Source organism: Mycetocola lacteus (assembly GCF_003667575.1).
Taxonomy (GTDB): domain Bacteria; phylum Actinomycetota; class Actinomycetes; order Actinomycetales; family Microbacteriaceae; genus Mycetocola; species Mycetocola lacteus.
The window spans coordinates 456,922-687,607 of the sequence record NZ_RCUY01000005.1 but is presented as its reverse complement, the minus strand read 5'-3'; the positions used below and the strand labels follow the sequence as shown (position 1 = coordinate 687,607).

The window sequence follows — 230,686 nt, the reverse complement described above, 5'->3', positions numbered from 1 at the left end:
TGGAATACCGCGGGCTGCGGGGCATCACCTCCGCATTCCAGGCCTCCGCGTTTGGCAACGTGAACGGCACCACCTGCACGTCGATCTATCACTCGCTCGCCTCCGGTGCCAACAATCCCAAACCCGAGTTTGGGCCGGTCGCCTGGAAGCCACAGTGTGGTGCGGCACCGGACAAAATCTTCTTTGGCAAACCCAATCTGGACGGCCTGCCGCGCACCGTGAGTCTGCCCGGCGGCGGATCCACCTGGCTCAACGTGCCGCTGGAAAAGCCCGCCCTCACCGTGGATAGCTTTGTACCGGATGCACCGGGATCGCGCGCGGGGGAGTTCTCCTTCACCGCGACCGGGTTCGAGGGCAACGTGGAGATCCTGATCGACACCGACGCCGACGGCGTCTTTGATGGGCCACGGGATATTGTCACCCAAGCGGCCGCCTATGCGGGCACGGGCAGGTTCCGCTTTGATGGCCGCGATGCCACCGGCGCAGAGATTCCCACCAGCACCCCGATCGCGTTCAGGGCGGGGATCGAAAAGCTCGGCGAGTCCCACTTTCTGCTGGGCGATGTGGAGGTGCTCTCCGGCGGCATGCGGGTCACCCGACTCAACGGTCTGCAGAGCAGCGGATCCTCGATCATCCATTGGAATGATGAACCGGTGACCCTGCGCGAGTGGGACCGCCAGGCAAACATTAAGTGCGGCACTCAGCCCTCGCCGCTGCGCTCAGCCGCGGCCGGCGTCGATTCCACCGCCGGTGTTCGCGGGTGGAGTGCCACCGGGTGTAAAGACATGAACGGCAGCGCCTCCAGCACCACCAACGGCGGATCCTGGGGGAACAACCGGTCAATTGACACCTGGGCGTTTGAACACTTCGATCTGAACCAGCCCGGCGCTCCCGTGGTCACCATGGACATTCCCGGCGTGACGCTGGCCAAGGCCGCGGTGCCCGCCTCGGATGCCATCGTGGCACCCGGTGAAACGATTGCCTACACGGTGACAGCGAGTGCCGTTCCCTACCCGCATCCGGAGCAGGTTACCCAGCCGGCCACCTTCTGGAACGGTCGGCTCAGCGACACCGTCACCGGCGTCGCTGATGACGCCGATGTGGACCTCTCGGCACTGACCCAGACCGCCAGCGCCGAACTGCCCGCGGACGCCAGCAGCACAACCGACGTGCGTGCAGACCGGCAGCAGTGGACCTGGACCGGGCAGCGCATCCCGATCGGCACCTCCATTGAGCTCGGCTACCCGGCCACGGTAAAACCCCTGGATCAGGGCGGGGACGGAGCCCTGCTCAATGTGGCGTTCACCCACACTGAGGAGATCCCGCCGCCCTTCCCCGAGGAGTGTCCGGTGGTTGCAAACGGAAGCCTGCCCACCTGCGGATGGACCGAACACCTGGTGGACGGGCTCTCGATCGAGAAATCCAGTAGTCCGGTCCGAGAGACCGCCGTGGTTCCCGGAGACACCATCGATTACACCCTGATCTTCACCAACAACGGCCAAAATCCGGTACCAATCGACCACGTGGACGATATGACCGGCGTGGCCGACGATGCGGATCTCACCGGTTTTTGGACACCCGACCTGACCATCACCCCGGCCGGAGCAGACCTCACCCCGGCGTGGGACGCGGCCACCCGGCGGCTGAGCCTCACCGGGACGCTTCAGCCCGGACAGCGGGTGAGCGTGAGCTACCCGGTGACCATCGGGCCCCGGGATGGCGACGGGGTTGTGGCCAACTTCCTGCTGCGCGCGGGGGAGCCACGTCCGGCCGTGTGCGTCGAGGGTAACCTCGGGTGCACCGTTCACTTTGTGCCGGGGATCAGTATCACCAAGACCTTCGACGGGACGTTTGAGGATCTTGATGGGAGCGGCACGATCAGCCTCGGCGACCTGCTGCCCTTCGGCTTCACGGTGACAAACACCGGTGCCACCACGATCGAACAGATTCAGGTGATTGACCCGCTGGTTCAGGAGCAGGGTGTTGGCGTGAGGTGCGAGACCGTGCGGTTGCGGCCCGGACAGTCCACCACGTGTGCAACCGAGTCTGGTTACGAGGTACAGGCTTCCGATGTGGAGGCCGGACGGGTGAGCAACAGCGCAACCGTGCGCGGCATTCCCGACCATGGGGCGCGGCTGTCCTCGGCACCGTCCGCCGTCACGGTCCCGGTTGTGCGGGCCGAACCGGGGATGAGCCTGGCCAAGGAACTGGACACCGAGCATCCGGCTGCAGGATCGGTTCCCGCCGGTGTTGAGGACGTCAACGGTAACGGCATCGTGGATGCCGGGGATCACGTCTGGTACGCGTTCACGCTGACAAATACCGGGGACACCCGGCTCGAGGACCTGCGCATCAACGATCCGCTCCTGACCGGCGCAGAGGTGAGCATCGATTGCCCAGCCAATACCCTTGAGCGCGGGGAGTCGATGCGCTGCGTGAGTGTGGAGCCGTATGTCATCTCCGCCGAGGATGCGCGCGCCGAGGCGGTGGTGAACACGGCCGACGCCGAGGGCGACAACGCCACGACCGGCACGATCGAGGCGGCACCCGCCGAGCACCGTCTCCCGGTGGAAACTGCGGTACAGCCGACGACCGAACCCACCACCGGGCCGACTACGGGGCCCACGACAGGGCCGACCACCGGGCCGACCACCGGACCCACGGATCCGGGCACGCCCGACCCGAGTGCCGGACCCACCGCCCCCGGTACCGAAGAACCCTCGCCCGAATCGGGTGGGTCGCTGGGTGCCACCGGCACCACCCCACCCATTTCGGGTGGCATTATCGCCCTACTGCTGATGCTCCTCGGTACCGGTGGCCTGATCATGCGGCGTAAACACGCGGCCTAATCCGGCGACTAGTTGCCGCGCCGAAACCCCGCATGCCGAATCGGTATGCGGGGTTTCTCTCGCGTTGAGGTCCCGCAAGGTGCTAGTCTGGGCGTAATCCCACACGGCAACACCGTCTCGAACGCTGTATGAATCGCGGCGGTAACTCTGGCCGGGCGGGTCAATTTTGCACATCAACGCCATCGCTTCTGTGCCCCCGTACCGAGCATTACGTCTCCGGATCGGGTCGGGTCTCGTATCCCGCGTTTCCCATGCCGCGATGAGCATTTCAGCCCGTGGCTCATGCCCGGGTATAGGGGAAGGAACCCTCCGTGAGTAACACCGAAAACACCTACGAAATCGCCAATGACGCTCTGTCCACCCTCAAGGTGGCCCAGCTGCAGGCGCTCGCCGCGGAACACGGCGTCGTAGGATCCTCCAAGCTGCGCAAGAGCGCCCTGGTTGAGGCCATCGTGGCAGCCCGCGCCGCCGACAGCGCCGCGGGTGGCGCACCCGTGGCCGACACTGCCGCGGCCGAAGCTTCTGCCGCCGATTCGTCCAGCACCGATTCGTCCGACACCGACTCGTCCGGCACCGAGGCGACGTCGCCTGCGGCCGAGACCGTCGTCGAGGCCGAAGCGGCTGCCGTTGTCGAGACGCCGGTCATCGAGGCTCCGGCCGCCGAGGCTGCTCCCGCCGCCCGCAAGCGCGGCTCGCGTCGGGTCAGCACCAGCACCGTGACCGCCGAGCCGGTGGCCCCCACCGAGGCTCCGGCCGAGGACGCCGCCCCGGTTTCCGCTCGTGGTCACGTCAACCACGACGGCGCTCCGCTGATCCCGAACACCCCGGATGAGAACGCGACCGAGGCGGGCACCGCCGAGAACGCCGATTCCGAAACCACCGAGGCTCCTCGCGGAAACCGTCGGGGTCGTGGCCGTGGCCGCGGTCGCGGACAGGGCAACACCGCCGAGAACACGGACGCCACCGAGAGCGCCGAGCCGGCCGAAACCGCGCCCGCCGAGGACGCGTCCGAGGCCACCGAACAGCCGCGCAACACCCGTGGCCGTGGCCGCGGGCGTGGACGCAACAACGTCGAGCGCGCCGAGCAGGCAGAGACCAAGTCCGAGGACGCCACCGAGCCCCGTCAGAACGGCCGCGGCCAGAACGAGCGTACCCAGAACGACCGCGCAAACAACGGTCAGGGTGAGGGCAACCGCAACGAGCGCGCTCAGAACGACAACAACCGTGGCGAGCGTGGCAACAACAACGGCCCCGCCGAGCGCACTCAGAACTCCGAGGACGAGGGCGGCCGCGGTCGCGGTCGCTACCGTGACCGCAAGCGTCGCGGCGTGAACGAGGACGGCGAGATCGAGCTGGCCGAGGACGATGTCCTGCTGCCCATCGCCGGTATCCTCGACGTCCTGGACAACTACGCCTTCGTGCGCACCTCCGGCTACCTCCCCGGCACCAACGACGTTTACGTCTCGCTGGGCCAGGTGAAGAAGTACAACCTGCGCAAGGGTGACGCGGTGGTCGGATCCATCCGTCAGCCGCGCGAGGGCGAGCAGAACGCCCGCCAGAAGTACAACGCCATCGTCAAGGTGGACTCGATCAACGGCCTGTCCGTCGAGGACGCCGCAACCCGCGTGGACTTCGGCGAGCTGACCCCGCTCTACCCGCAGGAGCGCCTGCGCATGGAGACCGAGCAGGGCAAGCTGACCCAGCGCATCATCGACCTGGTTGCCCCGATCGGTAAGGGCCAGCGTGGCTTGATCGTTGCCCCGCCCAAGGCCGGTAAGACCATCGTGCTGCAGCAGATCGCCAACGCCATCGCGACCAACAACCCCGAGACTCACCTGATGGTGGTCCTCGTGGATGAGCGTCCCGAAGAGGTCACCGACATGCAGCGCACGGTCAGCGGCGAGGTCATCGCCTCGACCTTCGACCGCCCGGCCGAGGACCACATCACCGTCGCCGAGCTCGCCATCGAGCGTGCCAAGCGCCTGGTGGAGCTGGGCACCGACGTCGTGGTGCTGCTGGATTCGATCACCCGCCTGGGTCGCGCCTACAACCTGGCCGCCCCCACCTCGGGCCGCGTGCTCTCCGGTGGCGTGGACGCCGCCGCCCTGTACCCGCCCAAGCGCTTCTTCGGTGCCGCCCGCAACATCGAAAACGGCGGATCGCTCACCATCCTGGCCACCGCGCTGGTCGAGACCGGTTCGAAGGCCGACGAGGTTATCTTCGAGGAGTTCAAGGGCACCGGTAACTCTGAGCTGCGTCTGAGCCGTCAGCTCGCCGACAAGCGCATCTTCCCGGCCGTGGACGTCAACGCCTCCTCGACCCGTCGTGAGGAGATGCTGCTGGGCAGCGATGAGGTCAAGGTCACCTGGAAGCTGCGTCGTGCCCTGGCCGGCCTGGACCCGCAGCAGGCCCTTGAGGTTGTACTCGGTAAGCTGAAGGAGACCTCCAGCAACGTCGAGTTCCTCGTACAGATGCAGAAGTCGATGCCGGCACCCACCTCGGGTAACGGTCACGACCACCGCTAGCTGTTTTCCTCGAACCCGTTTCTCGCCGGCAGGTCACTGCCGCGGGCAGCGGGTTCGGGCTTTTTCCCCGAAAACAGTTTTGAGATAAGGAATCACATGTTTGAATCAGTGCAGACACTGATCGCCGAGCACGCCGATCTGCAGGAGCAGCTCGCGGATCCGGCCGTCCACCAGGACCCGGCACGGTCCAAGAAGATCAACCGGCGCTACGCCGAGCTGAGCAAGATCATCGCCGCGCACACCCGCTGGCTGCAGTCCCAGGAAGACCTGGAAGCGGCCCGCGAGATGGCCAAGGAAGACGACGACTTCGCCGCCGAGATCCCCTCGATCGAGGAGGGTCTCGCCGAGAACCAGGAGAAGCTGCGTCGTCTGCTGATCCCGCGTGACCCCGACGATGCACGCGATGTGATCATGGAGATCAAGGGTGGCGAGGGTGGGGCCGAGTCGGCCCTGTTCGCCGCCGACCTGCTGCGCATGTACATGCACTATGCGGAGTCCAAGGGCTGGAAGACCGAGATGCTCGAGGCCGACCACAGCGACCTGGGTGGATACAAGAACGTTCAGGTGGCCATCAAGTCCAACGCAACCGACCCCTCGCAGGGTGTCTGGGCTCACCTCAAGTACGAGGGTGGTGTGCACCGCGTGCAGCGTGTGCCGGCCACCGAGTCGCAGGGACGCATCCACACCTCGACCACCGGCGTGCTGGTGTTCCCCGAGGTGGATGAGCCCGAAGAGGTCGAGATCAACCAGAACGACCTGAAGATCGACGTGTACCGCTCCTCGGGCCCCGGTGGTCAGTCGGTGAACACCACCGACTCCGCCGTGCGCATCACCCACCTACCCACCGGTATCACCGTGGCCATGCAGAACGAGAAGTCGCAGCTGCAGAACCGTGAAGCCGGTATGCGCGTGCTGCGTGCCCGACTGCTGGCCCACCAGCAGGAGCAGATCGACGCCGCCGCCTCGGATGCTCGCAAGAGCCAGATCCGTACCATGGACCGCTCGGAGCGCATCCGCACGTACAACTTCCCGGAGAACCGGGTGGCCGATCACCGTACCGGCTACAAGTCGTACAACCTGGACGCCGTGATGAACGGTGCGATGGAACCCATCATTCAGTCGGCAATCTCCGCCGACGAGGAGGCACGTCTCGCCGAGATCGGCGACAACTCCTAGCCCTCACCACCGAACGGCCCCGGAATCATCACGATTCCGGGGCCGTTCGGCGTTGAGGGGTTCCGGACATCGCGGTCAACGCGGCGGCGGCGAAAAACCCCGAGATTCCGTGGGTGTGTGACGCCCCGTGAACCGCCTCAAAAATCCCCTTGCAGATCCTATTTGTTATCTGACTAGGGTTTTTAATGACGAGGTCGAGGCTCACTGCTTGGGCCAAGATGATGGTTGAAGCGGGTGGGAAGTGATGAGTTCGATGGTGAGTCCCAATCAGATATCAGTGGACGAAAACGCCGAAACGCTGGCAAAAAAGCTGGCCGATGCGGTGATGGAGATTCCGGGTAGGTCCGTGATCTCCCACAGCACAGGAGTCAAAGTGGGGAGGGCACAGGAGTATCGTGAGTCGCTGAAGATGCGACTAGATATTCTCGCTCGAATGGTGACCGAGGTTTCCGACTCCGTGGTCGAGTTCTCGGACGCTTCGGCTGCCGCGGTGGCATCGATTCGAGCGGCAGACGCTCAAGCGGAGGAAGACACGTTGGCAATTCTCCAAACGCTTGCACAGCAGTCATCTGGCCGCTCAGCAGGGGCAACATCGTGATGCGTCGGACGCGGAAGCAGGAAGGTGACCCTGATGATCAGTAATCGTTCAGGCATGCGGGTCCTGACGCAGCTAGCACTCACCTCGGTTATCACGCTTGCCCTGCCCACGGCAGGTGAGGCGTTACCGCTTCCGAAAACGGAAAAAACGGTGACCGAGATTCCAAACGCTGAACAGCGATCCGGTGGACTCTGGTACATCGACGCACTCAATATCGGCTCCGCGACGTCGCAAGGATTGCGTGGGCGTGGTGTCAAAATCGCAGTCATCGACAGTGGAATCAATCTCAGGGCAGCGGAACTCCAGGGCGCAAATATCACCGTGCATGAGAGTACCTGCCTGAACCAGGACACCGGCGAGCCGTTCCCTGCCGACAGTACTGATGCGCAGATTTCTGGCCACGGAACCAGCGTTGTTGCAATGCTCGTAGGGAACGGGCGTGCGATCGACGGCGGGTTGGGAACTGTGGGCATCGTCCCGGAAGCAGAAATCGAGTTCTTTGCCACTGGGCCGCTGGTAACACCGGAGCAGGAATCACGGGGGTGGTTACCTCGGTGCGTCACGGGAAAAGACGAGGAGGGCGAATACACGGGAGATTCGTGGAAGGATTCGGCTGATGCTGCGATGAAATCGGGTGCATCAATAGTGTCCGCGTCGATCGGAGGTTCGTCGCTCGCGTTTAAGGATGCGCTCCTTCAAGCTGCGGCCCGCAACATCATCGTGGTGGGTGCCGTTCCCAACCCCGGCGATGACAGCATCGGTGCAGGGACCTATCCCGGCGCGGGAAACGGTTCGGTTGCGGTAAACGGGGTGGGCCGTGACGGAGTGATCCTTGGAAAGGGCACCGATCTAGGGGGACTTCAGCAGTGGGGAGCGGATAACGTCGCGGTTACCGCTCCGGCAGCATGGATTCTCGCCGTGGGCGACGACTGGAATCCTGTGCGGCGGGACGGAACATCTCTGGCGACACCTCTCGTGGCGGGTTCCCTTGCGCTGGCTCAGGAAAAGTACCCCAGGGCAACCAGCAATCAGCTTCTGCAAAGCCTGGTGCGGACAACGGACGGTGGAACACATCCGGGAATCCCACCGTGGAATAACAAATCAGGTTTTGGTGCGTTGTCCGTTTCCGCGATGCTCGCGGCCGATCCGCTGACCTTTCCCGATGAAAACCCACTCTTTGTCTCTTCTCCATCCGACCCGCGTTGCACTGCCAGTGATCGGACGGAACCGCCGGATTCTATGGATCAATGCCAATGGGCAAGCGCACCAACCAAGCAGGACGTACAGAAGGCGCGCGCTGCCTTGAACACGGCTCCGCGCTCCGAATTACCGGGGAAAGCTCGTGACAATGCGAATCAACGAGTATCGGAATGGGTCGCCGGTGGACTCGCTCTCGCGCTTGTGGTGGTCGCGGGGGTGACCAGCATGCTTTTGCTGTTGCGCCGCAGGCACCGTCGATGAAACAACACGAATACCTAGCGCCCCCACGCACCCAGACTCTCCCCACACCATCGAATCACCAACGGGAGGGAAAATCATGACCGATGCAGGCAGCGCGGAAGAAAGACTCACGGCACTCGCCTCGGGTAAAGACTGGGACGCACCGGCGCTTGACCGGTTGCGAGCAATGCTTGCGCAAGCGCGCGATGATATTCGAGTCCGAGGAACCGATTTGTTTGCAGGGTGGAACGGCGAAGCATCCGAAGCGGCCCGCGGTGTTGCATCGACACTGATCGACCGCCTCAGCAGCCTGGAAATAGAGGCTGAAGACATACAGAAAACCGTGACACAGGACAACGAGGACCGCCGAGCGCACGCGGAGAAGCTCATTGCCGGCCTCCCCGATGGCAGGCTCCCCGACTCGCTGGCCCGCGCACTTGTTCAAGGTGCCACGGTTACCTGGCACGCGTTTACGAGTCTGCCAATTACGCGAGATACCCAAAGCCAACTTGTGGAATTTCTCACAGGGGAGCGACTACGGGCAGCAGAAAAGGCACTGCGCATTCTGGAAACACGCATTGGAAATGATGCGCAATCCCTGGCCAGCCGGAGCAAAGACTATTCGGTAGCGATCCGCGAGGACTTCAATAAGGGTGAGTTGGGAAGCGGACCAGGTTCGGGCACGACGGGGTACACGCCCGACGGGCCCGGCAGCGCGCAGACCGGTGTCGGAGGAGGTCCCGGGGGAGCGTCACCATCGAGCACGGGCGCTCCGAGACCAGCCCCGGACGCGCCCCCTCCGGTGTACGTCGGCGGCGGTCCTGAAACGCCGGGGGATAGCTCTGGAAGTGCCGAACGCCCGCGTGTTCCCGGGGTGCCGACGCTTCCCGGCCCGCGGACGCCACACCCGCCCGTTGCCCCCGGACCGCCCGAAGGACAGGTGCCCCAGCCCGATCCGGCACTAAACCCCGGCATAGCCGGTGGGGGTCCCAGTCAGGATTCGGCGCTCACCGGCACGGATGACGGCGCGGCGGAACGCGGGCTGCGCTCCGGGGTCGCCGGGACCGTGGGAATTGCCGCTGGCGCTCGCCTCGCGGGTGGCGCTTCCGGTGGGGGCGTCCTGGGGATCAACCCCGCTACCAGCACAGCGGGAGCCGGCGGGGAAAAGCTTCCTGCGGCGAGTTCACCAGCCACATCGAATGGTGGCAACCGTGCGCCGGGCGCGGGACTCCTGGGAGGCCAGGCCGGCGGTGGTGAGGCGCAGAAGAAGCGAGCTCGCTCGGGCGGTTATGTGGTTCCCAAACTGGAGGAGGCGCCCGAGTCGATGCCCGCATCACTCGCAGCGGGAGCCGGTCGTCGCCGGAAAAAGGATGCGCCGGGCCCGGAGCCGGAGCTGTAGCCGGTGCCGGAGCAGGAGTTGTAACTCGAGCCGTCGCAGGCGGCCATCCGGTCCGTCACCCGGGCGAGGCGTGGCCGTCGATGCCAGGCGAAGCCCACAACGGGCGTGCTAACCTGTGTGCATGATCGGTTCGATCGGCTTTATCGTCGCATTTATCTAACGGTCCTGCGCCCGCCCCTCGCAGACCTGGTACCGCCCGGGCGGGTTTTCGTGTGCCATTTTGCGCGCGACTGACCCCCGTTAGACCGCTTTCTCCGCGCCATGAAGGTTGCGTGTTGAGACGCGATAAACCGGAAGACTCCGATGTCCTCTCCCTCCCATACCTATACAACCGTTTTGCGCACGCCCCACGTGGCGCGCTCCTTTCTTCCCAGCATCCTGGGCAGGCTCTCGCTGGCCACCTCGGGGCTGGCCCTCGTCCTGCTCCTGGAACACTCCTCGGGATCCTTTGCGATCGCCGGTGCGATTACCGCGGTTCTTGGCATCGCCAATGTGGTGGCGACGCCCATTCGTGCCCGACTGATCGATCGTCACGGGCAAACCCGGGTCCTGGCGGCGCTGGGACTGACCCACGCGGCCTCCCTGGTGGCGCTGGGGGTCCTTGTTGATGCGGGCCTGCCGACACTCGTGGTTGTGGCGCTCATTTCGGGGGCATCCTCGCCGCCATTCGGGGCCTCCATGCGGGTGCTGTGGTCCACGGCGCTGCCCGCGGGCCCCGGACGATCACGCGGATTCAGCCTGGACGCCGTGGCCGAGGAGGTGACCTTCGCGATCGGACCGCTTCTGGTTGCGCTGCTTGCAGTTCTGGTGGAGCCCTTCACCTCGCTCATGTTCTCGGCGGGATGTGTGGCCCTCGGCACGCTCCTGTTTGTGCTCAGTCCGCTCTCGCGCCGGCAACTCGGCTCGCGGGAGCACGGAGCCGAGGCCGGTACCTCGCGAGCACGCTCACCGCTTCGCTCTCCGGGTTTCCCGGTTGTGGTGGTGGCGATGATCGCCCCGGGCATCATCCTGGGCTGTATCGAAATTGCCGCGCCGGCTATTGCTCGAACCGAGTCGCACACGATGCTCGCGGGAATCCTGCTGGCGCTGTTTGCCGGGGCGAGCGCCGTGGGCGGGCTGCTCTATGGGCGGCTGAGCCTGCGCCCACGACTGGAGCGTCAGCTCCTCGCGCTCGTGATTCTGCTGGTAATTGCGTCGGCCGTATCGGGCTTGATCGGCGGTACCCTGGCCGCCCTGATCGGGTTTGCGGTGAGCGGACTGTTTCTCGCTCCGCTGCTGATTTTGGGATACCTGGCGGCGGATGCCCGCACCGACCCGCGGGTTCGGACCGAGGCGAGCAGCTGGATCAACACCGCCGTCAACCTCGGTGCATCCCTCGGAGCCGCGCTGTTTGGGGCGCTGGTTGATCCCACCTCGCCGGGGATAGCCCTGGCACTGAGCGCCGCGCTGGCGCTGGCGATCGCGCTCGTATGTGCGCCCCGCCTCCTCGGCGGGCAGCGAATTGGCACCAACTCCTAGCCTCAGCAGCGCAACGGCCCCGAAATCCTTGGATTTCGGGGCCGTTCTGCTTGGATAGAAAAGAAAGGACCCCACATGGATCAGAATCGAGACGTCTGGATTGTGCTGAACGAGTCGGCCCCGGACAACCCCATCATCGGGGTGTTTGGAACCGCGGAATCCGCACAGACCTATTTTGAACAGGTTGCGAGCCAATACCCGGAAGACACGTTCGCCCTGGGGCGCTATCCGATCGATCAGACCCATGAGCAGTGGGGTAGTGGCACCGCCCGCTATCGCGGCATCGACTAGTGCAACTCCGGGTGGCGCAGGGTTAGATGAAGTACTCGGGGGTCACCGGATCGGTCACGATCTTGCGTACCTTCGCCGGGACGCCCACCAGAAGTGAGTCCGAGGGGGCATCCTTGGTGACCACCGCATTGGCCCCCACGGCGCTGCGCGGACCGATGGTGATCGGGCCGAGGATCTTGGCGCCGGCACCGATGGTCACTCCGTCGCCGATCGTCGGGTGACGCTTGCCCTTGGCCAGAGACTTTCCGCCCAGGGTCACCCCGTGATAGATGAGCACATCATCGCCCACCACCGCGGTTTCCCCGATCACCACACCCATACCGTGGTCGATGAAAAAGCGGCGGCCGAGCTGCGCGCCCGGGTGAATCTCGATCCCGGTCAGGAACCTGACAATCTGCGAGTTCAGCCGGGCGGGCAGCTTGAACCCGCGTCGCCAGAGCGCGTGGCTCAGCCGGTGCCCCCACACCGCGTGCACCCCCGAGTACAGCAAACCGACCTCGAACGAGGATCGGGCCGCGGGATCGTGGGTGCGCGCGGTGCGCAGGTCTTCGCGCAGGCGCGCGAAGAAACCGGAGGTGGTGCTGATGATCGGTCCTTACTCGGCCAGGCCCGCCCAGAGCGCGGTGGAGATGTAGCGCTCACCGGTGTCGGGAACCACGGCCACGATGGTCTTGTCGGCGTTCTCGGGACGTGCGGCCAGCTGAAGGGCGGCCCACAGGATCGCACCCGAGGAGATACCCGCCAGGATACCCTCCTTGGCTGCGAGGTCCCGAGCGGTTTCCAGCGAGTCCTCGAAGGACACGTCGATGACCTCGTCGTACACGTCGGTGTCGAGGACCGGCGGCACGAAGTTGGCGCCGATGCCCTGGATCTTGTGCGGACCGGGCTTGCCGCCATTGAGGATCGGGGAGTCGATCGGCTCCACGGCCACAATCTTGACCTCGGGCTTGAGCTCCTTGAGGCGCTGACCCACACCGGTCACGGTGCCGCCGGTGCCCACGCCGGCCACGAAGATGTCGACCTCACCCTCGGTGTCGCGCCAGATCTCCTCGGCAGTGGTCTCGCGGTGAATCTGCACGTTGGCCGCGTTGGCGAACTGCTCGGCGAGGATCGCTCCCGGGGTCTCGGCGACGATCTCGGCGGCCTTCTCCACGGCCCCACGCATACCGGCGGCGGGGTCGGTGAGCACAAGCTCGGCACCAAAGGCGCGCAGCAGTGCGCGACGCTCGACGCTCATCGAGGAGGGCATGCTCAGCAGCACCTTGTAGCCGCGGGCGGCACCCACCAGGGCCAGGCCGATTCCGGTGTTGCCCGAGGTACCCTCGACGATGGTGCCACCGGGCTGCAGGTCGCCCGAGGCCTCGGCGGCGTCGATGATCGCAATGGCCAGGCGGTCCTTGACCGAGGAACCGGGGTTGAAGAACTCAAGCTTGGCGAGGACCGTGGCGTGCGACTCGTCGGCGAGCCGGTTGATCCGAACCAGGGGGGTGTTACCAAAGGTCGAGGTGATGTCCTCGTGGATGTATGCGTTCACGGGTGTGTGTCCTTACCATGTGGGGGTCAGCTGGGTAGTGCGGGCCGTGCCTGTGCGCGAGAATCTGCCCGCCGGTGTCGGTGGGCAGAGCCGTGCGGAACCAGCCTATTGCGATCCGCGTGCCGCCGCGAGGCTCATGTCATTCGGATAGGGTTTATTACGCCGTGCGCATGCAGGGCACCGTTCCGACAGGGGTAAAAACAGCCGTGACCGACACCCAACAGCCCGCCGAATCCGCCGCCACGCCGAGCCCGCTTGGCCTCGTGCGCGACCAGATTGAGGCCAGACTCGCCGCCGCCGGTATCGCCGATGCCCGCATTGACGCGGAACTCCTGCTGGGGCACGTGCTGGATGCCGGTCGCGGGGAGATCCAGAGTGCGATCATCCTGGACCGCACCCTCGCCCCCGAGGACGCCGAAACCCTCGAACCGCTGGTTGCTCGGCGTGTGTTACGGGAGCCGCTGCAGCACATCCTGGGTACGGCACCGTTCCGCTCGATGGAGCTGCTGGTGGGACCGGGCGTATTTGTGCCGCGGCCGGAGACCGAGCAGGTGGTGCAGTATGCGATTGACGCTCTGCGGATCCTTCCCGATGCCGAACCCATCGCGATCGATCTGGGCACCGGCTCGGGGGCCATCGCCCTGGCCATGGCCACCGAGGTGCCTAACGCCCGGGTGTTCGCGCTCGAGAAGATTCCCGCGGCCCACGCCTGGGCCGCCCGCAACTTCGAGAAGATCGGGGCCGAGAACGCGACCCTGACCCTGGGCGATATGGCCGAGGCATTCACCGAACTGCATGGATCGGTTGCGGTCCTCATTTCCAACCCGCCCTATATTCCTGCCCGGGCAATCCCACGCGATATCGAGGTGCGCGAGTACGACCCGCCCACCGCGCTCTACGGCGGGGAAGACGGCCTGGACCTGGTGCGTACAATCTCTCGCCGTGGCCTGGACCTGGTGCGTCCGGGCGGCACCCTGATTCTCGAGCATGGCGAGCTGCAGGGCGAGGCGATCCGTGCGATCCTCGCCGCCGACGGCTGGCGCGCCCCGGCCACCTTCCCCGACTTCACCCTGCGCGACCGGGTCACCACCGCGGTCCGCTAGCGCACACAAAAACGGCATGCCCCGCGGGGCATGCCGTTTTTGTGTGCTGAGACCTAGCCGATCAGGCTGGGCTGGAGGTCACGCAGCGTGCGGAAGTGTGTCATCCGCGTCACGCCGATGGCCGAGACCACCAGGGCTCCCAGCAGGATCAGCGTCAACACGATCGCATCGTTTCCGGCGGCGGCCAGATCACCGCCGTACATCAGCTGCCTCATGCCATCCACCGCGTAGGACATCGGCAGGTAGTGGTGGAGCGCCGCGAGCGGTGCGGGCAGGGTTTGCCAGGGGAAGGTGCCGCCGGCGGTGACCAGCTGGATCACCATCAGCACCAGACCCAGGAACTGACCCACCGAACCCAGCCAGACGTTCAGCGCCAGGATGATCGCCGCAAACGTGACCGAGGCCAGCGCCATCATGCCGTACGCCCCGACCGGGTTGGAGACTTGGAAGCCCAGGGTTCCGGCCACGATCCCAAACAGCGCGATCATCTGGACGGCACCGAGAATGGCCGGCGTCGCCCACCCGGCCAGGGTGATCTTGATCGGGGAGTGCAGCGCGGTGATCGCCCGACGCGAGAAGGGCTTCAGGATCAGGAACAGCGCGTAAATGCCGATCCAGGCGGCCAGGCTCACAAAGAACGGTGCCAGACCCGCACCATAGGTGCCGGCACTGGTGACCGCGCTGGAGTGCAGGTTCACCGGGTTGGAGATGTTGGTGGCCTGATCGTTGCGCAGGGTGACGGTGGTCTCGGGGATCTGCTTGAAGCCGTCGCTCAGGCCGTTAGTCAGGGTGCCGAGGCCGCCATGGATGGTGTCGAGGCCGCCGCCGAGCTCACCGAGCTTATCGGTCAGGGTCCCCAGGCCCTCGTGCAGGGTGCCGGCCGCGGTGGCCGCGGTCGAGGCACCATCGCGCAGGGTACCGGCACCCGTGGCCAGCTGGTTGATGCCGTTGGTGAGCTGCGGGGTCGCGTCGGCCAGGGCCTTGCTGCCCGAGGCCACGGCGGCGGCTCCGGCGCTCAGCTGGTTGAGCTGGCCTACGGCTGCCTGAACCTTGGCGTTGGTCTGGGTGGCCGCATCGCCTACCGGCTTGAGGTTGGCCAGCACGCTGTTGATGGTGTCCTGCGGGACCCCGGCGGCCGCAAGCTGCTCCGCCATCTTCTGGCTCACGGCCGGAAGCTGCTGCACCAGCTGGCTTGATCCCTGTGCCAGCTCGTTGCCCACCTGGGCAAACTGGGCGTTTCCGGCGGCGACCTTGGCGGCACCGTCGGCGAGCTGCTGGGACTGACCGGGCAGGGACGCCGTCTGGTTGCGCAGGGTGTCGAGACCTCCGGCGAGGGTCTGCGACCCGTCGCGGAGCGAGTTCAGACCCGTTCCCAGCTGCCCGGCACCGTCGCGCGCCTGCTCGGCCCCCGAGGTCAGTGCACTCGCACCATCCAGGGCGGTCTTGGCACCGTCGGTGAGCTTGGTCCCGCCGTCGGCGGCCTCCACCAGGTTGCCACGGATCTTGGAGAGGGCATCCAGGAAGGTCTGCGCCGCCTGCTTATTCACCGTGGCCACGATCTGGGTCTGCACGGTCTTAGCCGCCTGGGTTCCGATCGTGGTGGCCAGGTAGCTGTTGGCGTCGTTTGTGGTCAGGATGACCTCGGCCTGACGCGGTGAATCGGTCTGCGAGGAGGCGAGGTCCTCGGAGAACTTCTCCGGCAGGGTCAGCGAGAAGTCGAACTCGCCGTCCTTCACGCCGGCCTTGGCCTCGGCAGCACTGACCTGCTTCCAGGCGAAGGTGCCGTCCTTGACCAGCTGCTTGGCCACATCGTGACCGAAGTTGGTTTCCTTACCATTCTGGGTGGTTCCGGTGTCCGAGACCACCAGGGCCACCGGGATCCGGTCCAGACGGTCATAGGGGTTCTGGTTCGCCCAGAGGTACAGGCCGCCGTAGAGCAGCGGCACAATCATCAGCGCGAGAAAGGCCAGCCGCGACATCCGCGTAGCCCAGAGCCGAGCGAACTCGGCACGGATCATGGCGATTATCTTGAGCATCAGGCGAGGCCTTCCAGGTTGAAGAGGGTCGCGGAATCCGAGGGCACATCGGCCAGGGGTTCGATTTCGCGGGTCGAGGAAATGGCGGTGTGGGCGGCGACGCCGGCGATCACGAGTACGGCGAGGTCGCGGGCCGCGAGCTCACGGGCGATCCGCCACCAGGCCTCGGGATCCCCGCCGTGGCGGTCGGGGGAGACCAAAACGATGCCGCGGACCTCGGGGCGGCGCGCGGCAAGTTCGGTCAGCATGCGGATTCGATCGGTCGGGGCCAGATCGGCCATGTCCGTGCTCGAACGGTCACGCAGACCCATTTCGTCCAGGGTGCGCGCCACGGCGATCGGGTGGCTCTTGAGGCCGGCGAACATGAGCTCCTCGGCTACCACCTGAGAAACCGCCACGTTTCCTGCGGGTTCGCTGACGATCGGCGCGTCGACCAGGGCGATCTCGCGTCGAATCCGCGAGGCGTCAACCTGTCCGTCGATCAGGACCGTGCCGCTGTCCGGGCGCATTCGGCCCGAGGCGATCAGCCCCAAAACGGTGGGGCGCTGCTCCGTTTCGGCGCGGGCGAAGGTGGCGGCACCGGTCTGAAGCTGAAGGCTTGTCTCCGGGAGAGCCGAGCCGTTCTTCCCCTTAGTAACCTGGCGAAGTTCGATTCTCATGCAGGATCCTTTGTGTTTTGTATGCACTCCATTCTGCGCTCATTTATACACACATGATGCAAAATGACCCGGCTCGGGGCAGATTCGAAGAACAGGATTGTCTCCCGGGATAGAATCTGTTCATAATGTCCCGCATTTATGACTGCGCAGAGAGCGCTCAACTCGTTACCGGCCTGAAGCTTGCCGCATCCTCCCTCGGCCGGGGAGAGCTTGTGGTTATCCCCACCGACACCGTCTACGGTGTCGCCGCCGACGCCTTTTCCCCGGCGGCCGTGCGCGCACTGCTCGCGGCCAAGGGTCGCGGCCGACAGCAGCCGCCGCCCGTGCTGGTGGCCGATGTGGGAACGCTGCATGCGCTGGCCGAGAGCGTGCCGGAGATCGTGACCGAGCTGGTGGCCGCCTTCTGGCCCGGCGGACTCACCATCGTCCTCAATGCACAGCCGTCCCTGGCTTGGGATCTGGGCGACACCCACGGAACCGTGGCCGTCCGCATGCCGGATAACCCGATCGCCCTCGCACTGCTGCGTGAGACCGGTCCGCTCGCCGTGTCCTCGGCGAACCTGACCGGCCTGCCCTCCGCTACCAGTGCCGCCGATGCCGAGCTGATGCTGGGCACCTCGGTGCACATCTACCTCGATGGCGGCCCGGTGGGACAGACCGCCTCCACGATCATCGACGCATCGCGTCTGTCGGGTCCCGGCGGCAAGGTGCACGTCCTGCGCGACGGCGCGATCAGCCGTGAGCAGCTGCGCGGAATCCTGGGCGACCTCCTGGCCGAGGACGACGAGGCCGCACAGACCGAGGCCGCTGCGTCCGAAGCTGCCGCAGCCGAGTCCACTCCAGCCGAGTCCACTCCGTCTGAGGACGCCGCCAGCGCGTCCGCCGAGCCCGAAGCCGGTGCCGGCGGATGATTCAGTACGTTCTCGTTGCGGCGATCACCGCGGTCGTCACCTGGCTGTTATCCCGGGTGGTCTATCGGGTGGCTTTGAAATACAAGCTCTATCCGGAGATCCGCGAGCGAGACGTTCACACCAGACCCACCCCGCGCCTGGGTGGCGTCGCGATGTTCCTGGGCGTGATCGTCGCGTTTATTTACGCGTCCACGAACCCATTCCTCGCCCAAACATTCGCCGATGCGCCCGGCCAGCTCTGGGCGGTTTTGGGGGCGGCGGGGCTGATCGTGATCATCGGTGTCCTAGACGATCTGATCGATCTGGACTGGATGATCAAGCTCGCCGCCCAGTTTGTGGCGGCCGGAATCATCGCGTTCAGCGGGGTCCAGTTCTACTCGCTGCCCATTGGTGGCCTGACCGTGGGCTCAAGCCAGGCATCGTTTGTCCTCACCACGTTCACCCTGGTGCTGATCATGAACGCGGTGAACTTCATCGACGGCCTCGACGGCCTGGTGGCCGGCGTAGGGCTGATCGCCAACGGTGCGTTCCTGATCTACGGCTACCTGCTGGTGCGCTCGATGGGTCAGACCTCATTCTTCAACCTGCCGCTGCTGCTCTCGGCGATCCTGGTGGGTATCTGCGCGGGCTTCCTGCCGATGAACTGGCACCCGGCGAAGATGTTCATGGGCGATGCCGGTGCGCTCCTGCTCGGGCTGCTGATGGCGACCTCGGCCGTGGCCATTACCGGCCAGATTGACCCCTCGGCGCTCGGCGTCGGCCAGGACACCGCCCTGTTTGGTCGGAGCCAGCTGATCGGTGCGTTCATCCCGATCATCCTGCCGGTCGCGATCCTGGTGGTCCCGCTGCTGGACTTCTTCCTCGCGGTCTTCAGGCGCACGGCGGCGGGCACCTCGCCGTTTACCGCCGACCGCAAGCACCTGCACCACCGGCTGCTGGACATGGGTCACAGCCACCTGCAGGCCGTGCTGGTGTTCTACGCCTGGACCGCGGTGATCTCCGCTTCCTGCCTGATCGCGTTTGTTGTCTCGCCGAGCTGGATCGCGCTGACCTTCCTGACCGTGGGCGTGATCGGCTGTACCCTGTGGACCTTCGCCCCGCGCCTCAACCGCTGGCGTGATCGCAGCGTGGAGGTGCGCGAGGCCCGTGAGGCCGGCGTTCCGATCGCCCCCGAACCCTTCCGTCGTCCCAAGCACACGGACGACACCCCTGCGCCCCACGGCGCCACCCTCCCCGAACACCCCGAGACCCCCGCAGCAAAGGACCCCCACGCATGAATGCCAACCCGATCTTCAAAAAAAGCCTGATCTGGGGTGGGCTGCTCGCGCTGGCCATCGCCATCGTCGGCGGTGTCATCGGCGGGCTGGTGGATGGTTCCCGCGGCGTGATTTCGGCGCTGATCGGCACCGCGATGGCTGCCGTCTTCCTGGGCATTACCGTCGCATCGATCCTGATCGCCAACCGCTATTCCAAATCCGACCTGTACGTACCGATCTTCTTCGGTGTGGTGATGGGTGGCTGGATCGTGAAGTTTGTCCTGTTCCTGATCCTCGCCTGGAACCTCTCCGGTGCCGACTGGATCAACAAGACCGTGCTGCTGCTGTGCCTGATCGTCGGGGTCATCGGAACCCTGGTGGTGGACTGCGTCGCCGTGGCCAAGGGGCGTCTGCCCGCGGTCAGCGACATCGAGCTGCCCAAGTACGTCGACCCGGATGATGCACCCGCTTCCTGAGCACACATTCGGACGCGCCACAGCCATCGGGTGTAGGCGCTGAGCAACCCTCAAGACGGGCCGCGGGAAACCGCGGTCCGTCTGCTTTAATGCGACACCGCACCACGCCAAATCGGCTGGATTGCGGCGTGCCGGGGGAGTGCTTTTACACCTGCGCCTCGCCGATTGTGGTTTTCCACACCGTATCCGCAAGAAATTCGGTGGATTTAACAAGCTTGCGGGCGTAATGGGGGGCAAAAATTTGATAGGCTAACTGAAGTTCCCCAGCTGAAGTGTGCAGTTTTTCTGCGTGCCTGGGTGGGGGCGTCCAAACATTCGTCGTCGCGAGAGCTGAGCTCCCCGCCCGAAACAGGAGATAGCGCTGATAGTAAACGCTGTGCACCTGCTGGTCCCGACCGGAAACGAAGACGGTTTCCACGCGCCGTCCATCATGGAGTTCTTCCCAGAGGTCTTCCTCTTTGACGGAACTCCGTTCGCGATCAACCGCATCATGATGGTGCGTTTCATCGCTGTCGCCGCTCTTCTTATTTTGTTCTGGATCGGCACCCGCCGGATGCGAGTCGTCCCGGGTCGCTTCCAGAGCCTGATCGAGATGGGACTCGACCTCGTTCGAGTCAACATTGGCGAGGACCTCCTCGGCAAAAAGGACGCCAAGCGCTTCCTGCCGATCCTCACAACCATCTTCTTTATGGTTCTGTTCCTGAACATCACGGGAGTCATTCCGTTCCTCAACATCGCCGGTACTTCGGTTATCGGTGTCCCGTTGGTTCTTGCCCTGGTGTCTTACATCACCTTCATCTATGCCGGTATCAAGAAGAGCCCGAAGAAGTTCTTCAAGAACTCGCTGTTCCCCGCAGGGGTTCCGTGGCCGGTCTACATCATTGTGACCCCGATCGAGCTCGTCTCGACCTTCGTCATTCGACCGGTCACCCTGACCCTTCGACTGATGATGAACATGGTCGTTGGTCACCTTCTGCTGGTGCTGTTCTTTGCAGCCACGCAGTTCTTCATTTTTGCTGCGGGTGGCCTCTGGCCGCTGCTCGGCATCGGAAGCCTGGCATTCGGCTTTGCTTTCACCCTGTTCGAAATCCTGGTTGCAGTGCTCCAGGCTTACGTCTTCACGCTGCTGACTGCTGTCTACATTCAGCTGGCAGTAGCGGACGAACACTAACCGAGTACGGCAAACGCCTGCTCACCATCACGGAAGGAAACACTCGTGGACGCAACTACCGTTCTCGCTGACATCTCTGGAAACATCGGAACCGTTGGTTACGGTCTCGCTGCTATCGGCCCGGCCATCGGTGTGGGTATCGTCGTTGGTAAGACCATCGAGGGTGTCGCACGTCAGCCCGAGCTGCAGTCGAAGCTCCAGGTTCTGATGTGGATTGGTATCGCCTTTACCGAGGCCCTGGCCTTCATCGGTATCGCTACCTACTTCATCTTCCAGGGTTAATCACCCCCTCGCAGACAATAAGGAGGCATCATGCTTCATGCAGCAGTTTTAGCTTCGGGTGAGGCCACGCCTAACCCGATGCTTCCTGCCCCGTACGACATCGTCTGGTCGTCCGTCTGCTTCATCATCATCCTGATTGCGTTCTGGAAGGTCTTCCTCCCCAAGATGCAGGCAATGCTCGACGAGCGTTCGGCTGCCATCGAGGGCAACATCGCTAAGGCCGACGAGGCCCAGCGTGAGGCAGAGGCAGCACTGGAGAAGTACACGGCTCAGCTGGCCGAGGCTCGTGTGGAGGCTGGAGAAATCCGTGAAGCCGCCCGTGAGGATGGCAAGCAGATCGTGGCCGAGGCTCGTGACCTGGCAACCACCGAGGCGTCGCGGATCACCGCTACCGCCAACGCACAGATCGAGGCAGAGCGTCAGAGCGCCCTGGTTTCGCTGCGCACCGAGGTGGGAACCCTGGCTCTGGACCTGGCCGGCAACGTGATCGGGGAGAGCCTGAGCGACGACAAGAAGGCCGCAGGCCTGGTCGACCGCTTCCTCGCCGACCTCGAGGCCGCTCCGGCCTCGACCGTAGGAAAGAACTAACACAATGGGTAGCGCAACCAGAGAAGCACTCGCCGCAGGAACGCAGGCACTGCAGGCGACCGGCGCGGTGGACCAGAACACGGCCACCGAGCTGTTCGCTGTGGGTCGTGCAATTGATTCCAGTGCCCAGCTGCGCGCGCTGCTCGCGGACCCGGCTGCCGAAGCCGCGGTCAAGGTAGCGGCTACGGAGCGCATCTTCGCGAAGGCGGTGAGCGCCACGACCCTCGGTCTGGTGAACTCCGTTGTCGCGCAGCGCTGGTCCACTTCGGTGGACCTGCTCGAGGGCATCGAAGACCTCGGGCTCCGTGCCGCCGCCGTTTCGGCCGGTGCCGAGGCCCCGATTACGAGCGAACTCTTTGAGTTCGGTCAGGTCGTGGCCTCGGACGCCGAGCTGGAACTCGCACTCGGCTCCAAGCTGGGTACGGCAAAGGACAAGGCCGCAGTGGTCACCAAGCTGCTTGAGGGCAAGGCTCTCCCGCAGACCGTGGCCATCGTGGAGCACCTTGTGGCTCAGCCCCGTGGTCGTCGGATCCGTGAGCTGCTGCGTACCGCGGCCGCTACGGTCGCCGATCAGCAGGGCTTCGCCATCGCCACCGTGACCAGCGCCGTTCCGCTGAGTGACGCCCAGGTTGAGCGGCTCTCCGCCAGCCTCAGCGCACAGTATGGTCGCAGCCTTCGGGTGAACAAGATCATCGACCCGACCATCATTGGTGGCCTTCGGGTTCAGATCGGCGACGACGTGTTCGACGGAAGCGTTTCGACGCGTCTGTCGGAACTCCGACTTCAGCTTGCTGGCTAGCACAGCCAGACAAATTCGCAGGAGACCTTATCGTCTCCGCACAGATAGGGAAGAAGATGGCAGAACTTACGATCAGCCCCGACGAGATCCGTGATGCTCTCAAGGACTTCGTATCGGCATACGAGCCCGGCTCGGCCTCCAAGACCGAGGTGGGCCACGTGGTTGACGCCGCGGACGGCATCGCTCACGTTGAGGGCCTCCCGGGCGTAATGGCTAACGAGCTCATCCGTTTCGCGGATGGCACGCTTGGTCTCGCCCAGAACCTCGACGAAAACGAGATTGGTGTTGTTGTTCTCGGTGAGTTCGGCGGCATCGTCGAGGGCCTCGAGGTCACTCGCACCGGTGAGGTTCTCTCCGTTCCGGTTGGTGACGGCTACCTGGGTCGCGTTGTTGACCCGCTGGGTAACCCCATTGACGGTCTCGGTGAGATCGCTACCGACGGTGTCCGCGCCCTCGAGCTCCAGGCTCCCGGCGTGATGCAGCGTAAGAGCGTGCACGAGCCCATGATGACCGGTATCAAGGCTATTGACGCCATGATCCCCGTCGGTCGCGGTCAGCGTCAGCTGATCATTGGTGACCGTCAGACCGGTAAGACCGCAATCGCGATCGACACCATCATCAACCAGAAGGACAACTGGGCAACCGGTGACCCCTCGAAGCAGGTTCGCTGCATCTACGTAGCAATCGGCCAGAAGGGCTCCACCATCGCCTCGGTGAAGGGTGCCCTGGAAGAGGCCGGCGCGCTGGAGTACACCACCATCGTGGCGTCCCCCGCATCCGACCCCGCAGGTTTCAAGTACCTCGCTCCGTACACCGGTTCGGCCATTGGTCAGCACTGGATGTACGACGGCAAGCACGTCCTCATCGTGTTCGATGACCTCTCCAAGCAGGCCGAGGCCTACCGTGCCGTGTCGCTGCTGCTGCGTCGTCCGCCGGGGCGTGAGGCTTACCCGGGTGACGTCTTCTACCTGCACTCCCGTCTGCTTGAGCGTTGTGCCAAGCTCTCCGACGAGCTGGGTGCCGGTTCGATGACCGGTCTGCCGATCATCGAGACCAAGGCAAACGACGTCTCCGCATACATCCCGACCAACGTGATCTCGATCACCGACGGTCAGATCTTCCTCCAGTCGGACCTGTTCAACGCGAACCAGCGCCCGGCAGTGGACGTGGGTATCTCCGTGTCCCGTGTGGGTGGTGACGCTCAGGTCAAGTCGATCAAGAAGGTCTCCGGTACCCTCAAGCTCGAGCTGGCTCAGTACCGTTCGCTGGAAGCCTTCGCGATGTTCGCTTCGGACCTGGACGCCGCTAGCCGTCGTCAGCTGGCCCGTGGTGCACGCCTGACCGAGCTGCTCAAGCAGCCGCAGTACTCGCCGATGCCGGTCGAGAACCAGGTCGTTTCGATCTGGGCCGGTACCAACGGCAAGTTCGACACCGTTCCGGTGGAGGACGTTCTGCGCTTCGAGAAGGAGCTGCACGACTACCTGGCTCGCAACACCGAGGTTCTGAAGACCCTCCGCGAGACCAACGTGCTTGACGACGACACTCGTGACGCACTGTCGGCCGCTGTTGACGCATTCTCCAAGGAGTTCATCGCCAAGGGTGAGCACGACGAAGAGGTAGTCGAAGCGGAAAACGACCAGGAAAAGATCGTCAAGGGACGTCGCTAACCCATGGGTGCACAGCTCCGGGTCTACACGCAGAAGATTAAGTCTGCGCAGACGACCAAGAAGATCACTAAGGCGATGGAGCTGATCGCCGCGTCCCGTATTCAGAAGGCGCAGGCGCGCGTGGCGGCTTCCGGGCCGTACTCGCGGGCCATCACCCGTGCGGTGTCCGCGGTGGCAACGTACTCCAATGTGGAGCACGTTCTCACCACGGAGCCCACCGAGATCAAGCGTGCCGCGGTGGTTGTATTCACCTCGGACCGCGGTCTCGCCGGTGCCTTCAACTCGCAGATTCTGCGGGAGGCCAACGACCTGACCGAAGAGCTTCGTGCTGAGGGCAAAGAGGTGATTCACTTCGCTTACGGACGTAAGGCCGTTGCGAACTTCACCTTCCGCAAGCAGCCGCTCGCCGGTCAGTGGGTTGGCGAGGCCGAGAACCCGACCTTCGCCGCGGCGAAGGAGATCGGTGAGGCCCTGCTGGAGTCCTTCCTGAAGGATGAGGCAGACGGTGGCGTGGACGAGATCCACCTCGTCTTCAACCGCTTCGTGAGCATGATGACGCAGACCCCTCAGGTTCTGCGCCTGCTGCCGCTCGAGGTTGTTGAGGGTGTGGAGGCTCCGGACAAGTCCGAGGTTCTCCCGCTGTACGAGTTCGAGCCCGACGCCGCGACGGTTCTGGACGCCCTGCTCCCGGTATACATCGAGAGCCGGATCTTCAACGCCCTCCTGCAGTCGGCTGCCGCAAAGCACGCTGCCACGCAGAAGGCCATGAAGTCCGCCTCCGATAACGCCGACAAGCTCATTACCGACTACACCCGACTGCGTAACAACGCACGTCAGGCGGAGATCACTCAGCAGATCTCCGAAATCGTTGGTGGAGCAGACGCCCTGGCGTCCTCCTAGAAGTTTTTCGAGAACGAGAGAGAAGAAAGCTATGACAACCACCGCCGATGCCACGGCGACCGAGCAGACCGCCGTTGTCGGTCGTGTCGCTCGCGTCACCGGCCCGGTCGTTGACATCGAGTTTCCGCACGATGCGATCCCCGGGATCTACAACGCGCTGAAGACCGAAATCACGATCGGTGACGAGACCACCACCCTGACCCTTGAGGTCGCCCAGCACCTGGGTGACGACCTGGTTCGCGCCATCGCCCTGAAGCCGACCGACGGTATCGTCCGCGGCCAGGAGGTTATCGACACCGGTCTGCCGATCTCCGTACCCGTTGGTGATGTCACCAAGGGTAAGGTGTTCAACGTTCTGGGCGAGGTCCTGAACGGTGACGCCATCGAGGTTTCCGAGCGCTGGCCCATCCACCGCACCCCGCCGCCCTTCGACCAGCTCGAGTCCAAGACTCAGCTGTTCGAGACCGGTATCAAGTCGATCGACCTGCTGACCCCCTACGTACAGGGTGGAAAGATTGGTCTGTTCGGTGGTGCCGGTGTGGGTAAGACCGTTCTGATCCAGGAGATGATCCAGCGCGTGGCGCAGGATCACGGTGGTGTGTCGGTCTTCGCCGGTGTGGGTGAGCGTACCCGTGAGGGTAACGACCTGATCCACGAGATGGAAGAAGCGGGCGTGTTCGACAAGACCGCGCTTGTGTTCGGCCAGATGGATGAGCCGCCGGGGACCCGTCTCCGCGTGGCACTGTCCGCCCTGACCATGGCGGAGTACTTCCGCGATGTTCAGAAGCAGGACGTGCTGCTCTTCATCGACAACATCTTCCGATTCACCCAGGCGGGTTCGGAGGTGTCGACCCTGCTGGGCCGTATGCCTTCGGCCGTGGGTTACCAGCCGAACCTCGCGGACGAGATGGGCCTCCTGCAGGAGCGCATCACCTCGACCCGTGGTCACTCGATCACCTCGCTGCAGGCGATCTACGTGCCGGCCGATGACTACACCGACCCGGCTCCGGCGACCACCTTCGCCCACCTGGACGCCACCACCGAGCTGTCGCGTGAAATCGCGTCGAAGGGCCTCTACCCGGCCATCGACCCGCTGACCTCGACCTCGCGGATCATGGACCCGCGTTACTTAGGTGAGGACCACTACCGCGTGGCCACCACGGTCAAGTCGATCCTGCAGAAGAACAAGGAACTCCAGGAGATCATCGCGATCCTCGGTGTTGACGAGCTCTCCGAGGAAGACAAGATCACCGTGTCGCGTGCACGTCGGATCGAGCAGTTCCTGTCGCAGAACACCTACATGGCGAAGAAGTTCACCGGTGTTGAGGGTTCGACCGTTCCCCTGCGCGAGACCATCGAGTCCTTCGATGCCATCGCCAAGGGTGAGTTCGACCACGTCGCCGAGCAGGCCTTCTTCAACGTCGGTGGTATCTCCGACGTTGAGGCCAAGTGGGCTCAGATCCAGAAGGACAACGCCTAATCATGGCCGTTCTTTCCGTCAGTGTTGTTTCGGCTTCCCACGAGGTGTGGACAGGCGAAGCGAAGCAGGTCGTAGCTCGTACCGTCGAGGGTCAGATCGGTATTCTTGCCGGTCACGAGCCGCTGCTGGCCATTCTGGCCAGCGGTGAGGTTCGGATCACCCTCGAAAACGGCGAGAAGATCGTTGCTCAGGCGGACGGTGGATTCCTCTCGGTTGAGCACAACTCCGTGAGCATCGTCGCCGGCGCTGCCTCGCTCGTCGGCTAGTTCGCCCGCTTCACCCCTACGACCCGCCCCCGTGTTTATTCTGCTGCCTCCCTCGGAGACCAAGCGGCAGGATGAACCGGGGGCGGTGTCGTTTAACGAGGACCTCTATTCGGGGCTTCGTTTCCCTGAGCTGGGGATTGTACGCCAGGAGCTGGTGGCCGATCTGGAGCTTCTCTGCGCGGATCCGGTGGCCGCCGCCGCGGCTCTCAAACTCGGCGCTCGGCTGGCGGGGGAGGTGGCGCTCAACACCGCGCTGGAATCCGCCCCGCGCCTGCCCGCGCTGGAGCGCTACACCGGGGTGCTGTTTGACCCCATCGAGGCCCCCACGCTCTCGCGTGCCGAGCGCACCTGGGCGGCCGCGCACATTCTGATTCAGTCGGCCCCGTTTGGGCCGGTGGGCGCGATGGACCCGCTGCCCAACTATCGACTCTCGGCCACCGCAAAGGTGCCGCCGACCACACTCAAGAAGCGCTGGGCAGCTGCGGGCGCGGCCGCCCTGGCCTCCCTGCACGGCTTTGTGCTGGACCTGCGCTCGGAAGCGTATGTGGCGCTCTCGCCGCTGGCCGCCACCGGCAATCACGCCTATCTGCGCGTGGTCGCCGCTCCTGAGCCGGGGCAGAGCACGCCGGGCAACGCCCTCAACCACTTCAATAAGAAGACAAAGGGCTTGCTGGTGGCCCGGCTCCTGGCCACCCGTCCCGGCTGCCGCAATGCCGCGCAGTTTGTCGAATGGGCAACCGAGCAGGGTTTCACCGCGTCGATTGCCGAGGGTGAGATTCGGTTCGAGGAGCTGCGGTAGGGGCAGGACCACCGGTAGGGTTCCCTGCCTCGGTTACTGACTGCCCGATCCGCTTCGCGGCGCCGCGGTCGGACGTGCAGGCAGGGTTTCGCGGCATGTGTTGCCGAATAGACTGGTTATGCGTCCGGGATGCCGAGCTTGTTGCGTCCCGGAACCCCCACGCACATCTCATACCCAGGAGCTCGTTTCATGACCGATCTTGTTGCCTTCGCCCACGGCCTACCCAAGGCCGAACTGCACCTCCACCTCGAGGGCACCCTCGAACCCGAACTGAAGTTCGCCCTCGCCGCCCGCAACGGCATCGAGCTGGCCGAGAAGACCGTGGAGGAGGTCCGTGCGACCTATAACTTCCACGACCTGACCAGCTTCCTCCAGGTCTACTACCCGGCCATGGGCGTGCTGCAGACCGCCGAAGACTTCCGTGACCTCGCCTACGCCTACCTGAAGAAGGCCGCGAGCCAGGGGACCCGGCACGCCGAGATGTTCTTCGACCCGCAGGCCCACACCTCGCGGGGCGTCCCGTTTGCGCACGTCATCGGCGGCTACCGCCAGGCGATCATCGAGGCACGCGCCGAGTTTGGCATCCAGGGTGAACTGATTCTGTGCATCCTGCGTGATTTCTCCGCCGAGTTTGCGATGGCGACCCTGATGGAGGCGCTGCCCTATAAGGATTGGATCCTGGGCCTCGGGCTCGACTCCGATGAGCGCGGCAACCCGCCGGCCAAGTTTGCCGCCGTGTTCGCCCGGGCCAAGGCCGAGGGGTTCCTGCTGACCATGCACTGCGATATCGACCAGGAGGGTTCGATCGAGAACATCCGCCAGGTCATCGAGGATATCCAGGTGGACCGGATCGACCACGGCACCAATATCGTCGAGAACGATGAGCTGGTTGAGGCCGCCAAGGCTCGCGGGCTGGGTTTCACGACCTGCCCGATCTCCAACTCGTTTGTGACCGACCAGATGAAGTCCGATGAGATTGTTGCGCTGCTGCGTCGTGGTCTCAAGGTCACCATCAACAGCGATGACCCCGCCTACTTCGGTGGGTACGTGGCCGACAACTATGTGGCGCTGGCCGAGAAGGCCGACCTGGGCATCGAGGAGCTCGCGCAGCTCGCCCGGAACTCGTTTGAGGCCTCCTGGCTCACCCCGTTCCGTCGTGATGCCTACCTTGCCGAGGTGGACGCCTACGTGGCGGCTCACACGGCCTCCTAGCCGCCGCAGGCACCGTGTAACGCCCGCGTCTCTCCTCGGGGAGCCGCGGGCGTTTTCCACAGGGCCGTCGGGCACCCAAGTTATCCACAGAGTGGGCAGCGGGTGGCGCGAGAACGCCTGCTCCGGGTGAGGCTGTGAACATGAAAATCTTTCACGCACACACGCCCGATGCCTTTCTGCGCGTACTTCCTCGGCTCCTCGGGGATGCCCCGCGACGCTGCATCCTGCTGGTCGCCTTCGCCGAGGGGCACACCTGCGGGTTGCTCCGCTTCGATCTGCCCCGCCGGTCGGGGCAGACCGATGTCTACGATGGCGCCTTTGGCCTTCTCGGTGCGGCGGCGCGGAGCCCCTCCGCAGCATCGGGAGACCCCGGCGAGGCCGAGCATCGACACCTCACGGAGGCCGAGCATCGAAACCTCACGGAGGCCGAGAGAGGGCCGGGAGATCCTGTGAGCGCCAAGACGGGGTCGAATGATACTCCGGAGGTTGAGCCGGGTCCGCCCGCGGAATCCACCGGGTCCGCGGATTCCAGCGGGTCCGCGGATCCCGAGCAGGAGTGGGCGCGGGCCCTGGACAATCGCGCTCGGGCGATGATCGGGGTTTTTTGCCGGATCCCACACGCCGACTCCATTCTGCCCGTGGTGTACACCGACCGGTCGATTGGCCGGATCCGCGCCGCGAGTTCGCTGCCCTGGCGAGATTTTGTGGGCGAGGTGTTGACCCATGCGGAGATCGCCGGCTACACGGTGCGGGATGCACTGGTGGTGTCGGGGGCACACTGGGGACACTATTTGGCCGCGCCCGGGACGCGGGCGGTCCAGCGATTGGGTCTACCCACCGAGGCATCCCCCGATGGATAATGCGTCCTTGGGGTGAGTCGGTGGCCAATTCTCAGCAAAACCGGTACCTTCTGACATACCCTAGCCCGGTTCAAAGTCGCGCGTCGGGGCTGAACCTCGATAGACTCATCGAACGAGGAAACAATACTCGGTGCCAATGTGTCGCCGGTTGCGAGAACAATTGGCCGAAAGGAATCCACGTGAGCGAGCTTGACGTGCATAGCGGCTCGTACCGTGTTCCCCGATCTGAGGGCGCAGACCTCATCATCCGATGGGCGAGCGCAACCGATACCGGTCGAAAGCGCGAGGTCAATCAGGACGCCTTGATCGCCCGCTTCCCCCTGTTTGTTGTTGCCGACGGAATGGGTGGACATGAGGCTGGCGAGGTTGCCTCGGCCGCCGTTGTTGACCACCTCGGGTCTCTCCTGGACAGCGGGGCAACCGTGACTCGGGAAAACCTCGAAAACTCCCTCCGCGGTGCGGTGCATCAGATGGCCGAGGCCGTCGGGCCCTCCGAGCTGGGCACGGGAACCACCATCACCGGTGTTGTGTACGCCGGGGCCGGTGCAGCCGAGAGCCAATGGTCGGTGCTCAACATCGGCGACTCGCGGGTCTACCGCCTTGCCGAGGGGCGTCTGGACCAGATCACCGTCGATCATTCAATCGTCCAAGAACTGCTTTCCGCGGGTGCGATCAGCCCCGCCGAAGCCGAAAACCACCCGCACGGCAACGTCATTACCCGGGCGGTGGGACTCAATGAAGATCCCATTCCCGACTACGTGACCGTGCGTACCTCACCCGGGGCACGCTGGGTCGTCTGCTCCGATGGGCTCACCAAGGAACTCACCGACTACGGCATCCAGCACTTCCTGGAAAACTCGGAAACCCCCGCCGACGCCCTCCTGGCCATGTTTACGGCTGCCCTGGGCAACGGTGGACGGGACAACATCTCGGCCATCGTATTCGACGAGCTGCTCGATGATGCGAGTGTCGCCGCCGAGACTCCGAATACACCCGCGAGCTCATCGGATGTCTCGACCCAGGCGCCTGCGGACGAGGCAACCAGCGCGGCTGCGGCAGCCAATCCCGCCGTCACCGCAACCGTAAACGACTAAAACCGCGGTGAGAACCTAATCGCGACCGCAAGCCACTGTGCTGCAACTGCAACTGCAACTGCAACTGCAACTGCAACCGCAACCGCAAACGACTGAACTGCGACCAGAACTGCAGGCGCCTGCCGCACATCCACCGGCGGGTGCCCGTGGACGCGCCTGCTGCCCCGCTACGGGCGTGCGATCAGCGGGGAGACCCGAATGTCGCCGACGACCGCGCCGCCGCCGGAGAGGTGCAGCGGAAGCCGGGTGAGGGTTTCCGCGACGTCCGCGGGATCCAGTGCGCCGGCATCGGCCAGCAGGGTCAGCGCGACCAGGGCACCGGCCCGGGCACTACCGTCAAGGATCTTCACGGCCGCAGTGGTGCCATCGGGGGCCGAAACCACCATGACACCCTCGGCACCGGTCTTGGCGAAGGCACCGTGACGGTCGGCGATGATCGTATCCGGGCGGCCCGGGCCATCGATGCCCCAGGCATCGGCGAGAACCGCGTCCACCAGGATGCCCGCGTTGCGGTACAGCGCGAACGGGGAGGAGGCCGAGGAGGTTCGAATCCGGGCGTAACCGCGGGCGAGTCCGGCCAGTGAAATTGCGAAGACCGGGGCACCGCAGCCATCCACGCCGGTAGCGACCGGACGCTCGCCACAGAAACGCTCAATCACGTCGCGCACCTGCTGCTGTACCGGGTGCTGGGGATCCAGATAGCTCTCCACCGGCCAGCCGTTCTGCGCGCAGGCCAGCAGCATCGCCGCATGCTTGCCCGAGCACTCCATGTAAATCGGTGCCGGCTCGACGTTGTCCCGAAGTAGTTCGGTCCGGGTCGCGTTATCGCGGGGCAGCGCGGGAGGGCACTGCAGCGCGGCCTCGGTCAGACCCGCCTGCGCGATCATGCTGCGCACCACCTGGATGTGGCGCTGGGTGCCCGCATGGCTCGCGGTGGCCAGTGCGGCGGCGGCCGAGCGCAGACCCACGCCGGCGTTCATCATGGCGATCGCCTGGAAGGGCTTGAGGGTAGAGCGGGGGAAGATCGGTGCGTCGGGATCCCCGATCGAGCGGACCACCTCGGCGTGCTGGTTGAGCACGATCGCCGAACCCGCATGACGGGACTCCACAAAGCCGCTTCTCACCACCTGCGCCAACTCGACGGCGCGCGCGGCGCTAAAGGTTTCAGCACGAATCGGGGAGGCAGCTTCGGAAGTAGTCACCGATCCAGCGTACCCGGGATGACGGGCTCGTGTCAGAATGACACCATGATCGGAGAACACAACTATCTCGTCCGGGTCACCTGGGACGGCAATCGCGGTACCGGCACATCCGGTTACCGGGACTACGATCGCGACCTCACGGTGCGAATTGACGGGAAACCCGACGTGCTGGGCTCCTCGGACCGACCGTTTCGCGGCAACGCCACCCGCTGGAATCCCGAGGATCATCTCCTGACGGCGCTCTCGGAGTGTCACCTGCTCAGCTACCTCCACGCGGCCGTGACCGCGGGAGTCGTGGTGACCGACTACGTGGATGAGGCTCGTGGCACCATGCGCGAGGACGGACGCGGCGGGGGAGCGTTCACCGACGTGCTGCTCTCCCCGGTGGTCACCGTGGCCGATGCGAGCATGGTCGAGGCCGCCCGCGCCGCCCATGTCGAGGCCAACCGGATGTGCTTTATCGCAAACTCGGTGAACTTCCCGGTGCGGCATGAGGCCAAAATCCTGGTGGCCGAGACGCGCTAGAGGCGCTCGCGGCGCCACAGGGCGCGCTTGGCCTTCTCGATAATGTCGTGGGGCGGCGACTCGTTGTACTCGTTGGCGAGCTCCTGCTCACTCAGCGCGTGAATCGCGGCCATGATCTCGTCGGTGGCCAGGCGGCGTGCCCGTCCGCTGTTGGCGGCACCGTGAACCGAGACGTCGATGGGCTCGCCATAGCGAATCTTGACCTTGGCAAAGCGGGGAATCTTGGCGCCCACCGGCATCATCTTATTCGTGCCGATGAGTCCCACCGGAACCACCTTCGCGCCGGTGGTCAGCGCGAGCCAGGCGACGCCGGTGCGGCCCTTGTACAGGCGGCCATCCAGCGAGCGGGTGCCCTCGGGGTAGATCGCGAACGCGTTGCCGCCCTCGAGGATCTGGCGTCCCTGCTCGAGAGCCTCCTGCGCCGCCTGTCCGGCCCCGCGGCGCACTCCGACGGCACCGATCGAGGTGAAGAACATCTTCGAGAACCAGCCCTTGACGCCGGTGCCTTCAAAGTATGCGGACTTAGCTAGGAACTGGACCCGGCGCGGTGCCAGGACCGGGATCACGATGCTGTCGATAAAGGAGAGGTGGTTGCTCGCGATGATCACGGGCCCCTCCAGCGGAACGTTCTTGGTGCCCTCGATCTTGATCCGGTACACCATTTTGGCGAGCGGAAACATGATCGCTCGGCCCAGATGGTAGACAAAACCCGGGCGCTGAAGCGGCTCGTTCGGCGTGTTCTCGGTCATTAGATTGAGGGTACTAGGGTCCACATGCCCGCCGGGTTATGTTCTCGGCGCGGCGTTAACCTGGGCATTTCGTGCATCGGCAGTGCACATCTCAGCAACGTCAGGCAGACTGGTACGCGGTGGCATGTTCACATGCCCGTCGATCGCAGAGAAAGTTATCCGAGTGAAAATTCGTTCCAGCCTTGCCCTTGCCGCCGCGGTATCCGTCCTTCTGGTCGGCTGCACGAGCACGTCCAACACCGCCGATGTCGAAAAGGGGTGTGTCACCTTCCCGACCGGAAAGCAGCTGGATTCGGCCAAGATTGGCGATAACTTTGGCAAGGAGCCGAAGATCGACATTGCCAAGGGCACCAAGGTTGAGGCCTCGCAGTCGCGCGTGATCGTTGAGGGCAAGGGCGAGAAGGTTCGCCCCAATGACACCGCCGTCGCCGACATTTCGCTCTACAACGCGACCACCGGCGAGTTCGCATTCAAGGCCCCCTACAACGGTCAGGGCAGCAACTCGGTGCAGATCAACGAGCAGCTGATCGAGAGCATCAGCGCCGCCGTGGGCTGCCACACCGTCGGATCGCGTGTGGCCGTGCTGGCCGCTCCCAAGGACCTGTTTGGTGCCCAGGGCAACGAGCAGCTGAAGATCGGCAAGGATGACTCGGTCCTGGTTGTCGCCGACATCATCTCCAACGAGAAGGCCCCCAAGGCGCGCGAGCTCAAGGGTGACTACAAGGACGCTCCCAAGGTCGAGTTCCCCGGCAACGGCGAGGCCCCCAAGGTGACCCTGCCGGACACCAACCCGCCCAAGGAACTGACGATCGAGGTTCTGGAGAAGGGTGATGGCCCGGTCATCGCCGAGACCGACTCGCCCAAGCTGCAGACCCTGGGCCTCAACTGGAACACCGGAGCGACCTTCCAGAAGTTCGACTCGGTACTCGACATCGCCGCCAACGGCTACGTCCCCGGCTTCTCCAAGGCCATCGTCGGCCAGACCAAGGGCTCCAAGATTCTGGCTATCCTGCCCCCGGCCGACGGCTACGGTGCCGGCGGTAACGCCCAGGCCGGAATCGGCGGCAAGGACACCATCGTCTTTGTGATCGACATCGCAAAGGACTAGTTCGTGCGTAAGGTCATTATTCTCGGGTCGACCGGATCGATCGGCACCCAGGCCCTGGATGTGATCCGAGCCAACCGGGAACGTTTTGAGGTTGTCGGACTGATCGCCGGAACCGACCGGGAAACCCTGGACGCGCAGGCGGCCGAGTTCGGTGTCGAGCACACCGGGCTCGGCGTTGCCGCAGCCGAGGAAATGATTCGGGATGTGGAAGCCGATGTGGTGCTCAACGGCATCACCGGTTCGATCGGCCTGGGGCCGACCCTCGCCGCCCTGCGTGCCGGGCGTACCCTGGCATTGGCCAATAAGGAGTCGCTGATTGTCGGGGGAGACCTCGTCAACGACCTGGCGGCTCCGGGCCAGATTGTCCCGGTAGATTCCGAGCACTCGGCCATCGCCCAGGCTCTGCGCGGCGGTGCCGCCCACGAGGTGCGGCGTCTGGTTCTCACCGCATCGGGTGGTCCGTTCCGGGGACGCAGCCGTGAGTCTCTGGCGGGGGTCACCCCGGCCGAAGCCCTGGCGCACCCCACCTGGGATATGGGCCTGATGGTCACGACCAACTCCTCGACCCTGGTCAATAAGGGGCTCGAGGTCATCGAGGCGCACCTGCTATTCGGGGTGCCCTATGACCGGATCGACGTGGCCGTGCACCCGCAGTCGATCGTGCACTCGATGGTTGAGTTCATCGACGGCTCGACCCTCGCCCAGGCCTCCCCGCCGGACATGCGCCTGCCGATCTCGCTCGGCCTGGACTGGCCGAACCGGGTCGCCGGGGTGGGGGCGCCGCTGGATTGGACCACCGCCCAGACCTGGACGTTTGAACCGCTGGATAACGCCGCCTTCCCGGCGGTCGAGCTGGCAAAGACCGTGGGCCGTGCGGGGCTGAGCTACCCGGCCGTGTACAACGCGGCCAACGAGCAGGCGGTCCTGGCCTTCCACGCGGGAGCACTGGACTACCTGGGGATCATCGACACCGTGCGTGCGGTCGTGGAAAAGCATGAGGCCGAGGACACGCTGACCCTGGAGTCGCTGGCCGAGGCCGAGCGCTGGGCTCGGGCGACGGCGGATGCGCTGATCGCCGGTTAGTCGCGCGGATCTGCGGCGGGCACGCGCCCGCCGCAGGGTCGAGCGGGCAGCAACAGCATCGCCGGCAGCAGCAACGCCGGCAACACAAAGCCGGTCACCTCCCACGGAGGTGACCGGCTTTGTGTTGCTCTGTGAGGCTAGGCGCCGTAGCCGTGCTCGCGCAGGGCCTGACGCGCCTCCTCAGCCACATCGAAGGGACGCTCCACGCCGTCCACATCGCGGTAGTCCTGGGAAGCCAGTCCACACCAGAGGATGGTGTCGGTGGCTCCCGCTCGCTCAACCGCCGCGCGGATCGCCTTCTCGGGGTTGGGAACCTCGAGAATGCGGTCGGCGGTCACCCGGGTGCGGGCACCGGCGATCAGGGCCGCGCGAATCTCGCCCGGGTTTTCCTTTCGGCTGTGGTGATCGGTGATGATCAGCAGGTCGCTGCCATCGGCGGCCGCGGCGCCCATGTCGCCACGCTTGCTGGCATCGCGGTCCCCATCGGCACCGGCGATCATGATGACCTTGCCCGCGGTGACCTGACGGACCGCATGCAGCGACTTCTCGATCGCGTCGGGGGTGTGCCCCGAATCCACAAACACGGTGGGGCCGCTCTCGCCCGAGACTCGCACCAGACGCCCGGGCAGCTGGGCGTTGATCTGACCGTCGGCGGCCAGCGCGCTACCGATTGTGGCCAGCGACAGTCCCGCCTCGGCGAGCATCGCGATCGCCAGCCCGGCATTGGAGGCCATGTGGGCACCGATCAGCGGAATCCGAGTGCGCAGGGCACCCAGAGCGGGGTGGTCCACCCGGAACTCGGTAAAGCGCGGGTTTTCGTTCTCGATGGTGACCATCCAGTCGGCCACGATGCCCGGTGCCAGGACCCCGGTGGTCCCGATCGTGGTGACCGGGATGCGGGCCCCGTCGCGCACAGCGAGGCCCGCCGGAGTGTCCAGGCACACCACCGCGCGCCGCGCATACTCGGGGGTGAAGAGTTCCTGCTTGGCGGCGAGGTAGTTGTCCATCGTGCCGTAGTCATCGAGGTGGTCGTGGCTGAGGTTGGTGAAGCCCACCACGTCAAAGTGCACGCCGTCGATGCGGTGTCGGGTGAGCGCGTGTGCGGAGACCTCGATGATCGCCGCATCCACGCCGGCCTCGATCATGGTGCCCAGCAGCGCGTGCACCTCGGGGGCCTCGGGGGTGGTCAGGTGGCTGATCACCGCCTGGTCACCGATGCGGCGCTCGGCGGTCGAGCTGAGCCCGGTGATCAGGCCCAGCTGGCGCATGATCGCGTCGAGGAAGTGGGCGGTGGAGGTTTTGCCGTTGGTTCCGGTGATCCCCAGCGTCAGCGCGTGCAGGTCCGCGGTCCCGTACACGCGTCCGGCGAGCTTGCCGGCGAAGGAGCGCGGGTTCTCGGCGCTGACCAGCAGCGGCAGGTCCACGTTTTTCTCCCGCACCAGGGCCGCTCCGGCCGCATCGGTGAGGATCGCCACGGCACCGCGTTCGCGCGCCTGATCGGCAAAGGCCGCCCCGTGGAAACGCGCCCCGGGCACGCCGAGGAACAGGTCTCCGGGCTCAACCTCGGCGGCGGACATGCTCACGCCGCGCGCGCTGATCTCGCCGCCGTGATCGTCCGGGCCGGGTTCGCCGGGCACGAGGGTCACAATCTCGCTCAGGAGTTCGGTCAGTGGCAGGGATACACGCTGTTGGGGTCTCACCCGTCTATCGTCTCACGCGCGGCCGATTTCGCGCGGGCGCTCGCCGAATGCGGTGGTGTCCGATCCGCGGTGCGACGGGAAAGTGGGGGCATAAGGAACGCACAGCCGATCATCCAGGTTTTCCCAGCGGTGTGCGGGGTAGGGTTATCTGGTGATTACGGTCTTGCTCTACATTCTTGGCATCGTGGTGATCCTGATCGGTCTGGCGATCTCGATCGGTCTCCATGAGGTCGGCCACCTGCTGCCCGCGAAGCTTTTCGGGGTCAAGGTGACCCAGTACATGGTGGGATTTGGTAAGACCATCTGGTCGCGCAAAAAGGGCGAGACCGAGTACGGCGTCAAGATGCTGCCCCTGGGTGGTTATATCTCGATGATCGGAATGTTCCCACCCGGTAAGGACGGAAACGTCCGCGACTCGACCACCGGGTTCCTACAGACCCTCTCGGATGAGCGTCCCACGCTGCACCGCAGCCACGGTGAATCCGAAACCGCCGCCGATACGCTGTCGCCCTCCGCCGAGGCGCTTGCCCAGGCGGATATCCCCGCCGAGGCCGGGGTGCCCGATGGGCGTCGCCGCTTCTTCGATCAGCTCGTTCAGGATGCCCGCGACTCCAGTGCCGAGACCATCGGTGAGGGGGAGGACCACCGCGCGTTCTACCGCCTGCCGGTCTGGAAGCGGATCATCATCATGCTGGGTGGTCCGCTGATGAACCTGTTCCTGGCGGTGCTGTTTATGTCGATCGTGGTGATGGGCTTCGGACTGCCGCAGTCCTCCACGACGATCGAAACCGTCAACGCCTGCGTGGTGCCCGCCGGGTCCACGGCCACCGAGTGTGGTCCGGATTCGGCCCCCTCGCCCGGTGCCGAGGCCGGGCTCAAGCCCGGAGACAAGCTGGTGTCGCTGGACGATACCGCGATCACCTCCTGGACCCAGGCCACCGAGATCATCCGGGTGTCTCCTGGTAAGACCCTCAACCTGGTGGTCGAGCGCCAGGGCACCGAGGAAACCCTCAAGCTCACCCCCTTGCTGACCAAGCGCTATGTGCTGGATGCGCAGAACCGTCCGGTCAAGGAGGCCGATGGCAAGTACAAGACCGAGGAGGTCGGGTTTGTGGGCATCGGCCCCGGAACCGAGACCGTGCAGGGCTCCTTCGGGGATGTGTTCCCGCTGATCGGCAACAACATCGGGGCCGTGGCCAACACGATTGTGCACCTGCCCCAGCGCCTCTACGACGTGGCCGTGGCCGCATTTGGTGGCGGCGAACGTGACCCCAACGGTCCGCTGAGCGTGGTGGGCGTGGGCCGGATCGCCGGCGAGGTGGTTTCGAACCACAACATCACCGACAGCAATAAGGCGGCGTTTGTTTTCAACCTGCTGGGCTCGCTGAACGTCGCGCTGTTTGCGTTCAACCTGATCCCGCTGACGCCGCTGGATGGTGGCCACGTAGCGGCCGCCCTCTGGGAGGGGTTGCGTCGTCGCATTGCCAAGCTGTTTGGCCGTCCGGATCCCGGCCCGGTGGATGCGGCCAAGTTGATGCCGCTGACGATGGCCGTGGCCGGGATCTTCCTGGTGATGACGGTGCTGTTGGTGTTCGCCGACCTGGTCAACCCGGTTCGCTTCTAACACCCGCCAGGCATACCGGTCGTTCGCTCTGGGCGTGTGGTGGTGACCCCAAGCTGAGTGCCATCCGGGAGTTTGACGGGGGTGAGGGCGTAAGATATCGACGTGGCTGCAATTAATCTAGGTCTTCCCAAGGTCCCCGAAACCCTCGCTCCGCGACGCAAGTCGCGGCAGATCAAGGTGGGTAAGGTCCTCGTGGGCGGTGACGCTCAGGTGAGCGTCCAGTCGATGACCACAACTCCGACAACCGATATCAACGCAACCCTGCAGCAGATCGCCGAGCTCACCGCGAGCGGATGCGACATCGTGCGGGTCGCCGTGCCGAGCCGAGACGACGCCGCGGCGCTGCCGATCATCGCGATGAAATCGCAGATTCCGGTCATCGCGGACATTCACTTCCAGCCGAACTACGTGTACCAGGCCATCGACGCCGGGTGCGCCGCGGTTCGGGTGAACCCGGGTAACATCCGGAAGTTTGACGACCAGGTGGGCGAGATCGCCCGTCGCGCCAAGGCCGCCGGGGTTTCGCTGCGGATCGGTGTGAACGCCGGATCGCTGGACCCCCGCCTGCTGCAGAAGTACGGCAAGGCCACCCCCGAGGCCCTCGTGGAGTCTGCGGTGTGGGAGGCCAGCCTCTTCGAGGAGCACGACTTCCACGACTTCAAGATTTCGGTCAAGCACAACGACCCGATCGTCATGGTCAAGGCCTACCGCCTGCTGGCCGAGCGGGGCGACTGGCCGCTGCACCTCGGTGTGACCGAGGCCGGTCCCGCCTTCCAGGGCACCATCAAGTCCGCAACCGCGTTCGGCATCCTGCTGGGCGAGGGCATCGGCGACACCATCCGCGTCTCGCTGTCGGCCCCGCCGGCCGAGGAGGTCAAGGTGGGCCTGCAGATCCTGCAGTCGCTGAACCTGCGCGAGCGCAAGCTGGAGATCGTCTCCTGCCCGAGCTGTGGCCGTGCCCAGGTGGACGTCTACACGCTCGCCGAGCAGGTCACCGAGGGCCTGAAGGACATGAGCGTTCCGCTGCGCGTGGCCGTGATGGGCTGCGTCGTGAACGGTCCGGGCGAGGCTCGTGAGGCCGACCTGGGTGTAGCTTCCGGTAACGGTAAGGGCCAGATTTTTGTGAAGGGTGAGGTCATCAAGACCGTGCCCGAGGCCCTCATCGTCCCGACCCTGATCGAGGAGGCCAACCGCCTCGCCGCCGCAATGCCGGTGGCCGAGGGCGGCGGCACCGGTAACGTGCAGGTCATGGTGGGCCCCAAGGGCTAACCCCTCCACTTCATCGCGAAACCCGCGCCCTCCTCGGAGGGCGCGGGTTTTGTAGTTTTGAGGAAACACCGGACCCGGAGTCCAGTCCGGCGCGCTAGCATGGGAACGTGGTTACGCGACTTTCAAACTATTTCCTTCGTACGCTCCGTGAAGACCCCTCCGATGCGGAGGTGAAGAGCCATCGACTGCTGGTGCGCGCCGGATATATCCGACGCCAGGCTCCGGGTATCTTCGCCTGGCTGCCACTGGGGCTCAAGGTGAAGGCGAAGGTCGAGGCGATCGTCCGCGAGGAGATGGCCGCCGCCGGTGCCCACGAGGTGCACTTCCCCGCACTGCTGCCGCGCGAGCTGTATGAGGCCACCGGTCGTTGGGACGAGTACGGCGACAACCTCTTCCGCCTGAAGGACCGCAAGGGCACCGATATGCTCCTCGCCCCGACTCACGAGGAGGCCTTCACCGCGCTGGTCAAGGACCTCTACGGCTCCTATAAGGACCTCCCGGTCACCCTGTACCAGATCCAGGACAAGTACCGCGACGAGGCACGTCCCCGCGCCGGCCTGCTGCGCGGCCGCGAGTTCACCATGAAGGACGCCTACTCCTTCGACCACACCGACGCCGGCCTCGAGGCCAGCTACCAGGTGCAGCGTGACGCCTATGAGCGCATCTTCACCCGCCTGGGCCTCGAATACGTGATCGTGCAGGCCGACGCCGGGGCGATGGGTGGCTCGCGTTCCGAGGAGTTCCTGCACCCGACCGTGATCGGTGAGGACACCTTCGTGCGTTCCGCCGGTGGGTACGCCGCAAACGTCGAGGCCTACGTGACCGAGGTTCCCGCCGAGATCGCGATCGAGGGTCAGCCCGCCGCCTCGGTGTTTGACACCCCAGACAGCGAGACCATCGAGAAGCTGGTGGCCGCCGCCAACGCCGACCACCCCCGCGCCGATGGCCGCGAGTGGACCGCCGCCGACACCCTGAAGAACGTGGTGCTGAAGCTCACCAACCTCGACGGCTCGACCGAGCTGCTCGTGGTGGGTCTGCCCGGCGACCGCGACGTGGACCTCAAGCGCGTCGAGGTGGCCGTGGCCCCCGCCGATGTTGACCCCGCCGAGGCCGAGGACTTCGCCAAGAACCCGGGCCTGGTCAAGGGCTATATCGGTCCGTGGTCGCCCGCCGGTGCCGTGCTCGGCGAGGAATCCGCCACCAAGATCCGCTACCTACTCGACCCCCGCGTGGTGGCCGGCACCAGCTGGATCACCGGTGCCAACGAGGCTGGAAAGCACGTGTTTGGTCTGGTGGCCGGGCGTGACTTCACCGCCGACGGCACCATCGAGGCCGCCCAGGTTCTCGCCGGTGACCCCGCACCCGACGGCTCCGGCCCGGTCGAGCTCGCCCGCGGTGTGGAGATCGGCCACGTCTTCCAGCTCGGACGCAAGTACGCCGAGGCCCTGGGCCTCAAGGTGCTCGACGAAAACGGCAAGCTGGTGACCGTCACCATGGGTTCCTACGGCATCGGTGTGACCCGTGCCCTGGCCCTGCTGGCCGAGCTGAACTCCGACGATAAGGGCCTCGCCTGGACCACGGAGATCGCCCCGTTCGACCTGCACATCATCGCCACCGGTAAGGACTCGGCCGTCTTCGAGGCAGCCGAGACCGCCGTGGCCGACCTCGAAAAGCACGGCTTCGACGTGCTGTTCGATGACCGTCCCAAGGTGTCCCCGGGTGTGAAGTTCGGCGATGCCGAGCTGCTGGGTGTCCCCACCATCGTGATCTTCGGCCGTGGCGTTGCCGACGGCGAGGTTGAGCTGTGGGACCGCCGCACCGGCGAGCGTACCCCGATCAAGATCGAGGAGCTGACCGCCGCCCTGGTGGCCGCCCGCGGCTAAGCCTCGACACATCTTCACCGCCGTATCCGACCGGATGCGGCGGTGAAGTGTTTAACCGTGAGAGGATTTCGGGGGTTTTGACACTACGGGGTATGAACGCAAACAGCAGGTGGGAAGAGTCGCGTCGGGGAAGCCCCCGAGACGCGACGTGCACGGGGGCAGCTCATGGTTGATACGCAAATGATCCGGCCGCCCGGGATGCGGGCACAGGAGTCGTCATCCGATGCCGCCGATGGCGTCCACGGCGATCCCGGTGCTCCGATCATCGGAACCCCCAGCCCGGCCGATGCCGAGGCGGTGGCCGACCCGGTCACGGACTTTGTTTCCGGTGACCGCCGGGCATTCGACACGATCTACCGCACGCATGTGCGGGCCGTCTATCGATACGCCTGGCATATGCTCGGCACCGAACACGAGGCCGAGGAGCTGACCCAGGACGTGTTTGTGCTCGCCTGGGAGAAGCGCGCCAAAATCCGGGTGGTGGACACCTCGGTGCTGCCCTGGCTGCTGGTGAGCTGCCGAAACCTGGGGCTCAACCGGATCCGTTCGAGAAACACCGGGCGTGCCCGTTTCGCCGAGATCGACGATGAGCGCGCGGGGCCCACGGCCCCCTCGGCCGAGCGGGTCGCGTTGGATGCGGCGCTGGCCGCCGAGATCCAGGCGGCGGTGGAGGAACTCTCCGAACTCGACCAGATGCTCTACTACCTGTGCATCGATGAGGGCCTCGGCTACGACGTAGCGGCCCGCCATCTCGGCACCACCAACGGTGTCGTCCGTAACCGTCTGTCGCGGTTGCGACACAAACTTCGACTTCGTCTCAACCCGATGGGGGACCCCTCATGAACACCACGCTTGGACCCGACACCGACCTGATCGAGCGGATGCGCGCCCGCATTACCGAACGTACCGACCCGGCGACGGCCCCCGCGGTACGACGAGTGCGCGTGCTGAGCCCGCGCCGCCCGCTGGTGTGGGGTGTGGCGGCGGCACTTGCCGTCACCGGCACCGTCGTCGCCGATGTGGTGTTTTCTCCCGGACAGCAGGGAGCGGAGGCTCGTGCGGCGCAACTATTGGAGCGTGCGGCTGACATCTCGATTCGCACCTCCGATCCGGTACTGGCACCGGGGCAGTTCCTGAAGATCGATGATGCTCAAACGACCTATTCGGGTCCGCCCGCGGATAGCCCGCAGGTTGGGCATTGGCAGGCCACCAACCGCATCATCACCTATGTGCCCGCGGATGGGGGTAACTCCTGGATGGTGGTGCGTACCCAGCTCCCGCCCGCGGATATCGTGGGTGGAACCGAGGCGGAGGCCGATGCGGCGCGGCAGTTTGCCAGCGATACCGAGGCCGATTCGCCGCTGCACGGAGTCTTTACCGGGACCAACGGTCGGGGTGACTACTACGCCCCGACCGGGGGAGACTTCTCCATCTATCCGCGCAATGTGGACCTGCTCTACACCTACTTTGATCTGACGGTTCAGGGGTCAAGCTCGCATAATCAGGCGATCTGGGTAGGGGTGAACGACCTGTTGCGTGAGGCCACGGTACCGGCGGATCTGCGAGCGGCGCTGTATCGGGTGCTTGCCCGGATCCCGGGTGTGAGCGTGCAGGAGAACTCGGTGGAGCTCGGTGGGCGCACCGGAGTCGCATTCACCCGGGTGGATCAGGCTTCGATGGTGAACCAGCGCGAGGAGCTGATCGTGGACACCGAAAGCGGTCAGGTGATCGGAACCCGCACCGTCCTGCTCCAGCCGGAGGAAGCGAGGAACATCCCGGCTGGCACGGTGGTCTACAGCAACAGCATCCACACCAGCGTGGTGGACGGGCTGCCGGATACCTCCACGTTCCCGAATATCGACTAGACACCATTATGGCCGCCGTTCCGTTCGGAGCGACGGCCATTGTGGTGTACGGGTTAGGCCGCGGCGGCCACCTCGGGGGAGGGGGTGGTGAGACGGCGGGCGGAGATCATCATGACCAGGAAGATCAGCGTGTAGGAGATCGCACCAACCAGGAGCGCGGTGCGGATGCCCGAGCCGGTGGTGATTGCGCCGAGGATCGGGGCCGCGCCACCCTGGAAGACATAGCCGATCAGGTACCCACCGGAGACCATGCTGGCGCGATGCTTGGGGGCGGCGAAGCGAGTGAGGATGGTCAGCCCGGCGGTGAACGAGAGTCCGTAGCCGAGCCCGGCCAGGGCCGAGGCGACAAAGTACAGGGCGAGGCTCGGGACGCTGCCGGTCAGATCAAACAGCCACAGCCCGATGATCAGGGTGATCCCGGCGGTGAAGGTCAGCGAGCGCACGTGCCAGGTGCGGGTCAGCAGGGATCCGGCGGCCACCATGACCGGGAAGATCGCCATCAGGGATCCGGTGACCAGGGCGTTGTTTGATCCGGCCAGGGTGTGGGCGATCTGCGCGCCCAGCGGGAGGATCAGCGCGCCGCACAGGTAGGCGGCGCTGATCGTGAGAGCCCCGATCCCAAACAGCTTGCGCGAGCCCCGGGGGATCGCGATCGGGCGCACCCGCCAGCGTCCGGCGGGCTCGGCGGGATTGTGGCGCGGGAGGGCGGTCGCGAAGACAAAGACCACCAGGGTTACCGCGGCCAGCACAAAGAAGTTGAGGTGCAGTGGCAGGGGTGCGTACTGAATCAGCGCGCCGCCAACCAGGGTCGAGAGGGCGAGACCCACGGCGGTCGCAGTGGTAGTGACCGAGCCCGCACTCTCCTTCTTACCCGGAGCCGCGAACTCAACCATCGCCACGCTCGCCGGGCTGAGGGCCAACCCGACGCCGGCTCCGATGAACAGCCGGGCGATGATCAGCCAGGCGTAGCCCGGGGCGAAGGCGAATACCAGGGTGCCGATGATCTGGGCACCGAGGCCCAGCAGGATCGTGTTGCGGCGGCCGATGTAGTCGGAGAGGTTTCCGAAGAGGACCAGGACCACGATCAGCATGGCCGGGTAGGCCGAGAAGATCCAGGTGGCGTCCGCGGAGCTGATGCCCCACTGCGCCTCGTAGAGCGGATAGGCGAGGGTGGGTGCGGCGCTGGACCAGAGCGCGAGGGCCGCGACGGCGGCCGCGGTCCAGAAGCTGGCGCGGGATGACAGGGTGGGCATGGTGTCCTAACAAACGAGTGCTGAGTAGTAAAAAACAATCTAGATCACCTAAGTAGATTTTTGCAACTCAGGTGGGTAAACTTTTTGTTATGACCGGCCACACGCAGTCCCCAGATCCCACGCTTGATCCCGAGCTGTGCCCCGTGCACCGCAGCCTGGAAATCGTCGGGGATCGCTGGACCATGCTGATCCTGCGCCGCGCCCTGCTGCGCGGGACCACCCGCTTTGCCGACTTCCGCGACGGGCTGCATATTGCCCCGAACATCCTCACCGACCGTCTGGGCAAGCTCGTGGATGAGGGCATCATGGAGCGTCACGGCTACCGCGAACCCGGCTCGCGCGAACGCTTCGAGTACGTGCTGACCGAGGCCGGACGCGAGTTCAACATGCTGGTGAGCGCGCTCGCCGGTTGGGGTGCCAGGAATCGGCCGCTGGAAAACAGTCGCCGGGTGGATGCCTACACGCTGGATGATCAGCAGCCGGTGGAGCTGGCCTACGTGACCCCGGAGGGCGAGCGGGTGGATCCGCAGCGGGTTTCCACCCGTCGACGGGACCTCGGAGAGAATCCGCGCTAGCCGTTGAATCACGCAGGATCCCGCTGATGGGTACCGAGTTGCGGGGAAACCTAATCAGCGGATCGTCCAGGTAACGCATTGGAACGGGCATGTTTTTTGCCCGCTTCGCGCCCTAATCTCCTGGGTATGAGCCACACAAACCCACGCTTTCCCCTCCCCGAAATCCCCTCCGACCAGCGCAGTGCCGCGGTTGCCGGATGGAGCGAGCCGGTGGAGCTGCCCACGTACCTGCCCGGAACCCCCGAACGCCTGCCCGCGTTCCTGGAGAATCGTGTCTACCAGGGATCTTCGGGGCGGGTGTATCCGCTGCCCTTCATCGAATCGGTCAGCCACGAAGCCACCACCGAAACCTGGCAGGCCCTGCACTTGGAAAACCGCTACCTGCGCCTGGTGATCCTGCCCGAGCTCGGCGGTCGCGTCCACATTGCCGTGGACAAGCTCACCGGCAAGGACCTGTTCTACCGCAACGACGCGATCAAGCCCGCCCTGGTGGGGCTTGCTGGCCCCTGGATCTCCGGCGGCATCGAGTTTAACTGGCCCCAGCACCACCGCCCGGGAACCTTCCTGCCGATGGACTGGAGCATCGAGCACGAGGAGGACGGTTCGATCACCATCTGGTGCTCGGACCACGACCCCTTCGCCCGGATGAAGGGCATGCACGGCATCCGCCTGCGCCCGGACAGCGCGGTCATCGAGGCGCGTGTGCGTGTTTTCAACCGCACCGACACCACCCAGACCTTCCTCTGGTGGGCGAACGTCGCGGTGCGGGTGCACGATGAATATCAGTCCTTCTTCCCCGCCGACGCCCACGTGGTGGCCGATCACGCCAAGCGTGCGGCAACCGCGTTCCCCGCCGCCGACGAGCCCTACTATGGCATCGACTATGCGGCCCGGGCGCGGGTCGGGGACCCCGAGTTCATCGCCGAGGACGCCGACCGCATCGACTGGTATCGCAACATCCCGGTACCCACCTCCTACATGTGTGTGGCCAGCGGGGACGACTTCTTTGGGGGCTACGACCACCACACGGGCCTCGGCTTCGCCCATATTGCCGACCACCACGTGTCGCCGGGCAAGAAGCAGTGGACCTGGGGAACCGCGCCGTTTGGTCGCGCCTGGGACGCCAACCTCAGCGACGACTCCGAGCCCTATGTGGAGCTGATGGCCGGGGTCTACACCGACAACCAGCCCGACTTCACCTTCCTCACCCCGGGGGAGACCAAGACCTTTAGCCAGTTCTGGTTCCCGTATCACGGCATCGGACCGCTGACCCAGGCGAACACCGAGGCGGCGATCCGACTGAGCATCGAGGGCGACGGGGCCGAGCGCACCGCCGTCATCGGTGTTGCCAGCACCGGCGTGCGTGAGCGCGTTCGGATTGTCCTGGTGGACGCCGATGGCACCGAGCTGTGGTCCACCGAGACCGCGCTGAAGCCCGGACATCCGCTATTGACCCGGGTACCGGTCGCCGTCGAGGGCGACCTGCGCCTGATCCTGACCGATGCTGCTGCCGACGCCTCCGCCGACGGGGCGATCATCCTCGAGGCCTCGACCGAGTACCGTGATGCCTCCGCCGATGGTTTCGATACCGCAACCGAGCCGCCCGCCCCCGCGGACATCGACTCGGTGGATGAGCTGTATGTGACCGGCGTCCACCTGGTCCAGAACCGGCACGCCACCCGCTCACCCGAGCCCTACTTCCAGGAGGTGCTGCGCCGCGACCCGCTGGATGCCCGCAGCAACGTCGCGCTGGCGAGCCTGCGTCTCACCACCGGCCGCCTGACCGAGGCCGAGGAATACCTGCGCACCGCGATCACCCGTCAGACCCGGCGGAACCTCAACCCGATCGACGGGGAGGCGCTGTACCTACTGGGGGTGGTCCTGGTCGCCCAAGGCCGCGATACCGACGCCGAGGAGGCGTTCGGCAAGGCGGCCTGGAACTTTGCCTGGCGCAGCGCCTCCCACCTGCAGCGCGCACGCATTGCCGCGCGGGCCGCGCGCTGGAGCGATGTGCGCGAACACGCAGAGATCGCCGCGCGCTTTGACGCCGATAATCTGCAGGCTTTCGCCCTCCGGGTGTTGGCGCTGCGGGCTCTCGGCGAGGATCGGCAGGCCGCCGCGGTCCTAGCCGAGGCGCGGGCGCTGGATCCGCTGGATGCCTGGCTGCGGGACCTGGAGGAGAACGAATCGTGGTCCCCCGGGGATGCCGTCACCGGCCTCGCCGCGACCTCCGACCCGAGTGTTGCCGGCGGCTCTGCTGCTCTCACTGAGTCGTCCGGCCCGAGCGACGCGGGCATTCTCCGCGACGTCGCCGGCGAATACGCGGCGCTCGGTCTCACCGAGGACGCCCTGCGGGTGTTTGAGGCCGCGCAGACCGCCGCCCGGGTCCGCCCGGTCGAGGGGGCCGGAGACCCCGCCGTGCTGATCGCCTACTATCGCGCCGAGCTGCTGGAATCGCTGGGCCGGTCCGAGGAGGCCGCCGCGGCCCTGGCCGAGGCGCGCACGCTCTCGGCGGATCGCTGCTTCGCCGCGTCCCTCGCCGATGCCCAGCTGCTGGAGCGCCGTATCGCCGCCACCGATGACGCGCGCGCCCACACCCTGCTTGCGCACTGGCTCTACTTCCACCGTCGCTATGCCGGGGGCATCACCGAGCTGGAGCACGCCGAGCGCATCCAGCCCGGGGATCCGGTTGTGCTGCGCGGGCTGGGACTCGCCGCCCACAACGTGCAGGGTGATGCCGCCCGCGCGGTCGAGTATTACGCCCGGGCGGTGGCCGCAGATCCCGCCGATCCCAAGCTGCGCTTCGAGGCCGATCAGCTGGCTCGCCGAGTGGGAACCCCCACTGCCGAGCGTCTGGATGCGCTGGCCGCGGCGGGGGAGGCTGCCCGCGACCGCGACGATCTGGCCCTCGCTTACGCCGAACTCCTGGTGCTGGAGGACCGGATCGACGAGGCCGTCACCCTGTTGTCCACCCGCCAGTTCAGCCCGTGGGAGGGCGGGGAGGGCGAGACGATCCGGGTCTGGTCGCTGGCCCAGCGCGCGGTGGCAGCTCGGGCGCTCGCCGCGGGGGACACCGAAACCGCGCTGGCCGCGCTGCGCAGCGTGGTGACGGTGCCGGGGAACCTTGGGGAGGCCCCGCATCCGCTGGCCAACCGATCCGACCTGTACCTGGCGCTCGGGGACGCGCTCGCCGTCGCTGGCCAGGATTCCGCGGCCGCCCAGGCGTGGACAACCGCCGCCCACAGCGCCGGGGACTTCACCACGATGCTTGAGGTGCCGCACTCGCCGATGACGTACTACTCGATCCGCGCCGCCCGCCGCCTGGGTGAGGATGCGCTGGCCGAGCGGCTGACCCGGGAACTCGGCGAGTATGTGGCCGATACCCGGACCAGGGTCGCGAAGATCGACTACTTCGCGACCTCGCTGCCCTCGATGCTGATCTTCCATGAGGACGTTCAGCAGACCCAGGACAACCTCCTGGATGTGATGGAGGCCCAGCTCGCGCTCCTCGCCGGAGACGTCGCTCGCGCGGCCGACCTGCTGGCCACCCGCGCGGCCGAGGACCCGGCGGGCCCGCTGGTGCGGGCGCTGCACGCCGATCTGCAAGCGGTGAACGTTTAGCGCGAGCGCGATGCCCTGCGGGCGGGGATCCCGAAATCGGGGTCCCCGCTTCGGCCTGCCCCAACGGGGATCTTGACGCCCGGGGCCGCGCTCGGTAGGTTCTGAGCAGCTCACAACTTGCGACGGGGGAGGCCGGGATGAGTGACCATGCGGATTCCCCACGCCGCGCGCGGCGCACGTGGACGGTGGGGCTCCTGGTTGGCGGGATCCTGGTATCCACCGGTGGTGTCGCAGCCGTGGCGGGGGCGGTGACCAACTCGGTCTCACGCAGCACGCCAGAGGAGTCCGCGGATGCACGGCAGATTCGGTCTATCTTCACACCGCTGGTCACCCGCAGCGTGCTCGCCGGGGCGATCCCCGCGGGCACCGCGTCCTCACCCGAAGACACCGCGGCGCTTGCGGGATTTGTGGCTGATCCCGCCGCACACGAGCGCCGGGTCGACTTGCTCATAGGCTCGGTATCGCCGACCCTGGTGGGGGAATACCTGGCCGCAATCGAGCACGGACTGGCCGAAGCCGTCCCGGCCCACAACCCCGACTGGTGGTTCGTGGACGCCACGTTTGTTGTGGACGAGTGGCAGGGCATCGAGGTTCACGGCGACACCGCGACGGTGCGCGCCCTCACAACCCAGCGCTTCACCCTGCTGGACGGCACGCACACGCAGGACCCCCAGCTCCGCTCCGAATACACGCTGGAGCGTGCCCCGGGCACCCCGTTCGGCTGGCTCATGACCGCGGTGAGTGCGCGGCAGGTCTCTCCCGAGGCGGGCTAAGTCGATCACCGGGGTGATCGCGCGGCAGGTCTCTCCCGAGGCGGGATAACGCCGCGCTCAGCCCTTGTGCTGGTCGCGGTATTCGCGCGGGGTGGCGCCGTGGAGCTTTTTGAACTGCCGGGTGAAGTACAGGGCGTCGGGATAACCGACCTCGGCGGCGATCGCCGCGACCGTCGACCCCGTGGTGTCCAGTAGCTCGCGGGCGCGGCCCATCCGCAGCATCGTTTGATACTGGAGCACCGGATACCCCATCTGCTTGCGAAACAGCGCACTGAAGTGCGAGGCGCTGAGCGAGGCCATCGCCGCCAGGTCGGGCACGCTGATCCGGTCGGCCATATGGGCACGCAGGTAGTCCACCGCGTGTTCGATCACGTCCTCACGCTGGCCCGACTGCGCCCGCACGGTGGCCAGCAGCGTCAGCGCATGCCAGGCGGCCCCCGAGGCGGCGAGCAGGCTCGTGGTGGTGGAGTCGCGTTCCATCCAGGCCAACACCTCGGCCATCAGCGAGACGATCGGGTAGAGATCCCGCGGATAACGCACCGGGGTCGCCGGGGTGATATCCGCGACACGCAGAAACGATGCCACCTGGGGACCGGCCACATGGAACCACCACAGGGTCCACGGATTCTCCTCATTGGACCCGTAGGAGTGCGGCAGCCCCGGCGGCAGGATGACCACCTGCCCGCGTTCCACCTCGAACCGTCCGGCCTCGGTTTCGCACCAGCCGGCTCCCTCCACACACGCCAAAACCACGGCCTGCGGGATCGGGGCAATGCGCCGCCTACCGTGGGATTGAGCCTTGGGGAAGTATCCGCAGTCGGTCACCACCAGTCCCAGCGTGCCCTCCTGCTGGAGAAATTCGCGCGCCCGGGGTCGGGGGAGGACCAGCATACGCTGTCCGGGAAAACCATCGGGAATGAGCATGCCAGAATTCTTGCGCAGGATCATCGAAATGTCCATATTGTTCGCGGCTTCCTTCTACGCGGTGCGGGTCTGCCCGCTTAAATTGGATACATTCGGTCGTGGAATCAGTCGCCTGAGCACACACCGATCGTGTAATTCCCCCAATGAATTGGAGTCAAAGATGACCCGTAAGCACACCCGATGGCTCGGGGCCGTAGGAAGCACCATCCTGGCCACCGCGCTGCTGGCAGGCTGTGTGTCCACCGGCGGCGAGGCGCAGGGCCCGAAGGAGGGCCCCGATTCCGAGGGGCCGCTGATCCTGCAGTCACGATTCACCGACGCCGAAAAGGGCGGCCTGGAAGAACTGGTCAAGACCTTCAACGCCAAGGGCGAGGGCACGGTCAAGATCAACAGCATCCCGACCCAGACCTTCAACCAGCAGCTGCCCTCCTACCTGACCTCGAAGAATCCGCCGGATGTCTACACCTGGTACGCCGGTCAGGCCACCCGCGATTTCGCCGACCAGAACCTGCTGCTGGATCTGAACAGCGTCTGGGACAAGAACAAGGCCGACTTCCCCGAGAACCTCGCCTCGCTGAGCGAGGACGCCAAGGGCACCAAGGTGTTTGTGCCCACCAACAACTACTGGTGGGGCGTCTACTACTTCAAGAGCGACTTCGAAAAGCTCGGCGTGACCCCGCCCAAGACCTGGGATGAGTTCCTGGCCCTGTCGGAGAAGATCAAGGGCGAGGGCGTCACCCCGATCACCATGGGACTCAGCGACAACACCTGGCTGGCCTCGGCCTGGTTCGACTACCTGGATCTGCGGATCAACGGTGCCGAGTTCCACCAGGAGCTGCTCGCGGGTAAGAAGTCGTATGACAGCCCCGAGGTTAAGAAGGTCTTCGAGGCGTTCGCGCAGATCCTGCCGTTTGTGAACCCCTCGACCCTGGGGACCACACACAACCAGGCGATCAGCGACTTCTCCCAGGGCAAGGCGGCCATGTACCTGCTGGGTGCCTGGGCACAGCCGGCGATCCCTGCGGACAAGAAGGACGATCTGGCCTTCTTCCAGTTCCCCGTAATCGATCCCTCGGTCCCGATCGCCGAGGAGGCCCCGACCGACGGCTTCATCGCCAGCGTCAAGACCACCAAGCCCGAGCTGACCAAGAAGTTCCTCGACTTCATCGCCAGCGCCGAGGCGCAGACCCAGCTGGCCAAGGGCCAGGACGGGACCGCGCTGCCGGCAAACCTCAAGGCCACGGTCACCCTCGATGCGCTGGCCACCCAGGGCAAGGACATGATCCAGTCGGCCAAGTCGGTGACCCAGTTCTTCAACCGTGACGCCGGGGATGCGCAGCAGACCCCCGCCGACACCGCCCTCACCTCGTTCATCGCCAACCCCGGAAACATCGACCAGATTCTCAAGACCTGGGAAGATGCATCCAAGAAGATCCGAGCTAATTCGTGACAATCAGTACTCCGGTACGCGGGCGGCGGCGGATCAAGGTTCCGCCGCCGCTCGTCTTCGTACTCGTTCTTGTTCCCTTCCTGATCGAAGCGGTCGGCGTGTTTTGGCCGGCCTTCCAGGGCATCTCGCTCTCGTTCCTGCGCTGGAACGGGATCGGCCCGGCCACCTCGGTCGGCGTCCAAAACTACACCGACCTGTTTTCGGATCCGATCTTCCTCACCGCGCTGAAAAACACCGCGATCTGGATTGTGCTCTTCGGCGGCATCTCCTTCCTCGCGGGCCTCGGCGTGGCCCTGCTCTTCCAGTCCGAGCGACGAGGCGTGGCCATCTACCGCACCGCCCTGTTCCTCCCCATCGTCTTCTCGCTGGTGGTGACCGCGCTGATCTGGGGCGCGTTCTTCCAGCCCAATGGTGTCCTCAATAACGTCCTTGACGCGGTAGGTCTGCACGACTGGACCCGCGTCTGGCTGGGCGACTCGGACACCGCCCTCTACGCCGTGATCATTGCTGCGCTGTGGCGCGAAATCGGTTACGTGATGGTGCTCTTCATCGCCGGGCTCAAGGCCCTGGACCCCTCGGTCCAGGAGGCAGCCCGGATGGACGGTGCCTCGGCCTGGCAGCGCTTCCGCTTCGTGACCCTCCCGCAGCTGCGCAGCGTGACCATGGTGGTGATCTCGGTCCTGCTGATCGACTCGCTACGCTCCTTTGACATCGTCTGGGCCATGACCGGCGGCGGTCCGTATCACTCGACCGAGCTGCTCAGCACCTACATGTTCTCGACCGCGTTTAGCTCCCACGCCCTCGGCTACGCCTCGGCGATTGCCGTGGTGATCTTTGTGCTGGCCATCGCCGTGATCATCTCCTACCTTGTCCGTGCCCTGTCCGAGGAGAAGGAATCTTGACCGATACGCTCCCGTCCCGCCGCGAAACCCTTCCGGTTCCGGCACCCCGGCCCGCGGTGCGACGCGGCTCGCGCCGTCGCCGCGCGGCCACCGCCGGATTCCACACCACCGGCATCCTGATCTCCGTGGCCTGGTTCCTACCGATTCTGATCGTGCTGATCACCTCGTTCCGCACCTTCGATGACGTGGCCAAAAACGGCATCGCCAGCATCCCGCGCACGTTCACCTTCGATACCTATGCGCAGGCCTGGCAGCAGGGTGACCTGCTTCCCGCCCTGGTGAACTCGATGATCGTGACGATCCCCACCGTGGTACTGACCCTGCTGTTGGCCGCGGCCGCCGCCTTCGGGCTCAGCCGATTCAAGATTCCCTTCCGCCGCACGATCCTGCTGATCATGCTCGCCGGAAACCTGCTGCCGGTGCAGATGCTGCTGATTCCGGTGACGCGGATCACCCAGCAGATCGATGTTTATGACACGCTGGGCGCTCTGATCGTGGTGCAGGTCGCGTTCGGCCTGGGCTTCTACACGTTTGTGCTCTACGGCTTTATGCGCTCGATTCCGCACGAGCTGCAGGAGGCCGCGACCCTCGATGGTGCCGGGGTTGGACGCATCTTCATTCAGGTGATTCTGCCGCTGACCCGGCCCGCGCTCGCGGCGCTCGGGGCGCTCTCGTTCACCTGGATCTTCAACGACCTGCTGTGGTCGATCACCCTGCTGCAGAGCTCGGAGAAGCTGCCGATCACCGCGGCCGTGCTCTCCCTGCAGGGACAGTATGTGTCCAGCTGGTCGGTGATTGCCGCGGCCACCGTGGTCGCCGCGATCCCCTCAACCATCGTATTCCTTGTGTTCCAGCGCAGTTTCATCGGGGGCCTGGCCCTCGGCTCGGTCAAGTAGTAAAGAGGTTTTCATGTCTTCCGAATTTGTGTACCTGCGTGCCGGTGGCACCGGTGTCATCGTCTCCCTTGCCGAGGCGCGTCTCCCGCGCATCCTCTACTGGGGTGAGGATCTGGGCGCGATCGACGCCGCCGAGGTGGCCACCATCGCCCGGGCCGCGCTGCCCGCGGTGGGCGATAGCCCGGTGACCTACGCCCAGCCGATCCCCGTGCTCGGTCAGCTCAGCGAGGGCTGGATGGGACGCCCGGGGCTGGTGGGGGACAGCGCCGGTCGTCGCTGGGCGGCGAAGTTTGCGCACGTGGAGGCCCGGACCGTGTCCACGGCCGAGGCCGAGACGCTGATCGCCGATGCTACGGATCCCGAGTATGGCCTGACGCTGCGGATCGAGATCGAGCTGCTGCACGCCAGCGGTCTGATCCGGCAGCGCGCGACGCTGACCAATGCGACCGAGGAAACCTTCAGGGTCGACGGCCTCGAGCTTGCGCTGCCCGTGCCGCAGGCGGCGACCGAGATCTTGGATCTGACCGGACGCTGGTCGCTGGAGCGAGTGCCGCAGCGCCGCGAATTCCACGTGGGTGAGTGGGCGCGCACCTCGCGCGGCGGCAAGCCGGGGCTCGAACACACGCTGCTGATCGCCGCCGGCGAGGCCGGATTCGGGTTCCGTTCGGGCCGGGTGTGGGCCACCCACCTGGGATGGTCGGGCAACCAGACCCTGGTGGCCGAGCGCACCCCGGCGGATGTGCGTCGCCTGGCCGCGAGCGAGGTGCTGGCCTCGGGTGAGGTCGAGCTGGCCCGGGACGCGAGCTACACCACCCCCTGGCAGTACGGATCCTGGGGTGAGGGGCTGGACGAGCTGTCGGCCCGCTTCCACCGCCACCTGCGCGCGCTGCCGGCCTATCCGCACTCGCCGCGTCCGGTGATCGTGAATACCTGGGAGGCCGTCTACTTCGAGCAGGATCTCGATACCCTGATCGCCTTCGCCGAGGAGTCGGCGAAGATCGGGGCCGAGCGCTTTGTGGTGGACGACGGCTGGTTCCTCGGCCGCCGCGACGACACCACCTCCCTCGGCGACTGGATCGTGGACCCCGCGGTGTGGCCCACCGGGATCGAACCGCTGGTGGACCGGGTCGAGGAGCTGGGCATGGACTTCGGACTCTGGTTTGAGCCCGAGATGATCAACCTGGACTCCGAGCTGGCCCGCGAACACCCCGAGTGGATCTTCGATGCCGGCCACGGTGTTGGTCTGCCCTCGCGGCATCAGCACGTGCTGGACCTCGGCAATCCCGAGGCGTATGCGCTGGTACTGGAGCGGATCTCGGCGCTGATTACCGCGCTGCGGATCGCCTACGTCAAGTGGGATCACAACCGCTATCTGTTGGATGCCGGTCATGCGAATGACGGCCGTCCCGGCCTGCGCGCCCAGACCCTCGCCGCCTACGCACTGATGGATGAGCTGGCCGCGCGACACCCGGGCTTGGAGATAGAGTCCTGCGCGAGCGGCGGCGGTCGGATCGACCTGGGCGTGCTGGAGCGCACCCAGCGGGTATGGCCAAGTGACTGCAACGACCCGCACGAGCGCCTGGAGATTCAGCGCTGGACCTCGCTGGTGGTGCCGCCCGAGCTGCAGGGAACCCACATCGGGGCCGAAGAATCGCACACCACCCACCGCTCGCACCCGCTGGGCTACCGCGGCGAGAAGGCCCTGTGGGGGCACCTCGGTGTGGAGACCAACCTGCTGACCGCAGATGCCGAGACCAAGCGCGGGGTGGCCGCCTGGATCGACTTCCACAAGGCACACCGGGCGCTCCTGCACGGCGGCACCGTGGTGCACGCCGACCTCTCCGAGCCCGCGGCCCGGTTTGAGGGGGTGGTCTCGCCCGCACGGGACGAGGCGCTGTATGCGTTCTCGATCACCGAGCGTCCGCGCACCTGGCCGGTGGGCCGGATCGGTTTCCCGGGGCTCGATGATGCCGTTCGCTACACCGTGAGCGCGGTTTATCCCGATGGCACGCGTCCCTCGGGGGTGCAGCCGCCGTGGATGGAGGAGGGCGTCACGCTGAGCGGGAAGAGCCTGCGGCTGGTGGGACTGGAATCGCCCTCGCTGGATCCCGACCGTTCGGTGCTGTTCCACGTGGTGGCGGTTTCTGATAGTGACGTTTCCGATGGTGCAGGGCGCTAGCCCGATCACCCTCACGCTGAACGATGGCGGCGCGCGTGTGCGCGCCGCCATCTCGCGCGTGGGGGCGAGCCTGCAGGGCCTCTGGGTGAACGACACCGCGCTTATCTGGGGCAGTGCGGATGCGGCGCGACCGGTTTCGGCGTCGGGCGTCACCCTGGTGCCCTGGCCCAACCGGGTGCGCGGTGCCCGCTGGGAGTGGGAGGGCCGGGTCTTGGAGTTGGAGCCCACCGAGCCCGTCCGCGGCAACGCACTGCACGGGCTGCTGGCCGACACCGCGTTCGAGGTGCGCGAGCTGGGAGCCTCCGCGGTGCTCCTGGGTGCGCGGATCCGCGAGGCCCCCGGCTACCCGTTTGCCCTGGATGTCCTGGTGGAGTACTCGCTTGAGGTTGCGGGGATTACGTTGCACACAACGCTCATCAACGCGGGCGAGACCGCGGCCCCGGTCGCCCTGGGTGCACACCCGTACCTGCGCCTGGGCGACATCCCCGCGGCCGAGCTCACGCTGGAGATCCCGGCGGACGAGGCGCTGCTGCTTGACGTCGACGACCTGCCCGACCGGGTGGTACCGGTTGCGGACACCGAGTGGGACCTGCGTGCGGGCGTCCAGGTCCTCGACGGTCCGCAGCACCTGGGCTTCACCGCGCTGAGCGCCCGAGACGGGGTGGTGACCAGCATACTGCGGGGGCCGGACGCCGCTGTCGAACTTTGGATGGATCCGCGTTTCCGCTGGCTCCAGATCTATCTGACCCGCGATTTCCCCGGCGTGGGCCCCGATCACCTGGCCATCGCGGTCGAACCGATGACCGCACCCCCGGACGCCCTAAACTCGGGCACCGACCTGCACCACCTGGAACCCGGCGAGACCTGGGCCCTGGACTGGGGCATCCGCGCCACCGGACTTACGCCCTAACCCCGAGGCGCGGCGTCGGGGAGCCGCCGAGACGGACACACTTTTTCGCGGTGCCCTGTTTTGACTAGTAAATTACACGTCAAAACGCACGCCTCACACATCGGGTAGGTGTGTGCCGGAAGCCGGAAGCCGGAAGCCGGAAGCCGGAAGCCGGAAGCCGGAAGCCGGATGCCGGAAGCCAGGGACCGGACGCCGAATGGATGCGGGTGTTATGGCCACTGCCACTGCCACTGCCACTGCGGCTCGGGGAGGAACAGCGCACGAGGCTGTGTGGCCTGGGACGTCTGTGTTGCCGGGAGAGGCTGAGGTGCCCTCTGTGTCTGTATAGCCGGAGGGGGCAGACTGAGGTGCCCACAGCGTCGGTATTGCCCCGGACCGGCTACCCCTCTTGAGCAGGTACCCAGTTTTGACGTGTAAATGACGATTCAAAATGCCCATGCGTTAAAAAGCGAGTGGGTACCCGGCCCGCACTCCAAGCCCGGGGCCAAACACGCATCGCAAACACGCATCGCACACACGCACCGCACACACGCATCGTCACATACATACATACAGCCGGGCCGCGACGCGCAGTGGATGCGCGCCGCGGCCCGGCCTTAGGGGGTCTCGGATCGAGGCTAGTGGGCGCTGATCTTCAGGTTGGCCCAGTCGGCGCGGTCGTTGTAGCCGCCGTCACCGGCGTCGCCCACGTGCAGGGTCAGGTCGCGCACCCCGGTGAGGGAGACATCAAACGGGATCGCGTGGCCGCGGGTCACGGTACCGCTGTCCCAGATGGTCTGTCCGTCGGCGATCAGTGAGAAGGTCACCGTGCCACCGTCGGGTCCGACGTTGTTGACCACGTCATCCACCCCCACCACGCCGGTCAGCCGGGTGGCGGTGCCGCCGAGGTAGTAGCGGATGTCCGAGGGGCTGGCCACACCGAGGCCGGTCGGGTAGGTGGTTCCGGCGATCTTCAGCGGGCTGCCCCCGCCCACGCTGGCATCCACGCTCGGCGAGAGCCATCCGCTGGTGGCCGAGATCCACGGGTGAGCCGAGAGCGGCTGGTCGGTGCCGGTCGGCGGGGCCGGGGCCACGGTCACACCGAGGGCCGGGGCGTTGGCGGTGGTCTTGCCTCGCACGCCGATGTAGCGCACCGAGGTGCCCAGCGAGACGCTGCCGTTGCTGGCACCGGCGGGCACCACAAACTTGACCTTCACATCCACGCTCTTTCCGGCCTTGATCAGCGCGGGCTGCGATCCGACCACGCTTGCGCTCCAGCCGTTGGGTGCCGTGAACGAGACCTGGGGAGAGACCACGGGGATCGTGCCGTCGTTGTGCAGGGTCACGGTGCCGGTGAGGGTCGCGCCGGCCGAGGTCAGCACGTCTCCGCTGGCGGGAACCGGCTGGCCGTTGATCGCGGTGATCGCCGGGGTATCGGCGACCACGCGGGCACTCTGCGGCACGCCGGTAGCCTTCTTCACCACCAGGACCGCGACGCCGCGGGCAGGCACCGAGGCACGCAGGGTTCCGTTTGCTTCGGTGGTGGTGTGGGTCCAGGCGTCCTTCACGGTGACCCGCTTCGACGAGAGGCCCACGGCCGAGGTGGTGGTCGAGATGCTCACCGGGGCGTCGGTGCGGTTGACCAGCCCCACGGCCACCGAACCATCGGCCAGCGGCTTCACCCAGGTCTCGGTGTTGCCGGCCGCACCCACGCGGGTGGCCTGCTTGCCGAGACGGTCCTGGTTGATGGCCAGCAGATCCTTATTGGTCAGCGTCGCCAGGGTCTCGGGGGTGAAGGTGCGCGGGTCGCTGCCGATCACCAGCGGGGCGGCAGCCAGGGACCACAGCGCCATCTGTGAACGGAACTCCTCATCGGAGAGGCCCAGCTGGGGTCCCAGATAGTCGGGGTCGTTGAAGTGACCGGGACCGGCAACTTCGGGATGGGCGGCGTTGGCGTCGAAGTTACGCAGCACGTCGCGGTAGGTGATCTTGCCCACAAAGCCCACGTCGGTGTAGGTCCGCCAGGACTGGGCGATCGCCGGGGCGTAGCTCCAGGTGTGGGTGGACTGCTGGGACTCGGGGTAGTTGCCCCAGTCGGGGGAGGTGACCGGGTTGCAGATGTTCAGGATGATGTCGCGTCCGCTGGCGTTGTTGCGCAGCGCGGTCGCGAACTCGGTGTAGACGGTCTGCGGATCCAGGTCGGCGGCGATGCCACATAGGAAGTCGACCTTGACCGCGTCATACCCCCAGGCGGCGATGGTGTCGGCATCGGTCTGATAGTGACCGTAGCTCCCCAGGCCGCAGTGCTCGGGCATGAACGGACCGGCGTCGGTGTAGATACCGGCCTTGAGTCCGCGGGCGTGGATCGCATCGGCCACGGCCTTCATTCCGCCGGGGAAGCGGGCGGCATCCCCCTGCAGTTGTCCGTCGGCACCGCGCGGGGTGTCGGCCTGCCAGCCGCCATCCAGCCACACGATGTTGTAGCCGGCCTTGGCGAGGCCGCTGGAGTTCAGAAAATCGGCCACCTCGATGACCTTATCGGTGGTGAAATCCCCACCCAGACCGAAGTAGGTGTTCCAACCCTGGTAGGGGGTGGCACCCAAAACGGGTGGGGTGCTCGGCTGATGATACGAGCTGGAGGTCGCGGGTTCGGCCGGGGCCGCCTGCGCGGGAAGGGCCGCGGAGGTAGCGGCGGCGATACCCAGTATCGCGGCGGCGCCAATCCCCAATAAGCGCTGTAAGGACATGCATTCTCCTGACGTCGTTGTCGCCCCGAACACTTCGGGGGTGGGGCCATAAAACCGCATTGCACCGGCCGGGCAATATGCATCGCTCGACTGAATACCTGGAGAAGTTGATGATTGGACCTCTCGAAATTCCCGCGCGGCGGCCTAGTTAGGGATAGCCTGACGACAGCTACAAACTGAGTGATATCGAGGGGGGAGCGCCGGATGGAACTGGAGCGTCGTCACTTTCTGATTCTGGGTGCGCTGGCGCTCGCCGGATGTGCGCCGGTGAAAAATCCCGGCCCGAGTGGATCGCCGAGCATTCTCCCGAGCCCGTCACCCTCACCCTCGGTCTCGGCCGGACCTCCGGACTGGGACGCGCTGGCTCAGAGCCTCGGCGACCGGCTGCTGCGCCCCGGCAGCGAGGCGTATCGGGCCGCCGTGCCCACCGAGATTCCCGTATACGACGGGGCCGCGCCGCCGGCGATTGTGCGCGCCCAGGACGCCGCCGACGTGGCCACCGCGGTGAGCTTCGCCGCCGCCTCGGGGCTGCACGTCGCGACCCGTTCGGGCGGCCACAACTATGCGGGCTGGTCCAGCGGGGGCGGCGGAAACACCGGTCTGCCCGAGGAACTGGTGATCAACGTCCACGGGCTGAACTCGGTCGAGGTGGATCCGGGTACCGGTGTCGCCCGCATCGGTGCCGGCGCGCCCCTCGCGCTGGTCTACGAGAAGCTCGCGGCGGCGGGCCGGGCCATCGGCGGCGGCAGCTGCGGCTCGGTGGGCATCGGCGGCCTCGCGCTGGGCGGGGGAGTGGGTGTGCTCGCCCGCGCGTTTGGACTCACCAGCGATCAGGTGGCGGCGATCGAGATCGTGACCCCGGATGGAAAGACCCGCACCGTGGATGCCAACACCGATCCCGACATCTTCTGGGCCTGCCGCGGCGGGGGCGGTGGCCTGCTCGGCGTGGTTACCGCGTTCCACCTGAACACCAAGCCCGCGCCCGAGGTCACCATGTACTTCCTCTCCTGGGATGCCCGCAACGCTCCGGCGGTCATCGCCGCCTGGCAGGAGTGGGCCCCGCAGGCGGATCCGCAGCTGTGGTCCACGCTCAAGCTGCTGACCGGATCCACGCATCCGGGCGGGGCTTCGCTGAGTGTTTCGGGCACCTGGATCGGGCCGAATGGTGGACACACCGCGGCCCTCGCCGGCCTGCTGAGTCGGGTCCCCGCGCCCACCCGTAACCAGGCAACCCGGCACGGCTATCTCGATGCGATGATGCGCTATGCGGGCTGCGCCGGATCCACCGCCGCGCAGTGCGTCTCGGGCCCGGGTGGCAAGCTCACCCGCACCTCGTTTGCCGCAACCTCGGGGATCGCAACCCGGGCGCTCTCTGCCACGGAGATCACCGCGCTGATCCAGGCCACCGAGGCCGTGGGAAAGGTGGCGGGGGTGACCGAGGGCGGGTTCTCCTTCGACGCGCTCGGCGGCCAGGCCAACGCCCTCGGTGCCGATGCGACCGCGTTTGGACACCGCGGCGCGCTGTTCAGCGCCCAGTACACGGCAAACTTTGCCGACGGCGCGAACCCCGATCCCTACCGCAGTGCGGTCCGATCGCTGCGGGCGGTCACGACCCCGGCCTGGGGCCCCGGAGCCTACGTCAACTACCCCGACGCGGGCATCGAAAACCCGGCCACCGCCTACTTTGGCGACAACGCGGCCCGGCTGAAGAAGATCCGCGCGAGCGTCGACCCGCGCGGGGTTTTCCCCGCCTGGCAGCTCGGCTAGCCATCCCCATCGCCTAGAGTTCGCCCAGACTTGGGGAATTCGCGGCGTTCGAGGTGACGAAGCGGCCAAAAATCCGGTACGGTTATAGATCGACCCCGCGCCAGAGCGCAGGGTTTTGTGTAGCTGAATATAGAGGAGGCCTCCGATGGATATCGACCTCAGTGTGTTGAAACTGACCGAGCGGGAAACCGAAATCCCGTTTGATGAACTGGCGGGGATTATTGAGCAGGCCATCCTCACGGCCTACCTGAAGCACGTCACCCAGGAGGGCCAGGCCGAACCCTCGGCGCGCGTCCACCTGGACCGCAAGACCGGCCACGTCGCCGTGCTGCTGCACGAGCTGGACGAAGAGGGCGAGATCATCGGCGAGTCCGAGGCTGACCTCGACGACTTCGGCCGTATCGCCGCCTATGCGGCCAAGCAGGTGATTACCCAGCGTCTGCGCGACATCGCCGATGACGGCGTGCTGGGCGAGTTCAAGGACCGCGAGGGAGACATCGTTGCCGGTGTCATCCAGCAGGGCCCGAACCCCAAGATGATCCACATCGACCTCGGCACCGTCGAGGCGATCCTGCCCCCCGAGGAGCAGGTTCCCGGCGAGGACTACTCGCACGGTCGCCGCATCCGTGTCTACGTGACCGCCGTGGCCAAGGGCACCAAGGGCCCGCAGATCACCGTGTCGCGGACCCACCCGGGCCTCGTGCGCAAGCTGTTTGCACTCGAGGTTCCCGAGATCGCCAACGGCCTGGTCGAGATCGTCTCGCTAGCCCGCGAAGCCGGTCACCGCACCAAGATCGCCGTGCGCGCCACCGACTCCTCGATCAACGCCAAGGGTGCCTGCATCGGTGAGATGGGTCGCCGTGTGCGCGCCGTCAACGAGGAGCTGGGCAACGAGAAGATCGACATCGTCGACTACTCGCCGAACCTGCCGACCTTCGTGTCGAACGCGCTGTCCCCGGCGAAGGTGTCCAGCGCCTTCATCCTGGATGAGTCGATCAAGGCCGTTCGCGCCCTGGTTCCCGACTTCCAGCTGTCGCTGGCCATCGGCAAGGAGGGTCAGAACGCACGACTCGCCGCCAAGCTGACCGGTGCCAAGATCGATATTCAGCCCGACAGCATTCTCGAAGGCGAATAACCACGGCTAAATCGCGGCGCTCGAACATCGGGCGCCGCGATCTTCGCCGAGCGCGAATCGCCGAGGAATGGCGAGAACCCACAAAGGGGGTAAGATGGAAGCCGTTAGAACGTGCGTTGGATGCCGTACTCGCGCCGCGCGATCCTCCCTGTTGAGGGTTGTGCTGCGGGGAAATGCGGTGGTTGTCGACGAGACTGCATCGCTCCCCGGACGTGGAGCCTGGGTGCATCCAACACTGCAGTGCTTCGGTACGGCAATCAAGCGACGGGCCTTCGGCCGGGCGCTGCGATTCACCGGAGTGCTGGACGTGCAAACCCTAGAGAACAGGCTGAATGGCTAATGGACAACTAATGAGCGGCTCGAAATGAGACCCGTCCGTTACTAATGGTCTGCCCACTGTCTGGGCAGGCCCAGACAGGAGAGAAGTGGCTGTAAAACAGCGCGTGCACGAAATCGCTGCAGAGCTGAACGTGGACAGCAAGGTAGCCCTTGCAAAGCTTAAGGAGCTTGGCGAGTTCGTCAAGTCCCCGTCCTCGACGATTGAACCCCCCGTAGTACGTAAGCTGCGCGAGGCACTCATCGCCGATGGTGCCGCCGGTGCGTCCGCACCCGCAGCAACTCCGGCTCCGGCCGCGGGCACCAAGCCTGCCGCCGCGAAGCCCGCAACCCCGGCTGCCGCCCCCGCGGCAACCCCCGGTGCGGCAAAGCCCGCGGCCGCGAAGCCCGCCGCGGCAAAGCCTGCCACCGCGAAGCCCGCTGCCGCGAAGCCCGCCGCTGCTGCCCCGGCAGCTCCGGCTGCCGCCAAGCCGGCGGCTGCCAAGCCCGCCGCAGAGGCTAAGCCCGCCTCGGCGAAGCCCGGTGCTGCCAAGCCCGCCGCGGCCAAGCCCGCGACCCCCGGTTCCGCGGCGAAGCCCGGCGCTCCGCGTCCGGGTAACAACCCGTTTGCCTCCTCGCAGGGCATGGGGCAGCAGCCTCCTCGCCCCGCGGGCACCCCGCGTCCGGGTAACAACCCGTTCGCTTCCTCGCAGGGTATGGGTCAGCGACCCACCCCCGGCAACATTCCCCGTCCGCAGGCTCCGCGCCCGCAGGCACCCCGTCCCGGTTCGCCGCGTCCCGGCGCTCCGCGTCCGGGTGGTGCCGGTCGTCCCGGCGGTGCCGGTGGCGGATTCCAGCGTCCCGGTGGCGGCGCGGGTCGTCCCGGTGGCTTCCAGCGTCCCGGCGGTGCCGGTGCTGGTGCCGGTGCGGGTGCTCCCGCAGCCGGTGGTTTCCAGCGTCCCGGTGGTGGCTTTAGCGGCCCCCGTCCCGGTGGCGGTGGCGGTCGTGGCCGTGGTCCCGGTGGTGGTACTGCCGGTGCGTTCGGTCGCGGTGGCGGCAAGAGCAAGGCACGGAAGTCGAAGCGGACGAAGCGGGCAGAATTCGAGCTGCGGGAAGCCCCGTCGCTCGGTGGTGTCTCGGTTCCCCGTGGTGACGGATCGACCCCGATCCGTCTGCGCCGCGGTGCATCGATCGCCGACTTCGCCGACAAGATTGAGGCCCTGACCGGTTTCCCGGTTCAGCCCGGTAACCTCGTCACGGTGCTGTTCCACCTCGGTGAGATGGCAACCGCGACCGAGTCGCTGGATGAGGCCACCTTCGACGTGCTCGGTTCCGAGCTCGGCTACAAGATTCAGATGGTTTCCCCCGAGGACGAGGACCGCGAGCTGCTCGACGGCTTCGACATCGACCTGGACGGCGAGCTGGAGGCCGAGACCGAGGACATGCTCGAGGCGCGTCCGCCGGTTGTGACCGTCATGGGTCACGTTGACCACGGTAAGACCAGCCTGCTTGACGCCATCCGCAACGCGGATGTGGGTAAGGGCGAGGCCGGTGGAATCACCCAGCACATCGGTGCGTACCAGGTGCAGACCACCCACGAGGGCATCGAACGTAAGATCACCTTCATCGACACCCCGGGTCACGAGGCGTTCACCGCCATGCGTGCCCGTGGTGCTCAGGTCACCGACATCGCGATCCTCGTGGTCGCGGCGGACGACGGCATCATGCCGCAGACCGTTGAGGCCCTGAACCACGCCCAGGCAGCGAACGTGCCGATCGTGGTCGCGGTGAACAAGATCGATAAGGACGGCGCCAACTCGGCCAAGGTGCGTCAGCAGCTGACCGAGTACGGCCTGGTTTCCGAAGAGTACGGTGGAGACGTCATGTTCGTCGACGTCTCGGCTCGCAAGAACATCGGTATCACCGACCTGCTGGACGCCGTTCTGCTCACCGCAGACGCCGGCCTGGACATGCGTGCGAACCCGAACAAGGACGCCCGCGGTGTGGCCATCGAGGCCAAGCTGGACAAGGGTCGTGGTTCGGTTGCTACCGTGCTGATCCAGTCCGGTACCCTGCGCATCGGTGACGCCATCGTTGCCGGTACCGCCTACGGTCGCGTTCGTGCCATGGCCGACGAGAACGGCAACGCCGTTGCCGAGGCCGGTCCCTCGCGTCCGGTGCAGGTGCAGGGTCTCTCCAGCGTTCCGCGCGCCGGTGACACCTTCATCGTCACCGAGGAGGACCGTACCGCCCGTCAGATCGCCGAGAAGCGTGAAGCCGCCGAGCGTAACGCTCAGCTGGCCAAGGCTCGCAAGCGCATCAGCCTGGAAGACTTCACCCGTGCACTCGAAGAGGGCAAGGTCGAGTCGCTCAACCTCATCATCAAGGGTGACGTTTCCGGTGCCGTTGAGGCCCTGGAAGAGTCGCTGCTCAAGATCGAGGTTGATGAGAGCGTGCAGCTGCGCATCATCCACCGTGGTGTGGGTGCGGTCACCGAGTCGGACGTCAACCTGGCGACCATCGACAACGCGATCATCATCGGCTTCAACGTCCGTCCGGACACCAAGGCCCGCGAGCGTGCAGCTCGTGAGGGTGTTGACATCCGCTTCTACTCGGTGATCTACAACGCCCTCGAGGACGTAGAGAACTCGCTGAAGGGTATGCTCAAGCCCGAGTACGAAGAGGTCCAGTCCGGTGTGGCCGAGATCCGCGAGGTCTTCCGCTCCTCCAAGTTCGGAAACATCGCTGGTGTTATCGTTCGCTCCGGTACGATCACCCGAAACGCCAAGGCTCGCGTTATCCGCGACGGCGTCGTGGTGGGCGACAACCTGGCCATCGAGTCGCTGCGTCGCTTCAAGGACGATGTCACCGAGGTCCGCACGGACTTCGAGGCTGGTATCGGTCTGGGCAAGTTCAACGACATTCAGATCGGTGACGAGATCGAGACCACCGAGATGAAGGAGAAGCCCCGCGTCTAATCCCGCAGGCTGACCCATACGGCTCCGCCCCCGGCACCTTCTGGTGCCGGGGGCGGAGTCGTTTTCTCTTGTCCTAGGGGTCCTTCATTCCGTTCGGTCAAGAATTTAATGGCCCCCGGGGGCCCAATGATAAATCCGGTTATCGCTCGGATAATGATGCCGTCACGGTAGCGCTCAGATCATCTTGCTCCGGGCTAATGCTTGTACTGACAAAGTCGACTTCGGTTCTCGATCCGCGTGTTGATCGAGACGCCCGGCCTCCCCTTGGATATCAATGGGGATCGGGATTTCAATTCCCGCGAGAAAGCATCACCGTGGTACTGACATATGAATGAACGTGGCTTCACATTCGGGGAGTATTTGCGCCTGAAATCGTCCCTAGGTTCCCCGATCGAGCGGCCGTGTAGTTCGGCGTGAAGCTGAGTTACCACCGCCGTGTCCGGAGAAGTCTCGAGCAGCGCTCCGATTTTGCTTGTGTCTCAACCCCTGTAGTTGGAGGCTTCGCACATGACCTGAAGCTGATTGGAGCTCAAAATGAATGTACACAGCATGAGCAAGAGTATTCGAGGTGTTATCGCCGTCGTCGGGATTGCATCTCTGGTCGCGTTGGGCGCGGTGGGGAGCGCTAATGCGACCGAGACCAAACGATCTCCGGAACCACTCGGGCTTGTCGGATTTGATACCGTCGTAGCCGCCGCCCACGGATTCGAAGTACGGACGGATATAAACGGCTATAAGTGTTCGATACCGCAAAACTCCCCGCCGAGCCTCTGCCCCAGCGATTTTCGACTGGGCGAAGCGAATCAGGGAAAGGCTTCCACGTACAACACCGTGCGGGATACCTGCGGATACTCCTACCTCTACTGGACCAGTTCGGGCAGGGGCTACGAGACCGGGTACTACATCAACGCGTCGGCAGGGTTCGCACTCACCCACACCTGGAGTCTCTTCTTCACGACCACCTCCGGTCCGGAGCTTCGAGATCACTCGGGGATCGCGCCCTGGGGTGGACGAAGCTGGAGCGCAACGGGAACCCTTGACGGCGGTGGGCAAAGCGGTAGTGCCTCCGGCACCGTGTTCCTGAACAACGGTGGAATCTGCGTTTCTAAGGGCCCCGTTGCAAACTAGCCAGCGGTTTTTGGCCGTTGGGCTCCGAGGGAGCGGTGGTCGCAACATGACTCGGGAGGGAACGACCAATGCAACAGAAGACGAATCACGGATGGATAGCGGTTACAGGTGACGATGAATTGCCTTTCATCCTGGCGCTGGTCGCCGCCGATTTTTATGATCTCAGCGAGGTTCATGGCTTACCGAGGATTGATCTGCCGGCCATGATATCCAGATTCAGCCGATACGCGTTGGCCGAACTTCCGTCGCTGCCACGGGCGGAGCTGTCCGAATGGTGGCAGGCTCTCCTGAGCGCACCCGGCTTGCCAACGCCACCGCCGGGTGTAACACCCTACGTTGATGCCTTGAACGCGGCCGGGATCAGTACCTGGTCGATCTCGTGGCAGGAATCATGGCGTCGATGGTCGCGCACGCGAGGCGAGGCGGATTATGGAGTCTACGCGGCCATCATGAGCGAGTGGGAGTCTGCCCGCGCGCGAAACTCGCCGGATTTCAGGCTGAGCGTGCACGTTCTTCCGTTGAAAACAGAATCGGTGTGGACCTTCGAAAACCACGTGTTTGTGAGCGAATATGCCTGGCGGGACGCATCGAAGTTTCCGGCGCAGTTGCGAACAATTCTGTTCTCTGCCGCCGATCAGGCAGTGCGTGCCACCGAGGCATAGAGGCGGTTGAGGGCTCGGGTGAAGACGGGGATGTAGTCGATGACCTCGGGGGAGACGACGACCTGGCCGCGCACACCCTCGTTCAGGGCGAGGGCCTCCAGCACAAACTGTTGCGGGTCGGTGTCGGGGACAAGTTCGCCGGTGTCGATGCCGCGCTGCACGATCGGCACCAGGGTCGCGAGCGAGGTTTCTAGGACGTGGCGCAGGTGTCCGCTGGCGGGGCTGTCCTCCAGCAGGGCCTCGCCGCTCAGGACCGCGCGGAAGCGTAGCAGCGCGGGCTCGTCGGCGGACGAGGCGGCACCGGCGATCAGGCGGTCCATCAGGTCGCGCACGCTGGTCGCGGCCGAGGGATCGTGGCGAGCGTAGGCGTCCTCGCGGTGGGCGACCACCGCGTTGAACAGGTTTTCCTTGCTCCCGAAGTGGTGGAGCACGCCCGCATCGGTGACCCCGACCTCCGCGGCGATCTTGGCCACGGTCGCCCGGGTATAGCCCACCCGGGCGAAGTGCTCGGCCGCAACCTCGATGATTCGGCGCTGCCGCTTGAGCCCGCTGGGGCGCGGGGTCTTGGCCGGAACCTTCGACTCGGACGTGCTCATCAAAACCTCTACTCGCTCGGGGACTTCGATCCCGTGCCGGCCAGGGCCTTCGTGACTGGCCGAGGGCTACCCCCGGGCCAGATCAGGCCGTGTCCAAAACGGAATACCGGATCCACGGTATCGAAGGGAACGTCGGTTCGGGAGGCCGCCACGGCGGCGGTGGACCGGGGCAGATCAAACGGTAAGGTTCCGTTCACCGGCTGATAACCAAAGATCGCATCCAGCACAATCTCATCCTCGACCCCGAAGGTCCCGAGCAGCGCGGTCGCCGCCTCGGCGATCTCGGGCAGCGCGGTGGGGCGCTCCAGATAGACGTCGATCACCGTGGGAACCGTGGCGCACAGCGTCAGCAGGTGCGTAAGCTGCGCGGGTGGAAACTCCAGCGCCCCGTCGTGGAAGGCACCGGCGAGCAGGCCCTCGCGCTCCTCGAAGGGGGCGTCCACCCGGATAATCGCCAGGTCGGCCTCGGCCGGATCGGTGACCACCTCGCCGTAGGCGGCGAGGGTTTCGGCGGGGATGCCCTCGGCGTAGAGGCGCATGCCGTCCCGGCCCGGTGCCTCACCGGTCAGCGCCACGACGCTCGCCCGCCGGGTGGCCAGGGCCACCGCCCGGTGCTCGGCGGTGGTCGCCGGGAACGCGGCCCGGGCGGGATCCACGTGCACGGGGGAGAGGCGCACCACCGAGTCCTCGGCGGAGGAAGCATCCACCTCGGTTAGCAGGCCCAGCGCCAGGCGGTCGGCGAGCACTCGGCGCACCGAGATATCCAGGCGCTCCTCGGTGACCTCTCCGGCGGCAACCGCATCGGTGATCAGGGAGGGATCATCCTCGCCGCCCAGCTGATCCACACCGGCGGCAAACAGGCGGCCGACCCGTTGGATCGGCGTCAGGTGTTCCACGCCCCAGGCGCGCACCGGCAGTTCGAACCCCAGCGCGGGCAGCCGCATCCCGGTGACCACGTTGAAATCGGTGACCACCAGACCCTCAAAGCCGAGTTCCCCGCGCAGCAGATCGGTGATGATCGAGCGGGCAAACGCAAAGCCCACGCTCTCATGCGGGGTGTCCAGCGGGGCCGCGTAGCCGGGCATGACCCGGGTGGCACCCGCATCGAGGGCGTCCACAAATGGGCGCACGTGGTCGTTGAAGCGTCCGCCCGGATAGACGGTGTGTGCACCCTCGGCAAAGTGCGAGTCGAGTCCGTCCCGCTGTGGCCCGCCACCGGGGAAGTGCTTCACCGTGGCGGCCACGCTGTGCGGGCCCAGGGTGTCGCCCTGAAGTCCGCGAACCCAGGCGGCGCTGATGCGCCCGGCACGCTCAGGATCCTCCCCGAAGGTTCCCGAGATACGTGCCCAGCGCGCCTCGGTAGCCAGGTCCGCCATCGGATGCACGGCCACGCTGATCCCGCACGCGCGCAGCTCCCGCGCCATCGCCCGCGCCGCCCGCTCGGTCAGGGACGGGTCATCGGCGGCGGCGAATCCGATCGGCTCGGGGAAGCGGCTGAGGCCCGAGCTCACCAGCGCGGTCTGCACGTTGAAGCGCGACCCGTGACGCGGATCCGAGGCAACCTGCACGGGGAGTCCCAGGCGGGTGCGTGCGGCGAGGTCCTGGAGAGAATTGTGCCAGGTGGCGATGGCCTCGGCCGGGGGCGCGTTCATCAGCAGTACCGAGGAGATGCCCCGGTTCACGATCAGTTCGGTGGCCGGCACAAAACCAAAGGGTGCGGCCGGATCATCCCCCTCCCAGAGGCTCCCATCGGGGTTCGCGACGATCCGCGCCACACACAGGGCCGCGGCCTTTTCGGCGAGGGTCATCGAGGCGAGGATCCGCTCGATCAGGGGGATCTGGGTCATGCTGCTCCTTGAAATCGCGACGGCTGAGTGACCGCCTAATGCCAGCCTAGGCAGCGGAGGACAAGCGCTGGCCGAAGTTAACTTAGTGGTCACTAAGTCTTTTCCGGGATGTTAAGAAGCGCTGCTGAACTGAGCCCAACTTCACGAAAGGAAGCCCTCAGACATGTCCCTCCCCACCCCGTCCGGCACCGTCCCCATGCGCCGGATCCTCGCGTTCTCCCTCCTGGAGCTGGTCGCGTTGGGATCGCTCGCCACCCCGCTCGTTGTGGGTCTCTCGCTGCGCGTGCTGCAGCTCGTCCCGGAGAGCGGTAAGGAGGCCGGGCTTGCCGCGGTCACCGCCGCGGGGGCGATTGCCGCCCTGTTGTCCAACCCGATCTTCGGTTACCTCTCCGACCGCACCACCAGCCGATTCGGGCGCCGTCGCCCGTGGCTCGTGGCCGGAACCACCCTCGGCCTGCTGGGTGCGCTGATCGCGACCTTCGCGCCCAACCTGGCCGTGCTGGTGATCGCCTGGGTGATCGCCCAGATCGGCTACAACGCCGCCCTGGCCTCGCTCAGCGCGCTGCTCGCCGACCAGATTCCCGAGCACCAGCGTGCCCGCGCCTCGGGTCTGTTTGGGGCGTTCGGCTTCTTGGGTCTCGTGCCCGCCCTGCTGGTGTCGACGATCTTCTCCGGGTCGATCCCGGTGATCATGCTGTTCATGCCGGTGGTGGCCGTGATCGTGACCGTGCTGGTGTGCTGGAAGATCCCCGACCCCGCCGTGGCTGCCTCGGCGGTGCCCAAGGTGCGTCTGCGTACGGTGTTTACCGCGATGTTTGTGAACCCGTTTACCTATCCGCTGTTCACCCTCGCCTGGATCCAGCGCTTCGCGATGCAGTTCGGCTACACCGTGGTGGGTACCTTCGGACTGTTCTACCTGATGCTGCGCCTGGGACTCGACGTCCCGCACGCCACCCCGCTGGTGACCCTGTCCACCCTGGTCGGGGCGACCCTCAACTTCGTGGCGGCCTTCGCAGGCGGCTACCTGGCCTCGCGCCGCGGCAACTACGTGCCCTTCCTGGTCGGATCGGCCGTGCTGCTGGCGATCACCCTGCTGATGAAGGCCTTCACCGATAGCCTCTCGATCTTCTGGATCAGCACCGCCCTGGCCGGATTCGCCCTCGGCTGCTACTACGCGGTGGACCTGGCCATCGCCCTGCGCACGATCCCCGCCCGCGACGCCGGACGCTACCTCGGTGTGTTCAACGTGGCCAAGACCCTGCCGCAGTCCCTCGCCCCGATTGCCGCCCCGCTGATCATCATGATCGGACACGGCGACCCGATTTCCGGCGGCGATAAGAACTACGCCGCCCTCTATATCGTGGCCGCCGTACTGGTACTTGGCTCGCTGATCACCGTGCCCTGGCTGATGCCCGCGCTGCGTCGTAGTAAGACCGAGCAGGCCGTCGCCGGAGTGAGCACCGACGTGCCCGCAGCCGAGGTGCGCGCATGAGCGTCGAGCGCATCGCGTTGAGCGCGAGCTTCAACACCCGCGAAACCGCCGGGTTGCCGGTGCGGGGTGGCGGAGTGATTCGTCCCAACGTACTGTGGCGCTCGGATGCGGTCCCCGTACTCACCGAGGCGGACCTTGCGCTGCTGGATGGCCGCCTGCACACGGTGATCGATCTGCGCAGCGAGACCGAGCGCGCGAGCCTGCCGAGCGCACTCGAGGCGGTTGCTGTCGAACTGCACCGGATCGATCTGGCCGCCGGAGCCCTGCCGAGTGGAGGTTCATCCGGCGACGAGGATCCCACCGCGGCGATGCTCGCGCAGATCCCCTCGCTGGAGACTCTGTATCGGGGCATCCTGACCGAGGCCGGACCGGTGATCGCCGAGATCGCCCGGGCGGTCACCGCCGCGGCCCCGCACGGGGCCACGCTGATCCACTGCACCGCGGGAAAGGACCGCACCGGTGTGAGCGTCGCGCTGCTGCTGGACGCCGTGGGTGTCGAGCGCGACGCCGTGGTCGAAAACTACGCGCAGACCGCCGAGAACCTGGCGGGGGAGTGGGCCGAGCGCATGTACGCCGCGATCACCGCCCACGGGGTTCCGCTGACCGAGGGTATTCGTGAGCTGGTATCGGCCAGCCCCGCGGAGGTCATGGCGGAACTGCTGGCGGGTCTGGACGCCGAGTATCCCGACGCGTCCTCCGGGGCACGCGGATACCTGGCCGCCCACGGCCTGACCGAAGCCGAACTGGCAGGGCTGGATGCGGTGCTTATTACACCCGCGGGTGCGGGTTATATTTCGGGGGTGTCGCTGCCCTAGACTGGTGGTTGCCCGATCGAGTTCGTCGATGGGGAGGCAAGGAGATCATCATGGCTAACCCCCGCGCAAAGAAGCTGGCAGACCGTATCAAGGAGGTCATCGCCAAGCGACTGGACAAGGGACTACGCGATCAGCGACTCGGCTTTGTCACCATTACCGATGTGCAGGTGACCGGTGACCTGCAGCACGCCTCCGTGTTCTACACGGTGTACGGCAGCGACGAGGAGCGGGCGGACAGCGCCAAGGCCCTCGAGCGCGCTAAGGGCATGCTGCGCACCGAGGTTGGCCGTAACATCAACTCGCGGCTGACCCCGTCGCTGGAGTTCATCCTGGATGGTATCCCGGAGAACGCCAAGCACATCGAGGACCTGCTGCGTGAGGCGCACGAGCGCGACACCGCGACCAGCGCCCAGGCATCCACCGCACAGTACGCCGGCGAGGCCGACCCGTATGTGAAGCCCCGCGAAACCGAAGAGGACTAGTCCTCATCCAACAAAAACCCCGCATCCGAGAAATCGGATGCGGGGTTTTTGTGTGGGTTGGGTTACGGGGTAACCAGCACCTTGACCTCGAGGCCGGTGAGCGAGGCGGTGAAGGCGTCGGCCGCGCGTTCCAGCGGGAAGGTGTTGGTGATGATGATGTCCTCATCCACGCCACCGGCGGCGATGATCTCGATCGCCTCGGCATAGTCCTCGGCCAGGTAGGTGGCCGCACCCTGCAGCTTCACCTGCATGTCCTGCATCGCGGGCAGCGGGACGGTGACCGGACGCTGGGGGACACCCACAACCACCACGGTGCCACCCTTGCCGGTCAGGGCGAAGGCTGAGTCGATGGTCGGCTGGATCGAGACGCAGTCGAAGACCACGTCGGCGGTCTCGCTGAAGAACTCGTGGATGTCGGCGACCAGGGTCGGGGAGGCGGCGTCGAAGACGGCGTCGGCACCGGCCTTGAGGGCGTGCTCACGCTTCTGCTCAAGCATGTCGGTCATCACCACGGCGCGAGCACCGTGGTACTTGGCGGCGGCCAGCACGAGCAGGCCGATGGTGCCGCCACCGAGCACGGCAACGGTCTTGCCGGTCAGGTCGCCGGCCAGACGCACGGCGTGAACCGGGGTGGCCAGCGGCTCGATGATCGCGGCCTGCTTGTCCGTCATTCCGGCGGGGACGATGTGCAGGCGGTCGGCGGGCACGGTGAACAGGTCGGCCATGCCGCCCTCGCGGAAGCCGCAGCCGAAGAAGCCGAGGTTGTCGCAGATGTTTTCGCGGCCGGTGCGGCACATCTTGCACTCGCCACAGGGGAGGGTGGGCTCGGGGGTCACCCGGTCGCCGACCTTGACGTTGGTGACGGCCGATCCCACGGCCTCGACGATACCCACAACCTCGTGGCCGGGGTAGTACGGGGGCTTCATGACGGGGTGGTGGCCGCGCAGGGCGTGGGTGTCCGAGCCGCACACACCCGAGACGAGCAGCGAGACCAGGGCCTCGTCCTCCAGAACCTCGGGAACGGGTTCGACAACGATCTCAAGGGTGTCTACGTCGCTGACTTTGACCCGACGACGGGTGGATTCGCTGATGCTCATGGTTTCCTTCGACATTGAATGTGAAAACGGGGTGTTTGTAGTATAGCTACATTTTAGGTCCGGGGAGCCATCGGATCGAAAAATATTCGGCGATTGGCAATTTATCCAGAATCGCGGATTAAAACCGCGTATTTACGGGATTTATTGCCGATAGTCCGGGCGAAGAGACGCGGATTTGGGGGAGTGCCGCCTAGGTGTTTGCGGCGATGAGCTTTACATCTACGTAGTCTTGCTACATAATCGCTTCCAGGGCAGCGAAAGGCCGCGAAATTCGGCAGTGAATCGATCTTAGTTCAGCGCCGCCCCGACTATCTCACCGGCGAGATGCGCTCCCCAGCACCCGCCGGTCACAACGAAGTGAAGGAGCACTGGGTACCCATGAACACACTTGGATCTTTCCCGCGCTGGACCAAGCGCGCGGCCGGAATCGCCACGATTATGGCCGTGGCCATCGGGTTGAGCGCCTGCTCATCCGCGGCCGATGACAACAAGCCCGCCGCGGGCGGAGAAAAGGGCGACGTCCTGCTGGTGCAGGGCATCCGTAGCCTCTCCAACTCCTACCACGCCAACTGGGCCGCCGGCGGTGACCTGTTCGGTGAGAGCGTTGACAAGAAGGTCATCGTGCTCTCCGATGAGGCCGACTCGCAGAAGCAGCTCTCGCTGGTGAAGGGCCTCGCGGCCAAGGGTCAGGTCTACGCGCTGAACATCGACCCCAACACCTCCTCGGACACCGAGGCCATCGTGCGTGCGGTGACCGAGGCCGGCGGCTACGTCGTGACCCAGTGGAACAAGCCCGACGACCTCAACCCGTGGGACATCGGCGATCACTGGGTTGCCCACATCGCCTTCGATGGCACCGGCATCGGCAAGGACGTCTCGCAGACCCTGTTCGACTCGATGGGTGGCGAGGGTGGCATCATCGCCCTCCAGGGAATCCTCGATAACAAGCCGGCCAAGCAGCGCTTTGCCGGTCTGCAGGAGGCCCTGAAGGCCAACCCGGGTATCACCCTGCTGGATGATCAGACTGCCAACTGGAGCCGCACCGAGGCCCTCTCGGTGACCCAGACCCTGCTCGCCAAGCACGGCGACAAGGTCAAGGGCGTCTGGGCCGCCAATGACGAGATGGCCCTCGGTGCCCTGGAGGCGCTGAAGGCCGCGGGAATGGCCGGCAAGGTGCCGATCATCGGCTTCGACGCGGTTCCGCAGGCCCTGGATGAGATCAAGAGCGGCACCAATAAGTACGTTGCCACCGTCTCGACCGACCCGTGGTGGCAGGGTGGCGCGGCGCTCTCGCTCGCCTACAAGGCCGCAACCGGCGAGATCGACGTCTCCAAGCTCAGCCACGACCAGCGTGCGTTCTACGCCGAGCAGTCGATCGTGACCAAGGACAACGTCGAGAAGTTCACGAAGGCACCGACCCTGGAAGCGCTGAAGCCCGACCTGGACGACCCGTTCAAGCGCTTCTCCGCTCCGATCAACTAAGCCCGATTAGCTAAGGAATTTCATGTCTCAATCCGGCCCCCAGGTTGCGGACGCTCCCGCCACCGGCACCCCCTCGCGGACCCCTGGTCCGACGTCCCCGGATCCCACCACTCCCGGCACCCTGGCCCGGGTACGCGGCCTGATCGGCGGCGGGGGCCCGGCGGTCGCGCTGGTGGTGTTGATCGCGTTCTTCTCGATCGCCACCCCCAACTTCTTCTCCGTCTCCAACGCGTCGAGCCTGCTGAGCCAGCTCTCGATTCTGCTGGTCATCTCGATCGGCCTCACCTTTGTCATCCTGCTGGGCAGCTTGGACCTCTCGGTGGAGGGCGTGATGGCCTCCTCCTCGCTGGTGTTTGTGCTGCTGGCCAGCAACGATCGAAACGATCTGAGTCTCGGTTTTATCGCGCTCATCGCCGGGGTGCTCACCGGATCGCTGTTTGGCCTGCTGAACGGTGTGCTGCACGTCTACCTGCGGGTTCCCTCCTTCATGGTGACCCTGGGTACCGGCGCCATCGGCGTGGGTCTGGCCACCGTGCTGTTCGGTGGCCGGGCCCCGCGCCTGATGGATGACGGTCTGCGCGGGCTGGGCTTTGGCAACTTCGGGATCTTCCCCAAGCTCGCGCTGATTGCGATCCTGGTGCTGATCGTGGCCCTGCTGGTGCAGAAGTTCACCCGCGTGGGCCGCTACGGCTACGCGATCGGTGGCGACGAGCCGGTGGTACGCCTGTCCGGCGTCAACGTCGAGCGCTATAAGGTGCTCTCGTTTGTGCTGGCCGGAACCGGATCGGGCATCGCCGGCGTCATGGCCGCGATGCAGCTCGGTGTGGGTGACGTGTCGATCGGTGCGGGCTTCCAGTTCACCGCGATCACCGCGGTGGTTCTCGGCGGCACCGCCCTGGTGGGTGGCATCGGCGGCGTGGGTAAGACCCTGGTGGGTGCGGCGATCATCACCGTGCTGGCCAACGGCTTGATCCTGCTGGGTGTCAACCCGTACGTACAGATTTCCGTGCAGGGCCTGGTCATCGTGGTGGCCGTGGTTGCGACCGGCTGGTCGCTGCGCAAGCGAGTGAGGGCGATTAAATAATGACCGATACGGTACTGGAGGTTCGTAACCTCCGTAAAGAGTTCCGCGGGGTTGTGGCCCTGGACGACATCTCCTTCGAACTGCGCCGCCACGAGGTGGTGGGCTTGATCGGTGAGAATGGTGCGGGCAAGTCGACCCTGCTGAAGGTGCTCTCGGGCATCTACAAGCCCGACGGGGGAGAGATCCTGCGCGAGGGCAAAAAGGTCACGTTCCGTACCGCGGCCGAATCCGCCGCGGCGGGTATCGGGATGGTGCACCAGGAGCAGTCGCTGGTGACCTCGATCTCGGTGGCCGAGAACATCTTCCTCGGGGTCGAGGGAGCCGGAGTGGCCGCGGGCGTTTACCGCTGGGGCACGCTGCGCAAGCTCGCCCAGGATCAGCTGGACAAGATCGGTTCGCCGATCTCCCCGAAAACCAGGGTTGAGCACCTGACCTTTGCCGAGCGGCAGATGGTCGAGCTCGCGAAGGCCCTCTCGGTCGAGGAACGCGCGGATTCCGAGCCGGTGATCGTCCTGGATGAGCCCACCAGCGTGCTCGAGGGCGACGAGCTGGAGGTGCTCTTCGATCAGATCGATCGCCTGCGCAAGTTCGCCTCGATCGTCTTTGTCTCGCACCGCCTCGACGAGGTGCTGCGGGTCTCCGACCGCGTCTACGTGTTCAAGGACGGCCAGTGTGTGGCCGTGCGCGACCGCTCCGAGGTCGACGTAGACGAGCTGCACCGCCTGATGGTGGGCCGCGAGAGCACCGCCGAGTTCTACCACGAGGCCAAGCAGACCGCCGTGACCGGCGAACCGGTCCTGATGGAGGTCTCAAACCTCGGCAAAACCAAGGCGTTTGAGGATGTGAACTTCACGCTGCGGGCCGGCGAGGTGGTGGGCATCACCGGCGTGCTGGGCTCGGGCCGCGAGGAGCTCTCCCGCGTGCTGTTCGGTGCTGAGGGCTTCGATCAGGGGGCGATCATGCTCGGTGGCAAGACCATCGGGCTGCGCTCGCCGGTGGAGGCCGTGCGGGCCGGCATCGGGTACATTCCGGCCGAGCGCCGGATCGAGGGTATCGCCCAGGGACTGTCGGTTCAGGAGAACATTTTCCTCGCCGATCCGTCCACCGTGAGTGCCGGGCCGTTCCTCAAGCCCCGCGCCGCCGCGGCCGCCGCCGATGAATGGATCCGCAAGCTCAAGATCAAGACGCCGAACCGCGGCACCAACATCTCCAACCTCTCCGGCGGTAACCAGCAGAAGGCGGTGCTGGCCAAGTGGCTGACCTCGCCCCGGCTGAAGGTGCTGATCCTGGACCACCCCACCCGAGGACTCGATGTGGGGGCCAAGGAGGACGTGTACGGCTTCATTCGTGAGCTGTGCGCCCGCGGCATCGGCGTGATCCTGCTCGCCGACACCCTCGAAGAAACCATCGCGCTCAGCCACACCATCCTCGTGATGCGTGACGGCCGGGTGCAGCAGACCTTCGACGCACACCCCGGGAACAAGCCCCGGCCCGTCGATCTTGTGGAAGGAATGGTCTAGGCCATGGCGATACTCACCCCGACCCGCCCGCGTCAGGCGGTGGCCTCCGGCGTCACCGTGAAGGACCGGATCATCGCGGTCTTCCCCCTGCTGGTGCTGATCGTCCTGGTGCTGCTGGTGCTGACCCAGCAGCCCAACTTCCTGAGCCTGGCCAGTGTGCGTGGCCTGCTGGAGAGCATGGCCCCGATCCTGCTGCTGGCGATCGGCCAGACCTTCGTGATCCTCACCGGCGGCATCGACCTGTCCTTTGCCGTGGTGTCTTCGCTGAGCACCGTGCTCCTGGCGCTGTGGCTTCCGGAGATGGGGGTCGGCGCGCTGATCCTGGTGCCCATCCTCGCCTGCCTGACCGGTGTGCTCACCGGAACCGTGGTCGCGTTTGCCCAGATCCCCTCGTTCATCGTGTCGCTCGGTGCGATGGGCCTGTGGACCGGTGTGGCGCTCACGCTCTCCTCGGCCTCGACCATCCGCATCTCGGCGGGCTATGACGTGATCGGCTGGGTCACGGACATGCGCATTGCCGGACTGCCGGTGTCGGCGCTGCTGGCGATCCTGCTGGCGATCCTCATCTCGGTCGCCATTCGGGTCCTCAACCGCGGTCGCGCCCTGCACACGATGGGCCTGGCCGAGAACGCCCTGCTGATGTCGGGTAACCCGACCCGCGCCTACCGTATTCTCGCGTTCGCGCTGTGTGGCCTGTTCTCGGGCCTCGCCGGTGTGGTGCTGGCCTCGAGCCAGTACTCGGGTGGTCCCTCGCTCGGTGACACCCTGATGCTGCCCGCTATTGCCGCGGTGGTGATCGGTGGCAACGCGATCACCGGTGGTGTGGGTGGCCCGCTGAAGACCCTGGTGGGTGCGCTGATCATCGTGGTCCTGCGCGTGGGCCTGAACGCGATCGGCATCGACCCGGCATACGAGCAGATCATCTACGGCGCGGTCATCATCGGCGCCGTGGTGCTCACGATCGACCGCTCGCGCCTCGGCATCGTCAAATAGCCCCTCATATTCAAAGGAGAATCATGACCAAGACACCCCGCCTGATCGATCACATCGGCATCCTGGTGGAAAACCTGGAGGAGTCGATTGTGGCCTGGGAAAAGGCCACCGGCTACACCTTCGGCCCGATCGGCCGTTACCGCACCGAGCGCTGGCGCGACCACAGCGACGCAACCCCGCACCCGCACGACGCCCGCATCGCGTTCTCGGCCGAGGGCCCGCCCTTCATCGAGCTGATGGAGTTCCACGGCGAGGGCACCCACTCGGCGAAGGAGGGCGAGGGCTTCCACCACTTCGGTTTCCTCGACTATCCCGAGGTCGAGTCGAAGATGGCGGAGCTGGCCGAGGCCGGCATCGGCCACGACGGTGAATCGCTGGATGAGGGCGGACGCCCGATCCTCTGGTTCACCGAGAAGCGCGACCTGAACGGCATCCGCCTGGAGTTTGTCGCGGCGACCCCGCAGCCCGTGGTGGCCGACGACGGCTCCGAGCTGGCCGAATCCCTGGTCACCCTGCCCGCCGGCTGGACCGACCAGGACTAGCATCCGCCCGGCCCGGCCCGGCTCGGCCCGGCCCGGCTCGGCCCGGCTCGGCCCTGTACTGCCCCTAGTCGCCCGCCCAGGATACTCATCGAGTATCCTGGGCGGGCGATTTTGCCGTGCGTCGGCGACTCTGCAAGGAGATAGGCGGCATCGATCTAGCCCTTCAGGATTTCCCCAGGACTTCCCCAGGGTTGCCGCGGCCTCCTCGCAGAGCCCGAGGCAGCGGCCGCGGACACAGAGGGGTTTAGCGTACGACCCCGTTTTGACTCGTAATTTACGCGTCAAAACGGGGTCGCGCGGAAAGGGGATGTGTGTCTGGACATGAGAGCGCCCCGTTGAATCGCGACTTGCGCAGACTCAAAAGCCTGTCAAACGCCGCCGTCGCTGCAGGGGCAACCGCGCGAGCAGAGCGCAGAGCGCCGAGCGACGGGTCGGACGGGGCGTTCCTAGGCCGAGGCGGTGGCCTCGGTGATCGCGCGGGTGAGGCGTTCGCGCTCGCGGATGATCCACTGGCCTGCCGGGTAGTTGAGCCTGAAGGTCTCGGCGAATTCGACCGGGTCCTCGCCCACGATCGCGGCGACCGGAACGCCGTCAGCGGCCGCGTTATCAAAGAGATCAGCCAGATCCTCAAGCATGACCGTCAGATCGGAGCTCTTGTCCGGGCCGAAATACATCAGGTAGTGCTCCAGGGCGTCGATGCTGGCGCGGTAGGGGCGGGGGAGCGCGGCGGTCCGGGCCTTATAGGCGCGGTAGCGCTTTTTCTCATTGATCATTCGCGAAATAAACATTTTCCTGTCCCTTAGTCGTTACGGAGGTGATCGAGGCGCCCGGACAGGAAGGTCCAGGCGGTCCAGAATTCTTCGAGGTAGGTGTTCCCGCTCGCATTGAGGGTGAATACCTTGCGGGGCGGACCCTTCTCGGAGGGGCGCTTTTCGATATCGACGAGCCCCTTCTGTTCGATCCGCACCAGCAGCGCATAGATCGTGCCCTCGGCGATCTCGGTGAACCCCTCATCGCGCAGCCGCGCGGTGATCTCATACCCGTAGGCGGGTTTCTCGGTGAGGATCGCCAGCACGATGCCCTCCAGCGTGCCCTTCAGCATCTCGGTCATCAGCTTGGCCATCGGCATCCTCTCGGTACTCAGTGTTGCTATCTACTAGTACATAGTAACGTTAAGTACCGAACATGCAAGGGGTGATTTCGGCTCGTGGTGTCGCGGGCGTCGGGCGTAGGCTGACGGGAGTGGCCGCGGAAGTCTCGCGGCGGGAGAGGACACCATGCTTGCAGTGCACGCCGACCGCCCCGGCGGTCCCGAGGTTTTGACCGCGACCGAGACCGAGCGCCCCACACCCGGGTCCGGCGAGGTCCTGATTCGGGTGCTGGCGGCCGGGCTCAACCGTGCCGACACCCTGCAGCGCGAGGGACACTACCGCGTGCCGGCGGGAGCCACCGACATCCTGGGGCTCGAGGTGTCCGGAAGCGTGGCCGCACTGGGCGCGGGCGTCGCCGACGATGAGCGGGCCCCGTCGGTGGGCGAGCCGGTCATGGCTCTGCTGGCCAGCGGCGGATACGCCGAATTTGTGAGTGTGCCGGTGGGGCAGGTCCTGCCGATCCCCGAGCGGATTGATCCGGTGCACGCCGCCGGGATCCCCGAGGTGGCCGCCACCGTGGTCTCCAACCTCAACCTGGTGGGTAGATTCCAGCCCGGAGAGACCGTGCTCATCCACGGTGCCACCGGCGGCATCGGGGTCTTCGCGATCCAGCTGGTGCACGCCCTGGGTGGAAAGGTGGCGGTGACCGCGAGCAGTACCGCCAAGCTCGAACAGGCGCGCCTGCTGGGAGCGCAGATCCTGATTAACTATCGGGAACAGGACTTCGCCGAGGTGATGGCCGAGCACGGCGGCGCCGATATCATCCTCGACACCGTGGGTGGAAGCTACCTCGAGCGCAACGTCCAGGCACTGCGCCGCGGCGGCCGGATCGTGACCATTGCCGTGCAGGGAGGCGCGCGTGGTGAACTCGACTTCGGGGTTCTGATGACTAAGAAGGCGAGCGTTTCGGCAACCACGCTGCGGGATCGATCCGTGGCCGAGAAGACCGAGATTATCGACGCCGTGCGCCGGATCGTCCTGCCGCTGCTGGAATCGGGTCAGGTGCGCCCGGTCACCGACTCGATCTATCCGCTCGCCGAGGTCGCCGCCGCCCACGCCCACTTCGACACCGGCACCCACCTGGGCAAGGTGCTGCTGGACTGCCGCGTGGGCGACTAGGCGGCCGGTTCGGTGGGCTTCCTGGTGTTGGTCAGGACGCCGGAGAGGGCAAACGCCAGGATTCCGGCAATCGGCACCACCAGCAAGCCGAAGCGCAGCGAGGAGTTGTCGGCGATCAGGCCCACCAGCGGCGGCGAGACCAGGAAGCCCAGTCGCATCAGCCAGGACACCACGGTCACGCCGGTGCCGGCGCGCAGCCCCGGAAGCTCATCGGCCTGCTGCATCGCCGCGGGAACGAGCGTCGCGACACCGAATCCGGCGGCGGCGAATCCGGCGATCGTCCCGGGAATGCTCGGGAAGGCGAGGGCGGTACCCATGCCGATCGCGGTGATCAGGCCACCCACGCGGGCCACGTTGCGCTGGCCGAAGCGGTCTACCAGGCGGTCGCCCAGCAGGCGTCCGATGAACTGGGCACCCACGAGCGCCACAAAGCCGGTGGCGGCAATCGCCGCCGGGGCACCGAGGTTGTTGCCCAGGTAGACGGCGGCCCAGGTGGATCCGGCATCCTCAACCAGGGTTCCGGCAATGGCGATCACCACGAGGGCCACCACCATAAAGATCAGGCGCGGGCTGAGCGCCGAGCGCAGCTTCGAGGTGGTTTCTTCGCCCACCGGGTTGGCCACCAGACCGGCATCCTCATCCTTGCCGGGCAGGCAGAAGCGCAGCGCGATGATCGCGACCACCGAGAACAGGATGCCCGAAATGGTCAGGTGCACCGAGCGAGGCAGTCCCAGGGCAATCGCCCCGGCGGCCATGCCGCCGCCCAGCACCGCGCCGATCGACCACACCGCGTGGAACGAGTTGATGATCGAGCGTCCGAACCGGCGCTGCACCCGCAGGCCGTGCGTGTTCTGGCCCACATCGGTGATCGAGTCCATCGCCCCGGCAAAAAACAGCGCGGCGGCAAACAGCGGGAACGTGGGGGAGAAGCCGACCAGGATCGTGCCCAGGGCGGTCAGAATGGTGCCGATTGCCGCAGCACGAGCCGAACCCAGTCGGCGGATGACCGTGGCGGCGGCCAGCCCGGCGATGATCGCCCCGGCGGGGAACGCGGCGATCGCCAGCCCGTAGGCGGCGTTATCCAGCGCGAGGTCGGCCTTGATGCCCGGGTAGCGCGGCACCACGTTGGCAAACAGCGCACCGTTGGTGAGGAACAGGACCGCCACGGCGATGCGCGCGCGGCGCACCTCGGCGGTGGGCTGGGAAGTCTGAGTCTTTTTCACGGGGGCTTTCGTCTGTCGGTCGAGGGTCGGGGTGATGCCCGGATGACGCGTCTACACTGCGGCACACTAGCATCAGGCGGGGTTCGGCTGCCAAAGGTGTCAGCTGGGTGATGTTCGGTTTCGCAGAATGGACAGCGGCCACGGGCGGCGCTCGCTGCGTGCCTGGCCAAAATCGATTCCCGCCAGGTCGGCGTCCAAACGATCCGCACCGGTGAAGTGATGCGTTTGGAGGCCCAGGGCGATCGCGGTCTCAATGTTCTCGCGGCGGTCATCGATGAACAGGGTTTCCCGCGGCGTGGTTTCGGTCACGGCCAGCGCCGTTTCAAAGATCTGTGTCCCGGGTTTGACCATCCGCAGCTCGCAGCTGAACAGCATGAGCGAGAAAATCTCCCGCATCGCCGCGAATCTGCTCACGGCATCGGCGAGGTCCTGCGGGGCGTTGGAGAGCAGGGTAAGGCGGGCACCGCGGCGGTGGGCATCCCGGAGCGCCTCGAGGGTGTCGAAGTTCAGGTGGATGTTGCCGGCCAGATCCAGGCGACGTAGTTCGGCGAGTTCCTCGGCAGAGGCCGGGCGGCCCAGCACCTCGGCCCAGTACTCGTGGGCGTGCTGTCCGCGATCGTACTCCTCGCGAAAACGCCAGTAGCGTTCGTGGAAGTCGCCGGGGGCCATGCCGACCAGGGCGGCCATTCCGGCCGCGGCGAGTGCGGGCTGGGCCACGCAGATTACCTCGCCATAGTCCACAAGCAGGTGTGTTGTCATCGGCGGTTGCCGTCCTTCCCGATCACAAAATGCGATCGAGTAATCATCCTATATGTTCGAATGAACATGTCAAATGACCGTCTAGTGGGGGCGTGTGGGCCGCCAATGAGCGGAAGTCTCGATGTTTCCGTTGGGATTTGATCCCAAACCCTTTCAAATGAACATTTTGGGTGTATCTTTGGGTCATGAGCGGAAACACTCGGCACGAGGCCATCCTGGAAACCCTGCAGTCCCGCGGACGCGTGGAGGTTGGCGAGGTTGCCTCACGCTTCTCGGTGTCCGAGGTGACCGTGCGTCGCGACCTCGACCAGCTCGCCCAGGCGGGCATTCTGCGCCGGGTGCGCGGAGGTGCGGTGAGTGTGCGCATGCGCGGGGAGGGGATGCCGTTTGCAATGCGCAAGCTGGAGTCCTCGGCGGCCAAGGAGCGCATCGCGATCGCCGCGGCCGCCCTGGTCGTGGATGGCGAGGCTGTCTGCGTGGATAGCGGCACCACGGGGGCCGAGCTGGCCCGTCAGTTGGTGAATCGTCGGCTGACGATCATGCCCTTTAGCGTGCAGGCGCTTACCGCCCTCGCGGGAAGCCCCACCGCTCGCATCCTCCTGCCCGCCGGTGCGGTGAATCCCGACGAGGGGGCAATCGTGGGCCCGCTCGTGGAGCAGTCCCTGCGGGGGCTGCGCTTCGACACCGTGTTTCTCAGTTGCTGTGGCGCGTCCCTTGATGAGGGTGTCACGGCCCATGATCTGGAAGATGCGGCCGCCAAGCGGGCGATGCTCTCCTCGGGGCGACGCGTGGTGCTGATCGCCGAGGGGTCCAAGTTTGGCCGCTCGGCCATGTCGATTACCTGCTCACTGCGCGATATCGACGTGGTGGTCACCGACGAGTCCGCCCCCGTGGACGTGCTGGATCAGCTGCGTGCCGAGGGTATCGAGGTCATCGTCGCCTAGATTTCTGAGCGTTTCAGGGGAAACTTGCGCACCGATTGCCCGACATGGGTAAAAGGCGTACGCTTCTGTCATGGGCACCGAGGGTGCCGATGAGAGGAGCGAAGATGTCGCGAGCCATAAACCCCCTGATGCGCGAGGTGACCCGATGAGCGGCACCCTGCGCTATGACACCCTGGTATCCGGGCTCGCCCCGATCACCGGTGCGCCGCTGCCCAGCGGGGAGCAGCCTAACTGGTCGCCGCTGACCCACACCCTGATTTTTGGGGAGCGCGATGCGGTCCTGGTGGACCCTCCGATTACCGCCGCCCAGACCGAGACGCTGGCCGACTGGATCGCCGCCCATGAGCGTCGCCTGATCGGGATCTACATCACCCACGCCCACGCCGATCACTGGCTGGGCACCGCCCAGCTCCTCGAGCGGTTCCCCGAGGCGAAGGTCTATGCCGGGGAGGCCGCAACCGCGCGAATCGTGGCCGAGACCGCCGATGGCACACCCGGTGCGCTGTGGTCCACGCTGTTCCCCGAACAGCTGCCCACCACAATCACCTTCCCGGTTGAGGCGGCACCCGCGGCGGGAATCGAGCTCGACGGGGAGCGTCTGTACTCGATTTCCGTGGGGCACTCGGACATGGATGACACCACGGTGCTGCACGTCCCCTCCCTGGGCCTGGTGGTGGGTGGCGACATCGTCTACAACAACGTACACCTGTACCTCGCCGAGGCTCGGGATGGCGGTTTCGAGGCCTGGCACCGCGCCCTGGACGCCGTGGAGGCGCTGAATCCGGCCGCGACGATTGCCGGGCATAAGGACGCATCTCGGGATGATTCCCCACTGAACGTGGACGAAACCCGCCGCTACCTGCGCGACGCCGAGGAGATCCTGGGCACCGCCACAACCCGGCTGGAATTCTTCACCGCCCTCACCGCGCGCTATCCCGAACGGGTCAACCCGTACACCACCTGGCTCTCGGCCCTGCGCCTCTTTGACAACTAACCCCCGAAGGACACCATCATGACCAGCTATCTCGGCTCGGGAAACCCCGCCACCCACCGCACCGACTACACCCCCGAATGGTTAGGCAACCTGGCCGAGGACGTGACCCTGGAAGCCTCGGTGCTCAACGGCATCCTGCGCGGCCCCGAGGCCGTGCGTACCATCCTCGGCTTTGCACGTACCCTCTACGACTACCAGGAGTTCAACTTTGTGGGCCCCTATGGTGACAACGGCTTCGTCGAGGATTACACCGCGATCTTCCGCGGCAACCCGATCGGCAGTGTCGTGGTGATCAACTTCAACGAGGCCGGTCAGGCGCAGCAGATCATCATTAACCACCGCCCGCTGACCTCGGTGGTGCGCTGGACCACTCTCATGCGCGAGCACTTTACCGGAACCGAGTATGAGCCGTATTTCCTGAGCGCCGCGGAGCTGGCCGAACTGGCCTAAACCACCGCGCCCATCGGGTCGCCTGATCGATCTATTCTGCATCCGAGTACCGAAAAACGGGCCGCGAAGCGTATGCTTCGCGGCCCGTTTGTGTCGGCTCCCTAGTCGAACGAGGCGGAACCTGAATCGGTTTCGCGATCGCTCATTCGGGCGTAGCCGGCCAGGCCCGCCTTCATCGCCTCGAAGTCGGCAAAGTGGGCCTCGCCGCGGCGGAGCGACACCGCGGTCGAGAGGATATCGATCACCACGAGCCCCGCCAGTCGGCTGACCGTGGGCGTGTAGATATCCGTGTTTTCGAAGGTTTTGGCCACGATCTTGACGTCGCACACCCGCATCATCGGGGTGTCATCATCCCCGCTGATGCCGATCACCGTGGCACCGCGTGAGCGCGCCATCTCGGCGACCCGCATGGTCGAGCGGGTGCGCCCGGTGTTGGAGATGACCACAAAGGTGGTTTCCGGATCGGTCATCGCCGCGGCCATGAACTGCTGGTGGGTGTCGCTCGGGGCGCTGCACGGGATCCCGAACAGCTGCGCCTTTTGTAGCGCATCCTGGGCGATCAAACCCGAGGCCGAGAGACCGATGAAGACCAGCGCACGCGAGCCGAGGATCGCGGTCACCGCCTGCTCCATCTGATCCAGATCGAGGAAACGACGGGAGCGGTCGATGCTGGAGATCGTCTGATCGAAGATCTTGCTCGCCAGCTCGGCCACCGAGTCTCCCCGGTTCATCGCCGATTCCACCGAGGGAACCCCGAGAATCAGCGCCTGGGCGAGGGCCAACTTGAAGGCCTGGAACCCGTCGAAGCCGAGTCCGGTGCAAAAGCGCATGACCGTGGGCTCGGACACCCCGGCCCGGGCGGCCACCGCGGACATCGAGGATTCCATCACGAAGGTGGGGTCCTCGGTGACCAGTTCGGCGACCTTGCGTTCGGACTTACGCAGAGAATCGAGAGACTCTTTCAGACGCTCAAAGAGTGATGTTTGCGAGGTGCTCTCCATCCTATGCATCCTAGTGCTATTGCCCGGTGAGCGCGGCAAGAAGGTTCTCCACGGCGGCCTCGGCGGCGCGCTGAGTGCTCGCCCCGGTGAACGCGCCGATATGCGGGGTGAGCAGGGTCTGCGGGTGGGAGAGCACCGCGTCCAGGACCGGGGGTTCGGTTGCGAACGCATCCACCGCATAGGCGGTCAGGGTGCCGTCGGCGTAGGCGTCCAGCACCGCCGCGTGATCCACCAGCGCCGAGCGAGCGGTGTTGATCAGCACGCTCCCGGTGGGCAGCAGCGCGAGCTGGTCGCGGCCGACCAGCGCGGTCCCATCGGCGGGCGGGGGCGCGTGCAGGGTCACCACGTTGGACACCCGGAACAGGGTGGCCAGGTTCACCAGTTCCACGCCCTCGGGTGCCTCGGTCACAAACGGATCAAACGCCACCACGCGCCCGCCCAGCTGCAGGATCGTGGCGGCCACGTGGCGACCGATCGCCCCAAACCCGACGATGCCCACGGTCACCTCGGCGACCTCGCGTCCCCGTGTGCGGGCCCAGCCGCCCTCGTGCAGCAGCGTGTTGGCGGCGGGGATCTGGCGCAGCGATCCGAGGATCAGGCCCAGGGCCAGTTCGGCCACGCCGCGGGCGTTGGCCCCGCGTGCGGTCTCGACCCGGATGCCGCGGGCGGTAGCCGCGGCGAGGTCGATCGCATCGGCCCCGGCCCCGTTGCGGCTGATCACTCGGAGGTTTCCGGCGGCCGCCAGCGTCTCGGCGTCGATGGGCTCCACCCCGGCGATCCAGCCGTCGATATCGCCCACCAGGTCGCGTAGCTCGGCCGCCTCGGGCTGGCGCCCGGCCGGGCCCGAGACAATCTCGAATCCGGCCGCGCGCAGCGGTTCCAGCAGCGGATGGGTGGCCGCATCCTCGGCTGTCAGCGAGCGCGGGGTCACCAGAATCTTTCCGGGCATCGCGCTAGCCCTTGGTGCTCGATGCCAGGCGGGAGAGCTCGTCAAAGCTCGGTCCCGAGGTGGGAATGGTGACATCGAAGACCTCGGCGATGACCTGGGTCCAGCCGTGCAGGAAGTACACCCAGCCGTCAACCACCGTGACGTTCAGCGCGGGATCCTGAGCGCGAGCCTGGTCGAGGAAGATCAGGTCGCCGCGGTAGTTGAGGTCCCAGACGATCGCATCCTGCGGGAACACCACCGCGTTTGTCAGCGGGGATCCGGGGGCATCCTTGCCGAGGCCGGTCGCGTTGATAATGACCGAGCCCGCCGGCAGATCGGCGACGATCGCGTCGCTCAATTCGGGCTTGGGGGTCAGTCGCACGGTCACCGGGACCCGGGGATCCGAGGCGGCCAGCACCTCGGCCAGGTCGTCCAGGCGCTGCTGGCTGCGGTTGGCCACGATGATCTCGCGCGGGTGCGCAGCCCGCTCCGCCCGGGAAAGGTACCAGGAGATCGCGATGGCCGATCCGCCCGCCCCGATCACAAACACGTCGGGGTTGTAGCGGGTGAGGTGCGCGGGGGAGAGGAACGCGTCGAGCGCGAGGCCCGAGGAGATCGGGTCCTTGGCGTGGGCGATCAGGCGGCCATCCCGCTTGGAGATACTCGAGATCTCGTTCATCAGGGTCGCCAGCGGATCCTCCTCATCAAAGAGGTCGCGGGCCGCGGCAAACAGGTCGAGCTTATGCGTGGTGACCAGGGCGCCGCGGCTCAGCGGATCGTTCTTGATGAACTCGACCACGCGTCGATACTGCTCGGCGGGGGCGTGCAGCGGCAGGTCGATGCCCACCAGCACAGCGTCGCCGAGGCCCAGCTCGGCGGCCCACAGCGGGAACACCTGGCGGATCGAGGACGACCCGGTGGTCACCCCGATGAAGTACATGGTGGGGGCGGTGGCCGGGATCAGGGTGTCGGCGGTGAGGGTAACGGGGGCGCTCATTTGGTGGTGTCCTTATCGCGGAGGAGCGCGCGGGCCTGGGTGAGGGCGCGCGCGGCGTTGTCACGGATGGTGTCGAATTCGCCGGCCTGGATCAGCGCTCGCGGGGCGATCCAGGTGCCGCCGGCGGCGATCACGCGCGGGATGCGCAGATAGTCGCCGAGGTTGTCGGGGGTCACGCCGCCGGTGGGCATCACGTGGCGCAGGCCCGAGGCGGCCAGCGGGGCCAGCAGGGCCGAGAGGGCCTGGGCTCCGCCGTTGAGCTCGGCGGGGAAGAACTTGACGGTGTCGAAGCCGTCCTCAACTGCGGCCATGATCTCCGAGGCGGTCGCCGCCCCGGGAATCAGGGGCAGTCCCGCCTCGCGGGCGGTCCGGCCGAGCAGCGGCGTATATCCGGGGGAGACCCCGAACCGGGCCCCGGCGGCCTGTGCGTCGATCACGTTGGCCGGGGTGAACAGGGTGCCCACACCCACGTAGAACTCGGGGAGTTCGGTGGCGATCTGGCGGATGGACTCCAGGGCGTCGGGGGTGCGCATGGTCACCTCGATTGTGGTGAGTCCGGCCTCGGCCAGGGCGCGCGCCAGCGGAACCGCGAATCGAGCCTCGGGGATCTCGACCACGGGGACGATTCCGAATTCGCTCAGCAGTGCGAAGGGGTCCGCGGGGGACTCCGCGGAGATCTGCGCGCTCGCCGCAGCTCCTGCGTCGGCTTCCCGCGTGCTCATGCGTTCACATCCACGCGGTATCCGGTGTGCTCGGGGTTGGCCACGCTCGCCCAGCCGCCGTGTCCATCGGTGACCACGAGCTCCTTCATCCCGGCGGCGTCGCCGATGATCGCGTAGTCCTGGCCGGCGTCGGCCGCATAGGTAAAGAGGGTGACAAAGGGCTCGGTGCCCACGTTGATCGAGCGGTGAATCCAGTGTCCGGGCACGTTGACGGCCTCGCCCGGGGTCAGTTCGACCGCGGCGCTCTGACCGTCGATGGTCTCCAGCAGCATGACACCGTGGCCGGCCAGGCAGTAGTAGAGTTCGGCGCGGTTCTCAACCGCGTGGATGTGGCCGCGGGTCACCGCAAACTCGGTCCCGTAGGTGCCGGGCAGCAGGGTGCTGGTGCCGATCACCAGCGCACCCTCCTCATCGGAGTAGCGGTGTTCCTCAACCGAGTACACCAGGGTGTCAGCGCCGTGCTTTTCCACTGCCGCCCGATAGGCCGCGTCGTCGCGGTAGACCCCGGCCATATCGCCGAGGAACTTCTCGTAGCGACGGGTGTTGCCGGTGAGGTCCCCATTGGGGTGGACCCGAAGCGGAACCGGAATATCTACGCTGATGCTCATTGTTCTCCTAGATGGGTGGATTTGGTAGTAATACTACATAATTAAGAATGTGAACGTGCACATTTGGGCGAGATTGCCAAATTAAGCCCAATAATTCGTGCCGCACATCGATTTGTCTGTAGTATTACTAAAAATCAGGAATTCAGCCCCGTGTCCCCACACGCGGCCATCGTTCTTCCGTATTCACCGTCGAATTCGTGCGAGAGGTTTGTCATGAAAGCAATTGTTTTCCGAGAGGGTTCCCAGTGGGCCGTCGAATCCATCGAGAAGCCGGTTCCCGGCCCGGGCGAGGCGCTGCTGCGGGTCATCCAGACCGGCGTGTGTGGCACCGATGAGCACCTGCTGCACGGCGGATTCATCGCCAAGTTCCCGCTGATTCCCGGCCATGAGATGGTCGGCGAGGTGGTTGAGCTGGGTCCGGGTGAGGCCAACGCGGTTGTCGGAGACAACGTCGTGGTGGACAACACCGTGCTGTGTGGCAAGTGCCACGCCTGCCGCGAGGGCAACGACCTGTTCTGCGAGAACTTCGGTTCGCTCGGCTGCAACATGCCCGGCGGATTCGCCGAGTACGTGGTGGTCGATTCCAGCAAGGTCTACCCGATCGGGGACCTCGACCCCGACGTGGCCGTCTTCGCCGAGCCCACCGCCTGCGCCGTGCACGGCGTGGACATCCTGAACCTCAAGCCCGCCTCGGACGTGTTGATCTTCGGTGCCGGCCCCACCGGTCTGATCCTCTCCCAGCTGCTGAAGACCGCGGGTGCCGCCCGCGTCACCGTGGCCGCACCGACCGCCTCCAAGCTCGAGGTCGCCACCGCACTCGGTGCCGACCACACCGTCCAGGTGGATCGCAGAAACCCCGAGGCCGCCTCGGCCGCGCTGCGCGACATCGCCCCGCGCGGATTCGACGCGGTGATCGAGGCCACCGGTTCGACCGCGGTCCTGGAACTCGCCGTGAGCCACACCAAGACCGGTGGCACGGTGCTGGTCTACGGTCTGGCCGGCGAAAACGACACCGCGGCGATCAAGCCCTATGAGGTGTTTAGCCGTGAGCTGACCATCAAGGGATCCTACGCGCAGGTGCACTGCCTGGGCCGCGCGCTGTTTGCGCTGCAGACCGGACGCGTGCGCACCGAGGGGCTGATCACCTCCAAGCTCAACCTGGACACCTTCGACCAGGCGCTGGCCAACCTGCACGATTCCGAGCAGATCAAGACCATCGTCTCGTCGCGATAGCCCACCATGATCATTTCCCACGACCTCGGAACCACCGGTAATAAGGCGACCCTGGTGGCCAATGATGGCCGCCTGATCGCCGCGGTGACCGTGCACTACGACACCGACTTCGGGCTCGGCGGCAAGGCCGAGCAGGATCCCCTCGCCTGGTGGGACGCCCTCGCCCAGGCCACCCGTGAGCTGCTGGCCTCGGCTGGCGCGAAGCCCGAGGACATCGACGTGGTGTCCTTCTCGGGTCAGATGATGGGGGTGGTGGCCATCGATGACGCCGGGGATCCGGTGTTCCCCTCGATCATCTGGGCCGACACCCGGGCGACCGCGCAGACCGACCGGCTGCTTGATGTGGTGGGGATGGAGCGCGGGTACCAGATCACCGGGCACCGGCTGAACCCCACGTATTCGCTGTCCAAAACCATGTGGCTGCGCGATACCTCACCCGACGCCTTTGCCCGGGTGCGTCGCATCCTGCTGGCCAAGGACTTTATCGCGTTCAAGCTGACCGGCGTGCAGGTGACCGATCGCTCGGATGCGTCGAGCACCAACGCGTACGATCAGCGCGCGGGCACCTGGTCCGAGGAACTGATCGCCGCCTCGGGGCTGTCGCGAGAAATCTTCCCGGAGATCGTGGACTCCACCACGGTCATCGGCACCATCACCGCCGATGCGGCCCGGGCCACCGGGCTGCTGGCGGGAACCCCCGTGGTCATCGGTGGCGGCGATGGGCCGATGGCCGCGCTGGGGGCGGGCATCACCGACGCGAGCTCGGGTGCGTATGCGTGCATGGGCTCGTCCTCCTGGGTATCGGTCGCGGCGGATGCGCCGCTCTACGATCCGCAGATGCGCTCGATGACCTTCAACCACGTGATCCCCGGCCGCTTTGTCCCCACCGCCACGATGCAGGCGGGCGGTGCCTCGCTGCAGTGGATCGTGGATACACTCTCCCCGGCGACCGCAGCCGACTACGCCGAACTGCTCGATGCGGCCGAGAACCGGCAGGCCTCGGGGGAGGGACTGTACTTCCTTCCGCACCTGCTGGGGGAGCGTTCGCCCTACTGGAACCCGCACGCCCGCGCCGCGTTTGTGGGCCTGCTACGCCATCACGACCGCGGGCACATGACCCGCGCGGTGCTGGAGGGGGTGGCGTTCAACCTGCTGACCGGGCTGCGCGCGTTCGCCGACTGCGGGACCGATGTGGACCGGATCGACGTCATTGGCGGGGCGGCCAACGCCTCGGCGCTGCTGCAGATCTTCGCGGACATGTGGGGCATGCCGGTCGCCCGGCGCGACCTGGTGGATGAGGCCGGGGCGATCGGTGCGGCCGTGGTCGCCGGGGTCGGCGTGGGCATCTTCGAGAACTTCGAGGTGGCCGCGACGCTGTCCAAGCGGAGCACCGGGTACGAGCCGAACCCCGAGGCGACCGCGCGCTACGCCCGCGAATATCCGGTATTCCTCGACGCGTATGCGCGTCTGGAACCCTGGTTTGATGCGCTGGCGGCGGGTGGCTCGGATGCCTGAGACGCGGCGGCCGAGCGTGGTACCCGAGACTTCGCCGCGGGTGACAACCGCCGCGGGCATCATCCGCACCGTCGCGGGCATCATCCGCACCGTCGGCGGCGATATCGCCCCCGAGGAGCTGGGTCGCACCAACTATCACGAGCACCTGTTCCAGGTGTCGCCCCTGCTGGCCGGGGACGAACTCGACAACGAGGAGGCGTCGGGACACGAGGCCATCTCGCTGGTCGAGTCGGGCTTTGGTGCGATGATCGAGGCAACCCCGATGGGACTCGGCCGAAACCCGGCGGCGGTCGCGCGGATTGCCGCGCGGGCGGGGCTACACGCGGTGCACGTGACCGGCGCGCACCACGGCGGGCACTATCCCGAGGAGCACCCGATTCGGGCGCTCTCCGAGAATGAGCTCGTCGAGCGCTGGACCGCGGAGATCCACCTGGGGTTCGGGGAGGATCCGGGGGCAGCTGCCTCAATCTCGGCGTCCAACGTGCGCGCGGGCATGCTCAAGGCGGGGATCCGCTACTGGCAGATCGGCCCGTTCGAGCGGCGCGCGCTGGCCGCGGTCGCCCGCACTCACGCCGAAACCGGGGCCGCGATCATGGTGCACCTGGACTATGGTTCCGCGGCTCACGAGGTCCTGGAGCTGCTGGAGCGGGACGGCGTATCCCGGGACCGTGTGGTGCTCGCGCACATCGACCGCAACCTGGACTCGGGCCTACACGCGGATCTGATCGCCTCGGGTGCCTACCTCGGTTATGACGGCCCCGCTCGGCACCGGGAGGCCCCGGATCAGGCGATCCTCGAGTGTCTGGAACGCGTGGTGGCCCGGGTCGGATCGGACCGGATCCTGCTCGGCGGCGACGTCGCCCGAGCCTCCCGTTACCTCGCCTACGGCGGCATGCCCGGCCTGGAATACCTCGGCCGCCGCTTCATTCCGCGCCTCGAGGTACGCCTCGGTGCCGACCGCGTCGACGCCCTCCTCGCCGACAACGCCGCCCGCCTGCTCACGCTCGCGGTGAACGACGGCTAGCCAAATACACATACAAAACCCCGCGTCCGATGTGGACGCGGGGTTTTGTGTACGCCGATCTAGGCGTGCTTGGTCAGGCGGGTGAGCATGTCCGGAGCCGTGCGGTCGAGGATCCGGCCACCCCAGCGCACACCGATCCAGTAGAACAGCGTCCCGAAGCCGAGGCCCACCGGGAGGGTCAGCCAGATCAGCAGCGCCGATCCGGTGACCGCGCCCACGATCATCAGGATCAGGGCGGGCAGGCTCAGCACGAGCAGTGCGCCCATGCTGCCGAACGTACCGGCGAGGGAGAGCACACCCGAACCGGGCTTGGAGGCCCAGGGGCTGTCCGCGGGGTCGGGTACGGGCATCAGGAAGAAGGCCGATTCCACCGAGGAGACGCCGTTTCCGGCCAGGATCATCCCCAGGCTCACCCCGAGCACCGCGGGGAGCAGGTGAACGCCGCCGGAGATGACCGCCACGATCACGGCGATCACGATGGTCATCGGGACGATCAGGGTCATAAACGCCCAGGCGCGTCCCCGCCGGTCATCGATGCCGCGCACCCCGTGGGCCACATGGGCGGCAAACGCGGTGCCGTCAAAAGCCAGGTCCACAAACGTCGCGGTGGCCACAAACAGCAGCATAAACGGGGTCGCGAACGCCAGTACCTCGGGGCCGCCCTCGGTCTGCCGGGTGATGAACCAGAACAGGAACGGCATCAGCGGCACCAGGATCAGGCTGCGCGCGTAGCGGGGATCCCGGAACCAGTAGATCAGGCAGCGGGCGGCAATCGCGCCGGCCGGGCTCGCCGGGAAGAAACGGAATGGACCGCGCGCATCGCGCACCCGCCCTGTTGAGGAGGAGCGGCTGGCCGAGGCGTTGACGCTGGCAGCATACGCCACCTGCCACAGCCAGTACACCAGTGCGACGCTTGCCAGGGCGACCAGCAGGTGCAGGATCGCGCCCAGCGGATCCCCGGCTGCCACCGCGGTGGGAACCGCCCAGACCGCACCAAACGGGGTCCAGGAGGCCACCGCGGCGATAGACGGGAAGAGGTCGATGGAGAGGGCGATGCCACCGGAGAGTCCGGCGATCAGCGGCCCGAGCAGGATGATCAGCACCAGCAGCACGGTCCCGATGATCTCGCGATAACGGCGACTCATCGCCAGCCGGGTGGCCAGGGTCAGAACCAGCTGGGATACCAGCAGGCAGGTCACCAGCGCGATTGGTGCGCAGATCACCGCGACCACCGCCGCCAGCGGCGAGCGAATCCAGGCCAGGGCGGTCAGCGCCGAAACCAGCAGGGTGATGATCCCGGGGATCCCCAGCGCTCCGGCGAGGAGCGTGCCCCAGCGTAGGGAGTTCTGGGAGATCGGGAACATCGCAAAACGGGCCGGATCCAGGGTGCGATCGGCACCCGCGGTGGCCAGCGGGACGATGCCCCAGCCGAGCACCAGAACCGATCCCACGGTGATCAGGATCACACCGGTGTATTGATCTGCATTGATCCCCAGCACCACCAGCGACACCAGGGCCATGCCCAGAATGCCCAGACCATAGAGCGCACCGATGATCGCGCCCACCAGCTGCCAGGTATTACGGCGCAGCGAGTTCCACATGATCTGATAGCGCAGCTTGACCAGCACCCGCACGATGCTGGGCTGCTTGGTCGCAACGGGGACGGGGGCTAGAAGCTGCGTAGCCACTCGGGGCCCTCCTGCTGGTGGCGGCCGCCAACAAGCTGGACAAAGCGGTCCTCCAGCGTCGATCCGGCGCGCACCTCATCGACGGTGCCCGCGGCGACCACGCGACCGGCGGCGATCACGGCCACGTGGTCACACATACGCTCGACCAGGTCCATCGAGTGACTGGACACGATCACCGTGCCACCCCCGGCCACATAGCCGTGCAGGATGTCGCGGATGTTCGCGGCCGAGACCGGATCCACCGACTCAAACGGCTCATCCAGGACCAGCAGGCGCGGGGCGTGGATCATGGCGCAGGCCAGCGCGATCTTCTTGGTCATACCGGCCGAGTAGTCCACCACCAGGGTGTTTGCAGCCTGCTGCAGGTCGAGCAGGCCGAGCAGGTCGGTGGTGCGAGTCGCGACGGTTTCGGCGTCCAGGCCCGAGAGGAGACCGTGATAGGTGACCAGCTGCTGGCCGGTCAGGCGGTCGAACATGCGCACGCCGTCGGCCAGGTTGCCCACCAGGCGCTTGGCTTCGACCGGGTTTTCCCACATGTCCACGCCGTAGATCAGCGCGGTGCCAAACTCGGGGCGCAGCAGACCGGTCGCCATCGACAGGGTTGTGGTTTTACCGGCACCGTTGGGGCCCACCAGGCCGTAGAAGGAACCCTGGGGGATCGAGAGGCTGATGCCGTTGACGGCGATCTTCTCACCGAATCGCTTGGCCAGCCCGCGGATTTCCATGGCAGGGACGCCCGGGGCCGAGTGCCCGCCAAACGGGGCGGGGATCGCCTGGGCTGCATCGGCTGCGGGCACGGCGGTGGGCTGCACGGGAGCGGCTTCGGCACCGGGGATGGCGGAGTCCGCACCGGCGGCGAACTGCGCGGGCGCGGCGGTCGGCTGTGGTGATGGCTGCGGGATTCCCTGGGGCGGGATGGGATCGGTCATCGGGTCCTTCCGGTTGGTCGCGGGAGCGATTGCGCGGAAAACGCCGATCGCCCGGTTGATCACCGCCAACCTACCAAGAATGGTGGGTGTGGTGGGGAACAGCCGGGCGATTTGGCGTATTTGGAGACCTGCTAGCGCGGATCGCGGGGACGCAGCCAGCGCTCCAGCACGATCGATCCGTCCTGCCAGGGCAGCAGGATCCAGACGATCAGGTAGGTCAGGATTCCGATCCCGGGGAGGAGGAACGCCAGCAGCGTGCCGATCCGCACCGCGGTGGGGTTCCAATTGAAGCGGGTCGCGATACCGGCACAAATTCCGCCAAACAGGCGATCGGGTCCGCGCCGGACGGTGCTCTTGCGCAGCACATCAAAAAAGCCGTTCATTATTTTGCTCCCGTCGATTTGCGGGCATTGCGGACAACCATGCCGATGCCGCAGCCCACCAGGACCACCCCGGCGGCGGTGACCACGGCGAAGGCCAGGGTAATCGGATCCACCGAGATGTCCCAGACGTTCCTGGCGACCAGCAGCACCCCGAAGGCCAGGAGCAGCATGCCCCAGACGATGGTGAACGCGCGCGGGGTGCGGTTGATCGGGGCCTCCACCCGGGTGCCCACGGCCACCGGTGCCCCGGTCGGATACGCGGCGGGCGGAACGTAGGGGTAGTTCGGGGTCGCGGTGTGCGGCTCCGGGTAGGCGGCGGTGGGGATGCTGTCCTGCGTGGTTGTGGGCGTCGACTGCGGATACGCGGCGGTGGGGATGCTGTCCTGCGCGGTCGCGGGTGTGGACTGCGGATACGCGGCGGTGGCGCTATCGTCCTGAGCGGGTACGTCGCTGGCGGTCTCATCGGCGGTCGAGGGCGTCACCGGATGTGCGGCGGTGGGGGCATCCTCCGCGTTCTCCTGCTGAGCCTCGGCCACCAGATCCTCGATCCGCAGTTCCTGCTCGGGCTCGCTGTTGTGCCCGTTCTTGTCCGGGGTGTTCGTGGACACTAGTGTGCTCCCTTGCTGATGGCGGGTACCGCGGCGCTTTCGCCGGATACTCGGGGCTTGTCGGTGACCGTGACGTTACTGAACGCGCCACGGATTTCCAGGATGATCTGCGGGCCGTTTTCGGAGTTCGGACCGAAGCCGGCGGAGTTGTCGAACCAGAGGCCACCACGCTTGTTATCCACGCTGCCTCCGGTGATCTTCGAGGCCGCGAGGGCCAGGGACGTATCCACCGAGACCCGGACATCGTTCGGGACATACACTCGCAGGTCGGACATCGCGACGTTTACCGGGACGGTGATCGGTCCGTTACCGTCCAGATCCCTGATTCGGGAGAGATCGATGGTCCCGGAGGCTGCGGCGATGGCATACCCATCCCCGGCCTCGGCGGCGGTGCTGGGGACGAAGGTGGCCGATGTGGCGGCGGCCCAGTTGAGGCTCTGCCCGCCAAACGATGTGAACAGTCCGCCGATCAGCGCAAATACCGCCATCCAACCGAGGAATCCACCGTGCCGACCGCGGATTCCGCTGATCAGCACGCCGAGCGCGAAGACGGCTGCGGCCACACCCAGGGCAATCGCCAGGGCGCTTCCGTTGAAACCGTAGCCGGCGATCGTGGAGACTCCCAGCACCGCGGCTCCGGCCAGAAACGCCAGACCGGTGCAGAGCAGTCCGGTTGCGGCTCCCGGACCGAGCACGCGAGGGCGCGGCGGGCGGGCGGCGTGGGGGACATGCGGCGGATGCGGGATGCGGGCGCCCTGCGAGTCTCGGGCGCTCTGCGGCGCGGGCTGAGCCGGCCGCGCCGGACCCGAGAACGCCGGACCCGAGAACGCCGGACCCGAGAACGTCGCGGTCGGACCGCTTGAGGAGGGAGCATCTGTGGTGGGCACCTCGAAGTTGGGTGCGGTGGCTGACGAATCCGCGACCGCCGTGTCAGCCGCTGAGGGGGCCGGGCTGGGTGCCGCGGCACCCGTGTTCCCGTGCAGTTCGTCTACCGACTGGGGCGCGGTGGCCGGTGCCGGTGCGCCAAAGGGTGCGGGCTCGGTGGCCGGGCCCTGAGCCGGGGCCACGAAGGGTGCAGGGTATCCGGACGGAGTTCCGGTCGGGTCGCCGCCGGGGGAGCCACCATCCGGGTAGCGTCGATCATCGGACCCGGTGGCCGGCGGCGTGCCGCCAGCCTGTGAGCCGCCTCCGGTCTGACGGGTGATGAAAAACACCGTCGCGCCGATTACGAGGGCCAGCACGATCAGGGATGACAGCCAGGAGTTACGCCCCCAGTCCCACGGAGAAAACGATCCCACCTGGATGTTCAGAAGCCCGATACCTCCAACGATGACGGCACCGGTCATGCCCGCCGCCCACCTGCTGTAGCGGAGTGCTTCGGCGTGAATGTAGCCGTTGCGGTCGGGCAGGAACGCCCAGGCGAGTCCGTACAGGAACGGCCCCACACCGGTAAAGATACTGAGCACCACGATGAGACCGCGCACCAGGATGGGATCGATGCCCATCCGCTGGGCGAGGCCCCCCGCGACGCCACCCAGCCAGGACGACTCGGAGCGCACGATGTGTGTGTCACGGATGCTGTCAAAAAAGCCACGGGCGGGGCGGGTGGGGCCGGAGTTACCGGGATCGGTCGTGTTCATATCTTCAGTGTGGTCTGGAGTCGGGATTCTCCGCTATGGGGGCCTACCCTGATAAAACCCTGAGTCTGGTGGGGGAGCGTCCGGGGTTCCCCGGATTTCCGGCGCTGCAGCTGGTCGCCCCCGCGCGGGCGTGCTTGTATGGACCCATGCGTCTTCCCCTGGTCAGAACCCGATCCCGCGCGATCGCGGGTGTGTGCGCGGGTCTTGCCCGGCACCTGAACCTGCCGGTGGTGTGGGTGCGCGTTGCGATGATCGCCCTGACTTTCTTCGGCGGTGCCGGGGCCATGCTGTACGCCTGGCTGTGGCTGCTGGTTCCCAGTGAAGACGATGTGGACCGCGCCGCCGACCGCAACTTCAATCCGCGCAACGTGGCCGAAAACTTCGCCCGCAATGTGACGCCGTGGCTGCGTACGCGCTCGGCTGATCCCGGGCAGAGCTCGCCAACCCCATTCGGTCCCGGTACGTTCGACCCCGATTCCGGGGCGACATCGGGAGGTCCGAGTCGCCCGGCTGCCTCCGGGCCGGTGCCCCAGCCGGGTGTCTCGGGCACCACCCCTCCCTCGGGCACCGACGGGCGCCCCTGGCGGCAGTGGAAGATGGGCCTGCCGGAGATCGCCGTGGGTGTGGTGCTGCTGGGCATCGCGGTGGCGATTCTGCTGGAGATGGTGGGCGTTCACATCAACTGGCAAACCTGGCTGCCCGCCGTCGCGATTGTGACCGGTGTGGGACTCACCTGGATCCAGCTGGATACCGGGACGCTGGGACGCACGGCCGGCGGCCGGGTTTCCTCGGGGGCGCTGCGCCTGATCGCCGGAATCGCCCTGGTGGTGATCGGTATCCTGATCCTGATCACCGGCGCGGTGGACCAGGTTCTGATCGGACAAACCCTGCTGGCCACCTTCGCGATTCTCTGCGGCCTGGCCGTGGTGCTGGCACCCTGGGTTGTCAAGTATTGGCGCGAGCTGGGGGCCGAACGCGCGGCCCGGGCCCGCGAATCCGAGCGCGCGGATATCGCCGCTCACCTGCACGATTCGGTCCTGCAAACCCTCGCGCTGATCCAGAACCGTGCGGACAGCCCCGCCGATGTGCGCCGCCTGGCGCGCGCCCAGGAACGCGAGCTGCGGGCGTGGATCAGCTCGGACCAGCCCGATCCCGGCGGCAGCATCGCCGAGCGCCTGCGCGGAATCGTCGCCGAGATCGAGGACGGTTACGGACGCACCATCGAGATCGTCACCGTCGGCGATACCGCACACTCGGACCGGTTGGAACCGCTACTGGCGGCGACCCGCGAGGCGATCCAGAACGCCGCCAAACACGCGACCGGCACGATTTCGGTCTATCTTGAAGTGGGTGCCGGCGCGTGTGAGGTGTTTGTGCGCGACCGCGGCCCGGGCTTCGACCCGGACCAGGTGCCCGAGGACCGCCACGGGGTCCGCGACTCCATCCTGGGCCGGATGACCCGACACGGCGGCACCGCGACCCTGCGCAATACCGGGCAGGGAACCGAGGTGGCTCTGCGGATGCCGCTGCCCGATACACCGAAGGAACAGGTATGAGCGATCACGAACCCCAGAGTCTCCGAGTTGTCCTGGTGGATGATCACGCGATCTTCCGCTCGGGCCTGCGCGGCGCCCTCGCCGCGGACATCGAGGTGGTGGCCGAGGCGGCCACCGTTGAACAGGCGATCGCGGCCATCCACGACACCCTCCCGGCCGTGGTCCTGCTCGACGTGCACCTGCCCGGTGGTCGGGGTGGGGGCGGTGCCGAGGTCATCGTGGGATGCGCGGATTTGCTGGCCCACACCCGGTTTTTGGCGCTCAGTGTCTCCGACCAGGCCGAGGATGTGGTCACCGTGATCCGTGCCGGTGCCCGCGGCTACGTCACCAAAACCATCGACGCCGCAGAACTCAACGACGCGATTCGCCGGGTTGCCGCGGGAGACGCCGCATTCTCCCCGCGCCTGGCGGGGTTTGTGCTGGATGCGTTTGGCACCCAAAACGTCGCCCAGATCGACGATGAGCTCGACAAACTCTCGGCCCGCGAACTCGAGGTTATGCGGCTGATCGCCCGCGGCTACTCCTATAAGGAGGTCGCCGCCGACCTGTTCATCTCCACCAAGACGGTTGAATCCCACGTGTCGGCGGTGCTGCGCAAGCTCCAGCTGTCGAACCGGCATGAGTTGTCCCGCTGGGCAGTGGACCGCCGCATTCTCTGATTTCCCACTCGTTTACATCATCTGAACATCCCACCGCGTAGCGTAATGCCCATCAGATATTTCAGATGAAAGGGTGATGATGGGGTTTCGAGGATGGCATGTGACAACCGCGGTTTCGGCCGTGTTACTAATGGGCTTGGGGACCTTCGCTCCGGCGTCGGCTACCCAGCTTGAGCGATCGCCCGGCGAGATTCGGGAGTTTTGGACGCCCGAGCGAATGCGGGAGGCCGCGGGTAGTGACCCGCTTATCCCCGGCGGTACCGAGAAGCGGGATGCACGGATCCCCCTCGGAACCGAAGATGAGCTGGGTGCACCGTGGACCGGCGGTGGGGATATCGCCAGCACCGCCGGTCGTCTCTTCTTCAACGTCTACGACGAGGAGGGAAATGCCCAGGTGAGTAGCTGTAGCGCAAACGTGGTGGAGAGCGAAAACAAGAGTGTGATCATGTCCGCCAACCACTGTGCGCACGGCCAGGACTACCTCTTTGTGCCGGGCTATCACGACGGTGAGATGCCCTACGGCGGCTGGACGGTCAACGAGATTTTTGCTCCCGAGCGGTTTACCCCCTCAACCGATTTCGCCGCGTTCAGGCTGGATAAACTCGAAGACCTCCCCATTCAGGATGTGGTTGGTGCCCAGGCCGTGAGCTTTGATGGTATCCGCCCCGATCGGATGAACGTCTTTGGATATCCGCGCGAGCGCACCAACGAACCCGAGAACCCCTACGGCGGTGAGCGGCTGAACTACTCCGAAAGCGACACCCGGGACAACGCCCAATGGGGAATGATCGGCGTCGCCTCGGATATGGCTCACGGGGTGAGTGGCGGACCGTTCCTGGCGGACTTTGACCCCGCGACGGGGAAGGGCACCCAGGTTGCCGTGGTCTCGGGAAGCACGTGCGCGGAGTACTCAGAGGAGGGTGAGTGCACGGTCATGGAGGAAACCGTTTACGGTGCCCCCTTCAACGAGGTTGCCCGGGCGCTCTATGAGCAGGCGGCCGGTATCGCGGCCTAGCTGGAACGCGGACGGCGCGGTCTCCGGAAGGGGAGGCCGCGCCGTCTGCCGTGTCGCGGGTGTGTGGCGCGACCTAGTCGGTCAGCAGCTCGGGGGCACCCACGCGGAGGTCGAAGGCTCCGGCGAACTGGGCGTCGAACTCCTGCACCGAACCACCGATGCTGTGCGCGATGAACTCGGTGGCGCGCGGTCCAACCTGGTCGATCAGGGCCTGAATGACCTGGGCCACGGCACCGGGCAGCCCGGCCTCATCGGCACCGTTGAACACCACGACGTATTCCACGTCGTCGCCGAAGGACACCTCGGCGTCCTCGCTCAGCACGGTCTCGTTGGCGGTGACCTGGAAGAACCAGCCGGGGATCCGCTCGGCACCGGTGGGCACCACGCCCTCCTCGGGACGGTGTGCGGCGAGGGTTGCCTCGAGGTCCTCGGAGTACAGATATTCGGCCACAAACAGCGGCGGCAGCACCCCGGAAACCTCGAGTTCGGGCTCGGCATCGGCCACGATCTCGAACGCGGGAGAGTCTGCGGCTGCGAACTCCTCAAAACCGGGCTCGGGGGTGAAGTTCTGCGGGTTTTCGGCGCTAGTCATGCGCCCAGTTTAGCGGGTTAGGGCAGGACGTATCCGCCCTGGGACTCCACCGCCAGCCCGTCGGCGAGGAGCCCGGCGAGGGCCCGATCCAGCTGGATCCGGTCCTCCCAGAGCCCGATAATTTCGGCATCGGTGACCGGCAAATGTGCGGCCCGAAGCTCACGCAGAATCAGCCCGCGCACCTGCCGATCGCTGCCCGCATAGGTCTTCTGCACGGCCTTGGTGGGGCCGAAGTATTCGGGCGAGCCTGCCTGGACCCAGGCGCACGCGTCCCGGATCGGACACACGTCGCACCGCGGCGAACGCGCCGTACAGACAACCTGTCCCAGCTCCATAATGGCCACGTTAAAGGCACGGGCGGCCTCGCGATCCTCGGGCAGCAGCGCGGCCATATCGGCCAGGTCCGCGGCGGCGCGGGGCGGGCCGGGTTCGGCCTGGGCGTGGATCGCGCGTGCGATGACCCGGCGACCGTTGGTGTCGATCACCGGATGGCGGTCCCCGTAGGCAAAGACGGCAACCGCGCGTGCCGTATAGTCGCCCACGCCGGTCAGCGCGAGCAGGGTGGGGACGTCCCGCGGCACGATTCCGCCGTGCTGCTCGGTTATCTGCACGGCGGCCCGGTGCAGCCACAGTGCCCGGCGCGGATAGCCGAGGTTGGCCCAGGCACGCACCGCTTCCCCGGAGGGGGACGCCGCCAGGTCGGCGGGGGTCGGCCAGCGCTCCAGCCACTCGGCCAGGCGTGGAATGACCCGGGCCACCGGGGTTTGCTGCAGCATAAACTCTGACACCAGGGTGCCCCAGGCGGGGAAATCATCTTCGCGCCAGGGGAGGGCGCGGCCCTCGCGGGCGAACCAGTCGATCAGCGCCTGGGGAATGTCGGTGGTGTTCATCGTTTCCAGCGTAGCCGGGCGGCGCGGGTCGAGGTGAATCGGGGACCCGCCGATGAATATGGGAGGATGGAGGCTGGTTTTATACGGCGGTGTGGCGAGGAGATTTTGGTGAGTTCAGGCATTGTGCTGGTGGATAAGTCCGGCGGGATGACCAGCCACGACGTGGTCGCGCGCACCCGTCGTCTCGCGGGCACCCGCAAGGTGGGCCATGCCGGAACCCTGGATCCGATGGCCACCGGTCTGCTGATTCTCGGTATCAACTCGGCCACACGCCTGCTCACCTACGTGGTGGGCCTGGACAAGGAGTACTACGCCACGATCGTGCTGGGATCCTCCACCACCACCGATGACGCCGAGGGGGACACCGTGGAAACCGCGGCGCCCGAGGCTGTGTCCGCGGTGACCGAGGAGGCCATCGCCGCCGGTATCGAGGTGCTCCGCGGCGATATCCTGCAGGTGCCCACCCAGGTGTCGGCGATCAAGGTGGATGGCAAGCGCGCCTACGATCTGGTGCGCTCGGGGGAGACCGTCGAGCTCAAGGCTCGTCCGGTCACCATTTCGGCCTTCGAGGTTCTGGAAACCCGTCGCCTGGCGGATCGGATCGAGCTGGATGTCCGGGTCGAGTGCTCCTCGGGCACCTACATTCGTGCCCTCGCTCGGGACCTCGGCAACGATCTGGGCATCGGGGGACACCTGAGCGCCCTGCGTCGCACCCGGATCGGACCGTTCTCGGTGGCCGATGCGGTAACCCTCGAAGACCTGGATCCCGCCGCCCGGCTGATCTTCTCGGCCGCCGCCGCCAAGACCCTGTTCCCGCACGTCACCCTGGATGCCCAGCGCGCGATCGACCTCGGCCACGGTAAGAAGATCGGGATCGAAGGCTTCCCCGCGGACGTTTCCGGCCCGATTGCCGCGCTGACCCCGAATGGTGCACTGATCGGCCTGGTGCAGGCCGGCAAAAACAGTGCCCGGTCGCTGGTGAACTTCCCCTCCGATGAGGCGCAGGTAGCGCCGCAGAACCCCGAGGCCCAGGCATGATCACCTGGCTGACCTACGGCATTACCGGGATCGCGGCCCTGGCGGGCCTCCTGTGTGTGGTGCTGGGCCTCATCGGCCGCAAACCCAGCGACCTGAGCCTCGGTTCGGCCGCGCTGGTGGAGCTCCTGCTGCTGGTTCAGCTCGTGGTGGCGATCATCGCCCCGGCCACCGGCAACAACATTTATGGCGACCCGATCGAGTTTTATGCCTACCTAATCTGTGCGCTGATCATCCCCGCCGCCGCCGTGTTCTGGGGGCTGCTGGATCGCACCCGCTGGTCCACGGTCATCGTCGGGGTCGGGCTGCTTGCGGTCTCGGTGATGGTCATCCGGATGGAGGTCATCTGGACCACGGTGGCCGCCTAACCCGCAGGATTTCACCCCTCTCACCATGCCCGCGTGCGAAACGCCTGTCATCTCGCTCCGACCACTGCCGGAGTGTGGGACGAAGGGGCATAGAATTGGCTTCGACATGAACAGCACCGATCCCGCCGCCCAGAATCCCACAGCCTCCACTTCGTCCACGCGAGATGCCGCCCCGCGAATCAGCGGCGTCGGCCGAGTCCTCGTGGCGATCTACGGCATTCTCGCCCTGGCGGCGACCGGGCGTTCGGTCACCCAGATCATCGGCAAGTTCGATCAGGCACCACTGGCCTACACCCTCTCGGCCCTCGCCGCGGTGGTCTACATCCTCGCCACGGTCGCGCTGATCGTCCCCGGGACGACCTGGCGCAGGGTCGCCTGGATTACCATCGGCTTCGAAATGGTTGGGGTTATTGTGATTGGTCTCCTCTCGATTTTTGATCCGGCCCTGTTCCCGCACGACACCGTGTGGTCTCACTTTGGCAGCGGCTACGGTTATGTGCCGCTGGTCCTGCCCGCTCTCGGCCTGTTCTGGCTGGCCAAGCAGAAGGGAAAGCGCGCGTGAGGGTTTTCCGCGACCTGACCGAGGTCCCGCTGGACTTTGGCCCGAGTGCCGTGACCATCGGTAAGTTTGACGGCGTCCACGCCGGTCACCGCGGCGTGATCGCGGGCCTGCGCGGGATCGCCGAGGAGCGCGGTCTGCGCTCGGTGGTGGTTACCTTCGACCGTCACCCGCTGCACGTGATCGCCCCGGGTCAGGCACCCACCGCCCTGACGGGGATCGATCAGAAGCTGGATCTGCTGGCCGAAACCGGAATCGACGCGGTGCTGGTGCTGACCTTTGATCGGCTGCTGTCGGCGCTTGAGCCCGAGTCGTTTGTGCGTTCGATCCTGTGCGCGACCCTGGATGCCAAGGTGGTTCTCGCCGGGGATGATTTCCGCTACGGACACCGCGGCGCGGGGGACGTAGCCTCGCTCACCGAGCAGGGCAAAATCGAGGGCTTCGAGGTTGTCGCCATCGATGATGTGATGCCGCGTGAGGGTCGTCGTGCCTCGTCGACCTGGATCCGTGAGCTGCTCGCCGACGGCCGGGTAGATGCCGCCGCCGATCTGCTGGGACACTATCCGAGCGTGCGCGGGACCGTGGTGCACGGGGCCAAGCGCGGTCGCGAACTCGGTTTCCCGACCGCGAACCTGTCGCCCGATTCCACCGGCTACATTCCCGCCGACGGCGTGTATGCGGGCTGGCTGACCAGCGAGGGCGAGCGCTATGCGGCGGCGATCTCGGTGGGCAACAACCCGACCTTTGACGGCGTGCCACAAAAGCAGGTGGAGGCGTTCCTGCTGGATCAGGACATCGACCTGTACGACCGCGAGGTTGAGGTGTGCTTCGTGGAGCGGGTGCGCGGGATGGTTGCCTATGCGGGTATCGATCCGCTGATTGCCCAGATGCATGACGATGTGGTGCGCGTGCGTGAGATTCTGGACGTTCCGGCTCCATAGGAAACCCTCGGAATACACCCTGCCGGATAACGGTTGTTGAGTTTATGATGATCTTGACGAAGGGACACCATCATGGGACTCAAGACCACCCTGCTGACCATAACCGGAATGCATAATTCGTTCTGCGTGAACAAGATCCTCCGCGAGTTTGAGGCGCTGGATGGCGTCACCGCCGAGGTCGACCTCGCCTCCGGCCGCGCGCGCGTGCTGGCCTCCGAAGACACCGACCAGGGTGCCCTCGTAACCGCGGTCTCCAACGCCGGCTATTCCGCCGCGGTGGTCGCGATCTAGTTTTTGCGCTCGAGTTTCGATATCCCGGCACCCACCTGGTGCCGGGATATCGACGTTAACCGGTGTGGTGCCGGTCCTAATCCAGATACCCCAGGAACAGACCCGGCTCCGACCACAGCAGCGAGCCGCCGGCCCCGGACACCAGGTGTCGCTGGGCACCGGGGATGCGGTGCGTGAGGGTGTCGCCGTGGTCGGGCGAGTGGACCTCGTCGCGGTCGCCAAACCACACGTGCACGGGGATGTCGATCTGGTCCAGCGGCAGCCGCCACGGGCTCATCGCCAGGATGGTGTCGGCGGCGTATCCGTCGGCCCCGCCGGCAAAAGACTCGGTGAGGGTTCGGCGGTAAAGCGCACGGAACTCCTCGTCTCCGTAGACCTCGGCATCCGCCGCGGAAATCTCAGACATGACGTATTCCCACATCAGCTCGGGGGTAAAGCGGGCAAAGTGCGCGCGGACGGTTTCGGGTTCGCGGCCGACCGAGTCGATCAGGGTGACCATCTCCTCGGGCAGCATGGCGGTGATCAGCGGATGTGCGACCTCATCGGAGGGGGACACCAGGTTGAGGGAGGACACCGCGCCGGTCGCCGCCAGGGCCAGCGCAAACGGCGCACCCTGCGAGTTGGCGATCAGCGGGATCCGGCCGAGGCCCAGCGCGCTCAGCAGGTAGCGCAGGTCCTCGGCCACGCTGGTCAGGGTCTTGTGGGGATCGTGGTCGGAGGATCCAAGACCCGGACGATCCACCGAGATCAGCCGGATCGCCCGCTCGCTGAGTAATTCGGCGCCAAAGTTCATCGCGCGGCCACTGGCCGCTCCCGGGATGAACAACACCGGGGTTCCATCGGGGGTTCCATATTCGGCGAAGCCGAGGGCCCGGCCATCCGGAAGAAAAATTTCTCCGAGGCGGGCCGAAACTATGTCAGAGGTATTCACCCCCTCAGTTTATGGGCGCGCATCCCGACACGGCGTGGTGCCGCGTCGGGTTCGCTGGAGGCGCACACGCTAGGCGCTGAGCACCAGGCTGCGATAAAACTCGATGCCCTCAAGCCAGGTGGATACCCGGATTCGCTCGTTGACGGCGTGCAGTCCCGCGCGCTCATCGGCACTCATTCGGAACGGAGTGGTGCGATAGACACTGGGCGAGATTCGGGCGTAGTAGCGGGAGTCACTGGCCCCGAGCATCACGTACGGGGAGACCGTGGCATCCGGGACGGCAACGGCAAAAGCAGACACAACCCGCTCCCAGCCGGGGCCGGAGGAGGGGGAGACGGGGGAGGGATCGTGGAATTCGGCCACACTCAGCTCAACCTCGGGATCGTTGATGATCCGTCTGAGGCGGCGCACCGTAGCCGCCACGCTCGACCCCACCGCGATCCGAACGTTGAGGGTCGCGGTGGCCCGCTCGGGCAGCGCGTTAGCCGCCGATGCTCCGGAAAGTTGGGTGGTGACCGTGGTGGTACGCACCAGCGCGGCAGTTTCGGCCCCGAGCCGGGGCAGAACCTTTGCCAGCAGGGGCGCCAACAGATCGACGTTTTTGGCGACCCAGGGCAGCAGCGCGGCCGAGCGCGGGCCCAGTGTGCGCAGCAGATCCTTGGCGGGGCGGGAGAGTCGCCCGGGGAAGGGCGACCGATTGACCCGGGTGATCGCCCGCGCCAGCCGGGCGGTTGCCGGGAACGGAGGCGGGGTGGACGCGTGACCGCCCACCTGCGCGACGCTCAGCGTGATCGTCGCCAGACCCTTTTCGGTGGTGCCCACGAGCGCGGCCGGTCCCTGCAATCCGGGCAGCACGTCCTCGATGACCGCGCCACCCTCGTCGATCACCAGCGCGGGCACAACTCCGCGGGATTCCAGCAGCTCAACCGTGGCCCGCGCCCCGGCCCCGGTGGTTTCCTCGTTGTGCCCAAAGCTCAGATAGAGGTCGTGTGCGGGGGTAAAGCCCGACTCGATCGCGTGCTCCACAGCCTCGAGGATCGCGACCACCGCGCCCTTATCATCGAGCGTGCCCCGACCCCACAGCACCCGATCCTCGCCGGTTCCGGTAATCTCGGCGGCAAAGGGCGGATGGGTCCACTCGGGTTCGTTCTCGCCCACGTTGACCGAGACCACATCGTAGTGACCCATCAACACCGTCGGGCTTTCGGAGGCGGTGCCGGGCCAGCGCAGCAGCAGCGAATAGCCGCCAATTTTCTCGCATTCGAGGGTGCCGAACACCCGCGGATACAGCTCCTCCAGCGTGCTGAGAAACGTATCAAACGCGCCCCAGTCGATCAGGGTTTCATCCAGCCTGCCCACCGTGGGGATGCGCAGCAGCGCGCGAAAACGGTCCAGGGATGCGTCACCGAATCGAGGGTTCATTGGTGCAGTATAGTGCGGCCGAGTGGCGCCCAGAGAGATATATTGCGCAGTAAAACCGAAGCGCCACGCGAAAAGGGGAGGAAAACGCGGGCGTGAATATCGTAGAATGTTTCCGCGCCCGCCGTTTATCCGGCTTCGGTTCCGGTGTCTATCACCGCGAGAACCCCGAGTCGAGGCAGTAAGCACCCGGCCGGCGCAGTATCGGACCCGGCATTTGCCCGGGTACTGGAGCGCTCAGGAGGAGCATGCCAAACACCGGTCAGCGCCGTTCACCCGGCCGATCCGCACACCGCGCCGCGGGCGCACGCGGAACCGCAGCCCGTAAGCCGTCGCGCAATCAGGTCTCGCGCCACGACGAGGAAGCCCCGATCATCCCGATCCTCGCCCGCAAGGTGCGCGAGGTCGAGGCGAAGGCCCAGAAGGGTAAGGTGGGCCCGACCAACCGGGTGAAGTTCCAGGTCATCGCATTCCTGGTGCGCGAGGAACGCGCCCGGGTTAAAGGATCCACCGAGATGTCCGAGAGCATGCGCACCGAGCTGCTCAAGCGCCTCGATGGCGTGGCCACGATCCTGGCCAAGACCGCCGCCCGAGACACCTCGCTGATCACGCTGCTTGAGGCCGACGCCGCCACCAGCCCGGTGGCCCAGAAGATGCGCCGCGACTGGCTGCTGGAATCCGGTGCTGAGCTCAGCCCCGAAGAGCTGATCATCACGACCCAGGCCCCCGAGCCCGAGCAGATCATCCCCGCCGAGCTCGCGCAGAAGCAGGTCGTGCCGATTCAGGTGAAGGCGCGCCAGCGCTCCAACCCGTTCCTGGCCCCCAACCTGACCCCGGCTCCGGCCGAGCGGTCCACGCGTGGACGCCTGGACAGCTGGGAACTGATGGGTCCGCTGTACAAGTCGTTTGAGACCGGTGCCGGTGGTGCCTCGGCGTGTATGCCGCTGCCGGAAGCTCCCAAGATCGACCGTCTGGCCCCGCCCGGACGCGAGATCATGAAGCACCAGGCCCGCTTCGTGGAGGCCGTCAAGCGCGGTCAGCGTTCGATCCTGCTGGCCGATGAGCCGGGTCTCGGCAAGACCGCGCAGTCGCTGCTGGCAGCCTCGGTCGCCCAGGCGTACCCGCTGCTCGTTGTGGTGCCCAACGTGGTCAAGATGAACTGGGCCCGCGAGGTTGAACGCTGGACCCCCGGTCGCCGCGCGACCGTGATCCACGGTGATGGCCGCGATATCGACGCGTTTGCCGACATCTTCATCGTCAACTATGAGGTCCTGGACCGTCACCTGGCCTGGCTGAGCACCCTCGGGTTCCGCGGCATGGTGGTGGATGAGGCGCACTTCATCAAGAACCTGCACTCGCAGCGCTCGCAGCATGTGCTCTCCCTGGCCCGTCGGATTCGCGCCAACACCCCCGGCGGCAAGCCGCTGCTGATGGCGCTCACCGGAACCCCGCTGATCAACGACGTGGCCGACTTCAACGCAATCTGGCAGTTCCTGGGCTGGACCACCGGCGACAAGCCCGGTCCCGAGCTGATGGCCAAGCTTGAGGAAAACGGTTTGACCCCGGCGGACTCGGGCTTCTACCCCGAGGCACGGAACGCGGTCATCGACCTGGGGATCGTGCGCCGCAAGAAGATCGACGTGGCCGCCGACCTGCCCTCGAAGATGATCGCCGACATCCCGGTTGAGCTCGACGATGAGGCTGGACGTTCGATCCGCGACGCCGAGCGCGAGCTGGGTCAGCGCCTGCTGGCCAAGTACAACCGCATCATCGAGGCCCGTCCCGACCGGGCCGGTCGCCCGAGCGGCCCCGACCTCGACATCATGCGTCTGGTTGCCCAGGGTGAGCTGGAGGAGTCCAAGGCCGCCGGTGGGGGCGAAAACGTCTTCACGATGGTGCGCCGGATCGGTCAGGCGAAGGCTCAGCTGGCCGCCGACTACACCGCGCAGCTCGCGCACTCGGTGGGCAAGGTGGTGTTCTTCGCCAAGCACATCGACGTCATGGACACCGCCGAGCGCGTGCTGGCCGGACGCGACCTGCGCACCGTGTCGATTCGAGGCGATCAGAGCACCCAGGCGCGTCAGGAAGCCATCGACGCGTTCAACAACGACCCCGGTGTCTCGGTGATCGTGTGTTCGCTGACCGCCGCCGGCGTGGGTGTCAACCTGCAGGCAGCCTCCAACGTGGTGCTCGCCGAGCTCTCCTGGACCGCGGCCGAGCAGACCCAGGCGATCGACCGCGTTCACCGCATCGGTCAGGACGAGCCGGTCACCGCCTGGCGGATCATCGCCGCGCACACCATCGACTCGAAGATCGCCGAGCTGATCGATTCGAAGCAGGGCCTCGCGGCTCGCGCGCTCGACGGCAGTGACCAGGCGATCGAATCCAGCGACTCGGTGCAGCTCAACGCGCTGATCTCGGTGCTGCGGGACGCGATTGTGGCGAGCGGAAAATGAGTTCTGACCGCTACGGTCGCGGCTCCAAACGCGAACCCACCTTCACCCGTCCGGCGCTCGCGCCGGGCCTGCTGGCAGCCATCGTGATGATGGCCACGGTGGCGCTGCTGGACTCGGATCTGTACTACATCGTGCGTTTTGTGGTGTGTATTCTCACCGCGATCGTCGCGTTCTACTCGATCCGAGCCAGCCGAGCCTGGTGGCTGATTGGGCTGGTGCCGCTGCTGGTCTTTGTGAACCCGATCGTTCCGCTGCCCACCTGGCCGGTGGAGGTACCCACGGATCTGATCTTCTCGCTGACCCTGCTGTTCCCGCTGGTGCTGATCGGTGCCGCGGTCACCCTCAAGGTGCCGGACATCCAGGAAGAAGCCCGTCGCGGACGCTAGTTCGCAAACACACACGCCCCGGTTTTGCCGGGGCGTTTGTGCGTCCTAGTCCGTCCACTCGATCGCGTCCCAGAGCCGCCACAGGCCGGGCGCCCGCTCGGGGGTGAGGGCGATGGCCCAGTTGATTCGGCCGAGCAGATGCAAACGAAAGTGTGGATGCCGGTCGCGGTTTTGGGCCTCGGGACCGGTGCGGGCGCAGTTGTGCAGGATCGCGCGCAGCCGGTCATAGGCGTGCCGATCCATCGCCGGATGCTCATTGACCACGATCCCGGTGACCCGCTGACTCGTGCCCCGCGGACGCACCCGGGTTTTGCGGGGGTTGATCCGCTGGCCCGAATCGGTCACGATCGCCTCGACGCCGCGGATGAACGCATCCGACCGGGCTGCCAGTCGGGTATCACCGCTGAAGGTCAGGTCGTCGGCGTACCGGGTGTAGCGGGCTCCCACGGCGTTGGCCCAGCCGGTGAGCCGCTCATCCAGCCGATGCATCGCCAGGTTCGCCAGCAGCGGCGAGGTGGGGGCACCCTGCGGGAGGTGGGGGATCCGCAGCGCCGCCGCGAGCGCCTGCCGTTCCCCGGGATCGCCCCCGGGCGGCATCGCGCGAATCACCGCGGGCGGGACTGCATGGGTCCCCAGCCCGGCAAGGATCGGTACCAGGGCCTCACCCCAGCCCTGCCGGCACAGTCCGGCGTGAATCTGGCCGCGGGTGACCCGGGCGAAAAACGTGGTGAGGTCCATGCCGATCACCACGTGGGATCCGGCATGAACCGCGGCACCGGTGATCGCCGACCGGCCGGACACAAACCCGTGGGCCGCCGGATGCACCGGCAGATCGGTATAGACCTCGGCGATCAGCTGCCGTTGCAGATACATGAGCCGCTGCCCGGGGACTTCCAGAAGCCGCGGGACCCGTCCCGGACGTGAGCGCCACTCATATCGGTAGTGATGCAGCTTTGTGCCGGGGGCCAGCCGGTTCCATCCGCGCAGATCGGCAAACCAGTCCAGCTCACCCGCGTCGAGCCCGAGCAGCCGGGCAAGATCGGCGGGGGTGCGCGGACGGCGGCTCGCGGGTTCCCGCGCGAGAACCTCGGCCCCGGATGATGCGGGGCGTTCGCCGGCGGCCCCGGCACCGTGTGCGGCGGGGATCTCATACAGGGCGTGCCGGACCAGGACGAGGTGTCGGCCCGCGGCCGCCGCCTGCTCGGCGGCGGCGGTGAGTTCGGCGCTCTGGGCAATCCAGCGTCCGAGTTCCCGGGGACGGTCGAACGGTGCCCGCGGGTACGCGGCCAGCACAGCGGACACCAGTCCCGGTAACCATCGTCGGCGGGCACCGAGCACATCGGCCCCGGCGGCGATCAGCACCGACCGCGTCCACGCGATTGTGAAAGCGGGATCTCGGTCTCCCGTGAGGTCCGTGCCTTGCGTGGAATCCTGGCCCTGCGGAGCGTCTTGGTTTTGGGTGGGGGCCGGGCCTGATGCCGCCTCCCGATCTCCGGTGGGATCCGAGCCTTGCGCTGGGTCCCGGTCGCGAGCAGGTTTCGGATGCGCCGCCGCCAGGAACGCGGCGGCCAGCGAATCGGCCACCGCGGCGAGCGAGGGCGCGGGGGTGTGCCCGGCAGGTCTGCCCATCACGATCCGCCGCGAAAAGGAGCCCGATCGGCGGCAGCGCGGGGGAGCGATCGACCGGTTGAGGCGGCCGTGTGCGGTGCGACGCGAAGCGTCGGCGGGCACTCGGGGCGCGTGGTGGTACTCGGTTTGCGGTCCCCGGGGTTACCCCGGAGCGGAAGGGAGCAACGCATGGTGTGCCCTCCCGTTCTCGACCGGTTCCCCGCGCTGCCGCCGGGGTGTGTACAGGCTAGCCGCTGGGTCGGACCCGGACAAGGGGGAAGCACTCGGCGGGACACCCACCGGATGGTGGATGCCCCGCCGGAGAAGGGGGTGCGACTTAGGCGCCGAGGCGCGCCTTGACCTCGATCAGCGAGGGGTTGGTCGCGGCGGTGCCGTCGGGGAAGATCAGGGTCGGCACGGTCTGGTTACCGCCGTTGAGTTCGGCGACGAGTTCCGCGGTGCCCGGGACCTCCTCGATGTTGATCTCCTGATAGCCGATTCCGGCCGAGGTGAGCTGGGTCTTCAGACGCTGGCAGTATCCGCACCAGGACGTCGAAAACATCGTGACCTGGCCGGCTTCGGGTGTGTAATCCATGCCCCGATTCTAACCCCGCATGCGCCATGCACAGATTCCCAATCGTCATGGGCCGGTGCCCGGGGTTCCGGCAAACCGATACGCTCGTTGGTGAGGGCAACAGGGTGTTGACCTCACCGACCCGCCGTTGGGCCAGCACCCTCGGGCATCGGGTCAAACTATTGCGCGCAAGGGAAGTGATTCGATGAGAATTGGTGTGCTCACCAGCGGTGGCGACTGCCCCGGACTCAACGCCGTGATTCGCGGAGCGGTGCTCAAGGGCACCGCCGTCCACGGCCAGGAGTTCCTGGGGATTCGTGACGGATGGCGTGGCCTGGTAGAGGGTGATGTGTATCCCCTGACCCGCCACGACGTACGCGGCCTTTCCAAGCAGGGTGGCACCGTTCTCGGCACCAGCCGCACCAACCCCTTCGACGGCCCCAACGGTGGTCCCGAAAACATCCGGGTCACCATGGATCGTCTCGGCATGGACGCGGTGATCGCGATCGGCGGCGAGGGCACCCTGGCCGCGGCCAAGCGCCTCACCGACGCCGGTCTGAACATCGTGGGTGTCCCCAAGACCATCGACAACGACCTGGACGCCACCGACTACTCGTTTGGTTTTGATACCGCCGTGGAGATTGCCACCGAGGCCATCGACCGCCTGCGCACCACCGGTGACTCGCACCGACGCTGCATGGTGGTGGAGGTCATGGGCCGTCACGTGGGCTGGATCGCCCTGCACTCCGGCATGGCCGCGGGTGCTCACGCGATCCTGATGCCCGAGCAGCCGCAGTCGATCGATCAGATCGTCGAGTGGGTCGAATCTGCCAATAACCGCGGCCGTGCCCCGATCGTGGTGGTGTCCGAGGGCTTCACCCTGGACACCATGGAAACCGCACACTCGGAGAAGGGCCTGGACGCCTTCAACCGTCCGCGCCTGGGCGGTATCGCCGATGTGCTGGCCCCGATCATCGAGGAGCGCACCGGCATCGAAACCCGCGCCACCGTGCTCGGCCACATCCAGCGCGGCGGCGTGCCCAGCGCCTATGACCGCGTGCTGGCCACCCGCCTGGGTATGGCCGCGATCGACTCGGCCGTGGCCAAGCAGTGGGGCACCATGATCGCCCTGCGCGGTACCGAGCTGGTGCACGTGCCCTTCCAGGATGCCCTGGGCGGTTTGAAGACCGTTCCGCAGGACCGCTACGACGAGGCCGCCATCCTCTTCGGCTAGCCGATCACGCAGCACGCGGGCCCGGATGCATCCACGCATCCGGGCCCGCGCTATTCTCCGGCCTATTCCGGGGTTACATAGGCAGCGGAGATCCCTCCGTCCACCAGGAACGTGCTCGCGGTGATGAACCGCGAATCATCGCTGGCGAGGAATGCAACCGCCGCGGCGATCTCCTCGGGCTCGGCGAAGCGTCCGGTGGGCACATGGATGAGGCGTCGCGCAGCCTCGGCCGGGTTCTCGGCAAACAGTGACTGGAGGAGCGGGGTATTGACCGGCCCCGGGCACAGCGCGTTAACCCGGATGCCCTCGCGCGCATACTGCACCCCGAGTTCCCGGCTGAGGGCCAGCACCCCGCCCTTGCTCGCGGTGTAGGAAATCTGCGAGGTAGCAGCCCCCAGCACCGCCACAAACGAGGCGGTATTGATGATGGATCCGCCGCCGCGCTCACGCAGGTAGGGCAGCGCGTGCTTGCAGCCGAGAAACACCGAGGTCAGGTTGATCGTCTGTACTCGAATCCACGCCTCGAGCGTGGTCTCCTCGATCAGCCCATCGGAGGCCGGGGAGATCCCGGCGTTGTGAAACGCGATGTCCACGCCGCCGTAGGTGTCGGCGGCCACCCGATACAGGTGGGCCATATCGTCCTCGCGGCTCACATCGGTGGGCACAAACAGGCCGTTCAGTGCGGTGGCGGCGCGGGTCCCGGCCAGCGGATCGATGTCCGCGATGACCACTTGGGCACCCTCGGATGCCAGCCGGGTTGCGCTGGCCAGGCCGATCCCGCTGGCACCGCCGGTGATCACGGCCACGCGTCCGTGAAGTCGGGCAATCGGGGTGGGAGAGTGGGTCATAATTCCTCATTTCGCTGGGTGGAAGGGTGGGGACCGTCGTGGCTGATAAACACGGTTTTGACCTCGGTCACCGCATCGAGGGCGTCCGGTCCGAGTTCGCGACCGAGCCCCGAGTGTTTCATCCCGCCAAACGGTGTCTGATAGCGCACGGCGGTCTGCGAGTTGATCGACAGATTGCCCACGTGGAGTGCGCGTGCCATGCGCAGACCGCGGGCACCATCCCGGGTCCAGATCGAACCGGCCAGGCCGTATGGGGTGTTGTTGACGCGCTCAATCACCTCGTCCTCGGTGTCAAACGGGAGGAGCGAGAACACCGGCCCAAACACCTCGGCATCCAGGATCGGGTGGTGTGGGGGCGGAGCCAACACCGTGGGCGGGAACCAGAATCCCGAGTCTTGGGGCACCTGGCCGCGATAGACCACCGGAATGTCGTTGGTGACCAGTGCCGCCACACGATTCCGGTGGGCGGCGGAGATCAGGGGACCCAGCTGCGTGCGGGGGTCGAGGGGATCGCCCACCCGGAGCGCGTCCATCGCGGGAATCAGCAGGTCCACAAACCGCTCGAATACCGGGCGCTGAACATAGACCCTCGATCGGGCGCAGCAGTCCTGTCCGGCGTTATCCAACGCCCCGGACGGGGTGGCTGCGGCTGCCGCGGCCAGGTTGGCGTCGGAGAACACGATGCTCGCGTTGTGTCCACCCAGCTCGAGGGTGACCGGTTTGATGTGCTCGGCGGCCGCCGCGAGCACCCGGGCACCGGTCGCGGTGGACCCGGTAAAGATAATCTTGGCGACATCGGGATGCCGCGCCAGGTGGTCACCCAGCACCGCCCCCGATCCGGTAACCACCCGAAACACGCCGTCGGGAAGCCCCGCCTCGCTTGCCAGATGTTCGAGCCGAAGCGCCCCCAGCGGGGTCAGTTCGGCCGGTTTCAGCACCACCGTGTTGCCGGCGGCCAGGGCGGGGGCCGTACCCCAGGCGGCGATGGGCAGCGGGAAATTCCAGGGAGCGATGATCCCCACCGCTCCGAGCGGTTCGCGGAAGGTGATCGCGGTACCCCCGGCCACCGGAATCTGGGTGCCGAGATGACGCTCGGGGGCACCGGCAAAATATGCGAACACGTCCCGCACCTGATCTGCCTCGGCGCGGGCCGCGGTGATCGGATGCCCGGCCTCGGTCATCGTGAGGGTGGCCAGATGTTCGCGGTCCGCGGCAATCGCCCGGGCAAAACGGGCCAGCAGGCGGCCGCGTTCGGCCGCGGAGAGCGCTCGCCAGGAGACCCCGGCGCGCACCGATTCGGCGATGACCTGGTTGGTGTCGTCGATGCTGCGGTGCGGTACCCGAATAAACTCATGCCCGGTTGCGGGATTAATCAGGATCGTCTCATGCGACGTGGGCTCGGTCATCGTGACACCTTCCGGACTGTGGGGAGCGGCCGCGGTGCAGAATCCGCAGCTTGGGACAGGGCGAACCCTCGGGCCGCACGCACCAGCGCACGAAACGGTTCGCGCAGCTCGGGCTGCTCCTGGGCGATTTCGGGATGGAACTGCACGGCAAACACGAAGCGCCCGGTGGGGTCCTCAACCGCCTCGATCGTGCCGTCATCGGCGCGGGCACTCACCGTGAGACCGTGCCCTACCGCGTCGATGGCCTGATGGTGGTAGCAGGGCACCTTGAGCCCGGCCCCCAGGAGTGTGCGCGCCCGCGTCTCGGGTTCGGTTGTAATCGGAACCGACCGATAGGTTGCGATGGTGTCACGGTGCTCATGTCGGGCCGCGGCTGCGGCCCCGTTCGTGCCGGGGATTCGGGAGTCCGCGAGGTCGGGGATGTGCTGGTGCAGGGTGCCGCCGCGTACCACGTTGAGCACCTGGGCACCACGGCAGATCCCCAGCAGCGGAAGATCCCGCCCCAGGGCGGACGCGCAGAGCCGTAGGTCCAGGGCGTCGCGGCGGATCTGGCTGCGGGTGGCCGGATGGGTGGGGGCACCATAACTGAGCGGGGTGATGTCGGGTCCGCCGGCGATCACCAGCCCGTCGAGTCCATCCAGGTAGTCGGCCGGGTCTCCGGGCAGTCCCGGGGCGAGGAGCAGCGGGAGCCTGCCCGCATGGGCGACGGCGTCGACATAGGTCTCGGGCACAAGCACGGCACCCGTGGACCAGTCTCCCCAGGATGCTCGTTCGCGGTATCCGGTAATGCCGATCCGGGGACGCGCCGGTGTGGCCGTCGAGTCTCCAGGCACGCGGGACGGATCAGAGACGTTCGAAGCCACGGCGGCGCTCCCAATCGGTGACGGTTGCGGCATGGGCGGCAAGTTCAAGATCGGCGGTATGGACATAGTGGTCAACGACGTCGTTGCCAAAGGCCGCTCGGGCGAGGGTACTGCGATCCAGCAGGGTACGCGCCTCGGCGAGGCTTCCCGGGAGGGTGTCCAGGCCTGAATCCTCGGTTCGGGCCACCAGATACGCGTTGCCCTCGACCGGATCGGGCAGCGGGATATCCGTGGTGAGTCCGTGAATCGCGCCGGCGATCAGCGCGGCCGCGGCCAGATACGGATTCACATCGCCCCCACCCACCCGGTTTTCCACGTGCAGTCCGCCACCGTGGCCCACGACGCGGTAGGCGCAGGTGCGATTGTCGATGCCCCAGCCGATCGAGGTCGGGGCAAAACTCCCCTCGACAAAACGTTTATAGGAGTTGATGGTCGGGGCGAAAAAGTAGGTGAGTTCGGCGAGGGTCGCCAGCTGCCCGGCAAGCATGCGGCTGAGGACGGGGGAGAACCCGTGGGGTCCGGTCCCGGCGGACACCGGCGTGCCATCGAGCGTGGTCAGGCTGAAGTGGATGTGACACGAGTTGCCCTCCTCCTGATCAAACTTGGCCATAAATGTGAGCGCCTGACCGTGCGCGGCGGCGATCTCCCGCGCACCGTTTTTGTAGATGACGTGGTCGTCGCAGGCACGCAGCGCGTCGCGGTAGCGGAACGTAATCTCATGCTGTCCGCGGTGACACTCACCCTTTGACGATTCGACGATCAGCCCGGCCCCGGCCATTCCCGCGCGGATCGCCGAGATCAGCGGTTCCACCCGGCTGGTGGCCAGCAGCGAGTAGTCGATGTTGTAGCGTCCGGTGGGGGTGAGTCCGGCGTACTGGCGATCCCAGGCCTGTTCGTAGGAGTCGTCGAAGAGCAAAAACTCCAGCTCGGTGCCCAGATGCGCGGCATATCCCAGCTCGGCGAGGCGCGCGATCTGGGCCCGCAGGATTTGCCGGGGAGACACCCGAGCCGGTGCCTGTGAGGGCAGCAGAACATCGGCCTGGACGATGGCCGTCCGTTCGAGCCAGGGGGCGATCCGCAGCGTTGCAAGATCGGGCCGGAACAGGATATCGCCGTAGCCGGTTTCCCAGCTGGAGAAGGCGTAGCCGTCCTGAGGGGCGTTGTCCACATCCACGGCCAGCAGATAGTCGCACCCCTCAACATCGGCAGGGTTGGTGTCGGCAATAAAGGTGGATGCGGCCAGGCGTTTGCCCTGGAGCCTGCCCAGATGATCGGTGATGGCAACAACCACGGTGTCGATGGCCCCGTCGGCGACGGCCTGATGGAGGTCTTCGAGGGTCAGCGGGGCGGTGGGGATGCGGGTGGACTGAGACGTCATGATTTCTCCGAGGATCGGTGGAACGGGGGTATTAGGAGAGTTCGCCGGTAGCATCGCTGATCCGCGCGAATTCTTCCTCGGGGGCGGAGGAGACGATGCGGTGTCGACTGACAAACCAGTAGTAGGCGAGGAATCCGACAAACACCGCGGCCGTGATACTGGCGGCGCGGACGTCCACCACAAATGTGGAGATCACCGCGACGACCGCCAGGACCAGGGCGATGCCGGTTGTGACGATCCCACCGGGGGTGCGATAGCTCCGCGGAAGGTCGGGGGCGCGCAGGCGCAGCACGATATGCGAGACCATCAGCAGTACATAGGACACGGCGGCTCCGAAGACGGTGATGTTCATCAGCAGCCCACCATCTCCAATCGCGGTGGCCAGCAGAAATCCGATGGTGCCGGGAACGATCAGCGCAAGATACGGGGTGCGTCGCGTTCCGGTGAGGGAGAGGACCCGGGGCAGATACCCGGCGCGGGACAGCGCAAACAGTTGCCGGGAGTACGCGAAGATGATCGAGAAGAAGCTGGCTACCAGGCCGGCAAGCCCCGCATAGTTGACGATGGTCGCGAGCACCGAACCCTGACCATAGGCGATCCGGAGCGCCTCGGGCAGCGGATTATCCGAGGCACCCATCGTGCTGGCCCCGCCGACACCGGGAATTAGGATCAGCATCGCCGCGCCCAGCAGCACCAGCACGGCGAGGGCGGCGATGATGCCGCGGGGCATGTCTCGGGCCGGGTTGGTGGACTCTTCGGCGGCCAACGGCACACCTTCCACCGCCAAGAAAAACCAGATCCCAAACACCAGGCAGGCCAGCACCCCGGGGATGCCGAACGGGAGGAATGGGCTGGCACCGGGGGCGTCGGTGGGGGCGATCGTGAAGAGGTTGGCCACGTCAAACCTGGGGATCAGTCCGATGATGGTGGCGATCAGGGTGAGCACCGCGATGGCCGCGATCACAAACAGGACCCGAAGAGCCTCACCGACCCCGCGCAGGTGAATACCCACGAATAGGACATAACAGACCAGGTAGATCGGCCAGGGATGCGCGAGGGTGAAGAGACCCAGCGCCTGGACGTAGCCGCCGATGAAGATTGAGACGGCGGCCGGAGCGATCGAATATTCGATGAGGACGGCGATGCCGGTTGCATAACCACCCAGCGGGCCCAGCGCACGACGGGCGAAGCCGTAACCGGCACCGGAGGTCGGCAGCGCCGAGGACATCTCGGCAAGGCCGAGGACGATGCCCGTGTACATCAGGCCCATCAGCGCGAAAGCGATGAGCAGGCCGCCCCAGCCACCGACGGCAAGACCGAGGTTCCAGCCGGAGAAGTCCCCCGCGATGACGTAGGCGATGCCGAGGCCCGCAAGCAAAACCCACCCCGCGGCCCCGCGACGCAGCTGGCGCTTGGCGAGGTAGTCGGCGGTACCGGTGTCTCGGGCAACGGAAGCGGCGGGGATCCCGGGCGGGGCCAGCGATGCTCCGCCGGGAGGGGCCAGCGGTGCCTGGCCGGGAGGGATAGATGGTGCTCCGCCGGGAGGGGCCAGCGGTACCGCGGAGTGTGGAGACGAGTCGTCGTGGTTGTGGTGACGCCGCATTGCTTCCCCCTGAAAACTCTGGTCGGGCTCCGCGGGGGATCGGCGCCGGTGTGCGTGTGCTGCTCGGGGGAGCGACGGTGTGGGATCGAGTCTGCGCGCGAGAAAACCCCGGGTCAAGCACAGTGTGATCGTTATTGGGCGGATTCTCGGAAACCGTGAGGCAGGCCCGCCGGCAGCAAAAAACCGCGGGTGGCATCGGAATGATGCCACCCGCGGAGGTGGTGCTGTGAGCGCCGAAAACGCCCGCAGCGTGGGGCCAGACGGGGTTTGGCTTGGTGTCAGCTCGGTCCAGCTCAGTCCAGCTCAGTCCGGCTCGGTCCAGCTCGGCCCGGCCCGGTCCGGCTCGGTCTGGCTCGGTCCGGTCAGGCTCGGCCAGGCACGGCCCAGCCTGGCCGGAGTGCGGTGTATCCGGTTCTAGTTGGTGGGCTCGGCTAAGCCCAGGACGTCCAGAATCCAGGCGAGCTCAAACGCACGCTCCCGCCAGGAGTTGTAGCGGCCGGTGACGCCGCCGTGTCCGGCCGACATCTCGGTTTTGAGGAGCACGGGAGCGTCTACCTCGCGCAGCCGGGCAACCCATTTGGCCGGTTCGACATAGAGCACCCGGGTGTCGTTGAGGCTTGTGATGGCCAGGATCCGCGGGTAGGTGACGTCGGTGCGGATGTTCTCGTAGGGCGAGTACTCCTTCATGTACCGGTAGATCTCGGGATCGTGCAGCGGGTTGCCCCACTCATCCCACTCGATCACCGTGAGCGGAAGATCGGGATCGAGGATCGAGGTCAGCGGGTCCACAAACGGCACGCTCGCCAGCACCCCGGCGAAAAGCTCGGGGGCCAGGTTGGCGATGGCACCCATCAGCAGACCACCGGCGCTGCCGCCCTCGGCTACCAGGCGATCGGGCGTGGTGTAGCCGTGATCGATGAGGTGCTTGGCGCTGGCCACAAAGTCTGTGAACGTGTTCTTTTTGGTGAGGGTCTTGCCGTTTTCGTACCAGGCACGACCCAGCTCGCCGCCGCCGCGGACGTGCGCGATCGCGAAGGTCACGCCGCGATCCAGCAGCGAAAGCCGCGCAACCGAGAAGGACGGATCCATGCTGGCCTCATAGGAGCCGTAACCGTAGAGTTCGAGCGGACCGGGTACTCGGTTTCCCGGGGCCGCCTCGGCATGAGAGTCGGGGGCGCTCGCCGCGTGCCCACGCTTCCACACCAGCGAGATGGGGATGCGGGTGCCGTCCTCGGCAATGGCCCACTCGCGCGCCTGCTGATAGTCGGCCGGATCGTATCCGCCCAGGACCGGCTGCCGCTTGAGTACCCGGATTTCGCCGGTGGCCACGTCGAGTTCGGACACGGTGGACGGGGTGATCAGCGAGCCGTATCCCAGGCGGAGCGTGGGCTGATCCCATTCGGGATTCGAGCCGGTGTGCACGGTGTACAGGGGCTCGTCGAATTCGATTTCGCGCGGGGTGATGGAGGTCACGGTGGTGTTGGCAGTGAGTGCGGCGACGGCGACCCGTGCCAGCCCTTCACGCCGGTATTCCACGGCCAGGAAGGAGCGGAAGACCGCCACCGACTCCAGCCGCACATCGTCGCGGTGCGCGAGTACCACGGCGGCCGTTTCGGGGGAGGAACCCGTGCCGGTCCCGATCGAGGAAACGGGAACCGCCACCAGCTCAAAGTTCTCGGCACCGGCATTGTGCGTGATCAGCAGGAAATCCTCCCCACCGATGACCGCGTGCTCAACCTCGTATTCGACCCCGTCGCGGCGAGCCCAGATGACCTCGGGGGTCGAACCCTCGGCCTCGTCGCGCACCAGCAGCCACTCCGAGGTGATCGAGGAGCCCGCCGCAATCAGCAGGAATTTGCCGCTCTGCGACAGCCCTGCGCCCACCCAGAAACGTTCGTCGGGCTCGTGGAACACCTGCTCGTCCGCAATGTCCGCCCCGAGGGTGTGTCGCCAGAGGGTGTCCGGACGCCAGCTCTCATCGACGGTGGTGTAGTACACCCGCCGGCCGTCCGCGGAGAAGAACGCGCCCCCGAAGGTGTTCTCAATGGTGTCGGGCAGCTCGCGGATCTCCCCATCGGAATTTTCTGCGGTACCCAGCCCGCTCAGGTCTCGGAAGCGCAGCGTGTAGCGCTCATCGCCGGAGACATCGACCCCGTAGAGCAGGGTATTTCCGTCTTGGGATACATCGAACGAACCGATCGAGAAGAACTCGTGGCCCTCGGCCAGCACGTTGCCATCCAGCAGGATCTGCTCACCCGGGACCGGATGCGCCGGGTCTAGCTGGGGCGGGGTCCAGTCATCCGGCCCGGCGATGGGCGCGCGGCAGTGCAGCGCGTATTGGCTGTCCTCAACGCTGCGCGAGTAGTACCACCAGTTGCCCTCGCGTGTGGGGACCGAGAGGTCGGTCTCCAGGGTGCGCCCCTTGATTTCGCCAAAGATCCGCTCGCGCAGGTTTTCGAGGTGCGCGGTGTGCTCCTCGGTATAGTCGTTCTCGGCCTCAAGGTGAGCGAGAACCTGCGGGTCTTCCTTTGCTCGAAGCCACTCATAGTTGTCGATCACGGTGTCGCCGTGATGGGTGCGTTCGGTGGGGCGCTGCTCGGCGCGGGGTGCGGATGCGGATGTCGAAACCATAATTCATACGCTATCGCTGACGGCCGAGGAATTGACCGGTGAGACCGCAACCTGTGGAATTTCGCTCAGCGCTGAACGCCTGTGGAGGAGGGTCAAAAGGCTTGGCGGGTCCGACCCCGAGGAGTAAATTCGGGATATGACCCAGTACCCAGTGCACCCCCTGAACGATGGCCACCGCCTGCCGGCAATCGGCTTTGGCACGTATCCGCTGACCGGTCCCGAGGGCGTCCAGGCGATCGCCGAGGCCCTGCGGGTGGGCTACCGCATGCTGGACACCGCGGTGAACTACAACAACGAGGAGACCGTGGGGGAGGCCCTGCGCGAGTCCGGAGTCGCCCGCCGCGACATCACCCTGACCAGTAAGCTGCCCGGGCGTGACCATGGCTATGACGAGACCCTGCGCTCATTCGACGGCACCCTGGAACGCCTCGGTGTGGACAAGCTTGATCTCTATCTCATCCACTGGCCCAACCCCAGCGTCGATCGATTTGTCGATACCTGGAAGGCGATGATCCGCCTCCGTGAGGAGGGACGTGTGTCCTCGATCGGTGTCTCCAACTTCACGCCCGAATTCCTGACCCGCCTGCTGGCCGAGACCGGTGTGCTGCCGGCGGTCAACCAGGTCGAGCTGCACCCCTACTTCCCGCAGGAGACGCTGCTGGACTTCCACCGTGAACACGGCATCGTGACCGAGGCATGGAGTCCGTTGGGCAAGCGTGCCAAGCCGCATGAGGAGGCCGTGATCGGCGAGATCGCAACCAAGCACGGGGTGACCCCGGCCCAGGCGGTGCTGCGCTGGCACCTGGAGCGCGGCGTGGTCCCGATCCCCAAGTCCTCGTCTCCCGAGCGCCAGCGGGAGAATTTCGACGTCTTCGGATTCACCCTGGAGGAGGCGGACATCGCGGCCATTACCGCGCTGGGAAAGCCCGATGGGCGCCTGTTCGACGGGGATCCCAACACCCACGAGGAGATGTAGCCCGCCACCTCCAGACGGGGCATTCGCGACCAAACGTGTCGCGAATGCCCCGTTTTTTGTCGGCCACGGATGCTTGTCCCCTAACCTGGAGGCATGAACCTCGCCAGCGCACCTAGTAGCCGAACCTCGAACGGGACGCGCGGCACCACGCGGCGCGGAGTGCGCTGGGTCCTGGGGATGATGCTGGGAACGGTCGTCGTTGCGGGAGCCCTGCTGGTTCCCGCCTCGGGAGCGCTAGCCGCGGGAACACCGCAGCACGCGGGGACGGTGGCCACCAGGGGTACCGCGAACGACGTCAAGCCCGCGGAGGTCTCGGCCGAATCGTCCGTCGCGAAACCCAACGTCGAGAACTTTACCTTTGACAGTTTTGAGGGTGTTTATACACTCTCCCGGGATGCCGAGCGTCACTCGCGCGTCGACGCGCGAGAAACCTTTGTGGCCCGCTTCCCCGAGATTGATCAGAACCGAGGCATTGTGCGGGCGATTCCGCGTGATTTTCGCGGCGTAGACTTGGGCACCACGGTCGAATCGGTGACCGATGCCCAGGGGGTCGCGGTTCCCTTCAGTATCGAGACCACCAGATCCAACACCGTGGTGTCGATCGGGGATGAGTCGTATCTTCGCGGCGTGCACACGTTTGTGCTGCACTACACCCAGCGCGATTCCACCCGGTACTTCTCAAATACCCGGTCGGACGAGTTTTACCGCGATTCAATCGGAACCCAGCTGCGCCAGCCCGTAGATGCGGCCACCATGAAGGTCATCGTTGATCCCACCCTGGTGCCGAACCTGACGACCAATCAGGCCTGCTATGTCGGGCCAGAGAAGTCCAGCCAACGCTGCGAGTTTTCTCGGACCGATGCCGACGGGGCGGCGGTGTTTACCTCCGCACAGCAGCGCCTGGCCCCGGGAGAGAACATCACGATGTCGGTCGGATTCACCGCGGGAACCTTCGCCCAGACCAAGTCGCTCGGCGAGCAGCCGATCTTCAGTTGGCTCCCCGCGGTCCTGGCCGCCCTGAGTATCTTGCTGGTCATTTTCGCGGCGATCCTGCGCCACCGCCGAAACCCGCGAGTGACCGGGGACGGGATCGTGGTCGCGCAGTACACCCCGCAGCCCGGTGTGGATCTGGGGGTTGCCGCGGACCTGCTGCACAAGCGCAACCTGCCACAGGCGGCGATGGTGGACCTCGCGGTTCGGGGCAAGCTGCGTATCGTGGAAACCGAGGGGCGGGGCCTGTTTTCGAAGAAATCGACCTTCACGCTCGAGTTTCAGACACCCGAGGAGGGCAAGGGTGCATCGGCACGGGTGCTGCGCGCGCTCTTTGGGAAGGACCCGGACATCGGTGACACGGTGTCACTGGATAAGCCCAGCCAAAAGCTCACCGAGGCGATGACCGCGCTCACCTCCACGACCCGTGAGCAGGCCCTCGCGCAGGGATTACGTCGCTGGGAAAAGCTACCCGCGGCCGGATGGTGGGCCCTCACCGCGGTGTTGGCCTTCATCACAACCCTGAGCATGACCATCACCGCGGCGTCCCAGGGTGGTGCCCCGGAACTGGCGATTGGGGCAACCATCGTGACGGGAATCACGATGCTGCTGATGTTTGTGTTCGCGGTTCCGGTGGCCGCACTCAGCGCCGACGGCATGCGCGCGGTGGAGTATCTGAAGGGACTCAAACTGTATCTGGAGGTGGCCGAGGAGGATCGCCTGCGGATCCTGCAGTCCCCGCAGGGTGCGGAGCGGGTGGACGCCACCGGGCCCGCCGCGGGTGCCGATGCCGAGGCCGCGGCGATCGAACCGCAGCGGGTGCTGCGTCTCTACGAGGCGCTGCTGCCGTACGCGGTGCTGTGGGGAGTGGAGAAGGAGTGGGCCAAGACCCTCGCCGGCCGATACGAGACCGATCTGAGTGAGCCCAACTGGTACGTCGGACAAAACGGGTTCAACGCCGCCGCGCTGGGACTAGGGATCGCCGGATTCAACTCGGCCGTATCCACCGCATCCTCCTGGAGTAGTTCCGGCGGGTCCAGCACGGGAGGCTCCATGGGTGGCGGCTTCTCCGGCGGCGGTGCCGGAGGCGGTGGGGTCGGCGGGCGCTAGGTTTTGGGCTGCCTCGGGGTGGACCCTCGTTTCGCGGATCCACCTCGGTTAGAACCACAGATCTAGGCGAACCGTGTAGAGGTGCCCGATCTGCTTGCGGAGTTCCGCGTCGAGACGAAACCCCTCCTGCTGGAACCAGCGGCGACGTTCTTCACTCCCAAATAGACCGGTTTCGGAGTCTCCATATCGTTGGAAAAACCGCCCCCAGTTCAACAGATCCTCGCGGAGTTTGGGGGTAATCAGCGTATTCCAGTCGGGTTTATCCTCTGGCCACCACGTCACATCGGAGAGTGGCCAATCGAAACCGTAGTCGACCATTAGCACGAGTTCACGCTTCTCGATTGGCAGATCCATGTCATTCCACGGTTCTGCAATTGCTCGATACCGCATCGGTGGTGGGCACAGCGGTGATGACCTTTTTGTTATTGGCCGACACGATTATCGTCGGATTGATCACTCGGATCAGGGACCCATCACTGCGGAAGATCTGGACGGGAGTGGAATAGCAGTACTTGCCGGAACCAATGTCGATCGGATATCCCGGGCCAGGGTTGGTGACCGAAGAGCTGAGGGCCATTTCCATGAAGTCGTCCCAGGTTCCACCGCCACCGAACGAATCCATGAGTGACCGCCATTCTTTCTCATGCTTATTCCTGATGTGCACGTATCCGTCTCGCTCATCTCCGCAGAAGAGATCAATGTTTCCCAGGCGTGCCGCGTCATAGTTTTTGACACTCACATCGCCTAGTCCGGCATTGCACAGGCCGATCGTTCCCGGGTCCAACCTGGGATCAAGTACCACTCGGTTATCGGCGGCGAGTGTGATCGATGGAGCCTCGCTCAGCTTGGTGACGGGCGTTGTCGCGGCCGAGGCCGAAACGGCAAATCGAGGCGACGACGGAGCAAACAGGGTGAGTGAGGTGAGGACGCTGATGGCGGCCGCACCGATGCGAACCGCGCTCTGTGCCGACGGACGAAACATGGGTCACCGCTTTCTTCTGGAATGTGGGCCGTTGTGAATGAGCGAAAGCGTAGGTACGCGCGCCCGTAATCTGCTGGGACCGACCTAGATCTATCGGGGAATCCGGGACCATCGGACAGGGGGCCGTCAATAGCCGCCAGGTGCGTACCGGGCGAGGAATTAAATCCAGCGATTTTGAGGTCGTGACATCGGCCAGGTTTTGCGCGCTCACCGGGGGGAAAGCTGCGGTGTGTCGAGGGGAGCGCGGGTGTGAGCGCCCGGCGCGTCGAATGTCGAGTTGACGCACGTGGATACCGATGGAAGTATCGACATGACAACCCCGTTTGCAACCCCGTGTGTGGGAAATCGTCGTGAACTCCGTATGACGCATTCCTGAACAGTGGGGGTCCGACTCAGAGAAAAATCCCGGTGGACGCAACCTTTATCGTTATTCTCGTAATAGCGCTCGCACTCTTTTTTGACTTTACAAACGGTTTTCACGACACCGCTAATGCGATGGCCACCCCCATTGCAACCGGTGCGATGAAGCCGAAAGTCGCGGTTACACTCGCGGCCATCCTGAATCTCGTCGGAGCATTCCTGTCGACCGAGGTTTCCAAAACCATCTCCCACGGCATCATTCGCGAGGGCGGAGACGGCGGGGTGCAAATCACCCCCGAGCTGATCTTTGCGGGCTTGCTGGGTGCGATCATCTGGAACATGCTGACCTGGTTGCTGGGTCTGCCCTCGAGCTCGTCCCACGCGCTCTTTGGTGGCCTGATCGGTGCCGCCATTGTGGGTATCGGCTTTACCGCGATCGACAGCGGTCAGCTCCTGTCGAAGGTGATCCTGCCCGCGGTGCTTGCGCCATTGACGGCCGGCTTGATCGCGTTCCTGGCGACCCGCCTGGTGTACGCGATGACCCGTCGTTACGATGGCAAGCCCGACGGTCGTGCCGGCTTCCGCTACGGCCAGATCTTCACCTCCTCCCTGGTGGCCCTCGCACACGGTACCAACGATGCGCAGAAGACCATGGGTGTGATCACCCTGACCCTGGTCGCCGTGGGTGCGCAGTCAGCCGATCACACCGAACCGCAGTTCTGGGTGATTCTGGTGTGTGCACTGGCCATCGCGCTGGGAACCTACGTGGGTGGATGGCGCATCATCGCAACCCTGGGTACCGGACTGACCGAGGTGAAGCCCGCCCAGGGCTTCGCCGCCGAGACCTCCACCGCCGCCACGATCCTGGCCTCCAGCCACCTCGGATTCGCCCTGTCGACCACCCAGGTCGCCTCGGGATCGGTGATCGGTTCGGGACTTGGACGCCGCGGATCCAAGGTGAAGTGGGGCACCGCCGGGCGCATCGCGCTGGGCTGGCTGATGACCCTGCCCGCCGCCGCCATCGTGGGTGGCCTGGCCGCCTGGGTGGCACACAACTTCGGGACCGTGGGCCTGATCATCGACGCGATCGTCGGATTCGGTGCCGTGCTGTTCATCTACCTGTGGTCGCGTCGCAGCAAGACCGACTTTGTCGAGGCTGCGGTGGCCGATGTGGCCGAGTCCGCCTTCGCCGTGGACATCCCCGAGGAGATCGAGCCCAAGCCGATTCCCGCCCGCATTGAGGCACGTCTCGAGGCCCAGGCCGAAGCTAAGGCGGAGGCCAAGGCTGAGGCTAAGGCGGAAGCCAAGGCTGAAGCAAAGGCGGAGGCCAAGGCCGAAGCAAAGGCCGAGGCAAAGGCGGCCCAGGCCGATCCCGAGTCCGGTTCGAGCGAGGGAGACAAGCGATGAGCGTCGACTGGATCGCCTTTATTACCGTTTTTGTGGCCGCCCTGACCGGCACCATCCTGGTGGTTGCCCTGTACGCGATGGGTGTGCGCCTGCTGGTCACCGCCGGTCGTGTGCCGGTGGCGCTGCCCGCCGAGTTCACCGATGCGATCACCGTGCTGTCCAAGGCCGAGATCAAGCAGGCTTCCAAGCGCGCCGCCAAGGCCGCCAAGAAGAACCCGCTGACCCCGGCTCAGAAGGGCCTGGCCCGCGCCGGTGCCTATGCCTGCTTCGCCCTGTGTGCGGCGGCCGTGCTGGCCGGTATCTACCTGATTGTGCCGTTCTTCCACGGCTAGAACGTGTCACTCGCGCCTCGGGGTGCTCGCCTGTGGGCGGGCACCCCGAGGCCGTTAAGCGGATACACAAAACGGGCCCGATCCTCAGCAGAGGATCGGGCCCGTTCTGACCGAGCGTCTTAGCCGCGCCCGCGAGCGATCTCGCGAATCACCGCCACCGCACCACCGCGCGCCCACTCCTCAAACGTGTGGGACGCCACGATGATCTCGCAGTTCAGGGCGGATCCGAACGCGTGCTCGGCGAAGGCCTTGCGGATGCGTTCGGCATAGAGGTCGTACTCTCCGACGGCCTCACCGGCGATGATCACGCGCTGCGGGCCGATCAGGTTGACCAGCGCAGCCAGCGCCGATCCGATGGTCTCACCGGCGTCGGCAAACGCGGTCCGCGCGGCCACATCGCCCGCACGAGCGAGTTCAACCACCGCGGGCATGTCCAGGGTGTGATTGCCGAGGGCACGGCGCACGGCGGTCACGATCGCCGCCGAGGACGCAATGGTCTCCACACACCCGCGTCGTCCGCAGGAGCACACCAGGTTGCCCGGGGCGAGCGGGAGGTGCCCGATCTCGCCCGAGACCCCGTGGGCGCCCTCCACGACCGCGCCGTTGACAAAGATGCCGCAGCCGATGCCGGCACCGATGGTGACCATCGCAAACGAGTGGGTGCCGGCACCACGGCCAAACATCTGCTCGGCGATGGTCAGCGCGCGCACGTCGTTTTCCAGGACAATGGGCAGGCCGAGTCGCTCACCCAGTAGCGCGGCCACCGGGACATCCCGCCAGCCCATCAGCGGGGAGTCGCGGACCACGCCGGCCTGCGCATCCACGTCACCGGAGACGGTGATCCCGACCCCGGAGATCGGGGTGCCCGCGGTGCTCAGCTCGGCAACCACCGCGGCGATCTGTTCAAGCACCGCCTCGGGGGTGGTGCCGGGGTTGGCCCGGCTGGTCACGGCCAGCGGGGTCGCGATAAGGTCGGTGCGGACCGCATACACCCGGTCCGCAGTGACCTTGACCCCGATGGCCTGTGCGCGCCCGGCGCGCACCCGCAGCGGGTTGGCCGGGCGGCCCAGCGGTGCCTCGGCGCGCGGGGGAGCGGCGGCGTCCTCATCCTCTAGGAAGCCATCCTCGATCAGCACGGTGACGGCCTTGGTGACCGCCGCCTGCGAGAGCCCGGTGGCCCGGGCCACGTCGATCCGCGGGACCGGACCGTGACTGAGGATGTGTCCAAAGACCGCGATCCCCGCCGGGGAGGACACCGGGATCTGCGTGATGCCGGTCATCCCTTGAGCCCGCTCGACGCGATTCCGGCAAAGAACTGACGCTGGAGGGCCACAAAGATGATGATCAACGGCAGCGAGACGATGAAGGATCCAGCCATCAACAGGGGATAGTCGGTACCGTACTGCCCCTGCAGGGCGGCGAGTCCAACGGGCAGCGTCATGGTTTCCTTCGACGAGGTGACAATCAACGGCCAGAGCAGGTCGTTCCACGAGTATAACGAGGTCAGCACCGTGAGGGCTGCAAGCGTGGGGCCCGTCATCGGAAGCATGATCTGCCAGAAGATCCGCCAGGATCCGGCACCGTCCAGGCGGGCGGCCTCCTCAAACTCGCGCGGGATGGCCAGGAATGCCTGACGCATCAGGAACGTACCAAACGCCGAGAAGATACCGGGGAGCGCGATGGCGGGCACGGTATCGAGCATTCCCAGGCCCTTGACCAGGTCGAACTGCGCGATGATGAACAGCTGGCTCGGGGCCATCAGCATGATCAGGAACGCCCCGAACAGCAGGTTGCGACCGCGGAATTCGAAGCGGGCAAACCCGTAGGCCGCCAGCGCACAGATCAGCAGTTGCCCGGCCACCCGCAGCAGCAGCGCGCCGAGGGAGACCGCGAGCATGCCCCAGAAGGGCACCATGTCAAAGAAACGCTCAAAGGAGGAGAGGTTGAACGTGCCCGGGAGCAGGGTGGGCGGAACCGCCCGCGACTCGGGGATCGTTTTCATGCTGGTCAGTAACTGCCAGATGAAGGGGGCCACCATCACGAAGGCACCGAGGATCAGCGCCGTGTGGGTGACCCACTGCGTCGGACGGCGCGAGGCTCGTCCGCGGCTCAAAACTGTCTCACCCATAAAAGACCCATCTGCGCTGAAGGCGGAACTGGATGGCGGTGGCCGCCATGATGATCATCAGCAAGACGATCGCGATCGCGGCCCCAAAGCCCTGATCGTTTTCGATAAACGCCTTCTGATAGAAGAGGAACACGATAGTTTTCGAACCGTCGAGGGCGGGGGATCCACGGCCGATCATCACGTAGATCAGATCGAACATCTGCAGCGAGGAGATCACCGAGAGCACCGAGACGAAGAAGATGCTGGGGCTCAGCAGCGGCAGCGTGATGCCGAAGAACTGGCGGACCGGACCGGCACCATCCAGCGAGGATGCCTCCATGAGCTCCTCGGGGATGCCCTGCATGCCCGCGCCCAGGATGATGATGTTGGTGCCGAGGGTCATCCAGATGCCCACGATGGCGACGGCAAAGATCGCGACCTGCGGGTCGGCAACCCAGCTGGGCCCGTCGATCCCGAACAGAGCGAGGAACTGGTTGAGCAGACCGAAGTCGCCGTTATAGATGTAGCGCCAGACCATACCCACGGCCACGGGGAGGGTGACCACGGGCAGGAAGTAAAGGACACGGTAGATCGCGCGGCCGCGCCGGGCGTTGTTGATCAGCGCCGAGACGAGGATCGCCAGCGGGATACCGATCAGCACGATCGCCGTGTAGATCGCGCTGTTACGCAGGGCATGCCAGAAGGCCTCGTCGCCGAGCAGCGCCTCATAGTTGGATAGGCCGGTAAACTTACCGCCGCCAAAGGGCCCGGTCTCCATCAGGCTGAGGACAACCGTGCGGACCAGGGGGATCAGATAGAGGGCGAGGAGCCCGATGAACGCGGGAGCGATAAAGAGCAGGCCGACCGCGGCACCGCGTCGCCGGGCCGGACGGGCGGGACGCGTGTTCGCGCCCCGCCCGCTCAGTGTGCTGGTCATTCTTTGGCGAGAACCTTGTTCATGGCCTCGGCGAGGGCGTTTGCCGCATCCGGCACGCTCTCACTCAGCTCCCACGCCGGGGCGAGCAGCTTGTCCTCAAGCTCGTTCCAGGCGGGGGTGTTCTTCGACACCGGGTAGACCACCGAGTCGGGGACCTGGTCGATGAAGTTCTTCAGCGCGAACTCGGGCATCGAGTCGATCCATGCCTGCTGGGTGTTCTCATAGGCGGGGATCGCGGCACCGGTGTCGGCCTGGATCTTGGCGGCCTTCTCGCCACCGAGGAACAGCAGGAACTTCTTCAGTTCCTCGGGGTGCTTGGTTTTGCCGTAGCCGACGTTCTGGATGCCATTGATCACGGTGGCGCGCTTCTCGCCCTTGGGCAGCACGGTCACGTCGATCTCGCCGCGCAGCTTCGCGTCCTCGTAGAACCGGCTCGCGTAGAAGGATCCGCCGTAGTACATGGCGACCTTGCCATTTTCGAACTGGGCGACGGCCTCGGTGTCGGCGAGCTGCTTGAGGGTGGGGGACTGGCCGTTCTTCACGAAGTCCACCCAGTACTGCAGGCCCTCCTGGGTCTTGTGATTGTCGTAGCCCGACTTCTTTCCGTCGGCCGAGATGACCTCACCACCGGCCTGGGCGATGGTGTTGTAGATGCCCTCCTGGCGGTTCAGCGGGGCGGCGATGCCAAAGGTTCCGGTGGCCGGGTCGGTCAGCTTGGCCGCGGCGTCCTGGACGTCCTTCCACTCCCACTGGTCGGTGGGGTAGGCGACGCCGGCGGCATCAAACAGGGTCTTGTTGTACCAGAGGCCGATGGTGTCAAAGTCCTTGGGCAGGCCGTACTGCTTGCCGTCGTAGTTGAACAGGTCCACCAGAGCCTTGGGATAGACGGAGGTGTCGATGCCCGCGTCCTTGATCGCGTCATCCAGCGGGAGGAGCTGATCGTTGGACGCGTACACCTGGAAGCGGTCGCCGAGCATCCAGAAGGCATCGGGGGCGGTGCCACCCTGGGCGCTGACCTGGAGCTTGGTCCAGAACTCATTCCACGGGTTGACCTGCAGCTTGACCTTGATCTTGGGGTTGTCCGCCTCGAAGGCGTCCACGATCTTCTGCATGGCATCCTCCTGCGACCAGACGCCGTAGGTTAGGGTCACGGCTTCGTCGCCGTTCGAAGATCCGGGGCTCGACGATGAGCACCCGGCTAGGAGGGCACCGGCCGCGAGCATCGCGACGGTGGTACCAAGCCACTTCTTCATGGGTATTCCTTTCGTAGTTCCGCCCGGGGGCGGGATGGATGGAACGCTGGGGGGAAGGGTTAGGACTGGAGGCGCGGGTTCAGCCAGTCGATGTGGGCCGGGGCCGCTCCATCGAGGGGCTGGGTGCGCAGGGTGAGGGTGTGGGCACCGACAACCGGAATCTCCAGATCGTGGGGTGCTTCACCCGAGCGGAGGGTGAGCCGGGTATGCTCGGTGCCATCGATCTCGATCGAAACCTGGGCGGCGGCATCGGGGGTTTCGTCATCCACGGCGACCGCGGTGCGCAGCGTGGAGGCTGAACCACCCAGAAAGAAGGTGACCGCGGAGTTGTGGGAGACGCCGAGCCCCGACGGATAGGTGGTTCCGGCGACGGTCAGCGTGGTGCCATCGTGGGGATCACCCCCGCCGTTGGACTCGTTGCGTTCCACCGGTCCGACCTCGTTGTGGCAGGAGAGGAAGGGTGCATCCGAGAGCGGGTGTTCGCCCTCCCCAAACGGCAGGACAAAGCGGGCGTGGGCGGTGCGCGGGACGCCGTCGGTGCCGGGTAGCTCGACGGTCACGACCCCGGTGTCTCCGGCGCTCGCCGAGGCGGGGGCCGTGATGGTCCAGTCGCGCTCATTGTCGCGCGCGGGCAGCGCCGACCAGCCCGGTGTGATGCGGATGCGGGCACCGGGCTCGGAGTGCAGGGTAGCGGTGCCGCCGGCGGTAATCGTGGCCACCCGGGGTTCGACGGCCGGTTCGGGGAGCACCGCTCGCGGCTTCGCCCGCAGCAGCGGGGTACCGGCGGGGACCGCGATGGCCACAAATCCACCGTTGATGGCAACCGGAACCTCGATCGCCTCGCCGCCGTGAGCACTCAGCAGTGTCTCCTCGAGGGTGTTGCCGGGACCGTCGGTGACCAGCCAAATATCCAGCGATGCTCCCGACAGCTCACCGATCGGCAGGCTCAGTGTGCGCGCGACTCCGGTCGCGATGGCCCCCAGGTACCAGGCGTCGCCGTGGCGACGGGCAATCAGCGCGTGACTGTCGGGGTCGCCGCCAAGCAGGCGGGTTTCGTGCCAGGTTGCCGGCAGCTCGGCCAGGAAACGGTTAGCCAGCGGACGCTCGCGGTAACGGTCGGGATCATCGGCAAAGTGGGTGATCCCCGACTCATAGACGATCCCGAGGGCCAGCTCGTGGCCGTCGCTGGTTTCGCGCTCGGGGGCGCTGAAGGTGACCGGGGTGTAGTCCATCGCGCCGACCACATTGCGGGTGAAGGGCTGGATCACATTGTGCGCGGCCGAGAGCGGGTTGCCGTAGAACACGTAGTACTCGGCCCCGCGAATGCCCTCATAGGAGACGACGTGCGGGTAGGTCTTGGCCCAGCCGCGGGGGATCACCGAGCCGTGGAAGTTCACCATCAGGCCCACCCGCGCGCTCTCGCGCAGGATCGCGTCGTACCAGCGGTAGCGGCGGTTGCCCTCGGACTCCATGAAGTCCACCTTGATTCCGGCCACACCCCAGTTGCGCCAGCGCTCAAGCTTGCTCAGCGCCTCGGCACCGTCGAGGTCGGACCAGGAGCTCCACAGGTGCACCTGAATGCCGCGGGCGGCGGCGAAGGCGACCAGCTCGGGGACCCAGGTTTCGTCCCAGCCGCAGTCCACCAGCACGTGCTCCCACCCCTGTTCGGCGGCGTATTCGGTGAAGCGCTTCTGGTCGGAGAGGTAGGCACCGGAGTACTGGCTTGACCACCAGGACCAGGCCGCACGTCCCGGCCGCGGCGCGGTGATTGGGCCGCTGGGTGCGGGGGCGAGGTCATCCACCAGGGTCGAGGCGACAACCTGGGCCAGGGATCCGATAATCGCGACCCGCCACGGGGTGCGGTGTCCGGCCAGGATTGAGAGTGTGGGGTCCGCCGGGGTCACCAGCAGAGCGGGTCCGCCCTCGCGGGTGAACACCGGGTGGGCACCCGAGTTGGTGGCGTCGATGTCGGATTCGCTCCAGAGGACGTGTGCGCCCCCGGGGCGCGAGACCAGCAGCGGGAACCCAAAGTCTCCCGGTGTGAGGTCGGCGAGATCCACGCCCACCCGCGGGGTTTCGTACCAGGTCTGGTAGTCGAGTACCCAGGCGCGCTGTGCGCCCTCCAGCGGGATTCGGGTCAGCTCGGTGCCCAGAGTCAGGGTGTCGGTGGGAATCGCGGCGGCGGTGCCGATCTGGTAGCGGAAGGCCAGACCGTCGTGACCCAGGCGCAGGATGAGGGTCCACTCGGTGCCGCGCGGGGAGCGCAGCTCGATGTGCCGCTCGGCGTGGTCCACGGTGCGGGTTCCGGTGGCCTTGCCGGTATAGGCGGTGTAGGTCTCGGCGATCCGCTCCTGGTGGATGCCGGTGATCTCGCCGGTGCCGGTGAGGGCCTCGCCGTTGACGGTGATGCCCAGTTCGATCGGGTCGATTGCCGGCGCCCCGTTGTGGGTTGCGCTCAGCAGCAGGCGTTCCCCGTCGTGGGTCAGGGTCGCGGTGAGGTCACCCTCGACCAGCTCGGTGACGGCGACGGGGGTGGGGAGAGGGGAGGTGCTTGTGATCATCGTTGATCGGGGTCCTTTTCGCGGGGAATCCGGAATACACGGTTGCGTTGTTGGTTGAGTGTAGACATTATTAATTCACGATGTCAAGTATGCACGAACGATGTGCCAGATGAGGAAGTCTGCATGAACAACACACCTGCTTCGCCCATTCACCTGTCCGCGGCCGGGGTCAGCGTGGTCCTCGACGTGGTGGGGGATGAGCTCCCCGCGGTGATCCACTGGGGGGAGGCCATCCCCGCCGGGGACGCCCACGCCCTAGAGGACCTGCGCGCGACCGCGCTCCCCGCGGTGGTCAACAGTTCCTTCGACCAGCCGCGGCGGCTCGGGATCCTGCCCGCCCAGTCCGACGGGTGGTCCGGGGTGCCGGGGATCGAGGCGGCCCGCGGCGGGCGCAGCGCGACCCGGTTTGAGCTGCTGCGCGTGGAGAGCGATACCCGCTCGGCCCGATTCTGGTTGTTTGAGGAGGCAACCGGCCTGGAGGTGGTGGCGAACTATGAGCTGAACCCGGCCGGGGTGCTGGCCGTGCGGTTCGAGGTGACGGCGGCGGGGTCGCCGCTGGGCTCCGATGGATCGGCGGACGCGATCCTCGCGCTCGGGGCCGTGCGCGCCCTGCTTCCGGTGCCCGAGCGCGCCCGCGAAATCCTCGACTTCACCGGCCGTTGGAGCGGGGAGCGCCGCCCGCAGCGCAGGTCGCTGACCGACGGTGGTCACGTGCGCGCCACGCATCGTGGACGCCCCGGACATGACGCCGCCTACCTCACCCTGCTCGGCACCCCGGGCTTTGAAAACCGCAGCGGAGAGATCTGGGCCACCCACGTGGCCTGGTCGGGATCCCTCGAACAGCGCGTGGATCGCCTGCCCGAGGGGGCCGGCGCCCTCACCTCGCTGATCGGCGGCGGCGAGCTGCTGGAACCGGGCGAAATCCGGCTGCGGGCGGGAGAGCGCTACGTCTCGCCCGAGGTGCTCTTTGCCTGGTCAAATGCGGGAATCGACGGCATCAGCGCCCGCTTCCACGCCTATTCGCGCGCCCTGGCCGCGCACCCGGAGAAGCCGCGTCCGCTTGTGCTCAACACCTGGGAGGCCGTCTACTTCGACCAGAACTTCGAGACCCTGGCGCGCCTGGCCGACACCGCGGCCGAGATCGGGGTTGAGCGTTTTGTGCTGGATGACGGCTGGTTCCGCGGGCGACGCGACGACACCGCGGGCCTCGGCGACTGGTTCGTGGACGAGGGGATCTGGCCCGGCGGGCTGGGCAAACTCGCCGCGCATGTGCACGGCCTGGGCCTGGAGTTTGGGCTGTGGTTTGAGCCCGAGATGATCAACCTGGACTCGGATCTGGCGCGCACGCATCCCGAGTGGATCCTCGCCGACGAGCGCCAGCTCGGCCGCAGCTGGCGCCACCAGCACGTCCTGAACATCGCACATCCCGAGGCTTATCGCTTCATCTACGACCGGATTTCGGCCCTGGTGCGGGAGTACAGCATCAACTTCATCAAGTGGGATCACAACCGCGAGCTGCACGCGGCGATCGACCGCACCACCGGTAGCGTCCGAGTCCACGAGCAGACCCGGGCGCTGTACCGGATGTTTGCCGAGCTGCGGGCCGAGTTCCCCGAGCTGGAGCTGGAATCCTGCGCGAGCGGCGGGGCCCGGGTGGACCTGGGAATCATGGGGCTTGCGCAGCGGGTGTGGGCCTCGGATACCAACGATCCGATCGAGCGACGCTGGATCCACCGCTGGACCGCGGCGCTGCTGCCACCCGAGGTGATCGGGGTGCACGTGGGGCCCGAGGAGGCACACACCACGCACCGCTCGATCGCGCTGCCGTACCGGCTGATCACCGCGCTGTTTGGTCACGCCGGAATCGAATGGGACATTACCTCGTGCACCCCCGAGGAGCGCGCGATGCTGACCGCCTGGACCGCGCTGTATCGCGAGCTGCGTCCGGTCCTGCACGCGGGCATCTCGGTGCACGCCGACGGGCTGGATGCGGGGGCCGCGCTGCATGGGGTTGTCGCATCGGATGGGTCGCGGGCGATCTATGCGTGGGAGCGCTTTGCGACCAGCGCGGTGGCTCACACCCCGCGTGTTCGCTTCCCGGGGCTGGATCCCGAGGCGCGCTATCGGGTGGCGATTCGGCGCGAGGTGGGGCCCGCGCAGGCGCATCAGGTGGCGGATCCCGAGTGGTTGCCTACGGGGGAGTCCACGCCGATCCTCTCGGGATTTGTGCTGGGTGTGACGGGGGTTCCGCTGCCCCTGCTCAACCCGGGAAATGCGCTGCTGTTTGATCTGGTTCGCGCCTAACCGAGATCAAACTGTTACTTGACGATGTGAATTAAATTCGGTTTACTCCAGAGTGTCGACGCGATGGTGCGTCGACCGACAGGAGGAAGCATGAAACAACATCGTCTTGTTGCCCTCGCGAGCGGCGCACTGCTGCTTGCGGGGGCCGCGATCCCGCTCGGATCGCTTCCCGCAGCCGCCGTCGGAGGGGCCTATACGGTCACCTCCCCGGACGGCAACACCTCGCTCGTGGTGACCGAGGCCACCGGCGGCGCGCTGAACTACAGCGTCGCCCAGAACGGTCAGAGCGTGATCGATTCCTCGGCCCTGGGACTGGTGACCGCGGCCGCGGACCTCAGCACCGGGCTGAACTTTGACTCGGTGACCACCCGCGCCGTGCACCAGGAGTACTCGCTGGTGGCCCGGACCAACGGGCCGATCACCTCGGATGCCAACGAGATGACCCTGACCTACCGCAAGGGCGCGGCCACCCTGGAAATCACCGCCCGCGCCCAGAACGACGGGGTGGCCTTCCGCTATCGGGTCGCCGGCGTGGGCCAGACCACGCTGACCCGCGAGGCCACCAAGTTTGCGCTCCCCACGGGGACCGGACTCTGGGCCAGCCCCTACCGCGAGGCCAAGGACTACGAGGACAGCTACCCGTATGTCTCGTCCACCCAGATGGGCACCAAGAAGTTCTCGATGCCCGTGCTGGCGAGCCTGCGCGATAACGCCTCCTGGGCGCTGATCACCGAGGCCGCCGTCTACAACAACGACTTCTATCCGGCGATCCGACTCGATGCGAACGGCAACAACAACCGCACCCTGAACGCCCAACTGCCCGGACCCGACAACAACGTGTTCAACACCGCGGCCTCGGCCGTGGCGGTGCCCGTGAACGGTGCGGTGCAGACCCCGTGGCGCGTGGTGATCGCCAGCTCCCAGCTGGAAAAGGTCACCGTGAGCTCGATGGTCACCGACCTCAACCCCGATCCGGCGGCCGGGACCGACAGCTCCTGGGTTGAACCGGGGGCCGCACTCTGGTCCTGGTGGTCGAATGAGGAAAAGGCGGGCGAGGGTGACAACATGCGCCTGTCCCAGCAGTCCTATATCGACTCCGCCGAGGAACTCGGGGTGCGCTACGTGACCGTGGACTGCTGCTACAACAACACCAACGGCGACGTGGAATACCTGGCCGCCTACGGCAAGGAGCGCGGCGTGGGCATCTTCATTTGGATGCACAAGGGCGACTTCACCAACGCCGACGGCAGCTACTTCACCCAGTCCCAGGTCAACCAGGTCATGCAGAACGTGAAGAACCGCGGGGTGTCCGGGGTCAAGATCGACTTCATGCAGTCCGATCGAGCCGAAACCATCGCGCTCTACGATCGCATCTCCAGGGCTGCCGGAACCTCTCACATGTTGGTGAACTTCCACGGCTCGACCAAGCCGGCGGGAGAGAACCGCACCTATCCGCAGATCATCACCAGCGAGGCCGTGCTGGGTAACGAGCAGTATAAGTATGGACGCCCGCCCACGGCCAAGGACTCGGCGACCTACCCGTTCACCCGCAATGTGATCGGCGGCATGGACATGACCCCGATCACCTTCTCGATCGGCTCCCTGCTCACGACCCACGCCCACCAGCTGGCACTCGGCGTGGTGACCGCCTCGGCGATGGCGCACTATGCAGACTCCAACGCCGCCTATGAAACCTGGGTTGGTCGTCACCTGCTGCGCGCGATCCCCAGCGTGTGGGACCAGACCAAGCTGATCGAGGGCTTCCCCGGCGATTATGCGACCCTGGCTCGCCGCAGCGGGGACGACTGGTTCATCGGATCGGTCACCGATAAGGCCCGCACCGCCACGATCCCGCTGAGCTTCCTGGGCGCAGGCTCCTACACCGCGACCATTTTCGCCGACGGCGCGGATGACCGCAGCATCGCGCTGAGCACCCAGACGGTGACCGCGGGCACCACGCTGAGCATTCCGCTGCGCCTGCACGGCGGCGTCTCGGTGCACGTGTCCAAGACCCCGCTGGCGATGCTCGGGACCGCCGACCGCGTGATCGAGGCCGAGGGATCCGCCGCTGTACGTGCGGGTGGCGCCCAGATCGCCGCCTGCCCGGGCTGCTCGGGCGGCAACAAGGTGGGCAGCATGGGGGGATCGGCGACGCTGAGCTTCCCGAACCTCCAGGTTGCCACGGCCGGAACCTACACGCTGCGGGTCGGATATCTCTCCGAGGATCCGCGCTCCTTCACCGTGAAGGTTAACGCGGGCTCGGCGCAGACAGTCTCGCCGCCGCGCTCGGGTAAGGGCAACGACGGCAAGCCCAGTGGATGGGAGATCGTCCGCACCGTCGATGTGCCGGTTCAGCTGAACGCCGGCAACAACACCGTGGTTCTCGGTGCCGTCGGGGGCTATGCGCCGGACTTTGATCGGGTGACCGTGGTGTCCGGTTACGCACTGTCCTCGGGCAGCGCGAGTGTGAATGCGCAGAACGCCGGATCCACCACCGCGCAGATCCGCTACTCGGCGGCCACGGCGACCTCGGCCAAGGTGGTGGTGAACGGGACCGTGGTGCCGATCACCCTGCCCGCGACCGGTGGTGCCGGGCACGTGGGGACGCAGACCGTGTACCTGCCGCTCGGCGTCGGGACCAACGCGGTGAGTGTGCAGCGTGCCGATGGCGGCGCGATTGCCGGGCTCGAACGCCTGGACGTGCGCCAGTAGCACGATCCGGTTCGCCGCTGAAAACGGGAACCCCCGCCGAGTAGCTCGGCGGGGGTTCCTGTGTGGGCGGTGCGGGGCGGCGACTATGCGTTTTTGCCCGCATCCGTGGACGACGCCGACGCGGAGGCGGCCGGGGCCTCGGTGCCACCGATCAGCGGCGAGGCGTCCTCACCGTCGGTGCCGCGCCAGCGACCCAGCACGTTCATCACGTGGTAGATCACGATGGCGGCGATCGCACCCAGGGCGATCGAGTTGAACGAGATGTCGTCGAAGGTGAAGACAAACTGTCCCACGGCCACGATCAGCGCGGTGGCCGCGGTGAACTGGTTCTTGGGCAGCGAGAAGTCGACCTTATTGTCCAGCCAGATCTTCACACCGACGATACCGATCAGACCGTACAGTGCGGTGGTCACACCACCGAGCACACCGGCGGGGATCGTGGTGATGATCGCGCCGATCTTGGGGGAGAGGCTCAGCAGGATCGCCACGATACCGGCCACCCAGTAGGCGGCGGTCGAGTAGATCCGGGTTGCGGCCATCACACCGATGTTTTCACCGTAGGTGGTGGTGGCCGAACCGCCACCGGAGCCGGCAACGATGGTGGCCAGGCCGTCGGCGAAGAGGGCGCGGCCGGTGAGCTTATTCAGCTGGGGCTGGTCCACCATCTCGGAAACGCCGCGGATGTGGCCCACGTTCTCGGCGATCAGCACCAGTACCACGGGGATGAAGGCGGGCAGCACAGTCCACAGACCGGAGTCCAGGAAGGGGTTGCCGGGCAGGTGCAGGTCGGGCAGGCCGATCCAGGCGGCCTCGCCCACGGCCTTGAAGTCGATCTCGCCACGGAACACGGCGAAGACGTAGCCGACGATCACGCCGATGAAGATCGAGAGGCGACCGAGGATGCCCTTGAACAGGACGGTCGAGAGGACCACCGCAAACAGGGTAACCAGCGCGGTGATCGGGGCCTTTTCGGCGTTCATCCAGGCCGCCGGGCCCAGGGCGAAACCGATCAGCGCGACGATGGTTCCGGCAACAACCGGGGGCATGAGCTTATTGATCCAGCCCACACCGGTCCAGTTGACCAGCAGACCGATCAGCGCCAGGGTCAGACCCACCACCACGATGCCAAACAGTGCGCTCTCCTGGCCGTGGCTGGCCACCGCCGCCTGAACCGGGGCGATAAACGCAAACGAGGAGCCGAGGTAGCTGGGCAGCTTGTTCTTGGTGATGAGCAGGAACAGGATCGTTCCGATACCCGAGAAGAGGATGGTGGTGCTCGGCGGGAACCCGGTCAGAACCGGGACCAGGAAGGTCGCACCAAACATTGCAATAACGTGCTGGGCGCCGATTCCGATGGTGCGGGGCCAGCTCAGGCGTTCGCCGGGGGCAACAATTTCGCGGGGCTGAACGGTTTTTCCGTCGCCATGCAGGGTCCAAGGGAGGGCCATGTATTCACTTTCAGGGAGGGTAGGGTATCGCGTGTCGTCAACAGACCTGGCAACACTCTATGCTATTTCACAGACAAACTTTTTGAGAGGAGCGCCCGCCAGTGGCCTCAGAGAACGCATCCAGCGTCAAGAGCAAGATCGACAGGTTTTTTGAGGTAACCAAGCGAGGTTCCTCCTTCGGCGCGGAAATCCGCGGCGGTCTGGTGACCTTTGTCACCATGGCCTACATCGTGGTTCTGAACCCGATTATTCTCTCCGGTCACCCCGATATCGCCGGTAAGGCCCTGGACTTCGCCCAGGTCAGCGCGGTGACCGCCCTGACCGCCGGTGTGATGACCATCCTCTTTGGTGTGGTGGCTCGCCTGCCCTTCGGTTTCGCCGCGGGTCTCGGCATCAACTCGTTCCTGGCCGTGAGCGTCGTGGGTCAGGTCACCTGGTCCGAGGCCATGGGTCTCGTGGTCATCAACGGTGTGATCATCGTGCTGCTGGCCGTGACCGGCCTGCGCCGGATGATCTTCGATGCCGTCCCGGTGCAGCTCAAGGTGGCCATCTCGGTGGGTATCGGCCTCTTTATTGCGTTCATCGGTTTTGTGAACGCGGGCTTTGTGACCTCGACCGGCCTGGGTTCGCCCCCGGTGGGCCTCGGCAAGGACGGATCGATCACCACCGTTCCGACCATCATGTTTGTCATCGCCCTGCTGCTGACCGGAATCCTGGTCGCCCGCAAGGTGCGCGGCGCGCTGCTGATCGGCCTGGTTGTGAGCACCGTCCTGGCGATCATCGCCGAGGCCATCTTCAAGCTCGGCCCGGCCTTCGTGGACGGCAAGCCGAACCCCGGCGGCTGGGGCCTCACCGTGCCCGAGTTCACCGGCAGCCTGGTCTCACTGCCCGACTTTAGCCTGATCGGTGCCTTCAGCTTCGGCGGTTTCGAGCGCCTGGGCATCCTGGCCGGCATCATGGTGGTCTTCACCCTGGTCTTCTCGAACTTCTTCGATGCGATGGGCACCATGACCGGTCTGTCGAAGGAGGCCGGACTGGCCGATGAGAAGGGTAACTTCCCGCGCCTGAAGTCGGCCCTGGTGGTTGAGGGTGTCGGAGCGATCGCCGGTGGTATGACCTCGGGCTCCTCCAACACCGTGTTTGTGGAGTCGGGTGCCGGAATCGGCGAGGGTGCACGCACGGGCCTGGCCAACGTGGTCACCGGTCTGCTCTTCCTGCTGGCCGTGTTCTTCACCCCGCTGACCCAGCTGGTTCCCTCCGAGGTGGCCTCGGCCATGCTGGTGATCGTGGGTGCCATGATGATCAGCCAGATCAAGGAGATCGACTGGACCGAGTACACGGTTGCGCTGCCGGTCTTCCTGACCATCACCGTGATGCCGATGACCTACTCGATCGCCAACGGTATCGGCGTGGGCTTTGTCTCCTGGGTTGTGCTGCACGCCCTGGCGGGCAAGATCCGCACCATCAGCCCGCTGCTGTGGATCGTTGCGGCCGGCTTTGTGGTGTTCTTCGCCCGCGGACCGATCGAGGCTCTGATCGGCTAAATTTGGGCAACACACACGGCGAGGACACCTTTGTTTCCTCGCCGTGTGTGTTTAACGGGATGTTGTCTGGGCGTTCAGGGGCTTTCCGCGTTGGGTCGGGCGAGCCGGTGTTTTCGCGGGCTAGGCTTGAGCCATCACCCTCTCCCACACCGGAGGGCAACGACGCCACAGTGACTATCGCGCGGTATCCCGCAGATATGGAGCAAGGAATAACATGACCACCACCAACGCCACCCGCACCGAAACCGACTCCCTCGGTTCGGTCGAGATCCCGGTAGACGCCTACTGGGGTGTCCACACCGCGCGGGCCCTGGAAAACTTCGCGATCACCAAGCGACCCATCTCGGTGTATCCGGACCTGGTCAACGGTCTCGCGGCGGTGAAGCAGGCGGCGGCCCGAGCCAACGTGGAGCTGGGCACACTCTCGGCCGAGAAGGGCGACCTGATCGTACGTGCGTGCCAGAAGGTGCTCGATGGCGAGTACCACGACCAGTTCTGCGTGGGCGTGATCCAGGGCGGTGCCGGTACCTCCACCAACATGAACGCGAACGAGGTCATCACCAACATCGCGCTTGAGCTGGCCGGCCGAGAGAAGGGCGACTACGCCTACCTCTCGCCGATCGATCACACCAACCGCAGCCAGTCCACCAACGATGTCTACCCGACCTCGATCAAGATCGCGCTGGCCTTCTCACTGCAGACCCTGCTGACCGAGCTCAAGGCGCTGCGCGCCTCCTTCACCGCTAAGGGGAGCGAGTTCAACCACGTGCTCAAGGTGGGACGTACCCAGCTGCAGGACGCCGTGCCGATGACCCTGGGCCAGGAATTCCACGGGTTCGCCACGACCCTCGGCGAGGACTACGACCGCCTGCGCGAAACCCTGCCACTGCTGGCCGAGATCAACCTCGGGGCCACCGCGATCGGCACCGGTATCACCGCGGATCCGCGCTATGCCGGCGTGGTGGTGCGTCACCTCAACGAGATCACCGACCTGGGGCTTTCCACCGCCCCGGACCTGGTGGAGTCCACCTCGGATGTGGGTGGATTCATGTCCTTCTCGGGCACGCTCAAGCGTTCGGCCGTGAAGCTCTCCAAGATCTGCAACGACCTGCGTCTGCTCTCCTCGGGGCCGCAGGCAGGTCTCGGCGAGATCAACCTGCCCGCGCGTCAGGCGGGCTCCTCGATCATGCCGGGCAAGGTCAACCCCGTCATTCCCGAGGTCGTGAACCAGGTCGCGTTCTCGGTGGTCGGCGCCGATATGACCGTCACCATGGCGGTGGAGGGTGGCCAGCTGCAGCTCAACGCGTTTGAGCCGGTGATCGCGCACTCGCTGCTGCAGTCGATCACCTGGATGGCGCAGGCCTGCAACACCCTGCGGATCAACTGCATCGACGGCATCACCGCCAACGAGGAGCGCCTCGAACTCATGGTGGGGACCTCGGTGGGTGTGGTCACCGCGCTGACCCCGTTCATCGGTTATGCCGCCGCCGCGGCACTGGCCAAGACCGCCCTGCTGACCGGTCGCAACGTCGCAGACCTGGTGGTCGAGGCGGGTCTGATGAGCCGCGAAGAGGTCACCAAGCAGATCGCTCCGGCGCGTCTTTCGGGTATGGAGGCCATCACCAGCGCCATCCCGATCATTTCGCCGACCGCTTAAGTTCATGTGCCGCGTCCGGTTCGGGTTTTGAAATCCCGGCCGGACGCGGTTTGATTAACCCATGACCAACAACACCAAGCCTGAAATCGACGCTCCCGTCGGTCCCGCCCCCACCGAACTGCAGATCGTTGACCTCGAGGTCGGCACCGGCGCCGAGGCTCAGGCCTCCTCGACCGTTGACGTCCACTACCTCGGCGTCTCGTTCGAGTCCGGCGAAGAGTTCGACTCCTCCTGGAGCCGTGGACAGTCCATCAACTTCCCCCTGCGCAACCTCATCTCGGGTTGGCAGGAAGGTATCCCCGGCATGAAGGTGGGCGGACGCCGCCAGCTGACCGTGCCGCCGCACCTGGCCTACGGCCCCGCCGGTTCGGGTCACCAGCTCTCGGGCCAGACCCTGATCTTCGTGATCGACCTGCTGGGTGTGAAGTAAGCACCTTGACCGCCGCCGATCTGGTGCTCGCGCACAGCGTCACCATTCCCGACTTTCCCAAGCCGGGTATCCTGTTTCGTGACCTCACCCCGGTCTTCAGCCACGCGGACGCGTTCCGCGCGGTCATCGACGAGTTTGCCGAGCACTTTGCCGGCCAGTTCGATGCGGTAGCCGGTGTGGAAGCCCGCGGATTCCTGCTGTCCTCGGCGCTTGCCTACGCCACCAACACCCCGCTGATTGCGGTGCGTAAGGCCGGCAAGCTGCCCGGTGAGGTGATCCGCGAGGATTACCAGCTGGAGTACGGCACCGCGTCGCTTGAACTGCGCCCCGGGCAGCTGCCCGAGGGCAGCCGGGTACTCATCCTCGATGATGTGCTCGCAACCGGTGGCTCCTGCCACGCGTCCGGCCGCCTGATTGAGCGCGCCGGCTACGTGGTTGCCGGGTTTGGTCTGGTGCTGGAACTGGCCGATATGACCGGTCGGGAGCGTCTGGCGGGTTACCCGCTGCACGCGATCATGAGCGAATAGGGTTTTCACCCTCAAAACGAGCCTCGCCTTCGGGCGGGGCTCGTTTTGTGTGTCCGGGGCCTTCGCCGCACGCGGTTCTCCGCGCTTGAACATCAAGCAGATGCCCAGGGTTATCTGGGTTCCCTGATGCCATACCGGTCCCTACTCTGATTCCAGGGAGGGTGGTGATGAGTATGGCACAGCGCATCCATATCGACGCCGCGGGGATCAAAAACCTGGGCACCAGAATCGGTGATGCCGCGGCGGTCGCGGACGGCGAATTCGCGATCCCTGCGCGCGGCGGAGACCTCGACCTCACCCGCGCCGGTGCACGTTTTGCCCGGACGTTTACCGAAGATTTGGCCCGGCTGCGAGCCGATGCCGAGGAGTTCCGCGGACGCATCCTGCTGACGGCCGAGCACTTCGACACCCACGAACAGGCCGTGGACAGATCGGTGCGAGCGATCCTTCAGGGGCCGGTGTTTCAGGGCCCGCTGCTTCAGAGCCCGCTGCTTCAGAGCCCGCCGCTTCGGGGCCCGCAGCTTTCGCGCGCACCGGGAGCGCCGGCGGGGGTACCGGCAGATCAGGGCGGGCGCTCACCATTTACGCCGGGCATCGCGGTGCCCGGTACCGCTGCGCCCGGTGCCGCCAACTCCGGAGCCACGGTCCCCGGTACCGCGGGCGAAGACTCCTCGGGGCGGCGGGGCTAGTGTCTGACCGGCTGGGGGTCACGCTCGCCGAATCCCGAGACCCCGAGGTCCTGATCCCCGGAGACCCGGCGGGACTGCGCCGGGTCATCGAGAACTGGCGGACCCACGCGACCTCGGCCGGAGAAACGGCCGCGCTCCTGGAGCGAATCAGCACCGAGGACGTATGGGAGGGGGAGTCGGCGGACGCCTTCACCGCCAAGTTTGCGCCGTATCCCCGGCGCTGGCGTGCCGCCGAAACACAGACCGCGGCCGGGGCGAACGCGCTTGAACAATACACCGACACCCTGGAATGGGCACGCGCGCGGGTGTGGGATGCGATCGACGCGTGGACCGCGGCGCAGGCGGCCGCCGCCCCGGAAGCTGCGCCGCAGCCGACCGAGCCAGCTCCCGATGACGAGGCGCAGGCACTGCTCGATGACATCCAGGCGCGCGTCGCCGAGGACGCCGACATCTGCGCCCGAACCCTGACCGGTCTCGCCGACCGGGTGGCCTCGGCCGACACCTTTTGGCCCGCGCTTACGGCGGCCGGGGGCCTCGTCGGCGAGATGATGCTGAGTGGCCTCCGTGACGGCGTCAACGCGCTGGGCTCGGTGGGTAATGCAGCCATGTCGGACCCGGCGGCGCTCACCGAGGCGGGGATCGGACTCGGTTTGCTCGTGGTGGGGATCGCCGGGGAGGTCGGGGGCGGTGCCCTGGATGCCACCGGCATCGGGGCGGTGGGGGGAATCCCGTTGAACATCGTCTCGGCCGGAGCAATCGGGGCCGGAGCGGGCCTGATCGGCGCCGGCATCGGCACCCTGGTGACCGACGCAACCGGCAGCGCCGGAGTTGTGATCTGGGAGAGCTCGGGCATCGACCGCGGTGATAAGCGCGACGAGGCCGGACATTACACCGGCAAAAACGGCGGGGCAAATGGCCCAGCAAGCGATAAGGAGCGTCAGGGGCTCGCTGAGGTCGGAGTGGACCAGGGTGCGGACGTGATCGATCAGAAGATCCGCTCGACGGTGCCCGGGGGCAACCCCAACGGTCGCTACTACGACGGGCTGATTCGGAATGCCGACGGCACCTATACGGCAATAGAGGTCAAGAGCGGCGGTGCCCGGTTGACGTCCAGCCAGCGGATTTTTGATGGCATCGTCAGCCCGGGTTCCCCGGCCACCGCGACCCTGAACGGGGCCACCATCAAAATCATCGGCGTTATCTTGAAACGGGTTCCGTAATCATGAACGATACACATCTGGTCACCACAAACGGCGCTTCCGTCGGACCGCTCACCAGCATCAGCAGGCCGTACGCCGCACAGATTCGACGATTCCTTGATCTGCTGGACGGTGACACCCGCTGGGCGTTTTCGCTGTGGCGTGCGCCCGAGGGGGTGCACCTCATGGACATCGATCTCGATCGATTTCCGCAGGCGTATCTGCAGAGCGCGGGAAGCGCCCAGGCGATGGTCATCGAGGTGAGATTCATCGAGGACGACGGGATCGCCCGGCGCTATGCCGTGGGACACCCGAACGGTGACTATGCGGGGGAACCCACCGTCTCGATTCCGTACCGGTCAAACGAGGCGGCGGTCCGGGTCTATCCGAGTGAGGTGTTTGATGCGGCGGAGGCCGCGGACATCTACGACCACTATTTCCAAACCGATCGGGTTCCTGCTGACTACGTGTTACGGCCGCTGGACCCACAACATTCCACCCACCACACCCAGGGGAGCACACCATGAGCCACTTCACCCACCTGACTAAGTCCAACGCGGTGGATACCGCAGTCCTCAGCGACCGAGTTCAGCCCCTCGGCGACGAGATTCGGCGCCTGCTGCGCCGCCTCGACGGCGACGACCAGTCTACGATCCTGCTGTTTCGCCGCCCACCCGGTGTCCACTATCTGGACCTGATCTGGGGGACCGAGACCGCCGCCTTTCTGCAGAGCGGCGGCGCGCGTGCACGGCTGAGCATCGACATTCGGTTTGTGGATGATGAGGGTCGGGCGCGGCAGTATCTGCTGGGACACCGCGGCGGCCGCTATCGCGGGGAACCCGATACAGACCTCTCGTTTTTCGGGGGCAACGGCGGCACCAGCGTGTATGCCCACGAGGTGTTTGAGGCCGAGGAGGCCGCGGTGGTGTACTCCCACTACATTGCCACCGGGTGGATCCCCGATGGGTTCCTGCTCCGGGAGGTACGGTGGCCACGCGTGGAGGGTGCCCCCGAGGTGGTGGAGTCGCACACCATCCGCCCGGATCCTCAGCGCCAGTTTGAGCTGGCGCGCGGGCGGGAACCCGAGGCCTCGACCACTTCACACTGGGTACAGACCAACGCGGAAGCCGAGGAGCCCATCGATGGCCCGGGCCTCGCTCCCGAAGACAAGATCGGGTTCGGACTGGAGAAGCTTGATGGTGGCTGGCGCTGGGGATTCCGGCTGCGGCGCAACGAGCCCGAGCAGCCGTTGCGCCCGATCGACCCGGATTTTCACGGACCGCGCTATCTTGCCGCCCTGGGCACCGCCAACGCGCTGGCCCTCTATGCGCGCCTGGTGGATGCCGACGGCGCGACGCATCTGGTGGCGATCGGCCGCACCGATCCCCAGTTCTTTGGGGATTATTTTGAGGGTGCGCCGCCGCTGAGCCTGGCACTCAGCGGGGGACCGGGATGGATCGAGGTCTTCCCCGGTGAGCTGTTCACCTCGGCCGAAGCTTTCGAGATCTTTCGGTACTACACCCAGACCGACCGTCTGCCCGATGGCTTTCACCTGCGTCGGCTTCCCACCGGAGACTAGGCAAGAACAGGCCCGGGCTCATCAGAACCCGGGCCTGTCCTCTGTGTGATTTAGAACTCGCGTACCAGCGAAACCGATTTTGCCTCGGGGGCGAACCCGACCGACTGGTAGAGGCGGAGGGCACCGGTGGGGCTCTCCGAATCCACATCCAGGGCGGCGCGTTCGAGGCCCTCGGCCTTCAGGTTGCGCAGTACCTGGGCCAGCAGCGACTTGGCCAGGCCCTTACCGCGCCAGTCGCGCCGGGTCGCGACCAGGTCGATGTAGCCGTAGGTGTAGCCGGCGGCCTCCCACTGGGCGGGATCCACAGAGACGATGACCAGCGCGGCCACCTCGTTCTCGGGGGTGACCGCGAGCGCCGACAGGTCCCCGCGCAGCGTCGAGACCGAACCGTATTTCTCCCAGTCCTCCTGATTGGTCGGCTGGGATCCCCAGTGATCGCGGAACGAGTCGTTGAAGGCCAGTCGGGTGGCCTCGGAGAGATTATCGGTCAGCGATTCCAGTCGAACATCCGCGTGCAGCGGCAGCTCGGGGATGGGCGCGCTCAGGTCTCGGGTGAGTTCCATCCACCAGCGCCGTTCCCCGTACCCGCGAGAGGTGAGGAAACCGCGCGGGCTCGTCGCGTGTTCGGAGGCCCCGGTGGAGAACCACCCGGGCACGCTCAGCTCGGAGGCTGCCAGATGCTGCGCGGCGCGAGCCTCCTGCCAGTCGAGCAGCGCGGTACCGAGTCCGCGGCCGCGGTGATCGGGATGCACGGATCCCGGAATATGCGCCTTGACCACGCTGCTGGCCTCGGGCTCGGCGTGGGAGGTGCCGTAGGCGACAACTGTGCCGTCGGTGGTTTCGGCGAGCAGGGAATCGTGTTCGGGATCAAAACCCGAGGCGGCAAAGTCCACGGTGAGGGCTTCCAACGTGGTGACGTGGCGCGGATCGTCCACGGCCTCCACGGCGCGATCGAGTTTCAGGATCGCGGGCAGGTCGGCACTGGTGGCCGGACGCCAGGTGACGCCCTCGAAGCCGATGGGCAGCGAGAGCTGGGTGGGTGCGGTGATCCGCTGGTTCAACGGGAGCATGCTTTCCGTAGTCATACCCCAATTCTTTCACCCGTTATGTAAAGGCGCTAGGGCACCGGGTGAAGCGCGTCGTAATGACGGAAGCTCCGCTGGGTGGCCACCAGTACATAGACCAGCGCGATGATGACCACGCCGCCCACCAGCGGCGGGGCCCAGGCCAGCAGGAGCGAGGCCATGATGCCCATGTAGAGGTCGCCGAGGCGCGGACCGCCGGTCACCACCACGGTGAACAGGCCCTGGAGTCGTCCCCGGACCCCGTCGGGCACCGCCGACTGGAGCAGCGTGCTGCGGAAGATCGCCGAAACATTGTCGGCGGCACCGGATCCGGCCAGCGCTAGCGCGGCGAAAACCAGCCCCGGGATGTAGGCATCCGCGAACAGGTCGCCCACGCGCGCGTTGCCGGTCCAGGTCACCACACCGAGCACCAGCCCGAACAGACCGATACAGGCACCGTAGGCGGCGACGGCCCAGGCGATCGCGCGCCCCTGATAGCGCACACGCCCCAGCGGTCCCGAGAACACGCTGCTGATCAGCGTTCCCACCGCGGACGCCGCGGTCAGCACACCCACGGTGATCGGTCCGCCACCCAGCAGGAACGCGCCCACCGCGGGGAAGATCACGCGCGGCTGGCCAAAGGTCATCGCGATGATGTCGATCACAAACGAGGCGCGGACGTTCGGGGCCGTACGCAGGAAGTTCCATCCGTCCACCAGGCTCGACAGCCCCGGCAGCCGGCGCGAGGCTCCATCGGGCACGATCGCCGGAAGCGAGGCAATGCCCCAGAACGCGGCGAGGAACAGCACCAGATCCAGCGTGTAGGTCCACGGCACCCCGACGGTCGCGACCAGCACGCCCGCGAGCATCGGCCCCACGGTCACCGCGGCCCCCATCGAGATACCGCCGAGCGCCGAGGCCGCGGGCAGTAGTCGGGCGGGCAGGATGCGGGGGAGGATCGCCGCCCGCGAGGTGCCCACCACGGTCGAGGAGACCGCGTTGAGGGTGGTGAGGACGTACAGCGGCCACACGGTGGTCGAACCGGTCCAGGCGAGAATCGCGATGATCGCGGTGGACACCCACGTCACCGAGGCTGCGGCGAGCGCGAGTTTACGGCGGTCCACCGCGTCGGCGAGCATGCCGCCGTAGAGCCCAAAGATGATCATCGGAACCAGCGCCACCACACCCACCAGGGCCACCGCGAAGGTGTCGTGGGTCAGATCGAAGATGTGCAGGCCCACGGCAACGATGGTCAGCTGACCGCCGATGGCGGTGATCGCCGAGCCCGCCCAGAGCCGGGCGAACGCCGGGCTGAAGCGCAGCGGTTCCAGGTCCAGGAAGATGCCGCGGTGCTTATGTGGGGCATCTTCGTGGGGGTCGTTGGGGGAGCCGGGGGTGTGCGGCAGCGGATCCTGACCGGTTTCGGTGGGCAGGGGGATGGGGGAGGTCTGTGGATCCGCGGGCATGGGGTAAGCCTAGTCCGCTGCCCGGACACACCGCGGTGGCGTGTCACGGTGGATATCGCGGCGGCTTTGCCCAACCGGGAATTTCGGGTGCAAGCCCCGGCTTATACCGAGGGTGTGGTTCGCGAGGGTCGCGCACATACGAAGGGACGGCAGTGAAACTTTCAATTCTGGATCTGGTGGCGGTACGCACGGGTCAGACCACCTCTCAGGCACTTCGAGCCGTGGGATCGGTGGCCCGCTGGGCCGACGCCGCGGGCTTTACCCGCTACTGGCTGGCCGAACACCACAACATGCCCTCGGTGGCATCCACCAATCCGCCGGTGCTGATCGGCCTGATCGCCGCGCAGACCGAGCGCATCCGGGTCGGCTCGGGCGGCGTGATGCTGCCCAACCACGCACCGCTCGTGGTGGCCGAGCAGTTTGCCCTGCTGGAGGCCGCCTATCCGAACCGGATCGACCTGGGCATCGGCCGGGCGCCCGGCAGCGACCCGGTGGTCACCGCCGTACTCAACCGCTCGGGTGCAACCAGCGATGTGAACACGTTCCCGCGTTCGATCCAGGAGATTCAGGGCCTGCTGGAGCGCGACGGCATCGAGGTATCGCTCTCCAGCGGCCGCGAGTACGGGCTGCGTTCGACCCCGGATGCTGCCAGTAGTCCGGACCTCTGGCTGCTCGGCTCCTCCGACTACTCCGCCCGCCTCGCCGCCGCCCAGGGCTTGCCCTACGTGTTTGCCAACCACTTCGGGGGAACCGTCCCGGACCAGGCGATGCAGGTGTACCGCAGCGAGTTCCGTCCCGGTGCCGAGGAGGCCCCGCGCACCTTCATGACCGTGACCGCGGTGGCCGCCGACACCGCCCAGGAGGCGGAGGAGCGCGCGCTGTCGCAGATGATCATGATGGCGCGGATGCGCACCAATAAGCCCATGACCAAGGGGCTCACCCGTGACGAGGCGATCGCCGTGGAGCTCGATCCGATCGAGCAGAGCGTGGTCGAGGGCATGCGTCAGAACTGGATCATCGGCGACGCCGACACTGTGGCGTCCCGCATCCAGGCCCTCGCCGACCGCTTCGGCGTGGACGAGGTCATGATCGCCCCGGCCACCGCCGAGGACTCGGCCACCGACCTTGAGAGCGCCCCGGCGCGGATTCGCACACTCGAACTGCTGGCGGATCGTCTGCTGGATCGCTAGCGCACACCCCGTGCGACACGCCGAGGCGAGCACGGGCGCGAGTTATTGTTGAGATGACTTTAACTAGTGCAGGGGTGACACTAAGTCACCACTCGCCCGGCGTGATCACCCGCAATTCGCGGCATAAGTGAGGAACGGCCCCGTTGTGGTCCGAGTGACACTAACTCGGTGCGGGGCCGTTTTTGCGCGCGAAAACCGCGAAAAACCGCGCATAAATGCGAGCAAAATGGCCTGCATGACTCGATTAGACCGCCTCGACGCGCTCCCCTTCACCCGTGAACACCGCAAGCTCCTCTATGGATCGGGCGTGGGCTGGGCGCTGGATGCGATGGATGTGGGACTGTTCTCGTTTGTGATCGTCGCACTCACCCAGCAGTGGAAGCTGGAATCCGGTGAGCAGGGCATCATCGCCTCGGTGGGGTTCCTGGGAATGGCGATCGGTGCCAGCGTGGGCGGGCTGCTGGCCGACCGGTTCGGTCGACGCCAGGTCTTCGCGATCACCCTGCTGATCTTCGGCCTGGCCACCGGAGCCTCGGCACTGGTGTGGTCGGTGGGCGCGCTGATCGCGCTGCGCTTCCTGGTGGGTCTCGGCCTCGGTGCCGAGCTGCCGGTGGCCTCGACCCTGGTGAGTGAGTTTGCGCCGCCGCGCATTCGCGGCCGCATCATCGTGCTGCTGGAAGCCTTCTGGGCGGTGGGATGGATCGCCGCCGCCGTGATCGGCTACTTCGTGGTCAAGGCCGGGGATGATGGCTGGCGCTGGGCGCTGCTGATCGGTGCGGTCCCGGCAATCTACGCGGCCGTGATTCGCTTCGGAATGCCCGAATCGGTGCGCTTCCTCCAGTCCCGCGGCAAGAACCTGCAGGCCGAGAACACCGTGCGCCGCTTCGAGCGTTCGGCGGGGATCGATGCCCCGCACCTGAGCGCGCTGGCGGCCGCGTCCGAAAGCGATGCCGCCGAAACCGCGACCGTGGAGCCTGCCGTTCCCGCCCGAGAGCGACTTGCGGCACTGTTTGCCCCGGTTCGACGCGGGCAGACCATCGCCCTCTGGACCGTCTGGTTCTGCGTGAATTTCTCCTACTACGGAGCCTTCGTCTGGATCCCCACGCTGCTGGTGAACTCCGGTTTCTCGCTGGTTCAGTCCTTCACCTACACGCTGATCATCACCCTCGCCCAGCTGCCCGGCTACGCCGTCTCGGCCTACCTGGTGGAGAAGTGGGGGCGTAACCGCACCCTGGCGATCTTCTTGATCGGTTCGGCCATCGCCGCGACCCTGTTCGGTCTGGCCACGGTTGAATGGCAGATCATCGCCGCCGGGATGCTGCTGTCCTTCTTCAACCTCGGTGCGTGGGGTGCGCTGTATGCGATCACCCCGGAGCTCTATCCGACCAAGCTGCGCGGAACCGGGGCGGGCTGGGCCGCAGGCTTTGGGCGGATCGCGTCGATCATCGCCCCGCTGATCGTCCCGACCCTTGCCAAGACCGCGGGCCTGCCCACGGTGTTTATCGTGCTGGCCACCGCGTTTGTGATCGCGGCCATCGCGGCCTTCCAGCTGCATGATCGTCGTGGCCAGTCTATCGATGACTTTGCCGAGGAGCCCGCGCAGGTTCCCGCCCCCGCCGCCTAGCGCGGAGCGTCGTCACAGCACAGCAGCCCGTTCCGATTCCTCGGAACGGGCTGCTTTTATGGGTGGGGCTAGGCCTGGTTGATGCGGATGAGGTTGCCGGCCGGGTCACGGAACGCCGCATCTCGCACCCCGTAGGGCTGGTCGGTGGGCTCCTGAATGACGTCGGCCCCGGCGGCGGCGAGGCGTTCGAACAGGGCGTCGAGATCATCGCTGGACAGGGTGATCGCGGTATACACGCCCTTGGCGATGAGCTCCAGGACCACCCGTCGCTCCTCCTCGGTGACGCCGGGGTCGGCCACGGGCGGGTGCAGCACGATCGAGGTGCCTGGCTGGTTTGCCGGTCCGACGGTGATCCAGCGCAGGTCGTTGTAGCCGACGTCTTGACGAACCTCGAAACCGAGGAGGTCGCGGTAGAAGCCGAGGGCGGCTTCGCCGTCGGTGTGGGGCAGGAATGCGTTCTGAATGGTGAGGGTCATAACGCCATGCTAGTTAGGCGTTCTCGCCACGCGCTTCTTGATTCCTGACCGGTCTGGTGATCAGCTTGGCCAGGCAGTGCGGGATGCCCGCGGCCGCCTGCGACTGGTCGCGGCGATACACGCTGGGAGCCACCCCGACCAGCTCGGTGAAGCGGGTGCTGAAGGTTCCCAGTGACGTAAATCCCACGGCAAAGCACACCTCGGTGACGCTCTGATCCCCGCGGCGCAGCAGGGTCATCGCCCGTTCGATCCGCCGGGTCATCAGATACGAGTACGGCGATTCGCCGTACACTCGACGAAACTCGCGGCTGAGGTGTCCGGCGGACATATGCTCGCCGCGGGCGAGTTCCTCGACGTTGAGCGGCTGGGCGTGCTCGCGGTCGATGCGGTCGCGCACCCGGCGCATCGTGACGATGTCACGCAGCCGCTTCTGCTCCTCGGGTGTGCCGCTCATACCGTCATCCTCGCACGCCCACATATCGAACGTCATAAAAACCCGGGCGTTTCGGTTGCGGACCTGGCGCACTTCCCGCCAAAATTCAGCTATCCCGCGCACGGGCGCGGATGGAAATGGTGGGCTGAATCGTGGGGGACCGGAGCATGCAGCAGCAGGTGGCTTCGATTTGGCGACCCACGGCCGAGTATCCGCGCGGTCCGTTGGGCCTGGGCGTTCGCGTTCCCGGAACCGGGAATCCCGCCCGACTGTGTCTTGCGTTCCTGTTTGTCCCGTTGACCGGGGCGAGCGCGCTGCTCTGGTTCTTCGCCGAGGAGCCTGGAAATCCGCTGGCCTTTCTCGGGACCCACTGGATCGGTGTGGTCTGGGTGGCCATGCTGCTCCTTGTGCTGCGTGCACTGATCGGTGGCGTGTGGGTCCGCGGGGACCTGGTCCTGGTGCGCTCCTGGTGGCTCACCCGTCGCTTCGCTCGGATCGATATCACCCGGGTGTCGGTGATCGGCGGGGCCTCCGTGCGGCTGGCCGCGCTGGAATTTGGGTTGGGGGCGGCGCAGAACGCACGGCCGATGGTGGGGACCGTCCTGTTCGGTGGTCGCATCCCCGAGGCACTTTTCTTCCTCGCCGAAGCGTGTGATCTGCCGCCGCTGATCGCGAGTTTTCCCGATCCGGTGCGCGAGCGTGCGGTGGCTCAAAACGTGCGCGGGGTTCTGGATGGGCCTCGGGCCGCGGAGAGCAGGCTTGTTCGTCCCCGTCCGGCCGGCCCGGCACGCTGGCATCGGGTGCGCGGCACCGGCACGCTCTCGGGCCTGCAAACCCTACCGCTGGCCGGACTCCTGATCCTGTTGGGCTGGGGGACGCTTTCCGATAGCGGAACGAGGGAGGTGACGCCCGGTGCCACACTCTTCGTTGCTTGGTTGTGGTTTGCCCCCGCGATCTTCCTGGTGGTGCGCTTTTTCACCACCGGGCTCTTCGTTCGCGGCGACACCGTGCTGATGATCCGGCTGGGGTTCCCCACGCTCATTCGCTTTGGCGAGGCGACCCGGGTGGATATCGCACCTTCTGATTTGCCCTGGGGACAGACCCTGTCCATCACCCGGTCGGGTCGCGCGATCACCCTGCTGCGGCACGCGCACTTTCCCGCGCACTCGGCGCGGATTCGGGACGAGGTGAGCGCGGCGCTCGGACTCCCACTGAGCACCGACCCAGACGCGGAGACCGCGGCCGACACTACCGCGTCTCGCGGCACCGAACCGTCTGTCGGCTCCCACCCGGATGGAGTATCCGGATGAGCCCCGTCGCGGCGCCGTCGCGCGGTCCCGGCTACGTTCCCCATGTTGTGCGAATCCAGGGCACCGGTGCCCTCTATCGAATTCTCCTCACCCTGGCCCTGCTTGGGCTGATCATCAGCTTCGTGGTTGTCCCGCGGGGAACCTGGTTCCTGCCCGACTGGGCGGCCATTCTCTGCGTGCTCGCGGGAGTGTGGGTGCTCGCTCGCGGGGTCTGGATCACCCGCTCTCACGTGGTGCTGGTGAACATCTGGGGCGTCTTGGTGTTTAGGCGTTCGCACATTCGCCGGGTGTACGTGGATACGCGGGTGATCTGGGTGTCTCGATTCGCCCAGGAGCGGACCTTCCTCGGGTTTGAGATCGAGGGACGCCGGCGTCCGGTGCGGGTCGAAGCGGCCTTCGTGGAGGAAGACTCGGTGCTCGACGCCTATCAGGAGCTGGTCTGGCGACTGACCGACGACCTCGGCGACCCGATGTTTGGACGTAATGATGCCGGAAAACCGGTACTCCTGAGCTTCGCACCGCTCGCGGCATTGACCACCCAGGACGGGTGGGAACAGGATCCGCCGGTGCTGCCCGTGGATGTCGACACCGCCCGCGCGCTTATCCCACTGCACGTCGAGTTGTCTTCCTCCGCCTGGACGGATCCGGAAGCGGGGGTTCAGACGCATCGAATCGCGAGTCTTCCCCGGGTCCGTCCGCTCATCATCCAGCACCGAGACCTCGCGCTCGCCGTGGTCCGGACACTGCTGCCGGGATATTTTGATGCGGCCAGCGTGGCGAGCGCCACGGAGATTCTTGAATTTGAGCCCAGTCTGACCGCGGTGGAGCGGGCATTGGCCAGCCGCGGCCTCGGCCTGAGGGTTGTTCCCTCGGGCTGGGTGCTGTGCCCGGCGGACACCCAGGGGTCCGTGCGGATTCCGACCTCCCCGGCGCCTGAGACGCTGATCGCCGAGCTGCACGCGGAGCGACTGGCCCGGATCGATAGGCTCAGCCCGATCTGGGAAGAGACCGAGGTGACGGCGATCGAGGCAACCAGCGCGCTGCTGCGCCCGATCCCGCAGGCCGAACAGGGCCTGATTGCCGCGACGTTCCTGCTGACCGAGCGTGACGACCTGGACCGCTTTCGCCTGGCGATTGTTGATGCCGACACCGCGATCATCGAACGGGAGCGCGACGAGGACTGGGTGCTCAACGCCCTGACCGACGAGGGCTATGCGGCCCCCACTCTCTGGGACTTTGTGTCCACGCTCGGTGCCGAGGCCGTGCCCGTGGCGATGTCCCGCCCCCGCCCTTCACCTATCCCGCGCGCTGTCGCGGAACCTCAGGAGGACTAGTACACGTGGTTAACGACCTGTCCGCACCGCCGAGCATCGCGCGCACGCCGCGCGGGGTCGCCTGGCTGGGGCGTCGAATTCCGGGGACCGGTGCGCCGGCGCGGCTGGGTCTGTTGGTGACCTATCTGTTTTTTGTGGTCATCGTCAGTCTCATCGCCCTGGACTATGAGGATCCCGAGACGATCCTTGACACGCTCCAGGGTGGGGCATTCGCGCTCCTCCCGGTGTTTGCGCCGTTGATCCTGCGCGCTCCGTTTGTCGGGGTATGGGATGCCGGCGACCTGATCCTGGTGCGTTCATGGTTCTCCACCCAGCGGTTCGCCAAGGCGGATATCGTCCGTGTCTCAACCACGGCGCACTCGGCCTGGCGGGTGCTGGCCTGGGGCTCCCCACGCGATCGGGTGCGCTCGCTCACCCTGGGGCTGGGCGTTTCGAATGCGCGGCTGATCTTCCCCACGGCGGCCGTGCGGCGAGGACGTGCCCACACCGCGTTGAGCGCGCTCGCCGCGGCACTGGGGCTACCGTCCCGGGTGATGGAATTTCCCGGAGCCCTCGATGATCTGGTCATCGGCACGGACGTGCGCGAAACCAGCCACGCCGTCGACACCGCCCCGGCCACTCACCTGATGAGCCCGCCGCCGGTGGGCTCGCACTGGCGGCGGGTGAGCGGGACCGGGCTCATGTCACTGTGCTTCGCCCTGCCGCTGTCGGCGCTGGCGGGAGTCCTGGCCTGGAGCACGATCGTGGGGGATCCCAACGTGCTTGATGAGTATGGCGACGTTCTTGTCTCCTACCCCCTGGGTATTTTCTTCCTGTTCTGGATGGTCGCGTGTGCCCTCTCCGTCCTGGGTAGCGGGATCTTTGTGCGCGGGGGCAGCGTGCTGCTACTGCGCTTTGGTTTCCCCACGATCATCAACCATGGTGAGGCCACCCGGGTGGACCGGGTAGGCAGCATGTTGCCGTGGGGTGATTCGATCCGAATCACCACCCGCACCGGCCCGATCCGGATGTGGATGCTCACGAGCTTTAGCGGCGATACCCGGCGCATCCGCACCGAGATTAGTCGGGCCCTGGGCCTGCTGGCCACCGATTCCACCCGAGAGGACCGAGCATGAGTGAGGGGACAAACGGCACGCACCGTGGGCCCGCCTTTGAGCAGCGGATTGTGCGCATTCGCCGCTCGGGATCCTTTTTCCGGCCCCTCGTGATCGCGATTCCCATTTGCGTGGCGATTGGTGTCCAGAACTCCGACGGAGTGCCCGGCTGGTGGACCTTTGTCGCGGTATTGGTCGCGCTGATCCTGCTCCTGCGGGGTGTGTGGGTGACTCGGACACACGTGATCATCATGAACCTCTGGGGTCCGCGGATTGTGCGCCGATCACGCGTTCGCGGCGTCGGGATCGAGAATCGTCAGGTGTTGCTCGCCAACCCGCTAGTGCAGTTTTCCGACAGGCCGGTGTACACGCGTCCGATGCTTGTGCTCGCCCTGGAAGGACGCACCAGCCCGGTCGGCGGTGAGGGCGGATTTGTTCCCGTGCGCGAGGCGCAGGCGGCCCTCGATGAGCTGCGCTGGCGTCTCGGGGCGCACCTGGGAGACCCGATCGTGGCGGTCCCCGAATCCGGCACCGCACAGCGGCGTGGGCTGCGTGTGCTCCCGGCGGATCTTCCGCTTCCCTCGGGTCTCACCCCGGTGGAGAATCCCGCGGTGCTCCTGCCATACCGCTATGAGAATCCGGCCGCGCGCGTCTCCACCCAGGGCGTCGTGGCCAACGAACTGGTGTACCTCGGCGACTATTACAATGTGGCCGTGACGCAGACTGAGGCGCCCGGGGAGGCCTGGGTGAAATCCGATGAGCTCCTGGACTCCTCACGCATCCCGCGGCTTCCGGTGCTTCTCCCACTCGCGATCCGGCACCGGGACATGGCACTCGCCGTGACCCGCACCCTGATTCCCGGACGGCTGGATGGTGCGGGACCGCTCGGTTCCGAAGACCTCTTTGATCTTGAACCGCGCGGAATCGAGGTGGACCGTGCCCTCGCCGGAACCGGGCTGACCCTCGCCCTGGTGCCGGAGGGGTGGGAGCTAGCCCAGCGCGAACACCCGGCTGCCGTGGATCCCGAGAATCTGCGTGAGCCCGAACCGATCCTCCTGGAGACGCTGCATCGCGAGCTTGCCGATGAGTGGGCACGCGGCCTGGCGGCGGATCCACGTGCGGTGTTTCGGTCGGATCGGGATGAGTTCTCCCAGCTGCCGGTGGAGGCCCGTGGACTGGTGGCCGCGGCCCATTTGATGCGCAACCAGTCGCGGTATCTCGCGCTGGTCTCGAGTGAGACCGTGCTGCGTCGACAGGACACCGGCGACGCCTGGGTGCTGGAGCGTCTGGCCGCCTCGGGATTCGCCGCGGACGCACTCTGGGACTATGCGAGAGCCCGGGAACCCCGCCGCGAAAGGGTTGGGGAATAAACTCGGGAGGGGTGCAGTTGACCCATATATCTATTCAAATGGATATACTTAGGGTGATTGAGAGCAGAGGGACACACCATGCAGTTTGGAATCTTCAGCGTCGGTGACGTGACCACCGACCCCACGACCGGCAAGACCCCCACCGAGCATGAGCGGATCCAGGCGATCCTCGCCATCGCCCGCAAGGCCGAAGAGGTGGGCCTGGACGTGTTCGCGACCGGTGAGCACCACAACCCACCGTTTGTGCCCTCAAGCCCCACCACGATGCTCGGGTTCCTGGCCGCGCAGACCAACCGCATCCTGCTGAGCACCTCGACCACGCTGATCACCACCAACGATCCGGTGAAGATCGCCGAGGACTTCGCGATGCTTCAGCACATCAGCGGCGGCCGGGTGGACCTGATGATGGGTCGCGGAAACACCGGCCCGGTCTATCCCTGGTTCGGCAAGGACATCCGCGACGGCATCTCTCTGGCCATCGAAAACTACGCGCTGCTGCACCGCCTGTGGCGTGAGGACTTCGTGGACTGGGAGGGGAAGTTCCGCACCCCGCTGCAGGGCTTCCAGTCGACCCCGCGTCCGCTGGATGGGATCGCGCCCTTCGTCTGGCACGGCTCGATCCGCAGCCCCCAGATCGCCGAGCAGGCCGCCTACTACGGCGACGGATTCTTCCACAACAACATCTTCTGGCCGCAGCAGCACACGGCTCAGATGATCAACCTGTACCGCGAGCGCTATGAGCACTACGGTCACGGTCCCGCGGCCCACGCGATTGTGGGTGTGGGTGGTCAGGTGTTCATGCGTAAGAACTCGCAGGCGGCCAAGGACGAGTTCCGTCCCTACTTCAATAACGCCCCGGTCTATGGCCATGGCCCCTCGATGGAGGAGTTCACCGAGCAGACCCCGCTGACCGTGGGATCCCCGCAGGAGGTCATCGACCGCTATGCCGCCCAGCAGGAGCTCTACGGCGACTACCAGCGCCAGCTGTTCCTGATGGACCACGCGGGTCTGCCGCTGAAGACCGTGCTCGAGCAGCTCGACCTGCTGGGCGAGGAGGTTGTGCCGGTGCTGCGCCGCGAGTTCGCCGCCAAGCGGGCGCCGGGTGTCCCCGATGCGCCGACCCACGCGAGTTTGCTCGCCGCCAGCGGTGCCGTCTCCCAGGCGATCGCACCGCAGAACGACCCGACCTATGACACCGGGTTTGGTGTCACCGGTATCGCCCCGGGTGCCGCGACCCTGGCCTCGCTGGATGCCGAGTCGGGCCGTTGAGCACGCTCATCGCACCCGTCGCACCTGTCGCACCCCGAGAACTGGAAGTTTGATCATGACCACGCGTCGCATTGCCGTCATTAGTGCCGGGCTCAGCGAGCCCTCCTCGACCCGTCAGCTGGCCGATGCCCTCGCCCGCGCGAGCGCAATCGAACTGGAGCGCGGGGGAGAGGTGGCCGAGATCGAGATCATCGAGCTGCGCCATATCGCCCCCGACGTGCTGAACGGTCTGCTCACCGGAACCCACGCCGCACCCCTCGCCCATGCCCTGCGTGTGGTTGAGGAGGCCGACGCGGTGATCGCGGTCACGCCGATTTTCAGCACCAGCTACTCGGGCCTGTTCAAGATGTTTGTGGACCTGATTGACCGCGACGCCCTGACCGGCACGCCGGTGATCCTCGGTGCCACCGCCGGTACGCCCCGGCACTCGCTGGCGATCGACTATGCGATCCGTCCGATCTTCGCCTACCTGCACGCCGACGTGGTCCCCACCGGGGTCTTCGCGGCAACCGCCGACTGGGGCGGGCAGGGGACCGATGCCGAGGGGGTGCCGGGCCGCATCGCCCGCGCCGCCCGCGAGCTGGCGGGCAAGCTCACCGGCACCGCCCGTGACGGCGATTCCTCCTCCGCCACGCGACCCACGGCGCCGCTCGGTGGCGCGGCCTCCCGCGCCTTCGATGGGGGCTTTGTCCCGATGGGGGATCTGCTGCCGCGCTAGATTCCTCCCGCTCTCACACCCCGCGCCGGGGTATCCCTCTGGGGTACCCCGGCGTTGTGTGTATCCGCGTGGTCCTGCTATGGTCATCCCACATAGTCGGGATGTCGTCCCGATTATCGGTACCGTCGCCGAAAGGGCCCCGCAATGACCGTTTCCCCCGCTCGCACCCCGCTGTCTCCGATCCTCACGGAAACCCCGATTGTGGCCGTCCTGCGTGCCCGGCACGCGCGCGAATACGCGCCGGTGATCGAGGCCCTGGTGGCCGGTGGGGTGCGCTCGATCGAGCTGACCCTCAGCACCGACGGTGTGTTTGAGCACCTGCCCGAGCTGATCCAAAACTTTGGCGAGCGCGCCGAGATCGGGGTGGGCACCATCACCTCCCGTGATCAGGCCAGGCGTGCCCTGGACGGTGGTGCCGCGTATCTGGTTACCCCGATCACCGACCTCAACATCATCGCCGCCGCCACCGCACGCCGCGTGCCCGTGTTCCCCGGCGGGCTCACCCCCACCGAGCTGTTCTCGGCCTGGGATGCCGGGGCCGCCGCGGTGAAGCTGTTCCCCGCGAGCACGGTTGGACCCGGCTATATCGCGCAGCTGCGCGGTCCGTTCCCGGGCATTCGGGTGGTCCCCTCGGGGGGAATCGGCGTGGATGACGCGGCCGCCTGGATCCGTGCCGGCGCCTCGGCCGTGAGTCTCGGAGGCCCGCTGCTCGGTGACGCCTTCGCCGGAGGCGACCTTGCCGCGCTCACCGATCGCGCCCGTCGCCTGGTGGACAGCGTGGCCGATGCCCGCGGGGATGCCCGTGTCGGCACCGGTTCGACTGAGGATCGTGTGGCCGCCGGGATCGCCCGATGAGTCGCATTGACGCGGGCATCGCCCCCACCGAGGTGCTGACCTTCGGCGAGACGATGGCGCTGATGCGCACCGATTCGCCGGGGCCCCTGGCCACCGCCCATCAGCTTGCCCTGGGCATCGGTGGAGCCGAAACCAACGTGGCCATCGCGCTGCGCCGGCTCGGGACCGACGTGACCTGGATCGGCCGGGTAGGCGACGACGGCCTCGGCGAAAAGGTGCTGCGCGAGGTCGCCGCCGAGGGGGTACGGGTGGTGCCGATCCTCGATCCGCATGCCCCGACCGGGTTGATGATCAAGGAGCGCCGTACCGGCGACCACACCCGGGTCACCTACTACCGTGCGAGCAGCGCGGCCTCCCGGCTCACACCCGAGGATGTGCCCGCCGAGCGGATCGCCGCCGCTCGACTACTCCACGTCACCGGCATTACCCCCGCGCTTTCGGCGAGCGCCCGCGAGACGGTGTTTGCCGCGGTGGATATCGCCCGCGAACACGGCGTGACCGTGGCCCTGGACCTCAACTATCGTGCGGCGCTGTGGTCGGCGGAGGAAGCCGGGGAGGTGCTGCGCGAGCTAGTCACCCGGGCGGACATCGTGTTTGCCGGGGATGATGAGGCCGCGCTGGTTGTCGGTACGGGTGAGTGCGCCGATCTGGCGCGCGGGCTCGCCGCGCTGGGTCCCGCGCAGGTCATCATCAAGCGCGGGGACAAGGGTGCCCACGCGCTGATCGAGGGCGAGGTACTCGATGTGGAGGCCGTGCCCATCCGCCCGGTCGACACCGTGGGGGCCGGGGATGCGTTTGTGGCCGGATACCTGGCCGAGTATCTGGCCGGCGAGGATCCCGCCCGCCGCCTGCACACGGCCGTGCGCACCGGTGCATTCGCCTGCCTGGTCGCGGGGGACTGGGAGGGCATGCCGACCCGCCGCGAACTCTCGCTGCTCGACTCGACCGATCCGGTCCAGCGCTAGTCGCCCGCCGGGTCTCCGCCGGGGCTTCCTCCGCGGTCGGGTGGAATGTCCGGAATCCCCTGAAGATCGGCGGGGCCTTCCCGGAATGCTGTCGGGCCCTTGGGACTTTTTGGCGGCACCCTGTTTTGACACGTCAATGACGAGTCAAAACACCCTCGGTCCACAAAGGGGTGTGTGCCCCGGCGCGCCAACCAGGTTCCAGGGGCGGGGTTGTTCCTGAAGGCCGCCGGGCCGGGGGTGCTTTTGGCTGCACGCTGTTTTGACTCGTCAATGACTAGTCAAAATGCCCTCAGTGCAAAAGGGTGAGCGTCCCGGCGCACCAACCGTGGGGGCCAGGCTGGCGATCGGGGTGCAAGCAGGCGGTACGCCCCGTGCCCGGTTCCGCGCGAGTGCCGGGGCTAGAGCCAGTGCTCGGCGAAGTCCGGGGTGAGGTGCGCGCCGATCTCCGGGGCGGCGGCGCTCAGGACTGCGGCCACCTCGGCGATCCGGGCGGGTGTCATAAACACGCTCGGTGCCGAGACTGACACCGCCGCGCGATACTTCCCGGTTACATCCGCGACGGCCACCGCAACACACGTGATGCCCAGCTCGTTTTCCTGATCGTCCAGCGCGAACCCGCGGGTGGTGACCTCGCCGAGCGCCGCGGCAAACGCGTCGACATTGGCGAGAGAGCGCTCGGTGCGGCGTTCGGCCGGGTTGAAATAGGTCGCGGCTACGGCGGACTCGGCGTGGGCGAGCAGGGCCTTACCCATCGCCGTGTGCTGGGCTCGAAAGCGTGCGCCGGGACGCGAGGCCATGTCGATGCCGCGGCGTCCGCGGGCCTTGGCCAGGTAGAGAATGTCGGTCCCGTCCAGAATGCCCAGGTGGGTCGCATCGCCCAGCTCGGCGGCGATTCCGGCCAGGAGCTGCTGGACGCGGCTGGGGAGATCCATCTCGCGTTCGGCCAGGCTGCCGAGCTCGAGCAGCGCCACGCCCAGGCGGTAGCGCCCATCCGAACTCAGGGTGAGAAAACGGGTGGTCACCAGCGAGGTCAGCATGCGGTGGGTGGCTGAGCGGCTCAGGCCGCTGGCGGCGGCCAGCTCATCCAGGCGAACCGTGCCGTGCGCGACCAGGCGTAGCAGGCCCAGCCCGCGCTCGAGGGTCAGGGCACCGGATGTGGGCGTAGTCATGCCCCCAGTATCGCAGCAGGCGGACCGCCACGCGGTTCGGCGGGGGCCCGCGAAGCTGTTATAGTTGAGAGGTTGCCGTTAGATCGGCCGCGGATTAAGAGAGCCCACACATCCCGTGTGCGGCACCGCGCAGCGAACAGAAAGGGGATCACCACTATGGCTATTACTGACGAAGTCAAGAAGGCGATCATCGAAGAATACGCGACTCAGCCCGGTGACACCGGATCCCCTGAGGTCCAGGTTGCTCTGCTGAGCGCCCGGATCAAGGATCTGACCGAGCACCTCAAGGAGCACAAGCACGACCACCACTCGCGTCGTGGCCTGCTGCTCATGGTGGGTAAGCGTCGTCGTCTGCTGGGTTACCTGCAGGACGTGGACATCAACCGCTACCGTTCGCTCATCGAGCGCCTCGGCCTGCGCCGCTAGTCCGCGACACAGTTCTTCGCGTTTTCAACGCTCTCGTCGGGCCGTCGATCTTCCTTTGGGAATGATCGGCGGCCCCTCGTCTTTTCCCCGCAGAATTTTGAGGATGATCCCGGTATGACCACCCCGACCACGCCCCGTCCGCGCCGCGCCCTGACCCAGTGGGTGGGATATCCGGTGCTGGTTCTGCTTGTGTACTTTGTGGCCGGATCGGTGCTGCTGCCGCTGGTGGACGGTGTCGCGCATATCGTCGCCGTGGCGGTCCTGGTTGCGATCGGGCTCTACCTGCTGGTGTGGCTCTGGCGCTGGGGGAGCGGTCCCAGGGCCGCCCGTAAGCCGCTCACCTCGCTGCGCGACGTTACCGTGCGTGCCCTGGGTCGCGACGCGGATACCGTGGGTGATGTGACCGTCCTCGCCTCGCGCACCCCGGTGCCCGAGAGCCGTTTCTTCCGCAGCCCGCTGACCACCGTGCGGGCGTGGCGCGGGGATTTCCCGGCCGCGATCCTGGTGCCCGGTATCACCAGCGGGGTCTCCCGCAACCTGCGCGTGGGCGTGCAGATGGAGGGCGGCGGCAAGGTCTATCTGGTGGGATTCATCGCCCCCGAGCAGGACCGTGAGCTGCTGGAGCGCCTCGAACCCCTCGCCGCGCGCGGCGAGTATGTCAGCGTGCCTGCCCAGATCCTCAAGAGCACGCTCGGCCACAACCTCACCATCGACCTGGATCTCTCGGTCATTCCCGCCGAACTCGGCTAGCGCCACCGCCCGTTTCGCGCCGTTGCATACGCCGAGGCGAATGGTTGCGCGGTACTCTGGAACGTACAACGGGTATGTCACCCGATACATATAACGGGGAGAGAATGCATGGCCGAGCGCGGAATCGCCTCCAGTCTGGTGCGATTTGCCCCGGGTGGCCCCCGCTGGCCGGCCGCCGTTCAGGCGGGCATCGCGATGTTCCTGCCGATCACCATCGGCACAGCCCTCGGCGCACCCCAGCTTGGACTGCTCGCCGGAACCGGCGCATTTGCGGCGATGTACGGCGGTGGAATCTCGCGCCTGGACCGGGTGCGGGCGCTGCCCTTTGTGGTAATCGCACTGATCCTTTCGGCGGGTCTCGGGGTCCTCGGATCGGGCTCGCACGCCACCGCGCTAATCGTGGTTCTGATCTCGGGAATCCTCTCCTCGATTCTCTCTGCGGGATATAACGTCGGTGCCCCCGGTGCGTTCATGTTCACCCTGGTGACCGGTATCGGCGTGCAGCTGGCCGCCCCGCACTCGAGCGGAGGCGCGGGCCTGCCCGGGTGGGAGGTCATTTCACTGGTGGCTGCCGGGGCAATCCTGGCCTACCTCGTGGTGATTGCCCCGCTGATCGTGCCGCGGATTCGCCGCGCCCAGCCCACACGCACCCCGGTCGCGGGAATCTTTGGGCGCTTCGGGTTTGACGACAACAGCTACCTGGCCACCGTACGCATGGTGGTGGCCGTGGTGCTGGGAACCCTGGTGGGAATCGGAATCGATAGCCATCGCGGGTACTGGATCGTGTGCACGGCCATGGCGATCCTCAGCGTGGGCCACAGCCGGCGGCTGACCCTGGAACGCGGAACCCACCGGGTGCTGGGAACCCTGCTGGGCGCCGGGGTTTTCCTGCTGCTTGCGCTGATGCAGCCGCACGGTTTTGTGCTGGCCATCATCCTGGGAATCTTCCAGGGCGTCACCCAGCTGGTCATCTCGCGCCACTATGGGCTGGCCCTGACCCTGATCACCCCGCTCGCGCTGCTGATCGCCGGAAACTCCCATGTCAACGCCGAGGCCGTGGCCTTCGAGCGGGTGCTCGACACCGTGATCGGGGCGATCATCGCCGCCGGCGTGCTGCTGGTGACCGTGCCCCGCCCCCGCCGCCGCTCGTCAGAGGCTCCGGTCGAGCCGGCCTAGCGCGAATCCCGCCGCCACGCCAGGATGGGTGATTCCAGCGAAATGGGTTAGTGTGTACCGTTGTTATTTTCGCCGGAAAGGGAACCTGGATGGGTCTGTGGAAGCGTCGTGAACGTTCCAGCAGCATGGAGGAGCTCACCGCCGCGTATGAGCGTGCGGAAGCCGAAGCCAACACCCCGGCCATGGTCGAGGCACTGATCGATATCGCCTGCGCCTGCGAGGCTCGTTCGGCCGGTCGCGGGGTGCGCCACGCGATCGATACCGCCGCCGCGCTGGCCGCCGAGACCGAGGATCCCGCGCTGATCGAGCGGGTACGCAGCATGGATGCGGCCCTGGACTGCGCGGCTCACCGCGCCTAGACGGCCCCCGGTTGTGGTCGATCCGATCACGCCACACCCTCCCTCTGAACGGGCCCCTCTGGTAGTGTTGAGGTGGCCTCCCGCTTCGGGAAGCCACTAACTCCGCGTGGGATAGGCCGGCAGGAAGCTGGTCCTCGGTGGTAGGTTCCTCTCGAATAATACGGTTCGCAGGGTGACTTTCTACTGGAGATCAGCCAGACCCAGGTCGTGGTCTGAGCAAGTACCGTCGCCCGAGCCTTCGCGGGCCAACGAGCGTGCGCCCGGCGCGCGCTCAGACGCGAATGGAGATGTGACCTATGGAGGGTCCCGAAATCAAGTTTGCCGAGGCCGTTCTCGATAACGGTAAGTTCGGTAAGCGCACCGTCCGGTTCGAAACCGGACGTCTGGCACAGCAGGCACAGGGTGCCGTTGCCGCCTACCTCGACGAAGAAACCATGCTGCTGTCGGCTACCAGCGCCAGCAAGCACCCGAAGGACAACTTCGACTTCTTCCCGCTGACCGTTGACGTTGAAGAGCGCAGCTACGCAGCCGGCAAGATCCCCGGTTCGTTCTTCCGCCGCGAGGGTCGCCCCTCGACCGAGGCCATCCTGGTCTGCCGCCTGATCGACCGCCCGCTGCGCCCGTCCTTCGTGACCGGCCTGCGCAACGAGGTTCAGATCGTGATCACCGTGCTGTCGATCGCACCGGGTGAGTTCTACGACGCCCTCGCCATCAACGCCGCTTCGGCCTCGACCCAGATCTCGGGTCTGCCCTTCTCGGGTCCGATCGCCGGTGTGCGCCTGGCCCTGATCCCGGGTGCCAACAGCGCGGATGACCAGTGGATCGTCTTCCCGACCGCCGCTCAGGTGGAAGACGCCGTCTTCGACCTGACCGTCGCCGGCCGGGTTGTGACCGACGCCAACGGCAAGCAGGACGTCGCCATCATGATGGTGGAGGCCGAGGCTACCGAGAACAGCTGGAACCTGATCAAGGGTGGCGCCACCAAGCCGAACGAGGCCGTTGTGGCCGCCGGTCTTGAGGCATCTAAGCCCTTCATCAAGCAGCTCGTTGAGGCTCAGGCTTCGCTGGCCGCTCAGGCAGCCAAGGAAATCGCCGACTACCCGGTCTTCCTGCCCTACACCGAGGCCGGCAAGGCCCTGGTTTCCGAGCTGGCTCTTGAGGAGCTGACCTCGGTGTACCAGATCGCCGACAAGACCGAGCGTCAGAACGCCGACGACGAGCTCAAGGACCGTACCAAGGCAGCCGTGGCCGCCAAGGTTGAGGCCGAAGAGGTCGAGCAGATCGTTCTGGACCAGTTCTCCGCCGCCTACAAGGCCGTGACCAAGGACGTTGTCCGCGGTCGCATCCTGCGTGACGGTGTCCGTATCGACGGCCGTGGCGCAGCGGACATCCGCGCGCTCGACGCCGAGGTTCAGGTCATCCCGCGCGTGCACGGTTCGGCTATCTTCCAGCGCGGCGAGACCCAGATCCTGGGTGTCACCACGCTGAACATGCTCAAGATGGAGCAGCAGATCGACTCGCTGAGCCCCAACAAGAGCAAGCGTTACCTGCACCACTACAACTTCCCGCCCTACTCCACCGGTGAGACCGGTCGCGTGGGTAGCCCGAAGCGTCGCGAGATCGGGCACGGCTTCCTGGCCGAGCGCGCCCTCGTGCCGGTGCTGCCGAGCCGCGAGGAGTTCCCCTACGCGATCCGTCAGGTATCCGAGGCGCTGGGCTCGAACGGTTCGACCTCGATGGGTTCGGTTTGTGCCTCGACCCTGTCGCTGCTGAACGCCGGTGTGCCGCTGCGCGCACCCGTCGCCGGTATCGCCATGGGCCTCGTGTCGGATGAGGTGGACGGCCAGACCCGTTACGCCGCACTGACCGACATCCTGGGTGCCGAGGACGCACTGGGCGACATGGACTTCAAGGTCGCCGGTACCTCCGAGTTCATCACCGCCATCCAGCTGGACACCAAGCTGGACGGTCTGCCCGCATCGGTGCTGACCGCAGCCCTGGCCCAGGCCAAGGATGCCCGCACCAAGATCCTCGACGTGATCAACGCCGCGATCGACACCCCCGACGAGATGGCTCCGACCGCGCCCCGCGTGATCAGCGTCAACATCCCGGTGGACAAGATCGGTGAGCTGATCGGCCCCAAGGGCAAGACGATCAACGCGATCCAGGACGAGACCGGCGCGGACATCTCGATCGAAGAGGACGGCACCGTGTACATCGGCGCCGTGGACGGTCCGTCGGCCGAGGCTGCGCGTGCGCAGGTCAACGCCATCGCGAACCCGACCAACCCGGAGATCGGCGAGCAGTTCCTCGGAACCGTCGTGAAGCTGGCCGCCTTCGGTGCGTTTGTGTCGCTGCTGCCCGGTAAGGACGGCCTGCTGCACATCTCCGAGGTGCGCAAGCTTGCCGGTGGCAAGCGCGTGGAGAACGTCGAAGACGTGCTCGGCGTGGGCCAGAAGATCCTGGTGGAGATCACCAAGATCGACGACCGCGGCAAGCTGTCGCTGTCGCCGGTGATCGCAGATGAGGCTGGCACCGAGGCTCCGGCCGAGGACTAATCCTCAGGTTTCACACCACACCGCCGCCCGTCCCGTTTTCGGGGCGGGCGGCGGTGTTTTGTGGGTACGTGTCCGGATCCACTTGACCTGGAGTGCACTCCAGGGTCTATCGTGGCGTCTATGAGCGCCACTACCACCGACCTCTCGATCTCCGCCCTGGCGGAGCTTTCCGGGGTCACCATCGATACGCTGCGCTACTACGAGCGTGCCAACCTGTTTGTGCGTCCGGTTCGCCGGGACGAGGCGGGCCGGCGACGCTACGGGGAGCGCGACGTGATCTGGGTCCAGTTTGTGACCCGGCTGCGTGCCACCGGGATGGGGATCACCACCATCGCCGAGTACACCCGGCTGGCGCGCCTCGGGGAGAGTACAAACTCCGCCCGACTTGCGCTGCTGGAGGCTCATCGGGAACACGTGGTGGAAAAGCTCAGGGAGACTCAGGCGAGCCTCGACGCGATCTCATACAAGATCGCCGAATATCAACGAAAGGTAGCCGACCTATGAAAACCACCACACTGGGCAGCGAGAACACCCCCGGCGGCGCGCTGAGCGTCGGAAGACTGGGGTTGGGCTGCATGGGCATGTCCGCGTTTTACTCGGGCGCGGGCCTGGATGATGCCGCCTCGATCCGCACGATTCACCGCGCTCTGGATCTGGGTGTCACCCTGATTGACACCGCCGAAATCTACGGCCCGCACACCAACGAGGTGCTGGTGGGCAAGGCTCTCGCGGGTCGCCGTGAAGAGGTCACCCTCGCCACCAAGTTCGGGATTGTGCCCACCGGTGAGGGCGAGCGCCGATTCGATGGCAGCCCCGAAAATGTGCACCGCTCGATCGACGGATCCCTGCAGCGCCTCGGTACGGACTATGTGGACCTCTACTACCTGCACCGCGTCGACCCCAACGTGGCCATCGAGGACACCGTGGGCGCGCTGGCGGAGCTGGTGGCGGCGGGAAAGATCCGGCACATCGGTCTCTCCGAGGCCGCAGCGGACACCATTCGCCGAGCGCACGCCGTGCACCCGATCACCGCGGTTCAGACCGAATACTCGCTCTGGACTCGCGATCCCGAAGCCGAGATTCTGCCGGTAGTGCGTGAACTCGGTATCGGTTTCGTGCCGTATTCGCCGCTGGGTCGAGGCTTTTTGACCGGAACCATCCGCAGCCTGGATGGACTGGACGAGAACGACTTCCGCCGCTTCAACCCGCGCTTTGCCGGAGATAGCCTGGAGGCCAATATTCGCATCGTCGAGCAGGTGGATGCGGTCGCCCGTGAACTGGACGCGACTCCCGGCCAGGTTGCGCTCGCGTGGCTGCTGGCTCAGGGTGAGCACATCGCCCCGATCCCCGGCACCCGCAAGATCACCAACCTCGAGCAGAACGTGGCGGCCGACGCCCTGGTGCTGAGCGCCGCGCAGCTCGACGCCCTGGACGCGGTTGCCGCTCCGGTGGGTGAGCGCTACCCGGACATGTCCTCGCTGAACCGCTAGGCCCCACACCACGCAACGCCCGTCGAATCCGACGGGCGTTGCGTGCGTTAACCCCGCTCGGGATACCAGAGGTCGGGGCCGAACATTTCGTAGTGGATCTGTCGGGCGGGCACACCCTGGTCGATCAGCTGTCCGCGGGCCATCTGCATGAAGGGAAGCGGACCGCAGAGGACCACCTCGGCGTCGCGGGGGATGTCCATGAAGGTTAGGTCCATGTCGCCGGTGAAGTTCGAGCTGTCTCCGCCCTCCTGGAACCACAGCTCCAGGGTGGCATTGGGCAGGGAGTGCACATCCTCGGTGATGCGTTCGCGCAGCGCCCAGTGTGCGGGGGAGCGGTCGGCGTGGAACACCTGTACCTGACGGTCGCTGCCGGCTTCGGCGAGCGCCCGCACAATCGCGGCGGTGGGGGTCGCGCCGATTCCGGCGGTGATCAGCGCGAGCGGCGCATCGCTCGGGGTCAGGACCACATTGCCGTAGGGGTTGGAGAGTTCCACCATGTCGCCCACCGCGAGGGTGTCGTTCAGCACGGGGGAGACTAGGCCGGCGTCGTTGCGGCGCACGGCAATCTGGCGTGCGGTGCCGCCGCCGCTGATCAGTGTGTACTGTCGGGCCTGCTTGCGACCCGAGGGGGTTGCCACCCGCACGCTGACATACTGTCCGGGAGTGGCGAGGGAGACCGGGGTATCGGTCACCGGTTCAAAGCTCAGAAACACCGTGTCGCCGTGTTCCTCACGTCCGGTAACCCACCAGAAAGCCCAGCGGGCAAAGCTCGCCTGGGCGTCGTAGAGGTCGCATTCGACCCGCAGGAGGACGTTGCTCAGCAGCCAGTACACGTCGTTCCAGGCGCGGCGCAGTTCGGGAGTGAACTCCGCACCCAGCACAATTTCCAACGCCTCAAACAGGTGGTCGTGCACGATGTCATACTGGCTGGCGCTAACGCCAAGAGCGGTGTGGCGGTGGGCGATGCGGGTGAGCATCGCATCCACCTCCTCGTTTTCATCCTCGGCCATCCGCGCCGCCATCGAAATGAATCCCAGCGCAAATGCCGAGTGCTGGATGCCGCTTTTGTGGTTGGCCTCATTGAAGAGACCGTCCAGGAATTCGGGGTGTGCGGTAAACATTCGCTCGTAAAAGATGGGGGTGATCTGCTCGATTTTTGAGCGAACCAGCGGGAGGCTGGCCACGACGGCAGAGCGGGAGGTTGCGGAGAGCATGCGGAGATCCAGACGGGAGCGGGCGCGGCACGGGCGCGTGCCACTGGCTAGGCTCTCAGATGATCGGGCGGGGTGCGCGGATCGCTGCGGGTTTTAGAACATTCGCTGTCGGACGCGTGTGGCGTGCACAACGCCCGCCGGAGCAGGGGCACCGGCGGGCGTGTGGGTCACGGGATTAGCCGGCGACGTAGATGAAACCCAGCACCGCGCTGGCCAGGCTCAGCAGGGTCAGCACAACCACGGGGATGACCGGCTCGGAGTGACGTGCGTGGATCACGATCGCTCCGATCATGATGATCGCCAGACCCACGGCGGCGATCGGGGTGAGGATCGGGGCGATACCGGTAACCACGGGCAGGATCAGGCCGAGACCACCGAGGACCTCGACGATGCCGATGAAGCGGGTGAATGCGGTCGGGAAGCGGTCCACGAAGGTCATACCGCGCTCGCTCAGCCGGGGGATCGGGGTCACCGTCTTCATTCCGCCGGAGCCGATGAAGGCCAGGGCCAGCAGGGCGTTGAGGATGATCAGGGCAATAAACACGGGTGTCTCCTTGGGGAAGTGGGGCCCTGAAAGCGGGCAGAACATCACCGTAGCGGCAATTAGTTGAACTCGCAAGTATTGAAGCTTCACGGAATTTCGATAGGGTGGAGACATGGATACCCCGCGCTGGCTCAATGACGAAGAAATCGCCCTGTGGAAGCGACTCCAAGCAATCAGCGAGATCCTGCCGGCCACCGTGGATGCCCAGCTGCGCGCGGATGTGGAACTCACCCGGTATGAGTACTACGTCCTGGCGATGCTCTCCGAAGCCCCCGAACGCAAACTCCCGATGAGCACCCTGGCGCTGGTCACCAATGGCTCACTCTCACGGCTGTCGCACGCGGCCCGGCGGCTTGAACAGGAGGGGTGGATTGTGCGCGAGCGTGTTCCCACCGACCGTCGCGCGATGATCGCAACCCTGACCGATGCGGGCTTTGCAAAGATCGTGGATGCCGCGCCCGGGCACGTCGAGCGGGTGCGCGAGGTGCTCTTCGACCATCTCGATGCCGATCAGGTCGCCGCGCTCAATGCCGCGCTGGCCCCGGTGCTCGCCGCCCTGCTGCCCGAAATCGGTGACCCGGCGGAGTGCCCAGGCGGAGCCTGATTCGCTCGTGGGGGTGAGCCTCGGATCGACACACTCGCCGAAACCACATCACATGTCGTATCCAAATTGTTATCGGTTCGTCAAAAAACGTTCGCGTCGGGGTGAGGTTGAGGGTGAAACCCGGCATAGACTACGTCTCAGGTGGCGAAAACTCGGCAAAATTCGCCATCGCGTCGGATGACGAGGGGAGAGCCGGTGCTGAAGCAGATGACGGTTGGACTGGAGTCGATCCCGCTCACCCTGCCCGGACTCATTCCCGTGGGCGCCCCCGAGAACTCCCAAACCGACGAGCGTCGAGACCTCGCTCAGACGGGCCTGCGTGTACATCCAATCGCGCTGGGCACCTCGGTGTTTGGCTGGACCGCGCAGACCGCCGATTGCGAACTGATTCTGGACCGCTACGCCGAGCTGGGTGGAAACTTCCTGGACACTGCGGATAGCTACTCCGCCGGGCGCAGCGAACACATCATCGGCTCCTGGGTGTCGCGCCGCGGGGTGCGCGATCAGACGGTGATCGCCACCAAGATCGGACGCCACCCGGACAACCCGGGCCTGGGCTCGGTCAGCATCGTGCGCGCGGTGGAGGCGAGCCTGGAGCGCCTGCAAACCGACTACATCGATGTCCTGTACTTCCACGACGACGACCCTACGGTTCCCCTGGAGGATGCCCTCGGAACGGCCGAATGGCTGATCGAGAGCGGCAAGGTGCGCCACCTCGCGGTGTCCGCCTACCGTCCCGAGCGCCTGGTTCAGGCACGCATCCTGGCAGCCTCGGGCTACCCGCGGATCGCCGCGGTGGGCACCCACTACTCGCTGCTGCACCGCAGCAGCTATGAGGGGACCCTGGAACTGGTCTCGCGGGGGCAAAACCTCGCGGTGATTCCCTACCTGACCCTGGAAAACGGCTTCCTCAGCGGCAAGTATCGCTCCCGCGCCCAGCTGGACACCACCGCACGAGGCACCCGAGTAAGCAGCCTGGTCAACCGCCAGGGCCTGCGCGCGCTGCAGGTGCTGGACCGGGTCGCCGAGGAGCAGGGGGTGACCCCGACCACGATCGCGCTGGCCTGGGTGCTGTCGCGTCCCGGCATCACCGCACCCGTGGTGAGCGCCAACGACCCCGAGCAGGTGGATGCGCTAATGGCAGCACCGGCCGTTTCGCTGACCCGCACGCAGAGCGCCGAACTGGAAAAAGTGTGGCACTCCTAGTGGTGATGGTCCGCTGCGTCGGGGTGCTAATTTGGCCCCGCGCCGGACAAACCCATCGGAATGTGAGCGTCCTGGCTTAGGGTGGAGCCGATGATTCCCCCGAGAGCGTTCCCCCTCACCGAGCCCAGTATCGACTTTGAAACCGCGGCCGGCTCGCGGATTCGGCGCACCGTTTTGCCCACAGGCCTGCGTATTCTCAGCGAGGAGATGCCCGCAGCCCAGAGCGCCACGATCGGGTTTTGGGTGGGTGTTGGTTCCCGCGATGAGCTGGCCACCGAGTCTGCCGTGGGCGCCTCGGGGTTTGGATCCACCCACTTCCTGGAACACCTGCTGTTCAAGGGCACCCCGAGCCGCAGCGCGCTGGATATCGCCATCGCGTTTGACGCGGTGGGCGGCGAACACAACGCCCTGACCGCCAAGGAGTACACCTGCTACTACGCCAAGGTTCGGGACCAGGACCTGGGCATGGCCACCTCGGTCCTTGCCGACATGATCGCCGCCTCGCTGATTGATCCCGAAGAGTTCGAGCGCGAACGTCAGGTCATCATCGAGGAACTGGCGATGCGCGAGGATGATCCCGGAACCGCCGTCTGGGAGCTCCTGTTTGAGGCGGTGCTCGGCGAGCATCCGCTGGCCCGCCCGATCGGCGGTACCGCCGAGACCATCGAGGCGTGCACCCGCGAGGCCGTGATGGAGCACTACGCCCGCAACTACCGTGCCGCCGACGTGGTGATCTCGGTCGCCGGTGCCGTGCGTCACGATGAACTGGTCGCCGATGTTGTGGCCGCGCTGACCGAGGCTGGCTGGGATCCCACCATCCAGGCGGATCCGGTCCCGCGTCGTCCGCTGGTTCCGGTCAACACCCTGCCCGCACGCTCGCTCGTGGTGGAAAACCGCCCGATCGAGCAGGTGCACCTGCTGCTGGGCTGCACCGGCATTGCGATGCGGGATGAGCGCTGGCCGGTCATGAGCATCCTGAACTCGATCCTCGGCGGTGGCATGTCCTCACGCCTGTTCCAGGAGATTCGCGAGAAGCGCGGGCTGGCCTACTCGGTCTATTCGTTCTCCAGCGCGTTCTCGGACACCGGGGTGTTTGGGCTGGGGGCCGCATGCACCCCGGCACGCGCCCGCGAGGTCACCGACCTGATGTATGCGGAACTGATCACGATGGCCACCGACGGGGTCACCGAGGAGGAGATGAGCCGTGCGCTGGGTCAGCTCTCCGGCGCCTCCGCCCTGTCCCTCGAGGACTCCGATTCGCGCATGTCCCGATTGGGTCGAGCGGACCTGATTCTCGGCGAGTTCCAGGAATTAGACACCATCCTGGAAATGCTTGCCGCCGTCACCGCCGAGGACGTGCGAGCACTCGCGCGCGAGCTTGCGGACCGGCGATTTACGGTTGCCGCGGTGGGGGCAATCGACGAGAGTGTATTTGACGGCTTCGGTGAGTCCTTAGAAGGGAAACGATCATGAGCCAGTATCTGTACCTCGTGCGTCATGGTGAACAGCAGGATGCCGAACACGGCATGCCCGATGGCCCGCTCTCCCCGCGTGGGCGACGCCAGGCTCGGCTGATCGCCGAACGTCTGAGCGGCCTTCCGCTCACCGCCGCCTACCATTCGCCGCTGCAGCGTGCGGCCGAAACGGCCGAGCTGATCGCCGAGCGGCTGCCCTCGATCGCGCTGGAGTCCTCGGCCCTGCTCTTTGACTGCGTGCCGACCGGCAAAACCCCGGACACCCCGAGTGCCTTCGATTCGTTCTTCGGCGGCATCACCGATGCCGAAACTGAGGCTGGTGCCGCCCAGATGAATGATGCGGTAGCCGAGTTCCTGGCTCCCAAGAGCGGCGAGCGCCACGACCTGATCATCAGCCACAACTTTGTGATCGCCTGGTTTGTGCGGGAGGTTCTGGGTGCCCCCGACTGGCGCTGGATGACCCTGGACCAGGCCAACTGCGGGCTCACGGTGATTCACCGCAAGCCTGGGCGTCCCTGGACCCTGCTCACGCACAACGATTTGGCGCACCTGCCGATGGAGCTGCGTACCGGGCTGCCGGATCCGCTGCCGGTCTAACCGCACGCCGTCTCCACGCAAAAGACACCCCACCTGAGTGGGGTGTCTTTTGGGTTACCGGGGTGAGTCGGTGAGTTTCTTCCCATACCAGTGGTTGGCGTTGGGGTTGGTGTTATAGGGCTCGATCTCCACGTAGCCCGAGCTGCGGTATAGACCCCCGGCGGCGGCCAGGGTCGCGTTGGTATCCAAGACCAGCTCGCGCGCGCCGAGTGCGCGCGCCTCGGACTCAAGGGTTTCCAGCAGGCGTCGACCCCATCCGGCACCGCGGGCCGCGGGGCGCAGGAAGACGTGCTTGATTTCAAACCGGGTGGGGCTGAGCGCGCGGACGCCGCCGCAGCCGACCGGGGTGTCTCCGTCCAGGAGCACCACAAAGGCACCGTCGGGGTCGACAAACCGGGCGGGATCGGGGTGGGTCACGATGTAGTCCCCGCCTTCGAAGCCAACCGCGCGCTCGGCGAAGTACTCGTCCAGGAGGTCGCGGGAGCGCGGATCCGTGGTGCTCAGACGAACAAATGTGTGCATGTTCCCATGCTACGCCGACGTTTTTGGACACGTGCACGGTGCCGGGCGAACGTGCGACATCCGGTGGCCTCGGGGTTGCTAGATTAGGGGTATGACTACACGGGTTGCGATCGTTGGTGCCAGCGGAAAAATGGGACGGCTGTTTAGCCGACTGTTGGAGGCGAGCCCCGACTATGAGGTGCACGCGTCCCTGACCTCGCGCAGCGACCTCACCGAGATGGATGGTGCCGACCTGGTGGTGGATGTCAGCACCCCGGCGATCAGCGCCGAGGTGGTTGCCCACGCGCTGGCCGCGGGCGCCAACGTGCTGGTGGGAACCTCGGGCTGGTCCCGGGAGAAGCTGGACGCGCTGGAGCGCACCATCCCCACCGGACGCGGCGTGCTGATCATCCCCAACTTCTCGGTGGGATCGGCGCTGGGCACCGCACTCTCGATCCTCGCCTCCAAGTTTTATGAGTCGATCGAGATCATCGAGTCTCACGCCTCCACCAAGATTGATTCCCCGAGCGGGACGGCCGTGCGCACGGCCGAACTGATCGACCGTGCCCGGGCCGAGCTCGGTCCGGTGGAGGCCCCGCACGTGGATCAGCGCGCCCGCGGCGAGCTGATCGCCGGGATTCCGGTGCACAGCCTGCGCCAGCGCGGCATTGTTGCCCAGCAGCGGGTGATCCTGGGTGGCCCGGGGGAGACCCTGACCATCGCCCATGACACCATCGACCAGAGCGCCTATGAGCACGGCATCACGCTGGCGCTCGCTCGCGCACAGCATGTGACTGGCCTCGTGGTGGGTCTGGAAAACGTGATCGACCTGGGCCTGGGCGGCCAGGCCTGATGCGCGCCCGCACCGATCGAGCGGAGGCACGCTAGTGCGCGCCCGGCTGCCCGCCATCCTGGTCTCGGCCTTCCTGGTGATCTGCCTGATCCTGGTGGGGCAGAAGGCCCTGGTGGCAATCGGCACCGGTGAGCCCATCGCCATCGTAATCGGCATCGCCCTGGTGGTGCTGCTGCTCGCCGGTGTCTGGGCGCTGTGGCGGGAGCTGCGCTTCGGGTCGGCATCCAGCCGTCTGGGCCGGCTGCTGGAGGAGCGCGGCCTGGTCCCCGAGGACGAGGTCCCGGTGCGCCCCAGCGGACGCCCCGAGCGTGCAGCCGTGGATGAGCTTTTCCCCGCCTACCGCGCGGCCGTCGAGGCCGAACCCGAGAGCTGGACCGCCTGGTTCCGGCTGGGCATCGTCTATGACGGGGCCGGGGATCGCATTCGCGCGCGTCAGGCGATCCGCGAGGCGATCCGGCTGGAGCGCGCCACCCGCTAACCGCGGGCAATACGTCGGTCGTTGTAAGCCGCCGCCGTTGCCTTCTCGCCGTCAACCGATCGGTTGACCCCGGGGTCACTCAATCGTGCCTCCCTGAGGAAGCGCGCGGCCGCCAGCATGGAGGTATGACGGTTGCACTCCATATACACGACCTCCGGAAACAGTATTCCGGAACCACCGCGGTAGCCGGCCTGAGCTTCGATGTGGAGGCCGGGAGCCTCTGCGCGTTGCTCGGCGCCAACGGGGCCGGGAAGTCCACCACCATCGCCTGCATCTCAACCCTGTTGGGCTTTGACTCGGGGGTGATCGAGGTCCTGGGCGACCGGGTGGGGGCGGGCCCCGCGGCCACCGCGCGTATTCGCGGCCGGATCGGGGTGGTGTTCCAGACCTCGGTGCTGGATCCACTGCTCAGCGTGCGCGAAAACCTTACCGTGCGTGCCCGGCTCTACGGGCTCGACGCGGCACGGACGAGCGCCCGCATCATCGAGCTGGCCGACATGACCGACCTCACCGGATTTCTGGATCGCCGCTACGGCACCCTCTCCGGTGGGCAGAAACGGCGCGCGGATATCGCCCGGGCGCTGATCCACTCGCCCGAGATCCTGATCCTCGATGAGCCCACCGCGGGCCTCGACCCCGCCAGCCGGGAACGCATCTGGGAGGCGATTCACACCCTGCGCCGCGCCACCGGCATGACCGTGCTGCTGACCACCCACTATCTGGCCGAAACCGAGCTTGCCGATGACGTAATCATCATCGCCGGGGGTGCCCTGGTTGAGCGCGGATCCGCCGCCGATTTGCGGGCCCGGCTCGGGGCCAGCCGGCTGAGCATCACACCGCGTCCCGATGCCTCTGCGCTGATCGCCGCCTGCGCGGCGCTGCCCGGCACCCGCGAGGGCGACCGCTTCGATCTGCGCCTGCCCGGAAGCGCCGTGGCGCTGGATCTGCTGACCGCCCACCACTCAGACATACTCGACTTCGAATTCCGGCACGGCACGATGGACGACGTGTTCCTGACCGTGACCGGCGACACCCCCAAGGACCCCGCATGAGCACCCTCTGGACCCTGACCCGGCGCAACCTCCGCCTGTTTTTTCGCGACCGCATGCGGGTGTTTTTCTCGCTGCTGTCGGCACTGATCCTGGTTGCCCTGTACGTGTTTTTCCTGGGCAATCAGATCACCTCCTCGGTCACCGCGCAGCTCCCCGGAGCCCCCGCGGAGGATGTGGACCGGTTCATTCGGGCGTGGGTGTTTGCCGGGGTTATCATGATCACCTCGCTCACCGCGAGCCTGGGCGCGATGGCCGTGTTTGTGGATGATCGGGTGGCCCATCGCTTCGATGATTTCCTGGTCGCCCCTCCGCGGCGTGGATATCTGACCCTCGGCTACCTGCTGGCAGCCTTCCTGGTGGCCGCGCTGATCTCCCTGCTGTTGCTGGCCGCCGCTCAGATCACGCTGGCGATCACCGGGGGCGGGATGACCCTGGGCGAACTGGCCTCAGCCGCGGGCATCACCCTCCTGTGCTGCCTGGTGTTTGCCGCGCTGTCGGCCCTGGCGGCCTCGTTTATCGCCTCGGCCGGGGCGTTTGCGGCGCTGTCAACCATCGTGGGAACCGGGGTCGGGTTCCTCGCCGGAGCCTATGTGCCGCTGGGCACCCTGCCCGCGGGCGTCGCCAAGGTCCTCACCCTGCTGCCGTTTGCCCAGGCCGCGAGCCTGGTGCGCGGACCCCTCACCGCGGGGCCGCTGGACGCGTTGGATGCCGCCCAGCCGGGTGCCGGCGAGAGCCTGGCCACCTACTTCGGCGTGCACGCGATGGTGGGGGACACCGAGCTGGGTGTGCCGCTGCTGATCGCGATCCTCTCGGGGCTGGGAATCCTCTTCCTGCTGCTGGCGATCGGCCGGTTCGGACGGCGTCTGCGCACCGTATGAGCCGCTGTGTCAGAATGAGGGACATGACTCTCAGACGTGGGTGGGACCTTGCTGTTTCCGCCTGCATGGTGCTGCTGATTCTGCTGGCCTTCGTCTCGGTGACCCACGAGGGAGCCTCGCGTTTGGACGTGGGCACCCGAGTGGTCCTGATCACCGTAGGTCTGGGGGCGCTGCTTGCCTACTATCTGCTGTGGGCGCGCCCCCGCAACGAGACCAATGCGGTGGGTTGGGGTGCCGCCTGGGTGATCCCGATCGGTGCGCTGCTGACCTTCGCCAGCCCCTCGATGTTCACCGCGCAGGTGATCCTGTATCCGATGATCTGGGAGGGCAATGCCCGTCCGCGCCGGCCGCTGATCCTCTCGGGGATTGCCGCCATCGCGATGACCACCACCTCGATCCTCGGCACTGAGGGATCGGACTGGCCGGGGAACGCCCTGGTCATCGGCGCCGTGTCCTATGCGTTCAACCTGGCGATGGGTCTGTGGATCTCGGGCATCTCCCGGGTGAGCGCCGAGAATGCGCGCCTCTACGACCAGCTGCGGCTGCGTCAGGAGGAGATCGCCGCGCTCAACCGCGATGCCGGGGCCATGCACGAGCGGGGGCGTCTCTCCCGGGACCTGCACGATACGGTGGCCCAGACCCTGACCGGCGTGGTGATGCTCTCGCGTAGCGCGCGGCGTCAGGCGGAGGCGGGATCCCCCAAGCTTGTGGACACCGTCCGGCTGATCGAGTCCAGCGCCGCCGAGGCGCTGGCCGAAACCCGGGCGATGGTCGCGACAGCCTCCTCGCTCGAGGAATCGACCTTCGCCGAAACCCTGGAGCGCTTCTGCACCCGGTTTGCCCGGGAAACCGGGATCGCCGTCGACCTCGAATTCTCGCTGAATCCAGGGACGTTGCTCTCCCGCGCCGAGGAGGTCATCCTGCTGCGCTGCGTCCAGGAGGGCCTGGCCAACGTGCGCAAACACTCGGGGGCCAATACCGCGCGGGTGAGCGTCGTCTCGGATCGGGCGGGCGTGCGGCTCGGGATCGCGGATAACGGTCGCGGTCCGACCGCCGCCGCCCCCGAATCGGCGGCATCGGGGGAGCGGAACGCCACTGCTCAGCCGACCGGCGGGCAGTTTGGGCTCGCCGGTCTGGCCGAACGCCTGGGTGGGGTGGGCGGCACGGTCGCTCTGACCGCGGGCACCGAGGGTGGGGCGCTGCTGAGCGTTGAGCTTCCGCTGAGTACCGAACCGAGCGCCCCGCCGAGTGCCGGTCCGGGCGTCCCGCCGAGTACCGATTTCACCACTCATCCGAGTACCGATCCCGGCACTCATCCGAGCACTCATCCGAGCACCAAGGAGCAATCATGACCGCCGAGCTACGGGTTTTTGTGGTGGATGATCACCCGATCGTGCGTGCCGGAATCTCGGCCACCCTGGAGGACGCCGCGGGCATCATCGTGGTGGGCACCGCCTCAAGCGGACCCGAGGCGGTCGCGCGGGTGCGCGCGATCCCCACCGATGTGGTGCTGATGGATCTGCGCATGCCCGGCGGAGATGGGGTCGCGGCGACCGCAGAAATCCTCGCCCACTGCCCGGACACCCGCGTGCTGATCCTCACCACGTATGAGAGTGATGATGCGATCCTCGACGCGATCGAGGCGGGGGCCGCCGGCTACCTACTCAAGGCCGCACCCGAGGAGGAGATCATCGCCGGTGTGCGCGCAGTCGCCGCCGGGAAAACGGTGCTGGCCCCGGAGATCGCCGCGGCCCTGGTGTCGCGGATGCGTCAGCCAGCTCAACCCACCGGCCCCACCCTCACCCCGCGCGAGCGCGAGGTGCTCGCCCTCGTTGCCCAGGGACGCACCAACGGACAGATCGCCCTGGGGTTGCACGTCTCCGAGGCCACGGTCAAAACCCACCTGGTGCGCATCTTCGACAAGCTCGGCGTGGGCGATCGCACCCGCGCGGTGACCCTGGCGCTGGAACTCGGCCTCCTCCGCGAGTCCTCGGAACGGCCGTGACTATTACATACGCTATGGTTTGACCACATACCCCTCGGAACGGCCGCCGCCGGCATCGCGGGACTGACACGGAAGCAACCGCTTCCGTACCATCGTTCGAACAGAGTGGATTTCACAATGACCGCGCCCAACCTTGCCTGGCACAAGATTCAGTTTTTCCGCGACTTTGCCTTCGGAATGGGAGCGGCGGTGATCGCCTTTATCGTGCTGAGCGCGATTGATGGTGGGAATGTGACCTATATCGTTCCGGCAATTGTGTTGGTGCTGGGTGCCGTCATCGCCTATGTGCGTTATCGTCGTCGCCTCGCTCGCGATATCGCGCAGCATGACGAAGAATCGGGCGCGCAGACGCGCTAATGGGAGCGCCGTTCCTGAGCGTTTGGGGATAGTCTCCGGAGTTTGCACGGATGTTTTTCTATATTGGATATATGCACACGCCTATCCCGGACTACCTGCACGAAGTACTCGAGAATACGCGGGACGACGGGGAGGTTGCGACCTATATCCCCGAGCTCGCACGGGCGAATCCCGATCTGCTGGCCAGCGCGCTGTGCATGTCGGACGGCAAGATCTATGCGGCCGGGGACATCCACGAGCGCTTCACCATCCAGTCGATCTCCAAGCCCTTCGTGTACGCCCTCGCCCTCCAAGAGCGCGGGTTTGAGACCGTGCTGGACAAGATCGGGGTGGAGCCCAGCGGCGAGAGTTTCAACTCCGCCTCCCTGGATCCCAGAACCCAGCGTCCCGAAAACCCGATGGTGAACATCGGCGCCATCGCGACCCACGCGCTGGTGCGTCCCGAGGCCAGCCGAGACGAGCGGTTTGAGGCGGTCCGCGCCGGTCTCTCGGCCTTTGCCGGCCGCGAGCTGGACGTGGATGAGGCCGTCTATGCCTCGGAGATGGGCACCGCTTTTCGGAACATGTCCCTGGCCTACCTGGTGCGTTCGGTAGACGGCTTCACTCAGGACCCCGCGGACATCGTCGAGGGGTACACCCGCCAGTGCTCGATCCTGGTGGACGTACGCGACCTCGCGGTCATGGCGATGACCCTGGCCAACGCGGGGATCAACCCGATCACCCAGGAGCGGGTGGTGGATGAGCATGTGGCCCAGCAGGTGCTCTCGGTGATGACCACCTGTGGCATGTACGACGCGGCCGGCGACTGGATGACCCAGGTGGGTATCCCCGCCAAATCCGGGGTGGCCGGGGGCATCATCGGAGCACTACCCGGGCAGGTGGGTGCGGCCGTATTCTCGCCGCGGCTGGATCCGGTGGGTAACTCGGTGCGCGGGGTGCAGGCCTTTGAACGCTTCTCCGGCGACATGGGCATGCACCTGCTGAAGTCCCCGCCGCTCTCCCGGGATGTGATTCGGCACGCCAATCGGCGGGTGTCCGGGCAGGGGGAATTCCACGTGATCGAGTTGCAGGGTCCGCTGCGTTTCTCGAGCGCCGAACGAGTGATGCGCGAGCTGGAGCAGATCCCCAACGACCGCAAGACCATCGCGCTGGATCTGGCCCGCGTCTCCTCGGTGGATGATGTGAGCCGGCGGATGCTGATGGAGGGGCTGCGCCGACTGATCCTCGAGGGGCACGCGGTGTACCTGGTGGATCCGCGCTCCTCGATTCCCAACCGCGATCTCGGCGACGGAACCTTCCCCGCCGATGCTGCATCCCTGGAAACGCTGGGTCTCGCGCTTACCGAGGGCAGCTAGCCGCCCGGGCCCACTCGTCCGGGCCACCCGTGCGCCGAGTGCACGCGCGGGCGCGGAAACCGGCACCCTAGTCCGCCTTGAGCGCCACCTTCAGCGCCGAGGCAGCATCGGGATAGCTGAACTCGAAGCCCTCACCCTGCAGGACCGCGGGCCGGATGTGCTGGTCAACCAGCAGCAGATCCTCGGCCGCGTTCTGCAACAGCAGGCGCAGCGCAAACGCGGGGGCGGGTAGCCAGTAGGGACGGCCCAGGTTTTCGGCGAGCGCCCGTCCGATCTCACCGGAGGTGGCCGGCACCGGACCGGTGATGTTGACCGGGCCGGACAGGGTCGAGGTCAGCAGGAACTCCAGTGCGCGCACCTCGTCCTCCAGTGACACCCAGGGCCACAGGTTTTTGCCCGAGCCGAGCGGGCCGCCGAGGCCCAGCTTGGCGAGGGTCAGCATGGGGCCGATGGCACCGGCCGGATCCAGCACGATGCCGGTGCGAGCAAGCACCACGGTGCAGTGATCCGAGGCCTCCAGCGCGGCGGCCTCCCAGCGCTGGGTCAGCTCGGCGAGGAATCCGGTACCGCCACTGCTGGATTCATCCAGGTCGATCCCGGGGCGGGATCCGTAGAATCCCGAGGCGGACGCGTTGATCAGGATCCGCGGGGGAGCGGTGCTGGTACGAATGGCGCGCACGATGGTCTGCGTCCCGTTGAGGCGGGAGGAGAGCAGGGTGCGCTGATAGCTCGGGGTCCAGGGGAGCTTGCCGATGCTGGCCCCACCGAGGTTGATCACGGCTTCGATGCCATCCAGGGCATCGGCGGGCAGGAAGTGCGCGTCGGGATCCCAGCGCACCTCGTTCTCGGCGGCGGGCTCGCGCCGCACGAGCACCCGGAGGGAGTGCCCGGCGGCGCGCAGCCGTGTCTGCAGGGCGGAACCGATCAGACCGGAGGCACCGGCCAACAGAATGTTCATGTTCACACCCCGCTTTCCGGCTAGGCCAGGCTTGCTTCGAGGGTGATCTCGATACCGGCCAGGGCAGCCGATACCGGGCAGCCGGCCTTGGCCTCGGCGGCGATACGGTCGAAGTCCTCGGCCGAGATACCCGGCACAGTCGCGTTGACCAGCAGGTGGCTGCCGGTGATGCCGGTGCCCGGGACGAAGGTGACGGCGGCGGTCACGTGCAGACGCTCGGGGGTAAAACCGGCCTCGGTGAGCATGTTCGAGAAGGCCATCGAGTAGCAGGCCGAGTGGGCGGCGCCGATGAGTTCTTCGGGGGTGGTGACCTTGTCCGAACCCTCGGAACGGGCCTTCCAGTTCACCGGAAGGTTCGCCGCGGAGGACGAATCCAGGTTCACGGTGCCCGAACCCTCAAACAGGGACCCGGTCCAGACGGTGGTTGCTTCGCTGGTAATTGCCATGGTGTCCTCCACAGGTAGCTGATGGTGGCCGTCGAGCCGAATGCCCGGCAGGCCTCGTGTATGCCGAGCCTAACGCGTTCACGGCGGGCACGCACCTTCCTTTCTGGCGTTTTTCAGGGACCGTCCGGAGTGAAATGTCACATCCGTTCTCGCCGCGCCCGAGACAAAAAATGTGGGGGCCGGCTGGATGCCGGTCAAACTTCCCGAAGGAGGGGACAATCCGAGGGTGAAGTCCCGCCTGCTTCGATCCCAAAGTGGATCGCACGCGATAGGCTGGAGCCGTGTCAGAGATCGAATTCCGCAGCGAAATGACGGTGGAACTGGTTCGTTCAAACGCCAGTGACGCCGATGTCCTGTTTGCCGCCCGGGTGTCCACCCAGGGTGAGCAGACCCTCGAATCCGCCCAGAGCGGTGACGAGGCCACGAGCCGCGACCGCGGTCTCATCAACTACCTCATGCGGGACCGTCACGGTTCCCCGTTTGAGCACAACTCGATGACCTTCTACGTGCAGGCACCGATCTTCGTGTTCCGCGAGTTCATGCGTCACCGCATGGCCTCCTATAACGAAGAGTCGGGTCGCTACCGTCAGCTGAACCCCACCTTCTACGTGCCCAACGAGAAGCGCAACCTGGTCCAGGAGGGTAAGCCCGGCGCCTACAACTTCCTGCCCGGTACCCCCGAACAGACCGCGCTGGTGCAGGCCGAGGCTGAGGCCCAGTCGATCGCCGCCTACGAGTCCTACCAGCGCATGCTGGAGGCCGGAGTGGCCCGCGAGGTTGCCCGGATCGTGCTGCCGCTGAACCTGTACTCCTCGATGTATGTGACCGTCAACGCGCGCTCGCTGATGAACTTCCTCAGCCTGCGCACCAAGCGTGAGGGCACCCACTTCCCCTCGTTCCCGCAGCGCGAGATCGAGATGTGTGCCGAGCAGATGGAGAACTTCTTCGCCGAGCTCATGCCGCTCACCTATGAGGCGTTCAACAAGAACGGCCGCGTCGCCCCGTAATCGGTGACGATGTGTGCGACCCCCGGGCCCTGGCCCGGGGGTCGCTTGTGTCTGTGGGCACCGCCGGTGGCGCGAACGTGGGCATCCTCGGTGGCGCACATACAGGTATCGCTCTCGGCGCACACGCGCGGGTCGGTGGCGGACGCGTCCCGGCGACGCCGCGCGGAAACACGCTAGGGTATCGGCATGAGCACGCCCGAGTCTTCGCCACGTGATTTTGGTGCGTTTGAGTGGTGCCCCACGCGGGGCGACCGGGCCGAGTTTTCCCGCGCACTGACGGCCGGTGCCGAGGGGCCGCATCCGCTGGCCGTCTCGCGCGGAATGAAACGACGATTGGGCATCCTGCTGGCGATCCCGGTGGCCGTGGTTTTTGTGCTCACGGTGGCGCGACCGGTGGCCGCGTTGTTGCGCGGCGAGCACGACCCGGCGTTGACGCTGATCCAGGCGGGGTTTTTTCTGACCATCGTGCTGGGGCTCACCCTGGTTCTCCTGCTGCTGAACCGAAACACCCGCCGAGCCCTGACCGTTGCGCTGCAACTACGTCGTTTCGCCCGGGACAACGATCTGGGCACCGCGCCGGCGAGCCTCAACCCGCGCCTTCCGGGCATGCCGTTTACCGAAGGCACCGGTGTGGTGGCCTCGGACCGGCTGCTGGCCGGCCGCGGACAACGCTATTTTGAACTCGCCAATCTGCGGTTCACCACCGGCACCGGACGCAGCGCGCGGATTCACCACTGGGCCTTCCTCGCCGTGCGGCTGAGCGCACACCTGCCCCATATCGTGCTGGATGCCCGGGCGAATAATCGGCTGGGTACCACGCTGCCACTGTCCCTGGCCCGCGATCAGATCCTCTCACTGGAGGGCGATTTTGATCGTCACTTCACGCTGTACTGCCCGCGCGCCTATGAGCGGGATGCGCTGCAGCTTCTCACCCCGGATCTCATGGCTCTGCTGATTGATCATGCGGCCCCGTTTGATGTGGAGATCATCGACGACTACCTGTTTGTCTATGCGACCCGACCGCTGGATGCCCACATCCTGGAGCGTTTGCTCGACGTGGGCGACACGGTTGCCGTGCCCGCGGCCGCGCAGGGCGCACACTATCGGGATGAGCGCAGCACGGTACCCGCCGCGGGCCTGGTGGATCTGCCCGGTCGGAGGCTGCGCGTGGCACGGACCTGGAGCCTGATCGCGATGCTGATTGTGGCCGCCGTGCTGGTCACCCTGATGCTGCTGACCTAGCATCCCGCGGCCGCCACACCGGGTGGATAACGTCATCGATAGCAACGCTGCGTCATACGGCGTCATGCCATCATGACCCCCGGGCGAGGGGCTGCTACCGTAACGCTATGACCCCGCAGAACCTGATGCCAGCACGAGCGCTGCCGCGCCTCTGTCGCCCGGCATTGATGCCGTAGCGGGATCGCCCCGCTCCATCGTCCCGAGTCTGCTCCGGGCACCCGTCTCTGCGGTTTCCCCACCGCCGTCGCAGCACCGCCCCTCCCCGGGCTCTGCGCTGCACCACCCAGTCGCTCGCGTGAACACACCGCGAAACCGCTGATTTGTGCACCCTGCCGCGCCCCCTTCGCGACGCCCTGGAACACCCTCATCCCCAGAAAGTATCCCGATGTCTCGACGTACCACCCTCCTCGCCCTGCCCGCGCTGATCGCGGTGTCGGCGCTGGCCCTGACCGGCTGCTCGGCTCCGAGCGATGCCGCGCCGGTCGACGGCGGCTCGATCACCTACGCAACCGGCAAGGACATCACCTGCCTGGACCCACACGTGGGAGGCGACATGCCTCAGGCCTCGATTGCCGCCCAGTACCTCGACTCCCTGGTGGCTCAGGACGATAAGGGCGCGATTCACCCGTGGCTCGCCACGAGCTGGGAGACCAGCGCCGATGGTCTGACCTGGACCTTCCACCTGCGTGATGATGTGAAGTTCACCGACGGCACCCCGTTTGATGCGGCCGCGGTCAAGGCGAACCTCGACCACATGGTCAACCCGGCCACCCAGTCCGGCACCGCCGGGGGCTACCTGCGTCAGTATGTCAAGACCGACGTGGAAAACCCGACCACCGCCGTGGTGACCCTGAACAAGCCCTATCAGGCGTTCCTCGAGGTGCTGGCCCAGCCCTTCCTCGGGATCGAATCGCCTACCGCTCTGGCCCGTCCGCAGGCGGAGAACTGCGCCTCACCGGTGGGTTCCGGACCCTTCAAGATTGTGGGCTACACCCCGCAGCAGGAGGTTAAGCTGGTGCGCAACGACGGGTACAACAGCCCGCCGCCGTTTGCCAAGAATAAGGGTCCGGCGAAGATCGCGAACATCACCTGGAAGATCATTCCCGAAAACGCCACCCGCTACGGGGCACTGCGCACCGGCGAGGCCGACATCATCGATTTCCTGCCGCCGGAGAACTTCGCCGAGGCCAAGGCCGATAGCTCGCTTGCACTGAGCCTGACCGACCGTCCCGGCAACCCGACCTCGCTCCAGCTCAACACCACCCGCGCCCCGTTCAACGATGAGGCCGTGCGCCGCGCATTCCTCACCGCCTCCAACACCGAGGCCAGCGTCAAGAGCGCGTTCCTGGGAACTGCCTCCTACGCCGGTGGTCCGCTGAGCTCGGTCACCCGGTTCTATGACAAGGACTATGAGAAGACCTATGCGTTCGATCTGAAAAAAGCCAGCGATCTGCTGGATCAGGCCGGCTGGACCGAGCGCGACTCCGCCGGATACCGCACCAAGAACGGCACCCGCCTGACCGCAATCCTCCCGCTGACCCCGACCAGCTGGCCCGCCGCCACGGTGGAACTGCTGACCCAGATTCAGGCCAATGAGAAGAAGGCGGGCATCGAGGTCAAGATCGAAAACGTGGATGATGCCACCTCGAATAAGCGCAACAACACCTTCGACTACGACCTGCGGGTGAACTACTGGAACACCAACACCGCCGATGTGCTGCGGATCGTGTTCTCCAGCGCGGCCCGCGAATCGGCAGGATTTGTGCCCAACGGTGCAGGCTATGCCAACCCGGACCTCGACAGCATCCTGGATCAGGCCCTGGCCACCTCGGATGACACCACCCGCGCCGAGCTGTACAACAAGGCGCAGAAGATCATCGACGATGCGGCGATCAGCCTCTCGCTCTACAACCAGAGCACCCAGCTGGCCAGCCGCAAGGATCGGGTCACACACGTGGATGTTGAGCCCTCGCTCAAGCTGCCCTACCTCTACGACGCCCAGGCAGTGGCGAAGTAGTGTCCGGCACCGTTTCGCCGGTCCCGGACGCTGCGGACACCGTGGACACCGGAGCGGGCATTCGAGAAGCGCGGACCCCGGTCGCGGAATCGATCCGGCCCGCCTCGGGCAGCGCCGCACGTCCGAACCTGGTCTGGCGAATCGGTGCCCAGCTGCTCGGGGCCATCGTCGTCCTGTTTGCCGTGGTCACCCTCACCTACTTCGCCCTGAAGCTGGTGCCGGGTGACCCGGTGCTGGCGATCCTCGGCGGGGGAGGGGCTGCCCCGAGCGACGCCACCGTCGCCGCGGTACGCGCCCAGTACGGCCTGGACCTGCCGGTGTATCAGCAGTACCTCAACTATCTGGCCGGCGTCTTCCGGGGCGACCTCGGCACCTCCTATATCTTCAAGCGCCCGGTGCTCGACTATCTGGGCCCCCAGGTGTGGCCCACCCTCCAGCTGACCCTCGCCTCGGTTGCGCTGGCCTGGCTGATCTCGCTCGCACTGACCCTGCTCACGGTGCGCCGCGGGCGGGTGGCCGACGCGATCGGTAACGCGGTGGAGGTGCTGTTTGCGGCGATCCCACCGTTCTGGATCGGCATCATCCTGCTGGTGGTCTTCTCCTTCACCCTGGGCTGGTTCCCGGTCGCCGGGAACGCCGACCTGCGGGCGCTGGTGCTGCCGGCCCTCGCCCTGGCGATTCCACTCGCCGGGTTCCTCGCCCAGGTCACCCGATCCTCGTTCGCCGAGGCGCTGGATCAGCCCTTTGTCCTCTCGGCCCGCGCCCGCGGCGCCAGCACCACCGGGGTGCGGATCCGGCACGCGCTGCGCCACGCCCTGCTGCCGGGCCTGGAACTCTCGGGCTGGGCCGTCGGCTCGCTGATCAGCGGTGCCGTGGTCGCCGAGGTCATCTTCTCCCGGCAGGGACTCGGACGCTCCCTGGTGGATGCGATCGTCGCCCGCGATACCCCGGTGGTCCTGGCCGTGGTGTTTTTCATCGCGCTGGTCTACGTGGTGGTCAACATCCTGGTGGAACTCCTGGTGCGCGTGGTGGACCCGCGCCTGATTCGAAAGCGAGCCGCAGCATGAGTGTCCTCAGCGTCCCGGTGACCGCGCGTTCGCGGAACCGATTCCTCGGTGAGCTGACGCGCACCCCGATCACCGCGATCGTTGCAGCGGTGATCCTCGCGTTCATCCTGCTCGCGGCGATCTGGCCGAGCCTGCTGCAGAGCCACGATCCCTTCGGCGTGGATCCGCAGGCGGGTCTGCTGCCGCCGAGCCCGCAGCACCTGTTTGGGACCGACCAGTCCGGCCGTGACATCTTCTCCCGCATCATCGAGGGCACCCGCCAGTCACTCGTGGTGGGCGTCGGGGCGACCCTGGTGGGCCTGATCATCGGTGGCCTACTGGGAATTACCGCGGCCCTGTCCGGCCCGCGCACCGACGCGGTGATCAGCCGGGTCATCGAGGTTCTCTACGCCTTCCCGAGCCTGCTACTGGCGCTGCTGTTTATCGCGATTGCCGGGACCGGCGTGACCACGCTGGTGTTTGCGGTGGGGATCGGCACCGCGCCGGGCTACGCGCGGATCCTGCGGGTCCAGACGGTCAAGGTGGCCGGATCCGGCTATCTGGAAGCCAGCCTGGCGCTGGGCTGGGGACCCCGGCATCGGCTGTGGCACACGATTGTGCCCAACGTGGTGCGCCCGCTGCTGATCCTGGCGACCCTCGGCGTGGGCCAGGCGATCGTCTGGGCTTCGGCGCTGAGCTTCCTCGGGCTAGGGGCCGCGCCGCCCGCCGCTGAGTGGGGAACCATGCTGGCCGACGGTCGGAACTTCATTCAGCTGGCCTGGTGGATCGCCGTGTTCCCGGGCCTCGCGATCACCGTGACCGCCCTGGTCACCACCGTACTGGGACGCTACATTCAGCGCCGGACCGACGGAGTAACTCGATGACTCAGATCCTGGCCCCGACCGATATCCCGGCCGAGACCCCCGCGGCCTCCCCGCTACTGCGGGTCGAGAACCTGAACATCTCCTTCGCGGTGGGCCGCGGACGCGTGGACGTGGTGCACGATGTTTCGCTGAGCCTGGATCGCGGACGCAGCCTCGCGCTGGTGGGCGAATCCGGCTCGGGCAAAACGGTGACCGCGCGCAGCCTGCTGGGCCTCAGTGGCGACGGTGCCCGGGTGCTCGCCGACCGACGCGAGATTCTCGGCCGCGACGTGCGCAAGCTGAACGATAAGCAGTGGCGCGGGATCCGTGGCAAGCACGTGGGGTTTGTGCTGCAGGATGCGCTGGTGTCCCTCGACCCGCTTCGCACGGTCGGGGCCGAAATCGAGGAGCTGCTCAAGCTGCACCGTTTCGGCGACAAGGCCGAGCGGCATGCCCGGGTGATCGAGGCGCTGACCCGCGCCGGGGTTCCCGAGCCCAAACTGCGCGCCCGGCAGCGTTCGGGGGAGCTCTCCGGCGGCCTGCGTCAGCGTGCGCTGATTGCTCAGGCCACCGCGCTGAATCCCGAACTGATCATCGCAGACGAGCCCACCACCGCGCTGGATGCGACCGTGCAGGCGCAGATTCTCGACCTGCTCGCCTCGCTCAAGGCCGACGGCGCCGGGGTCCTGCTGATCTCCCACGACCTCGCCGTGGTCTCGGCCGTGGCCGATGAGGTGGCGGTCATGAAGGAGGGGCGGATCGTCGAATCCGGACCCGTGGAGCAGGTGTTCGGCGATCCGCAACACGCGTACACCAAGGCGCTGCTCGCCGCGGTCCCACGCGCCCATGCCAAGGGCACCCGGCTTTCCGCCGCGGCCCCGGTGAGCGCGATCGCGCGGACCGAGCGGGCGGCGAAGCTCGACCCGAACGCCCCGGCCATCGAGGCCGTGGGCCTGCGCAAGGACTACACCGGGCCCGACGGGACCACCCGCACCGTGGTCAACAACGTCTCCTTCACCCTGGAAACCGGCACGACCCTGGGCATCGTGGGGGAGTCGGGATCGGGTAAGTCCACCACCGCGCGGATCGCGCTGGGCCTCACCGAACCCACGGCGGGCACCGTCTCGATTGGCGGCCACGCCTGGACCGGACTGAGCGAGCGCGAACGGGCACCGTTCCGCCGCGAGATCCAGGTGGTGCATCAGGATCCGCTGAGCTCCTTTGACCCGCGCTTCACCGTGCAGAAGATCCTGCGTGATGCGTTGCGGGCCGCCGGAACCGACCGGGCTGGTCATCCGGCGCGCATCGCCGAGCTGGCCGAGCAGGTGGGCCTGGCCTCGGCCGTGCTCGACCGGCATCCGCTCACGCTCTCCGGTGGGCAGCGGCAGCGCGTGGCGATTGCTCGCGCTCTCGCCCTGGAACCGCGTATCCTGGTGCTCGATGAGCCGGTCTCGGCGCTCGACGTCTCGATCCAGGCGCAGGTCCTCGACCTGCTCGCCGATCTGCAGACGGCTTTCGGGCTGAGCTACCTGTTCATCAGTCACGATCTGGGTGTGATCCACCACGTGAGTGATCGGGTTCTGGTTCTGAGTGACGGCGAAGTGGTCGAAACCGGCAGCGCCCACGAGGTCTTCACAAACCCCCGACAGACCTACACGCAGACCCTGCTCGCCTCCGTTCCGAGCCTGCCCCCGCACACCCGCTAGATCCCCGATCCCCGCAAGGAAGCTTTTCTATGTCCAAGCAGCTGCACTTTAACGCCTTCGAAATGAACACCGTGAGCCACATCAATCACGGTCTCTGGGTGCACCCCGACAACCGCCGTCACGAGTACACCGACATCGAGTACTGGGTTGAGACCGCCCAGCTGCTTGAGCGCGGCCTGTTTGATGCGATGTTCATCGCCGACGTGGTGGGCACCTATAACGTGTACCGCGGAAGCCGGGATGCGGCGGTTGAGCGCGGCATCCAGATCCCCAATAACGATCCCTACCTGATCGTGCCGGCCATGGCCGCGGCTACCAGGGACCTGGGCTTCGCGGTGACCTTCGCGACCACCTATGAGTCGCCCTTTGCCAACGCCCGCCGCCTCTCGACCCTCGACCACCTGACCAAGGGCCGCCTGGCCTGGAACGTGGTCACCGGGTATCTGCCCGATGCGGCCAAGAACTTCGGGCTGAGCGAGCAGGTCACCCACGACGTGCGCTACGAGGTGGCCGAGGAATTCCTCGACGTGTCCTACAAGCTGTGGGAGGGTTCCTGGGACCGGGATGCGGTCATCCGCGATCGCGAGCGGGCGGTCTACACCAACCCGCGCGGGGTCCACGAGATCGGCCACGTGGGCAAGTACTTCACCGTGGATGGTCCGCACCTGTCCGAGCCGAGCCCGCAGGGCACCCCGGTGATCTACCAGGCCGGATCCTCCGGCGCCGGCAAGCTGTTTGCCGCCAACAATGCCGAGGGTGTGTTTGTGTCCTCGCGCACGCTCGCCGAGGTCGCCAAGAACGTGGCCGACCTGCGCGAGCTGACCGAGCAGGTGGGCCGGGGACGCGACGCGATCAAGGCGCTCGCCTCGATCAACATCGTGCTGGGCGAAACCGAGGCCGAGGCCAAGCGCAAAACCGAGGAGGTGCTGGCACTGCGCGACGTGCACGGGTACCTGGTGCACCTCGGCGGGGGCACCGGCATCGACTTCTCGGCCGTGGCCAACAACGAAAAGCTCGAATATAAGGGACGCGGACACATCGAGTCCGCCGAGGCCGAGCACACCCGTGACGCCAAGGCCAACGGTGCCACCTCGGTGATCGACAAGCTCAACGATCCCCGCGGCGACGAATTCTTCGTCTCGGGCACCGTGGAGCAGGTTGCCGACCGGATCGAGGAGATCGCCGAGGTCACCGGCGTGGACGGGTTCAACCTGGTGCAGTACCTCTCCCCGGGAACCTTCACCGACGTGGTTGAGCTGCTGGTCCCCGAGCTGCAAAAGCGCGGCCGTTACCGCACCGAGTACACCGAGCACACCCTGCGCGAGCGCCTGTTCCCGGGCCAGGGAAGCCAGCTGCCGGACACCCACCCCGCCGCCGCCTACCGCGGTGCCTTCGGGGACAAATAGTGAGTATCGAGCATGCGGCCGCGCGCCTGGCCGCCGCGGAACATCGGCGCGACCTGCACGCGCGTTTCGCACCGGTGTTCGCCCGGATCGCCGCCGAGTCGGCGACCCGCGAGGCCGAGCGCACCCTGCCGTTCGACCAGGTCGAGTGGCTGCGGGAAACGGGGTTCCTGGCGGTTCAGGTCCCCGTGGAGTTCGGCGGGCTGGGGGCCACCACGGTGGAGTTCTTCGAGCTGCTGATCGCGCTCGCCGAGGCCGATTCCAACCTGCCCCAGCTGCTGCGTGCTCACTTCACCACGGTGGAATCCTGGCTGGTGCGCGAACCCGGCGAGCGCCGCGAGTTCTGGCTGCGACAGATCGCCGGCGGCGCGATGTTTGGGAACGCGACCCACGAGCGCTCCGCCGCCGCGGTGGGCACCTATCAGACGGCCCTGAGCCGCGAGAACGGGCGGGCACGGCTGGACGGCACCAAGCACTACAGCACCGGCTCGATCTATGCCGACTGGATCCTGGTGACCGCGACCGACGCCGAAACCGGCGAGCAGGTTTCGGTCACGGTTGCCGCCGACGCCGTGGGTGTGGATCGCCGCGACGACTGGGACGGGTTCGGCCAGCGCCTCACCGGGAGCGGGACCACGGTGTTCACGGACGTGACGATCGATCCCGAGCATATCGATGTGGCCCACGCGTCGACCCCCAGCCACATCACCGGATTCTTGGAACTCGTGCTGCTGGCGAGCATCGCCGGGGTGGGCCGGGCAGCCCTGCGGGATGCCCGGGACTTCGTCGCCTCCCGTACCCGCGTCTACAGCCAGGGGGTGGGCACCAGCGCCCGCGAAGATCCGCTGGTACAGCAGGTAATCGGGCAGATCTCCGGCCTGGTGTTCGCCGCCGAATCGGCGGTGCTCGCGGCGGCCGCGGTGGTGGGGGAGGCGTCGGATCTGGCCCAGCTCGAGGCTGCCCGCGGTACGGCGACCGCCCCCGAGCTCACGCCCGAGTCTGTCCGGGAGTCCACCCGGGCCATCCGAGCCGCCGAGACCGCTGCGGTTCGTGCCCAGCTCCAGGTCCCCGACCTGGTGCTGCGTGCAACCACCGCACTGTTTGAGGTGGGTGGTGCCTCGGCCACTGCGCGTGAGCGAAACCTGGACCGGCACTGGCGCAACGCCCGCGTGCTGTCCTCCCACAATCCGGTGATCTACCAGGCCCGAGCCCTGGGCGATGATCTCCTGAATGGCGACGGACTGCTCTTCACCTGGGCAACCGGCGAGGGCACCCCGACCACCACAACCTAGCGATCGGTATCAATTCGGTGTGGGGACAGTGAATACGACAGGCCCCCGAAATATGACCGCACGAGTGCGTATCTCGGGTTAGCCTTGCGATATGAGCATGCCCCACACCGATCCGTTCGGCCGAAACTATGCTGCCCTGAGCTGGCAGCCCTCCGTGCGCGACAAGGTCAAGTTCCGGGACTATCTCAAGCGCACCTACAATATTCGTTACTTCGCCAAGGCCTCGGATAATGTGGCGATCTTTGGAATCGCCGCCGGGCTGGGGGCCCTGCTTCTGATGCCGCTGCTCGGCATCATGCTGGGGACGATGAGCGGCGAGAACGTGGGCGGCCGGTGGGTCGGCTTCTTCATCCAGCTGGTGATCTCGGTGGGTTTCGTCTGGGGACTCTGGGCTCTGTTTCGTGCGATGCGTAATCGCGGGGATAACAACCCCATTCGGATGTTCACCTTTGCCCGGGACAACGGGTTTGGCTACACCCCGGCCACCAACAACATCAACTATCCGGGCATGATCTTCAACACCGGTTACGACCGCGTGGCCTTCGACCGGGTGCATGCGCTCCCCGGCCAGCGCTACTTCGATATCGGCAACTTCCGATTCAAGTTTGGGAACCAGTACGTCAACCCGGGGTTGAGCCGAGCGGGGAGCCCTGCCGGGCGCAACGAACTCTGGAGTACCTGGGGCTACATGGTGTTCCAGCTGGATCGCCGTCTTCCGCACATCGTGCTTGATGCTCATGCCAACAACAAACTGGGCTTCTCCAACCTGCCCTACACACCAAACTCGAGTCAGCGGCTCTCCCTGGAGGGGGATTTTGATCGCTACTTCACGCTGTACGGCCCGGTGGGCTATGAGCGGGACGTCTTGCAGATCCTCACGCCGGACGTGATGGCCCTGCTGATCGACAACGCGGCTTCGTTTGATGTGGAGATCATCGATGACCTGATGTTCATCTATTCGGCGGCCACATTCGTTCAGGGTGACCGCAGCCCGTTTGTGCGCATGTGGCAGGTGATGGACACCGTCGGCAGCCAGACCGCGCGTCAGACCGCCCGTTATCAGGACCCGCGCGTGCCCGGCCCGCAGCCCGGACCCGTGCCGGGGTACGTGCCGCCCGCCGCCGCACAGCCCGGTCCGCCGCCGGCACCCGGCTTCGGCCTGTCCGCACCGGGGTATCCGCAACCCGCCCAGGGATACTCACAACCCACCCCGGGGTATCCGCAACCCACCCAGGGATACTCACAACCTGCCCCGGGATATTCGCAACCCACCCAGGGATACTCACAACCTGCCCCGGGATATTCGCAACCCACCCAGGGATACTCACAACCTGCCCCGGGATATTCGCAACCCACCCAGGGATACTCACAACCCACCCCGGGGTATCCCCAGCCCGTTGCCGGGTACGGCCAGACCGCCCAGGGGTATGGTCAGTCGGGAGCCGGCAACAACCAGGTCGCCCCGGCCGGACGGCGTCTGCGTGGGCGCACCAGCATCATCGCCATTGTGCTCGGTGTGATCGTGATTGTGCCCGGCGTGATTCGCCTGTTTACGCTGCTCGCCGGCTAGCGAATTCCCCGCACGCTGAACGTACGGGAATGTCCCGGCTAGCATCCAGGCGCCGGGGTTACCCTAGTGTTCATGCCCGAGATCTCCGCCCCCGGTTTCGCCTCTCGCGCGACCCCCGGGGACACCGGATCGGGCCCCCTCGATCTCGTGCCGGATCCGCGTGAACTTGCCCGATTCGACCGTGAAGTAGCCCTGCGTGCGGCGGCAATTGCCGCACTCGCCGCGGTGGTCCTCGCGGGCGCGCTGATTGGACTCGACCTCTTCCTGGTGGAGCCCAACGCCCCCTTCCCCGATAACGCCGGGAACACCATCGTGTTGATCCCCGCGACCGTGCTGGGGGCCATCATCAGCGTATGGGGTGCGCGCAGCGTGGAACGCCGCCGCGGCGGGTTCACTCCGCTGGTGCCGCTGACCACGCTCGCGCTCGGTCTGGCCGTCTCCACCCCGTACCTGGTGCTTCCGGTGGTCACCACCGTGGGGGCGGGACATCCGAGCCGGCGGGCGATCGTCTCGCTGGTCATCGCCGTGGTGATCTGGACCCTCGTGGGTCTGGCCTATCGCCGCGCGACCCGGCTTCCCGACACCGCCACGCGGCGCATTGCCGGACGTTCGATCCTGGTTCTGGTTGCCCTCCTGGTGGCGGCCCTGCTGTGCACCACGCTCGCCGCACCGATGTCGTTTTATGCATTCCTGCTGCTGACACCCGGGTACGCGATCGCGCCCTTCCTGTTTGTGGGACTGTTTGCCTGGGCGGGGATTCTCGCCGGGCGTGATCGTCGTGGCGCGGTCCCCGGTCTCGCGGTGCGCACCTTCGCCTCGGGCACCCTGATCTTCCTGGCGCTGCTCTGTGGGGCGGCCGCCTGGGTTGGATTCCAACGGGTGGCCACGCGCGAGCTGGTGGGTCTGGATCTGATCGACACGACGCCCGCGACGGTGCCGCTGATAGATCTGAGCCCGGTGCGAATGCTGGCGCTGATCGTGCTGGTGGCCGCCCTGCTGGCGCTGCTGGCCCGCCGGACCGCCGGAACCGCGGCATTCCTGGTGATGTCGGCCCTGCTGGCGCTGATCATCGTTCCGCTGAGCTTCCACACCGAACCCTCCGCGCGCCAGAGTGCCCCGGCCATGTTCTCGGCGGGAAGCGCGCCGGGGGTCTACGACGAACAATCCACACCCGCCCCGTCCGCAGACCCGGAAAACATCTCGGGCTCGCGCTCCAGTGTGCTCAGCGAGGCTCAGTCCAAGCCGGGAACCGAGCGGCACTATGACGAGGCGCAGGTTGCCGATGGCACCCTGGTTCCGGGAATCGATCCCGATGACCTGCATACCCGGTTTGCCGATCTGGTGCAGTCCAGCGCCCGGGCCGTGGATCCGGCGGCGGATCCGAAACCCGATATCCAGACGGTGTCCTGTGCCGAGGGCAAGGGCGTCAGCTACGTCTGGAACTCCGACACCCTGAGCGCCGGTGCCGATAATCTGCGGGCCAATGCGCTGGCCCTGGTCAAGGTGGGCCAGGTGTGGAATGCCGCCGGGCACAACCTGCACGTCTTCAAGGTGGATCATCTCTACGGTGTGCGCTCGAACGTGGGAATCGGCCAGAACCTGCGCGCCCAGCAGCTCTACGACCACGTGCTGTTGGGGATGAGTAGCATCTGCGTGTCCGCCCGCTAGCTGAGTAATTCGTGCCGACGTATGTCGCCAATGGTGCATACAGCGCCCAGTTGCCGGTACTCTGGAGGGGTGTCTAACGTTGAAAACCCCTTCGGTCAGGTCCTCGTCGCGCTCGTCACCCCGTTCACCGCAGACGGTGAGGTCGACTGGCCCGGTGTCGAAAAGCACATCGACGATGTGATCACCGCGGGTGCCGACGGCATCGTGGTCACCGGCACCACGGGGGAGACCTCCACGCTGACCGACGCCGAGAAGCTGCGCCTGGTGGAGGTTGCCCGCTCGGTATCGAACGGCCGCGCGAAGATCATCACCGGTGGTGGCTCCAACGAGACCGCCCACGCGATCGAGCTCTACAAGGCCAGCGAGAAGGCCGGCGCAGACGGTGTCATGATCGTGACCCCGTACTACAACAAGCCCACCCAGGCCGGTGTGCTCACCCACTTCCGGATGATCGCCGACGCCACCGACCTCCCGGTTATCCTGTACGACATTCCCGGCCGTACCGGCATCCAGATCACCTATGACACGATCCTGCGGGCCGCCAAGCACCCCAACATCCTCGCCGTCAAGGACGCCAAGGGCGACTTCTCCGAGGTCAGCCGGGTACTGAACCAGACCGACCTGCTCTACTTCTCCGGAGACGATGCCAACGCGCTGCCGCACCTCTCGATCGGCGCCTCGGGCCTGATCGGTGTGACCGCGAACATCGCCGCCACCCCCTACCGTCAGATCGTCGATGCCGTCAACGCCGGCGACCTGGCCACCGCAACCGCCGCACACAAGAGCCTGGAACCGCTCGTGCGCGCCGTGATGACCCACGTGCCCGGCACCGTTGCGGCCAAGTACATCCTGCAGGGACTCGGACGCATCGACAGCGCCCGCGTCCGCCTGCCCCTGGTGGGCCCCGAAGACTTCGAGGCCGCCAAGATCGAAGACGACCTCGCTCTGGTGGGCACCATTCCCGGTGTTGACCTGAGCAACTTCCGCCCCGACCGTAATGCTGCGGCCGGTGGCGCACTCCCGAAGGTGCACGGCACGACGCGCTAGTTCGCCAAGCTGCACTGCATCGCAATACACAACATGGCCGCGGAATAACACCGCTGCCCGATAAGGAGGGCGTATGCCCGTAACCGCCTACACCCCGCCGAAGCTCAAGAAGGGGACCCTGCGGGTCACCCCGATCGGCGGACTTGGTGAGGTCGGTCGCAACATGACCACCTTCGAAATCGATGGCAAGCTTCTGATCGTCGACTGTGGCGTGCTCTTCCCCGAGGAGCACCAGCCCGGTGTTGACGTCATCCTGCCCGATTTTGGCCCGATCAAGGACCGTCTTCAGGACGTGGTGGGCGTTGTGCTCACCCACGGCCACGAGGACCACATCGGTGCCGTCCCCTACCTGCTGCGTCTGCGTCAGGACATCCCGCTGATCGGCTCCGGCCTGACCCTCGCCCTGGTTGAGGCGAAGCTCAAGGAACACCGGATCAAGCCCTACACCCTGACCGTCAAGGAGGGTGAGACCGAGAAGCTGGGTCCGTTCGGCCTGGAGTTTGTCGCGGTCAACCACTCGATTCCCGACGCCCTCGCGGTCTTCATCCGCACCGTCGCCGGTAACGTCCTGGTGACCGGTGACTTCAAGATGGACCAGCTGCCGCTGGATGGCCGCATCACCGACCTCCGTGCCTTCGCTCGTCTGGGTGAGGAGGGTGTGGACCTGTTCCTGCCCGACTCCACCAACGCCGAGGTTCCCGGTTTCACCTCGCCCGAGCGCGAGATCGGTCCGGTCCTCGCCTCGGTCATGGCCAAGACCCCCGGCAAGGTGGTTGTGGCCAGCTTCTCGAGCCATGTGCACCGCGTGCAGCAGGTTCTGGATGCCGCACACCAGAATGGCCGTCGCGTCGCTCTGCTGGGTCGCTCGATGGTGCGTAACATGACCATCGCCGCCGAGCTCGGTTACCTCAAGGTGCCGGATGGCGTGCTGATCGACTTCAAGAAGACCGCCGGCGTGCCGGACAACAAGATCGTCTTCATGTCCACCGGTTCGCAGGGCGAGCCGATGGCCGTCCTCAGCCGCATGGTCAACCGTGACCACCAGGTCGAGCCGCGCGAGGGCGACACCGTGATCCTGGCCTCGAGCCTGATCCCGGGTAACGAGAACGCCGTCTACCGCATCATCGACGGGCTGACCAAGCTCGGTGCCAACGTCGTCCACAAGGGCAACGCCCGCGTGCACGTCTCGGGTCACGCCTCGGCCGGGGAGCTGCTGTACTGCTACAACATCCTCAAGCCCAAGAACGTGCTGCCCGTTCACGGTGAGCACCGTCACCTGTTTGCCAACGGCAAGCTGGCCAACCAGACCGGTGTGCCCGAGAAGAACACCATCCTCGGTGAGGATGGCACGGTCGTTGACCTGCGCGACGGAGTCGCCCGGGTGGTCGGCCAGCTCGACCTCAAGTTTGTCTACGTGGACGGCAAGACCGTCGGCGAGATCACCGAGGACGACCTGCATGACCGTCGCGTGCTCGGCGAGGAGGGCTTCATCTCCATCGTGGTGGCCGTGGACCTGAAGAACGGAAAGATCCTTTCCGGACCGCAGATCTCCGCTCGCGGATTCGCCGAGGACGCCCGCGTCTTCGACAAGGTGCGTCCCAAGCTGGTTCAGGCGCTCAACGATGCCCTCTCCAACGGTACCCGCGACACGCACGCCCTGAGCCAGATCGTGCGCCGCACGACCGGGCGCTGGGTCGCAACCTCGCTGCGTCGTCGACCGATGATCGTCCCGCTGGTGGTCGACGCCGGTTCGGCGAAGTAACACCGGCTTTCTCGCCACGGGCGGGTATTCTCTGCGGAGAATACCCGCCCGTGCCGCGTTTTGGGGGTCCCATTGCGACAGCGCGGCGTTGCGTATCCGCTGCGCGACACTGCTATTTTCGACAATGAATACCAGGTATGCCATGGGGGAAAGACCGGCCGCGTAGATTAAGCCTGGCCGTCTCCCCGCAGGTGTGTGGGGCATATCTATGAGGAGTTGCCATGGGCGTTTGGCGCCGTTGGATTTTTCCGAGCCTGAGAATTGTCATCTTTGCGGTGATCGCGATCGCCCTGGTGAAGGTCGCGTTCTTCCCCGATCAGGAGGCCGGAAACGAGGCTGTGGTGCCCACCGGCAACATCGACGATCAGGTTGTCAGCGTGACCACCGGGAACATTGCCAACCAGATCGAGCTGGCAGCCACCGTGGTGGCCGACCCCGCGGTGGCCGCCAAGGCGACCCTGGTGGGCGAGGTGGCCGAACTTCACGTCAAGGAGGGTGCGCGGGTTACCGCCGGCGCGGTCATCGCGACGCTGCGGAAGGAGATCGAGCAGGAGCCGATCGTCCGCACCGACGCGGAGGGCAACACCACCACAACCACGCCTGCCGCCAAGTACCGCACCGCCCAGGTCACCGCACCCGCCGCGGGCACCGTGAGCTCGCTGCCGATGGTGGTGGGTCAGGCTGTCGCGATTGGAGATCCCGTTGCCCAGGTTGCGCCGGACACCTTCTCGGTGACCGCGACGATCGAGCCCGCACAGCGGTTCCGACTGACCGAGGAGCCCACCGAGGCCCGCGTCTCGGTAACCGGTGGACCGGATGAGTTCACCTGCACCGCCCTGCGCATCATCACCCCGCTGGAGGGACAGTCGAGCACCCCGGACAACCCGGGTTCGGGTGCGACCCCCGGCGGTCCCACCGTGCGCTGCGCGGTGCCCGGTGACGTACGCGTCTTCGCCGGTCTCGGCGGCAAGCTGATGCTGCCCGGCGGATCCGCCGAGAACGCACTGCTGCTGCCGGTCACCGCTGTCAAGGGCAGCTCTCAGGGGGGCTCCGTCTGGGTCGTAACCGCCGATGGCACCCAGGAAAAGCGTGACGTCAAGCTGGGTCTCAACGATGGACGTCAGGTTCAGATCACCGAGGGACTCGCCGAGGGTGACAGCGTGCTGGAGTTCATTCCGGTGGAGGACCCCACCAACCCGGGTGGTGGCAACGGCGGCGGCGAGGAGTGCATTGAACAGCCCGATGGTAGCGTTGTCTGCTCCTCCGTGCAGGAGGGATAGTGAGTCTTCTGCACCTGGAGCGGGTCACCCGTGCGGTGCGCCTGCCCGATGATACGGTCCTGCCGATCCTGCACGATGTGAGCCTCACGGTTAACCCGGGGGAGCGGGTCTCGATTGTGGGACGTTCCGGATCGGGAAAGTCCACCCTGCTGAACATCCTCGGTCTGCTGGACAATCCGACAACCGGAATCCTGCACTTTGACGGGGCGGATGTGTCCCGTTTGTCGCAGCGTCGCCGGGACCGGCTGCGCGGGGACAACGTGGGTTTCGTGTTTCAGCAGTTCAACCTGCTGGAGGGACGCACGGCCCTGGAAAACGTGTTGATGCCGCTGATGTACTCGCACGGAACCGAGTTTTGGCGGCGCACCCGCATCGCCTCGGAAATGCTGGAGCGGGTGGGTCTCGGGCATCGACTCGCCTCGCTGCCCGGCAGCCTGTCCGGTGGTGAGCAGCAGCGCGTCGCCATCGCCCGCGCGCTGGTTCGTCGCCCGCGGCTGATCCTCGCGGATGAGCCCACCGGTGCCCTGGATTTGGAAACCGGAAACAGTGTCATGGCCCTGATGGATGAGATCGTCCGCGAGGACGGTGCATCACTGGTGACCATCACCCATGACGCGGCCATCGCCGAGCGCAGTGACCGCCACTTCCGCCTGGATTACGGTGTGCTGCGTTCGGAAACCCTGGTGCCGGTTCCGGTTCCCGCCGCACCGGTACTCCCGGATCCTCCCACGGCGCCGGCCCTCTCGGCAGCACCCGGCGCACCCCAGGCCACGGAGGAGAACGCATGAACGGCTTTTTTGCGGGCATCGTCGGAGCTTTCTCCGATGCCGCCCAGGAGGTTCGTGTCCACCGTGGGCGGGTCCTGCTCTCCCTGGTGGGGGTTGCGGCGGCGGTTACCGCGCTGACGGTGTCGATGGCCTTTGCCGACGTCGCCCAGCGCACGGTGGTTGAACAGATGGAAACCTATATGGGGCGTCCCACCACCCTGGATCTCAACGCGATGCCCAAGGGGGAGTTGCGCCTCGATCAGGTAGAACAGATCGAAGACGCGTGGTTTGCGGTGATGGATCGATCGGGCGTGAGCTATGCCACTCGTGAGGCCAACGCCACCGCACGCATGCGATTCAGCGATGGTGCGCAGGAGGTGAGCCTGCAAATCGTTGATCAGCCGTACGCAACGATGCGGCACACACGCATACTCGAGGGCAGCTGGTTCGCCCCCGGGGATTCCCAACGGCTGGCACCGGCGATCGTGGTGAGCCGCTCGTTCCATCAGGCGCTCGGGAGCCCGGACCTGCGAACCCACCCGACCATCGTGAGCCCGGGGCTGGGCAATGCGCGCCTGGTGATCATCGGTGTGTATGACGGTCCGCTCTTCGAGGGCATGATGCCCGAGGCCATGATGCTGACATCCTCCTATCGCCAGGTGGCGTCGGAGACGGATGTGGTGAGTACGGCGAGCGGTATTCGGTATCAGATGTGGGTGCCGCAGGACATCGGTGAGGAGCTGGGCAAGCGCATCGAGCAGTCGATGAGTTCCGCCCTGGGCACCGATTTCAGCGTGAATGTGTATAACAACAACCAGGGTGGGATGGACCCCAGCCAGGATCCCACGGTGGTTTTCCGCCTGCTCTCGCTGGGGATCGGCGCGATTATCCTGATCCTCGGTGCCCTGGGGCTGGTGAACATCGCGATCGTCTCGGTGCGCCAGCGGGTGCGCGAGATCGGCGTGCGCCGCTCATTCGGGGCGAGCACCGGCCGGGTGTTCTTCTCGGTCATGATGGAGAGCGTGGTCGCCACGGTGGTGGCCGGATTTGTCGGGGTGATGATCGCGATCCTGATCATGCGCATCCCCGCCGTCTACGGGATCTTTACCGGCGGCGCGGTGGGCACCGGGGCTCCGGCCTTCCCGGTGGGGGCCGCGGTGACCGGCATGGTCGCGGCGACCATCGTCGGGGCGCTGGCCGGTCTCATTCCGGCGATCATCGCGACCCGGGTGAAGGTGATCGACGCCCTGCGCTACTAGCGCCGCTACACCGATATTTCCCCGTCGAAATCCGCGGGTCACCCGGCAAGAAACGCCGCGTGATTCCGCGGATTTCCGCGTCAATCCCGGAAAAAATCGGTGGGGCGCAGTACCGTAGAGAACATGGCTACCCGTTCCACACCCACCGGACCGCGCAAGAAGTCGACCCCCACGTCGGCCACCGCGCGGAGCGGTGGTGCGCGCACCTCCGCCGGCGCCTCGGCCAAATCTGGCAAGGGTGCGGCGGCAAAACCCGCGACCGCGACCACCAAGGTCACGCCCTCGCGCGCGTCCAAGACCGCGCAGACGCCCACCGTGGCCTTCCCCGCCGAGTCCTCCCGCAACCCGATCGCGGTGGCCTGGATGGCGCTTGCGCACGTTGTTGGCGGTGCCTTCCGTGCCTTTGGCAGCGAAAAGCTGGAGCCCGAGGAGCGCCGGGATGGCGTGCCGTTCCTGTTCTTCCTGCTCGCGGTGATCGGTGCCGCGGTGGTCTGGTTTGGCGTGAACAACCCCGTGGCCCAGAACCTCAACGCGTGGAGCTTTGGCGGCCTGGTGGGCCAGGTGGCCTTCGCGATGCCGGTGATCCTGATCCTGCTGGCGCTGTGGCTGTTCCGCAATCCCAGCTCGGTGCACGATAACGGACGTATCGGCATCGGCCTGTCCATCGCGCTGATCTCCGTGACCGGGCTCTGCCACACCTTCTCCTCGCTGCCCGATCCCAGCCAGGGCCTGCCCGCCCTGGCGGCGGCCGGTGGCCTGATCGGCTGGATGATCGGCGGTCCGCTGACCTTCCTGCTGACCCCGATCGGCTCGGGCATTTTGCTCTCGCTGGTCCTGGCGCTCAGCCTGCTGATCATCACCAAGACCCCGCCGAACCGCATCGGTTCGCGACTCAAGGAACTCTACGGCTGGCTGTTTGGTGCCGATGTGCACACCGAGCCGCGCGCGAAGGCCGACGCCTCGACCGCCTCGGCCTCAGCCGCCGGCGACTCGGACATCGAGGACGATCCGATCGCCGATCCCAACATGCTGCCCTGGTGGCGTCGCAACTCCTCCAAGCGCGAGGAGGCCCCCGAGACCAGTGCCCCCGCCGATTCCGATGCGCTCACCGAGCTGCTGGGCGGCACCACCCGCGGTGGCTTTGACAGCGCGCTGGAGCCCGAGGTTGTGGCACCGGTCCCCGATAACACCGCCGGTCAGACCGAGGCCATCGCCCACCTCGCCGCCGCCGAGGCCGCCCTGGACGGCTATGCCGCCGCCGGTGCTTCGAGCGGGCTGCGCGAGGACGATGCGACCGACCAGACCGAAATCCTGCCGGACCTCACCTCGGTTGCCCTCCGAGACGGCTCGGATACCGGGGAACTCGCCCGCGGCGGTATCCCCGATGTCCAGAGTGGTCCCTATCAGCTGCCCTCGGCCCAGGCACTCTCGGCGGGAACCCCGCCCAAGGCGCGCTCGGCCGCCAACGATGCGATTGTCGCGGCGATCACCGAGGTGTTCGCCCAGTTCAAGGTGGATGCCAAGGTCACCGGCTTTAGCCGTGGCCCGACGGTGACCCAGTACGAGATCGAGGTGGGGCCCGGCGTCAAGGTTGAGCGGATCACCGCGTTGCAGAACAATATCGCCTATGCGGTGGCCTCCAACGAGGTGCGCATCCTCGCCCCGATTCCCGGCAAGTCGGCAATTGGTGTGGAGATCCCCAACACCGACCGCGAGATCGTCTCCCTCGGCGACGTGCTGCGCTCCCCGGTGAACGTCAAGGCCACCCACCCGATGACCATCGGCGTGGGCAAGGATGTCGGCGGTGGGTTTGTGGTGGCGAACCTCGCCAAGATGCCCCACCTGCTGGTGGCCGGATCCACCGGTTCGGGTAAGTCCTCGTTTGTGAACTCGATGATCACCAGCCTCCTGATGCGCGCCACACCGCAGGAGGTCCGGATGGTCCTGATCGACCCCAAGCGCGTGGAGCTGGCGCCCTATGCGGGCATCCCGCACCTGATCACCCCGATCATCACCAACGCCAAGAAGGCCGCCGAGGCGCTGCAGTGGGTCGTCAAGGAAATGGACATGCGCTACGACGATCTGGCAAGCTTCGGCTTCCGCCACATCGACGACTTCAACCGCGCGGTCCTCGGCGGCGAGATCGTGCTGCCCGCCGGGTCCGAGCGTGTGCTCAAGCCCTACCCGTACCTCCTGGTGGTGGTGGACGAGCTCGCCGACCTGATGATGGTGGCCCCGCGCGACGTGGAAGACTCGATCGTGCGGATCACCCAGCTGGCGCGTGCCTCCGGTATCCACCTGGTGTTGGCGACCCAGCGTCCGTCGGTGGACGTGGTGACCGGTCTGATTAAGGCCAACGTGCCCTCGCGTCTCGCCTTTGCGGTGACCTCGGTGACCGACTCCCGCGTGATCCTCGACCAGCCCGGTGCCGATAAGCTCATCGGCCAGGGTGACGCCCTGTTCATGCCGATGGGTGCCTCCAAGGCGCTGCGGGTCCAGGGTGCCTGGGTCAACGAGGACGAGATCGAAAAGGTGGTGCACCACGTCACCGCCCAGGCGCGTCCCGACTACCGCAAGGACGTCGAGGCTGTGATCGAGAAGAAGGAGGTCGACGCGGATATCGGCGACGACCTCGAGCTGCTGTGTGAGGCCGTCACCCTCGTGGTCGGTACCCAGTTTGGTTCGACCTCGATGCTGCAGCGCAAGCTCCGCGTGGGCTTCGCCAAGGCCGGTCGCCTGATGGACCTGATGGAGTCCCGTGACATCGTGGGACCCTCGGAGGGATCCAAGGCCCGCGACGTCCTGGTAACCGCCGAGCAGCTGCCCGGAACCCTGGCGCTGCTGCGCGGGGAGACTCCGCCGCCCGCGGCCGCTGCCGCGCCGGTGGCTCCCGCAGCACCCGCCGCTCCGGCCGCCGCGGCTCCGGTCGGCCTGCCGCTGCCGGGCCCGGTGGATGACGATGCCCCCACCCATACCGCCGCGGCACCCGCCGTGGATGATCGCTACGCGGATGACCCGGTCGAGAAGCAGTTCGAGGGGTATCCGGTGGTCAACGCCGATGACGAAGACGGCGAAGACGCCTGGGGACTGACGGGACGAGACTGACATGACCACACCCACACCGGCCACCGTGCCCTCCAACTGGAACCTGCCCAACGCGATCACCGTGTTCCGCATCCTGCTGGCCCCCCTCTTTATCTGGTGGGTGCTGGCGGATGACGGCGCGGATGGGCCGCTGCGCTGGTGGGCCGCGGGACTGTTTATCTTTGCCATCGCGACCGACGGCATCGACGGGGCCATCGCTCGGCGCACCGGTCAGGTGACCGATCTGGGCAAGCTCCTGGATCCGATCGCCGATAAGGTCCTCACCGGTGGCGCACTGGTGGCCCTCTCGATCATCGGTGAGCTGCCGGTGTGGGTAACCGTGATCGTGCTGGTGCGTGAGATCGGGATCACCGTGCACCGGATGATCGTTGTCAGCGACCACGTGGTTGCCGCCGCCTGGATGGGCAAGCTCAAGACCGTGGCCCAGGCGGTCGCGATCTCGCTGGCACTGCTGCCCTTCCCGATGCTGCTGGGCGACTGGGTCAACGTGGTGAATATCATCACGATGACTATCGCCGTGATCCTCACCATTGCCAGCGGCATCGATTACGTCATCACCGAGATTCGCGGACGCGCCCGCCGATGACGTCGCCGCAGGTCGCTCCGGCGGGATCGTCCCAGGAACCGAGGCCGATGCCCGAGGGTGGCGCGGCTCAGGAGACTGAACGCGGGGCAGAATGGCCCGTGGAGCTGCGTGCATCCGAACTGGCCGCCGTGGTTGCGTGTGGCTACAGCATCGCGGTTGCCGAGTCCCTGACCGGCGGCCTGGTGCTCGCCTCGATCGTCTCGGTTCCCGGGGCCTCGGCGGTGTTGCGCGGGGGAGTGGTCGCCTATGACACCGAGCTTAAGCACCGTGTGCTCGGTGTCGACGCGGCGCTGATGGCCGAATTCGGGCCGGTGGATCCGCGGGTAGCCGAGCAGATGGCGCGCGGGGCCCGGCGGATCGGAACCACCGCGGCGGGCGAGGCGCAGATTGGTGTCTCGACCACGGGGGTGGCCGGCCCCACACCGGATCCGCAGACCGGAACTGCGGTGGGGACCGTCTTCATCGGGATCAGTAGCGTCCGTGGTGACCGCTCGATCGCGGTGCATGCGCACGGTGACCGGGCGCAGATTCGCGAGTGGAGCGTGCGGGCGGCGATCCGCGCGGTGCTCGATGAAGCCCGAATTCTCGGGGAACACGCCCGTTCCTGAAGATTCGCCGATAACCTGGAATAGACCCCCGGGGGGCTGGGTTATATTCGGTGTCAACAAAAGTGCGGCAAGATCTTACCGATTCCGGGGTTTCCCAGGGAACGGTGTAGTAATCTAAATCATCCCTCGGGTTAATTGATCCGAGGTTGCACGGCAGAAAGGGAGGCCCCAATGGTACTCGTACGTCAGGAAATCGGCGACGTTCTTCGTGACTTCCGCCTGCAGAAGGGACGCACTCTGCGTCAGGTTGCGGGCAAGGCCAGCGTGGCTCTCGGCTACCTCAGCGAGGTTGAACGTGGTCAGAAGGAGGCTTCCAGCGAGATCCTCGCCTCGGTAGCCGACGCGCTCGACACCCCCATCTCAGTCATCATGCGCGAGGTTGGTGATCGCCTGGCGATCATCGAGGGCCTCGCGCCGATCCCGGACACCATTCCGGAGAGCTTCACGGCCGACATCGAAGCCGAACTCGCGATTCGCTAGTCCCGCCGGCACAACACCCCGCACGAATTCGTGCGGGGTGTTTGCGTTGCGGGAAATCGTCTCCTCGGTGTGGGCCGTGGGTGTGCTGAATGAGTGCCGAGGCATGTGGGGGCAGGGTCGGGGGAGTTGGGTAGGCTGAACGGGTGAAAAATAGCGAACTGCGCCATGCGATTGCCGCCGAGTTTGGTGCCGGATACGGCGGCGTGCTGATGCGCGACCTGGCGCTGAGAGGCCTCGATGGGCGTACCGGGGATGAGGCCCTGGCGGCCGGGGTTCCTGCGCGCGACGTGTGGCTGGCGCTGTGCCGCGAGAACGAGGTGCCGCGCGAGCGCTGGGACGGCGTGCGCCTGCCCGCTCCGCGCGACTAGGTAAACGATCCGAAAACTCATTCGACACGCCGCGGGCAATATCTCGAACATTCGTTCGGATCGGCGTATGCTCCTACACAGGACGAAATCTTCGGATTGTTTTCCACAAGAGGACCACAACTCGACCCGGTGTCGGAGGGTGATCCTAGAGTCGAAGCAACCGGAGCAGATCGCTCCAGCCTTGTTCTCCGAGGGCGTGCCGGTGGTGCTGAAATCAGCATCGCGCAGGTACACGGCATCCAGATGTCGCCTCGGGACAGTATGTAGGCGCATCACCCACGAACGTAGCGCGCAGCAGCTACCGAGACGAAAGAGAGACGGCCATGGCTTCACCCACGGATCGCGAAAAAGCACTCGAAACCGCCCTTGCCCAGATTGACCGCCAGTTCGGTAAGGGCTCGGTTATGCGCCTCGGCAGCGATGAGCGCGCCCCCGTAGAAATCATCCCCACCGGTTCGATCGCCCTGGACGTTGCGCTCGGCGTGGGAGGTCTGCCCCGCGGCCGCATCATCGAGATCTACGGCCCGGAATCCTCGGGTAAGACCACGCTGACCCTGCACGCCATCGCCAACGCTCAGCGCCAGGGCGGCATCGCCGCCTTCATCGACGCCGAGCACGCCCTCGACCCCGAGTACGCCAAGAAGCTGGGTGTCGACATCGACGCGCTGCTGGTTTCCCAGCCTGACACCGGTGAGCAGGCGCTGGAAATCGCCGACATGCTGATCCGCTCGGGCTCGATCGACCTGGTTGTCATCGACTCCGTGGCCGCCCTGGTGCCCCGCGCCGAGATCGAGGGTGAGATGGGAGACTCGCACGTGGGTCTGCAGGCTCGACTGATGTCGCAGGCACTGCGAAAGATCACCGGTGGGCTCAACCAGACCAAGACCACCGCGATCTTCATCAACCAGCTGCGTGAGAAGATCGGTGTCTTCTTCGGTAGCCCGGAGACCACCTCCGGTGGTAAGGCGCTGAAGTTCTACGCCTCAGTTCGCCTCGACATCCGTCGCATCGAAACCCTCAAGGACGGCTCGGACGCCGTGGGTAACCGTACCCGTGTCAAGGTGGTCAAGAACAAGATGGCTCCGCCCTTCAAGCAGGCCGAGTTCGACATCCTCTACGGTGTGGGAATCTCCCGCGAGGGTAGCCTGATCGACTTCGGTGTCGAGCACGGTCTGGTCAAGAAGTCCGGTTCCTGGTACACCTACGACGGTGATCAGCTGGGCCAGGGTAAGGAAAATGCCCGTAACTTCCTGATCAACAACCCCGACATCGCCGCCGACATCGAGAACAAGCTGCTGGCAAAGCTCGGCATCGGCGCGGCCGGCGCTCAGGCCAAGGCCGATGCTGCCGCCGCCGAGGCTGCGGCCGAGGCTAAGGCGACCGCCGCCAAGAACGCGCCGGCCGCCCCGGCGAGCGAGGCTCCGGCGGTAGCACTCAAGCGCGGCGCGTAGTCTCATGGTCCGCTTCATCGATGAGGGGCCTTCCTCGGAAGGCTCCGAAACCGAGAACGGTGGGCCCTCACGTTTCGGCGGGGCCGCCGGCGTATCTTCCCTCGGGTCTTGGCCCTCTTCGCGTTCGCGCGGGGAGGCCTCGGCCGAGGAGCGGGACGCCGCGGCCCCGTCGGCGTCTGCCCCCACCTTTGCACCCGCCTGGGGTGTGATCCCGACATCGGCCGAACCGACCCGGGGTTCCGCCAAGGCAGGGGATCCGCGTGAGCCCCTGGACCGCTCGGAGTTCCCGGCTGAGACGTCTGCCGCCGAGACCTCGGCCGCTGAGACGCCTGCCTCCGGGACCTCGGCGGTTGAGACGCCTGCCGCCGAGACCTCGGCAGTTGAGGAGATGGCGGTCGAGGAGCCGCTGGCTCCGGTGATTTCGCTGGGCGGTCGGCGGCGGTCGGCATCCGCGCGATCGGGCGGCGGCGAATCGGGCCGCGCGGAATCGGATTCTGTCGCCGCCAGGAGTGCGTCGGCCCCTCCCGTGGCCGACAACTCGGCGGCAGCCCCGGAAGCACCCGGGATCCGCCCGGTGCGGGGAATCGTCTCCGATCTCACAACCCGGGCACGAAAAACCGTCGAGGCTGACTCGGATACCCCTGGTGATGCCGAGTCTGCATCTGTGCCTGTGCCTGTTTCCACATCGACCGTCGTGCCGGCGCACACGGCGGCCTTCGAGGAGTATCCCGACACTGAGATTCCCAGCTTCTCCGCCCGGTTCGGGCTGGATGAGGAAGACTTTGAGGACGACGGCGAGTCCGAGGAGGTCGAGGAGGAGATTGTTCCGCCCACCTTCGATGAGGCGGTAGAACTCCTTGTCCGTCGGCTTGCCCGATCGGCGCTGAGTCGTGCCGAGGTGATTACCGAGGTCGAGCGCCTAGGCCTGGAAAACGACGGTGCCGAAGCCGTGGCCGAACGTCTGGACGAGCTGGGCTATCTGGATGATGCGGTGCTGGCCGAACAGCTCAAGCACTCCCTCTACGATCGCAAGGGCAAGTCCCGCCAGGTGGTGGCCCGGGAAATGGCGCAGCGGAAGATCCCAAACGAGGTCATTCAGGACGCCCTAGCCGAGGTTGCCGATGACGACGAGCTTTCCGCCGCCACCGCGCTGGCCAAGAAGCGGGTCGGACAGATGAGCTCGATCGATGATGCTGCCGCCGAACGCCGCCTCACCGGTTTCCTTGCTCGCCGGGGATACCCCGGATCGATCGTGCGTGAGGCAGTACGGGCGGCCCTGGCCACCCGTGGTTCACGCGGTCGCGTCACGTTCCGGTAGCAGCAGGGATTTCGTGGGTCATCCGGCTCTTGATGCGTGGTGACCCGCGAACCGTTGCTGTCTGGGGTGACGTGAGAGTCGTTCCTCCACAGGCCAGAGTTATCCACCAGGTGGGTCGTGCGACCACACGGGCGGCCCGGGTTTCGTAGAATGGACACATGAGCACTTCCGTGAGTACCTCGCCCGTCAGCACCCCCACCATCATCACGCCCTTCGAGGCGGCGGTTGGTACCGGTGGTCGTCGGCGTACCTATGAGGTGCGTACCTACGGATGCCAGATGAACGTGCACGATTCCGAGCGACTGAGCGGATCGCTGGAGGCCGCCGGCTATGTTCTCGCCGCCGGTGAGGAACCTGATGTGGTGGTCATCAACACCTGCGCGGTTCGGGAAAATGCCGACAATAAGCTCTACGGCAACCTGGGCCACCTGGCGTCGGTCAAGAAGCGTCATGAGGGCATGCAGATCGCCGTGGGTGGCTGCCTCGCGCAGAAAGACAAAAACGTCATCCTGGAAAAGGCTCCCTGGGTCGATGTGGTGTTCGGAACCCACAACATGGGGGCACTGCCCAACCTGCTTGAGCGTGCACGCCATAACGATGAGGCTCAGCTGGAAATTCTTGAGTCGCTGGAGACCTTCCCCTCGACCCTGCCCACCAAGCGCGACTCCAGCTATAGCGGCTGGGTCTCGATTTCGGTGGGGTGCAACAACACCTGCACCTTCTGCATCGTGCCCGCCCTGCGTGGCAAGGAGAAGGATCGTCGCCCCGGCGAGATTCTTGCCGAAATCCAGGCCCTGGTCGACGATGGGGCCATCGAGGTCACCCTGCTCGGACAGAATGTCAACAGCTACGGCGTTGAGTTTGGCGACCGCTTCGCCTTCGGTAAGCTGCTGCGCGCGGCGGGCCAGATCGAGGGGCTTGAGCGCATTCGCTTCACCAGCCCGCACCCGGCCGCCTTCACCCAGGATGTCATCGATGCGATGGCCGAAACCCCCAACGTGATGCCGCAGCTGCACATGCCGCTGCAGTCGGGTTCGGACACGGTCCTCAAGGCCATGCGTCGGTCCTACCGCAGCAAGAAGTTCCTGGGGATTCTCGACCAGGTGCGCGAGAAGATTCCCCACGCGGCCATCTCCACTGACATCATCGTGGGCTTCCCCGGTGAGACCGAGGAGGATTTCCAGGAGACCCTGCGGGTGGTCGAGGCCTCACGTTTTGCCACCGCGTTCACCTTCCAGTACTCGGTACGTCCGGGGACCCCCGCCGGGGAAATGGAGAACCAGATCCCCAAGGCCATCGTGCAGGACCGCTACGAGCGTCTGGCCGCGCTTCAGGACCGTATCTCGCTCGAGGAAAACCAGGCGGTGGTGGGCCGCGAGGTGCGTATCCTGGTCGCCACCGGTGAGGGCAAGAAGGATGCCGCAACCCGACGGATGTCCGGTCGCGCCGAAGACTCCCGTCTGGTGCACTTCTCGGTGCCCGAGGGCTCCGAAATTCCGCGTCCGGGAGATGTGGTCACCGCGGTGGTCACCGAGGCCGCACCGTTCCACCTGATCGCCGATGCCCCCGAGGGCACCCTGCTGAACATTCGTCGCACCCGTGCGGGCGACGCGTGGGACCGCGATCAGGCCGAGTCCTGCGGAGTCCCCAGCGATCCCGCGGCCGCGTCCTCGTCGCCCGCCGGCGGGCCGGTAAACCTCGGCTTCCCGAGTCTGCGTGTGGGGCCGCCGGTCGCGGCCTCGACCAGCAGCACCGTGCCGATCTACAACACCAACGACGACCTGCGATAGGCGTGAGTATCTCGGAATATTCACGGAATCAGTCAGTCTCGGAATCAGAGGCGAGCCCGAGCCCGAGCACGAATCCGGTTTCGGATCTGAACGAGGTGAGGAGTACCAGCGCGAGTGAGCGTGAGTCGGGGCCAACCTCGTTCGAACCGCTGGTCCGGGACCTCGGGAATCCGCGACTGATCGCCGTGGTGGGCGCCACCGGCACCGGAAAGAGCGACCTCTCTCTCGAACTGGCGCGACGGCTTGCCGGCTATGGGCAGCGCGCCGAGATCATCAACGTGGACGCGATGCAGTTTTATCGAGGCATGGATATTGGCACGGCCAAACTCAGCGTCGCCGAGCGTTCGGAGTTTCCGCACCACCTGTTCGACATTCTGGATCCACACGAGGATGCGGCCGTCGCCCACTATCAGCCCGAGGCTCGCGGCATCATCCGTGACGTCCTCGACCGCGGCGCCTGGCCGATCCTGGTGGGTGGATCTGGCCTGTACGTGTCCAGCGTGCTGTTCGATTTTGAGTTCCCCGGCCAGGACCCCGAGATTCGGGCCCGGCTGGAGGCCGAGCTGAGCGCGCAGGGGCCCGGCATGCTCTTTCGCCGACTGCGGGATCTCAGCCCCGAGGCGGCCGAGAAGATCGGCCCGCACAATGGTCGCCGCATCGTGCGTGCGCTGGAGGTTGCCGAAATCACCGGGGAACCCATCGCCGGAACCCTGCCGGACGAGCCCGTGTGGTGGACGCCCACCCTGCTCATCTCGCTCACAGCGCCGCGCGAGGACCTCGTCGCCCGCCTGGATGCACGGGTGACCCGCATGTGGGAGGCCGGGCTGATCGCCGAGGCCGCCGGTCTGCTCGAGGCGGGGATCGATGCCGGGATCACCGCGAGACGGGCCATCGGGTACGGCCAGGCCGCCGCGCAGATCCGTGGGGAGATGACCGAGGCCGAGGCAATCGAGGACACCCGTCGCCTCACCCGCCGCTACGCACGTCGGCAGGTGAGCTGGTTCAAGCGCTATCAGGGTGCCCACGTGTTCGACACGGTGGCCGAGACCCTGCCCGAGATCGCCGAACACATTCTGCCCTCCGCCGAACACTTTGTGCCCTCCGCCGAACACTGACGCCTCACCACTGCCCCTGGCGCTGCCAACCGACAGACGCCCCTGTCCGCGCGGAACTGACCCACGCCGGGTCGGCTTCCCGGTGTGTGCGGAAACAGCCCACGCCGCACCGGTTTCCCGATGCGGCGTGGGCTACGGTCAGCTGCGACTACGAGCGGTGACTATGAGCGGGACGCGCCCACCGCCTCGCGCTTCTTCGCCCCGCGCCGGCGCAGCGCCTGGAACAGGGTGAAACCGATCGCGATGGCCATCAGCGAGTACAGGGTAATCGTGATCGGAGAACCCACCAGGATGCCCAGGTCGCCCTCGGAGACCGCGAGCGAGCGACGCAGCTCGGTCTCGGCCAGCGGACCGAGGATCGCGGCGATCAGCACCGGGGCCAGCGGGATCGAGAAGCGGCGCATCAGGAATCCGAGCAGCCCGATGCCCAGCACCAGCCACAGGTCCATCTCGGCCGAGGCGATTGCATACACACCGAGCATCGCAAACAGGGTGATCCCCGCGTAGAGGTAGTGCTTGGGCACCAGCAGCAGCTTGGCCCAGACGGCGGCGAAGGGCAGGTTGATGATCAACAGGATGATCAGCCCCACAAACAGGCTCGCCAGCAGCGGCCAGACCAGGTCGGCGCTGCGCTCAAACAGCAGCGGTCCGGGCTGCATACCGTACTGCTGGAAGGCCGCGATCATCATCGCTGCGGTGGCCGAGGTGGGCAGTCCCAGCGCGAGCAGCGCCCCCATCGCGGTTCCGGCGGTCGCGTTGCCCGCGGCCTCGGGGGCGGCCACACCCTGGATCGCGCCGCGGCCGCCAAAGTCGGGATCCTTGCGGCGCTGAGCGAGCTTCTTCTCGGTACCGTAGGCGAGGAAGGTCGGGACCTCCGAGCCGCCCACCGGGATCACACCGAACGGCACACCGAAGCTGGTTCCACGCAGGAACGCGGGGAAGGCCTTGCGGAATTCCGACCAGTTCAGAAACGGCGATCCGCCGGCCGAAACCCGGGTGACCGCTCCGTCGCGGTGAATCCGCGAGGCCACGTGCAGTACCTCGCCGAGCGCCAGCAGGCCCACGGTGATCACGATAATCGAGATGCCGTCAAAGAGCTGCGGAAGTCCCAGGGTGAACCGGGCCGCCCCGCTGGGGCCGTCGATGCCGACCATGGCCAGGGCCAGGCCGATCGCGAGGGCGAGCAGTCCGCGCAGCACCGATTCGGCCACAACCGAGGAGATGGCCACGAAGGCGAAGGCGGCGAGCGCGAAGTATTCGGCCGGGCCGAACAGGGTCGCCAGCTTCACCAGGTAGGGCGCGAAGAACACCACCAGCGTGGTTGCGATCATCCCGCCCAGGAACGCGCCCATGGCCGAGGTTCCCAGGGCTTTGGCGGCACGGCCGTCCTTGGCCATCCGGTGACCCTCAAACGTTGTGGCGATGGCCGAGGAGTTGCCGGGGGTGTTGAGCAGGATGCCGGCGGTGGAGTCCCCAAACAGTCCACCAAAGTAGATGCTGGCAAACATGATGAAGGCGCCGGTGGGATCCAGACTGAAGGTCACCGGGAGCAGCAGGGCCACCGCCATCGCCGAGCCCAGGCCCGGGAGCACACCCACGGCGGTACCCAGGACCGCGCCGATGAGGAGCCAGAGCAGGTTGATCGGGGTCAGCGCGACGCTGAATCCCTCAAGCAGGTGGGTTAGCTGATCCATGTCCGGACCTCCAAATTCATCGCGTCAACAAGCGGGGGACGGGTGCCTAGCCAAGCCATGAGAACACCCCCGAGAGGATGCCCGAGGGCAGGGTGAGGCCCAGGCCCGCGGAGAACGCGAGTTGAATCGCCGAGGACATCAGGATCGCGATCGCGATATCAAACACCGGCCGCTTGCTGCCCAGGGCCCGGGCGATGACCCAGAACAGCACGGCCCCCGCGAGAATCCACCCCAGCGGGACCAGCAGCAGCACAAATCCGACCAGACCGGCCAGCACAAATCCGAAGGTTTTCCAGTCGGTTCCGGTGCGCGGCACGTCGTCCCCGGTGGCCGAGGCGACCACTCGGATTTCCGAGGTGGTGTCGATGTCACCGAGCTCGCCCAGCAGGTCGGGGTCCATGCCCAGGTCATCGCTTCCCCCGGCACCCACTTCGGCCTCGGGATTGCGGATCACCTGGATGGCCAGCAGCACGCCGAGAATGCCCAGTCCGGCGCTCACGATGGTGGGGAAGAACTGCGGGCCCGGCACGCCGGATCCCGGTGGAACCTCCATTGTTGCGGTGCCGATACCGAGGAATACCCCGAGGCCCAGCACCAGGGCGGCCACCACGAGTTCGCCGCGCCCGTGCCACCAGGAGGCATCGGCCGGACGGGTCGGGGTCACGGATGTGGCGGTCATAGTCCCAGCTCCCTAATCAGATCGGACACCCGAATGGTTTCCTCCTCCAGGAAGGCGTCAAACTCGGCGCCCACCTGGAAGGAATCGGTCCAGTTGTTGCGACGCAGGGTGTCCTGCCACTCGTCGGTGGCGTGCAGTTCGGTGATGATCGCGACCATTTCGTCCCGGGCCTCATCGGAGATGCCGGGTGGGGCAACGTAGCCGCGCCAGTTGGACATTTCCACGTCGATCCCGGATTCGATGAAGGTTGGCACGGGCACACCGTCCAGACGCTCGGGGGAGGAGATGGCCAGGGCGCGCAGGGTGCCGGCTTCGATCTGGTCGCGGAACTCGTTATAGCCGGAGATCCCCGCGGCCGCGGTGTTGGAGAGCATCGAGGCAAGCACCTCTCCGCCGCCCGAGTAGGCGACGTAGTTGACGTCCCCCGGGTTGATCCCCACTGTGCGCCCGAGTAGGCCGCTCAGCAGGTGATCGATGCTGCCGAGGGATCCACCGGCGATCGAGTGCGCTCCGGGTGCCTGCTTCCAGGCCTCGGCGAACTCCTCCATCGTGGTGTAGGGGGAGGCCGCGGGGACCACGAGCACGCTGTAGTCGTCGGCGAGGCGCGCGATCGGGGTGGTGTCGGCGAGCGATTCGGGCGTCTTGGAGAGCGCACTGGCACCGATCATCACCGCCCCGGTGACCATCAGGATGTCGTCGCGTCCGTCCATCTGGACCAGCTTGCTCAGCCCGATCGTCCCGCCCGCCCCGGGCACGTTGATGACCTGGGCGTTGTTGACGATGCCGGCCATGCGCAGGCCCTGCTGGCCCTCGCGGCCGAAGCCGTCCCAGCCGCCACCGGGGGAGGCCGGCGCCATAATGGTGAGTTTGCTGCGTGCCGAGGCGGTGGACCCCGAGGCGCTGGCATCCATTGCCGCCGCCGTGAACACGCCGATCGTGAGGACGCCCACCACGATCGAAAGAATCGTTTTCTTCATGTCTGTTCCTTCCGCTTCCGCCACAACGCTGTGACGGAAGTTTGGTGATCCCACGCTAGGTGCCCGGGGCGGCGCGGTCTATTTGTGTGTTTTGTGGTCTTAAATGACCGTGCCGGGTATCCGATGGACGGTGCGGGCGCTGGTAGCCTGGCGGTGGCCCGCGGGTCGTGAGGAGGACGATGGTGTCTGGGCAGAAGACGGTGGGGCGCTCCGCGCGCTATCCCAGCGCGCCGCGCCGACTCACGCTGCTCCTGGTGCAGGTGGGGATCGTATTTGTCTGCCTGGGAATCACGGTGATCGTGGCGCTGATGGTGCAGGAGCGCCAGATTCGTGCGGCCACCGAGGAGCGGGTGATCCGGGTGGCGGAGTCCCTGTCGAACCTGCCCGTGGTGCGTGCGGGGATCACAGCCCCCTGGCCCACCGGGGAGCTCCAGCCGGTTGCCGATCTGGTGGCCGAGGCTGCGGGGATGGACTACGTGGTGATTACCGATACCGCGGGAATCCGGCTCACCCATCCCAATGAATCCCTGGTGGGGGAGCAGGTTTCAACCGATCACCGTCGGGTCCTCGCCGGGGAGCACTTTGTCGGGGTCGAGGCGGGAACCCTGGGCCCGACCCTGCGCGCCAAGATGCCCGTCTATGACACCGCGGGGACGGTGATCGGCACCGCCTCGGTGGGCATCCTGGAAAGCGCAATCGCCGAGGACATGCGTGATGGTGTCGCCGGCCTGCTGCCCTGGGCGCTGGGATCCCTCGCGGTGGGGATCGGCGCGGCTGCCCTGGTGACGATGCTGCTGGGTCGGCGCCTGGACCGGCTTGCCCGCGACGCCCGCGACCTCGTGGTGCAGCGCCGCGTGGGTGCGGCCCTGGGGGAGCAGTCCCATGAGTTCACCAACCGTCTGCACGTGCTCTACGGCCTGTTGGAGGATCGGGAAAACGATGAGGCGCTGGATTACATTCGTACCCTCGTGCCCGTGGATGCCGAGGTGGTTTCCGGCGCGGCCGCCGAGGCGGCTGCCGGGGGCGAGGCGGCATACACCGGCCCGCGCACAGCCCCCACGCCGGTGTCTCGCAGCGGCCTGCGCACCCTGATCGAGCGGCATCGAATCATCCTCACGGAACGGGGCGGAATTCTTGAATGTGACGCCGATGAGGTGGGGGTCGGTAACCTGGACACCGAGGAATTTGAGGTGATCGCCAATCTGCTGTCAAACGCCGTGGACGCGGCCGGGCCGGGCGGCCGAGTGGAGCTCCGGTTGGCACGCGGGGCCGAGGGACTCTCGATTCGGGTGAGTGATAGCGGCACCGGGATCTCCCGCGCGGATCGGGAACGCATCTTTGAACACGGCTTTAGCACCAAGGCGCGGGGGGAGCGAGACCTTCCTCGTGGATTCGGGCTGGCGCTGGTCGCCCGGGTGTTGGAGAACCGTGGTGGGTGGATCACCGTGGGAGAGCCGGTGTATGGATCCTCGGGCACCCGGATGGATGCCCTGGTGCCACCCCTGTACCCCGTGGACGCCACAACCGGGCGGGTGCAAAACCCCGTCGCGATCGATCCCGATTCGAGGGAGGAACCCCGATGATCCGCACCCTGATCGTGGACGATGACCCGGCCGTCTGCCGCATGCATATTCGCGCGCTGGAGCGGCTTCCCGGCTTTGTAGTCGCCGACACCGCGGCCACCGGCGCCGCCGCGCTGGATCGGCTCCTGGATGGCGATATCGACCTGGTGCTGCTGGACATTCACCTCCCCGATTTCAGCGGGGTCGAGGTGTTGCACCGTCTGCGCCAGCTCAGCGACGATGCGGTGGACGTGATCGTGGTGAGCTCGGCCAACGATGGGATCACCGTGTCTCAGGCGGCCTCGGCTCGGATCGCCGACTACCTCGTCAAGCCCTTCTCCCGCGCCCTGTTTGAGCAGAAGCTCGGCGCGTATCGAGACGGTTCTGCGGCGACCCGTCCGCGGGTCGACCCGGCACCGCTGGGTCAGGAGGATGTGAACGCGCTAATCGAGGCCGGCCGAAGTGGTGATCGTCGTTTGCCCAAGGGCCTCTCGGAATCCACCGCGCGTCTGGTCGAGAACGCCGTGTCCGCCGAACAGGCATCCTCGGCGATCGAGGTTGCCGCAGCCTGCGGACTCTCTCGGATTACCGCCCGGCGCTACCTCGATCACCTGGTGCGCACGGGGGTGCTGCGCAGCGAGCACCGCTATGGGCAGCGTGGTCGTCCGGAGATCCTCTATCGCCGTCGCTGACCGGGTTTTCCGATGCGGGCCGCGACGCCTAAACTGGGGCAATGGCGAACACACTCGATTTCCACAAGGGCCACGGCACCGGCAACGACTTTGTCCTGATCACCGATCCCGACGCCCGGCGCGAGCTGACCCCGGCCACCATCGCCGCCCTGTGTGATCGTCGCTTCGGGATCGGTGCCGACGGCCTGATCCGCGCCGCCCGCTCCGCCTCCCTCGAATACGGGGCCGAGAGCCTGGCCGAGGACTCCGGTGCCGAGTGGTTCATGGACTATTACAACGCCGATGGTTCGGTGGCCGAGATGTGTGGCAACGGCATCCGCGTGTTTGTGCGCTACCTGATCGAAACCGGACTGATCACCCTCGAGCGCGGCGAAACCATCGCGATCGGGACCCGCGCGGGTGTCCGCGACGTGCAGGTAACCGCCGGTGGATTCGCCGTGGACCTGGGACGCTGGCGTCTGGAGGAGGACGGCCCGCTGGTGCACACCCGCGGGGTTGAGGTCGCTCGTCCGGGTGTGGGCATCAACGTGGGAAATCCGCACGTGGTGGTTGCGCTCGCCGATGACTCCGAGCTTGACCAGGCCGACCTCACCGTCGCCCCGACCCTGGACCCGGCCCCCGAGGCCGGTGCCAATGTGGAACTCGTGGTTCCCGCCGCCCAGCTCATTCGCGACGGAGTGGGGCAGATCCGCATGCGCGTGCACGAGCGCGGCTCGGGAGAGACGCTCTCCTGCGGCACCGGGATCGCCGCGGCCGCCCTGGCCACCCGCTTCTGGGCTGGCCCCACCGCGCCCAACCAGTGGCGGGTCACCGTGCCCGGCGGTGTGTGCGCCGTGCGTATGTTCCCCACCGAGGACGGCGAGCACGTGTCCCTCTCGGGTCCCGCAGAACTGGTCTACACCGGCACCGTGGACCTGGACGCGCTGCACCAGGCGTAGACGCGATACCGAAGAAGGCCCCGGTGGATGTGAATTCCCCCGGGGCCGTTCTCGTGTGTGATCGCTACACGAAGTCGGGCAGGTCCTCATCGTCGGCGGCGGAGTGATCCACCAGGATCACCCGGAAACCCTTGGCCGTGGTGTGACGGCTCACGGTGAACTCAGCTCCCAGGGTCTCGGTGATCCAGCGCTGCAGCGAGTCGCCGCCCAGGTTCTTCTGCACTACGAGCCAGGCCTCGCCCTGCTCGACCAGCCGGGGCAGCCAGTGCTCCAGCATGCCGTGGAGGACGTCCTTGCCCACGCGAATCGGCGGGTTGGACCAGATGGCCTCAAACCGGATGTCCGCAGGGACCTCATCGGGGCGCACGGCACGGATGTTGGTGATGCCCAGGTCGGCGGCGTTCTTGCGCACCAGGTCGAGTGCACGATCGTTCACGTCCACGGCCCAGACGGTGGCCTCGGGGCTCAGCAGCGCGAGCTCGAGCGAGATTGGGCCCCAGCCGGCACCGAGGTCGAGCAGGTTGCCGTGGGTCGGCGGCTCGGGCACCTCCTCGAGCAGAATGCGGGTGCCCTCGTCGAGGTGGGCGGGGGAGAAGACCTTGTTCGCGGTGGTCAGCGTGCGCTCGACGCCGGCAATGCGCGCGATGATGGTTCGATAGACCGCATCACCCGCGGGTGTTGCATCAAAATAGTGTTCACTCGACATATTTAGACCGTATCCGATGGATACGAACTAGGGTTAACTCGATGACAAAAGACACCCCGAACACCATCACCCCCGCAGACGACCGCGATGCCGCGGTGCAGAGCGCCACGGGCACCGCCCAGGCCGCCGAGCGGGGTACCCACAATTCGACACAGACCGGCGATTCCGCCACCCATTCCCCCGCCGCGTCCGGGTACGACGCGTCCCATTCCAGTGGTGCCTCTTCCACGGGTACCTCCTCCACCGATTCCACCGGTGCTGACCATCACGGCGCTGACGATCACGGTGCGGACTCCGAGGACGCCGTCGAGCGTGTCCTGCGGGGTGCCGCCTCCCGTGCCGGCGCGGTCAACGTGTTTGCCACCGGCCGTGCCGCCGCCCTGCAGGACCACGACACCGAGGGCTCGGCGGGCGATGGCGATCAGGCCGACCGTGCCGACCGCGCGGCCCTGCGCCGCGTCGCCGGGCTCTCCACCGAGCTCGAAGACGTCACCGAGGTTGAGTATCGTCAGCTTCGCCTGGAAAACGTCGTCCTGATCGGTGTGTATCCGCAGGGCAAGCAGGAAGATGCCGAAAACTCGCTGCGGGAGCTGGCCGCGCTTGCCGAAACCGCGGGTGCCGCGGTCCTCGACGGTCTGCTGCAGCGCCGCGCCAATCCCGACGCCAGCACCTACCTCGGGAGCGGTAAGGCTGCCGAGCTCGCGGGGATCGTCAAGGCACTCGGTGCCGACACGGTGATCGCCGACACCGAACTCTCACCCAGCCAGCGCCGCGCGCTCGAGGACGTGGTGAAGGTCAAGGTGATCGACCGGACGGCCGTGATCCTCGACATCTTCAGTCAGCACGCCAAGAGCCGTGAGGGTAAGGCCCAGGTGGAGCTGGCCCAGCTTGAATACCTGCTGCCGCGTCTGCGTGGGTGGGGTGACTCGATGTCCCGTCAGGCCGGTGGTCAGGTGGGTGGTGCCGGTATGGGATCGCGTGGTCCCGGTGAAACCAAGCTCGAGCTGGACCGCCGACACATCCACATTCGGATGTCGAAGCTGCGCCGTCAGATCAAGGGCTTCCTGCCCGCCCGCGAGGCCAAGCGGGCCAACCGCCAGCGCTTCGAGGTGCCCTCGGTCGCGATTGCCGGGTACACCAACGCCGGCAAGTCCAGCCTGCTAAACCGGATCACCCGGGCCGGCGTGCTGGTCGAGAACGCGCTGTTTGCGACCCTGGACGCCACCGTCCGCAAGAGCAAAACCGAGGATGGTCGGGTCTACACCCTCACCGATACCGTCGGTTTTGTCCGCAATCTTCCGCACCAGCTGGTCGAGGCATTCCGCTCGACCCTGGAGGAGGTGGGCGACTCGGATGTGATCGTGCACGTGGTGGATGGATCGCACCCGGATCCCTCGGCCCAGCTCAAGACCGTGCGTGACGTGATCACCGATGTCGGTGCCCGGGATATCCCGGAAATCGTCGTGTTCAATAAGTCCGACCTGGTGTCCGAAGAGGACCGCCTGGTCCTGCTGGGACTCGAACCGCACGCGATCTTCGCTTCGGCGCGCACCGGCGAGGGCATCGAGGAGATCCTGGCGAAGATCGCCGAGCTGCTCCCCAGCCCGTCGGTCGAGCTGAATCTGCTGGTGCCCTACGACCGCGGCGACGTGATCTCGCTGCTGCACCGCCGTGGCCGCGTGGTCACCCTCGACTATGAGGAGGAGGGCACTCGCGTACACGCGTTTGCCTCACCCGAGGTGGCCGCGGGACTCGACGAGTTCGCGCGGTAATACTGATCGCCGAGTGACCGATGACCTGCGCCGAGCGTCACGCGACCAGCGCGGGCACGATCAAAAGCCGAAGGGGCGAGTCCTGATGGACTCGCCCCTTCGGCGTTGCTGAACGACGCAAACTCGGTGTTGTCGACTAAAACAGCCGAGCCGCGCTGGCCGCCTCGTCCTCCTCGAGTTCCAGGAGGAAGGCCTTGCGGGCGGTGCCGCCGGCGTACCCGGTGAGCGATCCGTCGGCTCCGACCACGCGATGGCACGGCACGATGATGCTCAGCGGATTGCGCCCCACCGCGCCGCCCACGGCCTGCGCACCGCCGGGCTGGCCGAGCTCGGCGGCGATATCGCCATAGCGGATGGTCCGGCCGCGCGGAATCCGTCGAATCTCGGCCCAGACGCGCCGGGCAAACTCCTCACCCTCGGGGGCGAGGGGGAGATCGAAGGTTTCGCGATCACCGGCAAAGTATTCGGCCAGTTGATCGCGGGTGTGCGTGAATACCGCACTGTCCGCGATGTCCACCCGGTCGCCGAGAGCAGCATCGGAGGGACGGCGAGCGTGCTGGGCGAAGTACACGGCGATCAGTGTGTCGCCGCGGGCGACCAGGGTCAGCTCATCCACCGGCGAGGGAATCACCGCGTGAATGAGTCGGGACGCGTTCGAGTTTTCGATGGTGTGCACGCTCTACCTCATCTCGGAGTGCGGGATGTGGGCCGCTCGACTCGGGTATCGGAACGAGGCCCGAGATTCCGGATCGATCGGATCCGCAGCGGCGACCTAGACCGCGCGCAGGACCGCGACGATCTTGCCGAGCACCTCGGCATGGTCGCCCAGGATCGGTTCGAAGTTCGAGTTGCGGGGGAGCAGCCAGGTGTGACCGTCGCGCTGACGGAATACCTTCACGGTGGCCTCATTGTCCAGCATCGCGGCCACGATGTCCCCGTTTTCCGCGTCGTGCTGCTGACGCACCACAACCCAGTCGCCGTCGCAGATGGCCG

The 230,686-nt window shown here is 66.2% G+C and carries 206 protein-coding genes (2 of these 206 running past the window's edge); 143 read left to right on the top strand and 63 right to left on the bottom strand.

Going from position 1 to position 230,686, the window contains the following annotated elements:
- The 8 genes from D9V34_RS08670 to D9V34_RS08640 form a co-directional block, all read left to right on the top strand.
- Window positions 1–2,849, top strand: partial view of a DUF7927 domain-containing protein gene (locus D9V34_RS08670; RefSeq protein ID WP_183091915.1) — the 3' portion only. 592 nt of this gene lie to the left of the window's left edge; 2,849 of the gene's 3,441 nt are visible here — the last part of the coding sequence; its start codon lies beyond the left edge, outside the window; the stop codon is at window positions 2,847–2,849.
- A gap of 311 nt (window positions 2,850–3,160) precedes the next feature.
- Window positions 3,161–5,374, top strand: a complete 2,214-nt coding sequence (rho, locus tag D9V34_RS08665; protein ID WP_121688408.1) for a transcription termination factor Rho — start codon at window positions 3,161–3,163, stop codon at window positions 5,372–5,374.
- 96 nt (window positions 5,375–5,470) lie between these two features.
- Window positions 5,471–6,550, top strand: a complete 1,080-nt coding sequence (prfA, locus tag D9V34_RS08660) for a peptide chain release factor 1 (protein WP_121688407.1) — start codon at window positions 5,471–5,473, stop codon at window positions 6,548–6,550.
- 277 nt (window positions 6,551–6,827) lie between these two features.
- A complete protein-coding gene (locus tag D9V34_RS08655; RefSeq protein WP_147441659.1) occupies window positions 6,828–7,148 on the top strand; it encodes a hypothetical protein in 321 nt (106 codons plus the stop codon).
- Between the two features lie 33 nt (window positions 7,149–7,181).
- A complete protein-coding gene (locus D9V34_RS08650; RefSeq protein WP_121688405.1) occupies window positions 7,182–8,609 on the top strand; it encodes a S8 family peptidase in 1,428 nt (475 codons plus the stop codon).
- 919 nt (window positions 8,610–9,528) lie between these two features.
- Entirely contained in the window at window positions 9,529–9,987 is a 459-nt protein-coding gene (locus D9V34_RS17515; RefSeq protein ID WP_147441657.1) for a hypothetical protein, read from the top strand.
- A 336-nt stretch (window positions 9,988–10,323) separates the two neighbouring features.
- A complete protein-coding gene (locus D9V34_RS08645; RefSeq protein ID WP_220700563.1) occupies window positions 10,324–11,505 on the top strand; it encodes an MFS transporter in 1,182 nt (393 codons plus the stop codon).
- Between the two features lie 75 nt (window positions 11,506–11,580).
- The gene (locus D9V34_RS08640; RefSeq protein ID WP_121688403.1) at window positions 11,581–11,796 is read left to right on the top strand and encodes a hypothetical protein; all 216 of its coding nucleotides are present in this window, start codon (window positions 11,581–11,583) and stop codon (window positions 11,794–11,796) included.
- A gap of 22 nt (window positions 11,797–11,818) precedes the next feature.
- Here D9V34_RS08640 and epsC read toward each other — a convergent pair whose 3' ends face one another.
- Together epsC and cysK are read right to left on the bottom strand one after the other, a co-directional pair.
- On the bottom strand, window positions 11,819–12,382 hold the full coding sequence (epsC, locus tag D9V34_RS08635) for a serine O-acetyltransferase EpsC (protein ID WP_030142880.1): 564 nt from the start codon (window positions 12,380–12,382) through the stop codon (window positions 11,819–11,821).
- Between the two features lie 9 nt (window positions 12,383–12,391).
- Complete coding sequence (gene cysK / locus D9V34_RS08630; protein ID WP_121688402.1) at window positions 12,392–13,330, bottom strand: cysteine synthase A; 939 nt, start codon at window positions 13,328–13,330, stop codon at window positions 12,392–12,394.
- A 206-nt stretch (window positions 13,331–13,536) separates the two neighbouring features.
- Here cysK and prmC point away from each other — a divergent pair, with 206 nt between their 5' ends.
- The gene (gene prmC / locus D9V34_RS08625; RefSeq protein WP_425454446.1) at window positions 13,537–14,433 is read left to right on the top strand and encodes a peptide chain release factor N(5)-glutamine methyltransferase; all 897 of its coding nucleotides are present in this window, start codon (window positions 13,537–13,539) and stop codon (window positions 14,431–14,433) included.
- A 53-nt stretch (window positions 14,434–14,486) separates the two neighbouring features.
- Here prmC and D9V34_RS08620 read toward each other — a convergent pair whose 3' ends face one another.
- Window positions 14,487–16,469 (bottom strand): YhgE/Pip family protein, encoded by a 1,983-nt coding sequence (locus D9V34_RS08620; protein WP_121688400.1) that lies wholly within the window; start codon window positions 16,467–16,469, stop codon window positions 14,487–14,489.
- On the bottom strand, window positions 16,469–17,128 hold the full coding sequence (locus D9V34_RS08615) for a P-loop NTPase family protein (protein WP_043321247.1): 660 nt from the start codon (window positions 17,126–17,128) through the stop codon (window positions 16,469–16,471). Before D9V34_RS08615 ends, D9V34_RS08620 begins: the two co-directional genes overlap by 1 nt.
- 125 nt (window positions 17,129–17,253) lie before the next feature.
- Between D9V34_RS08615 and D9V34_RS08610 the strand changes: the two genes are divergently transcribed.
- The 15 genes from D9V34_RS08610 (at window position 17,254) to D9V34_RS08540 (ending at window position 30,889) form a co-directional block, all read left to right on the top strand.
- Window positions 17,254–18,039, top strand: a complete 786-nt coding sequence (locus D9V34_RS08610; protein WP_121688399.1) for an L-threonylcarbamoyladenylate synthase — start codon at window positions 17,254–17,256, stop codon at window positions 18,037–18,039.
- A complete protein-coding gene (locus D9V34_RS08605) occupies window positions 18,036–19,316 on the top strand; it encodes an MraY family glycosyltransferase (RefSeq protein ID WP_121688398.1) in 1,281 nt (426 codons plus the stop codon). The genes D9V34_RS08610 and D9V34_RS08605 overlap by 4 nt, the downstream gene beginning before the upstream one ends.
- Window positions 19,313–19,771 carry a Cg1360 family ATP-synthase-associated protein gene (locus D9V34_RS08600; RefSeq protein WP_030142887.1) on the top strand — a complete coding sequence of 153 codons (459 nt, stop codon included), beginning with the start codon at window positions 19,313–19,315 and terminating at the stop codon, window positions 19,769–19,771. The genes D9V34_RS08605 and D9V34_RS08600 overlap by 4 nt, the downstream gene beginning before the upstream one ends.
- Before the next feature lie 376 nt (window positions 19,772–20,147).
- A complete protein-coding gene (gene atpB / locus D9V34_RS08595) occupies window positions 20,148–20,942 on the top strand; it encodes a F0F1 ATP synthase subunit A (RefSeq protein WP_043321249.1) in 795 nt (264 codons plus the stop codon).
- Window positions 20,943–20,987: 45 nt separating this feature from the next.
- Window positions 20,988–21,224 (top strand): ATP synthase F0 subunit C, encoded by a 237-nt coding sequence (gene atpE, locus D9V34_RS08590; protein ID WP_030142889.1) that lies wholly within the window; start codon window positions 20,988–20,990, stop codon window positions 21,222–21,224.
- Between the two features lie 30 nt (window positions 21,225–21,254).
- A complete protein-coding gene (locus D9V34_RS08585; protein WP_121688397.1) occupies window positions 21,255–21,812 on the top strand; it encodes a F0F1 ATP synthase subunit B in 558 nt (185 codons plus the stop codon).
- Between the two features lie 4 nt (window positions 21,813–21,816).
- Complete coding sequence (locus D9V34_RS08580) at window positions 21,817–22,611, top strand: F0F1 ATP synthase subunit delta (protein ID WP_121688396.1); 795 nt, start codon at window positions 21,817–21,819, stop codon at window positions 22,609–22,611.
- Between the two features lie 56 nt (window positions 22,612–22,667).
- Window positions 22,668–24,278 carry a F0F1 ATP synthase subunit alpha gene (gene atpA / locus D9V34_RS08575; RefSeq protein ID WP_121688395.1) on the top strand — a complete coding sequence of 537 codons (1,611 nt, stop codon included), beginning with the start codon at window positions 22,668–22,670 and terminating at the stop codon, window positions 24,276–24,278.
- 3 nt (window positions 24,279–24,281) lie between these two features.
- A complete protein-coding gene (locus tag D9V34_RS08570; RefSeq protein WP_121688394.1) occupies window positions 24,282–25,178 on the top strand; it encodes a F0F1 ATP synthase subunit gamma in 897 nt (298 codons plus the stop codon).
- A 31-nt stretch (window positions 25,179–25,209) separates the two neighbouring features.
- Window positions 25,210–26,658 (top strand): F0F1 ATP synthase subunit beta, encoded by a 1,449-nt coding sequence (gene atpD / locus D9V34_RS08565; RefSeq protein WP_030142894.1) that lies wholly within the window; start codon window positions 25,210–25,212, stop codon window positions 26,656–26,658.
- Window positions 26,659–26,660: 2 nt separating this feature from the next.
- Entirely contained in the window at window positions 26,661–26,924 is a 264-nt protein-coding gene (locus D9V34_RS08560; protein ID WP_121688393.1) for a F0F1 ATP synthase subunit epsilon, read from the top strand.
- 31 nt (window positions 26,925–26,955) lie between these two features.
- Window positions 26,956–27,723, top strand: coding sequence for a peroxide stress protein YaaA (gene yaaA / locus D9V34_RS08555; protein WP_183091914.1), 768 nt, complete (start codon window positions 26,956–26,958; stop codon window positions 27,721–27,723).
- Window positions 27,724–27,912: 189 nt separating this feature from the next.
- Window positions 27,913–28,935, top strand: a complete 1,023-nt coding sequence (gene add, locus D9V34_RS08550; protein ID WP_121688391.1) for an adenosine deaminase — start codon at window positions 27,913–27,915, stop codon at window positions 28,933–28,935.
- Window positions 28,936–29,075: 140 nt separating this feature from the next.
- A complete protein-coding gene (locus D9V34_RS08545) occupies window positions 29,076–29,795 on the top strand; it encodes a hypothetical protein (protein ID WP_121688390.1) in 720 nt (239 codons plus the stop codon).
- Between the two features lie 179 nt (window positions 29,796–29,974).
- Window positions 29,975–30,889: a PP2C family protein-serine/threonine phosphatase gene (locus D9V34_RS08540; protein ID WP_245991966.1), complete on the top strand. Its 915-nt coding sequence runs from the start codon at window positions 29,975–29,977 to the stop codon at window positions 30,887–30,889.
- 167 nt (window positions 30,890–31,056) lie between these two features.
- Here the strand turns inward: D9V34_RS08540 and D9V34_RS08535 are convergent, their stop codons facing one another.
- Entirely contained in the window at window positions 31,057–32,091 is a 1,035-nt protein-coding gene (locus tag D9V34_RS08535) for an asparaginase (RefSeq protein ID WP_121688388.1), read from the bottom strand.
- Between the two features lie 45 nt (window positions 32,092–32,136).
- On the opposite strand from D9V34_RS08535, the gene D9V34_RS08530 reads away from it, so the two are divergent.
- On the top strand, window positions 32,137–32,616 hold the full coding sequence (locus tag D9V34_RS08530; protein WP_121688387.1) for an OsmC family protein: 480 nt from the start codon (window positions 32,137–32,139) through the stop codon (window positions 32,614–32,616).
- Here D9V34_RS08530 and D9V34_RS08525 read toward each other — a convergent pair.
- On the bottom strand, window positions 32,613–33,365 hold the full coding sequence (locus tag D9V34_RS08525) for a lysophospholipid acyltransferase family protein (protein ID WP_121688386.1): 753 nt from the start codon (window positions 33,363–33,365) through the stop codon (window positions 32,613–32,615). The two genes, D9V34_RS08530 and D9V34_RS08525, sit on opposite strands and share 4 nt — an antisense overlap.
- A 163-nt stretch (window positions 33,366–33,528) precedes the next feature.
- On the opposite strand from D9V34_RS08525, the gene D9V34_RS08520 reads away from it, so the two are divergent.
- Complete coding sequence (locus D9V34_RS08520; RefSeq protein WP_183091913.1) at window positions 33,529–34,473, top strand: FKBP-type peptidyl-prolyl cis-trans isomerase; 945 nt, start codon at window positions 33,529–33,531, stop codon at window positions 34,471–34,473.
- Window positions 34,474–34,476: 3 nt separating this feature from the next.
- Window positions 34,477–35,556 (top strand): 1-deoxy-D-xylulose-5-phosphate reductoisomerase, encoded by a 1,080-nt coding sequence (gene dxr / locus D9V34_RS08515; RefSeq protein ID WP_121688384.1) that lies wholly within the window; start codon window positions 34,477–34,479, stop codon window positions 35,554–35,556.
- A 137-nt stretch (window positions 35,557–35,693) separates the two neighbouring features.
- Here dxr and D9V34_RS08510 read toward each other — a convergent pair whose 3' ends face one another.
- Window positions 35,694–37,256 (bottom strand): Mur ligase family protein, encoded by a 1,563-nt coding sequence (locus D9V34_RS08510; protein WP_121688383.1) that lies wholly within the window; start codon window positions 37,254–37,256, stop codon window positions 35,694–35,696.
- Between the two features lie 151 nt (window positions 37,257–37,407).
- On the opposite strand from D9V34_RS08510, the gene D9V34_RS08505 reads away from it, so the two are divergent.
- The 5 genes from D9V34_RS08505 to D9V34_RS08485 all read left to right on the top strand — a co-directional run bounded on the left by D9V34_RS08505 (window position 37,408) and on the right by D9V34_RS08485 (window position 43,897).
- Window positions 37,408–38,880 (top strand): M50 family metallopeptidase, encoded by a 1,473-nt coding sequence (locus D9V34_RS08505; protein WP_121688382.1) that lies wholly within the window; start codon window positions 37,408–37,410, stop codon window positions 38,878–38,880.
- A 102-nt stretch (window positions 38,881–38,982) separates the two neighbouring features.
- Window positions 38,983–40,149, top strand: a complete 1,167-nt coding sequence (ispG, locus tag D9V34_RS08500) for a flavodoxin-dependent (E)-4-hydroxy-3-methylbut-2-enyl-diphosphate synthase (protein WP_030142907.1) — start codon at window positions 38,983–38,985, stop codon at window positions 40,147–40,149.
- A gap of 107 nt (window positions 40,150–40,256) precedes the next feature.
- Window positions 40,257–42,032 carry a proline--tRNA ligase gene (locus D9V34_RS08495; RefSeq protein WP_121688381.1) on the top strand — a complete coding sequence of 592 codons (1,776 nt, stop codon included), beginning with the start codon at window positions 40,257–40,259 and terminating at the stop codon, window positions 42,030–42,032.
- A gap of 165 nt (window positions 42,033–42,197) precedes the next feature.
- Complete coding sequence (locus tag D9V34_RS08490) at window positions 42,198–42,875, top strand: RNA polymerase sigma factor (RefSeq protein WP_121688380.1); 678 nt, start codon at window positions 42,198–42,200, stop codon at window positions 42,873–42,875.
- A complete protein-coding gene (locus D9V34_RS08485) occupies window positions 42,872–43,897 on the top strand; it encodes a CU044_5270 family protein (RefSeq protein WP_121688379.1) in 1,026 nt (341 codons plus the stop codon). The genes D9V34_RS08490 and D9V34_RS08485 overlap by 4 nt, the downstream gene beginning before the upstream one ends.
- Before the next feature lie 53 nt (window positions 43,898–43,950).
- Here D9V34_RS08485 and D9V34_RS08480 read toward each other — a convergent pair whose 3' ends face one another.
- Complete coding sequence (locus tag D9V34_RS08480) at window positions 43,951–45,150, bottom strand: MFS transporter (RefSeq protein ID WP_121688378.1); 1,200 nt, start codon at window positions 45,148–45,150, stop codon at window positions 43,951–43,953.
- Between the two features lie 89 nt (window positions 45,151–45,239).
- Between D9V34_RS08480 and D9V34_RS08475 the strand changes: the two genes are divergently transcribed.
- The 3 genes from D9V34_RS08475 to D9V34_RS08465 all read left to right on the top strand — a co-directional run bounded on the left by D9V34_RS08475 (window position 45,240) and on the right by D9V34_RS08465 (window position 50,119).
- Window positions 45,240–45,725: a winged helix-turn-helix transcriptional regulator gene (locus D9V34_RS08475; RefSeq protein ID WP_121688377.1), complete on the top strand. Its 486-nt coding sequence runs from the start codon at window positions 45,240–45,242 to the stop codon at window positions 45,723–45,725.
- Between the two features lie 126 nt (window positions 45,726–45,851).
- Window positions 45,852–49,346 (top strand): DUF5107 domain-containing protein, encoded by a 3,495-nt coding sequence (locus D9V34_RS08470; RefSeq protein WP_121688376.1) that lies wholly within the window; start codon window positions 45,852–45,854, stop codon window positions 49,344–49,346.
- A gap of 137 nt (window positions 49,347–49,483) precedes the next feature.
- Window positions 49,484–50,119, top strand: coding sequence for a hypothetical protein (locus D9V34_RS08465; RefSeq protein ID WP_147441656.1), 636 nt, complete (start codon window positions 49,484–49,486; stop codon window positions 50,117–50,119).
- A 57-nt stretch (window positions 50,120–50,176) separates the two neighbouring features.
- Here D9V34_RS08465 and D9V34_RS17510 read toward each other — a convergent pair whose 3' ends face one another.
- On the bottom strand, window positions 50,177–51,043 hold the full coding sequence (locus tag D9V34_RS17510; protein WP_183091912.1) for an AraC family transcriptional regulator: 867 nt from the start codon (window positions 51,041–51,043) through the stop codon (window positions 50,177–50,179).
- A 160-nt stretch (window positions 51,044–51,203) separates the two neighbouring features.
- On the opposite strand from D9V34_RS17510, the gene D9V34_RS08450 reads away from it, so the two are divergent.
- Genes D9V34_RS08450 through D9V34_RS08430 form a run of 5 tightly spaced genes read left to right on the top strand, consistent with a single transcriptional unit; the run spans window position 51,204 to window position 57,380 of the window.
- Window positions 51,204–52,493, top strand: coding sequence for an ABC transporter substrate-binding protein (locus D9V34_RS08450; protein WP_183091911.1), 1,290 nt, complete (start codon window positions 51,204–51,206; stop codon window positions 52,491–52,493).
- Complete coding sequence (locus D9V34_RS08445; protein WP_121688373.1) at window positions 52,490–53,395, top strand: carbohydrate ABC transporter permease; 906 nt, start codon at window positions 52,490–52,492, stop codon at window positions 53,393–53,395. The genes D9V34_RS08450 and D9V34_RS08445 overlap by 4 nt, the downstream gene beginning before the upstream one ends.
- Window positions 53,392–54,291, top strand: a complete 900-nt coding sequence (locus tag D9V34_RS08440) for a carbohydrate ABC transporter permease (protein WP_220700562.1) — start codon at window positions 53,392–53,394, stop codon at window positions 54,289–54,291. Before D9V34_RS08445 ends, D9V34_RS08440 begins: the two co-directional genes overlap by 4 nt.
- A 13-nt stretch (window positions 54,292–54,304) precedes the next feature.
- Window positions 54,305–56,470, top strand: a complete 2,166-nt coding sequence (locus tag D9V34_RS08435; RefSeq protein WP_121688372.1) for an alpha-galactosidase — start codon at window positions 54,305–54,307, stop codon at window positions 56,468–56,470.
- On the top strand, window positions 56,454–57,380 hold the full coding sequence (locus D9V34_RS08430) for an aldose epimerase family protein (RefSeq protein ID WP_121688371.1): 927 nt from the start codon (window positions 56,454–56,456) through the stop codon (window positions 57,378–57,380). The genes D9V34_RS08435 and D9V34_RS08430 overlap by 17 nt, the downstream gene beginning before the upstream one ends.
- 617 nt (window positions 57,381–57,997) lie before the next feature.
- Here D9V34_RS08430 and D9V34_RS08425 read toward each other — a convergent pair.
- Window positions 57,998–60,106 (bottom strand): NPCBM/NEW2 domain-containing protein, encoded by a 2,109-nt coding sequence (locus D9V34_RS08425; RefSeq protein ID WP_121688370.1) that lies wholly within the window; start codon window positions 60,104–60,106, stop codon window positions 57,998–58,000.
- Between the two features lie 204 nt (window positions 60,107–60,310).
- Here D9V34_RS08425 and D9V34_RS08420 point away from each other — a divergent pair, with 204 nt between their 5' ends.
- The 6 genes from D9V34_RS08420 to D9V34_RS08395 all read left to right on the top strand — a co-directional run bounded on the left by D9V34_RS08420 (window position 60,311) and on the right by D9V34_RS08395 (window position 68,091).
- Complete coding sequence (locus D9V34_RS08420) at window positions 60,311–61,873, top strand: FAD-binding oxidoreductase (protein ID WP_121688369.1); 1,563 nt, start codon at window positions 60,311–60,313, stop codon at window positions 61,871–61,873.
- A gap of 145 nt (window positions 61,874–62,018) precedes the next feature.
- Window positions 62,019–63,008: a transcription termination factor NusA gene (nusA, locus tag D9V34_RS08415; protein WP_121688368.1), complete on the top strand. Its 990-nt coding sequence runs from the start codon at window positions 62,019–62,021 to the stop codon at window positions 63,006–63,008.
- A gap of 67 nt (window positions 63,009–63,075) precedes the next feature.
- Window positions 63,076–63,348: a YlxR family protein gene (locus tag D9V34_RS08410; protein ID WP_342772997.1), complete on the top strand. Its 273-nt coding sequence runs from the start codon at window positions 63,076–63,078 to the stop codon at window positions 63,346–63,348.
- An 85-nt stretch (window positions 63,349–63,433) separates the two neighbouring features.
- Window positions 63,434–66,301: a translation initiation factor IF-2 gene (gene infB / locus D9V34_RS08405; RefSeq protein ID WP_245991965.1), complete on the top strand. Its 2,868-nt coding sequence runs from the start codon at window positions 63,434–63,436 to the stop codon at window positions 66,299–66,301.
- Window positions 66,302–66,850: 549 nt separating this feature from the next.
- Window positions 66,851–67,429: a hypothetical protein gene (locus tag D9V34_RS17505; RefSeq protein WP_147441654.1), complete on the top strand. Its 579-nt coding sequence runs from the start codon at window positions 66,851–66,853 to the stop codon at window positions 67,427–67,429.
- Window positions 67,430–67,497: 68 nt separating this feature from the next.
- Window positions 67,498–68,091: a hypothetical protein gene (locus D9V34_RS08395; protein ID WP_121688365.1), complete on the top strand. Its 594-nt coding sequence runs from the start codon at window positions 67,498–67,500 to the stop codon at window positions 68,089–68,091.
- Here D9V34_RS08395 and D9V34_RS08390 read toward each other — a convergent pair.
- Window positions 68,064–68,687 carry a TetR/AcrR family transcriptional regulator gene (locus D9V34_RS08390; RefSeq protein ID WP_121688364.1) on the bottom strand — a complete coding sequence of 208 codons (624 nt, stop codon included), beginning with the start codon at window positions 68,685–68,687 and terminating at the stop codon, window positions 68,064–68,066. The genes D9V34_RS08395 and D9V34_RS08390 overlap by 28 nt on opposite strands.
- 8 nt (window positions 68,688–68,695) lie before the next feature.
- On the bottom strand, window positions 68,696–70,534 hold the full coding sequence (locus D9V34_RS08385) for a glycoside hydrolase family 3 protein (RefSeq protein ID WP_121688363.1): 1,839 nt from the start codon (window positions 70,532–70,534) through the stop codon (window positions 68,696–68,698).
- A 163-nt stretch (window positions 70,535–70,697) separates the two neighbouring features.
- On the opposite strand from D9V34_RS08385, the gene D9V34_RS08380 reads away from it, so the two are divergent.
- Genes D9V34_RS08380 through rbfA form a run of 3 tightly spaced genes read left to right on the top strand, consistent with a single transcriptional unit; the run spans window position 70,698 to window position 73,323 of the window.
- Window positions 70,698–72,026 (top strand): MFS transporter, encoded by a 1,329-nt coding sequence (locus tag D9V34_RS08380; RefSeq protein ID WP_121688362.1) that lies wholly within the window; start codon window positions 70,698–70,700, stop codon window positions 72,024–72,026.
- Window positions 72,023–72,841, top strand: coding sequence for a tyrosine-protein phosphatase (locus D9V34_RS08375; RefSeq protein ID WP_121688361.1), 819 nt, complete (start codon window positions 72,023–72,025; stop codon window positions 72,839–72,841). The genes D9V34_RS08380 and D9V34_RS08375 overlap by 4 nt, the downstream gene beginning before the upstream one ends.
- 50 nt (window positions 72,842–72,891) lie before the next feature.
- A complete protein-coding gene (gene rbfA, locus D9V34_RS08370) occupies window positions 72,892–73,323 on the top strand; it encodes a 30S ribosome-binding factor RbfA (protein WP_030142927.1) in 432 nt (143 codons plus the stop codon).
- Between the two features lie 62 nt (window positions 73,324–73,385).
- Here the strand turns inward: rbfA and D9V34_RS08365 are convergent, their stop codons facing one another.
- Window positions 73,386–74,420 carry a zinc-dependent alcohol dehydrogenase gene (locus tag D9V34_RS08365; protein WP_121688360.1) on the bottom strand — a complete coding sequence of 345 codons (1,035 nt, stop codon included), beginning with the start codon at window positions 74,418–74,420 and terminating at the stop codon, window positions 73,386–73,388.
- 378 nt (window positions 74,421–74,798) lie between these two features.
- Between D9V34_RS08365 and D9V34_RS08360 the strand changes: the two genes are divergently transcribed.
- From D9V34_RS08360 to D9V34_RS08340, 5 genes are read left to right on the top strand one after another with little or no spacing between them, the layout of a single operon-like run.
- On the top strand, window positions 74,799–75,902 hold the full coding sequence (locus tag D9V34_RS08360; RefSeq protein WP_183091910.1) for a sugar ABC transporter substrate-binding protein: 1,104 nt from the start codon (window positions 74,799–74,801) through the stop codon (window positions 75,900–75,902).
- Window positions 75,903–75,924: 22 nt separating this feature from the next.
- Window positions 75,925–76,986, top strand: coding sequence for an ABC transporter permease (locus D9V34_RS08355; protein ID WP_121688358.1), 1,062 nt, complete (start codon window positions 75,925–75,927; stop codon window positions 76,984–76,986).
- Window positions 76,986–78,506, top strand: a complete 1,521-nt coding sequence (locus D9V34_RS08350; RefSeq protein WP_121688357.1) for a sugar ABC transporter ATP-binding protein — start codon at window positions 76,986–76,988, stop codon at window positions 78,504–78,506. The genes D9V34_RS08355 and D9V34_RS08350 overlap by 1 nt, the downstream gene beginning before the upstream one ends.
- Window positions 78,507–78,509: 3 nt before the next feature.
- Window positions 78,510–79,499, top strand: a complete 990-nt coding sequence (locus tag D9V34_RS08345) for an ABC transporter permease (protein WP_121688356.1) — start codon at window positions 78,510–78,512, stop codon at window positions 79,497–79,499.
- Between the two features lie 23 nt (window positions 79,500–79,522).
- Entirely contained in the window at window positions 79,523–80,041 is a 519-nt protein-coding gene (locus D9V34_RS08340) for a VOC family protein (RefSeq protein ID WP_121688355.1), read from the top strand.
- Window positions 80,042–80,487: 446 nt separating this feature from the next.
- On the opposite strand, the gene D9V34_RS08335 is transcribed toward D9V34_RS08340, so the two are convergent.
- Both D9V34_RS08335 and D9V34_RS08330 read right to left on the bottom strand, forming a co-directional pair.
- Entirely contained in the window at window positions 80,488–80,829 is a 342-nt protein-coding gene (locus tag D9V34_RS08335) for a DUF1048 domain-containing protein (RefSeq protein WP_121688354.1), read from the bottom strand.
- A gap of 11 nt (window positions 80,830–80,840) precedes the next feature.
- Window positions 80,841–81,164 (bottom strand): PadR family transcriptional regulator, encoded by a 324-nt coding sequence (locus D9V34_RS08330; RefSeq protein WP_121688353.1) that lies wholly within the window; start codon window positions 81,162–81,164, stop codon window positions 80,841–80,843.
- Window positions 81,165–81,318: 154 nt separating this feature from the next.
- Here D9V34_RS08330 and D9V34_RS08325 point away from each other — a divergent pair, with 154 nt between their 5' ends.
- Window positions 81,319–82,311 carry an NAD(P)H-quinone oxidoreductase gene (locus D9V34_RS08325; RefSeq protein ID WP_121688352.1) on the top strand — a complete coding sequence of 331 codons (993 nt, stop codon included), beginning with the start codon at window positions 81,319–81,321 and terminating at the stop codon, window positions 82,309–82,311.
- On the opposite strand, the gene D9V34_RS08320 is transcribed toward D9V34_RS08325, so the two are convergent.
- A complete protein-coding gene (locus D9V34_RS08320) occupies window positions 82,308–83,534 on the bottom strand; it encodes an MFS transporter (RefSeq protein ID WP_121688351.1) in 1,227 nt (408 codons plus the stop codon). The genes D9V34_RS08325 and D9V34_RS08320 overlap by 4 nt on opposite strands.
- 99 nt (window positions 83,535–83,633) lie before the next feature.
- Entirely contained in the window at window positions 83,634–84,293 is a 660-nt protein-coding gene (locus tag D9V34_RS08315; protein WP_121688350.1) for an HAD family hydrolase, read from the bottom strand.
- A 185-nt stretch (window positions 84,294–84,478) separates the two neighbouring features.
- On the opposite strand from D9V34_RS08315, the gene D9V34_RS08310 reads away from it, so the two are divergent.
- The 3 genes from D9V34_RS08310 (at window position 84,479) to D9V34_RS08300 (ending at window position 86,681) form a co-directional block, all read left to right on the top strand.
- Entirely contained in the window at window positions 84,479–85,237 is a 759-nt protein-coding gene (locus D9V34_RS08310; protein ID WP_121688349.1) for a DeoR/GlpR family DNA-binding transcription regulator, read from the top strand.
- Between the two features lie 145 nt (window positions 85,238–85,382).
- Window positions 85,383–86,231: an MBL fold metallo-hydrolase gene (locus D9V34_RS08305; protein WP_220700561.1), complete on the top strand. Its 849-nt coding sequence runs from the start codon at window positions 85,383–85,385 to the stop codon at window positions 86,229–86,231.
- A gap of 18 nt (window positions 86,232–86,249) precedes the next feature.
- On the top strand, window positions 86,250–86,681 hold the full coding sequence (locus D9V34_RS08300) for a hypothetical protein (protein WP_121688348.1): 432 nt from the start codon (window positions 86,250–86,252) through the stop codon (window positions 86,679–86,681).
- A 101-nt stretch (window positions 86,682–86,782) separates the two neighbouring features.
- Here D9V34_RS08300 and D9V34_RS08295 read toward each other — a convergent pair whose 3' ends face one another.
- Genes D9V34_RS08295 through D9V34_RS08275 form a run of 5 tightly spaced genes read right to left on the bottom strand, consistent with a single transcriptional unit; the run spans window position 86,783 to window position 90,937 of the window.
- Window positions 86,783–87,682 carry a MurR/RpiR family transcriptional regulator gene (locus D9V34_RS08295; protein WP_183091909.1) on the bottom strand — a complete coding sequence of 300 codons (900 nt, stop codon included), beginning with the start codon at window positions 87,680–87,682 and terminating at the stop codon, window positions 86,783–86,785.
- A gap of 16 nt (window positions 87,683–87,698) precedes the next feature.
- Entirely contained in the window at window positions 87,699–88,631 is a 933-nt protein-coding gene (locus D9V34_RS08290) for an NAD(P)-dependent oxidoreductase (protein ID WP_121688346.1), read from the bottom strand.
- Between the two features lie 4 nt (window positions 88,632–88,635).
- Entirely contained in the window at window positions 88,636–89,607 is a 972-nt protein-coding gene (locus tag D9V34_RS08285) for a shikimate dehydrogenase family protein (RefSeq protein WP_121688345.1), read from the bottom strand.
- The gene (locus D9V34_RS08280; RefSeq protein WP_121688344.1) at window positions 89,604–90,329 is read right to left on the bottom strand and encodes a bifunctional 4-hydroxy-2-oxoglutarate aldolase/2-dehydro-3-deoxy-phosphogluconate aldolase; all 726 of its coding nucleotides are present in this window, start codon (window positions 90,327–90,329) and stop codon (window positions 89,604–89,606) included. The genes D9V34_RS08285 and D9V34_RS08280 overlap by 4 nt, the downstream gene beginning before the upstream one ends.
- On the bottom strand, window positions 90,326–90,937 hold the full coding sequence (locus D9V34_RS08275) for a glucose-6-phosphate isomerase family protein (protein ID WP_121688343.1): 612 nt from the start codon (window positions 90,935–90,937) through the stop codon (window positions 90,326–90,328). The genes D9V34_RS08280 and D9V34_RS08275 overlap by 4 nt, the downstream gene beginning before the upstream one ends.
- Before the next feature lie 213 nt (window positions 90,938–91,150).
- Between D9V34_RS08275 and D9V34_RS08270 the strand changes: the two genes are divergently transcribed.
- From D9V34_RS08270 to D9V34_RS08260, 3 genes are read left to right on the top strand one after another with little or no spacing between them, the layout of a single operon-like run.
- A complete protein-coding gene (locus D9V34_RS08270; protein ID WP_121688342.1) occupies window positions 91,151–92,170 on the top strand; it encodes a zinc-dependent alcohol dehydrogenase family protein in 1,020 nt (339 codons plus the stop codon).
- Between the two features lie 6 nt (window positions 92,171–92,176).
- Complete coding sequence (gene xylB / locus D9V34_RS08265) at window positions 92,177–93,685, top strand: xylulokinase (RefSeq protein WP_121688341.1); 1,509 nt, start codon at window positions 92,177–92,179, stop codon at window positions 93,683–93,685.
- 40 nt (window positions 93,686–93,725) lie between these two features.
- Window positions 93,726–94,709, top strand: coding sequence for a phosphotriesterase family protein (locus tag D9V34_RS08260; protein ID WP_245991964.1), 984 nt, complete (start codon window positions 93,726–93,728; stop codon window positions 94,707–94,709).
- Window positions 94,710–94,768: 59 nt separating this feature from the next.
- On the opposite strand, the gene D9V34_RS08255 is transcribed toward D9V34_RS08260, so the two are convergent.
- The 5 genes from D9V34_RS08255 to D9V34_RS08235 form a co-directional block, all read right to left on the bottom strand.
- Window positions 94,769–96,397: a transporter gene (locus D9V34_RS08255; protein WP_121688340.1), complete on the bottom strand. Its 1,629-nt coding sequence runs from the start codon at window positions 96,395–96,397 to the stop codon at window positions 94,769–94,771.
- Window positions 96,379–97,326 (bottom strand): ABC transporter ATP-binding protein, encoded by a 948-nt coding sequence (locus D9V34_RS08250; RefSeq protein WP_121688508.1) that lies wholly within the window; start codon window positions 97,324–97,326, stop codon window positions 96,379–96,381. The genes D9V34_RS08255 and D9V34_RS08250 overlap by 19 nt, the downstream gene beginning before the upstream one ends.
- A 131-nt stretch (window positions 97,327–97,457) precedes the next feature.
- Window positions 97,458–97,709, bottom strand: coding sequence for a PspC domain-containing protein (locus tag D9V34_RS08245; protein ID WP_121688339.1), 252 nt, complete (start codon window positions 97,707–97,709; stop codon window positions 97,458–97,460).
- Window positions 97,709–98,317: a hypothetical protein gene (locus D9V34_RS08240; RefSeq protein ID WP_121688338.1), complete on the bottom strand. Its 609-nt coding sequence runs from the start codon at window positions 98,315–98,317 to the stop codon at window positions 97,709–97,711. The genes D9V34_RS08245 and D9V34_RS08240 overlap by 1 nt, the downstream gene beginning before the upstream one ends.
- Window positions 98,317–99,957, bottom strand: a complete 1,641-nt coding sequence (locus D9V34_RS08235; protein ID WP_121688337.1) for a PspC domain-containing protein — start codon at window positions 99,955–99,957, stop codon at window positions 98,317–98,319. The genes D9V34_RS08240 and D9V34_RS08235 overlap by 1 nt, the downstream gene beginning before the upstream one ends.
- Before the next feature lie 146 nt (window positions 99,958–100,103).
- Between D9V34_RS08235 and D9V34_RS08230 the strand changes: the two genes are divergently transcribed.
- The 3 genes from D9V34_RS08230 (at window position 100,104) to D9V34_RS08220 (ending at window position 103,187) form a co-directional block, all read left to right on the top strand.
- Complete coding sequence (locus D9V34_RS08230; protein ID WP_121688507.1) at window positions 100,104–101,513, top strand: ATP-binding protein; 1,410 nt, start codon at window positions 100,104–100,106, stop codon at window positions 101,511–101,513.
- The gene (locus D9V34_RS08225; protein WP_121688336.1) at window positions 101,510–102,172 is read left to right on the top strand and encodes a LuxR C-terminal-related transcriptional regulator; all 663 of its coding nucleotides are present in this window, start codon (window positions 101,510–101,512) and stop codon (window positions 102,170–102,172) included. The genes D9V34_RS08230 and D9V34_RS08225 overlap by 4 nt, the downstream gene beginning before the upstream one ends.
- Window positions 102,173–102,272: 100 nt before the next feature.
- Entirely contained in the window at window positions 102,273–103,187 is a 915-nt protein-coding gene (locus D9V34_RS08220; protein WP_183091908.1) for a trypsin-like serine protease, read from the top strand.
- Window positions 103,188–103,260: 73 nt separating this feature from the next.
- On the opposite strand, the gene D9V34_RS08215 is transcribed toward D9V34_RS08220, so the two are convergent.
- Entirely contained in the window at window positions 103,261–103,779 is a 519-nt protein-coding gene (locus tag D9V34_RS08215) for a hypothetical protein (protein ID WP_121688334.1), read from the bottom strand.
- Window positions 103,780–103,796: 17 nt separating this feature from the next.
- The gene (locus tag D9V34_RS08210; protein WP_121688333.1) at window positions 103,797–104,669 is read right to left on the bottom strand and encodes an HhH-GPD family protein; all 873 of its coding nucleotides are present in this window, start codon (window positions 104,667–104,669) and stop codon (window positions 103,797–103,799) included.
- A gap of 105 nt (window positions 104,670–104,774) precedes the next feature.
- Between D9V34_RS08210 and truB the strand changes: the two genes are divergently transcribed.
- The 5 genes from truB (at window position 104,775) to D9V34_RS08185 (ending at window position 107,863) form a co-directional block, all read left to right on the top strand.
- A complete protein-coding gene (gene truB, locus D9V34_RS08205; RefSeq protein WP_121688332.1) occupies window positions 104,775–105,707 on the top strand; it encodes a tRNA pseudouridine(55) synthase TruB in 933 nt (310 codons plus the stop codon).
- On the top strand, window positions 105,704–106,072 hold the full coding sequence (locus D9V34_RS08200; protein ID WP_121688331.1) for a hypothetical protein: 369 nt from the start codon (window positions 105,704–105,706) through the stop codon (window positions 106,070–106,072). The genes truB and D9V34_RS08200 overlap by 4 nt, the downstream gene beginning before the upstream one ends.
- Before the next feature lie 106 nt (window positions 106,073–106,178).
- Complete coding sequence (locus tag D9V34_RS08195; protein ID WP_245991963.1) at window positions 106,179–106,634, top strand: hypothetical protein; 456 nt, start codon at window positions 106,179–106,181, stop codon at window positions 106,632–106,634.
- Window positions 106,631–107,572 (top strand): bifunctional riboflavin kinase/FAD synthetase, encoded by a 942-nt coding sequence (locus D9V34_RS08190; RefSeq protein WP_121688330.1) that lies wholly within the window; start codon window positions 106,631–106,633, stop codon window positions 107,570–107,572. Before D9V34_RS08195 ends, D9V34_RS08190 begins: the two co-directional genes overlap by 4 nt.
- Before the next feature lie 72 nt (window positions 107,573–107,644).
- Window positions 107,645–107,863: a heavy-metal-associated domain-containing protein gene (locus D9V34_RS08185; RefSeq protein ID WP_121688329.1), complete on the top strand. Its 219-nt coding sequence runs from the start codon at window positions 107,645–107,647 to the stop codon at window positions 107,861–107,863.
- Between the two features lie 76 nt (window positions 107,864–107,939).
- On the opposite strand, the gene D9V34_RS08180 is transcribed toward D9V34_RS08185, so the two are convergent.
- Together D9V34_RS08180 and D9V34_RS08175 are read right to left on the bottom strand one after the other, a co-directional pair.
- A complete protein-coding gene (locus tag D9V34_RS08180) occupies window positions 107,940–108,794 on the bottom strand; it encodes an alpha/beta fold hydrolase (protein ID WP_121688328.1) in 855 nt (284 codons plus the stop codon).
- A gap of 69 nt (window positions 108,795–108,863) precedes the next feature.
- Window positions 108,864–110,216 carry a M20/M25/M40 family metallo-hydrolase gene (locus D9V34_RS08175; RefSeq protein WP_121688327.1) on the bottom strand — a complete coding sequence of 451 codons (1,353 nt, stop codon included), beginning with the start codon at window positions 110,214–110,216 and terminating at the stop codon, window positions 108,864–108,866.
- A 245-nt stretch (window positions 110,217–110,461) separates the two neighbouring features.
- Here D9V34_RS08175 and D9V34_RS08170 point away from each other — a divergent pair, with 245 nt between their 5' ends.
- Together D9V34_RS08170 and D9V34_RS08165 are read left to right on the top strand one after the other, a co-directional pair.
- Window positions 110,462–112,669 (top strand): DEAD/DEAH box helicase, encoded by a 2,208-nt coding sequence (locus tag D9V34_RS08170; protein ID WP_121688326.1) that lies wholly within the window; start codon window positions 110,462–110,464, stop codon window positions 112,667–112,669.
- Window positions 112,666–113,055 carry a DUF6804 family protein gene (locus tag D9V34_RS08165; protein WP_121688325.1) on the top strand — a complete coding sequence of 130 codons (390 nt, stop codon included), beginning with the start codon at window positions 112,666–112,668 and terminating at the stop codon, window positions 113,053–113,055. The genes D9V34_RS08170 and D9V34_RS08165 overlap by 4 nt, the downstream gene beginning before the upstream one ends.
- Window positions 113,056–113,100: 45 nt before the next feature.
- On the opposite strand, the gene D9V34_RS08160 is transcribed toward D9V34_RS08165, so the two are convergent.
- The gene (locus tag D9V34_RS08160) at window positions 113,101–114,684 is read right to left on the bottom strand and encodes a reverse transcriptase family protein (protein WP_245991976.1); all 1,584 of its coding nucleotides are present in this window, start codon (window positions 114,682–114,684) and stop codon (window positions 113,101–113,103) included.
- Window positions 114,685–115,000: 316 nt separating this feature from the next.
- Window positions 115,001–115,258 (bottom strand): glutaredoxin domain-containing protein, encoded by a 258-nt coding sequence (locus tag D9V34_RS08155; RefSeq protein WP_121688323.1) that lies wholly within the window; start codon window positions 115,256–115,258, stop codon window positions 115,001–115,003.
- A 184-nt stretch (window positions 115,259–115,442) separates the two neighbouring features.
- Here D9V34_RS08155 and D9V34_RS08150 point away from each other — a divergent pair, with 184 nt between their 5' ends.
- Window positions 115,443–116,471 carry a 6-phosphofructokinase gene (locus tag D9V34_RS08150; RefSeq protein WP_121688322.1) on the top strand — a complete coding sequence of 343 codons (1,029 nt, stop codon included), beginning with the start codon at window positions 115,443–115,445 and terminating at the stop codon, window positions 116,469–116,471.
- A 62-nt stretch (window positions 116,472–116,533) separates the two neighbouring features.
- Here the strand turns inward: D9V34_RS08150 and D9V34_RS08145 are convergent, their stop codons facing one another.
- From D9V34_RS08145 to D9V34_RS08120, 6 genes are all read right to left on the bottom strand, one after another.
- The gene (locus D9V34_RS08145) at window positions 116,534–117,319 is read right to left on the bottom strand and encodes a 3-oxoacyl-ACP reductase (protein ID WP_121688321.1); all 786 of its coding nucleotides are present in this window, start codon (window positions 117,317–117,319) and stop codon (window positions 116,534–116,536) included.
- Window positions 117,316–118,725: an aldehyde dehydrogenase family protein gene (locus tag D9V34_RS08140; RefSeq protein WP_121688320.1), complete on the bottom strand. Its 1,410-nt coding sequence runs from the start codon at window positions 118,723–118,725 to the stop codon at window positions 117,316–117,318. Before D9V34_RS08140 ends, D9V34_RS08145 begins: the two co-directional genes overlap by 4 nt.
- Entirely contained in the window at window positions 118,722–119,588 is an 867-nt protein-coding gene (locus D9V34_RS08135; protein WP_220700560.1) for a gamma-glutamyl-gamma-aminobutyrate hydrolase family protein, read from the bottom strand. The genes D9V34_RS08140 and D9V34_RS08135 overlap by 4 nt, the downstream gene beginning before the upstream one ends.
- Window positions 119,569–120,966: a glutamine synthetase family protein gene (locus D9V34_RS08130; protein ID WP_121688318.1), complete on the bottom strand. Its 1,398-nt coding sequence runs from the start codon at window positions 120,964–120,966 to the stop codon at window positions 119,569–119,571. The genes D9V34_RS08135 and D9V34_RS08130 overlap by 20 nt, the downstream gene beginning before the upstream one ends.
- Before the next feature lie 31 nt (window positions 120,967–120,997).
- The gene (gene eat / locus D9V34_RS08125) at window positions 120,998–122,569 is read right to left on the bottom strand and encodes an ethanolamine permease (RefSeq protein WP_220700559.1); all 1,572 of its coding nucleotides are present in this window, start codon (window positions 122,567–122,569) and stop codon (window positions 120,998–121,000) included.
- 414 nt (window positions 122,570–122,983) lie between these two features.
- Window positions 122,984–125,200: a S9 family peptidase gene (locus D9V34_RS08120; RefSeq protein WP_121688317.1), complete on the bottom strand. Its 2,217-nt coding sequence runs from the start codon at window positions 125,198–125,200 to the stop codon at window positions 122,984–122,986.
- 136 nt (window positions 125,201–125,336) lie between these two features.
- Here D9V34_RS08120 and D9V34_RS08115 point away from each other — a divergent pair, with 136 nt between their 5' ends.
- Complete coding sequence (locus D9V34_RS08115) at window positions 125,337–126,176, top strand: aldo/keto reductase (protein WP_121688316.1); 840 nt, start codon at window positions 125,337–125,339, stop codon at window positions 126,174–126,176.
- 93 nt (window positions 126,177–126,269) lie between these two features.
- Window positions 126,270–128,276 (top strand): DUF2207 domain-containing protein, encoded by a 2,007-nt coding sequence (locus tag D9V34_RS08110; RefSeq protein WP_121688315.1) that lies wholly within the window; start codon window positions 126,270–126,272, stop codon window positions 128,274–128,276.
- A gap of 48 nt (window positions 128,277–128,324) precedes the next feature.
- Here the strand turns inward: D9V34_RS08110 and D9V34_RS08105 are convergent, their stop codons facing one another.
- Together D9V34_RS08105 and D9V34_RS08100 are read right to left on the bottom strand one after the other, a co-directional pair.
- A complete protein-coding gene (locus tag D9V34_RS08105; RefSeq protein WP_121688314.1) occupies window positions 128,325–128,630 on the bottom strand; it encodes a hypothetical protein in 306 nt (101 codons plus the stop codon).
- A 1-nt stretch (window position 128,631) separates the two neighbouring features.
- Window positions 128,632–129,258 carry a hypothetical protein gene (locus tag D9V34_RS08100; RefSeq protein ID WP_121688313.1) on the bottom strand — a complete coding sequence of 209 codons (627 nt, stop codon included), beginning with the start codon at window positions 129,256–129,258 and terminating at the stop codon, window positions 128,632–128,634.
- Window positions 129,259–129,666: 408 nt separating this feature from the next.
- On the opposite strand from D9V34_RS08100, the gene D9V34_RS08095 reads away from it, so the two are divergent.
- The gene (locus D9V34_RS08095) at window positions 129,667–131,025 is read left to right on the top strand and encodes an inorganic phosphate transporter (RefSeq protein ID WP_121688312.1); all 1,359 of its coding nucleotides are present in this window, start codon (window positions 129,667–129,669) and stop codon (window positions 131,023–131,025) included.
- A complete protein-coding gene (locus D9V34_RS08090; protein WP_030142975.1) occupies window positions 131,022–131,357 on the top strand; it encodes a hypothetical protein in 336 nt (111 codons plus the stop codon). Before D9V34_RS08095 ends, D9V34_RS08090 begins: the two co-directional genes overlap by 4 nt.
- Before the next feature lie 119 nt (window positions 131,358–131,476).
- On the opposite strand, the gene D9V34_RS08085 is transcribed toward D9V34_RS08090, so the two are convergent.
- From D9V34_RS08085 to D9V34_RS08065, 5 genes are read right to left on the bottom strand one after another with little or no spacing between them, the layout of a single operon-like run.
- The gene (locus D9V34_RS08085; protein WP_121688311.1) at window positions 131,477–132,637 is read right to left on the bottom strand and encodes an ROK family transcriptional regulator; all 1,161 of its coding nucleotides are present in this window, start codon (window positions 132,635–132,637) and stop codon (window positions 131,477–131,479) included.
- Window positions 132,634–133,485 carry a carbohydrate ABC transporter permease gene (locus D9V34_RS08080; protein WP_121688310.1) on the bottom strand — a complete coding sequence of 284 codons (852 nt, stop codon included), beginning with the start codon at window positions 133,483–133,485 and terminating at the stop codon, window positions 132,634–132,636. The genes D9V34_RS08085 and D9V34_RS08080 overlap by 4 nt, the downstream gene beginning before the upstream one ends.
- Complete coding sequence (locus D9V34_RS08075) at window positions 133,478–134,401, bottom strand: carbohydrate ABC transporter permease (protein ID WP_121688309.1); 924 nt, start codon at window positions 134,399–134,401, stop codon at window positions 133,478–133,480. Before D9V34_RS08075 ends, D9V34_RS08080 begins: the two co-directional genes overlap by 8 nt.
- Window positions 134,398–135,654: an ABC transporter substrate-binding protein gene (locus D9V34_RS08070; protein ID WP_121688308.1), complete on the bottom strand. Its 1,257-nt coding sequence runs from the start codon at window positions 135,652–135,654 to the stop codon at window positions 134,398–134,400. The genes D9V34_RS08075 and D9V34_RS08070 overlap by 4 nt, the downstream gene beginning before the upstream one ends.
- Before the next feature lie 59 nt (window positions 135,655–135,713).
- Window positions 135,714–138,215, bottom strand: a complete 2,502-nt coding sequence (locus tag D9V34_RS08065; RefSeq protein WP_121688307.1) for a glycoside hydrolase family 97 catalytic domain-containing protein — start codon at window positions 138,213–138,215, stop codon at window positions 135,714–135,716.
- 123 nt (window positions 138,216–138,338) lie between these two features.
- Here D9V34_RS08065 and D9V34_RS08060 point away from each other — a divergent pair, with 123 nt between their 5' ends.
- Together D9V34_RS08060 and D9V34_RS08055 are read left to right on the top strand one after the other, a co-directional pair.
- Entirely contained in the window at window positions 138,339–140,519 is a 2,181-nt protein-coding gene (locus D9V34_RS08060; RefSeq protein ID WP_121688306.1) for an alpha-galactosidase, read from the top strand.
- A 90-nt stretch (window positions 140,520–140,609) separates the two neighbouring features.
- Complete coding sequence (locus D9V34_RS08055) at window positions 140,610–143,231, top strand: glycoside hydrolase family 97 N-terminal domain-containing protein (RefSeq protein ID WP_183091906.1); 2,622 nt, start codon at window positions 140,610–140,612, stop codon at window positions 143,229–143,231.
- Window positions 143,232–143,314: 83 nt separating this feature from the next.
- Here the strand turns inward: D9V34_RS08055 and D9V34_RS08050 are convergent, their stop codons facing one another.
- The gene (locus D9V34_RS08050; protein WP_121688304.1) at window positions 143,315–144,679 is read right to left on the bottom strand and encodes a uracil-xanthine permease family protein; all 1,365 of its coding nucleotides are present in this window, start codon (window positions 144,677–144,679) and stop codon (window positions 143,315–143,317) included.
- 101 nt (window positions 144,680–144,780) lie between these two features.
- On the opposite strand from D9V34_RS08050, the gene D9V34_RS08045 reads away from it, so the two are divergent.
- From D9V34_RS08045 to D9V34_RS08010, 8 genes are all read left to right on the top strand, one after another.
- Window positions 144,781–146,223: an NCS2 family permease gene (locus tag D9V34_RS08045; RefSeq protein ID WP_121688303.1), complete on the top strand. Its 1,443-nt coding sequence runs from the start codon at window positions 144,781–144,783 to the stop codon at window positions 146,221–146,223.
- 214 nt (window positions 146,224–146,437) lie between these two features.
- The gene (locus D9V34_RS08040) at window positions 146,438–147,880 is read left to right on the top strand and encodes an aspartate ammonia-lyase (protein WP_121688302.1); all 1,443 of its coding nucleotides are present in this window, start codon (window positions 146,438–146,440) and stop codon (window positions 147,878–147,880) included.
- 61 nt (window positions 147,881–147,941) lie between these two features.
- Window positions 147,942–148,310, top strand: coding sequence for an FKBP-type peptidyl-prolyl cis-trans isomerase (locus D9V34_RS08035; RefSeq protein ID WP_121688301.1), 369 nt, complete (start codon window positions 147,942–147,944; stop codon window positions 148,308–148,310).
- A gap of 5 nt (window positions 148,311–148,315) precedes the next feature.
- The gene (locus D9V34_RS08030; RefSeq protein WP_121688300.1) at window positions 148,316–148,837 is read left to right on the top strand and encodes an adenine phosphoribosyltransferase; all 522 of its coding nucleotides are present in this window, start codon (window positions 148,316–148,318) and stop codon (window positions 148,835–148,837) included.
- Window positions 148,838–149,004: 167 nt separating this feature from the next.
- Window positions 149,005–149,526, top strand: coding sequence for a hypothetical protein (locus D9V34_RS08025; protein WP_147441652.1), 522 nt, complete (start codon window positions 149,005–149,007; stop codon window positions 149,524–149,526).
- Window positions 149,526–150,746 (top strand): putative T7SS-secreted protein, encoded by a 1,221-nt coding sequence (locus tag D9V34_RS08020; protein WP_121688298.1) that lies wholly within the window; start codon window positions 149,526–149,528, stop codon window positions 150,744–150,746. The genes D9V34_RS08025 and D9V34_RS08020 overlap by 1 nt, the downstream gene beginning before the upstream one ends.
- A gap of 2 nt (window positions 150,747–150,748) precedes the next feature.
- A complete protein-coding gene (locus D9V34_RS08015; RefSeq protein WP_121688297.1) occupies window positions 150,749–151,252 on the top strand; it encodes a hypothetical protein in 504 nt (167 codons plus the stop codon).
- Window positions 151,249–152,304: a hypothetical protein gene (locus tag D9V34_RS08010; protein WP_121688296.1), complete on the top strand. Its 1,056-nt coding sequence runs from the start codon at window positions 151,249–151,251 to the stop codon at window positions 152,302–152,304. The genes D9V34_RS08015 and D9V34_RS08010 overlap by 4 nt, the downstream gene beginning before the upstream one ends.
- A 50-nt stretch (window positions 152,305–152,354) precedes the next feature.
- Here D9V34_RS08010 and D9V34_RS08005 read toward each other — a convergent pair whose 3' ends face one another.
- Entirely contained in the window at window positions 152,355–153,389 is a 1,035-nt protein-coding gene (locus tag D9V34_RS08005; protein ID WP_121688295.1) for a GNAT family N-acetyltransferase, read from the bottom strand.
- Between the two features lie 32 nt (window positions 153,390–153,421).
- Window positions 153,422–154,834, bottom strand: coding sequence for an MFS transporter (locus D9V34_RS08000; protein ID WP_121688294.1), 1,413 nt, complete (start codon window positions 154,832–154,834; stop codon window positions 153,422–153,424).
- 152 nt (window positions 154,835–154,986) lie between these two features.
- On the opposite strand from D9V34_RS08000, the gene D9V34_RS07995 reads away from it, so the two are divergent.
- Together D9V34_RS07995 and D9V34_RS07990 are read left to right on the top strand one after the other, a co-directional pair.
- On the top strand, window positions 154,987–156,024 hold the full coding sequence (locus D9V34_RS07995; protein ID WP_121688293.1) for an LLM class flavin-dependent oxidoreductase: 1,038 nt from the start codon (window positions 154,987–154,989) through the stop codon (window positions 156,022–156,024).
- Window positions 156,025–156,259: 235 nt separating this feature from the next.
- Window positions 156,260–157,648 (top strand): MFS transporter, encoded by a 1,389-nt coding sequence (locus D9V34_RS07990; protein ID WP_245991962.1) that lies wholly within the window; start codon window positions 156,260–156,262, stop codon window positions 157,646–157,648.
- Window positions 157,649–157,716: 68 nt separating this feature from the next.
- On the opposite strand, the gene D9V34_RS07985 is transcribed toward D9V34_RS07990, so the two are convergent.
- Together D9V34_RS07985 and D9V34_RS07980 are read right to left on the bottom strand one after the other, a co-directional pair.
- Window positions 157,717–158,124 (bottom strand): VOC family protein, encoded by a 408-nt coding sequence (locus D9V34_RS07985; protein ID WP_121688291.1) that lies wholly within the window; start codon window positions 158,122–158,124, stop codon window positions 157,717–157,719.
- Between the two features lie 13 nt (window positions 158,125–158,137).
- Complete coding sequence (locus D9V34_RS07980) at window positions 158,138–158,578, bottom strand: helix-turn-helix transcriptional regulator (protein ID WP_121688290.1); 441 nt, start codon at window positions 158,576–158,578, stop codon at window positions 158,138–158,140.
- Between the two features lie 146 nt (window positions 158,579–158,724).
- Between D9V34_RS07980 and D9V34_RS07975 the strand changes: the two genes are divergently transcribed.
- The 8 genes from D9V34_RS07975 (at window position 158,725) to D9V34_RS07940 (ending at window position 167,472) form a co-directional block, all read left to right on the top strand.
- Window positions 158,725–159,867: a hypothetical protein gene (locus D9V34_RS07975; protein WP_121688289.1), complete on the top strand. Its 1,143-nt coding sequence runs from the start codon at window positions 158,725–158,727 to the stop codon at window positions 159,865–159,867.
- Window positions 159,864–161,201: a hypothetical protein gene (locus D9V34_RS07970; RefSeq protein WP_121688288.1), complete on the top strand. Its 1,338-nt coding sequence runs from the start codon at window positions 159,864–159,866 to the stop codon at window positions 161,199–161,201. The genes D9V34_RS07975 and D9V34_RS07970 overlap by 4 nt, the downstream gene beginning before the upstream one ends.
- 5 nt (window positions 161,202–161,206) lie before the next feature.
- Window positions 161,207–162,316, top strand: coding sequence for a hypothetical protein (locus tag D9V34_RS07965; protein ID WP_121688287.1), 1,110 nt, complete (start codon window positions 161,207–161,209; stop codon window positions 162,314–162,316).
- On the top strand, window positions 162,313–163,665 hold the full coding sequence (locus D9V34_RS07960; RefSeq protein ID WP_121688286.1) for a hypothetical protein: 1,353 nt from the start codon (window positions 162,313–162,315) through the stop codon (window positions 163,663–163,665). The genes D9V34_RS07965 and D9V34_RS07960 overlap by 4 nt, the downstream gene beginning before the upstream one ends.
- Before the next feature lie 78 nt (window positions 163,666–163,743).
- Window positions 163,744–164,934 carry an LLM class flavin-dependent oxidoreductase gene (locus D9V34_RS07955; RefSeq protein WP_121688285.1) on the top strand — a complete coding sequence of 397 codons (1,191 nt, stop codon included), beginning with the start codon at window positions 163,744–163,746 and terminating at the stop codon, window positions 164,932–164,934.
- A 55-nt stretch (window positions 164,935–164,989) separates the two neighbouring features.
- On the top strand, window positions 164,990–165,652 hold the full coding sequence (locus tag D9V34_RS07950) for a CE1759 family FMN reductase (protein WP_121688284.1): 663 nt from the start codon (window positions 164,990–164,992) through the stop codon (window positions 165,650–165,652).
- A gap of 144 nt (window positions 165,653–165,796) precedes the next feature.
- Entirely contained in the window at window positions 165,797–166,507 is a 711-nt protein-coding gene (locus D9V34_RS07945; protein WP_121688283.1) for a bifunctional 4-hydroxy-2-oxoglutarate aldolase/2-dehydro-3-deoxy-phosphogluconate aldolase, read from the top strand.
- A complete protein-coding gene (locus D9V34_RS07940) occupies window positions 166,504–167,472 on the top strand; it encodes a sugar kinase (protein WP_121688282.1) in 969 nt (322 codons plus the stop codon). Before D9V34_RS07945 ends, D9V34_RS07940 begins: the two co-directional genes overlap by 4 nt.
- A gap of 398 nt (window positions 167,473–167,870) precedes the next feature.
- On the opposite strand, the gene D9V34_RS07935 is transcribed toward D9V34_RS07940, so the two are convergent.
- Entirely contained in the window at window positions 167,871–168,641 is a 771-nt protein-coding gene (locus D9V34_RS07935) for an IclR family transcriptional regulator (RefSeq protein WP_121688281.1), read from the bottom strand.
- Between the two features lie 156 nt (window positions 168,642–168,797).
- Here D9V34_RS07935 and rpsO point away from each other — a divergent pair, with 156 nt between their 5' ends.
- From rpsO to D9V34_RS07900, 7 genes are all read left to right on the top strand, one after another.
- Window positions 168,798–169,067 (top strand): 30S ribosomal protein S15, encoded by a 270-nt coding sequence (gene rpsO / locus D9V34_RS07930; protein WP_030143008.1) that lies wholly within the window; start codon window positions 168,798–168,800, stop codon window positions 169,065–169,067.
- Between the two features lie 114 nt (window positions 169,068–169,181).
- Window positions 169,182–169,817 carry a hypothetical protein gene (locus D9V34_RS07925; protein WP_121688280.1) on the top strand — a complete coding sequence of 212 codons (636 nt, stop codon included), beginning with the start codon at window positions 169,182–169,184 and terminating at the stop codon, window positions 169,815–169,817.
- A 108-nt stretch (window positions 169,818–169,925) separates the two neighbouring features.
- Complete coding sequence (locus tag D9V34_RS07920) at window positions 169,926–170,993, top strand: FUSC family protein (protein ID WP_121688279.1); 1,068 nt, start codon at window positions 169,926–169,928, stop codon at window positions 170,991–170,993.
- A gap of 50 nt (window positions 170,994–171,043) precedes the next feature.
- A complete protein-coding gene (locus D9V34_RS07915; RefSeq protein WP_121688278.1) occupies window positions 171,044–171,352 on the top strand; it encodes a hypothetical protein in 309 nt (102 codons plus the stop codon).
- A 296-nt stretch (window positions 171,353–171,648) separates the two neighbouring features.
- Window positions 171,649–173,910, top strand: coding sequence for a polyribonucleotide nucleotidyltransferase (locus tag D9V34_RS07910; protein ID WP_121688277.1), 2,262 nt, complete (start codon window positions 171,649–171,651; stop codon window positions 173,908–173,910).
- Between the two features lie 120 nt (window positions 173,911–174,030).
- Window positions 174,031–174,414 carry a MerR family transcriptional regulator gene (locus tag D9V34_RS07905; RefSeq protein ID WP_121688276.1) on the top strand — a complete coding sequence of 128 codons (384 nt, stop codon included), beginning with the start codon at window positions 174,031–174,033 and terminating at the stop codon, window positions 174,412–174,414.
- On the top strand, window positions 174,411–175,400 hold the full coding sequence (locus D9V34_RS07900; RefSeq protein WP_121688275.1) for an aldo/keto reductase: 990 nt from the start codon (window positions 174,411–174,413) through the stop codon (window positions 175,398–175,400). The genes D9V34_RS07905 and D9V34_RS07900 overlap by 4 nt, the downstream gene beginning before the upstream one ends.
- A 47-nt stretch (window positions 175,401–175,447) precedes the next feature.
- On the opposite strand, the gene D9V34_RS07895 is transcribed toward D9V34_RS07900, so the two are convergent.
- Both D9V34_RS07895 and D9V34_RS07890 read right to left on the bottom strand, forming a co-directional pair.
- Window positions 175,448–176,614 carry a globin domain-containing protein gene (locus D9V34_RS07895; protein WP_121688274.1) on the bottom strand — a complete coding sequence of 389 codons (1,167 nt, stop codon included), beginning with the start codon at window positions 176,612–176,614 and terminating at the stop codon, window positions 175,448–175,450.
- 175 nt (window positions 176,615–176,789) lie between these two features.
- Window positions 176,790–177,158: a DoxX family protein gene (locus tag D9V34_RS07890; RefSeq protein ID WP_121688273.1), complete on the bottom strand. Its 369-nt coding sequence runs from the start codon at window positions 177,156–177,158 to the stop codon at window positions 176,790–176,792.
- A gap of 112 nt (window positions 177,159–177,270) precedes the next feature.
- Here D9V34_RS07890 and D9V34_RS07885 point away from each other — a divergent pair, with 112 nt between their 5' ends.
- From D9V34_RS07885 to D9V34_RS07870, 4 genes are all read left to right on the top strand, one after another.
- Window positions 177,271–177,762, top strand: coding sequence for a MarR family winged helix-turn-helix transcriptional regulator (locus D9V34_RS07885; RefSeq protein ID WP_121688272.1), 492 nt, complete (start codon window positions 177,271–177,273; stop codon window positions 177,760–177,762).
- A 195-nt stretch (window positions 177,763–177,957) separates the two neighbouring features.
- Window positions 177,958–178,968, top strand: coding sequence for an aldo/keto reductase (locus D9V34_RS07880; protein WP_245991961.1), 1,011 nt, complete (start codon window positions 177,958–177,960; stop codon window positions 178,966–178,968).
- Between the two features lie 90 nt (window positions 178,969–179,058).
- Window positions 179,059–180,441: a M16 family metallopeptidase gene (locus D9V34_RS07875; RefSeq protein WP_121688271.1), complete on the top strand. Its 1,383-nt coding sequence runs from the start codon at window positions 179,059–179,061 to the stop codon at window positions 180,439–180,441.
- Complete coding sequence (locus tag D9V34_RS07870; protein ID WP_121688270.1) at window positions 180,438–181,040, top strand: histidine phosphatase family protein; 603 nt, start codon at window positions 180,438–180,440, stop codon at window positions 181,038–181,040. The genes D9V34_RS07875 and D9V34_RS07870 overlap by 4 nt, the downstream gene beginning before the upstream one ends.
- A gap of 54 nt (window positions 181,041–181,094) precedes the next feature.
- Here the strand turns inward: D9V34_RS07870 and D9V34_RS07865 are convergent, their stop codons facing one another.
- Window positions 181,095–181,562, bottom strand: coding sequence for a GNAT family N-acetyltransferase (locus D9V34_RS07865; RefSeq protein WP_121688269.1), 468 nt, complete (start codon window positions 181,560–181,562; stop codon window positions 181,095–181,097).
- 91 nt (window positions 181,563–181,653) lie between these two features.
- Here D9V34_RS07865 and dapB point away from each other — a divergent pair, with 91 nt between their 5' ends.
- From dapB to D9V34_RS07825, 8 genes are all read left to right on the top strand, one after another.
- Window positions 181,654–182,394: a 4-hydroxy-tetrahydrodipicolinate reductase gene (gene dapB, locus D9V34_RS07860; RefSeq protein WP_121688268.1), complete on the top strand. Its 741-nt coding sequence runs from the start codon at window positions 181,654–181,656 to the stop codon at window positions 182,392–182,394.
- A 34-nt stretch (window positions 182,395–182,428) separates the two neighbouring features.
- Window positions 182,429–182,872: a tetratricopeptide repeat protein gene (locus D9V34_RS07855; protein WP_121688267.1), complete on the top strand. Its 444-nt coding sequence runs from the start codon at window positions 182,429–182,431 to the stop codon at window positions 182,870–182,872.
- A gap of 125 nt (window positions 182,873–182,997) precedes the next feature.
- Complete coding sequence (locus D9V34_RS07850) at window positions 182,998–183,924, top strand: ABC transporter ATP-binding protein (RefSeq protein WP_121688266.1); 927 nt, start codon at window positions 182,998–183,000, stop codon at window positions 183,922–183,924.
- Window positions 183,921–184,802, top strand: coding sequence for an ABC transporter permease (locus tag D9V34_RS07845; RefSeq protein ID WP_121688265.1), 882 nt, complete (start codon window positions 183,921–183,923; stop codon window positions 184,800–184,802). Before D9V34_RS07850 ends, D9V34_RS07845 begins: the two co-directional genes overlap by 4 nt.
- A gap of 23 nt (window positions 184,803–184,825) precedes the next feature.
- A complete protein-coding gene (locus D9V34_RS07840) occupies window positions 184,826–186,154 on the top strand; it encodes a sensor histidine kinase (RefSeq protein ID WP_183091905.1) in 1,329 nt (442 codons plus the stop codon).
- On the top strand, window positions 186,151–186,807 hold the full coding sequence (locus tag D9V34_RS07835; protein ID WP_121688263.1) for a response regulator: 657 nt from the start codon (window positions 186,151–186,153) through the stop codon (window positions 186,805–186,807). The genes D9V34_RS07840 and D9V34_RS07835 overlap by 4 nt, the downstream gene beginning before the upstream one ends.
- Window positions 186,808–186,924: 117 nt before the next feature.
- Complete coding sequence (locus D9V34_RS07830; protein WP_121688262.1) at window positions 186,925–187,164, top strand: hypothetical protein; 240 nt, start codon at window positions 186,925–186,927, stop codon at window positions 187,162–187,164.
- A gap of 71 nt (window positions 187,165–187,235) precedes the next feature.
- Complete coding sequence (locus tag D9V34_RS07825) at window positions 187,236–188,519, top strand: glutaminase (RefSeq protein WP_121688503.1); 1,284 nt, start codon at window positions 187,236–187,238, stop codon at window positions 188,517–188,519.
- A gap of 67 nt (window positions 188,520–188,586) precedes the next feature.
- On the opposite strand, the gene D9V34_RS07820 is transcribed toward D9V34_RS07825, so the two are convergent.
- Window positions 188,587–189,477 (bottom strand): TIGR01777 family oxidoreductase, encoded by an 891-nt coding sequence (locus D9V34_RS07820; RefSeq protein WP_121688502.1) that lies wholly within the window; start codon window positions 189,475–189,477, stop codon window positions 188,587–188,589.
- Between the two features lie 20 nt (window positions 189,478–189,497).
- A complete protein-coding gene (locus D9V34_RS07815) occupies window positions 189,498–189,923 on the bottom strand; it encodes an OsmC family protein (RefSeq protein WP_121688261.1) in 426 nt (141 codons plus the stop codon).
- A gap of 308 nt (window positions 189,924–190,231) precedes the next feature.
- On the opposite strand from D9V34_RS07815, the gene thyX reads away from it, so the two are divergent.
- The 24 genes from thyX to miaA all read left to right on the top strand — a co-directional run bounded on the left by thyX (window position 190,232) and on the right by miaA (window position 220,673).
- The gene (thyX, locus tag D9V34_RS07810) at window positions 190,232–190,930 is read left to right on the top strand and encodes an FAD-dependent thymidylate synthase (protein WP_220700572.1); all 699 of its coding nucleotides are present in this window, start codon (window positions 190,232–190,234) and stop codon (window positions 190,928–190,930) included.
- Between the two features lie 186 nt (window positions 190,931–191,116).
- On the top strand, window positions 191,117–192,172 hold the full coding sequence (locus D9V34_RS07805) for a hypothetical protein (RefSeq protein ID WP_147441651.1): 1,056 nt from the start codon (window positions 191,117–191,119) through the stop codon (window positions 192,170–192,172).
- 385 nt (window positions 192,173–192,557) lie between these two features.
- Window positions 192,558–194,189 carry an ABC transporter substrate-binding protein gene (locus D9V34_RS07800; protein ID WP_121688258.1) on the top strand — a complete coding sequence of 544 codons (1,632 nt, stop codon included), beginning with the start codon at window positions 192,558–192,560 and terminating at the stop codon, window positions 194,187–194,189.
- Window positions 194,189–195,256, top strand: a complete 1,068-nt coding sequence (locus D9V34_RS07795) for an ABC transporter permease (RefSeq protein ID WP_245991959.1) — start codon at window positions 194,189–194,191, stop codon at window positions 195,254–195,256. Before D9V34_RS07800 ends, D9V34_RS07795 begins: the two co-directional genes overlap by 1 nt.
- Window positions 195,253–196,119, top strand: coding sequence for an ABC transporter permease (locus D9V34_RS07790; RefSeq protein ID WP_121688257.1), 867 nt, complete (start codon window positions 195,253–195,255; stop codon window positions 196,117–196,119). The genes D9V34_RS07795 and D9V34_RS07790 overlap by 4 nt, the downstream gene beginning before the upstream one ends.
- Entirely contained in the window at window positions 196,116–197,804 is a 1,689-nt protein-coding gene (locus D9V34_RS07785; RefSeq protein ID WP_121688256.1) for a dipeptide ABC transporter ATP-binding protein, read from the top strand. The genes D9V34_RS07790 and D9V34_RS07785 overlap by 4 nt, the downstream gene beginning before the upstream one ends.
- 29 nt (window positions 197,805–197,833) lie before the next feature.
- Entirely contained in the window at window positions 197,834–199,210 is a 1,377-nt protein-coding gene (locus D9V34_RS07780; protein WP_121688255.1) for an LLM class flavin-dependent oxidoreductase, read from the top strand.
- A complete protein-coding gene (locus D9V34_RS07775; protein ID WP_220700558.1) occupies window positions 199,210–200,499 on the top strand; it encodes an acyl-CoA dehydrogenase family protein in 1,290 nt (429 codons plus the stop codon). The genes D9V34_RS07780 and D9V34_RS07775 overlap by 1 nt, the downstream gene beginning before the upstream one ends.
- A 91-nt stretch (window positions 200,500–200,590) precedes the next feature.
- Complete coding sequence (locus D9V34_RS07770) at window positions 200,591–202,069, top strand: hypothetical protein (protein ID WP_147441650.1); 1,479 nt, start codon at window positions 200,591–200,593, stop codon at window positions 202,067–202,069.
- A 72-nt stretch (window positions 202,070–202,141) separates the two neighbouring features.
- A complete protein-coding gene (locus tag D9V34_RS07765; protein ID WP_147441649.1) occupies window positions 202,142–203,737 on the top strand; it encodes a hypothetical protein in 1,596 nt (531 codons plus the stop codon).
- Between the two features lie 30 nt (window positions 203,738–203,767).
- Window positions 203,768–204,784, top strand: a complete 1,017-nt coding sequence (gene dapA / locus D9V34_RS07760; RefSeq protein WP_396822325.1) for a 4-hydroxy-tetrahydrodipicolinate synthase — start codon at window positions 203,768–203,770, stop codon at window positions 204,782–204,784.
- A 73-nt stretch (window positions 204,785–204,857) separates the two neighbouring features.
- Window positions 204,858–206,546 (top strand): ribonuclease J, encoded by a 1,689-nt coding sequence (locus D9V34_RS07755; RefSeq protein WP_121688252.1) that lies wholly within the window; start codon window positions 204,858–204,860, stop codon window positions 206,544–206,546.
- 221 nt (window positions 206,547–206,767) lie between these two features.
- On the top strand, window positions 206,768–207,826 hold the full coding sequence (locus D9V34_RS07750; RefSeq protein ID WP_121688251.1) for an efflux RND transporter periplasmic adaptor subunit: 1,059 nt from the start codon (window positions 206,768–206,770) through the stop codon (window positions 207,824–207,826).
- Window positions 207,826–208,614, top strand: coding sequence for an ABC transporter ATP-binding protein (locus D9V34_RS07745; RefSeq protein ID WP_121688250.1), 789 nt, complete (start codon window positions 207,826–207,828; stop codon window positions 208,612–208,614). The genes D9V34_RS07750 and D9V34_RS07745 overlap by 1 nt, the downstream gene beginning before the upstream one ends.
- A complete protein-coding gene (locus D9V34_RS07740; RefSeq protein WP_121688249.1) occupies window positions 208,611–209,852 on the top strand; it encodes an ABC transporter permease in 1,242 nt (413 codons plus the stop codon). The genes D9V34_RS07745 and D9V34_RS07740 overlap by 4 nt, the downstream gene beginning before the upstream one ends.
- Before the next feature lie 123 nt (window positions 209,853–209,975).
- Window positions 209,976–212,957: an FtsK/SpoIIIE family DNA translocase gene (locus D9V34_RS07735; protein ID WP_121688248.1), complete on the top strand. Its 2,982-nt coding sequence runs from the start codon at window positions 209,976–209,978 to the stop codon at window positions 212,955–212,957.
- Between the two features lies 1 nt (window position 212,958).
- Entirely contained in the window at window positions 212,959–213,543 is a 585-nt protein-coding gene (gene pgsA / locus D9V34_RS07730; RefSeq protein WP_121688247.1) for a CDP-diacylglycerol--glycerol-3-phosphate 3-phosphatidyltransferase, read from the top strand.
- A gap of 47 nt (window positions 213,544–213,590) precedes the next feature.
- The gene (locus D9V34_RS07725; protein WP_121688246.1) at window positions 213,591–214,151 is read left to right on the top strand and encodes a CinA family protein; all 561 of its coding nucleotides are present in this window, start codon (window positions 213,591–213,593) and stop codon (window positions 214,149–214,151) included.
- Window positions 214,152–214,322: 171 nt separating this feature from the next.
- On the top strand, window positions 214,323–214,631 hold the full coding sequence (locus tag D9V34_RS07720; protein ID WP_030143050.1) for a helix-turn-helix domain-containing protein: 309 nt from the start codon (window positions 214,323–214,325) through the stop codon (window positions 214,629–214,631).
- 143 nt (window positions 214,632–214,774) lie between these two features.
- Complete coding sequence (locus D9V34_RS07715; RefSeq protein WP_121688245.1) at window positions 214,775–214,999, top strand: DUF3046 domain-containing protein; 225 nt, start codon at window positions 214,775–214,777, stop codon at window positions 214,997–214,999.
- Window positions 215,000–215,322: 323 nt separating this feature from the next.
- Complete coding sequence (gene recA / locus D9V34_RS07710) at window positions 215,323–216,450, top strand: recombinase RecA (protein WP_043321270.1); 1,128 nt, start codon at window positions 215,323–215,325, stop codon at window positions 216,448–216,450.
- A gap of 4 nt (window positions 216,451–216,454) precedes the next feature.
- Complete coding sequence (locus D9V34_RS07705; protein WP_121688244.1) at window positions 216,455–217,768, top strand: regulatory protein RecX; 1,314 nt, start codon at window positions 216,455–216,457, stop codon at window positions 217,766–217,768.
- Window positions 217,769–217,926: 158 nt separating this feature from the next.
- Complete coding sequence (miaB, locus tag D9V34_RS07700) at window positions 217,927–219,558, top strand: tRNA (N6-isopentenyl adenosine(37)-C2)-methylthiotransferase MiaB (RefSeq protein ID WP_121688243.1); 1,632 nt, start codon at window positions 217,927–217,929, stop codon at window positions 219,556–219,558.
- A gap of 149 nt (window positions 219,559–219,707) precedes the next feature.
- A complete protein-coding gene (miaA, locus tag D9V34_RS07695) occupies window positions 219,708–220,673 on the top strand; it encodes a tRNA (adenosine(37)-N6)-dimethylallyltransferase MiaA (protein WP_121688499.1) in 966 nt (321 codons plus the stop codon).
- A gap of 161 nt (window positions 220,674–220,834) precedes the next feature.
- Here the strand turns inward: miaA and D9V34_RS07690 are convergent, their stop codons facing one another.
- Genes D9V34_RS07690 through D9V34_RS07680 form a run of 3 tightly spaced genes read right to left on the bottom strand, consistent with a single transcriptional unit; the run spans window position 220,835 to window position 224,023 of the window.
- A complete protein-coding gene (locus D9V34_RS07690) occupies window positions 220,835–222,367 on the bottom strand; it encodes a tripartite tricarboxylate transporter permease (protein ID WP_121688242.1) in 1,533 nt (510 codons plus the stop codon).
- Between the two features lie 46 nt (window positions 222,368–222,413).
- Entirely contained in the window at window positions 222,414–223,046 is a 633-nt protein-coding gene (locus D9V34_RS07685) for a tripartite tricarboxylate transporter TctB family protein (RefSeq protein WP_121688241.1), read from the bottom strand.
- Window positions 223,043–224,023, bottom strand: a complete 981-nt coding sequence (locus D9V34_RS07680; protein WP_121688240.1) for a Bug family tripartite tricarboxylate transporter substrate binding protein — start codon at window positions 224,021–224,023, stop codon at window positions 223,043–223,045. Before D9V34_RS07680 ends, D9V34_RS07685 begins: the two co-directional genes overlap by 4 nt.
- 179 nt (window positions 224,024–224,202) lie before the next feature.
- Between D9V34_RS07680 and D9V34_RS07675 the strand changes: the two genes are divergently transcribed.
- The 3 genes from D9V34_RS07675 to dapF are packed head-to-tail and all read left to right on the top strand — an operon-like array spanning window position 224,203 to window position 227,215.
- Window positions 224,203–225,606 carry an ATP-binding protein gene (locus D9V34_RS07675; RefSeq protein ID WP_121688239.1) on the top strand — a complete coding sequence of 468 codons (1,404 nt, stop codon included), beginning with the start codon at window positions 224,203–224,205 and terminating at the stop codon, window positions 225,604–225,606.
- Window positions 225,603–226,277: a response regulator gene (locus D9V34_RS07670; RefSeq protein ID WP_121688238.1), complete on the top strand. Its 675-nt coding sequence runs from the start codon at window positions 225,603–225,605 to the stop codon at window positions 226,275–226,277. Before D9V34_RS07675 ends, D9V34_RS07670 begins: the two co-directional genes overlap by 4 nt.
- A gap of 41 nt (window positions 226,278–226,318) precedes the next feature.
- Window positions 226,319–227,215: a diaminopimelate epimerase gene (gene dapF / locus D9V34_RS07665; RefSeq protein ID WP_121688237.1), complete on the top strand. Its 897-nt coding sequence runs from the start codon at window positions 226,319–226,321 to the stop codon at window positions 227,213–227,215.
- Between the two features lie 64 nt (window positions 227,216–227,279).
- Here the strand turns inward: dapF and D9V34_RS07660 are convergent, their stop codons facing one another.
- Window positions 227,280–227,921, bottom strand: a complete 642-nt coding sequence (locus D9V34_RS07660) for a class I SAM-dependent methyltransferase (protein WP_121688236.1) — start codon at window positions 227,919–227,921, stop codon at window positions 227,280–227,282.
- A gap of 41 nt (window positions 227,922–227,962) precedes the next feature.
- Here D9V34_RS07660 and hflX point away from each other — a divergent pair, with 41 nt between their 5' ends.
- Complete coding sequence (hflX, locus tag D9V34_RS07655; RefSeq protein ID WP_245991957.1) at window positions 227,963–229,693, top strand: GTPase HflX; 1,731 nt, start codon at window positions 227,963–227,965, stop codon at window positions 229,691–229,693.
- A gap of 136 nt (window positions 229,694–229,829) precedes the next feature.
- Here hflX and D9V34_RS07650 read toward each other — a convergent pair whose 3' ends face one another.
- The gene (locus D9V34_RS07650; RefSeq protein ID WP_245991954.1) at window positions 229,830–230,369 is read right to left on the bottom strand and encodes a methylated-DNA--[protein]-cysteine S-methyltransferase; all 540 of its coding nucleotides are present in this window, start codon (window positions 230,367–230,369) and stop codon (window positions 229,830–229,832) included.
- Between the two features lie 96 nt (window positions 230,370–230,465).
- A protein-coding gene (lexA, locus tag D9V34_RS07645) for a transcriptional repressor LexA (protein WP_121688235.1) crosses the window boundary here: on the bottom strand, window positions 230,466–230,686 show its 3' end. It continues 484 nt past the right edge of the window; 221 of the gene's 705 nt are visible here — the last part of the coding sequence; the start codon falls outside the window, past its right edge; it ends in the stop codon at window positions 230,466–230,468.

Coding starts and splice junctions, on each gene's coding strand:
- prfA (WP_121688407.1), top strand. CDS start 5,471: ATGTTTGAATCAGTGCAGACACTGATCGCCGAGCACGCCGATCTGCAG.
- D9V34_RS08650 (WP_121688405.1), top strand. CDS start 7,182: ATGATCAGTAATCGTTCAGGCATGCGGGTCCTGACGCAGCTAGCACTC.
- D9V34_RS08640 (WP_121688403.1), top strand. CDS start 11,581: ATGGATCAGAATCGAGACGTCTGGATTGTGCTGAACGAGTCGGCCCCG.
- D9V34_RS08620 (WP_121688400.1), bottom strand. CDS start 16,469: ATGCTCAAGATAATCGCCATGATCCGTGCCGAGTTCGCTCGGCTCTGG.
- D9V34_RS08615 (WP_043321247.1), bottom strand. CDS start 17,128: ATGAGAATCGAACTTCGCCAGGTTACTAAGGGGAAGAACGGCTCGGCT.
- D9V34_RS08610 (WP_121688399.1), top strand. CDS start 17,254: ATGTCCCGCATTTATGACTGCGCAGAGAGCGCTCAACTCGTTACCGGC.
- D9V34_RS08605 (WP_121688398.1), top strand. CDS start 18,036: ATGATTCAGTACGTTCTCGTTGCGGCGATCACCGCGGTCGTCACCTGG.
- D9V34_RS08600 (WP_030142887.1), top strand. CDS start 19,313: ATGAATGCCAACCCGATCTTCAAAAAAAGCCTGATCTGGGGTGGGCTG.
- D9V34_RS08585 (WP_121688397.1), top strand. CDS start 21,255: ATGCTTCATGCAGCAGTTTTAGCTTCGGGTGAGGCCACGCCTAACCCG.
- D9V34_RS08580 (WP_121688396.1), top strand. CDS start 21,817: ATGGGTAGCGCAACCAGAGAAGCACTCGCCGCAGGAACGCAGGCACTG.
- atpA (WP_121688395.1), top strand. CDS start 22,668: ATGGCAGAACTTACGATCAGCCCCGACGAGATCCGTGATGCTCTCAAG.
- D9V34_RS08570 (WP_121688394.1), top strand. CDS start 24,282: ATGGGTGCACAGCTCCGGGTCTACACGCAGAAGATTAAGTCTGCGCAG.
- atpD (WP_030142894.1), top strand. CDS start 25,210: ATGACAACCACCGCCGATGCCACGGCGACCGAGCAGACCGCCGTTGTC.
- D9V34_RS08560 (WP_121688393.1), top strand. CDS start 26,661: ATGGCCGTTCTTTCCGTCAGTGTTGTTTCGGCTTCCCACGAGGTGTGG.
- add (WP_121688391.1), top strand. CDS start 27,913: ATGACCGATCTTGTTGCCTTCGCCCACGGCCTACCCAAGGCCGAACTG.
- D9V34_RS08545 (WP_121688390.1), top strand. CDS start 29,076: ATGAAAATCTTTCACGCACACACGCCCGATGCCTTTCTGCGCGTACTT.
- D9V34_RS08530 (WP_121688387.1), top strand. CDS start 32,137: ATGATCGGAGAACACAACTATCTCGTCCGGGTCACCTGGGACGGCAAT.
- D9V34_RS08525 (WP_121688386.1), bottom strand. CDS start 33,365: ATGACCGAGAACACGCCGAACGAGCCGCTTCAGCGCCCGGGTTTTGTC.
- D9V34_RS08490 (WP_121688380.1), top strand. CDS start 42,198: ATGGTTGATACGCAAATGATCCGGCCGCCCGGGATGCGGGCACAGGAG.
- D9V34_RS08485 (WP_121688379.1), top strand. CDS start 42,872: ATGAACACCACGCTTGGACCCGACACCGACCTGATCGAGCGGATGCGC.
- D9V34_RS08480 (WP_121688378.1), bottom strand. CDS start 45,150: ATGCCCACCCTGTCATCCCGCGCCAGCTTCTGGACCGCGGCCGCCGTC.
- D9V34_RS08475 (WP_121688377.1), top strand. CDS start 45,240: ATGACCGGCCACACGCAGTCCCCAGATCCCACGCTTGATCCCGAGCTG.
- D9V34_RS08470 (WP_121688376.1), top strand. CDS start 45,852: ATGAGCCACACAAACCCACGCTTTCCCCTCCCCGAAATCCCCTCCGAC.
- D9V34_RS08465 (WP_147441656.1), top strand. CDS start 49,484: ATGAGTGACCATGCGGATTCCCCACGCCGCGCGCGGCGCACGTGGACG.
- D9V34_RS17510 (WP_183091912.1), bottom strand. CDS start 51,043: ATGCTCATTCCCGATGGTTTTCCCGGACAGCGTATGCTGGTCCTCCCC.
- D9V34_RS08450 (WP_183091911.1), top strand. CDS start 51,204: ATGACCCGTAAGCACACCCGATGGCTCGGGGCCGTAGGAAGCACCATC.
- D9V34_RS08435 (WP_121688372.1), top strand. CDS start 54,305: ATGTCTTCCGAATTTGTGTACCTGCGTGCCGGTGGCACCGGTGTCATC.
- D9V34_RS08430 (WP_121688371.1), top strand. CDS start 56,454: ATGGTGCAGGGCGCTAGCCCGATCACCCTCACGCTGAACGATGGCGGC.
- D9V34_RS08425 (WP_121688370.1), bottom strand. CDS start 60,106: ATGTCCTTACAGCGCTTATTGGGGATTGGCGCCGCCGCGATACTGGGT.
- D9V34_RS08420 (WP_121688369.1), top strand. CDS start 60,311: ATGGAACTGGAGCGTCGTCACTTTCTGATTCTGGGTGCGCTGGCGCTC.
- nusA (WP_121688368.1), top strand. CDS start 62,019: ATGGATATCGACCTCAGTGTGTTGAAACTGACCGAGCGGGAAACCGAA.
- D9V34_RS08410 (WP_342772997.1), top strand. CDS start 63,076: ATGGCGAGAACCCACAAAGGGGGTAAGATGGAAGCCGTTAGAACGTGC.
- D9V34_RS17505 (WP_147441654.1), top strand. CDS start 66,851: ATGAGCAAGAGTATTCGAGGTGTTATCGCCGTCGTCGGGATTGCATCT.
- D9V34_RS08395 (WP_121688365.1), top strand. CDS start 67,498: ATGCAACAGAAGACGAATCACGGATGGATAGCGGTTACAGGTGACGAT.
- D9V34_RS08390 (WP_121688364.1), bottom strand. CDS start 68,687: ATGAGCACGTCCGAGTCGAAGGTTCCGGCCAAGACCCCGCGCCCCAGC.
- D9V34_RS08385 (WP_121688363.1), bottom strand. CDS start 70,534: ATGACCCAGATCCCCCTGATCGAGCGGATCCTCGCCTCGATGACCCTC.
- D9V34_RS08380 (WP_121688362.1), top strand. CDS start 70,698: ATGTCCCTCCCCACCCCGTCCGGCACCGTCCCCATGCGCCGGATCCTC.
- D9V34_RS08375 (WP_121688361.1), top strand. CDS start 72,023: ATGAGCGTCGAGCGCATCGCGTTGAGCGCGAGCTTCAACACCCGCGAA.
- rbfA (WP_030142927.1), top strand. CDS start 72,892: ATGGCTAACCCCCGCGCAAAGAAGCTGGCAGACCGTATCAAGGAGGTC.
- D9V34_RS08365 (WP_121688360.1), bottom strand. CDS start 74,420: ATGAGCATCAGCGAATCCACCCGTCGTCGGGTCAAAGTCAGCGACGTA.
- D9V34_RS08360 (WP_183091910.1), top strand. CDS start 74,799: ATGAACACACTTGGATCTTTCCCGCGCTGGACCAAGCGCGCGGCCGGA.
- D9V34_RS08355 (WP_121688358.1), top strand. CDS start 75,925: ATGTCTCAATCCGGCCCCCAGGTTGCGGACGCTCCCGCCACCGGCACC.
- D9V34_RS08350 (WP_121688357.1), top strand. CDS start 76,986: ATGACCGATACGGTACTGGAGGTTCGTAACCTCCGTAAAGAGTTCCGC.
- D9V34_RS08345 (WP_121688356.1), top strand. CDS start 78,510: ATGGCGATACTCACCCCGACCCGCCCGCGTCAGGCGGTGGCCTCCGGC.
- D9V34_RS08340 (WP_121688355.1), top strand. CDS start 79,523: ATGACCAAGACACCCCGCCTGATCGATCACATCGGCATCCTGGTGGAA.
- D9V34_RS08335 (WP_121688354.1), bottom strand. CDS start 80,829: ATGTTTATTTCGCGAATGATCAATGAGAAAAAGCGCTACCGCGCCTAT.
- D9V34_RS08330 (WP_121688353.1), bottom strand. CDS start 81,164: ATGGCCAAGCTGATGACCGAGATGCTGAAGGGCACGCTGGAGGGCATC.
- D9V34_RS08325 (WP_121688352.1), top strand. CDS start 81,319: ATGCTTGCAGTGCACGCCGACCGCCCCGGCGGTCCCGAGGTTTTGACC.
- D9V34_RS08315 (WP_121688350.1), bottom strand. CDS start 84,293: ATGACAACACACCTGCTTGTGGACTATGGCGAGGTAATCTGCGTGGCC.
- D9V34_RS08310 (WP_121688349.1), top strand. CDS start 84,479: ATGAGCGGAAACACTCGGCACGAGGCCATCCTGGAAACCCTGCAGTCC.
- D9V34_RS08305 (WP_220700561.1), top strand. CDS start 85,383: ATGAGCGGCACCCTGCGCTATGACACCCTGGTATCCGGGCTCGCCCCG.
- D9V34_RS08300 (WP_121688348.1), top strand. CDS start 86,250: ATGACCAGCTATCTCGGCTCGGGAAACCCCGCCACCCACCGCACCGAC.
- D9V34_RS08295 (WP_183091909.1), bottom strand. CDS start 87,682: ATGGAGAGCACCTCGCAAACATCACTCTTTGAGCGTCTGAAAGAGTCT.
- D9V34_RS08290 (WP_121688346.1), bottom strand. CDS start 88,631: ATGCCCGGAAAGATTCTGGTGACCCCGCGCTCGCTGACAGCCGAGGAT.
- D9V34_RS08285 (WP_121688345.1), bottom strand. CDS start 89,607: ATGAGCGCCCCCGTTACCCTCACCGCCGACACCCTGATCCCGGCCACC.
- D9V34_RS08280 (WP_121688344.1), bottom strand. CDS start 90,329: ATGAGCACGCGGGAAGCCGACGCAGGAGCTGCGGCGAGCGCGCAGATC.
- D9V34_RS08275 (WP_121688343.1), bottom strand. CDS start 90,937: ATGAGCATCAGCGTAGATATTCCGGTTCCGCTTCGGGTCCACCCCAAT.
- D9V34_RS08270 (WP_121688342.1), top strand. CDS start 91,151: ATGAAAGCAATTGTTTTCCGAGAGGGTTCCCAGTGGGCCGTCGAATCC.
- xylB (WP_121688341.1), top strand. CDS start 92,177: ATGATCATTTCCCACGACCTCGGAACCACCGGTAATAAGGCGACCCTG.
- D9V34_RS08250 (WP_121688508.1), bottom strand. CDS start 97,326: ATGACCGATCCCATCCCGCCCCAGGGAATCCCGCAGCCATCACCACAG.
- D9V34_RS08245 (WP_121688339.1), bottom strand. CDS start 97,709: ATGAACGGCTTTTTTGATGTGCTGCGCAAGAGCACCGTCCGGCGCGGA.
- D9V34_RS08235 (WP_121688337.1), bottom strand. CDS start 99,957: ATGAACACGACCGATCCCGGTAACTCCGGCCCCACCCGCCCCGCCCGT.
- D9V34_RS08230 (WP_121688507.1), top strand. CDS start 100,104: ATGCGTCTTCCCCTGGTCAGAACCCGATCCCGCGCGATCGCGGGTGTG.
- D9V34_RS08225 (WP_121688336.1), top strand. CDS start 101,510: ATGAGCGATCACGAACCCCAGAGTCTCCGAGTTGTCCTGGTGGATGAT.
- D9V34_RS08215 (WP_121688334.1), bottom strand. CDS start 103,779: ATGACTAGCGCCGAAAACCCGCAGAACTTCACCCCCGAGCCCGGTTTT.
- D9V34_RS08210 (WP_121688333.1), bottom strand. CDS start 104,669: ATGAACACCACCGACATTCCCCAGGCGCTGATCGACTGGTTCGCCCGC.
- D9V34_RS08200 (WP_121688331.1), top strand. CDS start 105,704: ATGATCACCTGGCTGACCTACGGCATTACCGGGATCGCGGCCCTGGCG.
- D9V34_RS08195 (WP_245991963.1), top strand. CDS start 106,179: ATGAACAGCACCGATCCCGCCGCCCAGAATCCCACAGCCTCCACTTCG.
- D9V34_RS08185 (WP_121688329.1), top strand. CDS start 107,645: ATGGGACTCAAGACCACCCTGCTGACCATAACCGGAATGCATAATTCG.
- D9V34_RS08175 (WP_121688327.1), bottom strand. CDS start 110,216: ATGAACCCTCGATTCGGTGACGCATCCCTGGACCGTTTTCGCGCGCTG.
- D9V34_RS08170 (WP_121688326.1), top strand. CDS start 110,462: ATGCCAAACACCGGTCAGCGCCGTTCACCCGGCCGATCCGCACACCGC.
- D9V34_RS08165 (WP_121688325.1), top strand. CDS start 112,666: ATGAGTTCTGACCGCTACGGTCGCGGCTCCAAACGCGAACCCACCTTC.
- D9V34_RS08160 (WP_245991976.1), bottom strand. CDS start 114,684: ATGGGCAGACCTGCCGGGCACACCCCCGCGCCCTCGCTCGCCGCGGTG.
- D9V34_RS08155 (WP_121688323.1), bottom strand. CDS start 115,258: ATGGATTACACACCCGAAGCCGGCCAGGTCACGATGTTTTCGACGTCC.
- D9V34_RS08150 (WP_121688322.1), top strand. CDS start 115,443: ATGAGAATTGGTGTGCTCACCAGCGGTGGCGACTGCCCCGGACTCAAC.
- D9V34_RS08145 (WP_121688321.1), bottom strand. CDS start 117,319: ATGACCCACTCTCCCACCCCGATTGCCCGACTTCACGGACGCGTGGCC.
- D9V34_RS08140 (WP_121688320.1), bottom strand. CDS start 118,725: ATGACCGAGCCCACGTCGCATGAGACGATCCTGATTAATCCCGCAACC.
- D9V34_RS08130 (WP_121688318.1), bottom strand. CDS start 120,966: ATGACGTCTCAGTCCACCCGCATCCCCACCGCCCCGCTGACCCTCGAA.
- eat (WP_220700559.1), bottom strand. CDS start 122,569: ATGCGGCGTCACCACAACCACGACGACTCGTCTCCACACTCCGCGGTA.
- D9V34_RS08120 (WP_121688317.1), bottom strand. CDS start 125,200: ATGGTTTCGACATCCGCATCCGCACCCCGCGCCGAGCAGCGCCCCACC.
- D9V34_RS08115 (WP_121688316.1), top strand. CDS start 125,337: ATGACCCAGTACCCAGTGCACCCCCTGAACGATGGCCACCGCCTGCCG.
- D9V34_RS08110 (WP_121688315.1), top strand. CDS start 126,270: ATGAACCTCGCCAGCGCACCTAGTAGCCGAACCTCGAACGGGACGCGC.
- D9V34_RS08105 (WP_121688314.1), bottom strand. CDS start 128,630: ATGGATCTGCCAATCGAGAAGCGTGAACTCGTGCTAATGGTCGACTAC.
- D9V34_RS08100 (WP_121688313.1), bottom strand. CDS start 129,258: ATGTTTCGTCCGTCGGCACAGAGCGCGGTTCGCATCGGTGCGGCCGCC.
- D9V34_RS08090 (WP_030142975.1), top strand. CDS start 131,022: ATGAGCGTCGACTGGATCGCCTTTATTACCGTTTTTGTGGCCGCCCTG.
- D9V34_RS08085 (WP_121688311.1), bottom strand. CDS start 132,637: ATGACCGGCATCACGCAGATCCCGGTGTCCTCCCCGGCGGGGATCGCG.
- D9V34_RS08080 (WP_121688310.1), bottom strand. CDS start 133,485: ATGGGTGAGACAGTTTTGAGCCGCGGACGAGCCTCGCGCCGTCCGACG.
- D9V34_RS08075 (WP_121688309.1), bottom strand. CDS start 134,401: ATGACCAGCACACTGAGCGGGCGGGGCGCGAACACGCGTCCCGCCCGT.
- D9V34_RS08070 (WP_121688308.1), bottom strand. CDS start 135,654: ATGAAGAAGTGGCTTGGTACCACCGTCGCGATGCTCGCGGCCGGTGCC.
- D9V34_RS08065 (WP_121688307.1), bottom strand. CDS start 138,215: ATGATCACAAGCACCTCCCCTCTCCCCACCCCCGTCGCCGTCACCGAG.
- D9V34_RS08060 (WP_121688306.1), top strand. CDS start 138,339: ATGAACAACACACCTGCTTCGCCCATTCACCTGTCCGCGGCCGGGGTC.
- D9V34_RS08055 (WP_183091906.1), top strand. CDS start 140,610: ATGAAACAACATCGTCTTGTTGCCCTCGCGAGCGGCGCACTGCTGCTT.
- D9V34_RS08050 (WP_121688304.1), bottom strand. CDS start 144,679: ATGGCCCTCCCTTGGACCCTGCATGGCGACGGAAAAACCGTTCAGCCC.
- D9V34_RS08040 (WP_121688302.1), top strand. CDS start 146,438: ATGACCACCACCAACGCCACCCGCACCGAAACCGACTCCCTCGGTTCG.
- D9V34_RS08035 (WP_121688301.1), top strand. CDS start 147,942: ATGACCAACAACACCAAGCCTGAAATCGACGCTCCCGTCGGTCCCGCC.
- D9V34_RS08025 (WP_147441652.1), top strand. CDS start 149,005: ATGAGTATGGCACAGCGCATCCATATCGACGCCGCGGGGATCAAAAAC.
- D9V34_RS08015 (WP_121688297.1), top strand. CDS start 150,749: ATGAACGATACACATCTGGTCACCACAAACGGCGCTTCCGTCGGACCG.
- D9V34_RS08010 (WP_121688296.1), top strand. CDS start 151,249: ATGAGCCACTTCACCCACCTGACTAAGTCCAACGCGGTGGATACCGCA.
- D9V34_RS08005 (WP_121688295.1), bottom strand. CDS start 153,389: ATGACTACGGAAAGCATGCTCCCGTTGAACCAGCGGATCACCGCACCC.
- D9V34_RS08000 (WP_121688294.1), bottom strand. CDS start 154,834: ATGCCCGCGGATCCACAGACCTCCCCCATCCCCCTGCCCACCGAAACC.
- D9V34_RS07990 (WP_245991962.1), top strand. CDS start 156,260: ATGACTCGATTAGACCGCCTCGACGCGCTCCCCTTCACCCGTGAACAC.
- D9V34_RS07985 (WP_121688291.1), bottom strand. CDS start 158,124: ATGACCCTCACCATTCAGAACGCATTCCTGCCCCACACCGACGGCGAA.
- D9V34_RS07980 (WP_121688290.1), bottom strand. CDS start 158,578: ATGAGCGGCACACCCGAGGAGCAGAAGCGGCTGCGTGACATCGTCACG.
- D9V34_RS07975 (WP_121688289.1), top strand. CDS start 158,725: ATGCAGCAGCAGGTGGCTTCGATTTGGCGACCCACGGCCGAGTATCCG.
- D9V34_RS07970 (WP_121688288.1), top strand. CDS start 159,864: ATGAGCCCCGTCGCGGCGCCGTCGCGCGGTCCCGGCTACGTTCCCCAT.
- D9V34_RS07960 (WP_121688286.1), top strand. CDS start 162,313: ATGAGTGAGGGGACAAACGGCACGCACCGTGGGCCCGCCTTTGAGCAG.
- D9V34_RS07955 (WP_121688285.1), top strand. CDS start 163,744: ATGCAGTTTGGAATCTTCAGCGTCGGTGACGTGACCACCGACCCCACG.
- D9V34_RS07950 (WP_121688284.1), top strand. CDS start 164,990: ATGACCACGCGTCGCATTGCCGTCATTAGTGCCGGGCTCAGCGAGCCC.
- D9V34_RS07945 (WP_121688283.1), top strand. CDS start 165,797: ATGACCGTTTCCCCCGCTCGCACCCCGCTGTCTCCGATCCTCACGGAA.
- D9V34_RS07940 (WP_121688282.1), top strand. CDS start 166,504: ATGAGTCGCATTGACGCGGGCATCGCCCCCACCGAGGTGCTGACCTTC.
- D9V34_RS07935 (WP_121688281.1), bottom strand. CDS start 168,641: ATGACTACGCCCACATCCGGTGCCCTGACCCTCGAGCGCGGGCTGGGC.
- rpsO (WP_030143008.1), top strand. CDS start 168,798: ATGGCTATTACTGACGAAGTCAAGAAGGCGATCATCGAAGAATACGCG.
- D9V34_RS07925 (WP_121688280.1), top strand. CDS start 169,182: ATGACCACCCCGACCACGCCCCGTCCGCGCCGCGCCCTGACCCAGTGG.
- D9V34_RS07920 (WP_121688279.1), top strand. CDS start 169,926: ATGGCCGAGCGCGGAATCGCCTCCAGTCTGGTGCGATTTGCCCCGGGT.
- D9V34_RS07910 (WP_121688277.1), top strand. CDS start 171,649: ATGGAGGGTCCCGAAATCAAGTTTGCCGAGGCCGTTCTCGATAACGGT.
- D9V34_RS07905 (WP_121688276.1), top strand. CDS start 174,031: ATGAGCGCCACTACCACCGACCTCTCGATCTCCGCCCTGGCGGAGCTT.
- D9V34_RS07900 (WP_121688275.1), top strand. CDS start 174,411: ATGAAAACCACCACACTGGGCAGCGAGAACACCCCCGGCGGCGCGCTG.
- D9V34_RS07895 (WP_121688274.1), bottom strand. CDS start 176,614: ATGCTCTCCGCAACCTCCCGCTCTGCCGTCGTGGCCAGCCTCCCGCTG.
- D9V34_RS07885 (WP_121688272.1), top strand. CDS start 177,271: ATGGATACCCCGCGCTGGCTCAATGACGAAGAAATCGCCCTGTGGAAG.
- D9V34_RS07875 (WP_121688271.1), top strand. CDS start 179,059: ATGATTCCCCCGAGAGCGTTCCCCCTCACCGAGCCCAGTATCGACTTT.
- D9V34_RS07870 (WP_121688270.1), top strand. CDS start 180,438: ATGAGCCAGTATCTGTACCTCGTGCGTCATGGTGAACAGCAGGATGCC.
- D9V34_RS07865 (WP_121688269.1), bottom strand. CDS start 181,562: ATGCACACATTTGTTCGTCTGAGCACCACGGATCCGCGCTCCCGCGAC.
- dapB (WP_121688268.1), top strand. CDS start 181,654: ATGACTACACGGGTTGCGATCGTTGGTGCCAGCGGAAAAATGGGACGG.
- D9V34_RS07850 (WP_121688266.1), top strand. CDS start 182,998: ATGACGGTTGCACTCCATATACACGACCTCCGGAAACAGTATTCCGGA.
- D9V34_RS07845 (WP_121688265.1), top strand. CDS start 183,921: ATGAGCACCCTCTGGACCCTGACCCGGCGCAACCTCCGCCTGTTTTTT.
- D9V34_RS07840 (WP_183091905.1), top strand. CDS start 184,826: ATGACTCTCAGACGTGGGTGGGACCTTGCTGTTTCCGCCTGCATGGTG.
- D9V34_RS07835 (WP_121688263.1), top strand. CDS start 186,151: ATGACCGCCGAGCTACGGGTTTTTGTGGTGGATGATCACCCGATCGTG.
- D9V34_RS07830 (WP_121688262.1), top strand. CDS start 186,925: ATGACCGCGCCCAACCTTGCCTGGCACAAGATTCAGTTTTTCCGCGAC.
- D9V34_RS07825 (WP_121688503.1), top strand. CDS start 187,236: ATGCACACGCCTATCCCGGACTACCTGCACGAAGTACTCGAGAATACG.
- D9V34_RS07820 (WP_121688502.1), bottom strand. CDS start 189,477: ATGAACATTCTGTTGGCCGGTGCCTCCGGTCTGATCGGTTCCGCCCTG.
- D9V34_RS07815 (WP_121688261.1), bottom strand. CDS start 189,923: ATGGCAATTACCAGCGAAGCAACCACCGTCTGGACCGGGTCCCTGTTT.
- thyX (WP_220700572.1), top strand. CDS start 190,232: ATGACGGTGGAACTGGTTCGTTCAAACGCCAGTGACGCCGATGTCCTG.
- D9V34_RS07805 (WP_147441651.1), top strand. CDS start 191,117: ATGAGCACGCCCGAGTCTTCGCCACGTGATTTTGGTGCGTTTGAGTGG.
- D9V34_RS07800 (WP_121688258.1), top strand. CDS start 192,558: ATGTCTCGACGTACCACCCTCCTCGCCCTGCCCGCGCTGATCGCGGTG.
- D9V34_RS07790 (WP_121688257.1), top strand. CDS start 195,253: ATGAGTGTCCTCAGCGTCCCGGTGACCGCGCGTTCGCGGAACCGATTC.
- D9V34_RS07785 (WP_121688256.1), top strand. CDS start 196,116: ATGACTCAGATCCTGGCCCCGACCGATATCCCGGCCGAGACCCCCGCG.
- D9V34_RS07780 (WP_121688255.1), top strand. CDS start 197,834: ATGTCCAAGCAGCTGCACTTTAACGCCTTCGAAATGAACACCGTGAGC.
- D9V34_RS07770 (WP_147441650.1), top strand. CDS start 200,591: ATGAGCATGCCCCACACCGATCCGTTCGGCCGAAACTATGCTGCCCTG.
- D9V34_RS07765 (WP_147441649.1), top strand. CDS start 202,142: ATGCCCGAGATCTCCGCCCCCGGTTTCGCCTCTCGCGCGACCCCCGGG.
- dapA (WP_396822325.1), top strand. CDS start 203,768: ATGGTGCATACAGCGCCCAGTTGCCGGTACTCTGGAGGGGTGTCTAAC.
- D9V34_RS07755 (WP_121688252.1), top strand. CDS start 204,858: ATGCCCGTAACCGCCTACACCCCGCCGAAGCTCAAGAAGGGGACCCTG.
- D9V34_RS07750 (WP_121688251.1), top strand. CDS start 206,768: ATGGGCGTTTGGCGCCGTTGGATTTTTCCGAGCCTGAGAATTGTCATC.
- D9V34_RS07740 (WP_121688249.1), top strand. CDS start 208,611: ATGAACGGCTTTTTTGCGGGCATCGTCGGAGCTTTCTCCGATGCCGCC.
- D9V34_RS07735 (WP_121688248.1), top strand. CDS start 209,976: ATGGCTACCCGTTCCACACCCACCGGACCGCGCAAGAAGTCGACCCCC.
- pgsA (WP_121688247.1), top strand. CDS start 212,959: ATGACCACACCCACACCGGCCACCGTGCCCTCCAACTGGAACCTGCCC.
- D9V34_RS07725 (WP_121688246.1), top strand. CDS start 213,591: ATGCCCGAGGGTGGCGCGGCTCAGGAGACTGAACGCGGGGCAGAATGG.
- D9V34_RS07720 (WP_030143050.1), top strand. CDS start 214,323: ATGGTACTCGTACGTCAGGAAATCGGCGACGTTCTTCGTGACTTCCGC.
- recA (WP_043321270.1), top strand. CDS start 215,323: ATGGCTTCACCCACGGATCGCGAAAAAGCACTCGAAACCGCCCTTGCC.
- D9V34_RS07705 (WP_121688244.1), top strand. CDS start 216,455: ATGGTCCGCTTCATCGATGAGGGGCCTTCCTCGGAAGGCTCCGAAACC.
- miaB (WP_121688243.1), top strand. CDS start 217,927: ATGAGCACTTCCGTGAGTACCTCGCCCGTCAGCACCCCCACCATCATC.
- D9V34_RS07690 (WP_121688242.1), bottom strand. CDS start 222,367: ATGGATCAGCTAACCCACCTGCTTGAGGGATTCAGCGTCGCGCTGACC.
- D9V34_RS07685 (WP_121688241.1), bottom strand. CDS start 223,046: ATGACCGCCACATCCGTGACCCCGACCCGTCCGGCCGATGCCTCCTGG.
- D9V34_RS07680 (WP_121688240.1), bottom strand. CDS start 224,023: ATGAAGAAAACGATTCTTTCGATCGTGGTGGGCGTCCTCACGATCGGC.
- D9V34_RS07675 (WP_121688239.1), top strand. CDS start 224,203: ATGGTGTCTGGGCAGAAGACGGTGGGGCGCTCCGCGCGCTATCCCAGC.
- D9V34_RS07670 (WP_121688238.1), top strand. CDS start 225,603: ATGATCCGCACCCTGATCGTGGACGATGACCCGGCCGTCTGCCGCATG.
- dapF (WP_121688237.1), top strand. CDS start 226,319: ATGGCGAACACACTCGATTTCCACAAGGGCCACGGCACCGGCAACGAC.
- D9V34_RS07660 (WP_121688236.1), bottom strand. CDS start 227,921: ATGTCGAGTGAACACTATTTTGATGCAACACCCGCGGGTGATGCGGTC.
- hflX (WP_245991957.1), top strand. CDS start 227,963: ATGACAAAAGACACCCCGAACACCATCACCCCCGCAGACGACCGCGAT.